Below are 165323 nucleotides of genomic sequence, written 5' to 3'. Positions count from 1 at the left end.
GCTATTCCACGCAGCGCGGCTATGGGCGTACCCACCCGTTCGTCGGCGAAATCCGCATCGGCCTCGTGGAGATCGAGGTGGAGCTTCCCGAGCTCGGCTTCCCCATCACGATCGGCCGGGCGCGCGTTACCGAATGCCAGATGGTCGCGCAGTTTTCCGCGCCCGAAGGTGAGGACGCTCGCTTCACGCGCGGCTACGGGCTGGTCTTCGGCCAGAGCGAGCGCAAGGCCATGGCGATGAGCCTCGTGGACCGGGCGCTGCGGGCCGACGAGTTCGACGAGGAGCGCCGCGCCCCGGCGCAGGACGAGGAATTCGTCCTCGCCCATTGCGACAATGTCGCCTCCACCGGCTTCGTGGAACATCTGAAACTGCCCCATTACGTCGACTTCCAGGCCGAGCTGCACCTGTTGCGCCAGTTGAACGCGGAGCGCGCCGGCCCGGCCGAGGCGAGCGACGACGAGGGCACGACCCCGCGCGCGGAGGCCGCCGAATGACCCTCACTCTTCCCGCCATCAACTTCGCCTATCTCGACGAGGCGACGAAGCGGATGATCCGCCGCGCCATCCTCAAGGGCATCGCGATCCCCGGCTATCAGGTGCCCTTCGCCAGCCGCGAAATGCCCATGCCCTATGGCTGGGGCACGGGCGGCGTGCAGGTGACGGCCGCGATCATCGGACCGGACGACGTGTTGAAGGTGATCGACCAGGGCGCCGACGACACGACCAATGCCGTCTCGATCCGTGCCTTCTTCGAGAGCGTCGCCAAGGTCGCGACGACGACCCGAACCCACGAGGCGACGATCATCCAGACGCGGCACCGCGTTCCCGAAGCGCCGCTGACGGAGGGGCAGGTGCTCGTCTATCAGGTGCCGATCCCCGAGCCTCTGCGCTTTCTAGAGCCGCGCGAAAGCGAGACGCGCACGCTCCACGCGCTGGAGGAATACGGGCTCATGCATGTGAAGCTCTACGAGGACATCGCGCGCCACGGCCATATCGCAACGACCTATGCCTATCCGGTGAAGGTCGAGGGGCGCTATGTCATGGACCCGTCGCCCATCCCGAAATTCGACAATCCCAAGATGCATCGTTCGCCGGCGCTCCAGCTCTTCGGCGCGGGCCGCGAAAAGCGCATCTACGCGCTGCCGCCCTACACGGATGTGCGAAGCCTCGATTTCGAGGATCATCCCTTCGCCATCCAGCGCTTCGAGACCTGCTGCGCGCTTTGCGCGGCGACGGGCGTCTATCTGGACGAGGTCGTGACCGACGATCGGGGCGGGCGCATGTTCGTCTGCTCCGACACCGACCATTGCGAAACGCGCCGCGCGGAGGGCCATGCCGGCCCGCTTCTGGGAAAGGCCCTGTCATGAGCGCCGAGACGCCGCTTCTCACCGTGCGCGATCTCGCCAAGCATTATGGCGGGCGGATCGGCTGCACCGATATTTCGCTCGACCTCTGGCCGGGCGAAGTCCTGGCCATCGTCGGCGAATCCGGCTCGGGCAAGACGACGCTTCTGTCCTGCCTTTCGGCCCGGCTGGAGCCGAGCGCCGGCAGCGTACGCTATCATATGCGTGATGGCGAGATGCGCGATCTCGCCACCCTCACCGAAGCCGAGCGGCGGCTTCTGATGCGCACCGACTGGGGCTTCGTCCACCAGAACCCCGCCGATGGCCTGCGGATGCGGGTTTCGGCCGGGGCCAATGTCGGCGAACGCCTGATGGCCGTCGGCCAGCGCCATTACGGACAGCTGCGCGAGGCGGCGGGCGACTGGCTCGCCCGCGTCGAGATCGACGCCGCGCGCATCGACGACCGGCCGAGCGAATTTTCGGGCGGCATGCGCCAGCGGCTCCAGATCGCCCGGAACCTCGTCACCCATCCCCGTCTCGTCTTCATGGACGAGCCGACCGGGGGCCTGGACGTCTCCGTGCAGGCGCGCGTTCTCGATCTTCTGCGCGCGCTGGTGGCCGATCTTGGCCTGTCGGTGATCATCGTGACCCACGATCTCGCCGTCGCCCGCCTTCTGTCCCAGCGCATGATCGTGATGAAGGCCGGGCGCATCGTGGAGGAGGGGCTGACGGACCGCGTGCTGGACGACCCGCACCACCCCTATACCCAGCTTCTCGTCGCCTCGATCCCGGAGTCCTGACGATGACCGTCCTGTCCTCAAGCCCTGCCAACCAGCCGCTTCTCGTGGCCGAAGGCGTCGCCAAGTCCTTCACCATGCATCTGCGCGGCTCGATCCGCCTGCCCGTGGTGGAGAATGTCGGCTTCGCGCTGCATCCGGGCGAATGCGTCGTGCTCGGCGGCCCCTCTGGCGTCGGCAAGTCGTCCATCCTGCGCATGGTCTATGGCAATTACGCGCTGGATCGCGGCTCCATCCTGGTGCGCGACCCCCTGGACGGCGCGATGCACGATCTCGGCGCGGGCGATCCAAGGTTGGTTCTGGGCCTTCGCGAGCGCGCCATCGCCTATGTCAGCCAGTTCCTGCGGGCCGTGCCCCGCGCTTCGGCGCTGGATGTCGTGGCCGAACCGCTGCGCCGGCGGGGCGTGGCGCGAGAGGAAGCGCAGGAGCGCGCCAGCGCCATGCTGCGCCGCCTAAACCTCTCGCCCGACATGTTCGACCTGCCGCCCGCGACCTTTTCGGGCGGCGAGAAGCAGCGCGTGAACATCGCACGCGGCTTCCTGACCGATCATCCGATCCTGCTTCTGGACGAGCCGACCGCCTCGCTCGACGCCGCCAACCGCGATGTCGTGGTCGGCATGATCCGCGAGAAGCTGGACGCCGGCACCGCCATTCTCGGCATTTTCCACGACGAGCCGGTGCGCGCGGCGGTCGCCACCCGCATTCTCGACATTTCCAAATTCTCGGCCCGGAAGGCTGCCTGATGACCAAGCTCAACGAGCATGTGCCGCTGATCCACCCGACGGCCGAAGTTTCAGACACGGTCTTCGGCCGCTACACCGAGGTCGAGGCGCATTCCTATGTCGCCGAGAGCGAACTCGGCGACTATTCCTACGTCATGCAGGATTGCCGCATATGGCGCGCCCGCATCGGCAAATTCGCCAATATCGCCGCGGCCGTGCGCATCAACGCCACGAACCACCCGGTGGAGCGCGCGACGCTCCATCACTTCACCTATCGGGCCGGCGACTATTTCGAGGGTGCGAGCGACGAGGCCGAGTTCTTCGCGGCCCGCCGCGCCAATGCGGTGACGATCGGCCACGACACTTGGATCGGGCACGGCGTCACGATCCTGCCGGGCATCACGATCGGCAATGGCGCGGTGGTCGGCTCGGGCGCGGTGGTGACGCGCAACGTCGAACCCTACACGATCGTCGGGGGGGTCCCGGCCCGGCTGATCCGCGAGCGCTTCAGCGCCGCTACGGGCAAGCGCATGGACGCGCTCGCTTGGTGGGACTGGTCGCACGACAAGCTCTTCGAGGCGCTTGCCGACTTCCGCCGGCTCGGCGCGGAGGCGTTTCTCGACGCCTACGAGATCGTCACCAAAGCTTAACCCCGATGTCACCGACAGCCCAACATGGCGTGACATGCTCCGCCGGAACGAGATGAGGGACGACGCCATGACCGCGATCCGCATCACTCGACTGTCCAAGCGATTCTGGAACACGCAGGCGCTGAGCGACGTCAGCCTCTCCATCGATGCCGGCGAGATGGTGGCGCTGATCGGCGCTTCGGGCTCAGGCAAGTCGACGCTCATCCGCCACATCGCCGGCCTGGAGACGGGCGAAGGCGAGGGGAGCGGCATCAGCCTCTTCGGCACGCCCGTCCAGGCCGGCGGGCGGATGCTGAAGGGCGCGAAATCCGTGCGCGGCGACGTGTCGGTGATCTTCCAGCAGTTCAATCTGGTGCATCGCCTGAGCGTTCTCGCCAATGTCCTGATCGGCGCGCTCGGCCGCATCCCGCGCTGGCGCGGCACGCTCGGCCTGTTTGGCCCATCCGAAAAGGCCAAGGCGCGCGAAGCTTTGGAGCGCGTCGGCATCGGCCCTGCCGGGGCGCAGCGCGCCTCGACGCTATCCGGCGGCCAGCAGCAGCGCGCCGCCATCGCGCGCACGCTGGTGCAGGGCGCGCGCATCCTGATCGCGGACGAGCCCATCGCCTCGCTCGACCCCGCCTCGGCCAAGCGCGTGATGGACGTGCTCGCCTCGATCAACCGCGACGACAAAATCACGGTTCTCGTGTCGCTGCATCAGGTCGATTACGCCCGGCGCTATTTCCCGCGCACCATCGCCATGCGCGACGGGCGCATCGTCTATGACGGGCCGTCATCAGCGCTGACAAACGAGTTCCTGTCCGAGCTTTACGGCTCGGCCTCGGAAGAATTGCTCCTGCCGGACGCCCCGGCGGCAGCGCCCCCGCGCCGGCCGGAGCCGGTGCGCCATCCCTCGCTCGGAGCCCTCGAGGCCGTCTGAGTTTTTCTGACACCATCGGAGACTGCCATGAACGCAATCCTCAAGGGTCTGGCGGGGCTTCTGCTCGCCTCCGCTTTCGCTGGTTCGGCTCTCGCCGAGACCGTCAATTTCGGCATCATTTCCACGGAATCGCAGCAGAACCTGCGGCCCAAATGGGAGCCCTTCCTCGCCGACATGGCGAAGGAAACCGGGCTCGACATCAAGCCTTTCTTCGCGTCCGACTATGCCGGCGTGATTGAGGGGATGCGCTTCGGCAAGGTGCAGCTCGCCTGGTACGGCAACAAGGCGGCGATGGAGGCCGTGGACCGCGCCAATGGCGAGATCTTCGCCCAGACCGTTCATGCCAACGGCACGCCGGGCTATTGGTCGGTGATCCTCGCGCCGGCCTCGTCCAAGCTGAATTCGCTGGACGATCTCCTCAAATGCGACAAGTCGCTGAACTTCGGTCTGGGCGACCCGAACTCGACCTCGGGCTATCTCGTGCCGATGACCTTCATCTTCTCGGCGCGAGGCATCGACCCCAAGGCCTGCTTCAAGAACGTCACCAACGCCAATCATGAAACCAACGCGATGGGCGTCGCCAACGGCCAGCTGGACGCGGCCGCCAACAACACGGAAAACCTGGAGCTTCTGGAGAAGAACCAGCCTGCTGCCTATGGCAAGGTCAAGGTGATCTGGAAGTCGCCGCTGATCCCGTCCGATCCGCTGGTCTGGGCGAAGGATCTGGCCCCGGAAGCCAAGGACAAGCTGCGCACCTTCATCCTGGACTACGGCACCGATCGCTCCAAGGGCGACAAGGCCCATGAACTCGCGGTTCTGAACGAGCTGCAATGGACCACCTTCCGACCGTCCAACGACGATCAGCTCCTCCCGATCCGCATCATGGAAATGACGAAGTCGATCGCGCAGGCCAAGGGCGACGCCAAGCTGTCGGACGCTGAGAAGGCCGAAAAGATCAAGCCGCTGGAAGAGAAGAAGGCCGCTTACGAAGCCGCGCTCGCCAAGCTTCCGCAGGGCTGATCCATTCCTCGCGCACCGGGGCGACGTCTCGCCCCGGCGCCTTCCCGTCCTGACAGGTGACGAGACCTCATGACCCAAGCGAACACGATCTCCGAGACGGGCACAGCGACGAGGGCGCAGGGCGCGCGCGGCTCCCTTGGCTCGCTCGCCACGCTGGCGCTGATCGCGGGCGCGCTCGCCTGGAGTTGGGTCCCGGCCGATATGGGCCGCTGGACCTATCTCTTCACCGATGCCGGCAACATGGCCGAATATGGCAGCGCCTTCCTGCATCCCGATTTTTCGGAATGGCAGCTTTATCTCTCCGAAATGATCGTGACCGTGCAGATCGCGATCTGGGGCACGTTTCTGGCCGTTCTTCTGTCGGTGCCCTTCGGCATCCTCTCGGCCGAGAACATGGCCCCCGCCTGGGTCTATCATCCCGCGCGCCGGCTGATGGACCTCTTCCGCGCCATTCACGAGGTGGTCTTCGCCGTGCTCTTCGTCGTGGCGGTCGGCCTCGGGCCGTTCGCGGGCGTCATGGCGCTCTTCATTCACACGACCGGCATTCTGGCCAAGCTGTTTTCCGAGGCCGTCGAGGCGATCGACCCGCGCCCGGTGGAGGCGATCCGCACCACCGGGGCCTCGCGGCTGCAACAGGTGATCTATGGCGTGATCCCGCAGGTCCTGCCGCTCTGGATTTCCTTCTCGCTCTACCGGCTGGAGTCGAATGTGCGCTCGGCGACCGTCCTCGGCGTCATCGGCGCGGGCGGCATCGGACAGGTCCTGTTCGAGTCGATCCGGGGCTTCTACTATCCGCAGGCCTCGGCCATGCTGGTCATCATCGTTCTGACGGTGAGTCTCATGGATCTCCTGTCCCAGTTCCTGCGAAAGCGCGTCATCTGATGAGAGCCGCGATCTACTTCACCCCGCCCGCCGACGCGCCCCTCACGCGTCTGGCCGCCGACTGGCTGGGGCGGGATGCCTTCGACGGCGCGGCCGCCCGCCCCCTCGACGCCGAGCGCGCGGCGATCGTTGCGGAGCCCGCGCGCTACGGCTTCCACGCCACGATGAAGGCGCCCTTTCGCCTCGCCGACGACGCGTCCCTACCGGCGCTGGACGAGGCGTTCGCCGCGTTCTGCGACGCGCATGCCGCGCCTACCATCTCGCGCCTCGCTTTGCGGCGCATCGCCCAATTCTTCGCGCTGGTGCCGGACGAAACGGAGCCGGCGCTGGATAAGCTGGCCGGCGAGTGCGTGCGCGGTTTCGAGCGCTTCCGCGCGCCGCTGTCCACCCGCGAATGGGAGCGCCGACGGCCCGAGACGCTCACCACGCGCCAGCGCCGGCATCTCGAAGACTGGGGCTATCCCCATGTGTTCGAGGATTTCCGCTTTCACATGACGCTGACCGGGCGCGTGCCGGACGAGGCGGCAGCGCCCATCCAAGCCACGCTCGCCCGGCATTTCGAACTGGTTCTCGGCCAGCCTCTGCCGGTCGATGGGCTGGCCCTTTTCGTCGAGCCCGAGCCCGGTGGCCCTTTCGTCGTCCATTCCCGCCATCCGTTGCGAAGCCAGCCATGAACGCCCACGCCATGACCACCCAAACCGAACAGGTCTTCACCAACGCCCTCATCGTCCTGCCGAACGAGGTGGTGGAGGGCAGCCTCCTCGTGCGCGAGGGGCGCATCGCCGATATCTCCGCCGGGCCGGTTCGCGGCGGCGTGGACTGCGAGGGCGACCATCTTCTGCCCGGACTCGTGGAGCTTCACACCGACAATCTCGAAGGCCATTACCTGCCGCGCCCCAAGGTGCGCTGGAATATCCATGCCGCGCTTCAGGCGCATGACGCCGAGGTCGCGGCCTCCGGCATCACCACGGTTTTCGACGCGCTGCGCGTGGGGATGGACGAGGACGCCCAGCTCGGCGGCGCGGACATGCAGCTCATGGCCGACGCGATCGGCGCGGCGAGCGAGCGCGGCGACCTGCGCGCCGAGCATTTCCTGCATCTGCGCTGTGAGGTCTCGGCCGAGGACGTGCTCCCCTCGTTCGAGCGGCTCGGCTCGCATCCTCTGGTGCGCCTCGCATCGCTCATGGACCATGCGCCCGGCCAGCGGCAATTCGTCGATCTCGAAACCTACCGCGTCTATTACCAAGGCAAGACGGGCATGTCGGACCCGGTGTTCGAAGCCTTCTGCGCCCGGCGGATCAAGGATTCACAGACCTATTCCGAGCGCCATCGCCGCGCCATCGCCGAGACCTGCCACAAGGCCGGCATCGCCATCGCCTCGCATGACGACGCGACGGCGGCGCATGTGGAGGAAAGCCGCGCGCTTGGCGTCGCGCTCGCCGAATTTCCCACCACGTTGGAAGCCGCGCGCCTGTCGCATGAAAGCGGCCTGGCGGTGCTGATGGGCGCGCCCAATGTCGTGCGCGGTGGCTCGCATTCGGGCAATATCTCGGCGGCCGCGCTGATGGAGCGGGGCCTGCTCGACGTTCTCTCCTCCGATTACGTGCCCTTCAGCCTGGTTCAGGCCGTCTTCGTTCTGGCTGAGACGATCGGCCTGTGCGCGGCGGTGCGCATGGTCTCGGCGAACCCCGCCCGCGTCGCCGGCTTTGCCGATCGCGGCGCGCTCGCCACCGGGCTTCGTGCCGATCTGGTGCGCGTCCACGCGCCGGAGGGCAAGGTCGCGACGCCGGTCGTGCGCGGCGTCTGGCGCGGGGGCCGCCGTGTCGCCTGATCGCGTACCCCACTCCGCCGGCATCCTGCTCGCCGTTGTCGGCCCGAGCGGGGCCGGCAAGGACACGCTGATCCGTCTGGCGCTGGAACGGCTGGGGGACGAGCCGCGCCTGTCGCTTGCGCGCCGCGTCATCACCCGCGCCTGCGACGGCGGCTCGGAACTGCACGACACGCTGGAGGAGGAGGCCTTCGCCCGAGCGGAAGCCGAGGGCCATTTCTGCCTGACATGGCGCGCGCATGGCCTGGCCTACGGCCTGCCGCGCTCCGTCGCGGACGAGGTGTCGAACGGGGCGCTCGTGATCGCCAATCTCTCGCGGCGCTCGCTGAAGACGGCGACGGACCGCTTCCCCCGGCTGGCGGTGGTGGAGATCACCGCGCCGCGCGAGGTTCTGGTGGCCCGGATCGCCGCGCGCGGGCGCGAAACGCGCGAGGAGATCGAAGCGCGCATCGCCCGCTCGGTTCCGGTGGAAGCCGGCGAGGGCGTGTGGCGCTTCCTCCGGATCGACAATTTCGGCCCGGCCGAGGAAGGCGCGAGCCGGCTCGAAACCCATATCCGCTCGCTGATCGCTGAATTGGCGGAACGGTCCGACACGCTCCAGCGCGTTTGACCTGAGCAACCACCGAGGCCAGGATATACGGCGGTTTCCGGCCGCGATGCCGAGGCTGAACGCCACCGACAGCCAACGCGCTCTTGCGCCGGTCTCAGCCGCCCGGCGTCACGCGCGCCAAGGCGGCGAGGATCGTGCGTTCGGACTGGGCGAGATAGCGCTCCATCGCCTCGCTCGCCTCGCTCATGCGCCCGGCCTCCACATCGGCCAGAATGGCGGCGTTCATCTCGATATAGGGCGCGTGAAGAAGCTCAGGGTCGCGCAGCTGGCCAAAGCACAGGCGCAGCTCGGCGGCGACCTGCGCGTAGAAGTCCGACAAGCGTTGGCTGTCGGCAAGATCCACGACGGCGGCGTGAAAGCGCATATTGGCGCTGCCGACCCCCTGCCAATCCCTCTCTTCGCAACAGGCGCGCGCCTCCGCCACCGCCGCGCGCATGCGCGCCACCGCCGGATGGCCGGGATAGGCACCGGCCAAGGCTCGGCCTTCCAGCATCCGGCGCGCACGGTAGATGTCGAGGATCGAAGCGGCCGAGGGCACGGACACGAAGACGCCGCGATGAGGCTCGTGCCGCAGAAGCCCGTCCTTGGTGAGAAGACGGAAGACCTCGCGCAGCGTGTTGCGCGACACGTCGAAGCTCGCCGCCAGCGCGGTTTCCGACAAGCGCTCGCCCGGCCTTAACTCGCCCGCGATGATGCGGTCGCGCAAGGCCTCGGCGACCCGCGCGATCAGCGAGGTCGTGTTGCTCGCAACGGCGCTCAACGCGGCAGGCCGCGCCTGCTGGTCCAAAAGGCGTTCCTGACCTCGCGCGTCGGCATCGCCGTTCCTTCGCCCTGCCTCTCCCATCGTCGGCGGACCATCCGCCAAGCAAGGGCCGACATCAAGCCCACCGCCGGAGCGGCCAAGCGGATGGATCGCGAAATGCACAGGAGAGGGGCACGAGCCCGATCAATCATCGAGCGCGATGCTCAACAGCTGCACAGATTGCAGAACAGGATTGCAAAGATCGTTGAACAATCTTGACGAAATCGTTCTTTCAAACGACAGTTCTCCCCAATTCCGCCTCAATAACACGGCGCGGGCCGCTGTCACGGGAGCCAAGACGCATGAATCCAGTCCCTTCGCCTCGACCCGACGTGCCGCCCGCCTCATCGACCTTCGGGCGCGGCAACGAGTCCAAGCGCTTCGCGCTGATCTCGGCGGTGTTCCTGATGGCGACGGCCGCCAGCGGTCCCGGCTTCATCACTCAGACGGCGACCTTCACCCAGACCATGGGCGCGGCCTTCGCCTTCGGCATCTTGGCCTCGGTGATCATCGACTACATCGTCCAGATCAACATCTGGCGGATCGTCGCCGCCACGCGAATGCGCGCCTCCGACATCGCCAACGCGGCGATCCCGGGCTCGGGCTATCTTCTGGCCTTCCTCGTGATCCTCGGCGGCCTGTTCTTCAACATCGCCAATGTCGCGGGCGCGGGGCTCGGCCTCAACGCACTGGTGGGCCTCGATCCGAAAATCGGCGGCGCACTCTCGGCGCTGCTCGCCATCGGCATCTTCCTGAACAAGCGGGCCGGCGGCGTGATGGACCGCACGATGATCGCGCTCGGCGTCATCAAGATCGCGCTGATCCTCTTCGTCGCCTATTCCGCCAGCCCGCCGGTGGGCGAGGCGCTGCGCCAGACCGTCTGGCCCGATGTGATCGACTTCCCGACCATTACCACGATCGTCGGCGGCACGGTCGGCGGCTATCTCACCTATGCCGGCGCGCACCGCCTGCTCGACAAGGGGCTGGTCGGCAAGGAGAACATCCCCTCCGTCACCAAGGCCGCGCTGAACGGCATCACGGTGACGGGGATCATGCGCTTCATCCTGTTCCTCGGCATTCTCGGCGTCGTGTCCTCCGGCGTCACGCTCGACCTGTCGGGCCGCACCGCCAACCCCGCCGCCCAGGCCTTCGGCCATGCGGTCGGCGAGTTCGGCTTCCGCGTCTTCGGCCTGATCTTCTGGGCCGCCGGCATGAGCTCGATCATCGGCGCGGCCTATACGTCGGTTTCCTTCATGACGGCCTTCAAGACGGGCATGAGCGACCGCGCGCGCTCCTGGGCCACGGTCGTCTTCATCTCCGTGTCGCTCGCCGTGTTCCTCGCCATCGGCACGACGCCCGCCGCCCTCCTCGTCTTCGTCGGCGGCTTCAACGGACTTGTCCTGCCGATCGGTTTGACCATCATCCTCTACGCCGCCTGGGCACGGCGCGATCTGATGGGCGATTACCGTCATCCTGTCTGGCTCTTCGGTCTCGGCGTCGCCACCGCCGCGCTGACCTGGTGGATGGGCTATCGCTCCATCGGCCCGATCTTCGCATTCCTCAGCCGCTGATCCGCAAAAGGAGTCCTCCATGTCCGCCATCGACCTCAACAGCGATCTCGGCGAGGGCTACGGGGCCTGGGCCATGGGCGACGATGCCGCCATGCTCTCCATCGTCTCCAGCGCCAACATCGCCTGCGGCTTCCACGCGGGCGACCCGGCGGGCTTGCTGCGCAGTTTGCGCGAGGCGGCGGCGCGAGGCGTCTCGGTCGGCGCTCACGTCTCCTATCCCGATCGCGTCGGCTTCGGCAGGCGCGACATGGACGTGGCCCATGACGAGCTGGTGGCCGATGTCGTCTACCAGATCGGCGCGCTCCAGGGTCTCGCTCGCGCGGCGGGCACAAGCGTGACCTATGTCAAGCCGCATGGCGCGCTCTACAACCGCATCGCGGGCGACGCCAAGCAGGGCCGCGCGGTGATCGAGGGCATCCGCCTTGCCGACCCATCGCTCGTGCTGATGGGCTTGGCCGGCGCGCCGATCCTGGCGCAGGCCGAGGCGGCCGGGCTCGCCACCGTCGCCGAGGCCTTCGCCGACCGCGCCTATACGCCGGAAGGCACGCTGGTCTCGCGCCGCGAGGCCGGCGCGGTGATCCATGACCCCGCACTCGTCGCGGCCCGCATGGTGCAGTTGGCCCAACATGGCACGCTCACCGCCATCGACGGCTCCACGATCCGCCTCGCGGCGCGCTCGATCTGCGTTCACGGCGACAGCCCCGGCGCGGTCGCCATCGCGCGCGCGGTGCGCGAGGCCTTCGAGCGGGACGGCATCACTATCAAGAGCTTCACGGATCACGCGGCATGAGCGCGCTCGCGACCGCCGCCCAGATCGACAGCGCGCGGGACGCCCGTCTTCGCTACCGCGCCGGCCATATCGCGCCGACGGCGGGCGTCGCCCCCGGCCTGACGCAGGCCAACATGATCGTGCTGCCGCGCGACTGGGCCTTCGACTTCCTGCTCTATGCCCAGCGCAATCCGAAAGCCTGTCCGGTGCTGGACGTGACGGATGCCAGCTCCTTCTCCACAGTGCTGGCGCCCGGCGCGGACCTGCGCACCGACCTGCCGCTCTATCGCATTTGGCGCGATGGCAAGCTGGCGGAGGAGGTGCCCGATGCCAGCGCCGCCTGGGCCGAGCATTCCGATCTCGTCGCCTTTCTGATCGGCTGTTCCTTCACCTTCGAGACGTCGCTGGTCGAGGCCGGGATCGATGTCCGCCACATCACGGATGGCACCAATGTGCCGATGTATCTGACCGACCAGCCCTGCCGCCCGGCGGGGCGGCTCAGAGGCCATCTCGTCGTCTCCATGCGCCCGATCGCGCCCGAGCGCGTGGCCGATGCCGCGATGATCTCGGGGCGTTTTCCGGCCGTGCACGGCTCGCCCGTTCATGTCGGTGCGCCCGAGCGGCTCGGCATCCGCGACCTCGCCAAGCCCGATTTCGGGGATGCGGTGCGCATCGAGCCCGGCGAAGTGCCGGTCTTCTGGGCCTGCGGCGTGACCCCGCAGGCGGCCGTCATGGCGTCCGGCGTGCCCTTCGCCATCACCCATTCGCCGGGGCATATGTTCGTGACCGACATTCCCGACGCCGCCTATCACGTCTGAGGTTCCGCCATGCGCATCCTGCCGGTCAGTCTGCGGACCCTTCTGGTCGAACTCGCGGACTTGAACGAAACGCTCGCCCTTTTCGCCTCGCTCCAGGCCGAGCCCGTTGCGGGCGTGGAAGAGGTCATCCCCGCCGCGCGCACGCTGATGATCCGCTTCGAGCGGGATCTCATCTCCGCCGAGAGGCTGGCCGCGCGGCTGGCCGAGCGCGACCTGTCGCGTCCGCCGGAGCGACGGGGCGCGCTGGTCGAAGTGCCGACGCTGTATGACGGCGAGGATCTGGAAGAGGTTGCGCGCCTCACGGGCCTTGGCGTCGAGGAGGTGATCGCACGGCACGTCGGCTCGGAGTTCACCGTCGCCTTTTCCGGCTTCGCGCCGGGCTTCGGCTATCTCGTGGGCGGCGACCCCGCGCTACATGTGCCGCGCCGGCAAAGCCCGCGCACGCGCATTCCGGCGGGCTCGGTGGCGCTGGCCGGCGCTTTCAGCGGCGTCTATCCGCAGACGAGCCCCGGCGGCTGGCAGCTGATCGGCACGACGCCGGTCCCCATGTGGGACCTCACGCGCACGCCGCCCGCCTTCTTCCAGCCGGGAGACCGCGTGCGCTTCGTGCCGATCGACGCCACTGAAGCCGCGCGCCTGAAGGGCGACATCGCAGCGCGGGCCACACGGGCCCCGGAGCCCGACACCGCGCCCGGCGGGCTTCTCGTTCAGGCCGCGCCCATGCCAGCCCTGTTTCAGGATCGCGGACGTTTCGGCGAAACGGGGCAGGGCGTCTCGGCCTCGGGCGCTCTCGATACGGGCGCGATGCGCTTGGCCAACCGGCTCGTCGGCAATCGAAGCGACGCGCCGGTTCTCGAGATCACCAGCGGCGGCTTTCGGGTGGAAGCGCGCGAGGCAGCCGTGATCGCGCTTGCCGGCGCGCCCGCGCCCTTGACCCTGACCGACGCATCCGGCCGCTCCCTTGCCGCAGAGACCGGACAGGCGCTGGCGCTGGAGCCCGGCGACCGTCTCACAGTCGGCGCGCCCCGGCAGGGGATGCGGACCTATCTCGCGCTGCGCGGGGGGTTCGCGGTGGAGCCCGTGCTCGGCAGCGCCAGCACGGACACGCTCGCCCATGTCGGCCCGCCCGCGGTTGCGGCGGGTCATGTCCTGCGCGCCGATCCCGCCGCGGGTGCCATCATCGGCGCGGTGCAGCCCGCCGAGGAGCCGCCCTTCCAGTGCCCCGCGCCCGGCGAGATCGTGACGCTCGACGTCGTGATGGGGCCGCGCACGGACTGGTTCACCGAGGAGGCGATCCGCCTGTTCGAAACGCAGATCTTTGAGGTGACGCCCCAGTCGAGCCGCGTCGGCATCCGGCTGGAAGGGGCCGAGCCTCTCTCCAAGCGCGATCAGGCCGAACTGCCGAGCGAGGGCACGGCCACCGGCGCGATCCAAGTGCCCCACAGTGGCCAGCCGGTGCTGTTCCTCGCCGACCATCCGCTCACCGGCGGCTATCCGGTGATCGCGACCATCGCCGAATATCACCTCGATCTCGCGGGTCAGATTCCGATCCGCGCCCGCATCCGTTTCCGTCCGATCCGCCCCTTTGCCGAGATCGCGCCCTCCGATCGACAGGACATACCATGAAGAAAGTCCTCATCGCCAATCGCGGCGAAATCGCCCTTCGCATCGTGCGTGCCTGCCGCGACGCGGGGCTCGCCTCCGTCGCCGTCTATGCCGACACCGATGCCGACGCGCCGTTCGTGCGCGCGGCCGACGAGGCCTATGCGCTGTCGGGCGACAAACCGTCCGACACCTATCTGGACGGTGCCAAGCTGGTTGCGATCGCCCTTCAGGCCGGGGCCGACGCAGTGCATCCGGGCTACGGCTTTCTGTCCGAGCGCGCCGATTTCGCCCGCGCGGTGATCGAGTCCGGCCTGATCTGGATCGGGCCGGACCCGGAGGCCATCGAGGCGCTGGGCGACAAGGTCGAGGCGCGGCGCATCGCGGCCGAGGTCGGCGCGCCTCTGGTCGCGGGCAGCGACGGGCCGGTCGGGACGGCCGAGGAGGTCGTCGCCTTCGCGCGCGAGCACGGCCTGCCCATCGCCATCAAAGCGGCCTTCGGCGGCGGCGGGCGCGGGCTGAAGGTCGCCTGGGTCCTGGAGGAGGTCTCCGAACTCTATCATTCGGCCGTGCGCGAGGCGATCAGCGCCTTCGGCCGAGGCGAGTGCTATGTCGAGCGCTTCATCGACCGGCCGCGCCATGTCGAGGCGCAGGTTCTGGCTGATCGGCACGGCCATGTCGCCGTGCTGGGCACGCGCGACTGCTCGCTCCAGCGCCGCAACCAGAAGCTGGTCGAGGAAGCGCCCGCACCCTTCCTGACCGACGAACAGCGCGCGCGCATCCACGAGGCGGCGCGCGCCATCTGCGCCCATGCCGGATATACGGGCGCGGGCACGGTGGAATTCTTGCTCGGGCGTGACGGGATCATCTCCTTTCTGGAGGTCAACACGCGGCTTCAGGTCGAGCATCCCGTGACCGAGGAAACCACCGGCATCGATCTCGTGCGCGAGCAGTTCCGCATCGCGGACGGTCTGCCGCTCTCCTTCGCCGAAGTGCCCGCTCCGCGCGGCCACTCGATCGAGTTCCGCATCAATGCCGAAGACCCGGCCAAGGGCTTCCTGCCGACGCCCGGCGAGGTCACGCGTTTCGACCCGCCGTCCGGCCCTGGCATCCGGCTGGACAGCGGCGTCGTCTCGGGCTCGCGCGTTCATCCCGCCTTCGATTCCATGCTGGCGAAGCTGATCGTGACGGGCGCAACGCGCGAGGAAGCGCTGGCCCGCGCCCGCCGCGCCCTTTCGGAATTTCAAATCGAAGGCGTTTCCACCGTTCTGCCCTTCCACCGCGCGGCTCTGGACGCGCCGGACTTCACCGCCGAGAACGGGTTCAACGTCCACACGCGCTGGATCGAGACCGATTTTGCCGAAACCCTTGCCGCGCAGACTCGGCCAGAGCCCCTGGCGGGCGAGGCCATGCTACGCCTCTTCGTGGAGATCGACGGCAAGCGCGTGTCGCTGGGCCTGCCGGCAAGCTTCGCGAGAGGGCTCGGCGGCCTGTCCGCGCCAGCGGGCACGAGCGGGGCAGCCGCCGCGGTCAGCGATCCGAACGGCGTGACCGCGCCGGTCGCCGGCACGCTGCAAGCCTGGCGCTACGCCGATGGCGACGCGGTGGAGGCGGGCGCGCTGCTCGTGTCCATGGAGGCGATGAAGATGGAAACCGCCGTTCATGCCCCGGCGTCCGGCCGCCTGCGCGTTCTGGCGCAGGCGGGCTATCAGGACGCCGGTGCTTTGATCGCCCGCATCGAAACCACACTTTGAAGGCGTGCGCGCGGGCTCGTTTTCAGCACCAGCCTCGCGCGAAACTCGCTCTTGTTGTATTCGCGCGCGGATTTTGCGGAAAAGATTAGGGCTTAGGTCAGGCTCACGAATTAGATCACGTGAACGGGAGGTTCGTTCGGTCCATCGGAAAAAGTTGGCGGCGCAAGCCAAAGGCAGGGTTCGGTCACCGAGTTCATGACCACAAGGACGGATCGGTGATCTACGAAACCTTCGACGCCTCGGCCGGCACGGCGAATCTGCGGTCCATCGCGGACGCGTCGGTCGAGATCGCCGTGAGGGATGGCGATCCGTTCGGATGGAGAAGTCGCTGGTCGGTCTCCTGCGAGTTGGCGCGCCTCGTCGGCCTGCGTCCGGGCTCCGCGCGGTCGCGCCATGCCTTCCGCATTCTCCGGCATGTCCATCCCGACGATCTCTGGGAGAACTTGGCCAAGGTCCACGCCGCGCTGCGCGATACAGCACCGAGCAGCCTCGCCGATCTACGCTTCCGGCTGTCTACGCTGATGGATGGCGAGCGCTGGTACCGCTTTGTCGGGACGATCCTGCGCGACGCTTCCGGGGCTTTGGTTCGCGTTTCGGGCTCGCTCAGCGAAGCCGGTCAGGACGGCTACGACCAGCCCCAGGCGCGCGGTCAACGCGCGCTCCAAGCGGAATGGCTCCGCGTCAATGCCCAGCATGAGGCGGGTGGGGAGCGCTTCCGGCAGATCGCCATGAACTCCATCGATGGAATCTGCTGCACCGACGCGAACGGCATCGTCACCTTCTGGAATGCGGCCTGCGAGCGGCTTCACGGTCTATCCAGCGAAGAGATGATCGGCTGCCATATCGACCGTGTGAACGTACCGGAGGCACAGTTCGGTGACGCGTTCGAGGCGGCGGCCTTGTCGAAGCTCAATACGAGCTTCGAGTTCGAGGTTCTGGCGGCCGGCAACCAGCGCGCTTCCGTGGAATTGACCTGCTGCACCTGGCTGGAAAACGGTGAGCGCTGCTTCGGGTACATCGTCCGCGATACGAGGGAACGCAAGGCACGCGAGCGTTTCGTGGCCGAACTCGCCAGCCGCGATCCGCTGACCAGCCTGGCCAATCGCGCCGCTTTGACCGACCATATCGAGCGCTTGCGCGAAAGCGGACGGACCTTTGCCGTTCTCATGATCGACCTCGACGGGTTCAAGGACGTCAACGACACGCTCGGTCACGAGAATGGCGACGAGGTTCTGAAGGTCGTGGCGCTTCGAATGCTCGGCTGCATCAAACCGGGCGACATCGTGGCGCGGTTCGGCGGCGACGAGTTCACCATCGTCCTCGGCGGCGAGGATGCGTCCGCGCGCTGCCCCCTCGTGGCGCAGGAGGTGATCACGACCCTTTCCCAGCCGGTTTGGGTCGGGGATGAAATGGCGTTTCTGGGTGCCAGCATCGGCATGGCGCGCGCGCCCGAGCATGGCCGAACGCCATCGGCGCTCCTGTCCTCGGCCGACACGGCGCTCTACGTCGCCAAGGGGCAGGGGCGTGGGCGTGCCGTCTGGTTTGCTCCCGTGATGCGTCGCAAGGCCATGAAGCTCAACGCCTCCCGCCGGCAAATCCGCGACGCGATCGAGTGGAAGGAATTCGAACTTTTCTACCAGCCGCAATACGCGCTGACCGATCTCTCGCTGACGGGCGCCGAAGCCCTGCTGCGCTGGCGTCATCCGGTGGAAGGCATCCTGACGCCGGATCGGTTCTTGTCGGTTCTGGAAGGAAATCCGCTCGCCATCGAGGTGGGAGACTGGATCGTCGAGGAAGCCTGTCGTCAGGCAGCGATCTGGCGGCGCACACAGCCGAGCTTCCGCATGGGCGTCAACCTCTTCGCCGCACAGCTTCAGGACCCCGCGCTCGGCGCCAAGGTCGAAGCGGCTCTGGCGCAGCAGGGGCTCGGCGGCGATGCCCTCGAGCTCGAAATCCCCGAAACGGTTCAGCTCAGCGCCGACGCGAGGCTGAAATCCATGCTGGGTCGGCTGATGAAAAACGGCGTCGGCATCGCCTTCGATGATTACGGCACAGGCTATGCCTCCTTCTCCAGCCTGCGCGATTTCCCGCTCACCCGGCTGAAGATCGACCGAAGCTTCGTTCAGGGCATGGACACGTCCGAACTCGACAAGGCCGTGGTGGAATCGATCCTGCTCCTGGGCCGACGGCTCGGCGTGGACGTGATCGCGGAAGGCATCGAGACGGAAGCGCATCAAACGGCGCTCCGCGCGCAAGGATGCCTCGAAGGGCAGGGCTATCTCTTCGGCCGCCCGATCTCGGCGACGTCCTTCTCCCAGACCTATTTCGCATCGATCTGACGGCGGGCGCTTCGACATAGAAACGGCGCGCTCCCTAAACGCGCCCATCGCCAGCCGATGAGCGCTCGATCACGATCCCGTGTAGGGTTCTTAGCCACCGCAGGAAGTCTGCCCGTCATGCTTCCGCCGTCTTCATCTCGCGCTACGGCGTCTATATGCAGTCCTCGCGGCAGTGCGCCCGCAGCGGGTGGAACGGGATAAGACAGATCGATGCTGATCGAGCATGACGATGCGCCAAACGGGATCGAAGCCAGGATTTTCGCTCCCATCGCGCCGACGCCGCCCATGCGGGACGGCGAGCCCTATGCGCGCGACGAGATGCTGCACGAGATGTTCGAGGCGAGCGCGCTGGCCCATCCCGGCCGTTGCGCCCTCCGGCTTCTGGTGGAAGACCCGGACACCCATCGCCGGGTTTCGCTGAGCTATAGCGAGCTTCGCGACCGCGCGATCCGCTTCGCGCACCATCTGCGCGCCATGGGCGTGAAGCGCGGAGACCGCGTCGTCATCTGCCTGCCACGCGGTCTCGACCAGTATATGGCGATCCTGGGCACGCTCTGGGCCGGGGCCTGCTACGTGCCGGTGGACTGGACCTATCCACAGGACCGGATCGACTTCATCGCCGATGACAGCCGCGCGGTTCTAATCGTCACGGGCGAAGAGCGCGCGGGCGACATGATCCGCCCGACGCTCAGCGTCGACCAGCAGCTCGGCGAACTCGCCGCCGAGCCCGCCGGGCCGATGGACCGCGCCGAAACCGACGCGCAGCCGGACGATCTTGCCTATATCATCTACACATCCGGCACGACCGGACGCCCCAAGGGCGTCATGATCAGCCACGCCAATGCCTGCCATCTCGTGCGCTCGGAAAGCGCGATCCTGGCGCTCTCCGAGGAAGACCGCGTGTTCGGCGGATTCAGCCTCGCCTTCGACATGTCGGTCGAGACGATGTGGAGCGCCTTCTTCGCCGGGGCCGCACTTTACGTGGCGGACGAGCTTCTCGCCAAGGCCGGGCCCGACATGGCCAACGCGATCGAGCGCGAGGCGATCACCGTCTGGCATGTCGTGCCCTCGCTTCTGACGCTGGTCGAAAACGCGCTGCCGGCGCTGCGCATCGTCAATCTCGGCGGCGAGGCCTGTCCGCCCGATCTCGTCACGCGCTGGGCGCGGCCGGGCCTGCGCCTGCTGAACACCTATGGCCCAACCGAAACCACCGTCACCGCGACCTGGACCGAGGTCCAGCCGGGCCGTAAGGTCACGATCGGCCGCCCGCTGCCCGGCTATTCGGCCTGGATCGTGGACGAAACGCTGCATCCCGTCGCGGCCGGCGCCGAGGGCGAACTGGTGATCGGCGGGCCGGGCGTCGGCGCGGGCTACGTCAACCGGCCCGATCTCACGGCCGAGAAATTCGTCCTAACCCCGTTCGACACGCCGAGCGGCGAGCCGACCAAGGTCTATCGTTCGGGCGATCTGGTGCGGCTGGACGCAGCCGGCGATATCGAATTCATCGGGCGCATCGACACGCAGGTGAAGATCCGGGGCTTCCGCGTCGAACTCGGCGAGATCGAAGCCGTGATCGCCGAGGACCCCAGCGTCGCGCAGGCCGTGGTGCATCTCTTCAAGGACGATGACGGCGCGGAGTTCCTCGCCGCCTTCGCCGTGGCGCGCACCGGGGCCAGCATCGACCTCAACGCCGCGCGCGCCCGCGTTCGCGATCGTCTGCCCAATTATATGCGGCCCGCCGCCTACCAGCTGCTCGACGCGCTGCCAACGCTGCCCGCCTCCGGCAAGGTCGACCGCAAGGCGCTGGTGCGCCCGATCGCGGCGCCCGCTGAAGACCATGAGATCACGCCGCCCGAAACGGAGATGGAGCACGAGCTTCATGCCGTCTGGAGCGCCGTTCTGAACCCGCAGAAAGTCTCCGTTACCGACGATTTCTTCGAGGATCTGGGCGGCCATTCGCTGAAAGCCGCTCGCCTCGTTTCGGCGATCCGCAAGGTGCCGGGTCTGGCCGGCATCTCGATTCAGGATCTCTACGCCGCTCCGACCATTCGCGTGCTGGCCAAGCGCCTGGAGGTGATGGGGCGCGGCAGCGCCCGCGCCGAGGAGCAGTTCCATCCCGTTGACAAGGCGCGCCGTCGGCGCTGCGCCGTGATCCAGACCTTCGCGCTCATCCCGATCTATGCGATCGCCGGTCTGCAATGGTTCTTCCCCTATCTGGCCTATGTCCAGCTGGCGGGCGACTTCGACCGGGTGCCGGCGCTGATCCTCAGCGGCCTCAGCTTCATTCTGATTCCGCCGCTCGCGCTGCTTCTCTCGATCGTCGTCAAATGGGTGGTGATCGGTCGCTACAAAGCCGGCGATTATCCGCTCTGGGGCAGCTATTATCTGCGCTGGTGGTTCGTGCGGCGCTTTTCGGACGCGATGGCGACGCCCTATCTCTCGGGCACGCCGATCATTCGCGCCTATTATCGTCTCTTGGGTGCCAAGATCGGACGGCACGCCTTTATCGGGCGCGCCAATCTCGACGCGGCCGATCTGATCGAGATCGGCGAGGGCGCGATCGTCAGCGACTATGCGCTGCTCGCCACCAGTTCGGTGGAGCGCGGTCTCCTGCGCCTCGGCGCGGTGCGCATCGGGCGCGAGGCTTTCGTCGGCTCCATGGCCGTGATCGGGCGCGGCAGTTCGGTCGGTGATCGCGCCGCGCTGGAAGACCTGTCCGCCATTCCCGCCGGCGTCTCCATTCCATCGGGCGAATGCTGGAGCGGCTCGCCTGCCGAGCGTCAGGGCAGCTACGAGCCCGCACCCCATCCGGCGATCACGCCGCGGCGCCGATTCCTCAGCTATGCCGGGCTGACGCTGGCCGCCTTGATCCTGCCGATCGCGGCGCTCCTGCCGATCGCGCCGGGTCTTATCCTGCTGATCGAACTCGACTGGCACACGGAAGGCTATTCCTACCTTCTTCTATCGCCTTTCCTGGCGCTCACCTACGTCATCCTGATGTGCACGCTGACAGTGGCCGCCAAGCGTCTGATCCTGCCCAAGGTCGTGCCGGGCAGTCACAGCATCCATGGCTGGTTCTATCTGCGCTTCTGGTTCGTCCAGCAGATCAACGATCTGGCGCTTCAGCTTCTCCATCCGATCTATGCCACGCTCTATGTCGCGCCATGGTATCGGGCGCTGGGCGTGAAGGTCGGGCGGCGCGCCGAGATTTCGACCGCCTCCGCCATCGTGCCCGATCTCGTGGAGATCGGTCCCGAAAGCTTCATCGCCGATGCCGTGCTCTTCGGCGCGGCGCGCATCGAGCCCGGCCGTATCCGGCTGGCGCGCACCCGCATCGGTCATCGCAGCTTCATCGGCAATTCGGCCCTTCTGCCGACCGGCGCGCAGATCGGCGACGGCGTTCTGATCGGCGTTCTGTCCAAGCCCCCGGCGGACGGCAGCGCCGAGAAGCCGAACGGCACGTGGTTCGGCTCGCCCTCGATCAACCTGCCGAACCGCCAGACCGTGGCTCTGTTCGACGAAGGCGCGCGCTTCAAGCCGGGCGCTCGCCTCGTCGCGACGCGCCTCGCCATCGAGGCGGTGCGCGTCACGCTCTCGCTGACGCTGTTCCTCGGCTTCTTCAGCGTGCTTCTGTCGGTCATCGGCGATCTCGACGATCTCGACAATGGCGCGCTCTGGATCGCGCTGAGCTTCCCCTTCCTCTATATCGGCTTCGTGCTCGCCTGCGGCTTTTCGGTGGTGGCGCTGAAATGGCTGGTGGTCGGGCGCTACAAGCCCACCACGCGCCCGCTCTGGAGCCCCTTCGTCTGGCGCACCGAACTCGTGACGGCGACCTACGAGAACCTCGCCGTGCCCAACCTTCTGGAGCCGCTGCGCGGAACCCCATGGCTGCCGGCCTATCTCCGGCTGCTCGGCTGCCGCATCGGACGACGCTGCTACATGGACACGACCGATATCACCGAGCACGACCTCGTGGAGATCGGCGACGATGTGGCCCTGAACGATTTCGCCGGCCTCCAGACGCATCTTTTCGAGGATCGCGTCATGAAGGTCAGCGGCGTCAAAGTCGGCCATCGCGCCACGATCGGCTCCTACGCGATCGTTCTCTACGACGCCGAAATCGGCGAGGACGCGCAGCTCGGCGATCTCTCGGTGGTCATGAAGGGCGAGACGCTGCCCACCGGCACGTCATGGGAGGGTTCTCCGGCGCGGCTCGCCAGGTAACGCTTCGAACGCGCGAAAACCGGGCAGGCAGGTGATGGCCGGCCTGCCCGGATGTCACGACCCATTTTTCCCACGCGGAAAAAATGTTTGTGTCCGACAGTCTGGCTACTCCATAAGACCCAACATGCCGGACCATTGCGCCGGCCGAATCGCCCAGAGGTCATTTCGTGTCCGAAACGCCATCCACCGTCGATTTGATGTTTCTCCTGATCGACACGGCTCGCCACTTTCGGCAGGTTTCGGAACGCGCCCTCGAATCCAACCATTTGGGACTGACGCCAGGCGCGCTGCGCACGCTGGGATATGTCATGCGCTACCCCGACTCTCGCCAGGCCGTTCTGGCCGACCGCATGGATATCGAGCCCATGACCCTGTCGAGCTATCTCGACCGGCTCGAGAAATGCGGCGTGGTGGAGCGCCTCGAAGACCCGAGCGATCGGCGCGCCAAACGGGTCAAGCCGACGGACAAGGCGGTTGAAGTCGTCATGGAACTCGACCCCACGCTCGACACAATCTACCAAAGCATCACGCGAGGCATCGCGAAAAGCGAAATGGACGCGCTGGCAGCGGGGCTGCGCAAGATGCGAGCCAATGTCGCGACGGACACGAGTATCACCGCCCCCTTCACGCTCCTGCCCATCCCTTCAGCCGACGCGGCCTCGAAGGAGGCCTGAACCTGCGTGGGACGATAGCGCGCCTCGGCTTTCGGACGCCGCCTCGCTCGGTCGTCGGCCCTGCCGTGGACGGCGATCGAGCGGAAAGCGTCGGCGTCTCGGTCGCTCCCGTCACGCCGCCTGATGTCTTTGCGATACTTCCCCTCGCAGGGCCAAGACCAGACATGCCCCGCCGAGCCAAAGGTTCGATGAGGCCGCGTGTCCTCATCCTCATCGACTTGCGATCGAAATGGATTCCGCTGTGCCGCCATCCCTTGGTTCACGGCATGGGGATCACGAATTCGTGACAGGAACGACGCGTAGGGGTGCAGAACCGCCCACATATGCTTTCGCCTGGATACAAAAGCCAAGCTCATCTTCAACCCGACTTCTGGACATCGCGAATATCGTCCTCGAGGACTTCGTCCCCCAAAAGACTTTCGCTTCACGCCCATATCCTCTTGCCCTTGCTTGCCCCTTCTATTGAATAGGTGGTTCGCCAAAACCACTTGGCGTCAGCCAAGCGGGGGGCAAGCGGCGTGGATGCGGACGACACGGATCTGATCGAGATCATCTACACGGCCGGCCTCGTACCCGAACTCTGGCCCAAGGTCATCGAGAAGCTCGCCCAGAGGGTGGGGGCGTACGGCGGCTCGCTCTTCTCGCTGTCGGAAGGCCAACTTGCCTGGGAGGCGCCCGCTTCGACGCGGCCGATCATGGAGGCCTATGTCGAAGGCGGGTGGGACCGCAACAATCCCAGGCTCGAAGGCTTGTTGAACGCCAAGCCGCTGGGTTTCATGCGAGATCAGGACGTGATCGTGGGCAACTACGACGAATTGCCGATCGTCCGCGATTTTCTGCGCCCTCATAATATCTACGGCACGGCCGCGACGGTCATTCCTGGCGTGCGCGGCGATATCGCCGTCCTCTCAGTCGATCGTGGACGTGAGCCCGGTCCCTATACATCCGTCGAGATCGAAAGGCTGGACGGATTTCGCCCGCATCTGGCGCGCGCGATCGCACTCACCAGCCGGATGCGGATGCGCGAAGCCACGACGGCAGCGGCGGCGCTCCAGATGGTAGGGGTTCCCGCCGCCGTCGTGCGCCGGCAGCACGGGGTCGTCGCCACCAATGCCTTGTTCGACGCTCTTGTCGGGCCGGTCTTTCTGGCCACCGGCCACGGCCATCTCGCCTTGAGCGATCGGGCAGCCGACGCGCTGCTTCAACAGACGCTTCGCCGCCAGGAGCGGATGAACCCCACCGTGCGCTCCATTCCCGTCACTGGACAGGAGGGCGCGATCGGCGTCCTTCATGTCATCCCCGCGTGCCGGCAGGCGCTGGATATCCTAGGGCCGGATGCAAACCTTCTCGTCTTCGCACAGCCGCACGAAGGCGCCCCGGTGAATCCCGACTGGCTGCGCTGGCTCTACGACCTGTCGCCGACCGAAGCGCTCGTCGCCGCGCATCTCACGGCCGGACTGACGCTGGAAGAAATCGCGCAGCAGCGCAACACATCGCGGGACACGACCCGCACGCAGTTGAAGGCCATCCTGCGCAAGACGGGCTTCAGCCGGCAGACCGATCTGGTCCGATCCCTGGGCGGCTTGAACACCCTGTCGCCGCAGCTTCTAAAGCCGGGCGGCGCAAGCTAGAGCGGTTTCGGCGAAAGCCGGATGGCGTTCGCGCCAGGACATTGCGATCGACAAGGGCTCGGAGCAGGGCCGACAAACCGATGTCCGATGGATGTGGTCTTGAAGTTTTTGGTCCGGTTCGACGCGCGGCCCGAGTTCAGGCCTCGGCAGTGTCCTATCAGGCCGATTGCGAATGGTCCGAACGCGCGCGGCGCCAGTAGGCGTCGGGCTGAGGGCGGCCCAGGAGGAACCCCTGCACATGCCGGCATCCATGCTGGCGTAGAACCGCGAGTTCCTCTGACGTCTCGACCCCTTCGGCAGTCGCCGTCAAACCATAACCCTCGCACAAGGACAGGACGGATCGGATCACGGCAGCGGACGCGCTCGTCTCATTGACACCGCTGACGAAGCTGCGGTCGATCTTGATGCGGGTGAGGGGCAGTTCCTTGACCATTCGCAGCGAGGAAAACCCGGTTCCGAAATCATCCAGCGCAATGCCGACGCCCAACCCGCGCAGCGAACCCAGAATGTCGCCGGCGAGGTCGGGGTCGGACAGGACGGCGGTTTCGGTCACTTCCAGTTCCAGCCGATGCGGTGCGAGGCGAGAGGCTTCCAAGGCCGACAACACCACGTCGACGAAGCTGCGATCGCGCAGCTGCGTGGTGGAGACGTTGACGGAAACGGTCAGATCGTCCGGCCACAGCGCCGCGTCATGGCAGGCCCGTCGCAGAACCCAGGCACCGAGTTCGGGCATGAGCCCCAGCGTCTCGGCCAACGGCACGAACTCGGCGGGGGATATGTATTTGCCGGTCTGATCCTTCCAGCGCAACAAGGCCTCGTAGCCGACGGTTGCCAAGCTGTCGGCCTCGACCACCGGCTGGTAGTAGAGTTCGAAGTCGAACAGCGCCATGGCTTGGCGCAGCTTGAGTTCCATGACGCCGCGCGACAGTGCTTGCGCGTTCATGCTTTCATCGTAGATTTCGAAGCGACCGCGGCCGTTTTCCTTGGCGCGGTAGAGCGCGAGATCGGCATTGCGCAGAAGCGTATGCGCCTCGCATCCATGGCTCGGCGCATGGGCGACGCCGACGCTCGCGCCCACAACGACGACTGCGTTGCGCGCCGCGATCGGCTCCGACAGACTATGGACGATTCGCTCGGCAAGACGCGCCGTGTCTTCGGATCGGGGCATGTCGAGCTGAAGAACCGCGAATTCGTCCCCGCCCAAGCGCGCCACAAGGCTTCCGGGAGACACCACGGCCCGAAGGCGGGCGGCCACGATTCTCAGGACATCGTCGCCGACTGCATGCCCGAAGGAATCGTTGACCGGTTTGAAGCGATCGAGATCGATATAATGGACCGCCAAACGACCGCCGTAGATCAATTGGGCGGTCTCGGCGTCGAGCTGGTCCAAGAAATAGGTGCGGTTGGAGAGGCCGGTCAGGGCATCGTGGCCGGCCTGATAGGCCAGCGAATGGGCGACTTCGCGCTGGGCCGAGATGTCGCAGGTGACTTTGGTGAAACCGATATGATTCCCCGCTTCGTCGCGCATCGCATCGATCACGACATGGGCCCAGAACTGCGAGCCGTCCTTACGGACCCGCCACCCCTCTTCACTGAAGCGCCCGCGCTCAAGGGCATGTGTGAGATTGAGTTGGGGGATCAAACGCTCCCGCTCGCTTTCGAGGTAGAACACCTCGAAATTCTGCCCGAGGATCTCCTGCGCCTCGTAGCCCTTGGCGATCTGTGCGCCCGGGCTCCAGTTCAGAACAATTCCGTTCACGTCCAGCATACAGATGGCATGGCCGGTGACCGCTTCGACCATGAGCCGATAGATACGATCTGTCAGAGCGCCGTGGGCCACGTGAAATTCTCCAGTCCGGCCCTCAGGTTGACGCTCAGTGGTGACGATTTAATTGACGATTCGTCTCGCAAGGTCGGAAGAAAGGCAGCGCCTACGGACGTTGCTCGCGCGCAACGGTCAAACAGGCTGCAAGGAAGTGGGTCACGGCGAGCCGACGCCGCGACCTCCGATCCGAGCCGGTCGAAGCGCTATCGATCCCGCGCGCCCGCAAGGCTCGGCGCAAAGGGCAGAAGGCTCAGGATTTCGAACAGCATCTGCGCACCCGCCTGCGCGGTGTTGGTGGTCGCGTCATATTGCGGAGCGACCTCCACCACGTCGCCGCCGACGAGATCGACGCCCTTCAGGCCGCGCAGCAGAACCTGCGCCTCCCGCGTCGAAAGGCCGCCGATCTCGGGCGTGCCGGTTCCCGGCGCGAAAGCGGGGTCGAGGCTGTCGATATCGAAGGAGAGATAGGTCGGCCCATCGCCCACCACGGCGAGCGCCCGCTCGATCACGGCGGCAAGGCCCATTTCCTGCACTTCCTCGGCATGGATCACGGTCATGCCCGAGGCCGTGGAGAACTCCCAGAGATAGTCCGACGAGCCGCGAATGCCGATCTGGATCGTGCGACGGGGATCGAGCACACCTTCCAGAACGGCGTGGCGGAACGGCCCACCATGGTGGAAGCGGCACTGGTCGAACGGCCCGGATGTGTCGCAATGGGCATCGATATGGATCATGCCGACGGGACGTTCGCGCCCGACCGAGCGCAGAATCGGCAGGGAGATCGAATGGTCTCCGCCGACGCTGAGCGGGATCACGCCGGCGGAGACGACGGTGCGGATCGTGGCCTCGATGTCCTCATGCGACAGGTCGAGATGAAAGCGGCTACGGAAGGGCACGTCGCCGCAATCGGCCACCCGCATTTCGCGCCCCGGCATGGTCCGCAGAACATGATTGTAAGGGCCGACGCGCTCGATGGCGCGCAGCGCGCGCGGGCCGAAACGGCTGCCGTTGCGATTGGTGACCCCGAGATCCATGGGCACGCCGATCAGCGCGATATCGAGATCGGAGAGATCGGGCGCGGTCCAGTCCACCGCGCGATAAGGCGCGTCGAGAAGCGTCGGCAGACCGGCATAGGGCGCGACTCGCGTGCCCTTGGCGTCGAAAAGGCGCGAGGCGACCTCGGCGAAATGCGGGTCGTAGATGCGGGTTTCGTTCTCGCCCGAAAAGCGCGCGCGCAGCGCCTCCAGCGTTTCGTCGCTCATGCGGCTACCTCATTCCTCGAAAACAACGTGTCGGACAGAGCCAGCCGGTCCGCGAAGCGCTCGAGCCTCGCGATATCGACATTGGCGAAGGCGACGCGCAGGAAGCGCTCTTGCCCTGGCCCGAAAAAGGAGCCGGGCAGCACGAGAAGCCCCAGCTGCGCGGCCAGCGCCTTGGCCACCTCCACATCCGTCCGGTCGGGGAAGGGATGTTCGACAAAGCAGAAATAGGCGCCGATCTGCCGGATCGGCCAGTCCGGCCGCTGCGCCATGGCGCGGCGGAAGGCGTCGGCCTTATCTAGAACGGCCCGTGTCTTCTCGGCGCGCCAATCGGCGGTCTCGGCAATGGCGGGCGCCAGCGCCACCTGCGCCGGGCGCGGGGCGCAGATCTGCATACAGTCGAGGATCGTCTCGGCGGCCGACAGAAGCGCGGAGCCCGCCGTCATCGCGCCGAGGCGATAGCCCGGAATGGCGAAGGATTTGGAGAAAGAATAAAGGTCGATCAAATGATCGCGCCAATCCGGCTCGGCAAACAGCGCATGGGGCGCGGTCCCACCCACGAAGTCGCGATAGGTCTCGTCCAGAATGAGATACAGCCCGCGCCGTCGGCAAAGGTCCAGGAAGGCGGCGATCGTCTCCGGCGGGTAGATCGCGCCGGTCGGATTGTTGGGCGAGACGAGAACGATCGCCCGCGTCGTCGCATCGATCCGCGCTTCGGCGGCTTCCACATCCGGCACGAAGCCGTTTTCGGCTCGGGTTTCCAGCGCGCGGGGCTCGATACCCAGAAGCTCCAGCGTCATCTGGTGGTTGAAATACCAGGGAACGGGCAGAAGCACAGAATCGCCCGGTTTCGCCACCGCCATCGCGGCGACGAAGAAGGCCTGGTTGCAGCCCGCCGTGATCGCTACGTCGCCCGGCTCGATCCGAGCGCGGTAGAAGCGCGAGCAGTCCTGCGCATAGGCGGCGCGCAGCGCGTCGTCGCCGAGGATCGGCCCATAGCGGGCGGCTCCGGCGTCCGCGCCCTGCTGCGCCAGCCGGCGCGACAGGGCCTCGGGCGGCGGATCGCCCGGCACGGCCTGGCTGAGATCGACGATCGGGCCGTGCGTCCCGTCATAGGCGGCCAGCCAACCCTTCGCGACGGGAATAGGGGGCGGCAGAACGGCGCGCGCCAGGGGGTTGGGCTGAGGCGGAGGCGCTCTCATGCGCTTGTGTCTCCCATGCGGGGCCCGGCGGAATCGGGCAAGGATGCGCCTATCCTGTCGGGAGCCGAGGCCGGGATCAAGCGCCGGCCTCGGCCTTATCTAAGGTCAGCCGAGCGCGGGAAGCGCGATGGCGGAAGCCGCTTCGGCCACCTGACCGCTGCGCACCATGTCGATCGCCGCTTCCAGATCGGGATGGAAATGGCGGTCGTCCGTCAGGGTCGGCACGCGGGCGCGAACCAGCGCGCGCACGGCCTCCAGAGGCTGGCTGGAGGCAAGGGCGGGGCCGAGATCGCAGCCCTGCGCGGCCGCCAGCAGCTCGATGCCGATGACGCCATAGGCGTTCTCGACCATGGCGAGAAGGCGGCGCGCGCCATGGGCGGCCATGGACACGTGGTCTTCCTGATTGGCCGAGGTCGGAATGGAATCGACGCTGGCCGGCATGGCGCGCTGCTTGTTTTCCGACACCAGCGCGGCGGCCGTCACCTGCGGAATCATGAAACCCGAATTGAGGCCGGGGCGCGGGGTGAGGAAGGCGGGCAGGCCCGACAGCGCGGGATCCACCAACATGGCGATGCGCCGCTCGGAAATGGAGCCGATCTCGCAGACGGCCATGGCGATCATGTCGGCCGCGAAGGCGACCGGCTCGGCGTGGAAATTGCCGCCCGACAGCGCTTCGTCCGTATCGGCGAAGATCAGCGGATTGTCGGACACGCCGTTCGCCTCGTCTTCGAGGGTCGCGGCGGCTTGACGCAGAATATCGAGCGCCGCGCCCATGACCTGCGGCTGACAGCGCAGGCAATAGGGGTCCTGCACGCGGGGATCGTCCACCCGGTGCGAGTCGCGGATCGCCGAGCCCGCCATCAGCGCGCGCAGCGCCGCTGCCGCCTCGATCTGCCCGCGATGGCGGCGCAGCGCGTGAATGCGGGGGTCGAAGGGCGTATCCGAACCACGCGCGGCGTCCGTCGACAACGCGCCGGTCACGAGCGCGGAATGAAACAGGCGCTCGGCCTCGAACAATCCGGCCAGCGCGTTGGCGGTGGAGAATTGCGTGCCGTTGAGAAGGGCGAGCCCTTCCTTGGCCGAGAGTTCGATCGGCGCCAGACCCGCCTGCTCCAGCGCGGTGAGGGCAGGCAGGCGCGCGCCGTTCACGAAGAACTCGCCCACCCCGATCATCGCCGCCGTCATGTGCGAGAGCGGAGCGAGATCGCCGGACGCGCCGACCGAGCCCTGGCAGGGCACGACCGGAACGAGACCCCTGGCGAGAAGCGCTTCGAGAAGCGCGATCGTCGTGCGCGCCACGCCCGACGCGCCCTGGCCGAGGCTCGCGAGCTTCAACGCCATCATGAGGCGGCAGACGGACACGGGCATCGGCTCGCCGACGCCCGCCGCGTGGCTGAGCACGATATTGCGCTGGAGGGTCGCCAGATCCTCGCCGTCGATGCGAACGCTCGCCAGCTTTCCAAAGCCCGTGTTGATCCCATAGACCGGCTCGCCGCGCGCCAGAATGCGCGACACCGCCGCCGCCGAGGCGTCCACCGCAGGCAGGCAGGCGGGGTCCAGTTCCGGCACGGCGCCGCGATAGATCGCGCGCCAGTCGTTGAGGGTTGCGCTGCCAGGGGTCAGGCGAATCGGGGTCATGAGCCTCTCCAGACGGGGCGAGATGATGCGGAAAGCATGGAGCCTGCGAGCGATCGGGGGCGGCAAGCCCGGCCCGCCGAGCCCCACGCTTGGGCCAATACGCGAAAGGCTACCTTATCGAAATCAACATGTATAGACATATTCATCAGGCTGGACAGGCGAGCGGAATTCGCGGCAAAACTTCGACGACCTCCTTCGCAGCCGCCCAAACGGGCAGGCCTGCTCGAGCGAGCGAAACTGATCGCAGAGCGGGCGCGCAAACCAAATGCGCGGACATCGCCCATCGCGATGGCGTGTTACGGCCTAACTTTTGGGCAATTTCGCAGCTGCACAGAGATTGACACGCCGCGCATGAGTCGGTGTTATGTCTAGGCTTATTCGGGAAGGCGCCGACGGCCCGTCCTGCCCTCTATCTCCACCGCAGGAGACCGGCATGAAAAAACGCATGTTTCTGAAGACGGCGCTCGGCCTCGCCATGGCGCTGTCGATGCCTCTCATGGCCCATGCCGAGGATGCGCTGGCGCGCGTCAAGGCGGCGGGCGTTCTGAAAGTTGGCACGGAAACGGCCTTTGCGCCCTTCGACTTCATCGACGAGGCGGGCGAGCATACGGGCCTCAACGTCGATGCCTTTAACGAGATCGGCAAGGAACTCGGCGTCAAGGTCCAGTGGGTCGAGCTGCCTTGGGACGGCGTGCTGCCCGGCCTCGAAGCCGGCCAGTTCGACGTGGTGGCGGGCCCCGCCACGATCACCAAGGCCCGCATGGAGCGCTATCGCTTCCTGTCGCCGGTCGCCGAGGCGACCGTCGCGTTCCTGAAGGCCAAGGGCGACGACAGCATCCAGAAGCCCGAGGATGTGGCCGGCAAGCTCGTCGGCGCGGGCAAGGCCACCTCGCAGCTGGCGCAGGCCATCGCCTATGGTAAGACCCTGCCCAAGCCGATCGAGACGCGCGAATATGTCGGCTTCAACGAAGCCTATGCCGATCTTGCCGCCGGGCGCATCGCGGCGGTCGCCAATTCCTTCCCCAACATCGCCTATGTCGCGGAAAAGCAGCCCGACATCTTCGCCGTCGTGAACCCGCCCTTCGGCCAAAAGAGCTATTTCGGCTTCATCGGCACCAAGAAGGCCGACGATCAGCCGCTGCTCGACGCCATGCAGGCCGCCATCGTTAAGATGAAGAAGGACGGCCGCCTCGGCGAACTCCAGAAGAAGTGGTTCGGTGTCACCTTCGAGACGCCCGACGTCGCGCCCGAACCCGCCTTCTGATCGAAACTCGGGCCGAGCCGATCCCTCGCTCGGCCCGCCTTCCCTTCGAGGACGTCCCTTATGCCGATGCGGCTTTTCGAGCTGATGCTTTGGGCGGCGGGCAATACGCTGCTTCTCAGCGCCGTCTCGATCGTGATCGGGCTCGCCCTCGGCCTCGTGATCTGCGCCGGCCGCCTGTCCCCGAGCGCGCTTCTGCGCTGGCCGGCGGTCGCCTTCATCTCCTTTTTTCGGGGCGTTCCGCTGCTGGTGCAGCTCCTCCTGATCTATAATCTCCTGCCCGTGCTGGGTGTCATGGTGCCGAGCACCGTCGCGGCCCTGATCGGCCTGTCGCTCTGCACCGCCGCCTATCAGGCGGAAAACCTTCGTGGCGGCTTCGCCTCCGTTCCCAAGGGGCTGCTGGAAGCGGCCGATTTGGTCGGGCTCAACGCTTGGCAGCAGTTCCGGCGCATCCGCGCGCCGATCGCGCTGCGTCTCACCATCCCCGCGCTCGTCAACGAGGCGATCCTGATCCTGAAGGCGTCCTCCCTGATTTCCGTCGTCGGCGTCATCGAGCTGACGCGCATGGCGCAGAATCTGGCGGCGAGCACCTACAAGCCGCTCCTGTTCTACGCGGTCGCGGGCGGGCTCTATCTCGTGATGAACTGGACCTTGGCCGGCGCGGGCTCGCTCGCCGAACGCCTCGTGAAAACAGGCCGGGCATGAATTTCGACGTCGATCTCATTCTCGGCCAGCTTCCGGCCATTCTCTCGGGTCTGCGCGTCACGGTCGCGATCTGGGTCGCCTCGACGCTGGGCGGGTTGATCCTCGGATTTCTGGTCGCCACGCTTCGCCAGTTCGGCCCGCTCTGGCTCGGCTTGATCCTGCGCTTCTTCGTGGAGATTCTGCGCGGCACGCCGTTTCTGGTGCAGATTTTCCTTCTCTATTTCGGCGGCCCGGCCATCGGCCTGCGGCTCGACCCGATCCCCGCCGGGCTAATCGGCCTCACCATCTACGGCGCGGCCTATTTCTCTGAAATCTTCCGCGCCGGCTTCCGCGCCATTCCGCCCGGCCATGTCGAGGCCGCCGAATGCGTCGGCCTCACGCGCGCGCAGATCATCCGGCGCATTCTCCTGCCCGAGATGACCATGCTGGTCCTGCCGCAATGCGTGAACATGACCATTCTCCTCGTCAAGGAGACGGCGGTTCTCTCGATCATCACCGTGCCGGAAATGACCATGGTGATCGGGGCCATCGGCTCGCAGCAATATGCCTTTGTCGAAGCCATGTTCCTGCTCGCCCTGTTCTACTGGCTTCTGGTCGAGGCCTGTGGGTGGCTCGGCCGCTTCAGCGAACGTCGGCTTTCCAAGTTCAGGTTCTCATGAGCACGAGCATCCCCGCCATCGCCGTCCGCAACCTCACCAAGCGCTTCGGCGAAACCGAGGTTCTGAAGGGCATCGACCTCGAAGTGCCGCGCGGCGGCACGACCTGCCTCATCGGCCCCTCGGGCTCGGGCAAATCCACGCTCCTGCGCTGCATGGCGTTTCTGGAGGAGGCCACCAGCGGCACGATCCATATCAACGGCGCGCCGCTCGGCTTCACCGAGGATGCCAGCGGTCGGCGCACGCGCCTGCCGGCCTCCAGCATTCGCGAGGTGCGCGGCCATATCGGCATGGTCTTCCAGCAGTTCAATCTCTGGCCCCACATGACCGCGCTCGGCAATGTCTGCGAGGCGCTCTTGCGCGTGCGCGGTCTGAAGCGGGACGAGGCCGAGGCGCGGGGCATGGAGCAGCTGCGCCATGTGGGCCTCGCCGAGCGCGCCGGGCATTATCCCTCGCAGCTTTCAGGCGGGCAGCAGCAGCGCGTCGCCATCGCCCGCGCGCTGGCGCTCCAGCCGGCCATCATGCTGTTCGACGAGCCGACCTCCTCGCTCGACCCGGAACTGACCGGCGAGGTGCTGAACGTCATGCGCGCGCTGGCCGCCGAAGGCATGACCATGGTGGTCGTCACGCACGAGATCGGCTTTGCCGCGACGGTCGGGCAGAAGATCGCCTTTCTGGACGGCGGCAAGCTTCAACTCGTCGGCCCGCCGGCAGAGGTCTTCGCCCATCCCCGCCACCCGCGACTGACGCAGTTCCTGGAAACCTATCTCGACCGCGGCGCGGCCATGCTGCTCCAAGCCCCTTGAGATCCGCGCCTTGGCGTCTGTGACAGTCGCCCCCCGCCCTTCGCTGCATCAGACGATCCTGGCCGAGCTGCGCGGGCGCATCCTGTCGGGCGAATGGCCGCCCGGCACGCAGCTGCCCTTCGAACAGGCGCTCGCCGCGCAGTTCGGCTGCTCGCGCATGACCGTGAACAAGGTAATGGGCGAACTCGTCTCGGCCGGGCTCATCGAGCGGCGGCGCAAGGCGGGGAGCTTCGTGCGCCGCCCGCAATCCTATTCGGCCGTGATGGAGATCGCCGATATCCGCCGCGAGGTGGAGGGACTGGGCCTCGCCTACGGGTTCGAGATGATGCGTCTCGAGCAGCGCGAGGCGGACGCGCAGGACGCCAAGCGCCTCGGCCTCGGCGAGCCACGTCCTGTCCTGTCGATCCTCTGCCGGCACTTCGCCGCGCGCCAGCCCTTCTGCCTCGAAAACCGGCTGATCGACCTGACCGTCGTGCCGGACGCGGCCGAGACGGCGTTTTCCGCCGCCGAGCCGCCGGGCGCCTGGCTGATGGCGCGCGTGCCCTGGACCAGCGCCGAGCACACGATCCGAGCGGCGGGGGCCGACGCGCTCACATCGGCCGCGCTTCTGATCCCGCCCGGCACGCCCTGTCTCGTCATCGACCGGCGCACCTGGAACTCGGATGCCAGCGTCACCGCCGTCGAGATCACCTATCCCGGCGAGGCGCACGAACTCGTCGCGCGCTTCACGCCCTCGCCGGGCGCATGATCATCTACCGCCGCACGATCACGCCCGGATTCATCAGCCCCTCCGGGTCTAGGCTCGCCTTGATATGGCGGATCAGGGCGAGCTTGCCGGAGTCGCTCGTCGCCTCCATCGGCGCGATGCGCTTGGTGCCGACGCCGTGTTCGGCCGAAAAGGAGCCGCCGCGCCTCTTCACGTCGCGATAGAGAACGTCTTCCACCGCTGCCATGCGCGCGGGCTTCAGCGGGCCGGGGCAGTTGAGGATGACGTGGAGATTGCCGTCGGCGAGATGCCCGAAGATCAGCGGCTCGAAGGCCCCATCCAGCGCCTTCAACTCCGCCTCCACCCGCTCCACATAGCCGGAAATCTCGGACTGCGGCAGCGACACGTCGAAGGAGGGCGCGCCGGGATAGGCGTGATAAACGAGATCGGTGTCTTCGCGCAGGCGCCAGAGATCGCGCTCCTGCCGGCCCGATTGGGCGATCAGGCCGCTCGCCTCCGGAAAGCGCTCCGCCACCCTCTCGAACAGGCTTTCGAAAGCGGCGGGCAGGCTGCCGTCTTCCGCACCACCGATCGACAGGAGAAGATAGACCGGGGCCGAGCGGTCGATGGCGGCGTCGCGCCAGCCGAGCGCTTCGGCCGTCAGATCCAGAAACGGCTTCCACATGGCTTCCGCGCCGCGCAGATCGACGCCGGGCATCCGAAGCGCCAACTGGATCACCTCCAGAACGGCCTCGACCGACGGCAGGCCGAACAATGCCGTGGCGCTCGCCTGCGGCAGCATGTCGAGCTTCAGGACGGCGCGGGTGACGATGCCGAGCGTGCCTTCCGCGCCGATCAGGAGATGTTTCAGATCATAGCCGGCGGCGGTCTTCACGACGCGGGTGAGATCGCTCATCACCGTGCCATCGGGCAGCACGGCTTCGAGGCCGAGAATGCGATGACGCATGACGCCGTTGCGGAAGGCCATGATGCCTCCGGCATTGGTCGAGATCATGCCTCCGACCGTCGCCGTGCCGCGCGAGGGCAAGTCGATGCCGGGCTCCAGCCCATGGCGCGCCGCCGCTTCCTGCACCGATTGCAGCGTCGCGCCGGCCCCGACCGTGACGGTGCGCTCGATCGGGTCGAGCCGTTCCACCGCGCTGAGGCGCTGGGTGGAGAGGATCAGCTGACCCGGCCGCGACACCGAGCCGCCGACGAGACCCGTACGCCCGCCCTGCGGCACGACCGAAACTCCCGCCTCGCGGCACAGGCGCACCAGCGCGGCGACTTCATCCACCGTGCCGGGCAGGGCCAGGATGCCGCCCTTCAGATTGTCGGCGTTCCAGCCGGGATCGACCGCCGCCAGCGCGTCGTCGGTCTTCACGTTGGACGAGCCCAGAAGCGCGCGGAGCTGGTCTTCGAACCCGGCGGGCAGCGGCAGGGCAACGTCGCTCATGTCTGGTCCCTCCAGCGGATCAGGGCGGTCAGAAAGCGTTCGCTGTCGGACGCGGTGCCGATCGTCACGCGCAGGAAGCGCTCGAAGCCCGCCTCGCGCCAAGGCTTGACGATGATGCCCTCCGACAGAAGCGCGGCCGCCGCCTCGGCGCTGTCGCCGCCCGTGTCCACGAAGAGGAAATTCGTGCGCGAGGGCGCGACACGGAAACCGGCCGCTTCCAGGCCCTCAGCCAGCCATGTGCGCCTCACTTCCAGCTTGGCGACGGACGCTCGCATCCAGTCCTGATCGGCCAGTGCGGCAAGGGCCGCGATCTGCGCCGCGCCGTTGACGTTGAAGGGCGTTTTCGCCGCCGCGATGGTGCGGGCAAGGGCGGTGTCACTGGCGAGCGCATAGCCGACGCGCAGGCCCGCCAGCCCATAGGCTTTCGAGAAGGTGCGCAGGATCACGAAGGGCAGGCCGGCTTCGCCGAGGATACGTTGCGCATCGGGAAGCGCGTCGCCGCCATATTCGAAATAGGCCTCGTCCAGGACGAAGAGCGTGCCGAGCCCCTGTGCGGCCTCAGCCAATCGGCGGAGGCCGGCTTCGTCCAGCGCCGGGCCGACCGGGTTCCAGGGCGAGGACAGGAAGAACAGCGCCGGTCCGTTTCGCAGCGCGTCTTCCAGCGCGGCAAGATCGAAGCCGAAATCCTCGCGCATCGCGACCTTGCGCACCCGCGCGCCGGCCGCCAGTGGCTCGATCTCATGCAGGCCGAAGCTCGGGGCGACGGTCAGGACGTCTCGGCCTGGCTCCAGCGCGGCGCGCGAGATGGCTGCGATCAGCTCTTCCGAGCCATTGCCGCAGACGATGCGATCGGGGGCGGCCCCAAGAAACGCGCCGATCGCCTCGCGCAGCGCCGTGCAGGCGGGGTCGGCATAGCGCGAGGGGTCGAAGCCCCGAAGCGCGTCCAGAACGCGCGGCGAGCAGCCGTCCGGGTTCTCGTTGCTGGCAAGGCGCGCGATGTCGTCCCGCCCGCTGGCGCGGCGCGCGACGTCGAGACTAAGGCCGGCATTGTAGGGCGGCAGGGCCGCGACATGCGGATTGAGGCGAAGACGGGCATGTGCGTCGCTCAAGAGTGCGGACTTTCAGTAAGGAGAAGCGGCGGGGTGCCGTCAGATGTCGAGCGTGACGCTGCCGCGCGGCCGCGTGCAGCAGAGCAGCACTTCGCCGGGCGGGGGTTCGTCCAAGGGATCTTCGAAATACTCGACCTCGCCGGACAGAATCCTGGTGCTGCAACTCATGCAGACGCCGGCGCGGCAGCTGAAGGGCGGGGAAAGGCCCGCGCCTTCGGCAAGGTCCAGCAGGGAACCCGCACTCTCGCTCCACGCCGCAGACCTACCCGAGGCCGCAAAGGACACGAGCGGGCCTTCGCCCGATGGGGCAGGGGCCGGCTCGGGAACGGTGGCGGGGGCAACGACGACCTCCGGCGCGCCAAGAAGCGACGCCGGACCGAAGAACTCGTAGGCGATGCGCTCGGGGCGGAGCCCAAGGCTCGTCAGCGCGTCATATTGCGCGCGCATGAAACCAGGCGGGCCGCAGAGATAGGCGTCGTAATCATCGAGCGGCAGCAGCGATTGCAAGACCTCGCGCGTCACCAGACCCGAGGCGACATGCCGACCCCGCGCCGTGTCTGCCGCGTCGGGCGTGCGGTAGACAAAGGCCGTGCGAAGGCCGGGACGGCGCGCCGCCAGCGCTTCGACCTCATCGGCCAGCGCGTGGTGGCGACCATTCTCGGCGGCGTGGATGAAGAAGACGGGCCGGTCCGAGGTCTCGGCCAGGCGATGCAGCATGGCGACCAGCGGGGTCAGCCCGACGCCGCCCGACAGGAGCAGGACGGCGCGTAGGCTCGCCTCGTCCAGCACGAACTCGCCCCGCGGCGCACTCGCCAACACCTCGTCGCCCGGCTGGAGGCGATGGTGGAAATGGCCGGAGCCGAGCCCCGCGCCATGCTCGCTGCCCGCATAGGGCTCGCGCTTGACGGAGACGCGATAGGTCCGCCCGTCCGACGGGCCGGAGATCGAATAGTTGCGCAGGGCCCAGCCGCCCGGCGCGCTCGCGTCGGGCACCCGGAAAGCGAGGAACTGGCCGGGGCGGTAGGGCGCCCAGCCGCCGGGATCGACCGGCTCGAACCGGAACGAGGCGATGGCCTCGCTTTCCGGTTTGATGTCGATGAGGCGAAGGCGCCGGAAACCCGAAGGCGCGGCCTCGCTCATTCGGCCGCGACCTGCGTTGCGGGCGCAAGGGTCGCGCGCTCGGCCTCGATCATCTGTTGCAGGCGGCGGCGGAAGCGCAGCGGGCCGACGTCGATCTTGAGATCGAGATTGGGCGTCTGCTTGTTGGCCATGCCCTGGTGCACGGCTTCCAGCACCAGTTTATCCTCCTCGAAGGCCCCGCGCACGGACTTGGCGAAACGAGCCGAGACCTCGGCATCATCAGGCGCGAAATTGCGCATCTGGAACCAGTAATATTTGGTGTGGTTGTCATCCACCGGCGTCATGAAATTGTAGCTGTCCATGAGGAACACGTCCTCATGCAGAGGCTCGCCCTCACGATAGCTGTTGGCCGGCACGAAGATGGCCTTGATGATCGCGTTCGAGGGATAGCGCACCTCGTAATGCTGCTTGCGATCGCAGTTGCCCGAGAATTTCAGGAAGGGCGCGTAGAAGGGCGCGGGCTCGGAATCGATCATCCAGCGCCAGACCGTCACGCCATCGGGCGCGACCGTGGTTTCCAGCGGCGTTTCCTCGCAGGCGGAACTGGCGAAGGAACTCTGATGCACCCAAGCGACATGCGAAGGGTCGAGCAGATTGTCGGTCATGTAGAGATAGTTGCAGTCCAGAACCATGGACTCGCCGCGATTGATGCCCCAGGCGGGATCGCCCCAATGCTCGACCTGGAAGATCGCGGCCGGATCGGCCTTCTCGGCCTCGCCCATCCAGATCCAGAGAAGCCCGTAGCGCTCATGGATCGGATAGGAGCGAACGCGCGCCACATGCGGAATGCGCTCGGCGCCGGGAACGCGGGTGCAGGTGCCCGTGCCGTCGAAGGTCAGGCCATGGTAGCCGCACTCGACATCGTCGCCCTTGACCCGGCCCATGGAGAGCGGAAGCTTGCGATGCGGGCAGGCATCCTCCAGCGCGGCGACCGCGCCGTCGCGGCGGCGATAGAGGACGATGTTCTCGCCGAGGAGGCGGACCGGCAGGAGGCCGTCGCTCACTTCATGATCCCAGGCGGCGACATACCAGGCGTTTTTCAGAAACATCGATCCCATCCTCGACCTGCCGTGTGCGACCATTGTCGAAACTTTCGGCAGGATGGGCAACGGGCTTAAAACTGTGCTATGTTTTAGTTATTCTAAATCCAATCTGAGCCCGGCTGTCCAGATCCGACATGGCGCCCATCCCCCACCTGAAAGCGCTCCAAGCCTTCGCCGCCTTCGGCACGCATGGCAGTGTCAGCGAGGCGGCGCGCGAGCTCGGCGTGTCGCCCGGCGCGGTGACGCAGCAATTGCAGAAGCTGGAGGAGCATCTCGGCCTCGCGCTGATCGACCGGCATGGGCGGCGCATGGAGCTGACGCGCTGGGGCAAGCTCTATCATGCCGAGATCCAGGCGGGCTTTTCCCAGCTCTCCGGCGCGGCCGAGATCGTGCGCCGCGCCCATGCCGACACGGCGCTGAGCCTGAGTGCTCTCACCTCGGTTCTCGGCAAGTGGATCGGGCGCGAAATCTTCGACTGGCGGGCGCTCTGTCCGGGCGCGGCGGTGCAACTCGTCGGCACCGAGCAGGAGCCCGACTTCGAGCGGGACGGGATCGACTTTCGCATCTTCTACGGGCCGCAGCCGCGCTACCATCATGCGATCGAACTCTTCACCGACTGGGCCGTGCCGGCCTGCGCGCCTCGGCTGATCGAGGGGCAGGATCTGGCCACCGGCGCGGACATTCTGCGCTTTCCGCTGCTTCACATCGTCTGGTCGGGCGCGGCCTCGCGCGCGCCCAGCTGGGAGGATTGGGCGGCCAGCATCGACGCGCCGGCCAGCGCCTTCCCGCGCGATCTCTCCTATATGCTGTCCTCCAGCGCCATCGACGCGGCCGTCGCGGGTCGAGGCTTCGTGCTGGCGCAGATGTCGATGATCGCGGACGAGCTGGAAACGGGCCGGCTTGTCATTCCCTTCGACCACCGCCTGCGTCTCGCCGCGCCCTATTATCTCGGCTGGAACCCGGCCTCGCTGGAGAAGCCCTTCGCGCGGGATTTCCATCGCTGGCTCGTCGCCAAGGGGCGGCGACAGGCGATGCTATCCGCGCCCGGTAGTGCAGGCTGAAGAGAGGCCGGCTGACTCTCAGCCCATCCGCTCCGAGGCGTGATCGCCGGGCGAGGCCGGGAAGACCACCGTGCGGTTGCCATTGGGGAAGACGCGGTGGTGGATATGGGCGTGGATCGCGCGCGCCAGAACCTGCGCCTCGATGTCCCGCCCGATCGTCACATAATCGGAGGCCGACTGCGCGTGCGTGACGCGCGCCACGTCCTGCTCGATGATCGGCCCTTCATCGAGATCGGCGGTCACGTAATGCGCCGTCGCGCCGATCAGCTTCACGCCGCGCTCATAGGCCTGTTTGTAGGGGTTGGCGCCCTTGAAGCTCGGCAGGAACGAGTGGTGAATGTTGATGATGCGCCCCGACATGCTTTGGCACATCGCGTCCGACAACACCTGCATATAGCGCGCGAGCACGATCAGTTCGGTGCCCGCCTCATCCGCGATTTGGAGAATGCGCGCCTCGGCCTCGGGTTTATTGGCCTTGGTCACCGGCACATGGTGGAACGGAATGTCGTGGTTCACCACGAGCTTCTGATAGTCGAGATGGTTGGAGATGACACCGACGATGTCGATCGGCAGCGCGCCGATGCGCCAGCGGTAGAGAATGTCGTTGAGGCAATGGCCGAAGCGCGACACCATGAGCAGCACCTTCATGCGCCGCGCCCTGTCATGAAAGGCATAGCGCATCTCGAAGCGATCAGCGAGATCGCTGAAACCGTCTTCGATCGCCTCCAAGCCGGCCCCGTCCTCGGAATCGAACCCGACGCGCATGAAGAAGCGTCCGGCCTCGCGATCCACGAATTGCGCGGAGTCCAGAATATTGCAGCCGCGCCCGGCCAGATGCGCCGAGACGGAGGCGACGATGCCGCGCGTCGAAGCGCAGGAGGCGGTCAGCACATACTGGCTCATTGCGACGCTCGATTCTGGATACACTGGAGGAAGAGGCCGGCAGGGCCGGCTCTCAACATTCGGGCAGGTTGACCGCGAGCCCGCCGAGGCTCGTTTCCTTGTAGCGATGGTCCATATCCAGCCCGGTCTGGCGCATGGTCTCGATACAGGCGTCGAGCGGCACGAAATGCAGCCCTTCGCCCTTCATCGCGAGCGAGGCAGCCGTCACCGCCTTCACCGCGCCAAAGGCGTTGCGCTCGATACAGGGCACCTGCACCAGCCCGCGCACGGGGTCGCAGGTCATGCCGAGATGATGCTCCAGCGCAATCTCGGCGGCATTTTGACCTGGAGCGGATTGGCCCCCATCAGCGCCGCAAGGCCCGCCGCCGCCATGGCCGAGGCCGAGCCGACCTCGCCCTGGCAGCCGACCTCCGCACCCGAGATCGAGGCGTTGCGCTTGATGATGCCGCCGATCGCCGCCGAGGTGAGGAGGAAGGTCCGCAGATCGGCCTTGGTCGCGTCCGTGTGGAAATGCCGGACATATTGCAGAACCGCCGGCACGACGCCCGCCGCGCCATTGGTCGGCGCGGTGACCACGCGCCCGCCGCAGGCATTCTCCTCGTTGACGGCCATGGCGTAGACCGAGAGCCAGTCATTGGCGAGAAGCGGCTGGAAGACGTTGCGCGCGGCGTCCGCCTGGAGCTTGTCGTGGATCGCCTTAGCGCGGCGGCGGATCTTCAGCCCGCCGGGCATGATGCCCTCCTGCCGGATGCCGCGCCGGATACAGTCGGCCATGGTCTCGGCGATGGCGTCGAGCCTTGCGTCGAGATCCTGCGCGCTCGTCAGCGTCAGCTCGTTCTCGCGCTGCATCTCGGCGATCGACAAGCCGGAGCGCGCGGCCATGGCCAGCATCTCGCTGGCGGAGGTGAAGGGATAGGGCACGCTGGAGGGCGCCTCGCCGGCTGGCGAAACCGCATCCTTGCGGCTCAGCTCGTCCTCGTCCACCACGAAGCCGCCGCCGATCGAATAGTAGACACGGCGCAGCAGCATCGCGCCGTTGCGATCCAACGCCTCGAAGGCGAGCCCGTTGGCATGGCCCGGCAACGCCCGCGCGCGATCGAAGACGAGATCGCGCGCGGGGTCGAAAGCGTAAGCCGGGTGGCCGCCCGGCTGCACTTCGCCTTTCGCCGTGACGCTGGAAACGATCCCTTCCACATCGTCCGGGTCGATCGTGGCGGGCGTGTAACCGGCGAGCCCCAGCACCACGGCGCGGTCGGTCGCGTGGCCGACGCCGGTAAAGGCGAGCGAGCCGTGCAGGATGGCGCGCAGGCGGTGGACGATCGCCCCTTGCGGGCGCGGCCATTGGCCTGCCTTGAGTTCGGCGAGGAAGCGCGCGGCCGCCGTCATCGGCCCCATCGTGTGGGAGCTGGAGGGGCCAATGCCGATCTTGTAGAGATCGAAAACACTCAAGAACATGTCGGTTCACCCGTGCCAGATGGCGCGGCCCATCAAGGCCGCCGCGTCGTGAAGGACATCGGGGGGAGGCGGAAATCGGGCATGGCGCTCTCCAAACACATGGGAGAAGCCTAGCCGCGTCGCCATCCGGCAGACAGGACATTCACGTCATGCGACGCCGAGGATTGCGCCATCGCAAGCGCTCGGCATCATCCCTGAAAGAGGCCCGTCCAGACGCCGGCGAGCAGGATGAGGCCCATGGCCAAGCGGTAATAGACGAAGGGCCAGGCCGAGAAGCGCTCCATGATGCGCATCAGGCTCCAGATCGCCACGAAGGCGGACAGCGAGGCGGTGACGAGGCCGACGCCCAGAACCGCCCATCCCTGCGCGTCGAGCCCGGCATGGTGAAGCTCGACGAGTTCCTTCAGGCCCGCGCCGAGAATGGCCGGCAGGCCGAGCAGAAAGGAAAAGCGCGCCGCATCGTCCCGCTTCAGGCCGAGAAACAGCGCCATGGTCAGCGTCGAGCCCGAGCGGGACACGCCGGGGATCAACGCGCCGGCCTGCGCGATGCCGACCAGAAGCGCGTCCTTGAAGCCGATCGTCTCGAAGCCGCGCCGATGGCGGCTCGTCCATTCCGTCAGCGCCAGAAGCAGCGCCATGACGATAGAGGCAAGGCCGATCACCCAGAGTTCGCGCAGCGGCGAGCCGCAGGCGTTCAGAACGTTCTTGAGAAGAAGGCCGCCGACCACGATGGGCAGCGTGCCGACCACGATGCCGACGCCGAGTTTCAGTTCCGGCGCGTCGAAGCGGCGCGCGCCGAGCGCCTTCACCGAACCGCCGACAAGACCGGTGATGTCGCGCCAGAAATAGCTGACCACGGCAAAAAGCGCGGCCATCTGCATGGCGGCGGAAAAGGCCGAGCCGGGGTCGGGCCAGCCGAGAACGGCGGGCACGATCCGCATATGCGCCGTGGAGGAGATCGGCAGAAGCTCGGTGATGCCCTGAAACACGCCGAGAATGGCGACCTTTCCCATGCCGAGGGCGGTGAAGCCCGTGTCCACGCCATTGGTGCAAACCGCCGCCATCATGCTCTCCGTGGAAATGGATCGGGCTCGACCAAGCGGGGCCGCGCCCTTGGACGAGAGCCCCCCGATCACACCGCTGTGAAGGGCATGTCCCCCAAAGCCGGCTCTTTTGCAATGCAGCACGAGCGGATGAATCCTTACAGTTTCGTAGGATTCGGATGCGCCGGCGAAAAGCGCCCGCTCATTCAACACAATGAAAGGGCAGAGCTTCACCATTGCGCCGCCGTCTCTTACGATAAGAGGCGCGAAAGGAAGTCTGATGCGTCGAATCGGATCGACAGTTCTGGTATCGGCCGCGCTTCTGGTGACGGCGCCCGCCTTCGCGGCCCAAGGCGACGATGCGCCCCGCGAGGCGATGGTCGCGCCTGGCTGGATCGCGACGCTCGGCTTCAGCGCGGAGGTGGCGACGGGCGGCGCGAAGTCGCTACTCCCCACGACCTTCGATCTGCGCCGCGCGGACGAACCGGACAATTTCAGCACGCCCGACGACGCGATGGGTTTCGCGCTGATCGACCGAGACGGTTTTTCCGCCGGTCCGGCCATCGACCTGCGCCTGGCCTCCCATAGCGTGGCCGTGGACGCCGGGGCGTTCGCCGAGTGGTGGCCGGACGAGCGCCTGCGCGTTCGCGCCGAGGCGCTGGACAATGTGGGAGCCGGCGAAGGCGCGCATGTCACGCTCGGGAGCGATCTCGTGGTGGCCGGCCCGGCAGCCTCGACCTTCTCGGCCGGGCCGCGCCTGACGCTTGGGGACGGAGACTATTTTCGCACAGCGGCCGACGAAGGGCACGGCGTCCACGCCACGACGCGCTTCTACGCGGGCGCGACCACGGCCTTGAAAGTGCCGGTGTCGCCAAGTGTTTCGACCACGATCTACGACGAGTTCCTAACGCCGCTGGCCGGCAATGGCCGGCGCGACGGTCAAGCCGAGAACACGGTCGGCCTCGAACTGGATTTCTCGTTCAAGGTGCCCTGAGGTGTCTTAGAGCTGGAGACGAAACCTCCGGGCGGAGGATGGTCGAGAGATTTTCGTCCGTGGGGGAGGAGCCAAGCGCAGTCGATGCTAGGTCAGCATCGGCGAGCATTCGCGACGGTCCGAAGGACGGGCGAGACACGTGGCTCGCCCTGGATGGCGAAAAGATCCGACCAGCCGACCCCGCGAGGTTTTGGCTCCGGCTCTTATGCCATCACGGCTTTCGTCACCGTGATGCCATGCTTCTTGATGCGATGCCAGAGGCTGCGCTCGTTGATGCCGAGAAGGCGCGCCGCTTCCACCTGAACGCCGCCGGTTTCCTTGAGCGCGGCCAGGATGCGGCCTTTTTCGAACGTGTCCAGCGCCTCGTCCAGGTCGATCGGGAAGGCGGGCGCGGCGTCGCTCGGGATGGCGGGGCGCTGCGCGACATAGGGCGGCAGATCGGCCGCGCCGATCACCGGCCCGCGCGAGGAGAGGAGCGAGCGTTCCACGCAGTTCTGCAGTTCGCGGATATTGCCCGGCCAGTCGTAGCGCATCAGCAGCGCCTCCGCCTCCGGGCTGAAAGCAACGGCGCGGCGGCCGACCTGCGGCCCGATCTCCTCGGCGAAGCGGCGCAGGAGAAGGGGAACATCCTCGCGCCGCTCGCGCAGGGGCGGCAGCGCGATCGGGAAGACGGCGAGCCGATAGAACAGGTCCTCGCGGAACTGGCCTTCCGCCACCATGCGCTTGAGATCCCGATTGGTGGCCGCGACGATGCGCACGTCCACCTGCCGCGTCTGGTGACTGCCGAGCGGCTCGAACTGGCGCTCCTGAAGCACGCGCAGGATCTTGGCCTGAAGGGCGAGCGGCATGTCGCCGATCTCGTCCAGAAACAGTGTGCCGCCATCGGCCTGAGCAAAACGACCGATCCGGTTGGCGGTGGCCCCCGTGAAAGCCCCTTTCACATGGCCGAAGAACTCGCTTTCCAGAAGCTGCTCGGGGATCGCCGCCGCGTTGACGGCGACAAAGGGTTTTGCCCGGCGCGGCCCGTTGAAATGGATGGCGCGTGCCACGACCTCCTTGCCCGTGCCGCTTTCGCCCGTCACGAGAACGGTGGTGCGCGAGGGCGCGACCTCGGTGATCTCCTTCATCACCTCCTGCATCCGGGGCGAGGTGCCGACGAGCCCTTCGATCCGGTAGCGCCCTTCCAGCTCCTGGCGCAGCCGGTCATTGTCGCGCAGCGCGTCGTGGAGGCGCAGGGCGTTGGCGACGGTGGCCTCCAGTTCCTCGAACTCGATCGGCTTGCCGATATAGTCGAAGGCCCCGTCCTTGATGAGTTGCACGGCGTCGCGCAGCGTCGCGAAGGCGGTCATCACGACGACCGGCAGGATCGGATAGGTGCGCCGGATTTCGGCCAGAAGCTCGCGGCCCGACAGGCCGGGCATCCTGAGATCGGTGAGCACGAGATCGACGCTTTCGCGCGACAATTGCGCCAATGCGTCCACCGCGCCGCCCGCCTGAAGCACGGTATAGCCGAACCCTTCCAGCATCCCGCCCAGCACATCCAGGAGGCGCTCCTCGTCATCGACGATCAGGATCGTGTGCGTCACGGCGCGGGCTCCTGGCTTGCAGGTGTTGCAACGGGCAGCGTCAGTTCGAACAAGGCTCCGCCTCCCTCCAGGTTTCGCGCCTCGATCCAGCCGCCGTGACCTTCCACGATCGCAAACACCGTCGCAAGGCCGAGCCCGGTGCCATGGGCCTTGGTGGTCATGAACGGGTCGAAGATCCGCTCCAGAAGCGCTGGCGGAATGCCGGGGCCGGTGTCGCGAAACAGGAAGGACAGGTTGCCGGCCTTGGGCGGCGCGATCTCGATGAAGAGCGACCCGCCGCCTTCGCCCATCGCATCCAGCGCGTTGAGCACGAGGTTGAGAAAGGCCTGCGCCATCTGGTCGAGATCGACGGTCAGAAGCGCTCCGCCCGACGCGTCCTTCACCTCCAGCGCGACGCCGCGCCGGGCGATCTCGTCGCCGCACAGGCCCAGCCCGCGCTCCAGAAGGCTGGCCGCCGTGACGGTGCTCGTGCGCTGGGCGGGGCGGGCGAAGACGAGGAAGTCGCGGATCAACTGGTCGATGCGCCGAACCTCGTCCGCGACATAGCCGAGGCGACGGCGGTCGGCTTCGGTGAGGTCGGGCTTGCGCCCGACAAGCTCGGCCGTGGTCTTGATGATGCCCAAGGGATTGCGCACTTCATGTGCGAAGCCGGCCGCGACCTCTCCAAGCGTCGCGAAGCGTTCCTTACGGCGCAGGCGCGCCTGAAGCTGGCGATAGTCCTGCAACTGCGCCGACATGGCGTTAAAGGCGATCATCAGCCGGTCCAGTTCGTCATGGCCCTCCACCGGCATTTCCTGCGTGAAGTCGCCGGCCGCCACCGCTGAAACGCCCTTGGCGAGCCGTTCCACCCGCCGCGTCACGAGGCTGGACAGGGCGATGCCGGCAACGACGGCCAGCCCCATGCCCGTGGCGAAGATGATCCAGAGCAGGCGGTTCGACCCGGCGATCGGCGCGCCGTCGAGATCGACGTCCAGCGCGCAGGCGACGACGCCGACGAGCTTGGCACCGTTGCGCACGGGCAGGAGGATGCCGATCGACGCGCCCTGATCGATCCCGTCCTGTTCGAGATAGGAGCCGCGCGGCAAGTCGGCGAGTTCGGCCAGCACCTCGGCGCTCGGCGCCGCGCCGACCGTCTTGGATGAGGACGAATAGACCTGGCGATAGGTGCCGCCGATCGGATAATAAAGCGTCATGTCGAGCGAGCCGATCGTCTCGATGTCCTGAATGAAGGACGCATCGAGAAAGGCCCCGGCGAAGACATGCACCGGGCCGGTGGAGGTCTCCACCGTGCGCTCGTGGCCGGTCATCATCAGGACCTTGCCGCCGCCGCGATAGAGATAGACCTCCGTGCCTTGCTCGAAGGGCAGGCGTTCCAGCCGATCCACCGGCAGGTTGGAATAGATCAGCCGCCCATCCGGCTCGCGCAGCGTCAGGAGGTCGAAGCCGAGCGCGCCCATGAAGGCGGCCTGCTTGGGACCGGGGGGCGGAATCTGCTCGCCCGAGCGAACCTTGGCGGCGATACGATCGACCCGGTGCAGCATCTCCGGCGCACCCATGGCGAGCCCGATTTCCTCGCCGCCACGCTTCACACTCGCCAGAAAGAAGCGTCCGATCTGGAAGAGCCAGGATTGCACATTGTCGGTGTAGGTGGCCGACACGACGGAGGCGGCGATCTGCGAGGTGATCAGCATCGGCACGACGCTGACCGCGACCAGCGCAGCCACGATCTTCCAGCGAATGGAATTGCGCCAGACGCGTCGCAGACGATCAAGGAGCGGCTCCCGCCGGCCCACCGCCTGATCACTGTCCCGTTTCGCATCCCCCTCGCTCTCGCTCACCCCTCGTCGTTCCGCATCAGCGCCAGGCCGGAGAGAATGAGCGTGAGGCCGGCGATCCGCCAGCCATCCAGGACCTCGCCGAACAGAAACACCGAGGCGGCGACCACCGCGACGGCGACGAGCGAACTCATCGGAAAACCGCGCGACAGGGGCATCCGGTCGAGGATCACCATCCAGGCAACGAACGAGCCGATATAGCCGAGCGCGCCGACCCAGACCCAGGGCTCCACCAACGCCGCCGCCACGAAAGCCCGGCCGAGCGGCAGGCCCGCCAAAGCCTCGCCGCCCGCCTTCAGCGCCGCCTGCGCGGCGGTTTCGAACAGGATCAGCGCGACCCAGGCGAGAACACGGGGGAGGAGCGACGACGCGCGTGTGGGCAGGGTGGCACCGTTCACGCTCACGCCGGTTCGCCCGCGAGATCCGCAATCGCCGGGTCGAACCGGTCGAGCCTGACAACGCGCGCCACCTGCAGCAGGACCTTGTTCACCAGGGCGTTGCGATGGCGGAAATATTGTCCGTTCGGCGACAGGCGGCATCCGAGCCGAAGCTTCGGGCCATAGAAGGCCTGCCCGCTCTGATAGACGGGAACTCCGTTCTCGATGCACCAGGCGACGTTGACCATCCAGCTGTTGAAGTAGAAATTGAAATCTCGGGCCACGGCGTAGTCCATGCCGATATACTTGTCGATCAGGCGCTCGGGGGTTTCGATGACGAAATTGAAGCCGAACAGCCGCTCCCCGTGGAAATAGAGAATGATCGCGGCCCCCTCGCCGAGATGGCGCAGCATGGAGGGGAAATAGTCGCGCGGCAGATGCTCGAACTGCAACTCGCTGTTTTCGACCGTCTGGCAGTAGAGCGCATAGACCTCGTTGGCGACGTCGTCGATATTGCGCCGCCGCTCGACGCGCACGTCCGCGAAGGCCTTGGCCTTGCGGCGCAGGTCCTTGCGCATGTTGCGCCCGAGCGTCGCGAGATAGGCATCGACGCTTGCGTAGGGCAGGTCGAGGCTGGCGGTCGGCAGGCCGGGCAGGAGCGCGAAGCCCGAGCTTTCGGCAATCGGCTCCCAGAGACCCCGATCCTTTTCCGCCGCGTCCTTGACGGCGAAGAGCCCGTATCCACGCTGGGCGGCTTCGGCGCGGGTCAGCGTCACGAGCTCCTGCAGAAGCGCGGGACGTCGGCCTGCGGGCACCGAGGGCGCGAAGCCGACATGGCAGATTTCCGCGACGGGTGAGCCGAGCGCGAAAAGATTGAGTTCCATCAGAAACGGAACGATCCGGTGAAGCCGATCGCTGATCTTGCGCAGCGGGCCTTGCAAGGTCGTATCCAGCCGGTATCGCGTGCCGAAGGCCGGCACGATGGCGAGCGGCCCGGAAGCGTCGGAGAGGACCGCATAGAACCACGTGAAGCCCGGCGGACCGGCGGCCTCGCAGGCGCGGTAGAAGTCGAAATTCTCCGGCTCGCCGGCAAAGCAGAGCTCCCAAGCCTCGCGCCCGATCGCGTCGACGCTCGGATGGAGGGTCAGGCGCGCGCTCATGCCGGCAGGCTCTCCATGACGCGGGACACTTCGGTCGGCGCGCCGAGCCGGCGCATGAAATCGACGGAGACATCGGCCACGCGGTCGCGCTCCCGGTCCACCGTGATCATGTGATAGCTGTCGTGCAGGAATTCGACCTCGGTCGGCCCGGCGAGATGACGGCAGAGATAGCCGGCATTGCGCGGGCTGCTCACATCGTCTTCGCTGGCCTGAAGGATCAGAGCCGGCACCGCGATTTCGGGCAGTCGCGCCTTCACGAAGCGGATCAGCTTCAAAAGCTCGTGCAGGCTCTGGCCCGGCGTGTCGAGAAGGCCGGCCTCGTCGCTCTGGCCCTTGGTCATGGCCGCGACGATCTTCTCGCGCAGGCGCTCGTCCTTCAGCCCGTAAGGATAGCTTTCGCGAAAGCGATAGAAGCGCCCGAGACCGAGCGCCAGAAAGGGCGAGAGAAGAACGTTGGTCTTCGGAATGCTCCAGCCGTCGTAGAAGAGCGTCGGAGAATAGAGAAGCGTTCCGGCGATGCGGCTCCCGAGTTCGTGCGCAACAGTGAGCGACAGAACCGCGCCCATGGACAGGCCGCCGACGAAGACGCGTTCGTGTCGCAGCGCCAGCCGCTCGGCCGCCTCGCGCGCGGCGCGCGCCCAGTCGGTCCAGCGCGTTGCGATCAGGTCCGCTTCCGTCCCGCAATGGCCGGGCAGTTGCAGCCCGCAGACGGTGAAGCCCGCGCGGTGGATGCGACGCGCCACGAGCTTCATCTCGGCCGGGGTGCCGCCCAGACCATGGATCAGGAGCACGGCCGTGTCGCCGCCGGGCAGCAGAAAGCCTTCGCCGGGGAGGAGGGGTTCGTGAAGGGAAGCGTTCATGCGCTCATTCCAATGCAGGCCGCGCCGGCGGCGATCAGGAGAGTGGCGATCCAGCGACGCGGCGAGACCGCCTCGCGCAGAAACAGACGGCTGGCCAGAACCACACCTACATAAGAGAGGGTCGCGATGGGGAACGCGAGCGACAGGTCGAGACGCGACAGGACGAAGAGCCAGCAGCCGAACTCCACGGCATAGAGCGCGACGCCCCCCGCGATGGCGGGCGAGCCGAGAACACGACGAATGAGGCCGCGCTCGGGCTGCGCTTGGCTCTCGTCGCCGTCCAGGCCGAGCTTGAAGAGAAGCTGGCCGCCGACATCCAGCAGGATGGTGAGGCCCAGCGCGACGGGCGCGGCGAGACCGCTCATGCGAAGGCCTCCAGCGCATCCAGGAGAACGGCATTGGTGCGCGCGTTGCGGCGACGAGCGCCCTCCGCGCCGCCGGAAGGCTCCTTGCGCGGCTGGTCCATCCAGGCTTCCGCGAGCTTCATCGGATGGCGATGGCGCGCCGGCGCATAGTCGCCGCAGAGATCGGCGCCGACGATCTCGCAGCGCTCGCCCAGAAGCCGGATCGCTTCCACCACACGCCCGAGCGGCATTTCGCCCTGGTCCCAGTTGGTGGCGGCCTCGTCCGCCGCGAGCACGTCCTTGTCCACCGTGATCCAGATCTGACGGGTCGGCAGCGTCTCGATCAGCCGGGTCATGAAGGCGCGGAAGTTTTCCTCCGCCAGATTGCGCCAGAGAATGAGGCCGTTGCGGCAATGATGGCCTTCCCCATCCGCCACCTCGCGGCGCGTCAGCGTCGGCGGGCGGTTCCAGGCGAAGACCTGAAGCCGCGCGTTCGACAGGGCGGTGAGATTGGCGCCCTTGCGGTCGGGCCGATTGAGATCGTCCGCGCAGGGGCCGAGCGTCACGACGCGGCGCACATGATCCTGTGCCAGCGCCATATTCACCCAGCCGCCGCAATGGCGCGCGGGGAAACAGCGACACCAGTCCGGGTGATTGTCGAAATGGATCACCGTCAGCGGCCCCGGCGCGCGCGCGATGAGGGCGGCCGAAACATGATGATAGTCGCCCGAGCCGATCATGGTCAGGAACGGCGCGCCGCTCGCCGCCTCATCCTCGGCCAGCGCCCTCTCCAGCCGTTGCCAATCCCGCGCCGACGACCAGAGACGCAGGGCCGAGCCGAGGCCGGACAGGTCGAGACGCCGCGCCCGCCCGTCGGCCAAGCGCTCGCGCACCGGCTCCTGATCGGGCAGGCTGGCGTCGAGGTCGAGAATGCGCAAGCGCTGGCGGGACATCAGGCGGCCACCGTGCGCCGGGGTGCTTCGGCGGCGAGAAGCGCCACGATGGCGGGAAGCTCGGCGGTGAGGTCGCAGAACTCGCCGAACGCGACATGCCGGCGGCCGATCTCGGCGCAATGGGCCGCCAGCGCGCCCTTGGCAAGAACGAGATCGACCGCGCCGCTGCCGCAGAAATCGGAACGCCCATCGCCGATCAGGAGGCTCGGCGCGGCCGGCAGGGCGCCCGCGACGGCGCATTTGCAGGTTCCGGCGGGGCAGCCCGAGGCGGCGTGCGGATGCTCCAGCCGGTAGGAGCGCGCGCCGGTGATTACGAGCCGGTTGGCGCGCAGCGCCAGCCCGCGCACGCCATGGCGCGCCAGAACCCGGCGAATGGCATAGTCGATCCCGTCGCTGACCACCGTCACCCGCGCGCCCAGCCCCTGCGCGGCACGGAGAAAGGCGGGAAAGCCGGGATCGATCTCGACCTGATCGAGCGCGGCGTCCAGTTCGGCAGGCGAAGCGTCGATGAACTCGACCTGACGTGCCATGCACTCGGCCGATCCGATCTCCCCGCGCGTCCAAGCCTCTTCCAGCGCCTCCCAGCCCGGCCGGGCCAGCGTTTCCAGAAGATGATCGGTCACGTCGGAGCGCGAGATCGTCCCGTCGAAGTCGCAGAGAATGTCGAAGGCCATGGCCTGATCCTTGAGGCTCGGGCCAAAGGCCCCGTACAGCCTCCTGTGCAAGCCTCATGCCAGACGCGCGCCCGCCGCTTTGCCCGAGCGCGCCGCGCGCGGCAGGATATGAAGCCGGCAGCCTCCCTCCAAATTTTGGAGCCACCAACGGTCACCCCGGTTCGGCTTACGATCTCCTGAAGCTTAACACCTTGTTATCCCTCTTCTTTTCCAACTCCCTCCAAAAGTTGGAGCTTCCTACTGGCTTTGGTGCCGCTCCGTGGCGGTTTCCGCCCAGGCGCATCGCGCCAGCGCGGCGGCACCGGGATTTCCGTCACTTGGCACGGCAGTTGCGTGAGGGGCCACGACGAGGCTGGCCGCACGAGGGAAGAGTTGCGGCGAGCCAGCCGGGCTACCCATGCCCGATCGCATCTGGAGAACCGCCTTGAACATCGCATCCTCCGCCCCGCGCACGACGCTTGAAAGCGCCCAACTCTTCGCCAGCGCGCGGGAGGTCATTCCCGGCGGCGTCAATTCCACGGCACGGGCAACCTGGTCGGGCTGGGAGCCCTACCCGCTTTTCGTCCAGAGCGGGCAGGGCTCGCGCGTCACCGATGCCGACGGCCACACCTATATTGATTATCTCCTCGGCCTAGGCCCCATGATCCTCGGCCATCGCCCCAAGCGCGTGACGCAGGCCGTGGTGGATCAGATCCAGAATGTCGGCACGGTCTTTGCCCTTCCGGCGGCGGCGGAAGCCGATCTAGCACGCAAGATCATCGCGGCGGTGCCGAGCATCGACATGGTGCGCCTGTCCAATACGGGCACGGAAGGCGTCCTCTACGCCACGCGTCTCGCCCGCGCCTTCACGGGCCGGCGCAAGATCATCCGCTTCGAGGGCATGTATCACGGGTTTTCGGACGGCGTGTACTGGAGCAAGCATCCCAAGATCGAAACGGCGGGCTCCGACACGCGCCCCGTTCCCGTGCCGCAGGGTCCGGGCCTGCCCAAGGGCGTGGAAGAGAATCTCGTCATCCTGCCCTGGAACGACATCGAGGTGCTGCGTCAGGTCATCACTGAGCACGGCCATGAGATCGCGGCGGTTCTGACCGAGCCGATGATGTGCAACACGGGCTGCATCCTGCCGCTGCCGGGCTATCTCGAAGCCATGCGCGAGCTGACGGAGAGGGCCGGCATTCTTCTGATCTTCGACGAGGTCATCACGGGCTTTCGCCTCGGCCTCGGCGGCGCGCAGCAGGTCTTTGGAATCACGCCCGACCTTTCCATCTTCGCCAAGGGTCTGGGCGGCGGCTTCCCCGTCGCGGCGGTCGGCGGACGGCGCGCCGTCATGGAACTGGTCTCGGACGGCACGGTCTCGCTCGCCGGCACCTACACCGCCAACGGCATCGCGGTCGCCGCCGCCAATGCCACGCTGGACGAACTGGCCGCGCCCGGCGCCTATGAGGCTCTCTACGCCGTGTCCGACCGCCTGCGCTTTGGCCTGGAGGACATCTTCGCCAAGAGCGGTCTTGCCGCCCATGTGGTCGGCCTCGGCCCGGTGCTTCAGGTCTGGTTCTCAGACCGCCCGATCCACAATTACCGCGACGCGGAGCGCCATGCCGATCAGGACCTGTTCCGCCGCTGGTGGCTCGGCATGATCGAGCGCGGCATCCTGTTCCACCCCGGCGCCTACGAAAATCTCTTCGTCTCCATGGCGCATACGGACACGGATATCGACCTCACCCTCGCCGCCGCGCGCGAGGTCGTGGCGACGCTGGCCTGATCGCAAACCGGCGGCGTCTCAGGCGCCGCCGGTTCCTCATGGCGCTTCACGACGCACATGGACCGTCTGCCTTCGCGCCTGATACCGAGCGGCCGAATCTTCAGTCGATGAGGTTCCACTTCCAGCGATCTTCCAGATTGAGGCCCTTCATCCGCGCGCGGCGCTCCGCAACGCGGGAAAGGCCCTTCGAACTGCGAGCGCGCGGAGCCGGCTTGTCCGCGGGAGCGGGCACACTGGCGACCCCGGCAGGATTCGCAATCGGCGGCACCCGCTCAGCCACTGGCTCCGGCTCTGCCTGCGCCGGTTTGGCGAAAGGCTCGGTGCGCCTTTCCGGACGTTTCGCGCGCAGGCGCGGCGCTGGGGCCTGCTCGCGCTCCCAGCCGTCTTCGGCAGGTTCGCCGGCCTCCGAAGCGTCTGGCGAGGAATCGAGCTGGGCGGGGCGCTCTTCCTCCGGCGCCGGGCGCGATTCGAGAATGCGGCCTTCCGGCTTATGCCCGGACCGCACCGATTTCGGCTTGGCAAACAAGGCCTTTGCGGCTGACTTGTTTCCGTCGGCAGGCGGCGGAGATGTCGGCTCGGCCTCCTCGTTCACCCGCATGAGAGACTTGATTTCGTCGCCGAGCGAACCCGACCAGATGGACGTTTCAGCCGTCTTTCCCCGCTTCGGGCGGCGTTTGTATTCGACGGCGAACGGCTCGATGACACGCTTCATGATGACTGTATCAATTCTCCGGTGAACGGACGGGGCATTGTGCTGAATTAGCGACCGCGCAAGCCGCACTATTACATCGCGGGTAAGGCGGCGCAATTCATCGTCAACTTCCAAGGTCATATCGCGACTTGGGCCACGCGGGATTCCACAAGCTTCTCGTCAGATCCGCGCCGCGCCGACCGTTTGCCGTGCGGCGTGCAGGCATCGGAGCCTCTCGTTGAGGTTTCGCCGCCGCTTGTTGAGACATGGGGCTAGATGATTCGCTTGTCTTCAAGAATGGCGACAAAAGAACTCATCTTCTCAAGGACATAATCAGTAAGGCCGCCTCTGTTTTATTTTCTATGATCCAGGAAGGATCGTGCGCAACCAGCTTGCGCCACGCGCATTTAGCCGGCGGTCAATAGCCATCAAGTTTTCGTCAGACCGCCGCCGCGCAGGAGAGAATCCCCATGAGCACCGTGACCGCAACAGCGCCCGCCCAGGCGGCGGAGCCACCTTCTCGGTCACTGAAAGCCTTGGGCGCGGTCAACTTCTTTCTGGCCGATGTGCGTGACGGCCTCGGCCCTTTCCTCGGCATTTTTCTCGTGGGGCAGGGCTGGAGCACGGCCACGATCGGCCTCGTCATGACCATCGGCGGCATCGCCGGAATGCTGGCGACGACACCGCTCGGCGCGCTGGCCGACGCATCCAAGGCCAAACGCTTCATGGTCGGCTTCTGCGCGGCGCTGGTGATCGTCGCCTCGCTCGCGATCCTGTTTCTGCCGAACTTTGCCTTCGTCACCGCGTCGCAGATCGCGACGGGCATTGCCGGCGCGGCGATCGGGCCGGCCATCGCGGGCCTGACCCTCGGCCTCGTCGGGCAGGATGGGCTGGCCCATCAGTTGGGCCGCAACGAAGCCTGGAACCATGGCGGCAATGTCTTCGCCGCTGCCGGCGCTGGCTTCTTCGGTTATGAGTTCGGCCTGCCCGCCGTCTTCATCCTGATGACCGTCATGGCCGCAGGCTCCATCGCCGCCATCCTGATGATCAACCCGAAGGACGTCGACCATGATGTCGCGCGCGGTCTGGAGCACAAGACCGGCGGTGATCGTGAAGCCCCATCGGGCTTCAGCGTTCTCTGGAAGTCGACCCCGCTCCTGATCCTGGCGGCGACGCTCATGCTCTTCCATTTCGGCAATGGCGCAATGCTGCCGCTTCTCGGCCAGCAAGTCGCGACGCGCGCCGAAAGCGGCACGACGAGCAATGGCGGAACGACGACGGCCTCGCCCGGCGCGTCCGGCCAAGGCACCATTCCGTCGCAACAGGCCGGCTCGGACACGAATGGGTCGACGGCCATCGCGCCCGGTCAGTCCACGGCAGGCCGCCCGGCCGCCGAGCCGGTGCGCCAGCACTCGACCCTCGACCGCCTCCTGACCGATCCGGTCTCCTACACGGCGGCCACCGTCATCATCGCGCAGCTCACCATGATCCCCATCGCGCTTCTGGCGGCGGGTTTCGCGCGGCGACGCGGCTATTTTCTGCTTCTCGTCCTGGCGCTCGTCGCACTGCCTGTGCGCGGATTGATCGCCGGTCTCTGGCCGAGCCACTTCGCCCTGATCCCGGTTCAGATGCTGGACGGCGTCGGCGCGGGGCTTCTGGGCGTCGCTGTGCCCGGTCTCGTCGCGCGGATGCTGCGCGGCACGGGCCACGTCAATGCGGGCCTCGGCGCGGTGATGACGGTGCAGGGCGTCGGCGCCTCGCTGAGCCCGGCCATCGCGGGCGTCATCGTCTCCCGCTACGGCTTCTCGGTCGCCTATCTCGTCCTGGCGGGCTTTGCGATCTGCGGGCTCGTGCTCTGGATCGTGTCCTCGCCCAAGGTCGCCAAGGCTTGTCGCGGCGAGTGACCACACATCCAGGGCGTTCGCGGGCGGCACGATGGCGCCCGCGAGCCTTCCAGCCAACAAAACAGGTCCACGCCCGTTCCGGCCCGTAAAGGCCTGCTCAGTTCGACAGGTGGTCAAACGCGCGTCTGGACCGAACCCGCGCAAGTTTGTTAGGGGCTCCCACCGGAGCCCCTGCCGCCTTCAACCTAGATCTCTTTCATTTCCCCGAGCGGATCCTCGATGACCCTCAGTCTTCTGCATGTCTTCACTTGGGTCGTCAGCGGCGTCACCGTGTTCGGTGTCATCTTCCGGCCGGGCCAATGGCCGGAATGGGTCTTCGCGGTTCTGGGCGCGGCGCTTCTGGTGGTCACCGGCCTGCTGCCCTGGCGCGAAGCGCTGGTGGGCATCGAGAGCGGGACCGATGTCTATCTCTTTCTGGCGGGCATGATGCTTCTGGCAGAGACCGCGCGGCGCGAGGGTCTGTTCGATTATCTCGCGGCCTTCGCGGCCCGCTCGGCCAAGGGCTCGCCCCGCCGCCTCTTCGCGCTGGTCTATCTCATCGGCACGCTCGTCACCGTGTTCCTGTCGAACGACGCGACGGCCGTGGTGCTGACGCCCGCCGTGATCGCCGTGACGCGCGCGGCGAAAGTGTCCTCGCCCATTCCCTATCTCCTCGTCTGCGCCTTCGTGGCGAACGCGGCCTCCTTCGTCCTGCCGATTTCCAACCCGGCCAATCTCGTCGTCTTCGGCAGCCAGATGCCGCCGCTCGGCCAATGGCTCCTGCGCTTCTCGCTGCCCTCGATCCTGGCCATCGCCGCAACCTTCTATCTCCTGCGCTGGACCCAGAAAGAGGGCCTCCAGGGCACGACGGACTCGAATGTCGAGATCCCGCCTCTCTCGCTCGGCGGGCGCATCGCGGCGATCGGTCTCGTCGCGGCCAGCATCGTGCTTCTCGTCTCCTCCGCGCTCGGTCTCGAACTCGGCTGGCCGACGCTTCTGGCCGGCGGGCTCACCGCGCTCGCGGTGGTGATCGGCGAGAAGACAAACCCGCTGCCCCTGGTGAAGGAAATCTCCTGGGAAACGCTCGCCATGGTGGCGGGGCTCTTCGTCATCGTGCGGGCACTCGAAGTCAGCGGGCTTCAGGCGACGCTGGTCTCCCTTCTGGAAGGCCCGCTCAACCAAGCGCCGCATTGGGGCGCGATGGCCTCGGGCGTCGTGCTGGCCTTCGGCACGAACCTCACCAATAATTTGCCGCTCGGCCTGCTGACCGGGGCCTTCACCAGCGCCGCGCATCTGCCCGAGCAGGTGGTCAACGCCATCCTGATCGGCATCGATATCGGCCCCAACCTGTCGGTCACGGGCTCGCTCGCGACCATCCTCTGGCTCAGCGCACTGCGCCGCGCGGGCCTGTCCTTCGGCGCGCTGAACTTCCTGAAGATCGGCTTCGTGGTGATGCCGCCCGCCCTGATCCTGGCGCTTCTGGCGGTTCTGTTCCAGCCCTGGTCGTGAGGGACCAAGGCCTATGGCGCCCGCCCTACGCCGCCGCCTCGCGCTGCTCGGCGCGGCGGCGCTGGTGATCCTTGCCGGCCTGTCCTTGCGGGCCGGCGGCTATCGGCTCGGCCTGTCCTTCTTCGCGGTCAAATATGGTGGCTCCCTTCTCTGGGGGAGCATGGTCTATTTCCTGATCGCGGCATTTCTGCCGCGCCGGGGGCAGGGGCGGGTCGCGGGTCTGGCCCTCGCGCTGGCGGTCGCGGTCGAGTTCTCCCGGCTCGTCCACACGCCCGCTTTCGACGCGTTTCGCCTGACGACGGCCGGAGCATTGCTGCTCGGCCGCGTCTTCTCGCTCTGGAATATCCTGGCCTATGCCATCGGGATCGGGCTCGCGGCCCTGCTCGATCGCGCCCTCCTGCCGGGCCAGGAGGAATCGCGTCAGTCGGCAATCACCAGCCAGGGCCAGCGGGCGCGATAACTCTCGGCCTTGGCCGGAAAGAGGTCGGCTCTCGCGTTCAGCGGATTGGGCCGCAGGATGCCCGCCGCGAGGTTCTCCAGCCCGTTCGGCGCATAAAGCGCGCCGCTCATGACCTCAATGCCGACGCAGGTGCAGGTCACCAGATAACGGTCGATCCCGTCCCGCGCGGACGAAAGCTGCGGATAGGCCCCGCCGAAGCGCTGGGGATACCAGAGATGCACGCGGGCCTGGTTGCGCAATTCGACCTCGACGCCGAGATTGGCTGTCGCCTCCGCGACAGCGCGGATCGCCCGATCCTCCGCCTCGAAGGAAAGATCGCCGTCGTCGAAATAGAAGACGTCGTAATCCTTGATGCCCTAGCCCGGCGCGCGGTCCGAGCGCGTGTTCCAGAGGGCTTGGAAGAGGCAACCGGCGACGAGATGGCACTGAGGGAGATCAATCCTGCGAAGCCGGCGTTCGAGTTCGGCATTCACCGGATTGCTGCGTGCGATCGCCAGAAACTCCGCCTCGGTCATCGCACGCCCTTCATCCGCTTCGTTCCTCGAAACCGGGTTGAGGCGATACAATCACGATATGACGGCTGTATCGTCCGTCTCCCGTCTCCCCGAATTTCTTCCGGGCCTCAGGAGGACGGCGTCTTATTCCTCATGGTGGTGCTCCGCCCGGTCCGTCTGCGGGATGATCTTCAGCTCGCCATAGGCCACGGCGCGCTGCGAGGTGATGGTGTCGGCGAAATGCTGCACCTCGTCGGAGCGACCCTTGAGGACGCTGATCTCGAGGCAGCGCTCGGCGTCGAGATGGACATGCAGCGAGGCGACCGAAAGGTCGTGATGGTGATGGTGCGAGACGGTCAGCCGGCGCGCCAGATCGCGCGCCTCATGGTCATAGACATAGCTGAGCACGCCGACGCAGTCCCGCGCCTCGCCCGCCTCGCTCGCCGCGCGGCGCAGGCCGAGCCGCGCCAGATCGCGGATCGCCTCCGAGCGGTTGGGATAGCCGTCACGCTCGATCATCCGGTCAAGCTCGGCCATGAGATCGTCGTCGATCGTGATCGTGATCCGCTGCATTCATCCTCCCGCGCTTGGGCCGATCTTGTCGAACCCCACGGCCTCGCGCGCAAGCCCTCTTGCGTCATGGGACTGGACTTCGCAAACAGTATGATGTTTTGAGAAAAACGTCATACCAATGCTGGAGTCGTGGCTTGCGCCGTCTTCTGTCCCTCGCCGTCGCTCTCGGTCTTCTGGTCTCTTTCCCGGCCATGGCGCAAGCCGGCGGGCGGCTGAACTTTTCCTGGCCAGTGAATGTCGGGCCGCTGAACCCGCATCTCTATACGCCGAACCAGATGTTCGCCCAATCCATGGTCTACGAGCCGCTGGTGAAGTACCGCCAGGACGGCACCATCCAGCCTTGGCTTGCGCAATCCTGGGACGTGTCCGAGGGCGGGCGCGTCTACACCTTCCACCTGCGGCCGAACGTGCGCTTTTCCAATGGCGAGGCCTTCGATGCAGCGGCCGTCGTGGCCAATTTCAACGCCGTTCTCGCCAATCGGACCCGTCATGCCTGGCTGGAACTCGCCAACCAGATCACCGCCGTCGAGGCGCTGGACGAGCGCACCGTTCGCCTCACGCTGAAGGACGCCTACTACCCCGCGCTGGAGGAACTCGCCCTGCCGCGCCCGTTTCGCTTCATCGCGCCGTCGCAATTCGTGGACGGCGGCACGGTGAAGGGCATCCGAGCGCCGATCGGCACGGGGCCTTGGGTCTTGAGCGAAAGCCATCTCGGCGAAAACGACCTCTTCACCCGCAACGAAACCTATTGGGGCGAGAAGCCGGCGCTGGACGCGGTGGACGTGAAGGTTATTCTCGACCCGAACACGCGCGCCGTCGCGATCGAAACCGGCGAGATCGATCTGATCTACGGCACGGACGGCCCGATCTCGCCCGACACCTATGAGCGCTTCAAGGCCATGGGTCGCTTCCAGACGGCGCTTTCCCCACCGGTCGAAACGCGCGTCTTCGCGCTCAACACCAAGACAGGGCCGACGCGCGATCTCGCTGTCCGCCAAGCGATCAATCATGCGGTCGACAAGGACACGATGATCCGGGCAGCCCTTTACGGCACACAGACGCGCGCCGACACGCTGTTCTCGCCGAGCGTTCCCTATGCCGATATCGGCCTGAAACCGTACGCCTACGACGCGGCCCAGGCGGAAAGGCTGCTGGAGGAGGCTGGCTGGCGCAAAGGCACGGACGGCCTGCGCTCGCGCGATGGCGAGGCGCTGACCATCGAGCTTTGCTTCGTCGGCAATGACGCCGTGTTGAAGTCCATGGCGGAGATCGTGCAGGCCGATCTCGCGAAAGTCGGCATCGGCGTGACGCTGACCGGCGAGGAGGAAAGCTCGATCTATGCGCGCCAGCGCGACGGACGTTTCGGCATGATCTTCAACCGAAGCTGGGGCGCGCCATACGATCCGCACGCCTTCCTGTCCTCCATGCGCGTGCCCTCCCATGCCGATTATCAGGCGCAGCTCGGCTTGCCCGACAAGGCGGAGATCGACGCGGAGATCGGCCGCGTTCTCGTTTCCACAGACGAAGCGGAGCGCCGCGCGCTCTACAGGGACATCCTCACCCGCCTCCACAGGCAAGCCGTTTATCTTCCGCTCAGTTTCGTGAACACGATGGTGGTGGCGCGGCCGGAGTTGGGGCCTATTCCCTTTGGCGCGCTGGCCAGCGAAATTCCCTTCGAAGACATTCGGCCCGAGGCGCGTTGAGATGGCGCGCTTCATCCTGCGCCGGCTGCTGCTTCTGGTACCGATGCTGCTGGCGGCCTCGCTGGTGATCTTCCTGCTTCTGCGCCTTGGCCCCAGCGATCCGGCCATGGATTATCTGCGCCTATCGCGCCTGCCGCCGACGCCCCAGGCGCTGGAGGAAGCGCGCGCCCTGCTCGGCCTGGACCGGCCGATCGCGGTTCAATATCTCGACTGGCTCGGCCGTGCGCTGCGGCTCGATTTCGGCCTGTCCTATGCCACGCAGCGCCCCGTACTGCCCGATCTCCTGCACTACCTGCCCGCGACGCTCCAGCTCGCCGGCGCGGCCCTCGTGCTGACGCTCGGCATCTCCGTGCCGCTCGGCATGTGGGCGGCGCGCCATCGCGACGGGCTGCCCGACCAGATCGTGCGCCTCGTCGCCTTTCTCGGCGTGTCCATGCCGAATTTCTGGTTGGGCTTTCTGCTCGTGCTCGTCTTCTCCGTCCAGCTCGGCTGGCTGCCGGGCATGGGGCGAGGGGGCCTGTCGCATATGATCATGCCGGCGGCCTCGATCGCGCTGATGTCGCTGGCGATCAACGCCCGCCTCCTGCGCGCCTCGATGCTGGAGGTCGCCGGCCAGCGCCATGTCATCTATGCCCGCCTGCGCGGTCTGTCCGAGCGGCGGGTGGAGCGCGCGCATATCCTTCGCAACGCGCTTCTGCCGATCATCACCGCGACGGGCATGCATGTGGGCGAGTTGATCGGCGGCACTCTGGTCATCGAAAGCATTTTCGGCTGGCCGGGCGTCGGGCGCTATGCCGTCTCGGCCATTTTCAACCGCGACTATCCCGTGATCCAGTGTTTCACGCTCTTGATGGTCGGCGTCTTCGTCCTATGCAATCTCCTGGCGGATATCGCCTATGCCGTCGCCGATCCGCGCATTCGCCTGTCGTCGGAGGGCGTCGAATGAGCGATCTCGCGTTTCCCGCAGAGGCCATCGCCGAACCGCGTCGCCGCCCGCTTGGGCGCGGGGGCCGCATCGCGTTGGGGCTGGTGGTGGCCATCGTCGCGGTTGCGCTCGTCGGCCCCTGGATCAGCCCCTATGAGCCCAACGCGGTCGATCTGCCCGCGCGGCTTCAGGAACCCGGATGGGCCCATTGGCTCGGCACCGATCACCTGGGACGGGACATTCTTTCGCGCCTCATCGCCGGGGCGCGCGTCTCGCTCGGCTCCGTCGCCGTCGCCTTGTCCCTGATCCTGACGCTCGGCATCACGATCGGCGGCGCGGCCGGGTTTCTCGGCGGGCGGCTGGATCAGGCCATCATGCGCGTCACCGACGTGTTCATGACCTTTCCGACCCTCGTCCTCTCGCTCTTCATGGTCGGGATGCTCGGCACGGGCCTCGTCAATGTGGTCGCCGCCATCGCTCTGTCGCACTGGCCCTGGTATGCGCGCATCGTGCGCGGCATCGTGCTGTCGCTGAAACATCGCGACTTCATCCTGGCCTCGCGTCTCGCGGGCGCGAGTCGACTTCGCATCTTCCGTGAACACTTGCTGCCCGCGACCCTCTCGCAGCTCGTGGTGCTCGCGACGCTCGATATCGGCCATATCATGCTGCATGTTTCCGGCCTGTCCTTTCTCGGCCTTGGCGTCGCCGCGCCCACCGCCGAATGGGGTGTCATGCTGAACGACGCGCGCGCCTTCGTCTGGACGCAGCCGCTTCTGATGCTCTGGCCGGGCCTTGCGCTCTTCGTCTCCGTCATGGCCTTCAACCTCTTGGGCGACGCGATCCGCGACCGGCTCGACCCGCATTTGCGCATGGAGCATTCCCATTGAGCACGCGCCGTCTCGACATCGACGCTCTGAGCGTTCTCACGCGTCGCCATGACGGGCCGCAGGCTCTGGTGAGCGGCGTCTCGCTGCATCTGGAGCGCGGCGAGGTTCTGGCGCTGGTTGGCCCCAGCGGATCGGGCAAGTCCCTGACCTGCGCAGCCGCGCTGGACGTGCTGCCGCCCGGCACGGTTCGCGAGAGCGGGTCGGTGCTGGTGGACGGAAAAGCGCGCCCCCCAATGGAGCTGCGCGGCCGCCTCGTCGCCACCATCCTGCAAAACCCCAGAAGCGCCTTCAACCCCGTGCGCACCATGCGGGACCACGCGCTGGAAACGCTGCGCGCTCTCGACCTCGGGCGAACGGATCGCGATGCACGGATCGAGGCGAGCCTTCTTGCGGCCGGGCTGAACGACCCAAGCCGTGTCCTGACGCTTCATCCGTTCGAGATGAGCGGCGGCATGCTTCAGCGCATGATGATCGCGCTCGCGCTGATGAGCGAAGCGCCCTTTCTTTTCGCCGACGAGCCGACCAGCGATCTCGACCTTCTCGTGCAGCGCGACATTCTCGATCTGCTCGAACGGTTGAAAGGCGAACGCGGCCTGGGGCTGCTTCTAGTGACGCACGACATGGGCGTCGTCGCGCGTCTGGCGGACCGCGTCGCTGTCATGGATCGCGGGCGGATCGTGGAAACCGGCGCGGTCGAGGAGGTGTTCCACCGCCCGCATCACGCCGTCACGGCAGGGCTCGTCGACGCGCATCTCTCGCTCTACGGACTGGAGCGCGCGGCATGAGCCTCCTGTCTGCCCGTAACGTCTCGCGCATTTATCGACGCGTCTCGCTGGTCGGCGCGTCGAAGCCGACCCTCGTGCTGGACGATGTTTCCCTCGACATCGCCCACGGCGAAACCGTCGCGCTGCTCGGGCGCAGCGGCTGCGGCAAGAGCACGCTCGCGCGCCTGCTGCTCGGGCTGGAGCGTCCGGACAGCGGCGAGATCCTGTTCGAAGGGCGCTCGCTCGTGAGCCTTCCCAAGGCCGAGATGCCGGGCTTTCGCCGCGCCGTGCAGATGGTGTTTCAGGACTCGGTCGGCGCGGTCGATCCGCGCGCGACGGTCGGGGCGATCGTCGCCGAGCCGCTGCGCCACCTTCTCGGCCTCGACGGAGAAGCGCTGCGCGTCCGCGTCGCCGATCTCCTCGACAAGGTCGGACTTGATCCTCGCGATGCCGGCAAGCTCCCGGCGCAGATGAGCGGCGGGCAGTTGCAGCGCGTCTGCCTCGCGCGCGCCTTCGCGCCGGAGCCCAAGCTGATCGTGCTGGACGAGGCCGTGTCCAATCTCGACCTGCATCTTCAGATCCAGATGATCGCGCTGTTCGAACGGCTGCGGGAGGAGACGGGCACGGCCTATCTCTTCGTCACGCATGATATCCGGTTGGTCGAGCGCTTCTGCACGCGCGTCCTCGTCATGGACGAGGGGCGCATGGTCGAGGAAGCGCCCGTCACACGCCCGCTGGCGCTCCAGTCCCCGGCGGGCCGCGCGCTTCGCGAAGCGGTTCTGCCGGCCTATCCCCGGCGGGCGATGCCGGCCTGATCGCTCAGGCCGGCTCGCGCTGCGCGCTCGCGATCTCGTGCAGGCGCACGCCAGGCTCGACTTGGCGCGCCAGGTCGCAAAGATGGCGGTGATGGGTGAGGTAGATCACCTGCCCATGGCGCGAGAGCCCCGCCAGAAGCCGCAGCACCTCTTCCGAACGCGGCTCGTCGAACGTCTCCATGATGTCGTCGGCCACGAAGGGCACGGGCGAGCGGGCGCGTGCGAACTCCTCGTAGCCGGCAAGGCGCAGCGCGAGATAGAGCTGGAAGCGCGTGCCCTTGGACATGTCGGCGGCGAGCCGCGAGCCGCCCGCGCGCGTCAGCCCGATCAGGATTTCGCTGTCTTTTTCCGACTGCGTGGCGAGGCCGGTATAGTCGCCGCGCGTCATGGTTCGGAAGGCGTCGGACGCGCGCTCCATCATGGCGGAGCGGTGCCGGTCCCGGTAGAGGCGCAGCGCCTCGTTCGCCATCAGCGCGCCGGTGCGCAGTTTCAGGGCGCGCAGCGCCAGCTCTTCCATTTCCAGAATGGCCGTGCGCCGCTCGGCCACGAGGCGCGCCACCGCGCCGTCGCCGCCGACGCGCTCCAGCGCGTCCGCCGCGTCGCTGCGCGTGCGAAACAGGCTCTCCCGCCGCGCTTCGAGATCGTGGACGCGCGCATCCAGCGCTTCGCGCTCCTCTTCCAGCGCCTCGCGCTCGGCTTGGCTCAGCCGCGCTTCGGCCTCCGCAAGGGAGGCGACGCCGAGATCGGCGAGGAGATCACGCTCCCAATCGGCGAGACGCGCTTCGCGCCGTGCCCGCTCCTGCGCGGCCTCCAGCGCCGGGCCGACCTCCTCCAGCGCCTCCACGCCGAAGAACGCGGTCATGGCGCTCGCCTCCGTGCCGATGCGCGCTTGCGCCGCGATCAGTTCGGATTCTTCCGCTGCCAAGCGATGCAGTTCGGCTTCGAGATGGCGCAGGGTCTGCGCGCCGCGCTCGGCCTCGGCGATCTCCTCGCCCAGCCGCTCGGCTCGTGCCGCGCTGCCGGACTCCAGGATCGCAAGGTCCGAGCGTTCGATCAGGTCTTCCAGCGCCGTCTCAAACGTGCGCCGGTTCGCCTCCATCGTCTCCACGCGGTGGCGCAGATCGGACAGGGCCTGAAGGCGAGCGGGCAGTTCGAGAAGCACCGGCAGCATCTCTCGCACCGCGCCGACTTGCGGGCCGAGCGCCGAGAAACTTGCGCCGGGTTCGGCCGGGTCCGTCCCCGGAAGCGCGCGGCCGAGCCGCGCCGCGAGACCGCTTTCCGCGATCAGCGCCCGCCAGCCGGACACCCAGTCCTCGCCCGCGCGCCTCGCCTCGTCGGCCTCGCGCCGCCGCCGGGCGAGATCGGCCCGGCGCGCTTCGAGATCGGCTTGCGCGGCCGCTTTGCGCGCGCCCATCTCGGTCGCCTCGTTCAGGACCGCGTCCGCCGCCTCGCAAAGAAGCGCCAGATCGCGGCTGGTCGGGGCGCGGCCGAGCGCCCGAAGCGCTTCTTCCAGCGCATCGCTCAAACGGCCCGCATCCTCCTCGGCCGCCAGACGCGCGGCGCGGGTCTCGTCCAGCGCGGCGAAGGCGTCCAGCGCCTCCTGCCGGCGGCGCGCGAAGAGATCGAGGCGCGACAGGATCGCGGCTCCCTCCGCTGTCTCGCCGCGCAGGGCCTCGGGCAGGGCGGCGTCCATTTCGGCGGTGAGGCGCGCCCCGTCGTCGCGTGCGACTTCCAGCAGATCACGCCAGCGCTCCGCCGCCGTTTCGGCCGTGGCGAGCGCCGCGCCAAGCTGGCGCAATTCGCCCAAATCGCGCGCGCGGGCCAGACGCTCGCGCGACAACTCGTCATCGGCGCGCAGCACTTGTGCGAAGCGCTCGGCCGTCGCCTCGCTCAGCGCCGCGCGATGGGCGGCGAAGGCCGCGTCGCGCTCGGCGCGCAGGGTCTCGGCATGGGTGTCGTCGATAGGGCCGGCGCTTTTCTCCAGAGCGCGCAGGCGCGTCGCGGCCAGTCGGCTTTCCGTGTCCGCTTCGCGCAGCCGCGCCTCGGCCTCGCCGGCGCGCCGGGCGCATTCGGTAAAACGCTGACGCCAAGTGGCGATCCGGTCGGCATCCGGCAGGGCCAACGCGCGGAGCGCGGCGACATCGCCCTCGAAGGGCTGAAGCGCCTCCATGCGCGCCTGCGCCAGCGGCTTGCGCCGCGCCTCCTCGGCTCGGCTATGAGCCAAGCGGGCGGCGACGTCGCTGCGACGGGCCTGGGCGCGGGCTGCGTCCAGTTCGGCCAGAGCGCGTGGGTCGCTCGGCATGGCCTCCGCGCCCGCGATGCGCGCTTCGCTTTTGGCCAGCGCATGCTCCGCCTCCCGCTCTTCCTGCAATGCCTTGGCCAGCCGCGCGTCGAGCGCGAGACGGCCCTCGATCCGCTCGCGCAGCGCTCCCGCGAGCGGGGCGGGCAGAAGCAGGTCTTCAGGCTCCAGCCCGGCGGGCGCGCCAAGACGCAGGAGAAGCTGTTGCAGCGCGGCGTCAGTCGCTTCCATCTCGCGGCGGCGCTTGGGCAGATCGTCTTCCGCCGTGCGCGCCCGCGCCCGGTCGCCCTCCAGCGCGCGCCAGGACGCGCGAAGCGCCAGAACCGACGCATTCGGCGCGGCGATCTCTCGCTCGGCGTCGATGCGCGCGCGCTCGTCCGTGACGCGCCGCAGCGCGCCGTCGATACGAACCGTTTCGGCGAGAAGCTTGGGAAAAGCCTCGCGCCAGAAGACCGGCGGCGTTAGCGCCTCTCCTTCCGCTCCCAGCTCATGGCGCAGCGCTTCGTGATCGCGCAGGCGCGGCAGGGCGCGCAAGAGCGTCTCGATCTCGGCGCGTCGACGGCGCAAGCTGCCGAGATCAGCCACCACGGCCTCATAGGCCGCCGCCGCCTTGGCGAGGTCGCTCGCCAAGGCGTTGTGGACGGAAGCCGCCGTGTCGATCTCCTTGCGCTTGGCGTCGAGCGCTTCGATCTTTTGCTTCAGGAGGTAGATTTGGGTTGAGCGCGCCTGTTTGCGGTGGATCGCGTCGGCCTCGTCCTGCGCCTTGGCGAGCGCCGCGCTGATGCCGGCCAGACCCGCGCTCGCCGAAAACAGAAGCTCACCGAGATCGCCCCGGCTTTGCAGGATGGCCTCGCCGCCCGCTTCCAGCGTCTCGTCGTCCAGCGAGAACATGGCGCGGTAGCTTTCGCGCGACAGGCCGCCGAGCGCGTTCGTCAGAACCGCCTCGTTGACGCTCTGGCCTGCGGCGTCGCTGAGCGATCCCGTGCGCTGCTTGCGCCGGATCAGGTGGCGCTCGGCCCCGCCGAATTCCAGCAGCGCACCGACTTCCATGGCCGAATAGGGATGCAGGAAATTGTAGCGGGATTGCTGCTCGATGCCGAAGAGAAGATCGAGAAAGCCTGAGAGCGAGGTCGACTTGCCCGCTTCGTTAAGGCCATAGACGATATGGAAATCCGGCGCGCCGGGCTCGGCCGCGCCGAAATCCAGCCGATGATCGGTAAAGCGCCCGTAGCGCGTGAGGTCGAGACGGCGAAGGCGCATCAGACGGTCTCCTCGCTGCCATGGCTGAGCCGGGCCAGCATGTCCTCGCTCGCGTCCACCAGCAGCCGGTCGAGAAAACTCTCGAACTCAGCTTCGCTGCCTCCCGCAAAGCCGCGCGCTTCCGCCGGCAATTCGTCGCGCAGCTTCTCGGCCAAAGCGCGCACGGCTTGCCGCGTGCCGTCCGATCGGGCGACATCCTCGCGCATCAGGCGACCGAGTTCGAGGAGCGGCCCGGCATCGGCCGCTTCGCTCGGCGGCGGCTCGGTCTCGAGAACGAGCTTTTCCACGAAGACCTGCCCCACGCGCTCGGCGCGCGCGGCCGCTTCCGCCAGAAGCAGATCGGTGTCGCGCCGCAGGCGGAAGGCAAGCGGCGTGCGACCGCGCAGGTGCAGGCGCGCCACCAGAAAGCGCGAGCGCGCGGCATCACGCCCCTGCTCCAGCGCCCGGCCGATCCGCTCCACCGCCTCGCGCCACTCTTCGACGCCCGTAAGATCCACGCCGACGCGCGAAAACTCGGCGAGCGAGGTCACGCGCTCCTCGATCTCCACCGAGCGATCGTCGCGGATCGTGACGAGCGTCACGCTTTTCGGACCGCCCTCGTTCACGTCGCGCCCCTGCGGCATCCCCGGCATGACGACGCGCCCGCCCGCACTTCCATGCTCGGCGCGGCCATGGACATGGCCAAGGCCCCAATAGGAGAAGCCCGTCGCCAGAAGCTCGGGCACGGAGGTCGGCGCATAGACGTCATGCCCCGGCGCGCCGGCGAGACTCGTATGAAGAAGGCCGACATTGGCGCTGTCGGGCAGAGCCGGCTTGAACTTCGGCAGCAAGCTTTCGGGCGCCTGCGGCCGGGAAAAGCTGACACCGTGAAGGGCGACGTCCAGCGGCCCGGCCCTGAGGCGGATCATCTCGGCGCGTCCGCCGAACACATGAACATTGGGCGGCAGGGTCAGCTCGGCCGTGATGCGCGAGAGCGCGTCGTGATTGCCCCGGATCTTGAAGACGCGAATGCCGGCCTGATGCAGGCGCTCCATCTCGCGTGCCAGAAAGCGCGCGGTCTTCATCGAGGTCTGCTCGCCGTCGTAGAGATCGCCCGCGATCAGAAGCGCATCCACCGCTTCCTCGATGCAGAGATCCACGATCGCGGAAAGCGCCCGGCGCGACGCGTCGCCGATGAGATCGGCGAGATCGGGATCGCGAAGCGAGAGCGAGCGCAGCGGCGAGTCGAGATGAAGGTCGGCGGTGTGGACGAAGCGAAAGGCCATGCCAGCGTCCTAACACGCCAGCGGCTCGCTTGGCAGCAGCTCGCTTGGCAGCGGCCGGGTTGGCAGATGCGGCACGAAGCCGGAGCCAAGACGGAGGGCGCCCCGAGTATACAACTGTGACGACCACGCGACCAAGCCGCCCGAGACAGTTGCGCAATAGGCGATCTTACGCGAAGCAAGCACTTCGCCATGACCGGAGATATAGGTAAAAAGGCCAACTAATAGTTGTATTTGATGGCATTCTGACGCACTTACACTAGCATCGCCGCACTCGGAGGACATCATGACCAAAGCTGACGCTCCGCATCGTGACATGCTCGTAGACGAAGATGCGAACGCCGATCTCGTCCAACCTCTGATTGCCATTTCCAAGGCCACGCGCCAGTTCGTCGCGATCAAGCTGATGGAAATCGGCGTGGTCGCCGGCCAGGATCAGTTGCTGGACGCTCTCGACCCAAGCGAGCCACGCGCTGTTTGCTTCGTTGCGCAAAGCCTGTCGGTTCGCCCGTCCACCGTCTCGAAAATGCTCGACATTCTGGAGCGGCGCGGCTGGTGCCGGCGTGAGGCTGACGAGACGGACATGCGACGCACGTTCATTCGGCTCACCACCGAGGGGCACAGGATGCGAAGCCAGGTGCGCCGCATCTGGGCGGAAGTGAATGGCGATCTGGCCCGCGCCCTCCCGCAAAACGATCTTTCCGTGTTGGAAGCCGCCCTTTGGAATGCGGAACGTCTCGTCTCCGGTCGTCTGTCGCGGCTTCGCTGAGGATCAGCGGGCCTTCGAGCGCCTGACACGATCGCGCGGGATCGGTGGTCGGACCTTATGGACGCTCGCTTTGTCGCACATGCCGAGCCCTGCCGTCAGCATCCATCGCGTTCCGGTCCGCGCGATCGGGCGAAAACCTCTCGACCATCCTTTGCCGGGAGATCTTGTCAGGCGCTCTTGGCGCAGCCCGGTATCAGGCGAACTGATACAGGCCCCCTGCCTTGACATGCCGCTCGGGCCTCGACCATTCGGCCGGAAGGCGGAACACGTTGCGCGACTCGGTGCGCGGCTCGGGTCGGCGAAGGCCGAACATTTCCAGCTCCGACAGAACGGCGGCCGCATCCTGCCGCGCGCTGGCAAGGCCCGGCGCGTCCGCATCGCTCAGATTGTAAATCGTTCCGCCCAAGAGAAACGGCGCTTCGAAGGCCGCGCGCAGGCCGAGCCCGGCCGGAAGACGGAACCCTCCGCAATTGGCCAAGTCGCGCTCGACTTGGCGTGCGATGCGGCTGGGGATCGGCGTGATGCCGGTTGCCACCAGAGCCCGGCGGCGCGGCGCGCGCCCGGCGGGCGCCTGACGCAGCATCGCGTCGGTCTCGCTCGCCGCGCTGGCCGAAAGCGGCGAGAAGCGAACGGGGATTACCGACATCGCCGACAGGGCAGCCGCTTCTGCGAGCACCGCCTCGTCGACGCCCGCGTCGATGATCACGAAACGACGACCGCGCCGGCCGAGATGCACGAGTTCTTCCAACTGATCCGATCGGGTGGCGCGCACCACTTCGATCCCCCTCGGGCAGCCGGGCCGCGCGGACCATTGAACGATGTCGGGTCGCCGCGCTGCGTCGATCAGCAGGACTTCCGTTCCCAGGCGCTCGACCGCCGCCGCCAAGGTCAAAGCGAGCGTTGTCGTTCCTCCGCTGCGAAGCGACCCCACCATCAGCACCGTCACGCCTGAACTCTCCCGCCAACATCCCGAACCTCGTCAACAGTCATCCCATTGTCACAAAGAGACACAACCCATTCCCGATCTTTCAGGAACCGCCGTCGCCGTTCGAGGGTGGAACTGTCACTCCGCCGCCACAGAACAGTAAGCAAAGCGAACGGGATCGTGGCCATATGGTCGCAGGCCGGCCGACAAAACCGAGCCTTCATCTTGGTCGCAAGCGCTACGCCAGCAGAAGCGCAATGAGGCCCAGCCGATCGCGTCCTATCGACTGGAAAGGGGATCGGTCGACCTTCGTCGGATGCAGCTTCACGCTCCAATCCTTCCACAATAGCCGCCCGCTGTCGCAAGCGATGGAAAGCCCCGGCGTTCGATCATCGCGCCGTTTTTTGTGCTTTGCAGCATACGCAGCCCAGCCATGCATATGGGCCTCTAGCGATCAGCCATTCGGCAGCCTATTTTCGAGGTACAAGTTTCGCAGCGGCCTTTCCTCCCACTGGCCCTGCGATTGCCAAAGGTTCCTCCCACCCTTGGCGCTTAAACGACGCCCGCCGGTCCTCCCCCGGCGGGCGTTGTCGTTTGTGGCGCAACCTGGGGTTTCCCCACAGCGCCGGGCGCACGGTTCGCCGAGGCCCCAGCCCGATTTTGAACTTTCCATGAAATATCGACCCGGAGCGACTGCGCCTGAAAATCTTAACCTTTCCTGCAGGCGCACCTTCCTAAAAAGAGAGCGGCTGAAGGGAAGACCGCAGATGAAAAGTTTCCAGGAACCGCGGCAATCGAAGATCCTGCAGTACAGGCTGGTGCTCGCCTTGCAATTGTGCTGCTGCCTCGTCCTGACGGTCTGGCAGGTTCTCCCGCAGACGGAAACATCCCCAGCCGTCGTGATCTCCATCGCTCTCCTCATTCTCTCCATGGCCATGGTTCTGCGGATGCGCCACAAGCTGATGCAGCAATTGGCTGCGGCGGACGCCGACGCCGCTTCGCGCATGGCGCTGTTTCTGGCCGACCCGCTGACGGGCGCCATGACGCGACGCTGCTTCATGGACGAGTTGAAGGCCGCGACGCGCCAATCCAGCCAGACCGAGCCGTGTTCTCTGGTTCTTCTCGATGTCGATCACTTCAAATCTCTGAACGACAGCTTCGGGCACAATGTCGGCGACTTCGCCCTGACTCATCTCGTCGATACGGCGCGCCAGCATCTGCCCGGCGCGGTGATCGGGCGCCTGGGCGGGGACGAGTTCGCCGTGCTTCTGAAAGGATGCGACGAGGTGCGCAGCCTGACCCTGATGAACGAGTTTCTCGTGGCGCTGAAAGCGCCGGCCTTCGCGGCCGGGCGACAGCTGACGCTCGGCGCCTCGCTCGGCATCGTCACCGCCCCCAAGCATACGTCCTTCTTCGAAGAGATGATCCTTCTGGCCGATCTCGCGCTTTACGAGAGCAAGCGGCGGGGGCGGGGCTGCGCGACGATGTTCGACCCCGACATGCTGCGCGTCAAACGCCATCGCCGCACGATCGAGCGCGATCTGCGGGCCGCGATCATGCTCGATGAACTCGAACTCCATTATCAGCCGATCTCGGACAGTGCGCAAACCATTCTGGGCGTCGAGGCGCTGGCGCGTTGGAAGCATCCTGTGCGCGGCGTCATTCCGCCTTCGGAGTTCATTCCCGTGGCCGAGGAAAGCGAGTTGATCGATATGCTCGGCGAATGGGTGCTGCGGCGCGCCTGCGAGGATTTCGCCGAACTGCCGGGTCGCTTCGTCAGCGTCAACATTTCGGCCGCGCAGCTTCGGCGCAACGATCTTCTGGACGTCGTGAAGCGCGTGTTGCGCGATACCGGCGTTCAGCCCGGCGAGCTGGTTCTGGAGATCACCGAGAATGTCTCGCTGCTTTCGACGCCCGAGGTGCTCGGCCGCATCCAGTCCTTGCGCACGCTCGGCATCGCGATCGCGCTGGATGATTTCGGGACGGGTCATTGCACGTTCAATTATCTGCGCACCCTTCCGGTCGATATCGTGAAGATCGACCGCTCCTATATCTCCCGCATGGCGGACGATCCGGTGTCGCGCATCTTCGTCGCCGCCGTGCTCGAAATCGCTCGCGCGCTGCGACTGTCGGTCGTGGCCGAGGGGATCGAGACGGACGAGGATTTCCAGATGTCGCGCGCGGCGGGCTGCGCCCGCTTTCAGGGCTACCGCTTCGGCCATCCCGTTCCCAAATCCGCGCTCGCCGCCTCCCTGATGCCGGTCTGCGCGGCGCGGCGCGATGAATCCAGGCAAATGCTGCCTCCCGTCTGCGAAGCGGACAGGCTTCAGATGGCTTGATCAGGCGGCCAGATCGTCATCGGCGGGGATGAAAACCCATGATGCATTCTCCAGATAGGGCCTTCCGAACCACTTGGAGATCTACGGATGACCGCTCAGCAATCCCGCCGCATCGTTCTCGCCTCGCGCCCCAAGGGCGCGCCGGTCTCGGGCGATTTTCGATTGGAGACCGGGCCGGCCGTTGATCCAGACGAAGGTCAGGTCGCCATCCGCAATCTCTATCTTTCGCTCGATCCGTACATGCGCGGGCGCATGAGCGACGCGCCCTCCTATGCCGAGCCGTTCCAGATCGGCGAGGCTCTGGGCGGGGCGACGGTCGGGCGCGTGGAAGCCTCGCGCGATGGGAATTTCAAGGAAGGCGATCTCGTTCTGGCCTTCGGTGGCTGGCAGGAGCGCTCGGTCGTGCCCGCATCCTCCTTGCGCAAGCTGCCAGCCGACCTGACGCGCCCGTCCTATGCCTTGGGCGTTCTTGGTATGCCGGGCTTCACCGCTTGGCATGGCCTGCTCAAGATCGGCGAGCCCAAGGTCGGCGAGACCGTGGTGGTCGCGGCCGCCAGCGGCGCGGTCGGCTCCGTGGTCGGGCAGGTGGCCAAGCTCAAGGGCGCGCGGGTCGTGGGCATTGCGGGCGGCGAGGAAAAATGCCGCTTCGTCACCGACGAGCTCGGCTTCGACGCCTGCATCGACCGGCGCGATCCCCAGTTTGCCGAAAAGCTGAAAGCCGCCGTGCCTGACGGGATCGACGTCTATTTCGAAAATGTCGGCGGCGCGGTGTTCGATGCGGTTCTGCCGCTTCTGAACGTCCATGCCCGCGTGCCGATCTGCGGCCTCATCGCGGGCTATAACAGCGAGCGCCCGCCCGAAGGCCCGGATCGGATGCCGCTCCTGATGGGCACGCTTCTCAAGAAGCGCATCCGGATGCAGGGCTTCATCATCGGCGATCACTACGGACCGGAATTCTCCGAGTTCATGGCCGAGATGGGTCCTTGGGTGAAGGAGGGCCGCGTGCGCTTCCGCGAGGATGTGGTGGAAGGGCTCGAAAACGCACCGAAGGCCTTTATCGGCCTCCTCGAAGGCGAGAATTTCGGCAAGCTCGTGGTGAAGCTGTCGGACGATTGAGCGGCCGGCCGCCGGAAGGGTTAGACGCCCTTCCGGTTGCCCCACAGGAGAACGTGAAGCTGGGGCAGAATGCGCGGCGCGAACCAGCCGTCTTCCAAGGTGCGCTCCACCAGCCAGCGCATCCGATCCAGATTGGCCTCCAGATCGACCTCGGAACTTTCCGTCTGGGCTGGCCCTACCGGATTGCCGGGCTGAAGAAAAAGGGAGAGGTGCGGATAGCGCGCTCCTGCGTCCTTCGCATAGGCGTAGTCCGCCTCGTCGAAGACGACGATCTTCAACACTGTACGCGGCGCGCTTCCCGCCGCCGACAGACAGGCATCGAACGCGGCCCAATCCGTTTCCATCCGGCTCGACGGCGGCTTGGGGCTAAGGATCAGCGTGCTCAGGTCGGCGAACCAGGGCTTGGCCACCGAGCCCTGCGTTTCCAGCGCGAAGCGATAGCCCGCCGCGCGCCCGCGCTCGATCAACGGGCCGAAGGGCTGGATCGCGGGATTGCCGCCCGACAGCGAGACCGTCAGCGGCTGGCCGCCAGAGAGAGCTTCGACATAGCGCCAGATTTCGTCCGTTCCGAGCGGTCGCCATTCCTCGCGATAGGCTGGGTCCACGGCATGAAGCGTGTCGCACCAGACGCAGCGATAATCGCAGCCGCCCGAGCGCACGAAGACCGTCGGCTCGCCGATCAGCACGCCTTCGCCCTGAATGGTCGGCCCGAAGATCTCGCTGACGCGAATGACGGCTTCCGCGCTCACGGGCGATACTCCGCCCAGGTCTTGGGCGTTTCGCTCACCCGCGCGGCGCTGATTTCGGGAAAGCGCTCGGAGCACCATTCGAAGAAATGGCGCGCCAGCGTCTCGGCCGTCACATGATCATGGCCGAGCACTTCGTTCAGATGGCGATGATCGAAGCGCTCGTCGATATAGCGTTTGAGCTCCGACAACTCCCGGTAATCCCGCACGAAGCCATGCGGGTTCAGGGTCTCGCCGGAGAGTTCGATCTCCACCACGTAATTGTGCCCATGAAGGCGCGAGCAGGGGTGATCCTCGGGGAGGCCCGCCAGCTGATGCGAGGCGGAGAAATCGAACATCTTGGTGATCCGGTACATCAGCCCGCCCTTGCCGCGACGGCCGCCTGCCAAAAGTCCGGGTCGGCATACACCGTCGGGTCCTCGACACCGGCCAGATGAAAGGCCTCGCGCCGCTCGACGCAGGTGCCGCAGCGCCCGCAATGGACATCGCCGCCCTTGTAGCAGGACCATGTCCGCTCGAAGGGCGTGCCGACGCGCGCGCCCGCCGTCACGATGTCGGCCTTGGTGCGATCCACGAAGGGCGCCGACAGGGCGACCTGGGCATAGCCGTCCAGCGCCGCCGCCTGCATGGCGCGGAACGCGTCGATGAAGCCGGGCCGGCAGTCCGGGTAGATGAAGTGATCGCCGCCATGAACGGCAAGCGCCACCCGATCCATCCCCTGCGCCGCCGCCAGCCCGAAAGCGATGGTGAGCATGATGGCGTTGCGGTTGGGAACCACCGTCGCCTTCATCGTCTCCTCGGCATAGTGCCCTTCGGGCACGGCCACATCGTCGGTCAACGCCGAACCCGTCAGCACCGCGCCGATCGGGCCGATGTCGATGAGATGAAAGGGCACACCGAGCCGCGCGGCGGCTTCGCGCGCATAGTCGATCTCGCAGGCATGGCGCTGCTTGTAGTCGAAGGTGACGAGTGCGCCGAGATGGCCCTCGGCCGCGCATTGATGGGCCAGCGAAACGGAATCGAGGCCGCCTGAACAGACGACGAGTGTCCTCACGAGCTTGTCCTTGTTTTGACCGGGTAGGCTGCGACCGGTATTCGATTCCCGGCACCTAGCGGACAGGACGCATCGTGTAAATGGCAGGGGATGGCGTCGCGGTTCGGGTCTCGAACGCGGCGCATATTCACTGATCCGCCCGCTCGCGGCGGACAGGCCATCGCGAACGGGCGGATCATCCAGGGCGATCGAAGGCGGCTGAAAGCTCCAGCCGCCGGCCGATGTTCAGTTGGCGCCGGTGATGCGCGGGATCAGCAGGTCGCCGAACGAGCCTTCGCCGCCATGATGGCGCGAGCCGCGAACGAACTCGATCGAGACGCCGCTGGCGACCGCCTCCATGACGGCTTGGTTGAGCCGGTGCAGCTCATTGGCGAGGGTGCGGATGGCTGCCTTCTGGGCGTCGGTCAGCGTGACCGCCTGTTCCTCGGCCCGCTCGCGGACGCGGGTGCGCAGACGCTGGGGCTCGATGGGGAAAGCGGGCTGGCGCGGGTCGGTGCCTTCGAGAACGAACATGGTCGTGATCCTTCGTGAAATCGTGAGGAAAGGGGAGATTATTCGGCGGCCGCGCGGAACTGACCGTGCTCGGTCGACTCGCCCATGGCAGTGGTGGACGACGCCCCGCCGCCGATGGCGAGCGCGACGGCGTCGAAATAGCCGGTGCCGACTTCGCGCTGGTGGCGCGTGGCCGTGTAGCCTTGCGCTTCGGAAGCGAACTCGGCTTCCTGCAACTCGCTATAGGCGGCCATCTGCCGGTCGCGGTAGCCGCTGGCGAGCGTGAACATGCCGTGGTTCAGCTGGTGGAAGCCGGCCAGCGTGATGAACTGGAACTTGTAGCCCATGGCCCCCAGTTCGCGCTGGAAGCGCGCGATGGTCGCCTCGTCCAGATTGCGCCGCCAGTTGAAGGAGGGCGAGCAATTATAGGCGAGCATCTGGCCGGGATGGACCTTGTGCACGCCCTCCGCGAAGCGACGCGCCTGATCGAGATCGGGCTTCGACGTCTCGCACCAGATGAGATCGGCATGGGGCGCATAGGCGATGGCGCGCGCGATGCAGGGCTCCAGCCCGTTGCGCGCATGGAAGAAGCCCTCCGCCGTGCGGCCTTGGTCGTAGTCCACGAAGGGGCGGTCGCGCTCGTCGATATCGGAGGTCAGCAGCTTGGCGGCCTCCGCGTCGGTGCGCGCGACCACCAGCGTCGGCACGCCCATGACGTCGGCGGCGAGGCGCGCGGCGTTGAGATTGCGGATATGGGCGGCGGTCGGGATCAGGACCTTGCCGCCGAGATGGCCGCACTTCTTCTCAGAGGCCAGCTGATCCTCGAAATGGACGCCCGCCGCGCCCGCCTCGATAAAGGCCTTCATGATCTCGAACGCGTTGAGCGGGCCACCGAAACCGGCTTCCGCATCCGCCACGATCGGGGCGAACCATGTATCGACCGAAAGACCCTCGCCTTCGGCATGTTCGATCTGGTCGGCGCGCTGCAAGGTGCGGTTGATGCGCCGGCAGAGCTCGGGCGCGGCATTGGCGGGGTAGAGCGATTGGTCGGGATACATGGCGGAGGCCGTGTTGGCGTCGGCGGCGACCTGCCAGCCGGAGAGATAGATCGCCTTCAGGCCGGCGCGGACCATCTGCATCGCCTGGTTGCCGGTGACGGCGCCCAGCGCATTGACGAAATCCTCGCTGCGCAGGAGATCCCAAAGCCGGTTCGCGCCGCGCTCGGCCAGGCTGTAGCGGATCTCGACCGATCCGCGCAGGCGCTCCACATCGGCCACGGCATAGGGACGCGTGATGCCGTCGAAGCGACCCTTCGGGGCCGCGGGAACGAGCTTGTAAAAATCGGTCATAACTGTCTCCCATCGTCATCGGGCGAGGCTGTTCAAGCGACTGCCGATGGGAGTGATTTTGACAGATTGCTGCGCTGCGTCGATCCGAACCCACCGGAAACCGGTCGTAAATCGGGAAAACCTGTCGCGGCTTTGACAGGCTCCTCTTGTCAATCTGTCAAAACCTTGACCAATCTGGGAGCGATCAGGCGGTCAAGGATTGTGACGAATGGCCGAGCAGAAGATCTTCGCGGGACCGCGCATTCGGCGTCTGCGCCTCACCAAAAGCCTCAGCCAGACGGCCATGGCGGCCGATCTCGGAATCTCGCCCTCCTATCTCAACCTGATCGAGCGCAACCAGCGCCCGCTCACCGTCCAGCTTCTGCTCAAGCTATCGACGGTCTATCGGATCGAAGCGGAGGAGTTCGACGAGGAGGGCGGGCTCCTGCCAGCGCTGCGGCAAGCCTTCGCCGACCCGCTGATCTCGGCGGAGCTTGCCAGCGACACCGAGATCGCCGATCTCGCGGCGTCCGCGCCCAATGTGGCGCGAGCCGTCCTGAAGCTGCATCAGGCCTATCGCGAGCAGGCCGAGCGCCTGTCCGATCTCGGCGACCTCCTGGCGCGTGAGGGGCGAGCCTCGCTTCTGGCCGGCGCGCGGCTGCCCGCCGACGAGGTGCGCGAAGTTCTCGAGCGACGGGCGCATCATTTCGCGCGGGTGGAAGCGGCGGTCGAGGCCTTCGGACAGGAGCTGGAGCCGCGCGACGATCTCTTCGCCGCGCTGAAGGCTTGGCTGCGGCGCGAGCACGGGATCGCCATTCGCATCCTGCCGGCCTCCGCCATGCCGATCTGGCGGCGGCGCTACGATCGGCATTCGCAGCGCCTGTTCCTGTCCGAGCGCCTGTCCGGGATCGATCAGCTGCATGAGACGGCGCTGGAAGCCGTGCTCCTGCGCCTGCGCGATACGATCTCGGAGGAGCTGGCCGACCTCTCGCTGTCGAGCGAGGAGGCGCGCCGGCTGATGCGCTTCGAGATCGGGCGCTACGCTGCCCATGCGCTGGCCATGCCCTATACGCCGTTTCTGCGGGCGGCCGTGGCGGTTCGCTATGACATCGATGTTCTCGCCGCTCGCTTTCGCGTGTCGTGGGGGCAGGCGGCCGAGCGGCTGGCGACGCTGGCGCGGCCTGGCGAGGCCGGGCCGCCGTTCTTTCTCCTCGAAATCGACCATGCGGGAAACCGATTGCGGCGGCTCGGCGCCAGCGGTTTTCCGCTGATCCGCTTCGGCGGCGCCTGTCCGCGCCTGCCGAGCTATGCCGCCTTCATGAGACCCGGCGAGACGCTGGCCGAACTCGTGGAAACGCCCGATGGGGCGCGCTTTCTCGCGGTCGCCCGCACCTTGGACGGGCTCAACGCCGGCTTTGGCGAGCGTCCGCGCCGGACAGTCCTGCTCCTCGGCTGTGAAGCCGAGCGCTGCGAGGGCGTTGCCTATGCCGACCGGCTACCGGCGGGCGCAAAACCCGGAGAGCTGGCCGCGACCGGAATCGGCACGGCCTGCCGCCTGTGCGAGCGAGCGGCCTGCCTGTCGCGCGCCGAGCCGCCGCTCACCCGCCCGCTCGGGCTCGACGGCATGGCGCGCGGCCTCTCGGCCTTCGACTTCCAGTAGGCCCGTCAGCCCCGGCACTGGCGCAGCTGCGCGGCATAGCGGCGGGCCATGTCCTGCGCCCGCTTGGCCCCACGCAGCGCCTCCGCGCGCCCGCGCCAGACGCCCTTCTCATAGCCCACATGGCCGGAATGATAGGCGAGATAAAGCCGGTAGGCGTCGTCCTTGGCGATGCCGAGACGGCGCGCGCTCTCAGCGTGATACCAGCCGATGAAGCGGATCGCGTCGGCGAAATTGTTGCGCCGGTCGCCGTAGCGGCCGGTGCGCGTTTGGTATTCCGTCCAGGTTCCATCGAGCGCCTGCGCGAAGCCATAGGCCGAGGAAATGCGCCCGACCGGAATGAAGCCGAGGAACCAGCGGCGCGGCGGGCGGGCATGGGCGTCGAAATTCGACTCGGCCTGAATGGTCGCCATCAACACGGCGACGGGCACGCCGGATTCAGCGGAGGCGCGCTGGGCGTCGCCTCGCCAGTCGGTCCAAAGCCCGTCGCGCTGCGCGAAGATGGCGCAGCTATTGGCGGTGTTTCGCGGCACGGAGGCACAGCCGGCCAGAGCCAGTGCAGCGACGAGGGGGAGAAGACGCGTGACATGTCTCTTCATGCCCCGAAAGCTAAAAGGCCGTCTATTTCCGAAACGTTGACCGTAACGGGTCTGAATCGTTTCCCCACCACAATCGGTCTCATCGCGCGGCCTCCGTCACGACACAACCAGAACGGACAGAACGCCCCTTGCATCAGACCTTATCCTGCCCCCAAAAGAGGCCTTGTCGTGGGTTCCACGGCAGGCCGAACCTCGCGCACGACGTGTAAGGCCGGCTCCCGTCCTCCCTTCAAGACGATGGCTTCCTTGAAACGCGCTTCGCAGAATCTTCTGGCCGACACCCATGCGCTGATGAAGAGTTTCGAGGCCTGCCGGACCAAGGCCGATCTGGAAGAGGCGGTTCGCAAGGTCAGCGAGCCGATGGGCGTGACCTCGCATCTGGTCGGGATCGTGCCCAATGGCACCGTGCGCCCGCGCGACCAGCTGGACTATGTGCTGGCGGGAACCTGGCCGAGCGAATGGGCCAAGCGCTATTCGCCCGGCATTATGTCCAAGACGACCCCGCGATCGAACATGCGCGCACGCGCATCGAGCCGCTGCGCTGGGACAGCGCGCGGGCGACGGGCGTCGGTCAGCGCATTCTGCAGGAAGCCTCCGAATTCGGCCTGTCGCATGGCATGACCATTCCGCAGTTCACGCTGGACGGGTTGAAGATCGCCGTCAGCTTCTCGGGCGATCGGCTGGACACCTCGCCGCAAGCCTCGACGGCGCTTCTGTTTCTGGCCGCCACCGCCGCCAATCGCGGCATCGTCATCGCGCAGGACGGAGCGGGCGTTCCCTCCGTGCGGCTCACAGTGCACGAGCGCGAATGCCTGCTCTGGCTGATCGAGGGCAAGACGGACTGGGAAATCAGTGCCATCCTCGGCATCAGCCGGCGCGCCGTGGAGCGCCATATGAAGCATCTGCGCCAAAAGCTCGGCGTCGGAAGGCGCGTGCAGGCCGTGGTCGCGGCCTTCCGGCTCGGACTGATCGAGTGATGTCAAGGTTCGGATATCCGAACTGCCGGGGGCCGGAAGCCTTTGCGAATGTCACCCTATCTTATGGGGAACCTTCGAATGCTGACCGTCCTGGACGCTGCCAACCGCCATCACCATCCCGATCTCGTGCGCGCGGCGCGCCGCCTGCGCCATGCCGTCTTCGTGGAGGAGATGGGCTGGACGAACCTCGCCAGCCCGGACGGGCTGGAAACCGATCAGTTCGATACGGACGAGATCGTCGAAATGGTCGGGCAGGAAGAGGGCGAGGACGAAGGCATCATGCCCTGCGACGCCTGACGAGCGCCCTTCAGCAGGTGCCTGAGATCAGACCTCGTATGGGCGCGGCGGCGACCTGTCCGCCGGCGATTTCGCCGGTTTCTTCACCTTCCAGCGTCGGTAGGACGAGCGCTTGAACGGATGGGCGATCTGCCCGAACGCGCCCGGCGCCATCGTGTCGGTGACGCCGAGGGGCGCGGTGCAGGGGCCGGGCACGCGATAGGTCCCAAACCAGACGTCAAGGCAGGAGAAGACCGTGGCGTAGTTCGTATGGAAGGCCCGGCGATCCAGCGCGTGATGCCAGCGGTGCATGGCGGGCGAGACGAAGATGCGCCCGAGCGGGCCATAGGTCCAGGGCAGGTCGGCATGGACGAAATAGCCGTAGTAGTGGCGCACGAGGGCGTTGGCGATGACGGCATAGGGCGGGAAGCCGAGCGCGACGAGCACGGCTCCGTCGATCGCCGTCGTGGTGATGCGGTTGATCGGATGGAAGCGCGACAGGGTGAGCCAGGTCATTTCCGTGTCGCTGTGATGCACGGCATGGGAGGGCCAGAGCAGCCAGCTATGCTCCAGCCGATGCCGCCAGTAGCCGACGACATCGCCGCAGAACACCGCAAGAGCGGCCACGAGAACAGGAACCCCGAGCGCATCCCAGAAGGCGGGGGAAACGAGCTGCCATCCATGCGCACGGGCCAACCCGTCGCCCCAAGTCGCGAAGATCGCCAGAAGCGGGCCGATCGTCAGCGCGTCGAACAGATGAATGAAGAGATTCGTGCCCATTTCCGGGCTGGCGCGAAACGCATCCGCCACCGCCCGGCGTCGCTTCACCGCCAACGACAGAAGCGCGAACGCGAGAGCGGGCAGGAGAAGCACCAGAAGCGCGTCCAGAAGCGCGTCGGCGGCCTCCCGCATCAGGAGCGAAACACTTTCCATCAGGGCTCCCTCGACGCCGAACCAGCCCGCGCATCCTGACGCGGGATGGTTGACGAGGTGCTAAAGCTGTCCTTGCGGATTATCCCACAGGCGAACCAGGGCCAGACTGCGGACGTACGAACCCGTCGCTCGCTGTCATCAGCGCCCGCGCATAGTCCGAGCGCACGTCCCGCGTCGCGAGGCGGCCTTCCTCCAAGGCTTCCACCGCCTCGCCGCCGCGCATGACGAGAAGGCGCTCGCACATGTGATCGACCACCGCGAGATCATGGCTGACGAAAAGATAGGTCAGCTGCCGCTCGGCGCGCAGGCGCGTCAGAAGGTTCAGGACTTCGGCCTGGATCGAGGCATCGAGCGCGGATGTCGGCTCGTCCAGCAGGAGGACGGCAGGCTCCAGGATCAAGGCGCGGGCGATGGCGATGCGCTGGCGCTGGCCGCCCGAAAGCTGATGCGGCAGGCGAAAGCGGAAGGCCGGGTCGAGCCCGACATCCGACAGGGCCTGGAGAACGCGCCGGTCCCGGTCCTTCAGCCCGTGGATCGAAAGCGGCTCGGATAGGATGCGGTCGATCGTGTGGCGCGGATGAAGCGAGCCATAGGGGTCCTGAAACACCATCTGGACGCGAGCGGCGAAGCGCTTGTCGCGCTTGGCCCCCAGCCTCTCGCCATCCACCAGAACCTCGCCGGACGAGATCGGCGCAAGGCCGCAGATGGCGCGCAGGATCGTGGATTTGCCCGAGCCGGATTCGCCGACAAGGCCGAAGGACTCGCCTGGCGCCACCTGAAAGGACACGCCCTTCACGGCGTGGACGCGGCTGCGGCCTTCGCCCAGCGTCACCACGAGGTCGCGGGCTTCGATGCGGGGCGTCTCACTCATGCGTTCAGCCATTCGGGTCTGCGGTCGAGCGTCGGCAGGCTCGCGTGGCCGCCGCCGATGCGCGGCAGGCAGGCTAGAAGCCCCTGCGTGTAGGGATGGCGCGCCTCGGACAGCCGGTCGGCCGCGATCTCCTCCACGATGCGCCCGCGATACATCACGAGAACTCGGTCGCAGAAGGTCGAGACGAGGCGCAGATCGTGGCTGATGAAGAGAAGCCCCATGCCGTGCCCGCGCACGAGACCGTCCAGAATGCGCAGGACTTCGAGCTGCACCGTGACGTCGAGCGCTGAGGTCGGCTCGTCGGCGATCAGAAGCTCGGGCTCGGGGATCAGCATCATGGCGATCATCACGCGCTGGCCCATACCGCCCGAAAGCTCGTGCGGATAGGCGCGCAAGACGCGCTCGGGATCGCGGATCTGCACGTCCTCCAGCATCGCGATCATGCGGCGGCGCGCCTCCGCCGAGGAGATGCGCCCATGGGCGCGCAGCGCCTCGCTCAACTGCCGGTCGATCCGCATGACCGGGTTCAGCGAGTATTTCGGGTCCTGCATCACCATGGCGATGCGCCCGCCGCGCACGGCCCGCATGTCCTTCTCGGACAGGCCCAGGAGGTCCGTGCCGCGAAAGGCCAGACGATCGGCTGCGACATGGCCGGGCGAGCGCACGAGGCGCAGGATCGCGCGCCCCGTCATCGACTTGCCCGAACCGGACTCGCCGACCACGGCGACCCGTTCGCGCCCGACATCGAAGGAAATGCCGCGCACGGCCTCCACGAGGCCGCGCCTCGTGTCGAAGCCGACCTTGAGATTGCGCACCTCCAGAAGCGGCGCACCGGGGAGAGAGGACACGCTCATTGCTGGCCGCTCCGCGGATCGAGAATGTCGCGCAAGGCATCGCCCAACAGATTGAAGGCGAGACTGACAAGGAGAATGGCGATGCCGGGAATGGTCGCGACCCACCAATGGGTCAGGAGATATTGCCGGCCCGACGAGATCATCGCGCCCCATTCGGCGAGCGGCGGCTGCGCGCCGAGGCCCAGAAACCCGAGGCCGGCGGCGGTCAGGATGATGCCGGCCATGTCGAGCGTGATGCGCACGATCACAGAGGACAGGCACATGGGCATGATATGGCCGGTGATGATGCGCAGCGTCCCCGCGCCCTGGAGCCGGGCGGCCGCGATATAGTCGGAACGGCGCACCGTCAGTGTTTCGGCACGCGCCACGCGCGCATAGGGCGGCCAGGCCGTGAGGGCGATGGCGAGAACCGCATTTTCGATACCCGGCCCGAGCGCCGCCACGAAGGCGAGCGCCAGCACGAGGCGGGGAAAGGCGAGGAAAATATCGGTGATGCGCATGAGCACGCGGTCGGTCCAGCCGCCCAGCGTGCCCGCGACCGTGCCGATCACGAGGCCGAGCACGGGCGCGGTGAGCACCACCAGCGCGACGACATAAAGCGTGACGCGCGAGCCGTAGACGAGGCGGCTCCAGACATCGCGCCCCAGCTCGTCCGTGCCCAGCCAATGGCCGGAACCGGGCGGCAGAAGGCGGGTGCCGAGATTCTGCACGTTGGGATCGTCAGTCGCCAGAAGCGGCGCGAAGGCCGCCATCAAGAGAAGCAGCGCGATCAAGAACAGGCCGATCATCGCCAGTGGATTGCCGCTGAGAATGCGCCATCCCTGAAACAGCGAGACGGCGCGCGCCTGAAGCCGCGAGCGCGGCGTATCCGTGGTGAGCCAGCCGCGCCAGCCGGAAGTTGGGGCGGCCCCGCTCATCGCGCCCTCGGATCGACCAGCGTATAGACGAGGTCGGACAGGATGTTGAGGACGACGAAGACCGCGCCAATCACCAGCGTTCCGCCGAGCACGGCGTTGAAATCGGCGGCGAACAGCGCCTGCGTGATATAGAGCCCAAGGCCGGGCCAAGCGAAGACGGTTTCGGTCAGGACCGAGCCCTCCAGAAGCGCGGCATAGGACAGGGCGATCACCGTGACGAGCGGCACCATGGCGTTTCCGAGCGCATGGACCCAGACGACACGGCGCTCCGACACGCCCTTGACGCGGGCCGTGGTCACATAATCCTGCGAGAGCTGCTCCAGCATGAAGGAGCGCGTCATGCGCGAGATATAGGCCAGCGAGAAATAGCCGAGCACGAGCGCCGGCAGGATGAGATGCGACAGGGCGTTGCGGAACACGTCCCACGCGCCCGACAGGGCGGAGTCGATCAGGATCGAACCGGTGACGGGTGTCACGTCGAATTCGTAGGCGAGTTCATAGGACACATCGAGCCGGCCCGGGCCACCGACCCATCCCAGATGCCCGTAGAACAGGAGAAGCGCGATCAGGCCGAGCCAGAAGACCGGCATGGAATAGCCGAGCAGCCCGACGACGCGGATCGTCTGATCGGGCCAGCGCCCCTGATGCACCGCACCGATGACCCCCGCCGGAACGCCGACGAGAACGCCGATCAGCGTCGCGAGCGTGGCAAGTTCCAGCGTGGCGGGAAAGGCCGAGGCGATGTCTTCGACCACCGGGCGCGAGGTCAGGTTCGAGCGGCCGAGATCGCCCGTCACGACATCGCCGAGATAGCGGACGAACTGCACGGGCAGGGGCTGGTCGAGGCCGAGCGAGATGCGCGCGGCGTCGTACTGCGCCTGCGTCGCGCGGTCGCCCACCACCGCCAGAACCGGATCGACCGGCACGACGCGCGCGATCAGGAAGGTGACGAAGAGCAGGCCGAACAGCGTCAGCAGGAGACTGAACAGGAGGCTCGCGCCGCGCGAAACGAAGCGCGGCACGCCGAAGGAGCGCAGGCCCGAGCGGGCGCCGTGCAGCGCCGGCTCGTCCAGAACGGGCGGGCTCAAAGGCCCGCCTCCGGGGTTGATCGAAGCACGCGGATTACTGCGCCGTCTTGGTGACGGTCCAGTAGAAGGCCGAGGCGACGGCGCTGCCGGTCTTGAAGCCGTCGACGCCCTTGCGCAGCGCCGGCTGCTCGGAGCGCTGGAACAGGACCGCGATCGGCGAGGCCATCTGCTCGTGGCGCTGCATGTCCTCATAGAGCTTGGCGCGCTTGGCCTCGTCCTTCTCCACCACGGCGGCGGCGACCATCGGCGTCGTTTCGGTCGCGGCATAGGCGTTGCGCCAAGCGAGATTGCCGACCAGCGCGGCCGCGTCCGAATTGTCGGCATTGGCGGCGAAGACCGAGGCGTTGGTCTGCGGGTCCGGGTAGTCCGGGCCCCAGGTCTGAAGCGTCAGCTTGTGGTTGCGCGCGCGGTAGATCGACAGCGCCTCCGCGCCCGTCACCGAGCGCAGCGACGCCTTGATGCCGGCCTGGGCGAGCGTGCCCTGAATGGCCTGCGCGATGTCCACGCGCTCCTTCTCGTTGCGGATCAGGATTTCGGTCTCGAAGCCGTCGGGATAGCCGGCCTCGGCCAGAAGCGCCTTGGCCTTCGCCACGTCGAGCTTAAAGGGCTTGTCCTCGATCGCGCCGAGGAAGCCGGCGGGCAGGAAGGACTGGTGCGTCTGTTCCTGGCCCTTCAGAAGCTGGCTGGTGATGCCGTCATAGTCGATCAGATATTTGATCGCTTCCATGACCTTGGGCTTGGAGAGGATCTCGTCCTTCTGATTGCCCGAGAGATAATAGACCTGTCCGCGCAGCTCGGTCTGGACCTTGAGATTGGGGTCCTTCTCGACCGAGGCGATGTCGGTCGGCCCCAGATTGCGGGCGACGTCCACATCGCCCTTCTGAAGCAGAAGCAGCTGCGTCGCGGGCTCCACCACATGGCGTACGAAGACGCGCTTCATCGCGACCTCGTGGTTGAAATTGGGGTTGGCGTCGAGCACCACGGATTCGTTGGGCTTCCAGGCACGCAGCACATAGGCGCCCGAGCCGGCCGAATGCGTGTCGAGCCAGGCGTTGCCGTAGTCCTCGCCGGCATGTTCCATCACCACGGCCTTGTCGACGATCGAGCCGACCTCGGCGGTCAGCGCGTTGTAGAGGAAGGACGGGGCATAGGGCTTGTCGGTGACGATCTGGAGCGTCGAGGCGTCCACCGCCTTCACCGTCCGCTCCACATTGTCCTTTGTCAGGCCGAATTGGGTGAGAATGAAGGCCGGTGTCTGGTCGAGCTTCACCACGCGCTGGAGCGAGAAGGCCGCGTCCTCGGCGGTCACCGGATTGCCCGAGGCGAACTTGCGCCCCTCGGCCATCTTGAACGTGTAGGTAAGACCGTCATCGCTGACCGACCAGCTGGAGGCCAGACCCGGAATGGGCTTCAGCGTCTGCGGATCGATCTCGACCAGCGTCTCGTAGATATTGTTGATTTGGTCCTGGCCGGCGAACTCGAAGCTTTCGGCCGGATCGAGCGACTTCATGTCGTCGATGCCGTTGGCGATCACCAGCGTGTCCGCCGGGGTCGCGGCAGACGCGCCTTGCGCCAGCGCCAGAGCGCCCAAAAGGATGGTGCCGGCGGCAAGGCGACGAGCCAGCGAGCGAGAGCGGTGAAGCGACACGGGCGACCTCTTCGGGTGCGAGGAGAGAAGCAGCGCGCTGGCGCTATGGCTCGGCGCGCTTATCAGTGAGGAGGCTATGCGATGCCCAAAGCGACGGCAAGCGCTTTCAGTGCACAAGCTGTGGACACGGTTGTCACGCTTTCCACGTCCGGCCCAGAACCAAGAGCCAGTTGCGCAGGGCGATCTTTTCCAGAAGCGCGTCGCTGTAGCCGGCAGCCGAGAGATGCTCGATCAGGCGAGGGAGACCGGCCGCCGAGCCGATCGCGTCGGGGATCGTCGCGCCGTCGAAATCCGAGCCGAGCGCCACGCCGTCCTCGCCCAGCCGCTCCAGCAGCGCGTCGAGATGGCGGCGCATCGTGTCCAGCGGCGTGTCGGACTCCATGCGCCCGTCCTCGCGCAGGAAGGCGGTGGCGAAGTTCAGCCCCACCACGCCCTGCGAGCGCGCGACGGCATCCAGCTGCGCATCGGTCAGATTGCGGCTGACCGGGCAGAGCGCATGGACATTGGAATGGGTGGCGACGAGGGGCGCGTCGGAGAGTTCGGCCACGTCCCAGAAGCCACGCTCGTTGAGATGCGAGAGATCGAGCAGAACGCCCAGCTCGTTGCAGCGCTTCACCAGCCGCTTGCCGGGTTCGAGCAGACCCGGTCCGGTGTCGGGCGAGGAGGGAAAGCGCATGGGCACGCCATGGGCGAAATGGTTGTGCCGGCTCCAGACCATGCCGACCGAACGCAGGCCCGCGGCATAGAGCACGTCGAGCATATAGAGGTCGGGGTCGATCGCCTCCGCGCCCTCGATATGCAGAACGGCGGCCAGACTGCCCCGCGCAACAGCCGATTCGATCTCGGCGACGCTGCGGCAGACGGTCAGCCCACCCTTCGACGCCGCTTCCAGGCGCAGGAGGATGGAAGCCATGGCGATCGTCGCGTCCGCACCGGTGGGATGGGGCAGGGGATCGGGCAGCGGCAGATCATAGCCCGCCCCGCCCATGAGATCGGACAGACCGCTCGCCATGGGCGAGGGCGGGAAGATCGCGAAGAGGCCACCGACGAGACCGCCCGCGCGCGCTTTCGTCAGGTCGATATGGGCCGAGGAGCCACCCTTCAGAAAGGCCTCGAAGGCCGCAGGCGTCGGGTCGTTGTAGATGCGCAGAAGGGCGTCGTTGTGACCGTCGAAAACGTTCAAGGCAGTTCCTCGCGTCAGAGCCGGCTTGCGGCCGGTCCGGGAATCGGATGGCGCGGACGCTAGAGGCAGGTGTGGGCAGAGGGCAAGTCGAGGTGCGAGCCACCGCGCAGAGGAGGGGCGTCAGCGATAGACGCCGCTCGCACTCTTGGCCCCGACCCTGTGCCTCATTCCGTCAGCTCGTGCGCGTGCGCCGAACCGCGTCGGCCCAGCCGGTCAGCTTGCGGCCGCGCTCCACCGCCGACATAGCGGGCTCGAAGCGGCGCTCCAGATGCCAGCTGGCCGCGAACCCATCCTGCCCCGGCCAGACGCCCGCCTTGTGGCCCGCGAGCCAGGCGGCGCCGAGCGCCGTCGTCTCCAGAACCACGGGCCGGTCCACCGGCGCGTTCAGGATGTCGGCGAGGCGCTGCATGGTCCAGTCGCTCGCCACCATGCCGCCGTCGACGCGCAGGACGCGGTCTCCGTCGCCCTGCCAATCGCGCCCCATGGCCCCTAGAAGATCGGCCGTCTGGAAGCAGACCGATTCCAGCGCGGCGCGGGCGAACTCGTTCGGCCCCGTGTTGCGGGTCAGCCCATAGATCGCGCCGCGCGCCTCCGCGTCCCACCAGGGCGCGCCGAGACCCACGAAGGCCGGCACGAGATAAACGTCTTCCGTCTCGCTGGCCTTGGCCGCCATGGGGCCGGACTGCTCGGCCCGCTCCATGAGCTTCAACCCGTCGCGCAGCCATTGCACGGCGGCCCCTGCCACGAAGATCGAGCCTTCCAGCGCGTAGGTCGTCTGCCCGTCAAGCCGATAGGCGATGGTGGAGAGGAGCCGGTTCTTGGAATGGCAGCGCACCCGGCCAGTGTTGAGAACGGCAAAACAGCCCGTGCCATAGGTCGATTTCGTCATGCCAGGCCGGAAACAGGCATTGCCGAGCGTCGCGGCGTGCTGATCACCCGCCATGCCGAGGATCGGGATGGCCGTGCCGAATAGGGCGGGATCGGTCATGCCGAACTCGGCCGCGCAGTCGCGCACCTCGGGCAGGAGCGCGCGCGGCACACGCAGGAGCTTGAGGAGATCCTCGTCCCAGTCGTTCGCCTCGATGTCGAACAGGAGCGTGCGGGCGGCGTTGGTCGCGTCGGTCGCGTGGACGCGCCCGCCCGTCAGCCGCCATAGAAGGAACGTGTCGATCGTCCCGAAGGCGAGGTTGCCTGCCTCCGCCCGCGCCCGCGCGCCCGTCACCTCGTCCAGAATCCAGGCGATCTTGGTGCCGGAGAAATAGGGGTCCACGACGAGGCCGGTCTTGGCGGTGACCATCTCCTCCGCGCCGTCCTCGCGCAGCTGGCGGCAGATGTCAGCGGTACGCCGGTCCTGCCAGACGATGGCGTTGTGGATCGGCTCGCCGGTCGCGCGGTCCCAGATCACGGTCGTTTCGCGCTGGTTGGTGATGCCGATGGCCGCGATGTCGCCCGCCGAGAGCGAGGCGGCGGAAAGGGCAGTGCGGACCGTCGCGACGACGGTGCGCCAGATGTCCTCCGGGTCGTGCTCCACCCAACCCGAACGCGGGAAATGCTGGGCGAATTCCTGCTGCCCGACGCCCGCGATGCGGAACCCATCGTCGAAGACGATGGCGCGGGTGGACGTGGTGCCCTGGTCGATCGCAAGCACATAGCCCGCCATGAAATCCTCCCAAACGATCAATGCTCGATCCCGGCTCCGCCATGGACGCTCGACAGAAGCCGCCCCTCGCAGAGATCGTTCAGATCCTTGCGGATCGTCTGAACGCTGACCTCGAAGCGCTGCGACAGGTCCTCCACGTGAACACGCCCCTGCCGGCGCGCGAGTTCCAGAATCTGCGCTTGGCGATCAGGCAACATGGCAAGTCTCCGGCGAGACGGGACGCTCCGTCCTAAAACGAAACCGGCCGCGCCGAAAGCGAAAGTCCCTCCTCCCGCGGGAGAAGGGACTTCGACGCTCCCTGTGTGGTTGTTGATCAGGCGCTCAGGCGTTCGAACGTATCGTCGCCGCCCATATCCATCGCAAAGCCTGCCGATTGGTTCGCTGGCGGGCGGGCCGGCTGGGCATGGGTTTCGCCAAAGGCTTTCACACGGGTGCGGAGCGCGTGTACCGTCTCCTGCCGCGAGGGCTTGGGCGCGGCGGCGGGTTTGGCACCCTCGGGCGCGCCGCGGCGCATCTCCCCGCCGACCTTGAAGAAGGCGACGCCATCGGCGAGCGAGCTGGCTTCCGCCGAAAGCTGGCGGGCCGTCGCGGCCATCTCGTTGGAGGCCCCGGCATTCGACTGGGTGACCTGATCGAGCTGCTGGATCGCCTGATTGATCTGCTCGATGCCGACCGACTGCTCGCGGCAGGCCGAGGAGATTTCCGAAACCAGTTCCGCCGTGCGCTGGATATCGGGCACGAGATCGTTGAACATACGCCCGGCGTCTTGCGCCACCTGAAGCGTGCCCGCCGAAAGATCGCTGATCTCGGCCGCCGCCGCCTGGCTTCGCTCGGCCAGCTTGCGCACTTCCGACGCGACCACCGCGAAGCCCTTGCCGTGCGCTCCCGCGCGCGCCGCCTCAATGGCGGCGTTGAGGGCGAGAAGATCGGTCTGGCGCGCGATCTCCTGGACGACACGCACCTTGTCCGCGATCGTCTCCATGGCCTGGAGCGAGCCGGCAATGGCCTCGCGGCTCTTCTGGGCGCTGACGGCCGAGATATTGGCCATCTTTTCCGTCTGCGAGGCGTTCTCCGCGTTCTGGCGGATATTGGCGGTCATCTCTTCCACAGCGGCCGAGGCCTGTTCGGAGGCCGCCGCCTGCTCGGTGGAGCCCGAGGACAGCTGCTCGGCCGTCGCGGCGGACTGGGTGGAGCCCGAGGCGACCTGCGTGGCCGAGGTTCTGATATCGCCGACGATCGTGGAGAGCTTTTCGCCCATGCGGTTCATGGAGCGCAGGAGCTCACCCACCTCGTCCGACCCCTTGGCCTCGACCCGCTGGGACACGTCGCCCGCGCCGATGGCCTCCGACAGGTCCACCGCGCGCCGCAGGCCCCGGCTGATCGACAGGGCCATCCAGCTGGCGGCACCGGCCCCCACGAGAAGCGCCGCCAGAACCAGTGCGGTCAGGAGGGTGCGTGTCGAGAGATAGGTGTCTTCGATATCCGTGCGCATCGCCTCCGCCTTCCGGCTCTCGGATGCGATCATATCCTGGAAGGACTGGACCAGCGCCAGGGTTTGCGGGCGAATTTTGGTGCCGGCGATCTCGACGGCCTGGGCATCCGTGTTGACCGAGCCCAGCGTGAAGATCTCCTTGAGCACGGGAACGAAGCCCGTCCAATGGTCGAGGCTGGCCTTGGCTTCGGCGCCATAAGGTGTAGAGGCGGCCAGCGAAGCGTAGCTTCTCATTCGCTCATCGACGCGGGTGAGGGTTGCGTCGAACTCCGTCTGCAATTGTGCGACGCGGTCCTTCTTGTTTTCCGCCACCGCACTCATCATCAGGAAGCGCAGACGCTCCAGTTCGGGCGAGAGATCGGCAAGAACGGCGCGAGCCGGACCATCGTAGCGGGCAGCGGCCATGCTCCCGGCCGTTTTCCCGACGGCCGCAACCAGCGCATCACCCATCGTGCGCCCCGTGGTCGCTTCGAGGTCGAGCGCCCGCGAGACGGAGTTCTGCTTCGACAGATCGATGGTTTGGCGCGCCGCGACCCACCATTCATCGAATGCCGCCTGCGCCTGATCGGCCTGGGTCGTCGCCTCGTTGGTTTGCGTGCCCAGCCCTGCGCGATAGGCCTTGAGGATCGAGAGGATCGTTTCGCGCGCCTCGATCATCGATTTCTCGCGCCCGGCTTTCAGCTCCAAATCGTTGACCATGACGAGAGCGTTCAAACTGCGGCCTATGCCCTGCATGGCCTGGGTCGCCTGCCCCAGGTTGAGGGACGCTTCATAGGGGCCTGACGCGAATCCTTTCATCGCCTCATTGGCATAACCCAGACGCGAGACGCCGAGGTAGCCGGCACCTCCCAGCATCGCCAAAATTGTCGCAAACGATACACCCAGCTTGGCCTTCACAGAAACACGCATATCTCGCCCCGAACTCAACTGAGGCAAGGATTGCTTTGGATCAGTGAAAATTTTTTAAAGGAGGGAACCGAGCTACTAAATGTCGCGAATTATATTGCTTAGCCAGGACCGACACGCCCGATACTATCGGTATCTACTTACGTATATTCGCATAGGTCGAAAGTCTGTATTATATTATTAACCTGTGGTTTTGTCATCAAATCCCAAACAGACGGCGGTCCCAGAACACCGGCTCGTGCAGGCTCACGGCGATCAGCGGGAACTCGGGATGAGCCGGATTGATCAGGATATTGCGCTCGGGCCGGGCGACGACGCTCGGCACGAAGAGAAGGACGCTGCGCCGCTCCGCGCACCAGCGCTCCCCAAACCCCTTGCTGACGGTCGGCGGCATCACGTCCCAGCCGGGTAGGGCGGGCGGCGAGAAGACCTCGTAGCTGAGGCCCCTCGGCAGGGTGGTGGTGACGAAATGCTGGTTCGGGGGCAGGCGGCCGCTGCCATGCACGAGCTTTTCCAGAAGCGCGGTCGCGAAATGCTCGCTTGTATAGATCAGCGGGCTGCCCGGCGTGTTCCAGCGGCCGGGCGCGATGGTGGAGCCGGTGGCGTCGAAGATCGGATAGGTGCCGGCGGGGTCTCCGATCCGATAGGATTGCAGCGTCCGATCGAGGATCTGCGCCGTCACGCGGCGCTGCCATATTCGAGCCGGCCGAGAATATCGAGCACCAGTTCCGCGCCGATCTCGCTGCCGATCACCATGTCGATCGGGCGGCGATCTTCCAGCATCGGATGGGGACGGAACAGGAAATCCCGTGCTTCGCTCTCTTCACGCCAGACATGCAGCGCCAGACCCCATACGCGGGCGACGCGGGCAAGCCGCGCGCCTTCGTCGGAGGACAGGCGATGGCTGCCCTTGCGACGGTCATAGGTGGCCTTGGGAACCAGCCGATATTTGAACTGCGCATCATCGGGCGCGATCAAACGCGCCACGCGGTCGAGCGCGCCGAGCGGCAGACCGCTCTCGATCCGCGATATCAGGCCGAAGGGCGAAAGCGGCGCGGCCTCGCGGCCCGGCAGGCCGAGAACTTCAGCCATGGTGTTGATCGCCAGCATGGGTCGCGCCTCCGTCTCAGGTGAGGCTATAATTGGCCTCACCTGAGACGGTTTGCAAGGGCACACCCCGTCAGGCGCCGCTCACGCGCACATAGAGCGAATAGATCGAGGTCGTCGCCGCGATGAAGAGCCGGTTGCCCTTCGGCCCGCCGAAGCAGAGATTGGCGACGACCTCCGGCACGAGGATCTTGCCAAGCCGCGTTCCATCCGGGTGGAAGACATGGACGCCGTCGGCCGCGCTCGACCAGAGACGGCCGTCGCGATCGACGCGCATTCCATCCGGCACGCCTCGGTCGATCGTGGCAAAAACCTCGCCGCCCGTGAGCCTCGCGCCCTCGACGCGGAAGCGCCGGATATGACGCGGCCCCTCGGGATCATGGCTGCCGCCGGAATCGGCGATATAAAGAAGCGAATGGTCGGGCGAGAAGCAGAGCCCGTTCGGCTGGACGAAATCGCTCACCACGCGCGTCAACTCGCCGCTCGCGGCATCGATGCGATAGACGCCTTGGCAGGGCTGTTCCTGATCGGCCTTGTGGCCTTCGTAGTCATCGCGAATGCCGTAGTTCGGATCGGTAAACCAGATTGAGCCGTCGCGGTGGACGACGACGTCGTTGGGCGAGTTCAACCGCTTGCCCTCAAAGCTCGTGGCGAGCACCGAGATCGCTCCATTGGCCTCCGTGCGCGTGACGCGCCGCCCGCCATGCTCGCAGGAGACGAGCCGCCCCGCGCCGTCGCGCGTGTGGCCGTTGGTATAGCCTGCCGGCGCGCGGAAGACATGAGTGCCGACATCGGGAATCCAGCGCAGGATGCGGTCGTTCGGGATGTCGCTCCATAGGAGAGAATTGCCGTCGCCGAACCAGACCGGCCCCTCCGCCCATCGGCAGCCGGAATGGATCTGTTCCAGCGTGACATTGATCAGCGCGACCTCGGAAAAGCGCGGGTCGAAGATTTCGTACAGCATGGGGCGGGCTCGAAAAGGGCGGATGGGTTCAGGCGCGGCCGGACTTGGGATCGCCGGCCAGCGTGATGATGGCGATGATGATGAGACCGGTGAGAAGCAGGCGAAGCCCCGCGCCGACGCCGAACGTGTTCAGCATGGTGACGAGGAGATAGAGGAACAGCGAGGCGCCCCAGAGACCGGCGACATTGGACCGCCCGCCCGAAACGGACGAGCCGCCGACCACCACGACCGCGATGGACGCCAGAAGATATTCCTCGCCCATATTCAGCGATGAGCCGCCCGAGAAGCCGGCGAGCACCGCGCCGCAGAGCCCGGCCAGCGTCGCCGACAGGACATAGGTGAGGAAGCGCACGCGATCGACGCGAATGCCCGCCAAGCCCGCCGCGCGCTGGTTCTGCCCGATGGCCGAAACCGAGCGGCCATAGACCGTGCGATGAAGAAGCAGGCCCATCAAGCCACAGAGCGCGAGCGTTGCGATGGCGAGATAGGGAATGCCGAGAATGCGCCCGGTGGCGAAGGCGGCGAAGCTTTCGGGCGGGCGAACGCGCAGGCCTCGGCCATAGCTGATGGCGGTGGACTGGACGAGGAAGCTCGCCGAAAGGGTCGCGATGATCGGCGGGATCGAAAGGAGGCGGATCAGCAGATAGTTGAATGCGCCGACCAGCGCGCCGACACCGAGCGCAACAGCGAGACCCAGAAGAATGCGCCCGTCCGCCTCGTTCATTGCCACCATGGACAGCGTGCCCGCGAGCGCGATGGTGGAGGGGATCGACAGGTCGACATTGCCGGGGCCGGTCGTGATGACGAACATCTGACCGAGACCGACGATCACATACATGGTCGCGAAGGTCAGCGCCGTGGAGAGGATCTGCCCGCCGCCCACGCCGCCGGTGAAGGCGAGCGTGGCGAGGAAGATCAAAAGCGCCCCGCCGAAGGAAAAGGCATAGGGGTGGCGTGTGGCGAAGCCCGGCTTCTGGGATGCTGCGGCTGCCGCACTCATGCCGCCCTCCGTTCCGTCTGGTTGACGAGGGCGCGCAGCGCCAGAACCGCGATCAGGATCGCGCCCTGCGCGCCGATCTGCCAATCGGGCGAAATGCGCAGGAAGGAGAGCAGCGAGCCGGCGAGCGTCAGCGTCAAGGCGCCGATCACCGCGCCGACCGGCGACACACGCCCGCCGGTGAATTCGCCGCCGCCCAGAATGACGCCCGCGATCGACAGAAGCGTGTAGCGCAGCGCGATATTGGCGTCGGCCGAGGTGGTGAGGCCAACCAGCGTCAGGCCGCTGAGGACACCGAAGAACCCGCAAAGCGCATACATGGTCATCTTGGCGCGCAGCAGCGACCAGCCGGCGCGGCGCACCGCCTGCGGATTGCCACCGGCCCCGCGCAGAACCGTGCCGAAGGAGGAGCGCATCAGGAGAAGGTGCACCGCCAAGGCGAGCGCGGCGCTGGCGAGGATCGCGAAGGGCACGAGCGGCGTCTTCAGCTTCACGAGGCCCGAGAGCCAGGCCGGGGCCGAGCCGCCGGGCGAGGGCAGGAGAAGAATGGCCGCCCCCAGCCAGACGAAGCTGAGGCCAAGCGTCACCACGATCGAGGGCAGGTTGCGCCAGTGGATCAGCGCGCCGATACCGGCATAGGCCGCGATGCAGAGGACGAGCAGGAGGACGCCCACGAGCGGCGTTTCGTTCAGAACCGTCGCGCCGATACAGGCGACGAGGCTGACGAAGCCGCCGATCGAGAGGTCGAGATCGTTGACGGTGATGACGCAGAGCTGCGCGATCGTCGCGAGCGCGATCGGCAGCGCCAGATTGAGCATGAGGTTCAGGCCAAGATAGCTCATGGCCCGAGGCTGGACGATGAAGATCACGGCCAGAAGCAGGATAAACGAGACGGGCGGCAAGAGCGCTCGCAGGACGCGCGGATTCAGAAGTGCGTTCATGCCGCCTCCTCCTCGAAGGAGGCGCTGAGGATGCGCGCCTCGGTGAGGTCGGCGCGCGGCAGTTCGTCCACGATCCGCCCCGTGCGCAGGACATAGATCTGGTCGCAGCTCTTCAATTCGTCGAACTCCGTCGTGTACCAGATGAAGGTGCGGCCCTTCTCGGCTTCGGTGCGAACCTGCGCATAGACTTCCTGCTTGGTGCCGATATCGACGCCGCGCATGGGATCGTCCATCAGGATGATGTCGGCATCCGAGCCGAGCGCGCGAGCAAACAGCGCCTTCTGCTGGTTGCCGCCAGATAAGGTCAGGATATTGTTGCCCATGTCGGGCGTGCGGATGGCGATGCGACGCTGCCAGTCCGCTTCCATGGCGCGCTCGCGCGCGGGGTCGATCAGCCCCAGCCGGGTCAAGCCGCGCAGCGAGCGGATGGTGACGTTCTGGCCGATGGACCAGAGCGGAAACACGCCGTCCGTCTGCCGGTCTCCGGCCACGAAGGCGGTGCGGCCCTCGACTTTCGCAAAGCGCGAGCCGCGGAACGAGGCGTTCTGGAGAAGCACGAGAAGCGCCGTCTGGCCATGGCCGGCCAGCCCCGCCAAGCCGATGATCTCGCCGCGCCGCGCTTCCAGCGCGCCGCCGCCGCGCGGGCTCGACACGCGCGCCACGACCGGCGCGGCCGAGCGCGCCCGCGCCTCGACCGCCGCCTCGTCCTCAAGGGCGACGACATGGCCCATGCTTTCCACAAGCGAATAACGGTCGAAGCCGGAGGCGGGCCGGACATCCACCACGCGGCCGTCGCTCATCACGGCGATCCGGTCGCAGGTGGAGAGGATTTCGCCCAGGATATGCGAGATCAGGATGACGCTGCCGCCCTTGGCGACGAAGCCACGGACATAGGCCAGAAGCTGGCTCGCCGCGCTGCCGTCGAGCGAGGAGGTCGGCTCGTCCAGGATCACGAGGCGGGGCGTCGGATCGTCGCCGGCAAAGACGGTCGCGATCTCCACCATCTGACGCTGGCCGAGCGCGAGGTCGGAGAGAAGCTCCTGTGGCCCGATGCCATGGCCCGGGAAAATCTCGTCGAGCTTGTCGCGGATCAGGGCGCTCGCGCGCCGCCGCCAGCCGAAGCCCCGGAGCGTCCCGTGGCGCACGCGCGTGTTCTCGGCGACGGTGAGATTGGGGCAGAGCGAGAGTTCCTGAAAGACACAGCGCACGCCGAGAGAGCGAGCGCGCGACACGCCGTATCGCCCGGTCTGGTCCTCGCCCGACAGCGTGAGCGTGCCGGTATCGGGCACGACATTGCCGACGAGCACCTGCATCAGGGTGGATTTGCCTGCGCCATTGTGGCCGGCAAGGCCCAGGCATTCGCCGGGGCGGATGTCGAGATCGACGCCGCGCAGGGCGCGCACCGCGCCGAAGCTTTTTTCGATGGCGCTAAGGCGCACCAAAGCGCCGGCCGAACCGGGTTCCGTCATGCTGGCCTCGGGACAAGAAGCAAGCGCCGCCGCAGGTCGCTGCGACGGCGCGGAAAGGACGGGATGCCTTACTTGGCGGCGATCACCTTCTTGGCGTCGTCCAGCGAATATTCGACATTGGCGACGCCGCCCTTCTGCGTGTTCTTCACGGCCTCTTCGAGCCCGGCCTGATCGATCGACAGGAAGGGCACCACGAGATCCTTGGGCACGTCCTGCCCGTCGAGAATTTGCTGCGCCACCCAGAAGGCGAGCGTCGAGACGCCCGGCGCGATCGAGACCGACATGGTCTCGTAGCCGTTGGCGTCCTTCTGCTCCTTCCACCAGCGCAGCTCGTCCTCGCGGTTGCCGAGGATGATGGTGGGCGTCTTGCGGCCCGCCGCCTTGAAGGCCTCCGCCGCGCCGAACCCGTCGCCGCCCTGCGTGACGACGCCGACCACCTCGGGAAGGCTCGGCAGGACGCCCGCGACCGACTTCTGTGCGACGGTCTGCGTCCAGTCGCCCTGAACCTCGCTCACGACCTTGAACTTGTTGTGCGCGGCAACGCCGCTCTGAATGCCGTCGTGGATCTCGGTGTCGACCGAGGTGCCGGCAAGGCCCCGGATTTCCAGGAGATTGCCGCCGTCGGGGTAGCGCTTGGCGAGATAGTCGAGCTGGCCCGCGCCCATTTTCTTGAAGTCCACCGCCACGCGCCAGGCGCAGGGCTCGGTCACGATGCCGTCGAAGGACACGACAACGATGCCCGCGTCGCAGGCTTCCTTCACCGCGCCGTTGAGGGCGGTCGGCGAGGCCGAATTGATGACGATGGCGTTGTAGCCCTGCAGGATCATGTTCTGAATCTGCGCGGCCTGCTCGGTCGCCTGGTTCTCGGCGGTGGTGAAGGCGTCCGCGGACTTCACCACGCCGGCCTTCACGGCCTCGCCCGTCACCTTGGCCCAGCTTTCCAGCATGGCCTGACGCCAGGAGTTGCCGGCATAATTGTTGGACAGAGCGATCGTCTTGTCCTTGGTGTCGGCCATGGCGCCGCCGGCGGCGTAAAGCGCGAGCGTTGCGGCCGAAAGCGCCAATGCGAGCTTCTTCATCGTCTTCTCCCCAAGACCGGCATCCCGCCGGCCATCCAGCCGTCCCCATGCGGACAGCGCCATCGCTCTCCCAAGCGACTCCCGTTGCGCAGTCTGGAAGGCGGCTTCAGCTTTGTCCAAGGCGCTTTCCGCATCATGGATGCGGGAACCCGCAACATTGCTGCCAGAGTGCGGTCTGGCGCACCACCCGCGAACATGGTGGTGTCTGACCATGAGCCCGATCGTCGCCTCCGCCCATGCGCCAGACCCCACCCCTCGCCGCAGGCGCCTCGGCAACGAGACCCTGTTCCGGCATCTCATCCGTGTGTCGCAGGCGCTGGCCGGGCGGCTGGAGTTTCAGGCGGCGATCCAGGCCGTGTCGGACGAGTTGGCCGCGATCCTGCCGCACGACCATCTCGACGTGTGCATCCTTCGGCAGGACCTCCACATCGCCTATGAGGCCGGCGCGCATACGGACTGGAGCCTCAGCGCCCATCCGCTGCCGGTCGAGGGCAGTCCGATCCGTGCGGTGCTGCTCGGGCAGGAGCCCTATCTCATCTCGGGCGACGCGCTGGCCGATCCGCGCTTTCATTTTGCCGGGGCCTTCGCCCACCCGATCTTCAACGAGAATCTGCAAAGCCGGCTGCATGTACCGCTTCTCGTGCGCGGCGAGATCATCGGCGCGCTGTCCTGCTCCAAGCGCGCGCGGGACTTTTACGACGAGGGCGACATTCCCTTCGCGCGCCATGTGGCCGATGTGCTCGCGCCCTATTTCTACGCGCTGCGCTCGGCGGAAGAGGCAAGCCGCCTCGCCATTGAGGAGGCCGAGGGCCGCGCGCGCGAAGACGCCTTGCGCGAGGGCGCGCTGCGGCTCACCGAAGAGCTGGAGCGGGAGCGCCAGCGCATCGGCATGGACCTGCACGACCTGACGCTGGCCGATCTCACGCGGCTTCACCGCCGCATCGCGCGGCTGCGCGAGGCGGGCGGGGCAGGGCCGGACGTCTTGGAAGCGGTGGAAGCGGAGCTCGCCCGCACGATCGGCGGCCTGCGCGAGATCATCGACGATGCGCGGCCCAACATTCTTCAGCTCTTCGGCCTCGCGGAAGGGATCGAGGATTTCCTCGGACGCGCGCTCGACGGTTCGGGCTCGGGCATCGGCTGGGCCTTCCACGATCGCAGCGCGGGGGCCGTCGACCAGCTGTCGGAGCCCTTGCGCGTCGCGCTGTTCCGCATCGTACAGGAGGCCGTCAACAATGCGGCGCACCATGCCGAGCCCTCCTTGATCGAGGTCGAGCTTCGGCGCGAGGGCGACGCCTTGAGCATCGACATCCGCGACGACGGGATCGGCTTCGCCTCGCTCGCCCAGCGCAAGCGGGTGGGCGGCCTGCGCAATATGCAGACGCGCGCGCGGCTCGTCGGCGCGGGCTTCCAGATCGGGCGGCGGGCCGACCGGCGTGGCACGCTCGTGTCCCTGCAACTGCCGCTGACAAAGGGGCAGGGGAGCGCGGCATGAACATCCTGATCGTCGAGGACGATGCCGTCCACCGCGCGTTCCTCAGCGAGGTCCTGGCCCGCACCATGCCCGGTTGCGACTTGGTAGAAGCGGAAAACGGGGTCGTCGGCGAAAAGCTGGCGCAGGAGCACGGCACGCTTCATGCCGTGGTGGATCTCCAGATGCCGCAGCGCACGGGGGTCGATCTCGCCCGCGCGCTCTGGGCGCGCCGGCCGAACACCAGCATCGTCTTCTGGTCGAACTATGCTGATGAGGCCTATGTGCGGGGCGTCTCGCGCATCGTGCCGGGCGGGGCGGCCTATGGCTACATCCTGAAATCGGCCTCCGAGGAACGGCTGGCGCTCGCCCTGCGCGGCGTCTTTCTCGAAGGCCAATGCATCATCGACCGGGAAATCCGATCGGTGCAGCAGCGCTCGGTGGATCGGTCGGAAAGCTTCACCGATGTCGAATACGAAATCCTGACCGATCTCGCCCTCGGGCTGACGGACCGGCTCATCGCCGAGCGGCGCGGCTTGTCGCTGCGCAGCGTGCAGAACCGCCTTCAGCAGATCTATGACAAGCTCGGCGTCTATGACGCGCAGGGCGGCACCGAGGTTTTCAACCTGCGCATGCGCGCCGTCGCACTGGCACTTCTGCGCAAGGCCCTGAACCGCGAAAGCCTCGAGCAGGCCGAGGCAACCCTTCAGGATTGGCTGAAGCGCCGATAGCGCGATAGGTCAGGGCGCGGTCCAAGCCGTGCGCTCGACCTCCAGCCCCGCCGACGGGGCATCCAGCTGAAAGACGATCCCATCGGGTGCGAATTCGATGCGGGACGTACCGCCGAACTCGGCCGCCAGAACCCGTTCCACGATGCGAATACCATAGCCCGGTTCCGCCGGAGGCGAGACGGAGGGCCCGCCCGACTCCTTCCATTGCAGGGAGAACCGTCCGTCGCCGACGCGCCAGTGGACATCCACCCGGCCCGAACCGTTCGACAGCGCGCCATAGCGCAGCGCGTTGTCGCCCAGCTCGTGCATGGCGAGCGAGAGCATGGTGGCGATGCGCGGTTTCAGCCGCACGTCCGGCCCGTCCACATGCAGGCGGTCGCCGACGCGCGAATGGATCGGATCGAGCGCGCCCTGGATCACGTCCAGGAGAAGAGCGCTGGCCCAGGCTTCGGCGGTCAGCACATCATGGCTACGGGCGATGGCGCGAAGCCGCCCGGCCACCGCGCCGGCCACGCGCTCGGGCACGGAGCCGTCCCGCAGGGTCTGGAGAACGACGGTCTGCACCGTCGCCAGCGTGTTCTTGACGCGGTGGCTGAGTTCGCGATTGAGAAGGAAACTATGCTCTTCGGCCCGCTTGCGCTCGGTCACATCGAGCTGCGAGGCAAAGAAATAAACGAGTTCGCCACCCGAAAAGACCGGCGAAACGAGCAGCGCGTTCCAGAACGTGGTGCCGTCCTTGCGGTAGTTCAGGAGATCGATCTCGATCCCTTCGCGCCGCGCGATCGCCTCGCGCACCTTCAGCGTGTCGGCCTGCCGGGTCGCCGGGCCTTGCAGGAAGCGACAATTATGGCCGATGATCTCGTGGCGCTCGTAACCCGTGAGCTTGATGAAAGCATCGTTGCAGAAGATGATCGGATTGTCCGGCTGGCGCGGGTCGGTGATCACCATGGGCATGCGCGTAGCGCGCACAGCGGAGGCGAAAGGGTCCTCACTATTGCCGGAGGGAATCTCCAGTTCGCGCTCGATCTTGGACTGGGTAGTCTCGTTCACCATCGAAATTCCCTGGTCCATCGGACCCGCTCGCGCGGCCGGCGGACGATAGGCGAGGCGAGGCGCGCCGTCGAGGCCGGCGATCATGCTATCCCATGAAATTCAGCCTCCATGAGGGACGCCCCTCAAATGATCGGCCGCGAAAGGCCCAATCGGCGCGCAACTCGGGTATACGGCCTGCCGCAAACGCCCACGAGGTGTTCCTGATCCCCTCTCGCGCGATGCGCTCGTCGTCCTCCGCCAGCCGACGACGACTTGATCGATGCCCCCAACTTGGCCATGTGCGCAGGCAGGCGACAGCCCGCCATGGGATCAGGCCCCAAGCAGTGAGGCGCGAATGGACATGAAAGTGCCCAATGCGGGGGCGGATGTCTCCGCATCCGAGGCGCAGGCCCGCGCGCCGGGCCGTTTCCGCGCGCTGGTGCGCCGCGAGGAAATCGCGCTGGCGATTCTCGCCGCCCTTGTCGGCGCGCTGGGCGGGCTCTTCGTCATGGCCATCGCCAGCGCCGCGCAGGCGCTTCACACGCATTTGTTCGCGCTGGCGCCAGGCCAGAGGCTGAGCGGGTCGCACGCTTTGACCGCCCCCTGGATGGCTCTGCTGCCGGCAGCGGGCGGGCTGCTTCTGGGCCTGATGCTCGCCTGGTCGGCGCGGCAGAAGACGCGGCCGCTGATTGATCCGATCGAGGCCAATGCGCTGCATGGCGGGCGCATGTCGTTTCGCGACGGGATCGTGGTCGTCGCGCAGAACCTCGTGTCCAACGGCTTCGGCGCGTCGGTCGGGCTGGAGGCCGCCTACACGCAGATCTCGGCCGGGCTCGCCTCGCGCTTCGGTGTCGCCTTCGAGATGCGCCGGGGCGACATGCGCACGCTGGTCGGCTGCGGCGCGGCAGCGGCCATCGCGGCCGCCTTCGACGCACCGCTGACCGGCGCGTTCTACGCGTTCGAACTGATCATCGGCACCTATAGCGTCACGGCGCTGGCCCCTGTGGTCGCAGCCGCACTGTCGGGCATGTTCGTCTCGCGCCTTCTCTCGCATGGCAGCCACCTCATCGAGATGACCCCGCCCGACACGCTGCCCGGCTGGACCTATCCGGCCGCCCTGGCCCTCGCCGCGCTCGCCGCAGGCCTCGGAATCCTGATCATGAAGGGCGTGACGCTGGTGGAGCGCAGCTTTCGTCGCTCGCGCCTGCCCTTGCCGCTGCGCCCGGCTGTGGGCGGCCTTTTGCTCGGCGGGCTCGCGCTGCTGACGCCGCAGGTTCTTTCGTCCGGCCACGGCGCGCTCGAAATCCGCATCGATGCGGCCATGGCGCTGACCTCGCTGGTGACGCTTCTGATCCTGAAGGCCTTGGCGTCCGCCATATCGATCGGCAGTGGGTTTCGCGGCGGGCTGTTTTTCGCCTCGCTGTTTCTGGGCGCGATGCTCGGGCGCATTTTCGCGGACCTCGCCGCGCTCATTCCCGGTCTCGTGGTGGAGCCCGTCATCTTCGCCGTGGTGGGCATGACGGCGCTCGCCACCGCCATTGTCGGCGGGCCGCTCACCATGACCTTTCTTGCGCTCGAAATGACCGGCGATTTCCCCATCGCGGCCTTGGTGCTGGCGGCGGCCGTCGCGACCTCGCTCACCGTCCGCCGCACCTTCGGCTATTCCTTCGCGACATGGCGCTTTCACCTGCGCGGCGAAAGCATTCGCAGCGCGCATGATGTCGGCTGGATTCGCAATCTGACGGTCGGGCGCATGATGCGGCGCGACCTGCGCACCGTGCCGACCGACACGTCGCTGAAATCCTTCCGCCGATCCTTTCCGCTCGGCTCGACCCAGCGCGTGATCGCGGTCGATCCGGAGACCGACGCCTATGCCGGCATCGTCCTCGTGCCCGATGCCTATGCCGATGGGCTGACCGATCTCGATGCGCCGATCTCGTCGCTCCTGCGCTTTTCCGACGCGATGCTGCGCCCGGCCATGACTGCGCGCGAGGCCATGGGCGTGTTCGACCGGGCCGAAAGCGAGGCGCTGGCCGTTGTGGACGGAGACGGGAAAGGCCGCGTCGTCGGCCTTCTCACCGAAAGTCACATGCTGCGCCGCTATAGTGAAGAGTTGGACCTGCGCCGCCGCGAGGCGATGGGCGCGCCCTGACTGCCTCGCCGAGGCATTCATGTTCCATAAGACATATTACGTCATAGACATTGATAGCGCTTAGGACCGGAAGACCACGCGCGAGTAGCCTAGGAAACTCAGCGACAGCGCCGAGGCCGAAGCCAGCACGAGTGCCGCCAAAGGAGGCAGCGATGGGATGGCGAGGATCAGGGCGGAATAGACCGCGTAGTTCACGCAGGCCGAGGCGATGCCGACCGAGCCGTAGCGCACGCCCTCGCTCACCAGCCCCCGCCCCGATGCGCCGAAGGTGAACAGCCGGTTGCACTGCCATGTCACCAGCATCGCGGCCGCGATGGCGACGGCGCGGGCGAAAAACGGCCCCAGATGCGTCAGGCTCAGCAAGAGTTGCAGGACGCCCGCATCCACCAGAAAGCCGAGTCCGCCGACCAGCGCGAAGCGAAACAGCGTCTTCATGCGGCGTCGGCGGATCGGGGCTTGGGAACGGCACGGGGAAATTCGGCGGTGCGGCGCATCTCCCGGGTCTCGGCAAGGCTGACATAATGAAGGTGCAACTGCTCGGTTCGTGCGCGGGCCAGCGAGTCGAGGATGAGGCCGGCCGTGAACAGGAGAAAGCCCATCATCAGAAGCGACATGGAGAGGATCCAGGTCGGCAGCCGGCTGACGAGCCCCGTCTCGAAATATTCGAACAGAACCGGCAGCATGAAGGCGACGCTAGCAATCAGCGAGGCGGCCGAGAACAGGCCGAACATGGCGAAGGGCCGCGTTTCCTTGGCGAGCATGGCAAACATCCAGAGGATGCGCGCGCCGTCTCGGAAGGTCGAGAGCTTGGACACGGAGCCCTCGACGCGCCGGCCATAGGGCAGTTCCAGCTCGACGATGGGCAGTTTTAGACGCGCGGCATGGACGGACATTTCCGTCTCGATCTCGAACCCGCCCGACACGGCCGGAAAGCTTTTGACGAAGCGGCGCGAAAAGGCGCGATAGCCGGAAAAGATGTCGGTAAAGCCGGGGCCGAACAGGAAGCCGTAGATTGCGTTGAAGATGCGGTTGCCGAGCGCATGTCCCTTTCGGCCGGCGTCCTGGCGCACGCCGCCCCGCGTGCCGACCGCCATGTCGGCGCGCTCCGACAGCAGCGCCTGAATCAGCTGCTCGGCCTCTTCGGGCGCATAGGTGCCATCGCCATCGGCCATGACATAGATGTCCGCGTCGATATCGGCGAACATGCGGCGCACCACATGGCCCTTGCCCTGCCGCCGCTCCCGCTCGACATGGGCGCCCGCGAGCATGGCCTGAAGCGCCGTACCGTCGGTGGAATTGTTGTCGTAGACATGGATCGAGACACCCGGCAGCGCCTCACGAAAGCCGCGCACGACACCCGCGATCGTCGCCGCCTCGTTGTAGCACGGGATGAGGACCGCCACGCGGCGACCAGCGATCTCTCCCATATCCAACCCTCGACCATTCCCGGCATGACGAACCGGCTTTCGCGAGCCGTTTGGATTTACTCTTTCTTGGGCGGGTTAAGACTAGGTTTCGACCGAGCGAAAACAGGGGACATGGCCGCCCGGCCATCGATCGATCGTGAGCGAGACCGCCTTTCCCCTGTCCTCGCGGCGGATCATCCGCCGCGCCCTCGTCTATGGCGCGCTCACGATCGCCGTCATCTGCCTGATGACCCTGCCGAGCGCGACCGATTATGTCGGCGCGGACAATGACGACGCGATGCGGCTGGTCGAAGTCCGGGATTATCTCGCCGGGCAAGGCTGGTTCGATCTCATGCAATATCGCCTGGGGCCTCCGCCCGGCGTGCTCATGCACTGGTCGCGCCTGATCGACGCGCCGATCGCGCTTTTGATCTCCTTGTTCGGACTCGTGGTCAGCCATGGTTGGGCAGAGGCCCTAGCCCTCGCACTCTGGCCGCTCGCCCTGACGCTGCCCGTGCTGGCGGCCTTCGGCGCGGCAGGCCAAGCCATCGGAGGGCGGCTCGCGAGCCATACGGCCTTTCTTCTCACAGGTTTTTATCTCGCCTTCTCGAATCGTTTCCTTCCCGGCGCGATCGACCATCACAACGCGCAACTGGCGCTCGTCGCGGTGGTGACGGCGGTTCTCGTAGTGCGGCCGGGCTGGTGGAGCTATGCCGGGGCTGGCATCGCTGCCTCCCTCGCGCTGGCCATCGGCGCGGAAACGACGCCGCTGATCGCGGGGGCCTGCGCCGTGGTGGCCCTCTTCTGGGCGGTGGAGGGCCGCGCCTTTCGTGCGCAGGCCGTCGGCTTTTCGTTGGCGCTCGCGCTCGGCAATACCGCCCTCTATGTCGCGACCGTGCCGCCCGCCCGGTACTGGGTCGTCACCTGCGACAATTTCTCCTTCGGCTATTATACGCTGGCCGTTTTCGGCGGCGCGTCGCTTGCACTGGCCGCATTCCTGGCGAGCGCGAGGACGCGCGGCGGGCGATGGGCGTGCCTTGCGGCGATCGGCGCGCTGACGCTCGGCCTGGCACGCTGGATCGCACCGCAATGTCTCGGCAATCCGCTGGCCAATCTCGACCCTTTGCTGGTCACGCTCTGGCTCGACAAGGTGAGCGAAGCGCGCTCGATCCTGACATTTGCGCAGACCGAGCCGGACATGCTGGGGGCCTTCTACGCGCCGGCCCTTCTGGCGCTTCTCGTCTGCGGATGGCGGCTGATCCGGCGCGACCGGATGGCGTTTCACGCGACGATAGGCGCGCTGCTTCTGGTTTCGCTCGCCATCGCCGTCGTGCAGGTGCGCGGCACGATGTTCTCCAATCTTCTGTCGATCCCGCCGCTGGCCCTTTGGATCACCGACCTTCGCGCTCGCTATCTCCTTGCCAAGGGCCAGTTCGCACCGGCGCTTGCCTATGGGCTCGCGGTTCTCTGCGCGCCGTCGACCACTTGGGCGCTGGCCGGCAAGCTTCTGCTGCGTCCCGAAAGCATCGCCAGCCCAGCATCCGCTGCCAATCCCTATGGGCTTGCCTCCGAGGCCTGCCATGACGCGGCGGCTCTTACCCCGCTGGCCGCGCTGCCGCCCACCGTCGTCTCCGCCGACCCGGACAGCGGCTCCTGGCTGCTGCGCTTCACGCCCCATCGGGTGTTGAGCGCGCCCTATCACCGCAATCAGGCGGGGATGCTGACCGAGCTGAAGATCGCGCGCGCCAAGCCGAGCGAGGCCGAAGCCCTGCTGCGCGCAGCCCATGTCGGCATCGTCGCCGTCTGCCCCTCGGTGGAGGCGGCGCGCGCGCTGCCGATCGACGATGGAAGCGGGCTCTACGCCCGGTTGGCGGCAGGTGACAGCGTGAGCTATCTCACGCCCCTGCCCTCATCCGGAGGCTTGAAGGTGTTTCTCGTCAAACCGCCGAGCTGAGGAAGCCCACCGTCAGCGAACCGCCGCCGGAACGTCCCAGGCCTCGCCGGCCAGAAGCGGGCGGAACCGGTCGGCTGATACGCCATGGTCCTGGAGCGCCTGCGCCAGTTGCTCCGCCGGCTCGTCGATCGCCTCGTCGGTGAGCTGAAAGGTCGACCAGTGATGGCCGACCGCGAAATCGGCGCCTGCCAGCACCATGCCCTGCACCGCCTCGTCCGGGTTCTGATGCTGGCCCTTCATGAACCAGCGCGGCGCATAGGCGCCGATCGGCAGGATCGCGAGCCGGAAGCCGCCATGCTTCTCCCCGGCAGCGCGATAGTTGATCCCGTCGTGAAAGCCGGTGTCGCCGATATGGTAGATGCGCCCCACTTCGGTTTCCAGAACGAAGCTCGCCCAGAGCGCCATGCGCCGGTCGCGCGTGCCGCGCGCCGACCAATGATGCGCGGGCTCGCAATGAACGAGGCCGAAGGGCGTCTCTACCCGGTCGCCCCAATCGGCCGCCATCACGCGCATCCCGAGCCCGGCATCCGATAAAATGCGGTCGTTTCCGAGCGGCGTCACGACGAGCGGATCATACGCTTCCTTCAGCCGGCGAAGGGTGCGGATGTCGAGATGGTCGTAATGATTGTGCGAAAGGAGAACGAGATCGATCCTGGGCAGCGCGTCGAAGGCGATGCCCGGCGCGCGAACGCGCTTGGGGCCGGCGAAGCTGACGGGCGACACGCGCTCCGACCAGACGGGATCGGTCAGGATATTGACGCCCGCGACCTGCACGAGAAGCGTCGCATGGCCGACCATGGTGACGCGCAGATCCTCCACCCGCGCCGCCGGCACCGATGTCCGGCCGGCATTCTCGATTGTCTTCGGCCAGACCGAGCGCCCACCGCTCCACCGCCAGCGCAGGACCTCGAGCAATCCCAGCGGCTCGATGCCGCCGGGATTGAAGAAGCGCGTTCCGTCGAAATGGTCGCTGACGGGGCCTGAATAATAGCGATTGGCGGCCATGCTGATCCTTGCGCCCGAGGTTACAACGGGGCCGCATCGCACGTCGCGGCCTCGTCGCTTGGGCTGGGCATGTCGGGATGCACCGCCCCGATCGCAAGCACCGGGGGGCGGTCACCTTTGCGCCAACGGTGAAAGCCCGGTCAGGCCGCCGCCCAAAGCAGGCCGCGACGCAGGATTTCGCGCATTGGTGGCACCTCGAATTCCGAGGCGACATGGCCGAGCGAGGAATAGAAGACGCGGCCCTTGCCGAAGCGGCGCTTCCACACGACCGGCATCACCGTCCCGTCGATCCATTCGGCATGGTCGCCGTTGAACCGCGTCGTCGCCAGAACCTCGTTCGAAGGGTCGACATGCATGTAATATTGCTCCGAGCGATAGGGAAAGCTCGGGATGCCCTCCATCACCGGATCGTCGGGCCGGGTCACGTCCACGGTGTAGTCGATGATATTGCCGGGATGGGCCACCCATTGCCCGCCCACCATGAACTGGTAGTCCGGCTGGTCGCGGAAGGCGTCGCCCATGCCGCCATGATAGCCGCCGAGCCCGACGCCGCCCTTCACCGCTTCCAACAGGTTGGAGAGTTCCTCCTTCTCGATCTTGGCCATGGTGATGATCGGAACGATCAGGCTGAGATCGCGGATGGACGGGTCGGCAAAGGCTTCCGTCGTGTTCTCCTTGAAAACCTTGAAGCCCTCCGCCTCCAGCATGGCGCCGACCACATCGGCGCATTCCTTGGGCTCGTGTCCGCTCCAGCCGCCCCAGACGATCAGTGCTTCCTTCATGATGGCTCTCCTCCCAGATGTCTCAAAGCCCGCTCAGCGCCGGGTCGGCGGCCAGCGGCGCGGGGCGCTCGGGGCGCGTGTCGATCTCCACGAAGCGCCCGGTCTCGTTGGAGCGCCCGAAGGCTTCCATGACCTCCAGCACGTGCAGCGCGAGGTCGCCATGGGCGCGGTGCGGCCGCTCCTGCCGGAGTGCGGCGGCCATGTCGGCGAGGCCCAGCGAGCGGTAATTGCCGTCGGCATAGGGCTCCTCGACCGGCAAGGCGCGCCATTCCCCGCCCTTGGGCAGAAAGGACAGATCGCCGCCGAAATGGTTGGGATCGGGCACGATCAGCGAGCCGTCCGTGCCATAGACTTCCAGCGGCAGATGCTTGTGGCCGGCCACATCGAAGCTCATCGCCATGGTGACGACCGCGCCGTTTTGGAATTGCAGCGCCCCAGCGACATGGGTCGGCACCTCAACGTCGATCAGCTCGCCGTTGCGAGGCTGCGAGGTGATGGTGCGCTGCCGGCGCGGCTCGGGCGACAGGCCGGCGACGCGCGCGACGGGGCCGAGCAGATTGACGAGATCGGTGATGTAATAGGGGCCCATGTCGAGCATCGGCCCGCCGCCGGTCTTGTAATAGAAGGCCGGGTCCGGGTGCCAGCGCTCGTGGCCGGGGCACAGAAAGAAGGCGCTGCCGCCGATCGGCTGGCCGAGATGCCCTTGGTCCAGAAAGGCGCGCGCGGCCTGATGCGCGCCGCCGAGGAACGTGTCGGGCGCCGAGCCGAGCCGCAGGCCCCGCCGCTTGGCCTCGTCGGTGAGACGCGTGGCGTCCGCGAAGTCGATGCCAAGAGGCTTTTCCGAATAGGCGTGCTTTCCCGCCGCCAGAATCTGCAGCCCGACCTCGACATGGGCGGCCGGGATCGTGAGGTTCAGCACGATCTCGATGGTGGGATCGGCCAGCAGCGCCTCCACCGACACGGCCGGAATGCCGAACTCCGCGCCGCGCGCCTCGGCCGCCTCCAGGCGCCGGTCGGCTAGCGCGCGAATGTCGAGGACGGGGAAGTTGCGGGCTGCTTTCAGATAGGCGGCGCTGATATTGCCGCAGCCGATAATGCCGATGCCAACAGGCGTCATGACGGGAAATCCTCCCAGATTCCGTGAGATATGCAGTCGAGGTCAGGCGGCCGGTCGCACCGGGCCTGTCGTGTTCCAGGGCGAGCCGTAAAGCTCGCAGAGCGCCACGGCCGCCGCGCCCTGGCCGAGTCGCGCGCCCGCGCGCGGCGGGTCGAAACTCATAGTAGTGGAGCGCGCCAAGGGCTCCGCGACAGCCTCCGAGAAGCCTCGCGCGATGGCGTCCGTCAGAGCCGCGCCGAGATGGAGAAGCGCGCCGGACAGGACGATGCGCGGCGGCGCGAAGAGCGTGACGATATTGGCGACCGCAATGCCGATCGCGTGTCCCGCCTGTTCCACGACATCGCGCACCGGCGCGACATCGACGCCATCGGACCTCAGCCGCTCCACGGCATGGCGCAGGCCGAGCCCGGCATGAACCGCGTCGCGCATCGACGGATCGGCCTCGAAGCCGCAGAGCACCGCCTGTTCGGAGGCGAGATCGATCAGGCGCAGGAGCCGCCCGTCCGCTTGGCGGCCGATCACCATGGCGCCGATATCGTGACTGAGACCATGGACGCCGCGAAACAATTGGCCGCCATGCAGCACGCCGAGGCCGATCGCCTGTTCCAGCGAAACGACGGCGAAATCGCTCATGTCGCGGCAGGAGCCGAACCAGTGCTCGGCCAGCGCCAAGGCGTTGGCGTCGCTTTCCACGATGGCGGGCACGCCGAGCCGGCTCGACAGCGCCTCGCCGAACACGACGTCGGCTTCCGAAAAGATCGGGCTCAGGCGCACGAGGCCGGTGCCATATTCCACGATGCCCGGCACGGTCGCGCACACGCTGTCGATGGATTTCAGCGTCAGCCCCGCCTCCACGACGGCGCGGCGCACGGCATCCTCGGCCAAGTCGGAGACGACCGGAACGCTCTGCCGGCGCACGCGAACGGGCAGTTCCAAACTCGCCAGGATCTCGCCGCGAAAATCGGTGACGGTGACGGCGATCCCATGCGGGCCGACACGCAGGCCCACGACGCGCGCGGCCACTGGATTGAGCTGCAGCATGACGCGCGGCCGCCCCCGCGTGGGCTCGTGGATGCCGCCGACCGCGACCGGCTGGATGATGCCGTCCTCGATCAAGGCGCCGGTGATGGCCGATACGGTGGTGGAGGACAGTTCGCCCCGTGCGCAAAGCTCGACGCGGGAGATCGGGCCGTGACGGCGGATCAGGTCCAGAATGTGGAACCGGTTGATCTCACGCATCAGTTCGGGATCGCCCGTCTTCATGCCTTCGCGCCTCCCAACCCCTCCCCGATTTAATTCGGGATGCGCGAATAAGACGACATTGGCGCAGGCTGTCAACCACGCAGATTATCCGCATCGGTACGCTAAACACTCAAATTCGCGAGATTTCGACGGGTTTGCTTGACAGGCACGCTGCAATGGGCCGTATTAAATCCGCATGGCTTCAAAAATAGCCAGCTGGGAGGACTTCATGCGGTACATCATCCGAGCGCGCCTTGCGCGCGGCGTCGCCCTTGCATGCCTTATCGCAGGCCCATTGGCAGGTGTTTCAGCACCCGCCGTCGCTGAGACCAAGGTGCGCCTGATGCATGTCGAAGCCAATCCGCGTTATGTCGCGATTTGGCGAAATCTCGCAGACACCTATCAATCCCAGCATCCGGGCACCACGGTCGAGCTCCAGTTTCTCGAAAACGAGGCCTTCAAGGCCAAGCTGCCGACGCTTCTCCAGAGCAACGACGCACCCGATCTCTTCTACAGCTGGTCCGGCGGCGTGCTGAAGGCGCAGGCCGAGGCTGGCGCGGTGCAGGATCTGACCGATGCCATGCAGGCCGACGATGGGGCCTGGGCCAAGAGTTTCACGCCCGCCGCGCTGAACGGCGCGACCATCGACGGCAAGACGCTCTGCGTGCCGCTGAAGATGAGCATGACCGGCTTCTTCTACAATAAGGCGCTCTTCGCCAAGGCTGGCGTCGATGCCGCCTCGATCAAGACCTGGGACGATTTCATGGGCGCCGTGAAGGCGCTGAAGACCGCCGGCGTCACGCCCATCGCGGGCGGCGGCGGCGACAAGTGGCCGCTGCATTTCTACTGGTCCTATCTGGCCCTGCGCGAAGGCGGGCAGCCGGCCTTTGCCGCCGCCAAGGCCAACGAAGACGGCGGTTTCACTGCCAAGCCCTTCGTGGACGCCTTCGCCAAGGTGAAGGAGCTCGGCGCGGCCGAGCCCTTCCAGCCCGGCTATCTCGGCACGAAATGGCAGGACACGCTGGCCCTGTTCGGCGACGGGCGCGCCGCCATGCTGCTCACCTTCGATGATTCGGCCAACCGGCAGGCGGCCGCCGCGACGGACGGCAAGGGCATCGCGCGCGATCAGCTCGGCATCTTCCCCTTCCCCACTGTGGCGGGCGGTCAGTCCAAGGGCGACGAGACCTTCGGCGGCGTCAATTGCTGGGCGGTGTCGCGCAACGCTTCGAAGGAGGCGATGGACTTCGTGCGCTGGTTCAGCGGCCCGGAGGCGCAGCGCACCATGGCCGAAAACGGGATGCTGATCCCGGCGGCCGCCGGCGCGGACGCCGCGCTGAAGGATCCGATCGTTCAGGACTTCGCCGCGCAGCTGTCGCGCTCCAGCTTCCATCAGCTCTTCCTCGACCAGGATCTCGGCCCCTCGGTCGGCCGCGTCGTCAACGACGCGACCATGGAGGTCGTCTCTGGCCAGATGGAACCGGAAGCCGCCGCGCAGGAAATCCAAGACGCGTTCGAACTGGAATAGGCCAAGCCTTTCCATGAGGCCATGGGCGGCGTCACACCGCCCATGGCCTTCAAACATCCGCGTTTCGACAGGCGAAGGAGACGAGATGTCCGACGCGACCGGAATCATCGGGGCACGCGCCGCCCGCAAGGCGCCCGCCCTCGGCAAGCCGCGCCGCAGCGGCGCACGGGGTGGCACCTATCGCAATATCGGCGGGGTCGGGCCGGTTCTGGTGCTCTTCCTGCCGCCCGCGCTCCTCCTGTTCACGCTCTTCGTCATTCTGCCCATGGGCGAGGCGGCGTGGTACAGCCTGTTCGACTGGAGCGGCTATGGCGAGCCGACGAATTTCGTCGGGCTCAAGAATTTCGAGACGCTGTGGGGCAACAAGGCCTTTCGCACGGCGCTCACCAATAACGGCCTGATCATCCTCGTCTCGCTCCTGCTCCAGCTGCCGCTGGCGCTCTGGCTGGCGACGCTCGTGTCCAACCGCATTCCGGGCGCGACGGCCTTCCGCCTCGTCTTCTTTCTGCCTTACGTCCTCGCCGATGTTGCGGCCGGTCTGATCTGGCGCTTCATCTATGATGGCGACTACGGCCTCGTCGCCTCGCTCGCCAGCTTTGTGGGCGTCGCGACGCCCTATGTTCTGGCCGACCGGGACACCGCGATCTATGCCGTGCTGGCGGTGGTTGTCTGGAAGTATTTCGGCTTCCACATGATGCTCTTCATCGCCGGGCTCCAGTCGATCGACAAGTCGCTTTATGAAGCGGCCGATATCGACGGGGCGACGCCCTGGCAGAAGTTCCGCACCATCACGCTGCCGCTTCTCTCGCCGACGATCCGCCTCTCGGTCTTCTTCTCGGTGATCGGCTCGCTCCAGCTCTTCGACATGATCATGCCGCTCACCGGCGGCGGGCCGTCCAACTCGACCCAGACCATGGTCACCTTCCTGTATACCTACGGCGTCACGCGCATGAAGGTCGGCTTCGGCAGCGCCATCGGCGTCGTTCTCTTCCTGATCTGCGTCACCCTCGCCTTCAGCTATCGACGGATCTTCATGCGCCATGACTGATACGCCGCGCGAACCCAGCTATGTGGAAAGCCGCCGTCGGCCGGGCTTTGTCGCCATGCTTTATCTCTATGCCAGCCTGTTTCTGGTGGCGGCTATCGTGCTCGTGCCGCTTCTGGCGACCGCGCTCGGCGGCCTCAAGACTCTTGGCGAGTTGCGGGTGAACCCGTTCGGCCTGCCGGATGTCTGGCAATGGTCCAACTATTGGGACATCCTGTCGGGCGCGCGCTACTGGCAGATGCTCGGCAATTCGCTGCTGATCGCCTCGGCGACCGTGGTTCTCACCGTCGCCGTCGCCTCCATGGCCGCCTTCGCGCTCGCCCATGTGCGCTTTTTCGGCTCGGCCTTCCTGATGAACTATTTCCTGATCGGGCTGATGTTTCCGATCGCCACCGCCATCCTGCCGCTCTTCATCCGCATCCGCGATCTCGGCCTGCTCGACACCTATCTCGGCGTCGTGCTGCCGCAGGTCGCCTTCGGGCTCGGCATGTCGATTCTGCTGTTTCGCAACTTCTTCCGCAATGTGCCGAAGGAATTGTTCGAGGCGGCGTTGGTGGATGGCAGCGGCTATATCCGGTTCTTCTGGTTCGTCACGCTGCCACTGTCGCGGCCGATCCTCGCCACCGTCGCCATCGTTGCCTTCGTGAACAGCTGGAACAATTACATCATGCCGCTGATCATGCTGAACAGCGCGGACAAATATCCCTGGCCGCTTGGCATCATGATCTATCAGGGCGAGTTCTCCACCCAGTGGCAGCTCGTCCTCGCCTTCATCACCCTCACCATTCTGCCGACCGTGATCGTGTTCTTCGCCGCGCAGAAGCATATCGTGGCGGGCCTCACCGCCGGCGCCGTCAAGGGCTGACAGGAGAACCGACCATGGCCACGATCGCGCTACGCGACGTCAAGAAATTCTTCGGGCACCATCCCGTGCTGCACGGCATCTCGCTCGACATCGCGGACGGGGAATTCGTCATTCTCGTCGGCCCGTCGGGCTGCGGCAAGTCCACGCTTCTGCGGATGCTCGCGGGGCTCGAAGACATCAGCGAGGGCGAGATTCATATCGACGAGCGGGTCGTGAACGACATGGCGCCCAAGGAGCGGGACATCGCCATGGTGTTCCAGAACTACGCGCTCTATCCGCACATGACGGTCGCCGAGAACATGGCCTTCTCGCTGCGTCTGGCCGGCGCGCCGCGCGCGCAGAAGGACGCCGCCGTGAACCGGGCGGCGGAAATCCTCGATCTCGGCCCCCTCCTCCGGCGCTATCCGCGCGAGCTTTCGGGCGGCCAGCGCCAGCGCGTCGCCATGGGACGCGCCATCGTGCGCGATCCGCAGGTGTTCCTGTTCGACGAGCCGCTTTCCAATCTCGATGCCAAGCTGCGCGTTTCCATGCGCACCGAGATCAAGGCGCTGCACCAGCGCCTCGGCACGACCATGGTCTATGTCACGCATGATCAGATCGAAGCCATGACCATGGCCGACCGGATCGTCGTAATGAACGGCGGCAAGGTCGAGCAGGTCGGCGCGCCGCTCGAACTCTACGACCGGCCGGCCAATCTCTTCGTCGCGGCCTTTATCGGCTCGCCCTCGATGAACCTTCTCCAGGGCGAGGCCGCGCGCGGCGAAGGGGGCCCCGTCTTCCGCGCCAAGGGCGGCGCCACGCTGCCGCTGCCGGCCGGCACGCCCGTTGTGCCCGGCGCACCGCTCGTCTACGGCATCCGCCCCGAGCATCTGGAACTGGCCGAACCCGGCACGGCCGGCGACGCCTCGGCCGAGATCGCCGTGGTGGAGCCGACCGGCTCGGAAACGCAGGTCTTCATGAAGCTGGGAACCGACGATCTCGTGGGCGTCTTCCGTGAGCGCATCGCGGATCGGCCGGGCACAAGCCTGACCTTGCGCGTCGATCCCGCGCGCTGCCATCTTTTCGATCCCACGAGCGGCGCGCGCATCGCGCCCGGCGCATCCACGACATCCGTCCTGTCCTGAAAGGCGAAGCCCGCATGAAGAGCATCAAAGGCCCAGGCATCTTCCTCGCCCAGTTTGCCGGCGACGAGGCCCCGTTCAACTCCTTCGACGCGATTTGCCGCTGGGCCGCCTCGCTCGGCTACAAGGGCGTGCAGATTCCAAGCTGGGACGGCCGGCTCTTCGATCTGAAGCGCGCCTCGGAATCGAAGGATTACTGCGACGAGATCGCGGGCGTCGCCGCTTCGCACGGGCTCGTCGTCACCGAGCTTTCGACGCATCTTCAGGGCCAGCTCGTCGCCGTTCACCCGGCCTATGACGCGGCCTTCGACGGGTTCGCCGCCCCGGAAGTGCGCGGCAATCCGGCCGCGCGGCAGGAATGGGCGGTGGATCAGGTCAAGCGCGCTCTGACCGCCTCGCGCCATCTCGGCCTCCACGCGCACGCCACCTTCTCGGGCGCGCTCGCCTGGCCCTATATTTATCCCTGGCCGCAGCGACCGGCCGGCCTCGTGGAAACGGCCTTCGATGAGCTGGCCCGCCGCTGGCGTCCGATCCTCGACCATGCCGAGGAGATGGGCGTCGATGTCGCCTACGAAATCCATCCCGGCGAAGACCTGCATGACGGCGATTCCTACGAGATGTTCCTGGAGCGTGTCGGCAATCATGCGCGCGCCAATCTCCTCTACGACCCTTCCCATTTCGTGCTGCAGGGGCTCGATTACCTCGCCTATATCGACATCTATCACGAGCGTATCCGCGCCTTCCACGCCAAGGACGCCGAGTTCAACCCGACCGGGCGGCAGGGCGTCTATGGCGGGTTCCAGCCTTGGGCCAAGCGCGCCGGCCGCTTCCGCTCGCTGGGTGACGGGCAGGTGGATTTCGGCTCCGTCTTCTCCAAACTCACGCAATATGGCTTCGACGGCTGGGCGGTTCTCGAGTGGGAATGCGCGCTGAAGTCTCCTGAGCAGGGCGCGCGCGAGGGCGCTCCCTTCATCGCGGCCCATCTTATCGAAGTCACCGGCAAGGCCTTCGATGATTTCGCGGGATCGGGTACGGACGAGCAGGCGAACCGCGCCATGCTCGGTTTGGACCGCGCCTGATATCGACGGGAGGAGATCGTTTCATGAGTATCGAAGGCAGCCGCGCGACGACGGCCACCGATCCCATTCGCTTAGGGATGGTGGGCGGGGGCGAAGGCGCGTTCATCGGCGCGGTGCATCGCATCGCCGCCCGGATCGACGATCGCTACAAGCTGGTGGCCGGCGCGCTCTCCTCGGACGCCGAGCGCGCCCGGCGCTCGGCCGAGGCTATCGGCATCGCGCCCGATCGCGCCTATGCCTCCTTCGAGGAGATGGCCGAGCGCGAGGCCGCCCGCCCGGACGGGATCGAGGCCGTGTCCATCGTGACGCCCAACCACATGCACGCGCCGGCGGCGAAAGCTTTCCTGCGCGCCGGCATCCATGTGATCTGCGACAAGCCGCTCTCGATCAATGTCGCGGAAGCCGAAGAGCTGGTGGCGCTCCAGACGGAAACGGGGCGCATTCTCGCCGTCACCCACAACTACACCGGCTATCCGATGATCCGCGAGGCGCGCGAGTTGGTGCGCTCCGGGGCGCTCGGCGACATCCGCCTCGTGCAGATGGAATATGCGCAGGACTGGCTGAGCGAGCGAGCCGAGCTGTCGGGCTCCAAGCAGGCGGAATGGCGCACCGACCCCAAGCGCTCGGGCGGCGGCGGTTGCATCGGCGACATCGGCACCCACGCCTACAATCTCGGGGCCTTCGTCTCGGGGCTGGAGACAGACTCGCTTCTGGCCGAACTCTCGACCTTCGTGGAAGGGCGGCCGCTGGACGACGACGTGCGCGTTCTCCTGCGCTATCGCGGCGGGGCCAAGGGGCTTCTCTGGGCAAGCCAGGTCGCGGTCGGCAACGAGAACGCCCTGACGCTGCGCGTCTACGGCACCAAGGGCGGGCTCGAATGGAGCCAGATGGACCCGAACTATCTCTGGTTCACCAAGCTCGGCGAGCCCAAGCAGCTTCTGACGCGCAACGGCGCAGGAACGGGCGAGGCCAGCCGTCGCCTGTCGCGCATCCCGCCGGGCCACCCGGAAGGTTATCTCGAAGGCTTCGCCAACATCTATTCCGAGATCGCCGAGGCCTTGGTCGCGGCGCGCAGCGGGGCGATGCCGGCCGAGGCTGTAACCTTCCCGACCGTCGCGGACGGCCTGCACGGAATGCGTTTCATCGAAGCGGCGTTGCGTTCGTCGCAGAGCGGCAATGGCTGGGTATCGCTCGGCTAACCCCAAACGCAAAAGCCTTCGCGGACAGCCGCGGAGGCCCACCTCACGTCAGACGGACGGGCTCGGCGCGTCCAGGGTGAAGACGATGCCGCGCTCGCGAAACTCCGTCTCGGCCTGACCGTTGAATTCGGCGCCGAGCGCCCGCTCGATGACGCGGGTGCCGAAGCCGCGCCGTGACGGAGCCTGGACCGGCGGGCCGCCGATCTCCTCCCAGCGGAACCAGAACCGAGGCCCGGCCGGGCCGTCGAGCTGATCCCAATTCACGACGACGCGGCCCGCATCCACCGACAGGGCACCGTATTTGACGGCATTCGTCGCGAGTTCGTGCAGCGCCATGACGAAGGCGAGCGCCATGCGCGGCGACAGGCGCACGGACGGGCCGGCGATCGTGAAGCGCCGGAAGCCGCTGCTCTGGAACGAAGACAGCGCGTCGGCCACGACGTTCACCATATCCGCGCCTTCCCAGCTTTCTCGCGTGAGCACATCATGGGCTCGGGCCAGCGACTGAAGACGGGCGTCGAGCGTTGTCTGGGCCTGTGCCAGTGAGGTGGAAAAGCGGAGAGTTTGGCTGACGATGGACTGGATCGTCGCCATCGAATTCTTGACGCGGTGGTTCAGCTCGGCGGTCAGAAGCGCGCGGTGCTCCTCGCTGCGCTTGCGATCGGTGATATCGAGAGAAATCCCGACAAGCCGCAGGGGTCGACCCTCCGGATCGTAGGCAGGCTGGCCGCGCACCTGAAGCCATCGCACTTCGCCGGATGGCGTTCTCACGCGGTACTCGATGTCGTAGTTCTGGCGCTCCTCGATCGAAGTCCTCACCGCGGTCTGCATCCGCCCTCGGTCCTCGTCGAGGATCGCGTTCAGCAATCTCTCGTAGGGAAGGTCCTCGTCGGGCGCGAGACCGACATTGCTCTTGCAGGCGTCCGAGCAGACCAGTTCCAGCGGCTCCAATTCCAATGTCCAGAAGCCGAGGCGTCCCGCCTCCAAGACGAAACGCATCCGCTCTTCGCTCTGAACAAGCGCACGAGTGCGCCGCTCGACCTCGCGCTCCAGAGCGTCCCGATCTTCGCGCAGTTGCACCAGACGTTCTTTTTCGAGCGTCACATCGGCCTGCGAGGCAAAGAAATAGCTGAGGTCCCCAGCCTCGTCGAAGACAGGCGAAACCAGAAGGCGGTTCCAGAACCGCTCGCCCTTCTTGTTGTAGTTCACGAGGTCGATCTCGATCCGCTCGCGCCGCGCCACCGCCTCGCTGAGCCGCGCCAACGCCTCGGCGGATGTTTCCGGCCCTTGGAGGAAACGGCAATTGCGCCCGATGATCTCGGCAGGCTCGTAGCCGGTCAGCTTCGAGAACGCCTCGTTGGCGAAGATGATCGGATTGTCCGGCTGCTTCGGATCGGTGATCACCATCGGCATTCGCGTCGCCTGCACGGCGGCCACGAAAGGGTTTCCGGCGGAACCCATCGACAAGAGCGTCTCGGCGATCCCCGCCTGGTTTGGATGGTCCAACAAGGTTCTGTCGCGTCCTTTGCGACTCGATCGTCGATGTGCGATATGGATGCCGCGATATAGATTAGCGCAATCACGTTGCAATCGACAGCCCGAGACCTTGCTCTTCTTGGTGGTAGGGCCTGATGCTTTCGTTCGTCAATTGTTCCAGGGGTAGGGCCATTCGTCACGTCGGCTCGATCATGGCCCGGCGGCGGCGCGAACCTGCGACGGCGCTTGCGAATGGTATCGTTTCCACACCCGGCGCATGTGCCGGGCCGAGGCGAAGCCCGCGCGGCTCGCCACCTCTTCCAGTCCGAGATCGGTGCATGTCAGAAGATCGTTCACCAGTGCGAGGCGCGCGCGCTGCACCGCTATCGTGACGCTCATGCCGGTATGGCCATGAAGAAGCGCGACAGGTTGCGCGCGCTGGCCGCGGCCACCTGCCCCAATTCGTCCAGCGACCAGCCGCGCGCGGGGTCGGCGGCGATCGCGTCCTGCGCCCGGTGCACCACGGGATGCAGGTGGTTGCGCCCTTCCAGCCAGGGCGAGAGCTGCGGGTCGCTCGGCCCGCGCCTGATATAGACGACGAGCGTGCGGGCCACCGCAACGGCGACGGCCGGCCCGCACCAGCCGGCCACGCAATGCAGCATGAGATCGATCCCGGCGGTGACGCCCGCGCTGCTCAGACGCTTGCGGTCCTCCACAAAGAGCCTGTTGTCCAGCACCTTGGCGCGCGGCGCGGCCTCCGCGAGGCTCCGGCAACTCGCATGATGCGTGGTGCAGGCATAGCCATCCAAGAGCCCCGCGCGCGCGGCGAGCAGCGCGCCTTCGCAAACCATCAGCAGCGTGTGGTCGGGACGCACACCCGTGCGCAGCCAGCTCACGATAAGCTCCATCGCCGCGTCATCCGCCTCGGCGTTCGGCCAGGGCGTGAGGGCGGATTTGGCGGAGCCCGGCAGAAACAGGATGGACCCGGCCGGGATCGCCTCCGGCAGGGGCGCGACATCGCATACACCCAGCCCGATGGACGAGAGCGTCGCCCCCTCGGGCCGACATAGGCGACGTCGAACAGGACGCGGTCCTGAACGGCGTTGGCGACACGCAGGACCTCGAGCGGCCCTGCGAGATCCAGAAGCAGCGCGCGCGGCGGCACGACCACGACAAACGATATCCGCCGCCGCTCCGCGCTCATGCGGCAGCCGCCATGGGCCGGCACGCCGAGGTTTCCTCGACCGTGGCGATCCGCGCGAAGCGACCGACAAGGGTGCCGAGATCCACCTCGCTCCAATAGGGCGCGCGACGAAAGGATTCCTGACCATCGATCACGAGAAGGGCGGTATCGAACATGGCGAGTCTCCCGAGGCGTGGTTTCTGTCCTCGCAGGATCGCCCGGTCCACCAGGCTGCGAAAGCGCCGATCCGGCCCATATCAGGACATATCCGGCCATTGCGACGATCCCGTCCAGAGCGATCGGGCCGTTCATCCGCTCGACATGCGACGGCACCGTCGAACGACTGTGGCAACCATGGGCCATCGCTCCGCGATCACGGCCGATGGGCCCTTTGCGAACGCGGCCCGGAGCGCGCAGGCCAGCCCGGCATTGGCCCGGATCGAAAGGCGTTCTCATGCTTTGCAAAGGCGCCGGCCGGGCGTAGGACAGAGGGGCCGAAGGCGCCCTTGGCCCGGCGGGAGGAGTTTCATGAAGACACTAGCGATTTCGTCGCGCACCATCTGCGGCATCGAGGAACTGCCCGTTCACAGCCAGTCCGGTGTGACGCATGTTCTGTCGATCATCGATCCCGGCCACCCCGACATTCACCACTTCGAAGCCTTTTCGAAACATCTGCGCACGACGCTGCGCTTTCACGACATCATCGACCCGATCCCCGGCCAGATCATGCCGGCCAAGGAGCATGTCGCGGCCATCCTGGGCTTTGGCGCCTCGCTCGATAAAGGCGCGGTGGAAGGCACGGCGGGTCACCTCCTCGTTCACTGCCACATGGGCATCTCCCGCTCCACGGCGGCGATGGTCACGCTGATGGCGCAGGGCGATCCGGATGCCAGCGAGGAAGAGCTGTTCGAGCGCCTGCGCAAGATCCGCAGCAAGGCCTGGCCGAATTCGGTGATGATCGCCTATGCCGACGAAAAGCTCGGGCGCGGCGGAAAGCTGGTCGAGGCGCTGCGCCGCCACTATGGTCATCAGCTCCAGCAGAAGCCGGAATATGGGCAATGGATGCGCGAGTTGAAGCGCGGCCGCGAGGTCGAGATGGCCCTGCCCGCCTGATCGTTTTCGCAGACTGTCTCTTTCGGCTTGCGAAAGGGGCAGTCCTTTCAGGGCCACCTACCGGGACATCAGGCGCGGCGCTGCTTCTTGGCGTCGTACATGGCCCGGTCGGCCTCGGCGAGAAGGTCGGCCGAGGTCATGCCGGCACGCCAGAGAGCCATGCCGAAGCTGAGGCCGACATCGAGATGCCGGTCCTCCCACAGCATGGGTGCGCATGAACTCGCCTGCAGGCGCTGCATCGCCAGCTCCGCCGCTTCCCGTGTCGCGGCCGAAAGAATGGCGGCGAATTCGTCTCCCCCGATCCGCGCCAGCCGGTCATTGTCGTGAAGGCCCTTGGCCAGACGCTCCGCGATATGTCTGAGAACGGCATCGCCGGTCGCGTGGCCATGCTGATCGTTGATGGGCTTGAACCGATCCACATCGGCGAGCACGACCGCGAAGGCGCGGCCCGTATCATTCGCCGCCGCGAGGGCATTGGCGAGGTCCCGCTCGAACCGTCGGCGGTTGCAGATGCCGGTCAAAGCGTCCTTGAACGCCGCGCTGCGCAGTTCGAGTTCGGCCAGCTTGCGGTCGGTGACATCGAGCGTCAGCCCGAACACGCCCTGAACGTCCCCGGTTCGGGCATCGATCACGGGGGAAAGCGTGGTACGCCACCATTTGGCGCCACCCGGTAGCTCGAGATGCTGCTCGTACTCGTAGCCGGCCCGTGTGCCGATGCAATAGCGGTACTGCCTCTCGACCTGTGAGGCGACATGCGCCGGCAGACATTCCTCGGGGGTCCGCCCGATGATCCTGTCGGCCACCAGACCCGTCAGATGACAGATGAGATCGTTCACCGCGTCGAAACGAAGCTTGCCATCCGTCCCGAGCGCCAATGAAAAGGCCGGCGCACCCAGCAGACCGACATCGATTCGATGCATGAAACTTGCCCTCCTATGCCCTTCATTGTGGGTCGGAGCTCTGACTTTTCCAGAATGAACCCGGATAGTGTTCGAAAGGCCGCCGGGTCGGCGCGGCGTTGCTTGTTGTTCGGGCTGCCGTTGCCAATGTCAGCCGATCCTCCGCCGAGACTTCCGAAATAGTCTCTTAGACATACGATCTGGTCGGCCGCGGACGAAGAGGGATTCGAAGGAAGCCAGACAGGAAGACGATCTTAATGGATAGGCGGGTAGGGTCCGACCCGAAGACTCTGCTCGTTCGCATGAGACGGTGATGAAGCTTGGAACGAAGATCATCGCGTGGGTGGGCGCAGGTCTGGCGTTGACGCTGCTGCCGAGCGCCATCTATCTGGCCAGCGAAACACGAGAGCGAGCCGTGGAACGGGCTCATGATCTGGTTCTAGCGGAAGCGGCAAGCGCGGCGAACAGCATCAAGAGCGAACTCAACGAATATGCCGGCAGCCTTGCCACCTCCGTCGTGCTTCTGGGCCGGGCCCAGGAACAGGGGCAACTGACACGGCCCGAGCTCGTCACGCTCCTCAAACGCCAGCTCGAGGCCTTTCCGACCGCGTTCGGCACCTGGTTCACCGAAGCGCCCAAGGCGCTGGACGGGCGGCAGGACGAGGTGAAGGACGACAAGGCGCTCGGCACCAACAAGAACGGCGTCTTCGCCGGATACTGGACGCGCGAAAGCGCCTCCTCCCTGACCTTCTCCACCTTCAACGACGACGCTCAAGCCGAATGGTGGACCAAGCCGACGCAAAGCGGCAAGCCGAGTTCGACCGAGCCTTATATCGAGACGGCAACCGGCAATAACACGTTGATCGCCAGCCTGATGGCGCCGCTTTCCGCCTCGGGAAAACTGATCGGCGTGATCGGCATGGATGTCGATCTCGGCTCGCTCTCGGCCCGGCTTCTGGCCCTGAAGCCGATGGGCGTCGGGCAGGTGATGCTTCTGTCGGAAAAGGGCAACTGGATCGCCCATCCCGATGCGGCGCTTCGCACCAAGCCCTATGAGGGCGCGGGCAGCGACGAACTCAAGAAGGCCATGACGGAGGGCGTGCCCGTGACCGCCACGCTCACCGGCCCCGACGGATCGCAGATCGAGCGCAGCTTCGTCCCCCTCCTCATCCCCGTCATCAATTCGCGCTGGTTCGTGGCGCTCGACATGCCCACAAAGGCGATCGTCGGTCCGGCCGATCGCAACGCCTATACGATGATGGGCGCAATCCTTCTGGCGATGCTCGTGGTGATGGGGCTCGTGATCCTGGCGTGCCGGCGCCTGATCGCACAGCCCTTGAAGCTCGTGATCGAGAACGCCCATGCCATCAGCGCGGGCGATCTCAGCCGGGATATGCCAGCCAAAGGAAACGACGAGATCGCCGAACTCCTGCGCGCCATGTCCGGAATGACGCGGCAGCTGCGCGAGATCGTATCGTCGGTCGTCGTCTCGGCGCAGCAGGTGGCTTCGGGGTCCACGCAGTCGGCCGCGACGGCCGAACAGCTCGCCTCCGGCGCGACAGAGCAGGCAGCGGCTTCCGAGCAGGCGTCCGCGGCCGTGGAGCAGATGACCGCCAATATTCGTCAGAACGCCGACAATGCGGGGCAGACGGAAAAGATGGCTGTTCGGGCAGCCGAGGACGCGCGAACCAGCGGAGACGCGATGGCGGGCTCGGTGGAGGCGATGCGCTCCATCGCCCAGAAGATCGAGCTGGTGCAGGAGCTGGCTCGCCAGACCGATCTTCTGGCGTTGAACGCCGCGATCGAGGCCGCGCGGGCCGGGCAGCACGGCAAGGGCTTCGCCGTCGTGGCCTCGGAAGTGCGCAAGCTCGCCGAGCGCTCGCGCACGACCGCCGAGGAGATCGGCCGATTGTCGGATCGCTCGCTCGCCACGTCGGAGGCCAGCGGCCAGATGCTGTCGCGGCTGGTGCCCGACATCCAGCGAACCTCCGAACTGGTTCAGGAAATCTCGGCCGCGTGCCGCGAACAGGCGATCGGCATTGCCCAGATCAATCAGGCGATCCAGCAGTTGGATCAGGTGACGCAGGCCAATGCCGGCGCGGCGAGCGAGATGGCCGCAACGGCCGACCAGCTTTCGGGTGAAGGCCACCGGCTTCTGGACTGCACGAGCTTTTTCGAACTGGATGCGTCCGCGCAGCCCGCGCCCGCGCCCGCGAGCCAGCCTGCCGCGTCGAACGAAGCAGGGCCGTCGAGCCCTGTTCAAACGGCCGCCCCGCACCCGGCAAAGGCGGCGTAAGCATTCGCGCAAAGACGGAAGCGGAGGCAACTGATCCGCTTTGGTCGCGCGGATCGACGGTAGGAGGGCGCTTCGGCCTTATGCGAGGCCTGTCGCGTAGGCGGCGGACGAAAATCCAAGCTGCCTCGCGTACACATTTCTGTTATGGCGCGGGCGTCACTCCTTCCCATCACGAGACGACCTGTGCCCGACACGCATCCCCAAGCCGAGGCGCTGTTCCTCCTGACCGAAACAGCGCGGCGCTTTCGCGAGGCGTTCGAGGCGTCTTTGGCCTGCAACCCGGCCGGTCTCACCCCGGCCGCGATCCGCACTTTGGGACATGTCATCCGTTCTCCCGGCTCGCGCCAGAATGTTCTGGCCGAGCGCATGGAAATCGAACCCATGTCCCTGTCATCCCACATCAATCGCCTGCGCAAGGACGGTTATGTGACGCAAAGCTGCGACCCGCTCGATCGCCGCGCCAAGCTCGTTCATCCGACCGATAAGGCCATCCAGCTGATGATCGAGCTGGATCCGGGTTTCGACGCCCTATACCAGACGACGACGCGTGGGCTGAGCAAGGAAGAGATGACGCTTCTGGCCGCCGGGCTCGCGAAGATGCGCGCCAATATTGCGACCGACCCCAGCCTCACCCAGCCCTTCACGCTCATTCCCAAAACCGAGGGCAAACAAGCGTCCTGAAGTTCGGGTGGTCAGGGCGGCCGAAATCCTGTCTTCTCCCCGCTGGAACTTTCGGCGGGCGTTCCGATGAGGCATCGGATCGGCGAACGGAGCGGGAGATGACGACACAGACCATCAGCCTGCCGCAGGCTCGCCGGATCGCCCTCGCCGCGCAAGGGTTCGGGGCCAGGCCCAGCGCCGCGCCTGGTCCGCTTCAGCTGCAGCGCACGCTGCGCAGGCTCCATCTGCACCAGATCGACAGCGTCAATGTTCTGTCCCGCGCCCATTATCTGCCCGCCTTTTCGCGTCTAGGCCCCTATGAGCGCACCCATCTCGACACTTTGGCCTGGGGGCCGAAGCGCCAGCGCCGATTGTTCGAATATTGGGCGCACGAAGCCTCGCTCCTGCCTTTCGAACTGCAACCGCTCCTGCGCTGGCGCATGGCGGCGGCCGACCGGGGCGAGACGGGGTATGGGCGGATGCGACGTTTCGCGACCGAGCGCCGGTCGGAAGCCATGGCGCTGCACGAGCGGATCGGTCGCGAAGGGCCGCTCGCGATTTCGGATTTCGAAAGCCATAAGGGCAAGGCCGGCTGGTGGGAATGGAGCGACACGAAAAGCGCGCTGGAATGGCTCTTCTGGGCCGGCCATATCACGACCGGCGCGCGGCGGGGGAATTTCGAGCGGGTTTACGACCTGCCCGAGCGGGTCATCCCGGCCGATGTCCTGAGCCAGCCGACACCCGGCGCGGCCGATGCGCATCGGGCCTTGATCGAACGGGCGGGCGCGGCGCTCGGGATCGCGACCGAGGGCGAGTTGCGCGACTATTTCCGCCTGACGCCAGATGAGGCGCGCCCGGCCATTCGCGCGCTGGCGGAAGAGGGCGTGCTGGTCGCCGTCGATGTACCGGGCTGGCGCCATGCCTGGCTGCACCGGGATGCCAAGCGCCCGCGACGGATCGCGGCACAGGCGCTCCTGTCGCCCTTCGATCCCCTGGTCTGGGAGCGCTCGCGCACCGAGCGCCTGTTCGGCTTCCGCTATCGGATCGAAATCTATGTTCCCGCCGACAAGCGCCAATACGGCTATTACGTGCTGCCGTTTCTGCTGGATGAGGAGCTCGCAGCGCGTGTCGATCTCAAGGCCGACCGCGCCGCCTCGCGCCTCGTCATCCGCTCCATCCATCTGGAACCCGGCGCGCCGGACGGAACACGCGAAGCACTCCAGGCGGAACTGGAGCGCCTCGCGGCCTGGCTGGGGCTGCACGAAACCATGCGCTTCGAAACGCCGACAAGCTCATAGGGGCCCGTCGGACACCGCGCCGACGACGAGCCGGCCAGCGTGACCCCGGCAGGATGCCGGCCCGCTTGAGCTTAGCTCGCGGACACGACTTCCAACGGGCCGTGATCGTCGCAATGGTCGCCATGGGGATGGTGCAGGCGGCCATTCACGAGATAGTCCACGTGATCGCCATGCGGCACGGCTTCGTGGCCGCAGCCGGGGCCATGCACATGACCGGCCTCGTGCCCGGTGCAGCCTTCGCCGTGATTGCAGCGGTCGGGATTGGTGGCGCTGACCTCGATCACATGCTCGTCCACATGGTCGCCATGGGGGTGATGCAGGTGGCCGTCATGCAGGTAGTCCACATGATCGCCGTGCCGAACGGCGGTATGGCCGCAGCCGGCGCCATGCTTGTGCGGGTGGTCGTGGTGGACGGTGCAATTCTCAGCCATGGGTTGCTCCTTTCAGGAATGATGCTCTTCGCAGGCGTGATCCAAGGCATTCGAAACAAGCGTCAGCACATGCGCGTCGTGCAGCCGATAGAGCATGGACTTGCCCTCCCGCCGACGCGCCACAAGCCGGGCCGACCAAAGCAGCCCGAGCCGGGCCGACACGGTGGTCAGCTTCTCCTGCGTGGCGGAGGCGAGATCCGACACCGTCGCCTCCCCCCGCGCCAATTCGACGATCAGCCGAAGCCGAGCCGGATCGGCGAGGGCCGAAAACATCGTGCCAGCGGCCTGCAACTGCTCGTCGGTCCACTCACGCGATTCGTTTGCCATGCATCAATCCATAATTCCATGGAATGATGGAATCAAGAGATTTTTGATCGCATCTGACGATGCGTGCGGGGTGGTCAGAGCAGATCCGAGACGCCGGCAGGGCGCCGTCCTTACATCCGTAGGCGCGACCCTATTTACCCCATTCCAGCGTATTCCAAGGTAAACGTTGCTCCCGACTTTGCTGGCGTCCATTCTAGGCCAGTCCTCGCTTGGGCGAATCCGTCGGGTCGCGAGCCGGCAAGCAGGGAGGGGACCTGAAATGACGCCGAGCCAGACATGCAACTCCTCATCGACGGCCCCGCCCGCCCCCGATTGCCTGCCGCGCGTGATGCCCGATCTGATCGAGGGCCTGGACTGGTCCGGCACGGCTCTGGGGCCGCGTGGTTCCTGGCCGGTGGCCGTGGACGTTCTTATGTGCGTGATGCTCGAGTCGCGGCAGCCGATGCTCGTTGTCTGGGGCCCATCGCACACGATGCTCTATAACGACGCCTATATCTCGTTTCTGGGGAGCAAGCACCCCGCTGCGCTGGGGCGTCCCGTTCTCGACGTCTGGAGCGAAGCGGCCGAACAACTGCGGCCCATGATCGAGCATGTCTATGCCGGCGGCTCGAGCTTGGGGGACGACCTCGAACTGCATCTGGATCTCGGCGACGGCCCGCGGGAAATGCATTTTGCCTTCTCCACCAGCGCCGTGCGGGATGACGCTGGCGCCATAGGGGGCCTTTTGTGCATTTGCACCAATACGACGGAGGTGGTCCGAGCTCGCCGCGAAAGCGAAGAGAACTACCGCCATGCGATGGAACTCAGCCCCCAGATCGCCTGGACCGCACGACCCGATGGATATGTCGACCAGTTCTCGAACCGATGGGAAGTTCTGACGGGCCAAACGGGCGAAGGCTTCGCCTGGCGCGAGGCGCTTCATCCGGACGAGCGCGACAACGCCTATGAGATGTGGCTTGCCGCAACCCGCGACCGTCACCCCTACAGGGTCGAAATCAGGGTTTGTCTGCGCGACGGAACCTACCGTTGGCATCGGGTGCAAGCCTTTCCGCGCCTTGCCGCCGATGGCTCCATCTTGCGTTGGTACGGCACGACGGAAGACATCCACGAACGCAAGGTCGCCGACGAGCACATGCGCTCGATTCTGGAGACCGTGCCCGATGCCATGATCGTCATCGACGAGAAGGGCACCATCCATTCCTTCAGCAAGACCGCCGAGCGGCTCTTCGGTTACACGTCCGGTGAGATCGTCGGCCAGAATGTGCGCCGCCTGATGCCCGAGCCCTATCAATCCTTTCACGATGGCCATCTTGCGCGATACGTCGCCACGGGCGAGCGCAAGGTGATCGGCATCGGCCGCATCGTGATCGGCCAGCGCCGGGACGGGTCCACCTTCCCGATGGAACTGAGCGTGGGGGAAATCCGAACGGGCACGGGCCACTTCTTCACCGGCTTCATCCGCGACCTGACCGAACGACGCGCGGCGGAAGAGCGCATTCAGGAAATCCAGGCCGAGCTTCTCCAAGTTTCGCGTTTCACCGCGCTCGGCGAAATGGCTTCGGCTCTGGCGCACGAACTCAACCAGCCGCTGACGGCCATCACGAATTATCTCCATGCCTGCCGCAAGCTGCTGGAACAACCGGATGGGGACGCTCGCCCGAACTGCGCCCTCGTCGGCCAGGCCGTTTCCGAGGCGGCCGAACAGGCCGTTCGCGCCGGCGAAATCATTCGATCGCTTCGATCGCTGGTGAAGCGGACCCAAGGGCACTCGCAAGATGAGGCTCTGGCCAAACTCGTCGAAGAAACCTGCGCCCTCGCCATGGTCGGCACCCGCGAAGCCGATGTGAAGATCCGCATCGCCGTGTCGCCGAACGCGCGGACCATCCATGCCGATCGCGTTCAGATCCAACAGGTCCTGCTGAATTTGATGCGCAATGCGATCGAAGCGATGGAGGATTCACCGCAACGGGAGTTGAGTGTGACGGCCAATCCCTCGCCTTGCGGGCGGCACGTGGAGATCGCGGTTTCGGACACGGGGCCGGGCTTGGCGCCCGAAATCGCCGAGACCCTGTTTCAACCCTTCAACACGACGAAATCGAACGGCCTCGGTGTCGGCCTGTCGATCTGTCGCAGCATTGTCGAGGCGCATGGAGGAAAGATCGCCGTCGAGCCGCGACCAGGACGCGGGACGACCTTCCGATTCGTGATCCCCGCCCGAAAGGAAAAGACGAGTTCCCATGTCTCGTAGTGCCGTGGTTCATATCATCGACGACGACCGCGATGTTTTGAAGTCGCTGAGCTTCCTCATGGCGGCTCATGATCTGCCCTGCCAGATCTATGGCACGGCGGATGCGTTCCTGGAGAACCTCACGCAGGAAATGGCCGGCTGCATCCTCAGCGACGTGAGGATGCCCGGCATGGATGGATTGGAACTCCTGTCGCATGTGCGCGCATCCGGCAGCCATCTACCCTTCATCGTGATGACCGGACATGGCGACGTGCCGCTGGCCGTGCGGGCCATGAAGCAAGGAGCGACGGATTTCATCGAGAAGCCGTTCAGCGAAAAGGCGCTCCTGGCCATCATTCAAATCGCCTTGGAAATCGACCGGCAGAACGAGCTGCGCGACGTGAAGGCCCGCGAGGCCCGCGAGCGCCTGGCCCTGTTGACGGCACGCGAGACCCAAATCCTCGAACTCGTCGCCACGGGCATGTCGAGCAAGCTGATCGCCTACCAGTTGGAGTTGAGCGCGCGGACGGTGGATGTGCACCGGGCCAACATCCTTTCCAAGCTGAATGTCGACAATGCCATCTCGGCCGTGGCACTCCTGATCGATGCGCGCGGCCAGACCTCGTCGTAGACCGTACCGAGCGCCGATCCATTCGATCCGGCGGATTTTTCCCGCCTTGGCTTGGGGCCGATCCTCGGCTTTCTTCGACGCATCCGCCAAGTGGGTCGCGTTCAAACCTCGACGTTCCGTCGCTTCTGCCCAAAGAAAGTGTCGAACGGGTCTCCACTGCGCCGGCAGGATGCGACATTCATTCACAGATGCGCCTCGCATATTCTATCATTTAGGCAGGAACCAAACCGCCCCCACCGCCCTTTCCACGGCGCATCACGAACCCGTGAAAGGATGCAGGAATGATGAAGCAAGCCTTGCTGGCGACGGCCTTCGCTGTCGGCCTCACCTCCTGGGCCGCAGCGCAGCAGCCAGCGCCCCGGCCGGCGACTCCCCCCGCCGCTGCGGACGCCGACGCACCGCCCCCGCCGCCAGCCATGGCCAAGGGTCCGCGCGCGCCGGGCGATATGCCGCCTCCCCCGCCCGGTGCCGGTCCCGACCCGCGCGGCCCCCACGCGCCTCCGCCCCCGCCGCCGCCTCCGCTCGTGAAGGGCGTCGAGCTGCGCATGGGACCGGAGATGGGCCTGCTGATCGAGTGCGGTGAAGAGCCGATCGACGCGTGCCTCGCTGCCGCCAAGCCGCTGATCGACAAGGTTCCGAACCTGATGGCTCCGCCTGCTCCCCGGCCGGGCGATGCGCCCCCGCCGCCGCCCGCAGGCGCTCGTCCGGGCCCGGCCGACGCCAATGGCGCGCCGCCCCCGCCGCCGGCTCCGACCAAGCGTCCCTGACCCCATTCATGAACGGGGCGGCTTGCCGCCCCGTTTCTTCGCTTTAGGCCGCAAGGTTTGGTCTGGCGCATCCTGCACCTCGAAAATCGACGTGAGTTTCGATTTCGGTAGGAAACTCGGCGTGCTCTCGCCGGGCTCGTGACGCCCTCGGACCTTCCCACCTCGGCCACCTCCCCGAACCGCATTCCATACCCTTTCCCATCGCCCCGATCCGAAAGTTTCTCCATGCTTCGTTGGCTGCAGTTCGGCGATCTTCATGCCTGCGAAGGCGACGACTGGGCGAGTCTTGCCCTGTTCGAGCGTTTGGTGGCCGAGGCCAATGCAGGCTTCGCGGAGCGACTGGATTTCGCCGTGCTGCCGGGCGACAACGCCAATCACGCCACGCCTGAGCAGTTTCGCCGTGTCGCGGAGACCTCGCGACACCTCAAGACGCCGCTGCATGTTCTTCCAGGCGATCATGATTTCGAGGCAGGCCATCTCCAGGACTTTCGTGCGCTTCTCGCGCCACAGGCCCTGCCGCGCATGGAGGTGATTGCCGGTACGCCTTGCCTGTTTCTCGATATCGTCAGCGCCGGAGCGGGCGGGCCGGACTTTCGCTTGGGCCGCGAGCAGACCGCATGGCTGCGCCGGGCGCTGGGCGAGATCGACAGCGCACGGGGCGCGCTCGTCTTCATGCACGCCTTCCCCGGCGATCTGAAAGAAGGCTGCGAGGAGGTCGCCTCGCTCTTTGCGCAAAGCGGCGTGCGCTATGTCGGCACCGGACACACGCATTATAACGACGTGCTCAACGACGGCCATGTGATCTATGGCGCGACGCGCTCCACCGGCGAGATCGAGGAAGCGGGGGGCGAGCCGGGCTTTTCGCTGTCCGCGCTGGACGGGGACGTCGTCTCCTGGCGCTTTCGCGCAATGGGTCAGCCCGGCCCCTTCGTTCTTATCACCTCGCCCTCCGACCTTCGCCTCGTAACGGATTACACCTCGCGAACGCAGGTCCCGGAGGGACGCGTCGAGCTTCGCGCCGAGATTTTCGGATCAGCCGTTTCCGTCACCGCTCGTCTGGGTTCAGGCGAGGACGTGCCGATGAGCCGCGCGAGCGAAGGGCACTGGAGCGCAAGCTTCGAAGGTCTTTCCGACGGGCTTCACACCGCCGTCGTCACCGCGCAGGACGATCATGGCGCGAAAGATCGTGACCAGATCGACATTCTGGTGCGCAACGCGCGTGAAAGGCCGAAACGCGCTCCAACCCTCGCGCTGGGACGCGATGTCCATTCGGTGCGCTCCTGGCCCAGCCACGGCATTGTCGGCGGTCGGCTCGGCCCCAATGCCAATGGTCGGAAGTGGTAGGGCGACTTCGTCCGCCCTGCGATGTCGGCAGCGCTCGCCATGTCGGTAGCCACGCTGCAAACCAAGCCCGTGCGCTGCGGCGAATGGTGGCTTGACGTTTTCGTGAAGGACGCTTTGTTCTCTTGGGTAGTCAGGAACAAAGACACAGCATGAAAATCGACCTTCCCTCGGTCTGCGCGATCCCATTGCTCGACACGTTGCAGCCCGATGGAGCGCTGGAGACGAGCGAAGCGGCGGCGGTTGTTCTCGCCCCGGCCGAAGCCTATCCGCGCATCGACCTTCGCGCCAAGGGCGAGCCGTGGGAGCGGCGGCGCGCGGCCGGCAAGCGGCTGCGCGGCGCGGTGCCGCACGGCCTTCACGCGACGCCCCCTTCGCCGGAGGGGCGGCCGGACCCGGTGTCGCTGATCGAGCAATCGAACGAGGGGCGGCAGAAGCGTCTCGTGCCGCTGCGCATGGCGCGCATGGCGGAATCGCCCTTCGCCTTTCTGCGCGGCGCGCCCGCCGTGATGGCCCTCGACCTGTCGCGCTCGCCGACCAGCGGCATCGAAGTCGTCATGAACGGCGACGCCCATATCAGCAATTTCGGCCTGTTCGGCACGCCGCAGCGCGATGTCGTGCTCGATCTCAACGATTTCGACGAGGTGACGATCGGCCCCTGGGAATGGGACTTGAAGCGTCTTGTGGCGAGCCTTGCCATCGCCGCCCGCGAGCAGGGCATCGGGCAGGACGAGCGCCAGCGCATCGTCATGAGCTGCGTTCGCGGCTATCGCCGCTCCATGGTGGACCTTGCCCCCTGCGGGCCGATCGATGTCTGGCATCGCGCGGCGCGGGCCGACCGGCTGGATTTCGACGGCATCGAAATGGACGCCGCCTCGCAGGCCATCCTGAAGAAGGCCGTCGAGAAGGCGCGCAAGCGCGACAATGCCGCGCTTCTGGAAAAGGTAGGCGAGCGGCAGGTGGACGGCGGCTGGCGCTTCCGCCTCGATCCGCCGATCCTCGCCGCGATCGACGACGAGACGCGCGAAGGCGTCATCTCCGGGCTGGAGCATTATGCCGAGTCCCTGCCGCGCGAGCGGCGCTTCATGCTCAGCCGCTATCATGTCGTGGACGTCGTGCACCGCGTGGTGGGCGTCGGCAGCGTCGGCACCCGCGCCTATCTCGCGCTCCTCTTCGGCAATTCCGACAAGGACGCACTGTTTCTCCAGGTGAAGGAGGCCGTGCGCCCCTCGCACGCGCCCTATGTGCCGCCCCTGCCCGAGCCCTACGGCTCGCACGAGGGCGCGCGCGTCGTCTACGGCCAACGGCTTCTTCAGGCGGTGGGCGATCCGCTTCTCGGCTGGACGACGATCAACGACCGTCCCTTCTACGTCCGTCAGATGCGCAACATGAAGGGCGAAATCCCCCATTCGCTGCTGGGCGGGCGCTCGCTCATCTTCTTCGCCTTCGGCTATGGCGCGCTTCTGGCCCGCGCCCATGCGCGCACGGGGGACGCCGCCGCGATCTCCGGCTATTGCGGCGGGCCGGACAATGAAGGCTTCGACATGGCGCTCGCCGAATGGGCGGAGGCCTATGGCGACCAGAACGCGCTCGACCATCAGGCGCTTCTGGCCGCGATCTCGGAGGGGCGCGTCGCCATCGGCGCGAAGATCGACGCCTAGAAGGGCGACGGGGGGCAGGCCGGAAACCAGCCCGCCGCGTTCTGTTCAGTGACCGTCCGGCTTGAGTTCCCCTGCCTCGATGCGAATGGGCAGAATGTTCTCGCGCGGTGGCAGGGGGCAGACGGCGAAGTCGGTGAAGGCGCAGGGCGGGCTGACCGCGCGATTGAAGTCGAGCACGATACTCGTCTCCGTCACGTCCTCGCCGAACAGAAAGCGCGCGGCGGCATAGGTTTCGCCCGTGCGCGCCGTTTCGTCGCGAAAGACGAATTGCGGCCTCTCCGCCGAGCCATGCGTCGCCAGCAGCTCGAAGCGCTGGCCGTCGCGGGTGAAGACGGCCTTGTGCGTCGCCTCGACCTCGGTGCGGATGCTGCGGCTCGTATCGATCTCCAGCCTGTGGGCCTGATCAAGGCGCACCCAATCGGCTGAAAGCCGCCAGGACGGATCGAAGGGGAAGCTCCTGAGGGCCCCAAGCGCGGCTGGGGCGCCGGACTGCGTGTCGCGCACGCGCAACGCGTTTTCGCCGTTGATCGTCATCACTTCCAGAAGCAACTGGCCGGAGGTGAAACGGGGCGGCTGCGACTTCGAAAGGGCAAGGCGCAGCGGCTCCGATCCATCGGCCGGCTCGAAGATGACTTGGCCTTCTTCATCCTGAACGAGACGCCCGACCCGATCAGGCCCGGCCGAGAGAACGATGTCGTTGTCCTCGGCGCGCCCCACGCTGACGGTGCCTTCCTCCAGGGGATAGCGGCCGATGATGTTCAGCCATCCATCGGGCGCGGTCAGCGCCTCGCGGCGAAGCGCCTTCCAGACGTCGTGCTCAGCTTCGAGATCGCTCATGGCAATGGGTCCGTTTCGCGGGTCCTGTGGGACCGATATGGGCGCGAAATCCTGCTTCCGCCATGGCCGAATGGAGGAGCGGGCGATCGTCCACAGATCACGCCCGCCACCTCGGCCCTGCCAAAACGCAAGCCCTATCCCTTGAACTCGACCACGGTTTCCAGCGGCTTCACCAGACGCGACAGCGCCTCGGCGTCCCAGTTGGTCAAGCGCACGCAGCCATGGCTGGCGGTCTTGTCGATCTGAGAAGGCTCGGGCGTTCCGTGAATGCCGTAGGTCGGCTTGGATAGGTCGATCCAGACCGACCCGACCGGGCCATTGGGGCCGGGCGGCAGGGTCAGCTTCTTGCGGTTCTTCCCCTGCTGAAAGTTCTTCTTGGGATCGTATTCGTATGTGGGCTCACGGGCGCTGCCCTTGACCTTCATCGTGCCGCTGGGGGACGGCGTGTCTTCGGACCCGATCGTCGCGGGGTCCATCAAAACGATACGCCCGTCCTCGGCATAGGCGATGAGTTCGCCCTTCGACTTGTCGACGACGATGCGATCGACCTTGGTCTCGGGATCGGCACCCGGATCGGCGACGAGGATCGTCTGGCCTTCCGTCTTGAAATCGGCCTCCGGGTTGAGGCTGCGGATCAGCGCCTCGTCCATGTGGAAGCGCTCCGCCAGCATCTCGGCGGCGTCGCGATAGGCCAGTCGGTCGAGCTTGGCCATCTCGGCATAGTCGCTCGGGAGGTCGGGCACGTAAGGCCCGGCCACATCCTCCTTGGTCAGCTGGTAGCTCTTCACCGCTGGGCCAGCGTCGGCAGAGAGTTTCGCCCAGACCTCTTCGTTCAAAGCGCCATCCTCGTTGAGCCCCTGCATCTCTCCATAGGCTCGAACGGCCTTATCCGTGTTGCCGCCTGAGCGTCCGTCGATCACGCCCGGTGAAGCATGCGCGTGGTCGAGCAGAACCTGAAGCCGGATCAGGAACGGGTCCGCTGCGTCCTTCGCCTTGGCGGCCTCCTCGTCTTCGGGCTTTTTGCCAGGTTCGTTTGCCCCTTCTTCCGAGGCCGCAGGTTGGGCTTGGGCTGCCTCGCCGCCGGAAGGGTCCTTCGCGGCGTCCGCCTCGGCCTTTGCCGCCTCACGCCGCGCGGTCCAGTCCGAGAAGGAGGCGGAGTTGATGGCGTTTTCCGAGAGATCGGGCTGCGGGGGAGCCGCAAAGGACAGCGCGGTCGACGCCATCCAAAGCATCATGGCGAGCGACAAAGGCTTGGTCATAGCATTCTCCCGAATCCGATCGGTCGAGTGAACGCTCCAACGCTCCCCTGGCTCCGTCGCAAATGGGGTCTGCGACGCAATTTCGCGTGTCCGGCAACCGGCCGCGGTCAGCGCTCGCGCAGCGCTTCTTCGATATTCTCCAGCACCGGTGCGGTCAGATATTGCAGGACGGTGCGCCCCTTGGTCGGAATGATGATCGAGACCTCCATGCCGGCCACGAGCTTGTCCCGGATGTCGGCGGGAATGGCGTCTCCCGAAATGGCGACCTCCACCGGAAAATAGGGCGGAATATTCGGGTTGGCCTCGGTGATCGCGTCGCGCGCTATGTAGCGGAGCGTGCCGACCAGCCGCTCGCGGCGATATTTCATGAGGGCCGCCAGATGGAGTTCCACCTCCATCCCCTCCTCGATGCGGTCGATGTCGGAGGGCGGAATCTTGGCCTTGACGCTCAGTTCGTTGGATTCAGGCACGACATCCATCAAGGGCTCGCCGGGGCGCACCACGCCGCCCACCGTAAAGACGCGCATCTGCTGCACCGTGCCGGTCGCGGGCGAGCGAATGTCGGTGCGCGACATCTGGTCGAGCGCGATCTGGCGCTCCTGCCGGTGCTGGGCGATCTGCTTGCCGATCTCCACCAGCGCATTGGCCGCTTCCTGGCGATAGTCCTTCCGCAGCGATTCCTTGCGAAGGCCGATCTCGGCGATCTTGTCCCTGGCCTTCTGCGCGTCGTTGCGCGCCTTCTTCACGCTGCCGTCGAGAAGGCTTTTCTGGCGCTCCAGCGCATTGACGCGGCTGACGGCGACGAGGCCTTTTTCCAGAAGGCGGCGCAGCCCGCTCAGCTCGTCCGTCAGGCTCGCCAACTGCTCGTTGGCGGTCTGGGTGTCGAGCTTGGTCTGCTCGATCTCGTTGCGAACCTGCTTTTCCTGCGCGTCCAGAAGTTCGAGCGCGCCGGCCAGAACCTGCCGCCGGCTTTCGAACTCGCGGTGATTGTCGTCGATCTCGCTGCTGTCGGTCCCGCGCAGAAGCGAGGCCGCTTCCTCGGGAACGATCATATAGTCCTTGAGATCGCGCTGCGCGATGAGCCGGGCCTCGATGGCGAGCGCGCCGGCCAGCGCCTTGGCGGCCGCAGCGGCGGTTGCCTGCGTGCGCGTCGTGTCGAGGCGCAGGAGCGTCTGCCCCGCTTCCACGAGATCGCCGTCCCGCACCAGGATCTCGGAGACGATGCCGCCCTCGTAGTGCTGCACCGTCTTGCGGTAGGATTCCACGGAGAAGACGCCGTTGGAGACGACGGCGGAGCTGACATGGGCGAAGGCCGCCCAGCCGCCGCACAGGCCGACGCCCAGAAACAGAACGATATAGCCCGTGCGCAGCGCCGCGCGCCAATCCGTATTGGGCTGCGGCGCCTCGATGACGAGTTTCGCGCTCATAGCGAGCGCACCAATTGGTCTGGCTGGAGAACCAGAGGCGGCGGAGCGCCGCGAAGACGCGGAAGGCGGCTGAAGATCTGCTCGCGCCCGCCCATGGCCTGCACCGAGCCCTCGTTTAGCACGAGGAGATCGTCGCAGAAGGACAGGAGGCTGACGCGGTGCGACACGACGATGACCGCCGCGCCGTCGTCGCGCATCGCCTGCATGGTGCGCCCCAGCACCTGCTCGCCGGACGCGTCGAGATTGGAGTTCGGCTCGTCCAGCACGAGAAGCCGGGGGCGGCCGTAGACGGCGCGCGCCAGCGCGACGCGCTGGCGCTGGCCGCCCGACAGCGTATGACCGCCCAGCCCCAGCCGCGTCGAGTAGCCGTTCGGCAGGCCGCGAATGATGTCGTGAATGCCGGCCATCTCGATCGCGTCGAGGATTTTCTCGCTGGTGGCCGCCGGGTCGAAGCGCGAGATGTTCTCGGCGATCGTGCCGGGCAGGAATTCCACGTCCTGCGGGATATAGCCGATATGGCGGCCGAGATCGTCCTCGTTCCAATGGAGGAGATCCTGCTCGCCGAAGACCACCGTGCCCCGGCGCGACTTCCAGATGCCGACCAGAAGACGCCCGAGACAGGACTTACCGGCCCCGCTCGGGCCGACCACCCCCATGATGCGGCCCGGCAGAAGCGTGAAGGACACGTCGTTGATGATCGGCTTGTCCACCTCGGGCGGGCCGCCGACGAGACGCGACACGACGAGCGCGCCCTTGGGCGGGGGCAGCGCGATATGCTCACGCTCGGCGCCGACCGCGCGCAGGAGAAGGTCCAGCCGCTTGGCCGCCATCCAGAAGGACTGGATCGCGCTCCAATTGTTGATGATGTACTGGAGCGGCCCCTGCGCGCGCATCATCATCATCAGGACGACGAACAGAACGCCGACATGGATCTGGCCGGCCAGAAACAGGAAGCCGCCCACGCCATAGACGATGATCATCTGCCCGTTCTGCACCATGCGCGGCACGAGGCCGATGCGCGCGGCGCGCGTCTGCGCGGCGTTGCGCCAGGCGACGCCATCGCTATGGAGCGTGTACCAGCGCTCGGTCACGGTCGGCAGCATCCCCATGACGCGCAGCGTCTCGGCATTGCGCGACACGGCCAAGCCGAACTCGTTCGCCTCGCCTTCCAGGCGCTGGGCGGCCTTCAGATGGCCGGCGACGAGATAATGCGTGGTGATGGAGACGAAGGCGGAGAAGCCCAGGAGCGCCAGGATCAGAAGGCCGAAGGCCCCGCTGATGCAGAACATCACGATCACGAAGAGCGGCGACCAGAAGGCGTCGATCATCGCCGAGAGCGACGGACCGCAAAGGAAGCGGCGGGTGGTCTGAAGGTCGGCCAGCGCCTGGGCGGGCGTGCCGCCGCCCGCGCGGCGCTCGCGGTTGAAGGCGTCGAAGCAGATGCGCGTCAGCTTCTGGTCGATCACCGTGCCCATGCGCTCCAGCACCTGCGCGCGCACGACCTCGAGCAGCGTGTAGGTGACGGTGACGACGATGGCGATGATGATGAGCGTGATCAGCGTCGAGGCGTTCCGGCTCGAACTCACGCGCTCCATGATGCTCATGGGGATGAGCGACATCGCCATATAGAGAAAGGGCAGAAAGAAGCCGAAGCCCAGAAGCGCGAAATAGCCGTAGGAGAACTCGCGCAGGACACCCAGAAGCGGCGACGACGTGACGGATGTCATGGCCCCCCCTTCCTTGGCCCAGCCCGGCTCGCGGGACGCGCGCGATCAACGAGCAGGACACCTCGCCCCGTCCGCGTTCCGCTGCTCCGCCGCCGGATGCGCATCGACCGGCTCTCCTCCTGCCGCAGCATCGTGCGCCGCGTGCGTCTTCTCGTTTCCTGCAGCCGTTCAGCTTTTCAGCCCGTGGGCTTCTGGCCCATAAGCTTTGCAGCGGTTAAGCTTTTCAGCCCGTTAGCGGCCATCTCCTCATTGTCTCAAAGGAGTCTGAAGGTAGTTTTAAGGACGTATGATCGGCCGGACGAAGCTGATCGTCAGCCAGAGGAACGATCCCGCATGGGCGTGGAACCAGGATGCCTTCGATGAGCCAGCCCTCTCCCTCGTCTCGCCGGCGGGCCGGGCACCGGATCGGCGCGGCCCTCGTCTCGACCTGCCTCGCCCTGCCGGCGGCGGCCAGCGAGCCAAGCCTGTCGATGCGCGTCGAGGAGGGGGAGCACATCCTGTTCCGCCATGCGGCCGAGGCCTGCGAGACCTGGGACATTCCCGACACGCCGACCCGCGCCTTTCGCGGGGCGGATGGGCAGGTTCATGTGATGCAAAGTCACTATCGCGGACGCTGGCTGGCGGGGCCCGATCTCTTCTCGCTGCGCCATGGCTGCGCGGTCGCCTTCGAGGGCGCGGGCAGCGCCGACCCCGCGAGCTTCGACAACCAGAGCTGGATCGGCGCGACCTATTCGCCCGACGGCAGAGGGGTCTTCGCGCTCGTTCACAACGAATATCATGGCGAGCGTTTCGGCGCGCCGTGCCGCAAGGGCGAGGAATCGGCCTGCTGGTACAATAGCCTGACGGGCGCGGTGTCGCAGGATGGCGGGCTTCACTTCCAGCCGACGCAGCCCCGGCTCATCGCCGCCCTGCCCTTTCGCGCGGAGGAAACACGCGGCCACCATGCCGGCTATTTCGAGCCGACGAATATTATCGCCTGGAACGGAGCCTTCTATGCGATGGCGAATGTGGTCGCGCCGAAGCCCCAGCGGAGCGGCAATTGCCTCCTTCGCACGCCCACGCTGGAAGACCCGAGCGCTTGGCGCGTGTGGCGCGGGAGCGCGTTCGACACGGCGCTCGCCGATCCCTATGCGGGGCCGATCCAACCCGAGCGCCATCTCTGCGACCCCGTCGCGCCCGATGTCCTGCGCTGGCCGGTCACCAGCCTGACGTGGCACGAGGCGAGCGGCACGTTCATCGCCACCATGCGCGGCCGGGCGAAGGGGGCGGATGGGCGCGAGCGCACCGGCGTCTACGTTGCGACCAGCCCCGATCTCCTCCATTGGGCCGGGCCGGCGCTCCTGATGGAAGCGCCGCTTTTCGGCTCCTGCGACGCCTCCGACGCGATCTCCTATCCCGCGCTGATCGACCCGGACAGCACCGACCGAAACTTTGGCACTGTCGGCGACCATCCGGCTCTGACCTTCGTGCGCGCCGACACGGACGGCTGCACCGTGACGCCCGATCGCGACATCGTTCTGAAGCGGGTACGGATCGACCCTACATCCGCGAGCGCACGCCGTTCTTCTCGATGAAATTCTTCATGCGGTCATAGCGCTCGGCAAAGAGCGACTGAAAGCGTTCGAAGCGCGAGGGATCGACGGCGTCCTTCAGCGTCTGGCGCTCGAACTCCTCGGGCGAGTAGATCGGCAGGTCGAAGGTCTCGGCGAGTTCGCGCGAGCGCGTGTCGTAGGAAAAGAGAACGCCGGGCACGCCGACCGCCACCGCCGGGAGCACGGCATGAACGCGGTATCCGAGCGCGGCATCGAACTGCTGGGCATAGAGATCGTAATCATCGGGCGCGCCGACATAGTAGAGCCGGCGCTCGTAGAGATCGCGCATCACCTGCCCCGTCGTCTCGTCGAACCAGCCCTCCGCCACGAGCTTGGCGGCGGCCGCCTCCATGTGCCGAGGGGCCTTGAAGAAGAACGCCTTTTCCTCCGGCTCGCCATGGCAGGACAGGAACAGGTCGGACACGAGCGCGAGCTTGGCGATCATGCGCTTCTGCGTCAGCGCGAACTTGATAGGATCGACCGCATAGGTCGAGCCGACCTCGCGCCGCAGGCTGAAGGTGACACGCTTGGGGCCGTCCGGCCGGTGGCGCAGCGTCATGCTGCGGTCGAGCGAGCGGAAGATCGAGGGGCAGCCGACGATTTCGAGATTGTGGATGCCGTTGCGATGCAGCGTCTCGGCGCTGAAGGCGCCGCGAACGCCGATCATGGGCGTGCGCTCCGCGATCGCCTGCCAGACGCGCCGGCCCTCGGTTGGCAGGATGATGGGGCGCTCCTGCTCGGCCTGCGCGCCGACGCCGATGCACAGGACGGGCATATTCAGCGCTTCGATCCAGGCGAGGAAATGACCCCAGTCCATTTCCTCGTGAATATAGTTGGAGCCACGCAGCAGGATGAAGTCGCAATTCTCCTTCAGCCGCTTCAGCTCGGCGTCCGTCACCGGCTCGTCGATATTGAGGAGATGGCCTTCCGTATAGTCCACGACGCGCAGGGTGGAGTCGTAGACGCAAATATCGCCTGTGTTGTAGTAGGTTTCGAGCGTGTCCTTGAAGGGAACATCGAACCAAACGGCCTTGTGATTGTTCAGTCGCCGTCCGGAATACTTCACAAGGGCTGCGCGCATGTCGTCCACCTGAGGGCACCGGCGCCCTTTTCGTCGGGCCCAAACATGCCGAAAAGAGATTAAGAGCGTCTAACAAAACCTCCGGGCGGAGGGTGGGCGAGGGATTTTCGTCCGTCCACACGGAGCGAAGCACAGTCGATGCTAGGTCAGCATCGGGGAGCATTCGCGACGAAGTGGCTGACGAAAAGGGCCGGCCAACCGACCCCGGAGGTGTTGTTAGACGCTCTCGGCTTTTATCGAAACCGGGTCAGCCGCCGGGCCATTGGCCGGGCTGTGGCTCGCCCGCGTCAGGGCGCGCAGGCGGCGCGGAGTCGCCCGTCACCAGCCGAACCAGCCGGGGCAGCGCCACGCGGCGCAGGTCGAAGCGCGCGCGGATCGTCTCGCGCGCGGTGCGCCCCAATGCCGCATAGCGCTCGGGCGTGCGTAGGACCGACAGAAGGGCTTCCGCCAGCGCGTCGGGGGAATGGAAGGGCACGAGAAGTCCGTTCGACCCGTCGATGACGTCGCGCACCGGCGGCGTGTCGGAGGCCACCACGACGCAGCCCGTCGCCATGGCTTCGAGGCAGGACCAAGAGAGAACGAACGGGTAGGTGAGATAGGCGTGGGCGCGTGACACGGCGAGAACCGAGAGATAGTCCTCGTAAAGAAGATGGCCCAGAAAATGCACGCGCTTGAGGTCCAGCCCACCGGCCACCTCGTCCAGAAAAATCTGGTGCCAGGTCTGCCCCCCTGGCGGGCGCGGCCCGTAGGAGACGCCGAAGCCGCCGACGATCACGACATGGGCCTTCGGTCGCTCGGCGAGCACTCTGGGCAGCGCGCGCATCAGGACATGATAGCCGCGCAGCGGTTCGAGATTGCGATTGACGAAGCTGATCACCTCGTCGTCCCGCGTCAGCACCCGCCCGTCCTCCAGCCGGCAGCGGGCGTTGAGCCGGGGCCGCACATGGTCGGTGTCGATCCCTTCATGGGCAACGCGGATGCGGCTGGCGAGTTCGGGCGGAAAGGTGGAGCGCTGCCAGGGCGTGGGAGTCAGCGCCAGATCGGCGTCCGCCAGCGCGAGAAGGGTCATGGCGTTGCGCGCCTGGAGCGCCACCGCGCCGTCGAGGCCGAGGGCGGGAAACTCCGGATCGAAGTTCACGTCCGCGCCCTCGGTCCGGTAGAAATATTCGCAGTAAACGACGATGCGCGCGCCGGGGAAAACGCTGCGCAGCGGCAGCGCCTCGCCCCAGCCGCTATGCACCACCACGATATCGGGCGCAAAGCCCTGCGAGAGAAGCATGGTCGCGACATACAGGACCTGTTCGGCGCGGCGCGACTCCACATCGAAACGCCGCGCGAAGGGATGGGCCGCGCCAGGGCCAAGCGAGGCCATCGAATAGCGATGAAGCGTGACGCCGCGAACGGCGCGCGCGTGCTCCGCGCCGATCGCATGGACGCTGTGCGCCTCGTCCGCCGCCAGATATTCGGCGAGATGGCGGAACTGGGCCGGGAAATTGTTGTGAACGAAGAGGATCTTCATGCCGGGCCGAAGCCGACCCCGCCTTCCTCCTCCGCAGGCCCCAGAAGCTCGGCCTGCTCGCTCTCGGCGAAATCGGCGCGCAGCGCATCGAGCCGGCAACCCGGCATGAGACAGAGCGCCCACAGCGCGTAGCGGCTGCGCGACATGCGCACTTCGGCAAAGCCGCCGGCCAGAACCTGCCGCGCGAGGCTCGCCAGCGTAAAGCCCGTACGATGGGCCATGAAGCCGAAGCCCGCCTCGATCGACGCGCCGTGGCCCCAGAGCATGTCGATCGGCGTGACCGGCCCGGCCGCCGAGCGATAGGCCACCTCGTCGATCCCATGATCCAGAATGAAGCGCGCGACCGCCTCCACATCGGGGCAGGTCACGAGCGCGAACCCGTCCGGCCGCAGGACGCGCGCGAACTCGGCCATCGCGCGCGGCACGTCATGGGCGTGGAGATGCTCCAGATTGTGCGAGGACCAGAGCGCGTCGAAGCTCGCATCCGCCACCGCACCGCGCATGTTCACGATGCTGGCGACGATATCGGGCTGCACCAGCGGCTCGATGTCGAGCCGTACTTCGCGCCAGCCGAGGCCCCGGAACGCGGGATGGAGCTTGCCGGGATGGGCCGGGCCGCAGCCGACATTCAGCACCTGGCGCGGCGCGTCCAACGACCGGGCGGCGAGGTCCGCGATGGAGAACGGCGCGTTCATGCCGCCATCTCCTCATCCTCATCAACAGGCGGGGGCGGCGGCGCGAATTCCGGGCCCAGAACCGCGTCGCCGAGATCGAACAGGTCGCTCGCATCCAGCGCGAAATCCATGGCTTCGAGGCTTGCCAGCATGAAGTCGGTCGGATCGCTGACGATCGCGGCCGGCGCGCGGGCGGTCAGATCCGTGCGCGGCTCGGGCTTGGGCAGGCGCTCGGGTCGCAAGTGCCGGCGCGAGAAGAGAATTGCGCTTGCCAGATCCAGCGGCAGAAAGGACTGGTGCACGAGCGAGGCGGCGGCGGCGTGGCCGAGCGCCATGAAGGCGGCGGAGTCCACCGTCCACTCCTCGCGCGGCTCCCCGCTCTCGCCGGCCAGCGGAACGAGGATGCCGGCAATGCGCAGGAGATCGAGCGCGCGGGTGAGCCGCGCCTTGCCGATGCGCGTCATGTGCAGCGTGTTGCGGATCGCCGTCAGCTCCGGGCCGAGCTGGCCGGTGGTCGCGTCCGGGCAGATCGCCGCCCCTTGCGCACCGATCACGCCGGGATGGGGCAGAATGTCGAGTTCGTCGAGCGGCCTTGCCGCCTCCCGCCCCGACAGGATGAAAGGATAGGTGCGCAGCGCGATCGGGAGATAGCCGAGCAGCCAGCGCCCGTCCGGGTCCATCGCCGGCTTGGGCAGATCGGACGAGGCGACAAGCGCGCAGAGAACCGGCTCGCCATTCTCCAGCCGGACGACCAGCGGCAGGTGATGCGCAGTCAGAAGATATTCGGTGTCGTTGACGCCGACCCAGCCGCCGCGCGTCGCCAGCCGGAAGTCGCGCGGCGCTGCGAAGCGCTGCGCCGCGAAGCTTGCCAGCGGAAGCGCGCCGCTCATGCCGCGACGACCTTGGCCGAGGCCGCTCGCGCCATGGCGAGAAGCTGGCCGGTGCGAAACAGCGACAGGCGATGCAGGCCGAGAAGCTTGGCCGCCGCCACGCCGAACTCTTCCATCACCGGCCCGAAAGCCGGCGTGTCGAAGGATGCGGGCGGGACGACGAGAAGCCCCTGGATGTCGCAGCGCTTACCCCCGCCCAGATCGAAGGCGAGCGGCCAGGGCTCCAGCAGGCCGCGCCGCGCCAAGGCGTTGGAAAGGCCTCGCGTGCGCGCCAGATCGCGCTCGAACAGCTGGAGCGCGCGGATGCGCAGCTCCGCCCCGCGCGACATGCGCCCCTCGACGGTCGCGATCGGCGCGCCGGCATCGCTCGGCTCGTCGGCGACGGCCGTATCGATCATCAGGCGAGGACCGGGCGCGGCGTCAGCACCGCCATCAGGGCGAAGCGTCAGCGGATAGGCTTGCAGAAGCAGCGGCAGCAGCGCCAGCGCGCGCGCCATGCCGGGCGCGAAACCCGTTCCGTCCTCCATCAGCGTTCGCAGCACGACCAGTTCGGCCCCCGTCGCCGTGCGCCGCCAGACGAGCGGGAAGCTCGCCGACAGCCGATCCGCCTCGCCCATCACGACCGGCACGATGCGCGCCATGCGCGGCAGCGGATAGGCGAAGGGCGAGAAGATGCGCAGCGCCATCATCTCGCTGGTCAGGGGACGGGGCGCCTCGGCCAACATGGCTCAAGCCTCCGGCCGGCAGGGCACGAAGGCGATGAAGCGATCGGCCCCGCCGCCGCGCGCCAGCGCCGGGGCGGTGTCGAGATTGAGGATCAGAAGCTCGCGATCGCCGAACCCGTGCTCGATCGGGCTCGCGCCATCCGCCAGAACGCCGTGATGCCCGCCCTCCTCGATCGCCACGGTGCCGCGACGCGGCGACCAAAGGCCGATCACGGGCGGCGCGGCGGGGAAGGTCTCGCGCAGTTCGGCACGGATCGCCGCGAGATCCTCGATCGAACGATTCTCGCGGATTTCCAGCGCCATGGGTTGAAGCAGATGAAGCTCCAGAAGGCCCGCCGCGATCAGCGCCGCCTCGTCGCAGCGCCGGCGCGGCTCCAGATGCGAGAAGGCGGGCGGCAGAATCTGCGTGTGAACGCCGAGCTGCCCGAGCAGGCGCAGCGCGTCATATTGGAGCTGGTCGATCCAGCCGCGCGAGAGCATCCAGGACAAGGATTCCGCGTCACGACCCTGCCGCCGGCGGTCCTCGCCGACGCTCTCGCGCGCCGCCAGACACGCGCGCCCCTGCTTCAGCAGAAAGGCGCTGCCCTCCAGTCTGATATCCAGAAGACGCGCATCGTGCCACGGCTCCAGCGCGACGGGTATGCGAAAACCCACGAACCCGTCACCCAGCCCGGCATCGGCCAGATCCTGCCGGAAGACATCCACCAAGCCGCCGCCGACGCAGGTCTCGTCCACGAAGGCCAGAACTCGCTGGCCGCGCATGGGAATGTCGCGGCTGGCGACCCAGCCCTCGACGCGCACACGCGACACGAAGTCGATATGCCCCTGGATCATCGCGCCTCCACGAGGCGCGTGGCCGCCATGGTGGCGAAGAAGGCGAGATAGCGCTCGGCCATGTCTCGCGCGCTGGAGACATGCGGAATGCCCCGGCGCAGCGTCTCGTGATTGCGCCGGTCGGCCCCGAGCTTGATCGCGCGCAGCAGATCGCTGGCATCGCCCAAGCGGAAATGCAGACCCGACACGCCGTCCGGCACCTTTTCGGCCATGCCCCCGATGCCGGTGCAGATGACAGGAAGGCCGACCGAATAGGCTTCCTGAATGACGACGGGCGAATTCTCCCACCATTTGCTGGGAATGACGAGATAGTCGCATTCCGACATGAGCCGGTGCACGGAGGCGTTGTTATAGGCCCCGGCATAGGTCAGGAACGGATAGGCCTTCAGCGCCGCCTCGAAGCGCTCGGTGAAACCCTGCGACTGGCCGACGAGATTGCCATGGATGCGCAGGCGCACCTTGCGGGCCAGGTCGGCATCCTTCGCGATCAGATCGGCGGCGTCCAGAATGACGTCGACGCCCTTGAACGGCGTGATCTGGCCGAAGAAGCCGAAGACCCAGGCCCCCTCGCCGCGCTCCGCGCGCGAGGTTTCCGGCGGGCTCAGGAGGCCGTTTTCGATCACGGTCGTGCGGTCCGCGCCCAAGCCCCATTCGATGAAGCGCTCGGCCAGAAAGCGGCTCGGCGAAACGAACCCGTCAAACGCGCCGAACCCGTCCAGCATCGTTTCCTTGCGCAGGGCGAAGCGGCTGCGGCTTTCGCTAGGGAAGCAGGACAGGCAGTCTTCCGCGCGGGCGCGCTCGCAGAGGATTTGCGCGGGGCGCGTCACCATCTGCCCGTGATTGTGGCAGATGGCGAGGAATTCGTGGATCGTCAGGAATGTCAGCATCTCGGGCAGGCGCTGCGCGGCGCGCAGCGTGTTCAGCCCGATATTGTAGAAATGGTGGAAATTGATGAGCCCGATGCGCTGCTCGGCGAGGATCGCCAGAAGATCGTCTTCCACTCCGAGCGGCGCGAGATGATAGAAATGGTCGTAGCGCGCAGCGTCGCGAAACAGCGCGAACTCACTGTCGCTGCCGAGCGCCAGCTTGCCCCGGTCGCTTTCGGCGCAGGCCCCGATATAGATGGCGTCGATGCCGATCTCGCGCAGGCCGCGATACAGCGCATAGGCCGAGATTTCCGCGCCGCCCTTGGAGAGCGAGGGATGGCTGTGGGAGACGATCGCCATCCGCTTGGGCAGAAGCGCCTGATCGAAGCCCATATGGCGCGTCGAACCGAGCTTCATCGCGCCGCCCCCTTCAACACGTCACCATCGATGAGATCGGCCAGACGCGAGGCGCGAGGCCGCTCCAGCCGGATGGCTCCGCCGGGCACGATCCGGTCGAACGCGGCATGATCGGGCAGCGCGCCCGTGCCATGCGTGCCGCGCAGGAAGCGCGGGGCCGTGCGGCTCCATTCGATGAGGGCCGGCGTGCTCCAGCCAAAGCAGGCGGCGGCAAGCGAGCCGTCCACGCGATCCGGCCGGCCTTCGTCATCAACGATCTCGAACCGATCGAGAAAATGGCCGCGCCGCTCCAGACTGCGGATCGCGCCGGCCCAGCCCTCATTCGTCAGCACCAGACCCCGGCCGACATGCACGAAACGGCCCGCGCCGAGCCGCGCGAGCAGCCAGGGGAGTTCGGCCATGATCTCGTCGGGATGGGCGACGGCGAAGAGCGACAGCGGCGCGCGGGCGCGCTCGCGCAATTCTTCGAAGCGCAGAAGCGCCTCGGCCCGCAGGCGTCCGGTATCGGCCACGAAGGCCAAACCCACGCCCTCTGGCAGGTCGCGCAGCCTGCGGGCCGCGCGGTCGAAGACGAGGCGCAGGCTCGCATCCTCGCCGGGCAGGCGGATCACCACGACGCGCTCGGCCGGGGCGAGCGACAGCACCATGGGCTCGCGCCATTCCGCGCGCAGCGTCGTCTGAACCGCCGAGAGAAGCGCGGGATAGGAGGGCTCGAAGCGCAGCGAGGGAAAGAGCGACAGAACCTCGTCGCCGTCCGAGACGAGATCGACGCGGCGCGGCGCCTTGGCATCGACCCGCAGCACCGCCGAGGTTCCATCCTCCAGAACGACGCGCAGAAGCGGCGTGGAGGCTGCGCCGACTGGCAAGGCCCCGCGGAAGATCGCGGCAAAGCCGGCGCGGGCGGTGATGGACGGCGCAGCGCCGAAGACGGCCTGGAGATCGGCGCGCGGACGGAACGATGTCGAGGGCTCGTCGGCGGTCAGCACCGTGTCGCCGATTTTCAGATGAAAGGTCTCGACGCGCTTGGCGGGGCTGACGGCCCAGCCCTCGGCCAGCGCGCCGAAACCGGGGATCAGCAGGAGGCGATCGACGCCGCCTTCCACGAAGGTGCCGCCGGCCGACGCCGCCCCGGGCAGCCAGTTGGCAACGGAGGCGAGAACCGCGCCCATCGCATCGCCCTGCCCGCCCACGAGCGCGGGCTGGAGCTGGGCATAGGCGGCGGTGAAGGCTTCGGCGCGCACGAGGCGGGTCTGGGGCGTCAGGCGCAGATGGAACTGGCCGTTGCGCCCGGCATAGACGAAACCGTCCTTGAACTGCGACGGCGGCGTCCAGCCGGTTTCCATCAGGCCTACGACGCCGACGCAATTGGCCGAGAGGTCGGACCGCTCGTAGGGCGCGATGGCGATGCCGGCCGGAAACTTCAGCCGGTCGGCGATGAGCGCGGGAAACTCCGTTTCCACGCCCCGCTTGGTCCAGCCGATGAACCAGACCTGCCCCTCAGACGAGAGATGAACGAGATCGATCTGCCCGATTTCGCCGTCGGACAAAGGGCGCAGCGCACGCTCGCGCAGCGGCTCGGCCTCCAGCCTGAGCGCCCGCAGCTGCGCCAGCAGCCGCTCGCCCTTGGGAAGCGGCGCTTCGCGGCGGCCGAGATCGGAAAGGATGGCGTCCCGCCAGAGGGACACGAGTTCGCCAACGGTCGGCGCGCGGCCAGAGGGCGGCAGGAGCATGATGTCCGTGCCCGCCACGCGCACGCCGACCTGCCGGTCCCGCCGATGGCTCGCCAGCTTGGCAAGGCGCCCGAACACGGACGGATCGAAGCGAAAGCCCGACCGGGCGCTGCCGGTGAGGTGCATGTCGATGTCGGGCCGCGCGAGGCCCGTGGCGCCGAGCGCCAGGACATCGCCTCCGACCGTCAACTCCAGCTCAAGGGGCACGGCCGGGCTGTCGATGGCCACCGCCCATCCCTCGATGCCCCCGGTGGGATCGAACCGATCGATCCGCCCACGCCACGCGCCGCCCAGCGAGGGCGACAGCTCCGGCGAGGCAAAGAGGGGGGGCGCAAGGGTCAGCATGGCGTTCCAGAAGGACGGGCCAGCGGCAAGGCCGGCCCCGGCGGACTAGAGCATTTTCGTGCGAAAGCCCGGTCGGCTTTCACGGGGCGTATGAGACGGACAGGCCGTCGTGGCGGAACGAGCGAGAGAATGCTCGTCCGTTCCGCTTCAAGACGTCACGAGATCGCCGGCGCAGCCGAGATCGCCAGCACGCGGCCGCCGGGGGGCACCACGAGTTCGGCCGAGGCGCGAATGTCGATCACCACGAGGTTTTCATGGGTCAGCGCGTAATCGGCCATGGTGCCCTGCGGCGCGGTTTCGCCGGGGGCTGCCGACACATGCGTGCCCTCCATCACGCGCAACCGCGCGCGATCGGTGGAATAGAGTGCCAGAAGCGGCACGGCGTCGGAGTGGGCGGCGAGACGGCGCAGTTCCGCCTGAAGCGCCTCGCCGGTTGTGAGCTGGACCTCTTCGAGTTGGGCGTCGAGGCCGAGATAGCTTTCCATGAGCTGCGTGGCGACGGCGAGCGGCTTGTCCACCACCAGCGTTTCCTCGCCCGGCACCCGGCGCGCGAGGCCGCGCTCATAGGCCCCGAAGGACCAGAGAATGCGCAGGAAGTCGAAATCCGACTGCGGCAGACGCCCGTGCTTGAGCGCCCATTTCAGTCCGGCGAGACGCTTGCGCACCTCGGCGCGGTCGAGACGGGTGTCGACCTGATCCGGCGTGGCGATCGACGCCCCGGCCTGGAGCAGAACCGCGTCGCTGCCTTCCAGCTTGATGAAGACCGAGCCTTCCGTACCCGGCGCGACGGAGATCGGAAAGCTGAACCCAAGATGACCGTCGCCGATGCCGGCATCGGCCAGATCGGCGCGGAACATGTTCACTTTTCCGGCACCGATACAAACATCGTCCCGGAAGGCGAGAATGGTGCGGTCGCGAATACGACCGTCTTCGGAGAAGATCCACCCTTGGATGGTATCACCGGTAACGGATTCTATACTGCCCCTGATCATCTCAGCCATGTCTCGCCTGTCGATAATGCCTCAAATTACTCCAAGGTTCTTACGCTTCCGTATACATTACCGCAGATCACGATGTCGGATTGCAAACTCAAGTTACAGGCCGACATCGGCGGTACAGTCCCGAGGGCGGCAGGCGGCACCTACGCGACTGACGGCCCTGCCGAGCATCGGCCGCACGCTTACAGTCAATAATTCGTAGATATTAGAGAATTTTAACAATAACGAATTGCAATACAAGGCTTTGTTGAGACTGTTTTTATGAAAGGTCTCGCTGGAAAGGTGCAGTTATTTTATCGCCTCCATTGTAACCGTGATCAGGTCCTTTCAGGATCACAGACGTAAGAGGCGGCGGAGATGAGCGAACGGGAGCGCAAGGCAGTTGTGAAGGTGACGCGCGGGCTGCATTCGCTCGTGTATCGCTTCGACCCCGCCTATGCGCTGGGCCTGTCGGTTCCCCCGGTTGCCTGCGTGGAAGCCGCTTCGGAAGGTCTGTTTCTCGTATCCGCTCCCGGCGAGGAGTTCGGTGTTCTGGCCGAGCCCGGCAAGGGGCTCGTGGTTCTGGCCGAACAGGACGGAACCCTGCATCTCACCATTCGCGCCGGCGAGGAGAATGGCAGCCTTCAGGCCGCGCTGGAGCTGACGCGAATCGAGGCCCCTCGCCTGTCCGTCGCCGCTCCGGCCGGACGTCAGCGCGCGCCGCTGGCCAGTGGCGCGACGGAATTTCTGATCCGCGCCCATGTTTCGCTGCGGGGCGATCTGTCGGCCCCGCGCGGCGAGTGGCTGTGCGGGCCCGCATTGCCCGGCCGCGTCGAAGGCCTCGAAATTCGCGGCGTCGGCGCCGATTGCCCGGTCGAATATCAGGTGGCGACCGGCGGGCGCACGGGCGGCTGGTCGAACTGGATCGCGGCCGGCACCTATGCGGGCTCGCGCGGCAAGGCGCTGCCGCTGATCGGCCTGCGCCTGCGCCTGACCGACGCCGCCCCCGCCGATCTCGTCTTGCGCGGCGAAGCTCTGTTTCTCGGCGGCTCGCCCGTGTCGCGCTCCGGCCGCGAGGTCGAATTCACCGGCCCCACACCGCTCGATCCGCTGGTCGGCCTCAAGCTGGACATGGCGCTCGGCTCGCAGGACGCGCGCGCCACCGGCCTGCTCGGCCAACAGGACAACCGGCCGGGCAACCGGCTGCGCGTGTTCCGACGCGACACGCCCGAAATCGGCGCGGCCTAATGCCCGCCCGCTTCCTCTAGAACGAAAGGCTCAGCTGACGGTTCTCCGAAGCGCACCCCATGGCCGAGATATATAGCAGCTCCGAATCGGACGCTCTCCACTCTCTGTCGCAGGGAGCGCTCGATCACATCGACCACGTTCTGTCCGGCCTCGGCCTGTCGGGGACGCATGACGTCGCGATCCAGGCGACCGGAACGGACAGCGTCACGGCCGATCCGGGCGACGCGGCCATCATCGTCACGTCCGCGCCCACGCATGACGTCGCGGTGGACGACGGCGGACATGGCGTGTCCGTCATCCTGTCGGACAGCGGCTCCGTGCATCTGACGGGCCTTGGCAACGACACGGTGTTCGGCGCGGACGGGGCGGACACGATCACGGCCGGCTCGAGCGACGCCACGATCTACGGCGGGGCGGGCGATGACAGCCTGTCGGGCGGAAGCGCGGGCGGCAATCACGCGCTCTATGGCGGCGCGGGCCATGACACGCTTCTGGGCGGCGATGGCATGGACACGCTCTGGTCCGGCACGGACGGCTCCTATCTCCAAGGCGGGGCGCATGGCCATACCGAGATTCACGCGGGCGGCGGGGGCGACACGATCCGCTCCACCGGCGAGGCCGATACGCTCTACGGCGGCCATGCCTCGATCGAAGTCCATGGCGACCACACGATGGTCTACGCCAATGGCGACACGATCAGCGCCCATGGGGCCTTCGATACGGTGGACGGTTCGGGGTCGCAGCACGCGATGCGGGTCGACAGTTACGGCGAACACTCCACCATTCTGGGCGGCGCGGGCGACGACACGATCATGCTGCATGACGCACCGGGCGGCTATGCCGTGGGCGGAGACGGCAATGATTCGATCATCGGCTCCACCGGCGGCCACGCGACGCTCTCGGGCGGGGCGGGCGACGACTACCTGATGGCCTATGGTGTCGGCGACAGCGTGATGGGCGGCGACGGCTCGGACTATTTCCAGATCGTCCATTACGGCGTCGGGCACGACACGCTGGACGGCGGGGCCGGCAACGATGTGGTGAACTTTCAGGACCGCCATTTCTCGGACGCTCATATCACGGAGGGCGATCACTCGACCGTCGTCTCCTTCTCCGATGGCTACACGGCGACCGTCTCGCATGTCGAACAGCTCCGCTTCTCCGACACGGTGTATAACGTCACGAATATTTGAACTGATCTTCGTGTCTCCAAGATTTCGCCAAGCCGTTCCGTCCGCCCTCGTCCATCCTGCGGCGGCATCGCTTCTGTCAGGCCACGCGTCACATCGACGGCGCTCCATCCCTCGCGCCAGCGCGGCGGTTCCCGCCGGCCGTCGACGCTGACGCCGGCAGTTCGATGGGTGAAGCCGTTCCGTCCGTCCCCGTTGCCGATGCCGGCTCGATCAGAAGGTTTCAACCTTTCGCGCGGCATGATGGGGTTCGATCCCCCAGCAGAGCCCATCGACAGAGCCATGAGCGAGACCGCCGCCCCGACCTTCGACGAGTTGCGAGCCAGAGCTCTCGCGGCACGCGCGGCCGGGCGGCATCATGAAGCGCTGGAAGCGTTCGCTCGCGCCGCTGACTTGCGCCCCGCCGATCTCTGGACCCGCAACGACATCGCGCTGACATATCTGGCGCTGGGCGAGTTGATGGAGGCCGACGCTCTCGCCTCCGCCATGGCCCGCGAGCATCCCGCCTTCGCGCCCGCTTGCCGGACGCTGGCGCTGACGCATCGCGCCAAAGGCGATCACGAAGCGGCGCTTGCCGCCTTTCGCGAGGCGGCCCGGCGCGACCCGCGCGACCTCTGGAACCTGCACGATGCGGCGTCCAGCCTGCGCGTTCTCGGCCGGATGGATGAGGCGGAGGCTGCCTTGCGCGATCTCCTGCGCGCGACCCCGCTCGCGCATTCGCTGCGCGCGCTGGGCGAAATCGCGCGCGAAAAAGGAGCGGGCGACGAGGCCCTCATCTCGTTTCAGGCCGCGAGCCTTCTGCAACCCGCTGATCCCTGGTTCGCGCTCGACGCGGCGCGCCAGGCCGCGATGCTGGGCGAGATCGGAAAGGCCGAAGCGACGCTGGATCGTTTGACCCACGAGCGTCCCGGCTTCGCCCCGGCCGCCTTGGAACGCGCCCGCCTTGCCAAGACGCCGGCCGCCATGGCGGCGGCACGCGATGGTCTGGATCGGGCACTCGCCTTGTCTCCCGGCAACGAGGCGCTGGCCCTCGCGCTCGCCGATCTCCTGTGCCGCGCCGGGCAGCCGGAGGAGGCCGAAACGGCTCTGGCCCGTTTCATGTCGCGCCATCCCGGCAGCGCTCCACTCCTGCGCGCATTGGCCCGCGCCGCGCGCGAGCGGGGCGACCGTGAGATGGCCTATGCGCATTTGAAGGCGGCGCTGGCGCTCGCGCCCGATGACTGTCCTCTGCGGCTCGAATGGATCATGGCGCTGCGCGCACGCGGCGAGGCCGGCGAGGCCACCGGCCAACTGGAAGCCCTCTGCGCGGACGCCGCGCCCCCGGTAGAGGCGTTGCTGGAACTTCATCGCCTGCGCCTGCGCCGCGACGGCCCCGAGGCGGCCCGCGCGCTGCTGGAGCGCGCTCGGGGACTCGACCCCGCGCATCCGCGCACGCTTCTGCTTCTGGGCGACGACCGGCGGGCGGAGGGGCAACACGCGAAAGCTGCCGCCCTCTACCGCGAGGCGCTGGAGCGACGGCCGGGCTTTTCCTGGGCGCTGATCGGCCTTGCCGCCATCGCGCGGTCGGAGGGGCGGCCAGACAAGGCGCATGATCTCCTGCGCGCGGCGGCCGAAGCCGAGCCTCTGGAGGGTCAAGCGCAGATCGAGGCGGCCGCGCTATGCCGCGATACGGGCGATTTTCCGCAGGCGCGCGACTGGCTCGCCCGCGTCCCCGCGACCTCGCCGCGCCGCGCCGAGGCGGATATGGGGCAAGCGCTGATCCTGCGCGCCGAAGGACGCTGGGGGGACGCGGCCGAAGCCTTCGAGACGGTCGCGCATCATTTCCCCGACCGGGTGGAAGCCTTGGCGGACGCCGAAGCCGACTGGTTGCGCGCCGGCGAGAACGCCCGCGCCGACGCCGCCCTCGCCCGGCTGGCTCTCGCTGCGCCCGATCATCCCGCCCTCCGGGAAGCCCAGGCGCGCCGGGCCTTGATCGCGGACGATGTGGCCGGCGCGCTCCGCTTGTTCGAACAAGCGCTCGCTCTCGACCCCGCGCGGCTCGGCGCTTGGCTTGGCGCGGTCCGCGCGCGGGCGCTTCTGGGCGATCTGCCCGGCGCGCTGGCGCAGCTTGCGGAGATCGATCGCCGCTTTGCGCCGCGCCCGGAAAGCGCCGCGCTGCAGGCCGATCTTCTGCGCCAAACCGGTCGCCTGGCAGAGGCCGAGGCCGCGCTGGAGGAGGGGCGACGCCGGCATCCCCACCATGCAGCCCTTTGGCAGCAGCGCACCATCGCGCACATTGAGGCGGGGGCTCTCGATGCGGTGGAGGCCAGCCTTGCCGATCCGCCGGCGGGCGGGCGCACCGAGGCCGGACGCCTTGCTTTCGTGCGCTCGATGCTCCAGACCGCGCGCTGGGATTTCGATGCGGCCATGCGCGAAGGCGAGGTGGCGCTCCGGCACATGCCGGGCGATGGCTGGGTGCGAAACCGGCTGATCCATGCCGCGCTTCTGGGGCTCGATGTCGAGCGCGCCGGGCATCATCTGAAAGACCTTGCCCGGCTGGAAGCCGCCAGCAGTCGCCTCAAGGGCAAGTCGGCCAATGCCTCGCAAAGCCATTACGGCCAGCTTCATGACGATTTTCGCATGGACGGCGAGGCCTTGGGCGAACTTCGGAGCGCGTGCGCCCTGGCCGAACCCGAGGCTCGCTTGGAGGCCCTGCGCGCCTCGGTTCTGGCTTACCCCGACAGCACGATCGCGGCGCTGCAATGGCTGATCGAACTGCGCCGGCAGGGCGTGCATCCGATGCTGAGCGACTTGGCGAGCGACGAGGCACCCGGCCCGATCCCGCGCCGATTGCACCAGTTCTGGGATGACGGCGATCCGCCCGATGACGTGAAAGCCTATGGCGACACTTGGCGGTCGATCAACGAGAGCTTCCGCTATCGGCTCTGGAGCGGAGGCGAGGCCGAAGCCTTCTTAAGCGACCATGGCTTCGCCGACGCGCTCTCCGCCTTCCGCCGTGCGCGCGAGCCCGCGATGAAGGCCGATCTCTTCCGCCTCGCGCTGCTCCTCGACGAAGGCGGCATCTATGTCGACGCGGACGATCGATGCCTGCGTCCCATCGCCCCCCTCCTGTCGGGGCCGGCCGGTTTCGTCGCCTATCAGGAAGACCTGGGTTCGCTCGGCAACAATTGGATCGCCGCCGTACCAGGCCATCCGCTACTCGCGCTGGCTCTGGACCTCGCCTGCCGGGCGGTGAACCGGGGCGATGGGGACATTCTCTGGCTGTCCACCGGGCCGGGTCTTCTGTCGCGCGCCGCCGCTCATCTTATGGCGAGCCGGCCTGCGGAGGTCTCCGATCTCCGGGTGGTCAGCCGCCACACGCTGTCGCGCTTTGCCGCGATCCATTGCCTGACGGCCTATAAATCCACCGAGCGGCATTGGAGCCGTACGGCGTTCGGCCGCGCGCGCTCACCCGCAAAAGCGCCTCAGGCCGCCTGACGCGGCCTGTCCTCGACTTCGAGGGCGGCCGCCCAGAGCGACAGGCGGCGGCGCAGAGCCATCGGAATCTGGCGTGCGGCCTTGACGCGCGGCCAGTCCATCTCGGCGGCAGGCAGGCGACCGGCAAGGGCCGCATCGCGCTCATGCGCATTGTCGAAGCCGAGGCGCTCGGGATTGTCCACGAAGGTCTCGGCCGGCGCGCCCTCGGCCAGAACCAGCGCGTGGCGCTCCAGCTCGATGTGGAGATAATCGATCAGCATAGGCAGATCGCTCTGGCGCGTGATCGCGTGGCCATCCACCAAGGCACCCGCATGGATCAGGAGCCCGTCCAGCGCCAGCGCATGGTCGGGCGAGACGTAAAGATCGCGCTCCGGGCCATGAGGCCCAAGCGCGCCCGCGCGAATGCGGATGGGGTGGACCTTCAGCCAGTCGCCCGCGTCGGCACGCAGTCTTTGCCGGCCGATCCAGAGCACGGGCAGGCTCGCGCCGTCCACCGTCCGCACGAGATCGCCGGGCTGAAGGCTCTCGATCAGGCGCGGTCCTTGCGGTGTCGCGATCCGGGTTCCCGGCCGGAAGCAGACCGGCGAGGTCGGAGTGCCGAGCGGATCGGCATTGGCTCCGCTGCCGCTGGAGCCGATGCCGGATTTGTCGCCGCCCGCGGTGCCCGACGATGTGGAAGAGCCAGGCGAAGCGTCGCCGTTGGAGGATGTCCCGTTGGCCGACGTCTGCGACGCACCCGAACCGCTATCGGTGGAATTGCCACTGGTGGCATCCGTCGCCGCCTGGTTGGCCGCGTCGCTGCTGGCGCTACCGGACGACGACTTACCATCGTCACCGCCGCCCGATGTGCCGTCCCCCGAACCGCTGCCGCCATCTGCCGAGGAAGCCGCGGCCGCTCCAGCGTCACCGCCAGAGGCTCCCGCGCCTTCGCCGCCACCACCGCCTTCCGAGCGCCCTTCGGATCGGCTCGATGACGACGCCCCGGAGCGCATCGCGCCCCCCACCATTCCGCCGGCCGCAGGCGCGCCGCCAGATCCCGCGCTGGCGGAAGCGGCCGCGGCCTTGACGCCGGCGGCCTGCGCGGCGGGGCCCGCCTGACCCATATGGCCGGAGGAACTATCGATCCCGCTCTGGGAATCCTGCGATCCGGATGTGTCGCTCGTCCCGTTGCCCTTGCCGCCGTCGGACCCCGAGCCGGTTGAGGATTTGCCGCTCGCGGCCGAAGCCGGGCCGGACGAGGCGGTGAGACCGATGCCAGCCGTGGTGGCCATGGAGCCTGCGGCAACGAGCGTCGCGCCGGCGGCGGCCGAAGCCGAAGCCGCACCGGCCCCTGCGCCCGCGCCCGCGCCCCCGTTCTGGCCGGAGCTACCGGGTTCGTTGTCGTCTCTCTCGCTCATGGACGCAGCTCCGCCGGGGCTTCTGGTCGGTCAGGATGCCGCCGGCCGGGCGCGCAAAGCAAGGCAAAGCACGAAACAGAGCAAGCAAAGCGTGAACGCTGACTGGTGGATGTAGGGTCTTCGAGGGCCAACTCGCCATCACAACGAACCAAGCGTGCGGTGGGAAAGGAGCAAGCGTAGAAGAATTCAGGTCGCCTGATCGAAAACGGCGCGCACATGCCAGCGCGCATCATCAGGCTTCGGAAAGAGAAGCCGGGCATAATGCCGGGCATGTCGCAGCCTGCTTCCATCATGGCCCCCCTCGATCTATCGGGCCCCGCCCTTCTGGCGGGCACGCCCGGCCATGAGGACGCGCTGGTGCTGGGCGCGACGCGGCTTCTGGCGGCGGGCCGGCCTGAGGACGCGTTCCTCCTGGCGGATCGAGCCTGTCGCCTGTCATCCCCCCCGCCTGCCCCGTCGCTCGCGCTGCGCGCCCTGTCGCTCTGGCGCATGGGCGAGAAGACCGAGGCGGTGGCCGATCTCAGCCGGGCGTTGGCGGGCGATCCCGGTGATCCCGTGGTGGCGCGCGCCGCGCTGCAATTGAGCGCGGGCGGGGCCGAGATGCCGGATCCCTGCGATCTCCTCGTCCAGACCGTCCAAGCGCATGACCTCCTGCGCATGAGCGTCGCGCGGCTCCTGGCCTCCGGCCGCCCCGCGCTGGCGCGTCTCGACGTGATGGATCGGCGGCTGACGGGCTGGTTGGTCTGGGCGGGCAATGCCGCCTCGGTCGAGCTGTCGCTGGAAGGGTCGGGCGAACGCACGTTGGCGGCGCAGCCGGATTTCCCGCTGGCTCCGCCCGGTGCTCGGGGCGCCTTCATCGACCTTGCCCTGTCGTGTGAGGTCCATCGCTGGACGCTCGGACTGCCCGGCGAGGCGGAGCCGCTGGCATCCGGTGCACTCTGGCCGCGTTCGAGCGCTGCCATCTCGCCGGTTGAGGGTCGTGTGCCCGACCTCGTTCCCGAGCGGCGTCCCATCACCATTCTCGTTCCCGTTTTCGAGGATTTCGAGGCGACGCAGGATTGCCTGCGCGCGGCGGTGGCGGCCAAGGGCGAGAGCGTGCGCGTGCTCGTGGTGGACGACGCCTCGCCCAACCGCCGCCTCAAGCTGCTTCTCGACGCGCTGGCCGCGCGCGGCCTGATCGATCTCCTGCGCAACGAGGCCAATCTCGGCTTTGCCGGTGCCGTGAACCGAGGGCTCGCCAGCCTGTCCGGCGAGGATGTGCTGCTTCTCAACAGCGACGCCGTGCTGCCGCCCGGCGCGCTCCCGCGCCTCGCCGACATCGCCTATGGCGAGCCCGATATCGGCACGGTGTCGCCTCTCTCCAACCAAGGCGAGCTGGCGAGTTTCCCATCGCGCGCGGACAAGGCCCCGCTGCCGACGCCCGACGAGGCCCGGCGGATCGACGCGCTCGCCGCCACGCTCCAGACGGGAGCGGCGGTGGACATGCCGGCCGGTTCGGGCTTTTGCCTGTTCCTGCGCCATGACGCGCTGGCGGCGGTCGGGCTGCTTTCGACGCTCTATGGGCGCGGCTATTTCGAGGATCTGGACCTGTGCCTGCGCGTGCGCGCCAAAGGGTTCCGAAACGTTGCCGCCCCCGGCCTCTTCGTCCCGCATGGCGGCTCGCGCTCCTTCAGCGACAGCCGTACCGCTCTTGTTTCCCGCAATCGCCGTCTCGCCGCCAAGCGCCACCCTCATCACCGCGACGAGGCGGAGGGCTTTGCCGCAGCCGATCCGCTGCGCCCGTTTCGATCGCGCCTCGAGGCCGCGCTCGCGCCCCCGGCGGGCGGGCGGCTCGTCGTGTTCGGGCGCGGCGACCCGGCGGCAGAAGAGCATCTGTTTCGCCTGTCCCGTCGTTCGACGCGCTGGCTCGCGTTGGAGTGGCGGCAGAGCGGCGGCGCGTTGCATCTGGCCTTCCGCGCGGACGATCCGACGGCGCTGCCCCAATCGCTCGACTTCACGGATAAAGATGAATGGCGCGCCTATCTCGGCGCGCTGCGCCCGGCCTCGATCGATCTCGTCGGCCCGCCACCCCCTGAGCCCCTGTTCGAAGCGCTGACCGTCCGGCGCGCGCCGATCGACTGGCTGCTGGAGGGCCCCGGCGCGCCCGCACTCGTCGCGCCGTTTCAGGCCGCCAAACGCACCTTCTGGCGACGGCTTCAGACGGCCGACGAGGGGACGCATCGCCTCCTGTCCGAGACCGTGCGGATCGCGCCGCAGAAGCTTGCCGGCAAGATTGAGCGCGATCGCCAGCCGAGGCCGGTCACCCGCCCGACGCTCGGCGTCCTTCTGCCGACGCCCGGTTTGCGCGAACAGACCTTTCTGCGCGCGCTCTCGGTAGCCTTCAGATCCGAAATACCTGAGGGCTTGATCCTGGGTCTTGGCCGGGCGCTGGACGAGGATGCTTTGTTCGGCCTCGGCAATGTCTTCACGAGCGGCCCCGTGCGCGCGGCCGATATCACCTTGCGCGCGGCCCAGTTCGGCCTTTCTGCCCTCGCCCTTCCCCCCATCGCCGGCGGCCACGCCCTGTTCGAGCGTCTGCGCGCGGAAACCGGCCTTCCCGCCGCCTTTGTCGATCCGGCCGCGCGCCGTCTTGCGCCCGCGCCCCATCACTTCATGGACCCGACCGCCCGTGACCGAGACATCGCAAACGCCCTCGTCGATTGGTTCGCTGATTGCCTCCCGCCGCCGCCGGCGTGACGACGCGCCGGGACGTGTGTCTGCTGCCGACACATCGCTACGGGTGCGTTTCGTGCGCAGCAGCGAAACGGTTCTGGAAGGCTATGTGATCGATCCCGTCGATCCCGAGCGCCGGCTCGCCGTGGAGCTTCTTCTCGACGGATACCCTGCGCAGCTCATGCGCGCGCAGCTTTTTGACCGGGAGGCGCTGGCGCTGGGTTTAGGCGATGGGTGCCATGGCTTTCGCTTCGTGCTCGAAGCCGGGGCATTGGCTGGTCTCGGGCGCGCCGAACTGCGCCTTGCCAATCTCGACATCGCCCTGGGCGAGCCCATCGACCTCCGCGCCGCGACAGGCTTTGCCCCCAGCGGCGCGCCATCAGCCGGTGCGCAATGGGACGGCGGTCTCACGTTGAGCGGTTGGCTCGACATCGGCTCCGCCTCCGCAGCGCCCCGCCATGTCGAAGCCGTGGTGGATGGGGCGGTGGTTGCACGCACCGTGGCCGATCGCTGGCGCAAGGTGACAGCTGGCAACGCCGCGCGCCCCGTCGCGGGCTTCCGCCTCACCCTGCCGCGCTCGCTCGCCGATGGCCGTCCGCGCGATGTGGAGCTTCTGGCGGATGGCCGGCCGTTGCCGGTCGGGCCGCTGACGCTTCTGGCCTTTCCGGACGGGCTGGCGGCCGATCTGAAAGCGCGTGCGGAATACGAGCAGGATGTGCCGCGCGGCGCGTTGTTCGACGCGATTTTGCCCGATCACGTGCCCTTCTCCCAGTTTGAGGATTGGGACCGCCGCTTTCCGCTGGTCCCGGTGTCCGAACCCGGCAACAGCCGTGTCGCCGTGCTGGTGGTTGGGGCAGGGGATGGTGAGGCGAGTCTTGCCGCGCTGGGGGATCATCCCGGCGGGCCGATGGCGATTCTGGCGCCTTTCGAGGCCAGTGGCGGCTTCGACCCGGCCGCCGCGCGGCTCTTCTTGGAAACGGAAGCGGCCGATTGCGACGCCATTCTCTGGCTGCGGGCCGGCGCGCGGCTGCGGGCGGGCGCGCTGTCCCGCTGGCAGGCCGCGCTGGAGGCCGATCCTGCGGCCAGCCTTTGCTATGGCGATCTTCTCCTTCAGGCCGAAGACGGAACGCTCCAGCCCTTGGCCCTGCCGGCCTTCGACTATGAACGCGCTCTCGAACAATCGCTGTTCGAGACGGCCTTCCTGATGCGGCGGGACGAGGCGATGGACGCGCTCGCACGCGGCGTCGCGCATCTCCATCGCCTGTTTCTGGCACCGGTCGAGGCGGGGCAGCATCGGCTCGGGCGATTTCTCCATGTGCCGGGCTTCGCCGCTATCTGTCCCATCCCGCCCCCCAGAGCCGAGGCCGAAACGCTGGCGGCGAGCGTCTCGGCGCATCTGGCCGCGCGCGGCGTCGTGGCCGATCTTCGCCCGCGACCAGCCATGACGCTTCCGGCTCTGCGCGTCCGGCGCAAGGCGGCGCCCTCGACGATCGCGCTGATCCTTGATGCGGACGACCCCAGCCTGCCGCTTCGCGAGGCCGGCGAGGCGCTGCGGCCGGCAAGACGTGCAGGCGATGTCCAGCTGTTCGTGAGTGCTGGCATTCTCGACCCGTCTCTGCGCGAAGCGTTGCGATTGGACGGGATCGAGCTTCTGCAATCGAGCGGCGGGCGCTCGCGCGCCGCGCGGCTC

General features: G+C 66.9%; 141 protein-coding genes and 4 pseudogenes. 68 read left to right on the top strand and 77 right to left on the bottom strand.

The genetic code is table 11. The features are described from left to right. The 11 genes from AUL36_RS13685 to phnN form a co-directional block, all read left to right on the top strand. Positions 1-494, top strand: a 494-nt coding sequence (locus AUL36_RS13685; RefSeq protein ID WP_192843836.1) for a carbon-phosphorus lyase complex subunit PhnI, incomplete at its 5' end; no start/stop codon positions are given. Next, on the top strand, positions 491-1366 hold the full coding sequence (locus AUL36_RS13680; protein ID WP_062221658.1) for an alpha-D-ribose 1-methylphosphonate 5-phosphate C-P-lyase PhnJ: 876 nt from the start codon (positions 491-493) through the stop codon (positions 1364-1366). The genes AUL36_RS13685 and AUL36_RS13680, both read left to right, overlap by 4 nt. Beyond that, the gene (phnK, locus tag AUL36_RS13675) at positions 1363-2142 is read left to right on the top strand and encodes a phosphonate C-P lyase system protein PhnK (protein ID WP_062221656.1); all 780 of its coding nucleotides are present in this window, start codon (positions 1363-1365) and stop codon (positions 2140-2142) included. The genes AUL36_RS13680 and phnK overlap by 4 nt, the downstream gene beginning before the upstream one ends. 2 nt (positions 2143-2144) lie before the next feature. After that, positions 2145-2882, top strand: coding sequence for a phosphonate C-P lyase system protein PhnL (gene phnL, locus AUL36_RS13670; RefSeq protein WP_062221654.1), 738 nt, complete (start codon positions 2145-2147; stop codon positions 2880-2882). Then, positions 2882-3511 carry a DapH/DapD/GlmU-related protein gene (locus AUL36_RS13665; protein ID WP_062221652.1) on the top strand — a complete coding sequence of 210 codons (630 nt, stop codon included), beginning with the start codon at positions 2882-2884 and terminating at the stop codon, positions 3509-3511. The genes phnL and AUL36_RS13665 overlap by 1 nt, the downstream gene beginning before the upstream one ends. A gap of 67 nt (positions 3512-3578) precedes the next feature. Next, positions 3579-4427, top strand: a complete 849-nt coding sequence (phnC, locus tag AUL36_RS13660) for a phosphonate ABC transporter ATP-binding protein (protein WP_062221690.1) — start codon at positions 3579-3581, stop codon at positions 4425-4427. Between the two features lie 27 nt (positions 4428-4454). Further along, complete coding sequence (gene phnD / locus AUL36_RS13655) at positions 4455-5447, top strand: phosphonate ABC transporter substrate-binding protein (RefSeq protein ID WP_062221650.1); 993 nt, start codon at positions 4455-4457, stop codon at positions 5445-5447. Between the two features lie 69 nt (positions 5448-5516). Further along, positions 5517-6329 (top strand): phosphonate ABC transporter, permease protein PhnE, encoded by an 813-nt coding sequence (phnE, locus tag AUL36_RS13650; protein ID WP_058633585.1) that lies wholly within the window; start codon positions 5517-5519, stop codon positions 6327-6329. Beyond that, positions 6329-7003 carry a DUF1045 domain-containing protein gene (locus AUL36_RS13645; protein ID WP_062221648.1) on the top strand — a complete coding sequence of 225 codons (675 nt, stop codon included), beginning with the start codon at positions 6329-6331 and terminating at the stop codon, positions 7001-7003. The genes phnE and AUL36_RS13645 overlap by 1 nt, the downstream gene beginning before the upstream one ends. Before the next feature lie 11 nt (positions 7004-7014). After that, positions 7015-8160, top strand: a complete 1146-nt coding sequence (locus AUL36_RS13640) for an alpha-D-ribose 1-methylphosphonate 5-triphosphate diphosphatase (RefSeq protein ID WP_244497127.1) — start codon at positions 7015-7017, stop codon at positions 8158-8160. Next, a complete protein-coding gene (gene phnN / locus AUL36_RS13635) occupies positions 8150-8767 on the top strand; it encodes a phosphonate metabolism protein/1,5-bisphosphokinase (PRPP-forming) PhnN (protein ID WP_156418386.1) in 618 nt (205 codons plus the stop codon). The genes AUL36_RS13640 and phnN overlap by 11 nt, the downstream gene beginning before the upstream one ends. A gap of 94 nt (positions 8768-8861) precedes the next feature. On the opposite strand, the gene AUL36_RS13630 is transcribed toward phnN, so the two are convergent. Then, on the bottom strand, positions 8862-9527 hold the full coding sequence (locus AUL36_RS13630) for a GntR family transcriptional regulator (protein ID WP_062221686.1): 666 nt from the start codon (positions 9525-9527) through the stop codon (positions 8862-8864). A 344-nt stretch (positions 9528-9871) separates the two neighbouring features. Here AUL36_RS13630 and AUL36_RS13625 point away from each other — a divergent pair, with 344 nt between their 5' ends. From AUL36_RS13625 to AUL36_RS13585, 9 genes are all read left to right on the top strand, one after another. Beyond that, positions 9872-11140, top strand: coding sequence for an NRAMP family divalent metal transporter (locus tag AUL36_RS13625; RefSeq protein WP_244497126.1), 1269 nt, complete (start codon positions 9872-9874; stop codon positions 11138-11140). A 19-nt stretch (positions 11141-11159) separates the two neighbouring features. Then, positions 11160-11930 (top strand): LamB/YcsF family protein, encoded by a 771-nt coding sequence (locus AUL36_RS13620; RefSeq protein ID WP_062221642.1) that lies wholly within the window; start codon positions 11160-11162, stop codon positions 11928-11930. Next, positions 11927-12727, top strand: a complete 801-nt coding sequence (locus AUL36_RS13615) for a putative hydro-lyase (protein ID WP_062221640.1) — start codon at positions 11927-11929, stop codon at positions 12725-12727. Before AUL36_RS13620 ends, AUL36_RS13615 begins: the two co-directional genes overlap by 4 nt. A 9-nt stretch (positions 12728-12736) precedes the next feature. After that, on the top strand, positions 12737-14353 hold the full coding sequence (locus AUL36_RS13610; RefSeq protein ID WP_062221638.1) for a carboxyltransferase domain-containing protein: 1617 nt from the start codon (positions 12737-12739) through the stop codon (positions 14351-14353). Then, a complete protein-coding gene (locus AUL36_RS13605) occupies positions 14350-16083 on the top strand; it encodes an acetyl/propionyl/methylcrotonyl-CoA carboxylase subunit alpha (protein ID WP_062221636.1) in 1734 nt (577 codons plus the stop codon). The genes AUL36_RS13610 and AUL36_RS13605 overlap by 4 nt, the downstream gene beginning before the upstream one ends. A gap of 215 nt (positions 16084-16298) precedes the next feature. Continuing rightward, positions 16299-18422: a putative bifunctional diguanylate cyclase/phosphodiesterase gene (locus AUL36_RS13600; RefSeq protein WP_062221634.1), complete on the top strand. Its 2124-nt coding sequence runs from the start codon at positions 16299-16301 to the stop codon at positions 18420-18422. Between the two features lie 210 nt (positions 18423-18632). After that, the gene (locus AUL36_RS13595) at positions 18633-22646 is read left to right on the top strand and encodes a Pls/PosA family non-ribosomal peptide synthetase (protein ID WP_062221632.1); all 4014 of its coding nucleotides are present in this window, start codon (positions 18633-18635) and stop codon (positions 22644-22646) included. 167 nt (positions 22647-22813) lie between these two features. After that, positions 22814-23320: a MarR family winged helix-turn-helix transcriptional regulator gene (locus AUL36_RS13590; RefSeq protein WP_156418385.1), complete on the top strand. Its 507-nt coding sequence runs from the start codon at positions 22814-22816 to the stop codon at positions 23318-23320. A 518-nt stretch (positions 23321-23838) separates the two neighbouring features. After that, positions 23839-24951: a helix-turn-helix transcriptional regulator gene (locus AUL36_RS13585; RefSeq protein ID WP_062221628.1), complete on the top strand. Its 1113-nt coding sequence runs from the start codon at positions 23839-23841 to the stop codon at positions 24949-24951. A 157-nt stretch (positions 24952-25108) separates the two neighbouring features. Here the strand turns inward: AUL36_RS13585 and AUL36_RS13580 are convergent, their stop codons facing one another. From AUL36_RS13580 to hutH, 4 genes are all read right to left on the bottom strand, one after another. Beyond that, positions 25109-26791, bottom strand: coding sequence for a putative bifunctional diguanylate cyclase/phosphodiesterase (locus AUL36_RS13580; protein WP_062221626.1), 1683 nt, complete (start codon positions 26789-26791; stop codon positions 25109-25111). Positions 26792-26979: 188 nt separating this feature from the next. Beyond that, positions 26980-28038, bottom strand: coding sequence for an agmatinase (gene speB / locus AUL36_RS13575; protein WP_062221624.1), 1059 nt, complete (start codon positions 28036-28038; stop codon positions 26980-26982). Continuing rightward, positions 28035-29237 (bottom strand): aminotransferase, encoded by a 1203-nt coding sequence (locus AUL36_RS13570; protein WP_062221622.1) that lies wholly within the window; start codon positions 29235-29237, stop codon positions 28035-28037. The genes speB and AUL36_RS13570 overlap by 4 nt, the downstream gene beginning before the upstream one ends. A 105-nt stretch (positions 29238-29342) precedes the next feature. After that, complete coding sequence (hutH, locus tag AUL36_RS13565; RefSeq protein WP_062221620.1) at positions 29343-30875, bottom strand: histidine ammonia-lyase; 1533 nt, start codon at positions 30873-30875, stop codon at positions 29343-29345. A gap of 433 nt (positions 30876-31308) precedes the next feature. On the opposite strand from hutH, the gene AUL36_RS13560 reads away from it, so the two are divergent. From AUL36_RS13560 to hutC, 5 genes are read left to right on the top strand one after another with little or no spacing between them, the layout of a single operon-like run. Next, positions 31309-32139: a transporter substrate-binding domain-containing protein gene (locus tag AUL36_RS13560; protein ID WP_058633600.1), complete on the top strand. Its 831-nt coding sequence runs from the start codon at positions 31309-31311 to the stop codon at positions 32137-32139. A gap of 60 nt (positions 32140-32199) precedes the next feature. Continuing rightward, positions 32200-32841 carry an amino acid ABC transporter permease gene (locus AUL36_RS13555; protein ID WP_062221618.1) on the top strand — a complete coding sequence of 214 codons (642 nt, stop codon included), beginning with the start codon at positions 32200-32202 and terminating at the stop codon, positions 32839-32841. Then, a complete protein-coding gene (locus tag AUL36_RS13550; protein ID WP_062221616.1) occupies positions 32838-33500 on the top strand; it encodes an amino acid ABC transporter permease in 663 nt (220 codons plus the stop codon). Before AUL36_RS13555 ends, AUL36_RS13550 begins: the two co-directional genes overlap by 4 nt. Further along, entirely contained in the window at positions 33497-34303 is an 807-nt protein-coding gene (locus tag AUL36_RS13545) for an amino acid ABC transporter ATP-binding protein (protein ID WP_058633603.1), read from the top strand. The genes AUL36_RS13550 and AUL36_RS13545 overlap by 4 nt, the downstream gene beginning before the upstream one ends. A 10-nt stretch (positions 34304-34313) precedes the next feature. Continuing rightward, positions 34314-35051, top strand: a complete 738-nt coding sequence (gene hutC, locus AUL36_RS13540; protein ID WP_244497125.1) for a histidine utilization repressor — start codon at positions 34314-34316, stop codon at positions 35049-35051. A gap of 4 nt (positions 35052-35055) precedes the next feature. On the opposite strand, the gene AUL36_RS13535 is transcribed toward hutC, so the two are convergent. From AUL36_RS13535 to AUL36_RS13520, 4 genes are read right to left on the bottom strand one after another with little or no spacing between them, the layout of a single operon-like run. Further along, positions 35056-36465 carry an FAD-binding oxidoreductase gene (locus tag AUL36_RS13535; RefSeq protein ID WP_062221612.1) on the bottom strand — a complete coding sequence of 470 codons (1410 nt, stop codon included), beginning with the start codon at positions 36463-36465 and terminating at the stop codon, positions 35056-35058. After that, positions 36462-37574 carry an aminotransferase class I/II-fold pyridoxal phosphate-dependent enzyme gene (locus AUL36_RS13530; protein ID WP_062221610.1) on the bottom strand — a complete coding sequence of 371 codons (1113 nt, stop codon included), beginning with the start codon at positions 37572-37574 and terminating at the stop codon, positions 36462-36464. Before AUL36_RS13530 ends, AUL36_RS13535 begins: the two co-directional genes overlap by 4 nt. Before the next feature lie 39 nt (positions 37575-37613). Further along, positions 37614-38714 (bottom strand): 2Fe-2S iron-sulfur cluster-binding protein, encoded by a 1101-nt coding sequence (locus AUL36_RS13525; RefSeq protein ID WP_062221608.1) that lies wholly within the window; start codon positions 38712-38714, stop codon positions 37614-37616. Further along, positions 38711-39763, bottom strand: a complete 1053-nt coding sequence (locus AUL36_RS13520) for an aromatic ring-hydroxylating dioxygenase subunit alpha (RefSeq protein WP_062221606.1) — start codon at positions 39761-39763, stop codon at positions 38711-38713. The genes AUL36_RS13525 and AUL36_RS13520 overlap by 4 nt, the downstream gene beginning before the upstream one ends. 128 nt (positions 39764-39891) lie before the next feature. On the opposite strand from AUL36_RS13520, the gene AUL36_RS13515 reads away from it, so the two are divergent. Next, positions 39892-40818 carry a LysR family transcriptional regulator gene (locus tag AUL36_RS13515; RefSeq protein ID WP_062221604.1) on the top strand — a complete coding sequence of 309 codons (927 nt, stop codon included), beginning with the start codon at positions 39892-39894 and terminating at the stop codon, positions 40816-40818. 18 nt (positions 40819-40836) lie between these two features. On the opposite strand, the gene purU is transcribed toward AUL36_RS13515, so the two are convergent. The 3 genes and pseudogenes from purU to AUL36_RS13500 form a co-directional block, all read right to left on the bottom strand. Then, the gene (gene purU, locus AUL36_RS13510) at positions 40837-41721 is read right to left on the bottom strand and encodes a formyltetrahydrofolate deformylase (protein ID WP_062221601.1); all 885 of its coding nucleotides are present in this window, start codon (positions 41719-41721) and stop codon (positions 40837-40839) included. Positions 41722-41773: 52 nt separating this feature from the next. Further along, a pseudogene (locus AUL36_RS13505) lies at positions 41774-43107 on the bottom strand (L-serine ammonia-lyase). Positions 43108-43364: 257 nt separating this feature from the next. Further along, complete coding sequence (locus AUL36_RS13500; protein ID WP_062221599.1) at positions 43365-44240, bottom strand: undecaprenyl-diphosphate phosphatase; 876 nt, start codon at positions 44238-44240, stop codon at positions 43365-43367. A gap of 259 nt (positions 44241-44499) precedes the next feature. On the opposite strand from AUL36_RS13500, the gene AUL36_RS13495 reads away from it, so the two are divergent. Next, positions 44500-45213, top strand: coding sequence for a MipA/OmpV family protein (locus tag AUL36_RS13495; protein ID WP_062221597.1), 714 nt, complete (start codon positions 44500-44502; stop codon positions 45211-45213). A 203-nt stretch (positions 45214-45416) separates the two neighbouring features. Here AUL36_RS13495 and AUL36_RS13490 read toward each other — a convergent pair whose 3' ends face one another. The 8 genes from AUL36_RS13490 to AUL36_RS13455 are packed head-to-tail and all read right to left on the bottom strand — an operon-like array spanning position 45417 to position 53002. Then, on the bottom strand, positions 45417-46799 hold the full coding sequence (locus AUL36_RS13490) for a sigma-54-dependent transcriptional regulator (RefSeq protein WP_062221595.1): 1383 nt from the start codon (positions 46797-46799) through the stop codon (positions 45417-45419). Beyond that, positions 46796-48637, bottom strand: a complete 1842-nt coding sequence (locus tag AUL36_RS13485; protein WP_062221593.1) for a sensor histidine kinase — start codon at positions 48635-48637, stop codon at positions 46796-46798. Before AUL36_RS13485 ends, AUL36_RS13490 begins: the two co-directional genes overlap by 4 nt. After that, entirely contained in the window at positions 48634-49038 is a 405-nt protein-coding gene (locus AUL36_RS13480; RefSeq protein ID WP_156418383.1) for an EamA family transporter, read from the bottom strand. Before AUL36_RS13480 ends, AUL36_RS13485 begins: the two co-directional genes overlap by 4 nt. Further along, positions 49035-50171 (bottom strand): GNAT family N-acetyltransferase, encoded by a 1137-nt coding sequence (locus AUL36_RS13475; protein ID WP_062221589.1) that lies wholly within the window; start codon positions 50169-50171, stop codon positions 49035-49037. The genes AUL36_RS13480 and AUL36_RS13475 overlap by 4 nt, the downstream gene beginning before the upstream one ends. Then, positions 50168-51031, bottom strand: a complete 864-nt coding sequence (locus tag AUL36_RS13470; RefSeq protein WP_082655838.1) for an alpha/beta hydrolase — start codon at positions 51029-51031, stop codon at positions 50168-50170. Before AUL36_RS13470 ends, AUL36_RS13475 begins: the two co-directional genes overlap by 4 nt. Beyond that, complete coding sequence (locus AUL36_RS13465; protein WP_062221587.1) at positions 51028-51396, bottom strand: EamA family transporter; 369 nt, start codon at positions 51394-51396, stop codon at positions 51028-51030. Before AUL36_RS13465 ends, AUL36_RS13470 begins: the two co-directional genes overlap by 4 nt. Then, a complete protein-coding gene (locus tag AUL36_RS13460; protein ID WP_202814759.1) occupies positions 51393-52328 on the bottom strand; it encodes an arginase in 936 nt (311 codons plus the stop codon). Before AUL36_RS13460 ends, AUL36_RS13465 begins: the two co-directional genes overlap by 4 nt. Continuing rightward, the gene (locus AUL36_RS13455) at positions 52328-53002 is read right to left on the bottom strand and encodes an MtnX-like HAD-IB family phosphatase (RefSeq protein WP_062221585.1); all 675 of its coding nucleotides are present in this window, start codon (positions 53000-53002) and stop codon (positions 52328-52330) included. The genes AUL36_RS13460 and AUL36_RS13455 overlap by 1 nt, the downstream gene beginning before the upstream one ends. Positions 53003-53426: 424 nt before the next feature. Between AUL36_RS13455 and AUL36_RS13450 the strand changes: the two genes are divergently transcribed. Further along, positions 53427-54764, top strand: a complete 1338-nt coding sequence (locus AUL36_RS13450) for an aspartate aminotransferase family protein (protein ID WP_062221682.1) — start codon at positions 53427-53429, stop codon at positions 54762-54764. A gap of 100 nt (positions 54765-54864) precedes the next feature. Here the strand turns inward: AUL36_RS13450 and AUL36_RS13445 are convergent, their stop codons facing one another. After that, entirely contained in the window at positions 54865-55476 is a 612-nt protein-coding gene (locus AUL36_RS13445) for a hypothetical protein (protein WP_062221583.1), read from the bottom strand. Between the two features lie 449 nt (positions 55477-55925). Here AUL36_RS13445 and AUL36_RS13440 point away from each other — a divergent pair, with 449 nt between their 5' ends. The 3 genes from AUL36_RS13440 (at position 55926) to AUL36_RS13430 (ending at position 59307) form a co-directional block, all read left to right on the top strand. Beyond that, complete coding sequence (locus AUL36_RS13440; protein WP_062221581.1) at positions 55926-57359, top strand: MFS transporter; 1434 nt, start codon at positions 55926-55928, stop codon at positions 57357-57359. Positions 57360-57578: 219 nt separating this feature from the next. Continuing rightward, the gene (locus AUL36_RS13435; RefSeq protein ID WP_062221579.1) at positions 57579-58847 is read left to right on the top strand and encodes an arsenic transporter; all 1269 of its coding nucleotides are present in this window, start codon (positions 57579-57581) and stop codon (positions 58845-58847) included. A 13-nt stretch (positions 58848-58860) separates the two neighbouring features. Beyond that, positions 58861-59307 (top strand): ribosomal maturation YjgA family protein, encoded by a 447-nt coding sequence (locus AUL36_RS13430; protein WP_062221577.1) that lies wholly within the window; start codon positions 58861-58863, stop codon positions 59305-59307. Here AUL36_RS13430 and AUL36_RS13425 read toward each other — a convergent pair. The 3 genes from AUL36_RS13425 to nikR form a co-directional block, all read right to left on the bottom strand. Then, positions 59268-59660, bottom strand: a complete 393-nt coding sequence (locus AUL36_RS13425; protein ID WP_306302833.1) for a nucleotidyltransferase family protein — start codon at positions 59658-59660, stop codon at positions 59268-59270. The genes AUL36_RS13430 and AUL36_RS13425 overlap by 40 nt on opposite strands. A 3-nt stretch (positions 59661-59663) precedes the next feature. After that, on the bottom strand, positions 59664-59822 hold the full coding sequence (locus AUL36_RS24935; RefSeq protein WP_306302832.1) for a hypothetical protein: 159 nt from the start codon (positions 59820-59822) through the stop codon (positions 59664-59666). A gap of 123 nt (positions 59823-59945) precedes the next feature. Further along, positions 59946-60374 (bottom strand): nickel-responsive transcriptional regulator NikR, encoded by a 429-nt coding sequence (nikR, locus tag AUL36_RS13420; protein ID WP_062221575.1) that lies wholly within the window; start codon positions 60372-60374, stop codon positions 59946-59948. A 191-nt stretch (positions 60375-60565) separates the two neighbouring features. Between nikR and nikA the strand changes: the two genes are divergently transcribed. The 5 genes from nikA to nikE are packed head-to-tail and all read left to right on the top strand — an operon-like array spanning position 60566 to position 65468. Next, the gene (gene nikA / locus AUL36_RS13415; protein WP_082655842.1) at positions 60566-62077 is read left to right on the top strand and encodes a nickel ABC transporter substrate-binding protein; all 1512 of its coding nucleotides are present in this window, start codon (positions 60566-60568) and stop codon (positions 62075-62077) included. Between the two features lies 1 nt (position 62078). Next, positions 62079-63023, top strand: coding sequence for a nickel ABC transporter permease subunit NikB (gene nikB, locus AUL36_RS13410; protein ID WP_062221571.1), 945 nt, complete (start codon positions 62079-62081; stop codon positions 63021-63023). Then, positions 63020-63889 (top strand): nickel ABC transporter permease subunit NikC, encoded by an 870-nt coding sequence (nikC, locus tag AUL36_RS13405; RefSeq protein WP_062221569.1) that lies wholly within the window; start codon positions 63020-63022, stop codon positions 63887-63889. Before nikB ends, nikC (AUL36_RS13405) begins: the two co-directional genes overlap by 4 nt. Beyond that, positions 63886-64674: an ATP-binding cassette domain-containing protein gene (locus tag AUL36_RS13400; protein WP_062221568.1), complete on the top strand. Its 789-nt coding sequence runs from the start codon at positions 63886-63888 to the stop codon at positions 64672-64674. Before nikC (AUL36_RS13405) ends, AUL36_RS13400 begins: the two co-directional genes overlap by 4 nt. Then, positions 64671-65468 carry a nickel import ATP-binding protein NikE gene (gene nikE, locus AUL36_RS13395; protein WP_062221566.1) on the top strand — a complete coding sequence of 266 codons (798 nt, stop codon included), beginning with the start codon at positions 64671-64673 and terminating at the stop codon, positions 65466-65468. The genes AUL36_RS13400 and nikE overlap by 4 nt, the downstream gene beginning before the upstream one ends. A 4-nt stretch (positions 65469-65472) precedes the next feature. Here nikE and AUL36_RS13390 read toward each other — a convergent pair whose 3' ends face one another. Beyond that, a complete protein-coding gene (locus AUL36_RS13390) occupies positions 65473-69027 on the bottom strand; it encodes an AAA family ATPase (RefSeq protein ID WP_062221564.1) in 3555 nt (1184 codons plus the stop codon). Further along, positions 69027-70292 carry a metallophosphoesterase family protein gene (locus AUL36_RS13385; protein ID WP_062221562.1) on the bottom strand — a complete coding sequence of 422 codons (1266 nt, stop codon included), beginning with the start codon at positions 70290-70292 and terminating at the stop codon, positions 69027-69029. Before AUL36_RS13385 ends, AUL36_RS13390 begins: the two co-directional genes overlap by 1 nt. 283 nt (positions 70293-70575) lie before the next feature. Between AUL36_RS13385 and AUL36_RS13380 the strand changes: the two genes are divergently transcribed. Next, on the top strand, positions 70576-71058 hold the full coding sequence (locus AUL36_RS13380; RefSeq protein ID WP_082655836.1) for a MarR family winged helix-turn-helix transcriptional regulator: 483 nt from the start codon (positions 70576-70578) through the stop codon (positions 71056-71058). Between the two features lie 193 nt (positions 71059-71251). Here AUL36_RS13380 and AUL36_RS13375 read toward each other — a convergent pair whose 3' ends face one another. Further along, positions 71252-72004 carry a hypothetical protein gene (locus tag AUL36_RS13375; protein ID WP_062221558.1) on the bottom strand — a complete coding sequence of 251 codons (753 nt, stop codon included), beginning with the start codon at positions 72002-72004 and terminating at the stop codon, positions 71252-71254. A gap of 746 nt (positions 72005-72750) precedes the next feature. Here AUL36_RS13375 and AUL36_RS13370 point away from each other — a divergent pair. Both AUL36_RS13370 and AUL36_RS13365 read left to right on the top strand, forming a co-directional pair. Continuing rightward, complete coding sequence (locus tag AUL36_RS13370) at positions 72751-74322, top strand: putative bifunctional diguanylate cyclase/phosphodiesterase (RefSeq protein WP_082655835.1); 1572 nt, start codon at positions 72751-72753, stop codon at positions 74320-74322. A gap of 87 nt (positions 74323-74409) precedes the next feature. Next, positions 74410-75438 carry an NADP-dependent oxidoreductase gene (locus AUL36_RS13365; RefSeq protein ID WP_062221556.1) on the top strand — a complete coding sequence of 343 codons (1029 nt, stop codon included), beginning with the start codon at positions 74410-74412 and terminating at the stop codon, positions 75436-75438. A gap of 20 nt (positions 75439-75458) precedes the next feature. Here AUL36_RS13365 and queE read toward each other — a convergent pair whose 3' ends face one another. From queE to aceA, 5 genes are all read right to left on the bottom strand, one after another. Continuing rightward, positions 75459-76265, bottom strand: a complete 807-nt coding sequence (gene queE, locus AUL36_RS13360; protein WP_082655834.1) for a 7-carboxy-7-deazaguanine synthase QueE — start codon at positions 76263-76265, stop codon at positions 75459-75461. Beyond that, positions 76184-76540 carry a 6-carboxytetrahydropterin synthase QueD gene (queD, locus tag AUL36_RS13355; protein WP_062221552.1) on the bottom strand — a complete coding sequence of 119 codons (357 nt, stop codon included), beginning with the start codon at positions 76538-76540 and terminating at the stop codon, positions 76184-76186. Before queD ends, queE begins: the two co-directional genes overlap by 82 nt. Continuing rightward, the gene (gene queC, locus AUL36_RS13350; RefSeq protein ID WP_062221550.1) at positions 76540-77238 is read right to left on the bottom strand and encodes a 7-cyano-7-deazaguanine synthase QueC; all 699 of its coding nucleotides are present in this window, start codon (positions 77236-77238) and stop codon (positions 76540-76542) included. Before queC ends, queD begins: the two co-directional genes overlap by 1 nt. A 225-nt stretch (positions 77239-77463) precedes the next feature. After that, positions 77464-77751 carry an SMc00767 family acetate metabolism repressor gene (locus AUL36_RS13345; protein ID WP_058601234.1) on the bottom strand — a complete coding sequence of 96 codons (288 nt, stop codon included), beginning with the start codon at positions 77749-77751 and terminating at the stop codon, positions 77464-77466. Between the two features lie 38 nt (positions 77752-77789). Next, positions 77790-79079, bottom strand: a complete 1290-nt coding sequence (aceA, locus tag AUL36_RS13340; RefSeq protein WP_062221548.1) for an isocitrate lyase — start codon at positions 79077-79079, stop codon at positions 77790-77792. Positions 79080-79287: 208 nt separating this feature from the next. Here aceA and AUL36_RS13335 point away from each other — a divergent pair, with 208 nt between their 5' ends. Continuing rightward, on the top strand, positions 79288-80718 hold the full coding sequence (locus AUL36_RS13335; protein ID WP_062221546.1) for a helix-turn-helix domain-containing protein: 1431 nt from the start codon (positions 79288-79290) through the stop codon (positions 80716-80718). Positions 80719-80723: 5 nt separating this feature from the next. Here AUL36_RS13335 and AUL36_RS13330 read toward each other — a convergent pair whose 3' ends face one another. Continuing rightward, positions 80724-81314, bottom strand: a complete 591-nt coding sequence (locus AUL36_RS13330; RefSeq protein WP_062221545.1) for a transglycosylase SLT domain-containing protein — start codon at positions 81312-81314, stop codon at positions 80724-80726. Between the two features lie 308 nt (positions 81315-81622). On the opposite strand from AUL36_RS13330, the gene AUL36_RS13320 reads away from it, so the two are divergent. Then, on the top strand, positions 81623-82291 hold the full coding sequence (locus tag AUL36_RS13320; RefSeq protein ID WP_280137988.1) for a helix-turn-helix transcriptional regulator: 669 nt from the start codon (positions 81623-81625) through the stop codon (positions 82289-82291). 78 nt (positions 82292-82369) lie between these two features. After that, entirely contained in the window at positions 82370-82588 is a 219-nt protein-coding gene (locus AUL36_RS13315; protein ID WP_062221540.1) for a hypothetical protein, read from the top strand. Between the two features lie 27 nt (positions 82589-82615). Here the strand turns inward: AUL36_RS13315 and AUL36_RS13310 are convergent, their stop codons facing one another. The 17 genes and pseudogenes from AUL36_RS13310 to AUL36_RS13230 all read right to left on the bottom strand — a co-directional run bounded on the left by AUL36_RS13310 (position 82616) and on the right by AUL36_RS13230 (position 100676). Next, a complete protein-coding gene (locus AUL36_RS13310) occupies positions 82616-83500 on the bottom strand; it encodes a sterol desaturase family protein (RefSeq protein ID WP_082655832.1) in 885 nt (294 codons plus the stop codon). Positions 83501-83579: 79 nt separating this feature from the next. Further along, complete coding sequence (locus AUL36_RS13305; RefSeq protein WP_082655831.1) at positions 83580-84371, bottom strand: ABC transporter ATP-binding protein; 792 nt, start codon at positions 84369-84371, stop codon at positions 83580-83582. After that, positions 84368-85225: an ABC transporter ATP-binding protein gene (locus AUL36_RS13300; RefSeq protein WP_062221538.1), complete on the bottom strand. Its 858-nt coding sequence runs from the start codon at positions 85223-85225 to the stop codon at positions 84368-84370. The genes AUL36_RS13305 and AUL36_RS13300 overlap by 4 nt, the downstream gene beginning before the upstream one ends. Further along, positions 85222-86142, bottom strand: coding sequence for a nickel transporter permease (gene nikC / locus AUL36_RS13295; RefSeq protein ID WP_062221533.1), 921 nt, complete (start codon positions 86140-86142; stop codon positions 85222-85224). Before nikC (AUL36_RS13295) ends, AUL36_RS13300 begins: the two co-directional genes overlap by 4 nt. Next, positions 86139-87230, bottom strand: a complete 1092-nt coding sequence (locus tag AUL36_RS13290) for an ABC transporter permease (RefSeq protein WP_156418380.1) — start codon at positions 87228-87230, stop codon at positions 86139-86141. Before AUL36_RS13290 ends, nikC (AUL36_RS13295) begins: the two co-directional genes overlap by 4 nt. A 34-nt stretch (positions 87231-87264) precedes the next feature. Then, positions 87265-88878, bottom strand: coding sequence for an ABC transporter substrate-binding protein (locus AUL36_RS13285; protein WP_156418379.1), 1614 nt, complete (start codon positions 88876-88878; stop codon positions 87265-87267). 133 nt (positions 88879-89011) lie between these two features. Beyond that, a complete protein-coding gene (locus AUL36_RS13280) occupies positions 89012-90079 on the bottom strand; it encodes a dipeptidase (protein WP_062221531.1) in 1068 nt (355 codons plus the stop codon). Between the two features lie 154 nt (positions 90080-90233). Beyond that, complete coding sequence (gene glpK / locus AUL36_RS13275) at positions 90234-91721, bottom strand: glycerol kinase GlpK (protein ID WP_062221674.1); 1488 nt, start codon at positions 91719-91721, stop codon at positions 90234-90236. A 32-nt stretch (positions 91722-91753) separates the two neighbouring features. Then, positions 91754-91918, bottom strand: a pseudogene (locus AUL36_RS13270) (DeoR family transcriptional regulator); the annotation flags it as partial. A 116-nt stretch (positions 91919-92034) separates the two neighbouring features. Continuing rightward, on the bottom strand, positions 92035-94122 hold the full coding sequence (locus AUL36_RS13265; RefSeq protein WP_082655829.1) for a HAMP domain-containing methyl-accepting chemotaxis protein: 2088 nt from the start codon (positions 94120-94122) through the stop codon (positions 92035-92037). A gap of 196 nt (positions 94123-94318) precedes the next feature. Then, positions 94319-94801 (bottom strand): RES family NAD+ phosphorylase, encoded by a 483-nt coding sequence (locus tag AUL36_RS13260; protein WP_058601245.1) that lies wholly within the window; start codon positions 94799-94801, stop codon positions 94319-94321. Next, the gene (locus AUL36_RS13255) at positions 94798-95229 is read right to left on the bottom strand and encodes an antitoxin Xre-like helix-turn-helix domain-containing protein (RefSeq protein WP_058633647.1); all 432 of its coding nucleotides are present in this window, start codon (positions 95227-95229) and stop codon (positions 94798-94800) included. Before AUL36_RS13255 ends, AUL36_RS13260 begins: the two co-directional genes overlap by 4 nt. A gap of 70 nt (positions 95230-95299) precedes the next feature. Next, positions 95300-96190: an SMP-30/gluconolactonase/LRE family protein gene (locus AUL36_RS13250; protein WP_062221525.1), complete on the bottom strand. Its 891-nt coding sequence runs from the start codon at positions 96188-96190 to the stop codon at positions 95300-95302. Positions 96191-96218: 28 nt separating this feature from the next. Further along, the gene (locus AUL36_RS13245) at positions 96219-97190 is read right to left on the bottom strand and encodes an ABC transporter permease (protein ID WP_062221523.1); all 972 of its coding nucleotides are present in this window, start codon (positions 97188-97190) and stop codon (positions 96219-96221) included. After that, positions 97187-98128, bottom strand: a complete 942-nt coding sequence (locus AUL36_RS13240) for an ABC transporter permease (protein ID WP_062221522.1) — start codon at positions 98126-98128, stop codon at positions 97187-97189. The genes AUL36_RS13245 and AUL36_RS13240 overlap by 4 nt, the downstream gene beginning before the upstream one ends. Further along, positions 98125-99597 (bottom strand): sugar ABC transporter ATP-binding protein, encoded by a 1473-nt coding sequence (locus AUL36_RS13235; protein ID WP_062221520.1) that lies wholly within the window; start codon positions 99595-99597, stop codon positions 98125-98127. The genes AUL36_RS13240 and AUL36_RS13235 overlap by 4 nt, the downstream gene beginning before the upstream one ends. Positions 99598-99665: 68 nt before the next feature. Next, positions 99666-100676 carry an ABC transporter substrate-binding protein gene (locus tag AUL36_RS13230; protein ID WP_062221672.1) on the bottom strand — a complete coding sequence of 337 codons (1011 nt, stop codon included), beginning with the start codon at positions 100674-100676 and terminating at the stop codon, positions 99666-99668. A gap of 211 nt (positions 100677-100887) precedes the next feature. Between AUL36_RS13230 and AUL36_RS13225 the strand changes: the two genes are divergently transcribed. Then, on the top strand, positions 100888-102168 hold the full coding sequence (locus AUL36_RS13225; RefSeq protein ID WP_082655828.1) for a GAF domain-containing sensor histidine kinase: 1281 nt from the start codon (positions 100888-100890) through the stop codon (positions 102166-102168). Further along, complete coding sequence (locus AUL36_RS13220; RefSeq protein WP_058598512.1) at positions 102165-102875, top strand: response regulator transcription factor; 711 nt, start codon at positions 102165-102167, stop codon at positions 102873-102875. The genes AUL36_RS13225 and AUL36_RS13220 overlap by 4 nt, the downstream gene beginning before the upstream one ends. Before the next feature lie 9 nt (positions 102876-102884). On the opposite strand, the gene AUL36_RS13215 is transcribed toward AUL36_RS13220, so the two are convergent. Next, positions 102885-103928, bottom strand: a complete 1044-nt coding sequence (locus tag AUL36_RS13215; protein ID WP_210168863.1) for an HWE histidine kinase domain-containing protein — start codon at positions 103926-103928, stop codon at positions 102885-102887. A gap of 340 nt (positions 103929-104268) precedes the next feature. On the opposite strand from AUL36_RS13215, the gene AUL36_RS13210 reads away from it, so the two are divergent. Then, a complete protein-coding gene (locus AUL36_RS13210) occupies positions 104269-106059 on the top strand; it encodes a chloride channel protein (protein ID WP_062221668.1) in 1791 nt (596 codons plus the stop codon). Between the two features lie 60 nt (positions 106060-106119). Here AUL36_RS13210 and AUL36_RS13205 read toward each other — a convergent pair whose 3' ends face one another. Together AUL36_RS13205 and AUL36_RS13200 are read right to left on the bottom strand one after the other, a co-directional pair. After that, positions 106120-106494: a GtrA family protein gene (locus AUL36_RS13205; protein ID WP_062221516.1), complete on the bottom strand. Its 375-nt coding sequence runs from the start codon at positions 106492-106494 to the stop codon at positions 106120-106122. After that, positions 106491-107486, bottom strand: coding sequence for a glycosyltransferase (locus AUL36_RS13200; RefSeq protein WP_062221514.1), 996 nt, complete (start codon positions 107484-107486; stop codon positions 106491-106493). The genes AUL36_RS13205 and AUL36_RS13200 overlap by 4 nt, the downstream gene beginning before the upstream one ends. 136 nt (positions 107487-107622) lie before the next feature. Between AUL36_RS13200 and AUL36_RS13195 the strand changes: the two genes are divergently transcribed. Beyond that, positions 107623-109419: a hypothetical protein gene (locus tag AUL36_RS13195; RefSeq protein WP_244497124.1), complete on the top strand. Its 1797-nt coding sequence runs from the start codon at positions 107623-107625 to the stop codon at positions 109417-109419. A 12-nt stretch (positions 109420-109431) separates the two neighbouring features. Here AUL36_RS13195 and AUL36_RS13190 read toward each other — a convergent pair whose 3' ends face one another. From AUL36_RS13190 to AUL36_RS13175, 4 genes are all read right to left on the bottom strand, one after another. Then, on the bottom strand, positions 109432-110424 hold the full coding sequence (locus tag AUL36_RS13190; RefSeq protein ID WP_062221510.1) for an MBL fold metallo-hydrolase: 993 nt from the start codon (positions 110422-110424) through the stop codon (positions 109432-109434). A 140-nt stretch (positions 110425-110564) separates the two neighbouring features. Next, positions 110565-111206: a ThuA domain-containing protein gene (locus AUL36_RS13185; protein ID WP_058598506.1), complete on the bottom strand. Its 642-nt coding sequence runs from the start codon at positions 111204-111206 to the stop codon at positions 110565-110567. Positions 111207-111228: 22 nt separating this feature from the next. Next, positions 111229-112323: a Gfo/Idh/MocA family protein gene (locus AUL36_RS13180; protein ID WP_062221508.1), complete on the bottom strand. Its 1095-nt coding sequence runs from the start codon at positions 112321-112323 to the stop codon at positions 111229-111231. Between the two features lie 42 nt (positions 112324-112365). Next, positions 112366-113586, bottom strand: a complete 1221-nt coding sequence (locus tag AUL36_RS13175) for an ROK family transcriptional regulator (protein WP_062221504.1) — start codon at positions 113584-113586, stop codon at positions 112366-112368. 208 nt (positions 113587-113794) lie between these two features. On the opposite strand from AUL36_RS13175, the gene AUL36_RS13170 reads away from it, so the two are divergent. From AUL36_RS13170 to AUL36_RS13145, 6 genes are all read left to right on the top strand, one after another. After that, positions 113795-115090 (top strand): extracellular solute-binding protein, encoded by a 1296-nt coding sequence (locus AUL36_RS13170; protein ID WP_062221502.1) that lies wholly within the window; start codon positions 113795-113797, stop codon positions 115088-115090. Positions 115091-115175: 85 nt separating this feature from the next. Beyond that, the gene (locus tag AUL36_RS13165) at positions 115176-116138 is read left to right on the top strand and encodes a carbohydrate ABC transporter permease (RefSeq protein WP_058598502.1); all 963 of its coding nucleotides are present in this window, start codon (positions 115176-115178) and stop codon (positions 116136-116138) included. Further along, positions 116131-117000: a carbohydrate ABC transporter permease gene (locus AUL36_RS13160; RefSeq protein WP_082655826.1), complete on the top strand. Its 870-nt coding sequence runs from the start codon at positions 116131-116133 to the stop codon at positions 116998-117000. Before AUL36_RS13165 ends, AUL36_RS13160 begins: the two co-directional genes overlap by 8 nt. Positions 117001-117014: 14 nt before the next feature. Then, positions 117015-118124, top strand: a complete 1110-nt coding sequence (locus AUL36_RS13155; RefSeq protein WP_062221499.1) for an ABC transporter ATP-binding protein — start codon at positions 117015-117017, stop codon at positions 118122-118124. 14 nt (positions 118125-118138) lie between these two features. Further along, entirely contained in the window at positions 118139-119200 is a 1062-nt protein-coding gene (locus AUL36_RS13150) for a sugar phosphate isomerase/epimerase family protein (RefSeq protein ID WP_062221497.1), read from the top strand. A 23-nt stretch (positions 119201-119223) separates the two neighbouring features. Further along, entirely contained in the window at positions 119224-120399 is a 1176-nt protein-coding gene (locus AUL36_RS13145) for a Gfo/Idh/MocA family protein (protein WP_062221495.1), read from the top strand. 48 nt (positions 120400-120447) lie between these two features. Here AUL36_RS13145 and AUL36_RS13140 read toward each other — a convergent pair whose 3' ends face one another. From AUL36_RS13140 to AUL36_RS23820, 3 genes and pseudogenes are all read right to left on the bottom strand, one after another. Next, positions 120448-121860: a PAS domain S-box protein gene (locus tag AUL36_RS13140; protein WP_062221664.1), complete on the bottom strand. Its 1413-nt coding sequence runs from the start codon at positions 121858-121860 to the stop codon at positions 120448-120450. 225 nt (positions 121861-122085) lie between these two features. After that, positions 122086-123079 (bottom strand): annotated as a pseudogene (locus tag AUL36_RS13135) (GlxA family transcriptional regulator). Then, complete coding sequence (locus AUL36_RS23820; RefSeq protein WP_156418378.1) at positions 123076-123234, bottom strand: hypothetical protein; 159 nt, start codon at positions 123232-123234, stop codon at positions 123076-123078. Before AUL36_RS23820 ends, AUL36_RS13135 begins: the two are co-directional and overlap by 4 nt. Before the next feature lie 352 nt (positions 123235-123586). Here AUL36_RS23820 and AUL36_RS13130 point away from each other — a divergent pair, with 352 nt between their 5' ends. Continuing rightward, the gene (locus tag AUL36_RS13130) at positions 123587-124171 is read left to right on the top strand and encodes a tyrosine phosphatase family protein (RefSeq protein WP_058633663.1); all 585 of its coding nucleotides are present in this window, start codon (positions 123587-123589) and stop codon (positions 124169-124171) included. Between the two features lie 68 nt (positions 124172-124239). Here the strand turns inward: AUL36_RS13130 and AUL36_RS13125 are convergent, their stop codons facing one another. Beyond that, positions 124240-125091 carry a GGDEF domain-containing protein gene (locus AUL36_RS13125; protein WP_062221493.1) on the bottom strand — a complete coding sequence of 284 codons (852 nt, stop codon included), beginning with the start codon at positions 125089-125091 and terminating at the stop codon, positions 124240-124242. 292 nt (positions 125092-125383) lie between these two features. On the opposite strand from AUL36_RS13125, the gene AUL36_RS13120 reads away from it, so the two are divergent. The 3 genes from AUL36_RS13120 (at position 125384) to AUL36_RS13110 (ending at position 129324) form a co-directional block, all read left to right on the top strand. Then, a complete protein-coding gene (locus AUL36_RS13120; RefSeq protein ID WP_062221491.1) occupies positions 125384-127366 on the top strand; it encodes a methyl-accepting chemotaxis protein in 1983 nt (660 codons plus the stop codon). Positions 127367-127549: 183 nt separating this feature from the next. Beyond that, positions 127550-128047, top strand: a complete 498-nt coding sequence (locus tag AUL36_RS13115) for a MarR family winged helix-turn-helix transcriptional regulator (RefSeq protein WP_062221489.1) — start codon at positions 127550-127552, stop codon at positions 128045-128047. Positions 128048-128145: 98 nt separating this feature from the next. Further along, the gene (locus AUL36_RS13110; RefSeq protein WP_062221487.1) at positions 128146-129324 is read left to right on the top strand and encodes a winged helix-turn-helix domain-containing protein; all 1179 of its coding nucleotides are present in this window, start codon (positions 128146-128148) and stop codon (positions 129322-129324) included. 71 nt (positions 129325-129395) lie between these two features. Here the strand turns inward: AUL36_RS13110 and AUL36_RS24660 are convergent, their stop codons facing one another. Then, on the bottom strand, positions 129396-129755 hold the full coding sequence (locus tag AUL36_RS24660; protein WP_058598491.1) for a hypothetical protein: 360 nt from the start codon (positions 129753-129755) through the stop codon (positions 129396-129398). 12 nt (positions 129756-129767) lie between these two features. Continuing rightward, positions 129768-130082 carry an ArsR/SmtB family transcription factor gene (locus AUL36_RS24655; RefSeq protein WP_244497123.1) on the bottom strand — a complete coding sequence of 105 codons (315 nt, stop codon included), beginning with the start codon at positions 130080-130082 and terminating at the stop codon, positions 129768-129770. A 259-nt stretch (positions 130083-130341) separates the two neighbouring features. Here AUL36_RS24655 and AUL36_RS13095 point away from each other — a divergent pair, with 259 nt between their 5' ends. The 5 genes from AUL36_RS13095 (at position 130342) to AUL36_RS13075 (ending at position 136709) form a co-directional block, all read left to right on the top strand. Further along, the gene (locus tag AUL36_RS13095) at positions 130342-132330 is read left to right on the top strand and encodes a PAS domain S-box protein (protein ID WP_062221485.1); all 1989 of its coding nucleotides are present in this window, start codon (positions 130342-130344) and stop codon (positions 132328-132330) included. Continuing rightward, positions 132320-132940, top strand: coding sequence for a response regulator transcription factor (locus AUL36_RS13090; RefSeq protein WP_082655824.1), 621 nt, complete (start codon positions 132320-132322; stop codon positions 132938-132940). Before AUL36_RS13095 ends, AUL36_RS13090 begins: the two co-directional genes overlap by 11 nt. 281 nt (positions 132941-133221) lie before the next feature. Then, on the top strand, positions 133222-133707 hold the full coding sequence (locus AUL36_RS13085) for a hypothetical protein (protein ID WP_062221481.1): 486 nt from the start codon (positions 133222-133224) through the stop codon (positions 133705-133707). 225 nt (positions 133708-133932) lie between these two features. Next, positions 133933-135051, top strand: a complete 1119-nt coding sequence (locus tag AUL36_RS13080) for a metallophosphoesterase (protein ID WP_062221479.1) — start codon at positions 133933-133935, stop codon at positions 135049-135051. Between the two features lie 149 nt (positions 135052-135200). Further along, positions 135201-136709, top strand: coding sequence for a DUF2252 domain-containing protein (locus AUL36_RS13075; RefSeq protein WP_082655823.1), 1509 nt, complete (start codon positions 135201-135203; stop codon positions 136707-136709). A gap of 45 nt (positions 136710-136754) precedes the next feature. On the opposite strand, the gene AUL36_RS13070 is transcribed toward AUL36_RS13075, so the two are convergent. The 4 genes from AUL36_RS13070 to AUL36_RS13055 all read right to left on the bottom strand — a co-directional run bounded on the left by AUL36_RS13070 (position 136755) and on the right by AUL36_RS13055 (position 141959). Beyond that, positions 136755-137546: a DUF1684 domain-containing protein gene (locus AUL36_RS13070; RefSeq protein ID WP_062221477.1), complete on the bottom strand. Its 792-nt coding sequence runs from the start codon at positions 137544-137546 to the stop codon at positions 136755-136757. A 134-nt stretch (positions 137547-137680) separates the two neighbouring features. Then, a complete protein-coding gene (locus AUL36_RS13065) occupies positions 137681-138805 on the bottom strand; it encodes a L,D-transpeptidase family protein (protein ID WP_244497122.1) in 1125 nt (374 codons plus the stop codon). Positions 138806-138912: 107 nt separating this feature from the next. After that, entirely contained in the window at positions 138913-140232 is a 1320-nt protein-coding gene (locus AUL36_RS13060; RefSeq protein WP_062221474.1) for an HlyD family type I secretion periplasmic adaptor subunit, read from the bottom strand. Beyond that, the gene (locus tag AUL36_RS13055) at positions 140229-141959 is read right to left on the bottom strand and encodes a type I secretion system permease/ATPase (RefSeq protein ID WP_062221472.1); all 1731 of its coding nucleotides are present in this window, start codon (positions 141957-141959) and stop codon (positions 140229-140231) included. Before AUL36_RS13055 ends, AUL36_RS13060 begins: the two co-directional genes overlap by 4 nt. A 359-nt stretch (positions 141960-142318) precedes the next feature. On the opposite strand from AUL36_RS13055, the gene AUL36_RS13050 reads away from it, so the two are divergent. Further along, positions 142319-143533, top strand: coding sequence for a hypothetical protein (locus AUL36_RS13050; RefSeq protein ID WP_062221470.1), 1215 nt, complete (start codon positions 142319-142321; stop codon positions 143531-143533). On the opposite strand, the gene AUL36_RS13045 is transcribed toward AUL36_RS13050, so the two are convergent. From AUL36_RS13045 to AUL36_RS13005, 9 genes are all read right to left on the bottom strand, one after another. Continuing rightward, positions 143499-144632 (bottom strand): polysaccharide pyruvyl transferase family protein, encoded by a 1134-nt coding sequence (locus AUL36_RS13045; RefSeq protein ID WP_062221468.1) that lies wholly within the window; start codon positions 144630-144632, stop codon positions 143499-143501. The genes AUL36_RS13050 and AUL36_RS13045 overlap by 35 nt on opposite strands. A 247-nt stretch (positions 144633-144879) precedes the next feature. Next, entirely contained in the window at positions 144880-146151 is a 1272-nt protein-coding gene (locus AUL36_RS13040) for a glycosyltransferase (RefSeq protein WP_062221466.1), read from the bottom strand. Next, complete coding sequence (locus AUL36_RS13035) at positions 146148-146846, bottom strand: class I SAM-dependent methyltransferase (RefSeq protein WP_062221464.1); 699 nt, start codon at positions 146844-146846, stop codon at positions 146148-146150. The genes AUL36_RS13040 and AUL36_RS13035 overlap by 4 nt, the downstream gene beginning before the upstream one ends. After that, on the bottom strand, positions 146843-147715 hold the full coding sequence (locus tag AUL36_RS13030; protein ID WP_062221462.1) for a SapC family protein: 873 nt from the start codon (positions 147713-147715) through the stop codon (positions 146843-146845). Before AUL36_RS13030 ends, AUL36_RS13035 begins: the two co-directional genes overlap by 4 nt. Then, the gene (locus AUL36_RS13025) at positions 147712-148440 is read right to left on the bottom strand and encodes a SapC family protein (RefSeq protein ID WP_062221461.1); all 729 of its coding nucleotides are present in this window, start codon (positions 148438-148440) and stop codon (positions 147712-147714) included. Before AUL36_RS13025 ends, AUL36_RS13030 begins: the two co-directional genes overlap by 4 nt. Positions 148441-148443: 3 nt before the next feature. Further along, positions 148444-149274 (bottom strand): hypothetical protein, encoded by an 831-nt coding sequence (locus AUL36_RS13020; RefSeq protein WP_062221460.1) that lies wholly within the window; start codon positions 149272-149274, stop codon positions 148444-148446. Next, positions 149271-150557, bottom strand: a complete 1287-nt coding sequence (locus AUL36_RS13015) for a glycosyltransferase (protein WP_062221459.1) — start codon at positions 150555-150557, stop codon at positions 149271-149273. Before AUL36_RS13015 ends, AUL36_RS13020 begins: the two co-directional genes overlap by 4 nt. Beyond that, positions 150554-152632, bottom strand: a complete 2079-nt coding sequence (locus AUL36_RS13010) for a hypothetical protein (RefSeq protein ID WP_062221458.1) — start codon at positions 152630-152632, stop codon at positions 150554-150556. Before AUL36_RS13010 ends, AUL36_RS13015 begins: the two co-directional genes overlap by 4 nt. A gap of 155 nt (positions 152633-152787) precedes the next feature. Next, entirely contained in the window at positions 152788-153489 is a 702-nt protein-coding gene (locus AUL36_RS13005; RefSeq protein ID WP_062221457.1) for a hypothetical protein, read from the bottom strand. Between AUL36_RS13005 and AUL36_RS23815 the strand changes: the two genes are divergently transcribed. From AUL36_RS23815 to AUL36_RS12990, 4 genes are all read left to right on the top strand, one after another. Continuing rightward, the gene (locus AUL36_RS23815; protein WP_156418377.1) at positions 153445-153825 is read left to right on the top strand and encodes a hypothetical protein; all 381 of its coding nucleotides are present in this window, start codon (positions 153445-153447) and stop codon (positions 153823-153825) included. The genes AUL36_RS13005 and AUL36_RS23815 overlap by 45 nt on opposite strands. 162 nt (positions 153826-153987) lie before the next feature. Next, on the top strand, positions 153988-154857 hold the full coding sequence (locus tag AUL36_RS13000; protein WP_062221456.1) for a hypothetical protein: 870 nt from the start codon (positions 153988-153990) through the stop codon (positions 154855-154857). A gap of 59 nt (positions 154858-154916) precedes the next feature. After that, the gene (locus AUL36_RS12995) at positions 154917-156050 is read left to right on the top strand and encodes a calcium-binding protein (protein WP_062221453.1); all 1134 of its coding nucleotides are present in this window, start codon (positions 154917-154919) and stop codon (positions 156048-156050) included. Between the two features lie 279 nt (positions 156051-156329). After that, a complete protein-coding gene (locus AUL36_RS12990; RefSeq protein WP_062221451.1) occupies positions 156330-159524 on the top strand; it encodes a tetratricopeptide repeat protein in 3195 nt (1064 codons plus the stop codon). On the opposite strand, the gene AUL36_RS12985 is transcribed toward AUL36_RS12990, so the two are convergent. Further along, positions 159512-160921, bottom strand: coding sequence for a Hint domain-containing protein (locus AUL36_RS12985; protein WP_062221449.1), 1410 nt, complete (start codon positions 160919-160921; stop codon positions 159512-159514). The two genes, AUL36_RS12990 and AUL36_RS12985, sit on opposite strands and share 13 nt — an antisense overlap. Before the next feature lie 270 nt (positions 160922-161191). Here AUL36_RS12985 and AUL36_RS12980 point away from each other — a divergent pair, with 270 nt between their 5' ends. Then, the gene (locus AUL36_RS12980; protein ID WP_156418376.1) at positions 161192-163657 is read left to right on the top strand and encodes a glycosyltransferase family 2 protein; all 2466 of its coding nucleotides are present in this window, start codon (positions 161192-161194) and stop codon (positions 163655-163657) included. 52 nt (positions 163658-163709) lie between these two features. Further along, positions 163710-165323: pseudogene (locus AUL36_RS12975) on the top strand (hypothetical protein); the annotation flags it as partial.

Origin of the sequence: Aureimonas sp. D3 (genome assembly GCF_001463805.1) — a bacterium.
In the GTDB taxonomy this organism is placed as follows: domain Bacteria; phylum Pseudomonadota; class Alphaproteobacteria; order Rhizobiales; family Rhizobiaceae; genus Aureimonas; species Aureimonas ureilytica_A.
This window is presented reverse-complemented; position numbering and strand designations above follow the sequence as displayed.

Bases quoted from the DNA above. Each gene is read 5' to 3' on its own strand.
- AUL36_RS13465 (WP_062221587.1), bottom strand. From the start codon at position 51,396: ATGAGCGGTCTCGCCGCGCCCGTCGCGCTGGGCCTCACCATCCTGCTG.
- AUL36_RS13010 (WP_062221458.1), bottom strand. From the start codon at position 152,632: ATGCTGACCCTTGCGCCCCCCCTCTTTGCCTCGCCGGAGCTGTCGCCC.
- AUL36_RS13080 (WP_062221479.1), top strand. From the start codon at position 133,933: ATGCTTCGTTGGCTGCAGTTCGGCGATCTTCATGCCTGCGAAGGCGAC.
- AUL36_RS13460 (WP_202814759.1), bottom strand. From the start codon at position 52,328: ATGTCCCGCCAGCGCTTGCGCATTCTCGACCTCGACGCCAGCCTGCCC.
- AUL36_RS13175 (WP_062221504.1), bottom strand. From the start codon at position 113,586: ATGAAGACGGGCGATCCCGAACTGATGCGTGAGATCAACCGGTTCCAC.
- AUL36_RS13315 (WP_062221540.1), top strand. From the start codon at position 82,370: ATGCTGACCGTCCTGGACGCTGCCAACCGCCATCACCATCCCGATCTC.
- AUL36_RS24935 (WP_306302832.1), bottom strand. From the start codon at position 59,822: ATGACCGAGGCGGAGTTTCTGGCGATCGCACGCAGCAATCCGGTGAAT.
- AUL36_RS13345 (WP_058601234.1), bottom strand. From the start codon at position 77,751: ATGTTCGTTCTCGAAGGCACCGACCCGCGCCAGCCCGCTTTCCCCATC.
- AUL36_RS13045 (WP_062221468.1), bottom strand. From the start codon at position 144,632: ATGCGCGCAGCCCTTGTGAAGTATTCCGGACGGCGACTGAACAATCAC.
- nikB (WP_062221571.1), top strand. From the start codon at position 62,079: ATGGCGCGCTTCATCCTGCGCCGGCTGCTGCTTCTGGTACCGATGCTG.
- AUL36_RS13525 (WP_062221608.1), bottom strand. From the start codon at position 38,714: ATGAGCGAGGCCGCGCCTTCGGGTTTCCGGCGCCTTCGCCTCATCGAC.
- AUL36_RS13475 (WP_062221589.1), bottom strand. From the start codon at position 50,171: ATGAGCGCGCGCCTGACCCTCCATCCGAGCGTCGACGCGATCGGGCGC.
- AUL36_RS13090 (WP_082655824.1), top strand. From the start codon at position 132,320: ATGTCTCGTAGTGCCGTGGTTCATATCATCGACGACGACCGCGATGTT.
- queD (WP_062221552.1), bottom strand. From the start codon at position 76,540: ATGTACCGGATCACCAAGATGTTCGATTTCTCCGCCTCGCATCAGCTG.
- AUL36_RS13005 (WP_062221457.1), bottom strand. From the start codon at position 153,489: ATGTTCCGCGCCGATCTGGCCGATGCCGGCATCGGCGACGGTCATCTT.
- AUL36_RS13330 (WP_062221545.1), bottom strand. From the start codon at position 81,314: ATGAAGAGACATGTCACGCGTCTTCTCCCCCTCGTCGCTGCACTGGCT.
- AUL36_RS13030 (WP_062221462.1), bottom strand. From the start codon at position 147,715: ATGAGCGGCGCGCTTCCGCTGGCAAGCTTCGCGGCGCAGCGCTTCGCA.
- purU (WP_062221601.1), bottom strand. From the start codon at position 41,721: ATGAGCCAGTATGTGCTGACCGCCTCCTGCGCTTCGACGCGCGGCATC.
- AUL36_RS13495 (WP_062221597.1), top strand. From the start codon at position 44,500: ATGCGTCGAATCGGATCGACAGTTCTGGTATCGGCCGCGCTTCTGGTG.
- queE (WP_082655834.1), bottom strand. From the start codon at position 76,265: ATGGTGCTCCGAGCGCTTTCCCGAAATCAGCGCCGCGCGGGTGAGCGA.
- AUL36_RS13445 (WP_062221583.1), bottom strand. From the start codon at position 55,476: ATGAAGCGTGTCATCGAGCCGTTCGCCGTCGAATACAAACGCCGCCCG.
- AUL36_RS13040 (WP_062221466.1), bottom strand. From the start codon at position 146,151: ATGAAGATCCTCTTCGTTCACAACAATTTCCCGGCCCAGTTCCGCCAT.
- nikC (WP_062221569.1), top strand. From the start codon at position 63,020: ATGAGCGATCTCGCGTTTCCCGCAGAGGCCATCGCCGAACCGCGTCGC.
- AUL36_RS13110 (WP_062221487.1), top strand. From the start codon at position 128,146: ATGACGACACAGACCATCAGCCTGCCGCAGGCTCGCCGGATCGCCCTC.
- aceA (WP_062221548.1), bottom strand. From the start codon at position 79,079: ATGACCGATTTTTACAAGCTCGTTCCCGCGGCCCCGAAGGGTCGCTTC.
- AUL36_RS12985 (WP_062221449.1), bottom strand. From the start codon at position 160,921: ATGAGCGAGAGAGACGACAACGAACCCGGTAGCTCCGGCCAGAACGGG.
- AUL36_RS13070 (WP_062221477.1), bottom strand. From the start codon at position 137,546: ATGAGCGATCTCGAAGCTGAGCACGACGTCTGGAAGGCGCTTCGCCGC.
- AUL36_RS13200 (WP_062221514.1), bottom strand. From the start codon at position 107,486: ATGGGAGAGATCGCTGGTCGCCGCGTGGCGGTCCTCATCCCGTGCTAC.
- AUL36_RS13665 (WP_062221652.1), top strand. From the start codon at position 2,882: ATGACCAAGCTCAACGAGCATGTGCCGCTGATCCACCCGACGGCCGAA.
- AUL36_RS13430 (WP_062221577.1), top strand. From the start codon at position 58,861: ATGGCGCCCGCCCTACGCCGCCGCCTCGCGCTGCTCGGCGCGGCGGCG.
- AUL36_RS13130 (WP_058633663.1), top strand. From the start codon at position 123,587: ATGAAGACACTAGCGATTTCGTCGCGCACCATCTGCGGCATCGAGGAA.
- AUL36_RS13190 (WP_062221510.1), bottom strand. From the start codon at position 110,424: ATGGCCGCCAATCGCTATTATTCAGGCCCCGTCAGCGACCATTTCGAC.
- AUL36_RS13150 (WP_062221497.1), top strand. From the start codon at position 118,139: ATGAAGAGCATCAAAGGCCCAGGCATCTTCCTCGCCCAGTTTGCCGGC.
- AUL36_RS13620 (WP_062221642.1), top strand. From the start codon at position 11,160: ATGTCCGCCATCGACCTCAACAGCGATCTCGGCGAGGGCTACGGGGCC.
- nikR (WP_062221575.1), bottom strand. From the start codon at position 60,374: ATGCAGCGGATCACGATCACGATCGACGACGATCTCATGGCCGAGCTT.
- AUL36_RS13075 (WP_082655823.1), top strand. From the start codon at position 135,201: ATGAAAATCGACCTTCCCTCGGTCTGCGCGATCCCATTGCTCGACACG.
- AUL36_RS13255 (WP_058633647.1), bottom strand. From the start codon at position 95,229: ATGCTGGCGATCAACACCATGGCTGAAGTTCTCGGCCTGCCGGGCCGC.
- phnL (WP_062221654.1), top strand. From the start codon at position 2,145: ATGACCGTCCTGTCCTCAAGCCCTGCCAACCAGCCGCTTCTCGTGGCC.
- AUL36_RS13310 (WP_082655832.1), bottom strand. From the start codon at position 83,500: ATGGAAAGTGTTTCGCTCCTGATGCGGGAGGCCGCCGACGCGCTTCTG.
- AUL36_RS13230 (WP_062221672.1), bottom strand. From the start codon at position 100,676: ATGAAGAAGCTCGCATTGGCGCTTTCGGCCGCAACGCTCGCGCTTTAC.
- AUL36_RS13520 (WP_062221606.1), bottom strand. From the start codon at position 39,763: ATGTTTCTGAAAAACGCCTGGTATGTCGCCGCCTGGGATCATGAAGTG.
- nikE (WP_062221566.1), top strand. From the start codon at position 64,671: ATGAGCCTCCTGTCTGCCCGTAACGTCTCGCGCATTTATCGACGCGTC.
- AUL36_RS13625 (WP_244497126.1), top strand. From the start codon at position 9,872: ATGAATCCAGTCCCTTCGCCTCGACCCGACGTGCCGCCCGCCTCATCG.
- AUL36_RS13380 (WP_082655836.1), top strand. From the start codon at position 70,576: ATGACCAAAGCTGACGCTCCGCATCGTGACATGCTCGTAGACGAAGAT.
- phnC (WP_062221690.1), top strand. From the start codon at position 3,579: ATGACCGCGATCCGCATCACTCGACTGTCCAAGCGATTCTGGAACACG.
- AUL36_RS13215 (WP_210168863.1), bottom strand. From the start codon at position 103,928: ATGGTGAACGAGACTACCCAGTCCAAGATCGAGCGCGAACTGGAGATT.
- AUL36_RS13640 (WP_244497127.1), top strand. From the start codon at position 7,015: ATGACCACCCAAACCGAACAGGTCTTCACCAACGCCCTCATCGTCCTG.
- AUL36_RS13645 (WP_062221648.1), top strand. From the start codon at position 6,329: ATGAGAGCCGCGATCTACTTCACCCCGCCCGCCGACGCGCCCCTCACG.
- AUL36_RS13390 (WP_062221564.1), bottom strand. From the start codon at position 69,027: ATGCGCCTTCGCCGTCTCGACCTCACGCGCTACGGGCGCTTTACCGAT.
- AUL36_RS13595 (WP_062221632.1), top strand. From the start codon at position 18,633: ATGCTGATCGAGCATGACGATGCGCCAAACGGGATCGAAGCCAGGATT.
- AUL36_RS13225 (WP_082655828.1), top strand. From the start codon at position 100,888: ATGAGCCCGATCGTCGCCTCCGCCCATGCGCCAGACCCCACCCCTCGC.
- AUL36_RS13550 (WP_062221616.1), top strand. From the start codon at position 32,838: ATGAATTTCGACGTCGATCTCATTCTCGGCCAGCTTCCGGCCATTCTC.
- AUL36_RS13085 (WP_062221481.1), top strand. From the start codon at position 133,222: ATGATGAAGCAAGCCTTGCTGGCGACGGCCTTCGCTGTCGGCCTCACC.
- AUL36_RS13455 (WP_062221585.1), bottom strand. From the start codon at position 53,002: ATGGCCTTCGACATTCTCTGCGACTTCGACGGGACGATCTCGCGCTCC.
- AUL36_RS13610 (WP_062221638.1), top strand. From the start codon at position 12,737: ATGCGCATCCTGCCGGTCAGTCTGCGGACCCTTCTGGTCGAACTCGCG.
- phnD (WP_062221650.1), top strand. From the start codon at position 4,455: ATGAACGCAATCCTCAAGGGTCTGGCGGGGCTTCTGCTCGCCTCCGCT.
- AUL36_RS13245 (WP_062221523.1), bottom strand. From the start codon at position 97,190: ATGAGTGCGGCAGCCGCAGCATCCCAGAAGCCGGGCTTCGCCACACGC.
- AUL36_RS13025 (WP_062221461.1), bottom strand. From the start codon at position 148,440: ATGTTGGCCGAGGCGCCCCGTCCCCTGACCAGCGAGATGATGGCGCTG.
- AUL36_RS13500 (WP_062221599.1), bottom strand. From the start codon at position 44,240: ATGGCGGCGGTTTGCACCAATGGCGTGGACACGGGCTTCACCGCCCTC.
- AUL36_RS13015 (WP_062221459.1), bottom strand. From the start codon at position 150,557: ATGAAGCTCGGTTCGACGCGCCATATGGGCTTCGATCAGGCGCTTCTG.
- AUL36_RS12995 (WP_062221453.1), top strand. From the start codon at position 154,917: ATGGCCGAGATATATAGCAGCTCCGAATCGGACGCTCTCCACTCTCTG.
- AUL36_RS13035 (WP_062221464.1), bottom strand. From the start codon at position 146,846: ATGAACGCGCCGTTCTCCATCGCGGACCTCGCCGCCCGGTCGTTGGAC.
- AUL36_RS13265 (WP_082655829.1), bottom strand. From the start codon at position 94,122: ATGCGTGTTTCTGTGAAGGCCAAGCTGGGTGTATCGTTTGCGACAATT.
- hutH (WP_062221620.1), bottom strand. From the start codon at position 30,875: ATGACCCCGATTCGCCTGACCCCTGGCAGCGCAACCCTCAACGACTGG.
- AUL36_RS13050 (WP_062221470.1), top strand. From the start codon at position 142,319: ATGAGCCAGCCCTCTCCCTCGTCTCGCCGGCGGGCCGGGCACCGGATC.
- AUL36_RS13470 (WP_082655838.1), bottom strand. From the start codon at position 51,031: ATGAACGCTTCCCTTCACGAACCCCTCCTCCCCGGCGAAGGCTTTCTG.
- AUL36_RS13300 (WP_062221538.1), bottom strand. From the start codon at position 85,225: ATGAGCGTGTCCTCTCTCCCCGGTGCGCCGCTTCTGGAGGTGCGCAAT.
- AUL36_RS13555 (WP_062221618.1), top strand. From the start codon at position 32,200: ATGCCGATGCGGCTTTTCGAGCTGATGCTTTGGGCGGCGGGCAATACG.
- AUL36_RS13680 (WP_062221658.1), top strand. From the start codon at position 491: ATGACCCTCACTCTTCCCGCCATCAACTTCGCCTATCTCGACGAGGCG.
- AUL36_RS13220 (WP_058598512.1), top strand. From the start codon at position 102,165: ATGAACATCCTGATCGTCGAGGACGATGCCGTCCACCGCGCGTTCCTC.
- AUL36_RS13055 (WP_062221472.1), bottom strand. From the start codon at position 141,959: ATGACATCCGTCACGTCGTCGCCGCTTCTGGGTGTCCTGCGCGAGTTC.
- AUL36_RS13570 (WP_062221622.1), bottom strand. From the start codon at position 29,237: ATGAGAGCGCCTCCGCCTCAGCCCAACCCCCTGGCGCGCGCCGTTCTG.
- AUL36_RS13165 (WP_058598502.1), top strand. From the start codon at position 115,176: ATGTCCGACGCGACCGGAATCATCGGGGCACGCGCCGCCCGCAAGGCG.
- AUL36_RS13155 (WP_062221499.1), top strand. From the start codon at position 117,015: ATGGCCACGATCGCGCTACGCGACGTCAAGAAATTCTTCGGGCACCAT.
- AUL36_RS13020 (WP_062221460.1), bottom strand. From the start codon at position 149,274: ATGATCCAGGGGCATATCGACTTCGTGTCGCGTGTGCGCGTCGAGGGC.
- AUL36_RS13370 (WP_082655835.1), top strand. From the start codon at position 72,751: ATGAAAAGTTTCCAGGAACCGCGGCAATCGAAGATCCTGCAGTACAGG.
- AUL36_RS13170 (WP_062221502.1), top strand. From the start codon at position 113,795: ATGCGGTACATCATCCGAGCGCGCCTTGCGCGCGGCGTCGCCCTTGCA.
- AUL36_RS13535 (WP_062221612.1), bottom strand. From the start codon at position 36,465: ATGAGCGACGTTGCCCTGCCGCTGCCCGCCGGGTTCGAAGACCAGCTC.
- AUL36_RS23820 (WP_156418378.1), bottom strand. From the start codon at position 123,234: ATGTTCGATACCGCCCTTCTCGTGATCGATGGTCAGGAATCCTTTCGT.
- AUL36_RS13440 (WP_062221581.1), top strand. From the start codon at position 55,926: ATGAGCACCGTGACCGCAACAGCGCCCGCCCAGGCGGCGGAGCCACCT.
- AUL36_RS13120 (WP_062221491.1), top strand. From the start codon at position 125,384: ATGAAGCTTGGAACGAAGATCATCGCGTGGGTGGGCGCAGGTCTGGCG.
- AUL36_RS13235 (WP_062221520.1), bottom strand. From the start codon at position 99,597: ATGACGGAACCCGGTTCGGCCGGCGCTTTGGTGCGCCTTAGCGCCATC.
- AUL36_RS13145 (WP_062221495.1), top strand. From the start codon at position 119,224: ATGAGTATCGAAGGCAGCCGCGCGACGACGGCCACCGATCCCATTCGC.
- AUL36_RS13210 (WP_062221668.1), top strand. From the start codon at position 104,269: ATGAAAGTGCCCAATGCGGGGGCGGATGTCTCCGCATCCGAGGCGCAG.
- AUL36_RS13160 (WP_082655826.1), top strand. From the start codon at position 116,131: ATGACTGATACGCCGCGCGAACCCAGCTATGTGGAAAGCCGCCGTCGG.
- AUL36_RS13615 (WP_062221640.1), top strand. From the start codon at position 11,927: ATGAGCGCGCTCGCGACCGCCGCCCAGATCGACAGCGCGCGGGACGCC.
- nikA (WP_082655842.1), top strand. From the start codon at position 60,566: ATGGCGCAAGCCGGCGGGCGGCTGAACTTTTCCTGGCCAGTGAATGTC.
- speB (WP_062221624.1), bottom strand. From the start codon at position 28,038: ATGAGCGACGAAACGCTGGAGGCGCTGCGCGCGCGCTTTTCGGGCGAG.
- nikC (WP_062221533.1), bottom strand. From the start codon at position 86,142: ATGAGCGGGGCCGCCCCAACTTCCGGCTGGCGCGGCTGGCTCACCACG.
- AUL36_RS13385 (WP_062221562.1), bottom strand. From the start codon at position 70,292: ATGGCCTTTCGCTTCGTCCACACCGCCGACCTTCATCTCGACTCGCCG.
- AUL36_RS13095 (WP_062221485.1), top strand. From the start codon at position 130,342: ATGACGCCGAGCCAGACATGCAACTCCTCATCGACGGCCCCGCCCGCC.
- AUL36_RS23815 (WP_156418377.1), top strand. From the start codon at position 153,445: ATGACCGTCGCCGATGCCGGCATCGGCCAGATCGGCGCGGAACATGTT.
- AUL36_RS13205 (WP_062221516.1), bottom strand. From the start codon at position 106,494: ATGAAGACGCTGTTTCGCTTCGCGCTGGTCGGCGGACTCGGCTTTCTG.
- AUL36_RS13305 (WP_082655831.1), bottom strand. From the start codon at position 84,371: ATGAGTGAGACGCCCCGCATCGAAGCCCGCGACCTCGTGGTGACGCTG.
- AUL36_RS13435 (WP_062221579.1), top strand. From the start codon at position 57,579: ATGACCCTCAGTCTTCTGCATGTCTTCACTTGGGTCGTCAGCGGCGTC.
- AUL36_RS13180 (WP_062221508.1), bottom strand. From the start codon at position 112,323: ATGACGCCTGTTGGCATCGGCATTATCGGCTGCGGCAATATCAGCGCC.
- AUL36_RS12990 (WP_062221451.1), top strand. From the start codon at position 156,330: ATGAGCGAGACCGCCGCCCCGACCTTCGACGAGTTGCGAGCCAGAGCT.
- AUL36_RS13545 (WP_058633603.1), top strand. From the start codon at position 33,497: ATGAGCACGAGCATCCCCGCCATCGCCGTCCGCAACCTCACCAAGCGC.
- AUL36_RS13515 (WP_062221604.1), top strand. From the start codon at position 39,892: ATGGCGCCCATCCCCCACCTGAAAGCGCTCCAAGCCTTCGCCGCCTTC.
- phnE (WP_058633585.1), top strand. From the start codon at position 5,517: ATGACCCAAGCGAACACGATCTCCGAGACGGGCACAGCGACGAGGGCG.
- AUL36_RS12980 (WP_156418376.1), top strand. From the start codon at position 161,192: ATGTCGCAGCCTGCTTCCATCATGGCCCCCCTCGATCTATCGGGCCCC.
- AUL36_RS13140 (WP_062221664.1), bottom strand. From the start codon at position 121,860: ATGGGTTCCGCCGGAAACCCTTTCGTGGCCGCCGTGCAGGCGACGCGA.
- AUL36_RS13125 (WP_062221493.1), bottom strand. From the start codon at position 125,091: ATGCATCGAATCGATGTCGGTCTGCTGGGTGCGCCGGCCTTTTCATTG.
- AUL36_RS13060 (WP_062221474.1), bottom strand. From the start codon at position 140,232: ATGAGCGCGAAACTCGTCATCGAGGCGCCGCAGCCCAATACGGATTGG.
- AUL36_RS13000 (WP_062221456.1), top strand. From the start codon at position 153,988: ATGAGCGAACGGGAGCGCAAGGCAGTTGTGAAGGTGACGCGCGGGCTG.
- AUL36_RS13605 (WP_062221636.1), top strand. From the start codon at position 14,350: ATGAAGAAAGTCCTCATCGCCAATCGCGGCGAAATCGCCCTTCGCATC.
- AUL36_RS24655 (WP_244497123.1), bottom strand. From the start codon at position 130,082: ATGGCAAACGAATCGCGTGAGTGGACCGACGAGCAGTTGCAGGCCGCT.
- AUL36_RS24660 (WP_058598491.1), bottom strand. From the start codon at position 129,755: ATGGCTGAGAATTGCACCGTCCACCACGACCACCCGCACAAGCATGGC.
- AUL36_RS13365 (WP_062221556.1), top strand. From the start codon at position 74,410: ATGACCGCTCAGCAATCCCGCCGCATCGTTCTCGCCTCGCGCCCCAAG.
- AUL36_RS13250 (WP_062221525.1), bottom strand. From the start codon at position 96,190: ATGCTGTACGAAATCTTCGACCCGCGCTTTTCCGAGGTCGCGCTGATC.
- AUL36_RS13560 (WP_058633600.1), top strand. From the start codon at position 31,309: ATGAAAAAACGCATGTTTCTGAAGACGGCGCTCGGCCTCGCCATGGCG.
- AUL36_RS13185 (WP_058598506.1), bottom strand. From the start codon at position 111,206: ATGAAGGAAGCACTGATCGTCTGGGGCGGCTGGAGCGGACACGAGCCC.
- AUL36_RS13335 (WP_062221546.1), top strand. From the start codon at position 79,288: ATGGCCGAGCAGAAGATCTTCGCGGGACCGCGCATTCGGCGTCTGCGC.
- AUL36_RS13240 (WP_062221522.1), bottom strand. From the start codon at position 98,128: ATGAACGCACTTCTGAATCCGCGCGTCCTGCGAGCGCTCTTGCCGCCC.
- AUL36_RS13065 (WP_244497122.1), bottom strand. From the start codon at position 138,805: ATGACCAAGCCTTTGTCGCTCGCCATGATGCTTTGGATGGCGTCGACC.
- phnK (WP_062221656.1), top strand. From the start codon at position 1,363: ATGAGCGCCGAGACGCCGCTTCTCACCGTGCGCGATCTCGCCAAGCAT.
- glpK (WP_062221674.1), bottom strand. From the start codon at position 91,721: ATGGCGGGCTATGTGCTTGCGATCGACCAGGGCACCACGTCCACCCGC.